Origin of the sequence: Candidatus Nitronereus thalassa, from assembly GCF_032191465.1 — a bacterium.
Classification (GTDB): domain Bacteria; phylum Nitrospirota; class Nitrospiria; order Nitrospirales; family UBA8639; genus Nitronereus; species Nitronereus thalassa.
Map to the genome: position 1 here is coordinate 2697501 of NZ_JAQOUE010000001.1, position 230686 is coordinate 2928186.

Sequence of the window (230686 nt, forward strand, 5' to 3'; positions counted from 1 at the left end):
CGGGTTGCGGCCTTGCATGGGCTCTCTACCAAAGAAACGCCCGTGGGATTTAAATACATCGGGGAGCTCTTAGCTAGAGGCGATGTGATGATGGGTGGAGAGGAAAGCGCCGGAATGTCAATCTCGGGCCATGTTCCAGAAAAGGATGGCATATTGGCTTGTCTGTTGGTGGCGGAAATGGTGGCCAGAACGGGAAAGGGCATCAAAGAGCTTCTCACCAATCTTATTGAACGAGTCGGACCAGTCTATTCCCGGCGGGAAGATGTAATGGTTACCGAATCCATGCAGGAAAATTTATCAAAGGTTCGGGAAGAGCCTCCTGGTGCCTTTGCGGGGCAGCCGATTCAAACGGTCAATCAGCTTGATGGCTGCAAGCTGCAAATGGAAGATGGGAGTTGGTTTTTGCTCAGACCATCGGGGACGGAACCATTGGTTCGATGCTATGGAGAAGCCTCCACGAAGGAACGCCTTGATGAGTTAATGCTGTCCGGTCGAAAACTTCTGGACGGTGCATCTTAAGTCCAGCCGGTGTGGAAGAGCTGAAACGCTTTTAGGGAAAGGTTACATCATTCCTTCACGGATGAAGGGAGTCCATCATGCCTTGTCGTAATAAAGTTTTTTCCAATCCAACTCAAGCAGCTTGTAGTCACTAGGCTACGACCATGTCAGCATTTCAATTCGTACATACTGCCGATTTACATTTAGATAGTCCGTTTCGGGGCTTGTCGGAAGTTGCGCCGGCACTACAGTCTGTCCTGCGGGAGGCAACGTTCCAAGCTTTTGAACGCATCATTGATCTCTGTATTAATCGGGATGTGAATTTTCTTCTCATTGCCGGGGATATTCATGATGCCTCTGATCGAAGTCTACGAGCGCTGACTCGCCTACGACAAGGATTCGAACGCCTCGCGGACCATCATATTCCTGTGTTTATGTGCCATGGAAACCATGATCCCTTAACCGGGTGGAGCGAACACTTTTCTTGGCCCGACAATGTCTGGGTCTTTGATACGAAGGAGGTCGCCGCTCGCCCGGTCCTGGTTCAGGGGGCGGAAATTGCCAGAATCTACGGGGTGAGTTTCGGCATGGAAAAAGTGACCGACAACCTCGCGCAGCAATTCCAGGGAGACCCCGAGGCACCGTGGTCCATCGGCCTTTTACACACCAATGTTGGTCAAGACCCCAATCATGGAAATTACGCACCATGTCAATTGGACGATCTTGTCCGAGCAGGAATGAATTATTGGGCCTTGGGACACGTACATACCCATCGCATTCTTCGAGATCAAGATCCTCTTATCATTTATCCAGGGAATCCCCAAGGGCGACATGTGCGCGAAACAGGGCCACGCGGTTGTTACCTCGTGAGCGTGGATTCCCAAGGCCATGCGTCTCCGGAATTTGTTCCGGTCGATGTGGTGCGTTGGTATGATGAACGGTTGACGATTATGGGGCTTGGAGATTTTGACGATTTGTTGAACCGAATGGATGAGCGAGTTCATGTAATCCGTCAGCAAAGCGAAGGCCGAGGAGTGGTCGTCCGGTGGCAATTCGAGGGGCGAGGCCCCTTACACCGAGAGCTGATTCGCCCAGGACGTCTGGAAGATCTTCTCATGACCATTCGAGAAAAATGGGGAACGGGCTCTCAATTTGTCTGGTCCGAAGCGGTTCATGATCGAACCGGACGAGAAGTCGATCTTGATGGGATTCGGCATGAAGAAAATCTCCTTGGCGACTTTATTCGTTTAACGGAAATCGAAGATGCCTCCAACCTTCAGCACATTCGCCAGGCCATAGAGCCCCTTTTTGATGATCCGAGAGTCTATCGCTATCTGGGGGCGCCGTCGGACGCGCAAATTCGCGAATGGGTACAGACTGCGCAGCATTTGGGACTGGATCGCTTACTGACGGGAGACGAGTAAAACCGTATGCGCATCGCGGAAATGATCATTGATGGGTTTGGGGTCTTTCGGGAAGTCACCGTAAGCGACCTCGATCCAAAAGTCACGGTGTTTGAAGGACATAATGAAGCCGGCAAAACCACGCTCATGGCCTATATCCGAGCGGTCCTTTTTGGGTTTGAAGGAAGGCGAAATGGTGCAAATCGATACGAACCTGCTCGAGGAGGACGCCATGGCGGCGCGTTAGTCGTCGATACCGAGGATGGGCGACGATTTCGTATTGAACGTGTAGATTCTGGCGCGCGTGGTCGAGTCAAAGTATCTGCCACTTTTCCTTTCCAACATACGGTTTCCGAAGTCGAAACCAATCGTTCGGATGAAGAAAGCCTTCGCCAACTGCTCTACGGCACGTCAAAACTGCTGTACCAAAACGTGTTTGCTTTCGGGATTGGGGAGCTTGAGCGCTTAGATACTCTCCAAGCTGACGAAGTCAGCCATCATATTTATACCGTAGGGATGGGAACAGGATTGACGCCACTCACCATCGTCCAAAGTGGATTGGATGCAGAACAGTCGCAGCTCTTCAAACCAGGAGGGCGAAAGCCCTTGATCAATCAACTTCTTCAAGCACTGGAGGAATCGCAGACCGCTATTCGTGATTTGCAAACACTCCCTGACGAATATGACACGTTGCAAAACCGACTGGTGATCCTCGATCAGGAAATTCAAGAAGACCAAACCGAATTAGAAGAAACCAAGACTCGCTGTGATTGGTTGGAGTCTCTTGTAAAAGCTAGGACTGATTGGGAGCAGCTTCAAGTCGTTCGCCAGGAATTGGAAGAGATTCCGACCATTGAAAGTTTTCCTGCTGGTGGCATCGAACGCTTGGAACAAGTGGAACGGGCCTTGGGGAGCGTGGAAACTCGCTTAGATGAAATTCGATCGACAATACGAAAGGCGGTGGAACGCCGAGTCAATCTGCGTCCCGACCCGAGAATTCTCAAGAATCAAAACGAAATTGAAGCCTTAGAAGACCTTCGCGGACAGTTCAAGACAGCGCTGGATGGGTTAAGCGATCTTCGATCGCGAGCAGAAGTCCGGCGCAAAGTCCTTGATGAAATGTTGGGGCGTCTTGGTCCAGCGTGGGATGATGCCCGGTTGGATCGATTTGAAGCGTCCATTCCCATTCGAGAGCGCGTTCGTGGGTTGCGTGATCGGCTAGAGGCCTGTCGGCAGGAAGTGATCGAAGCCAATCGTGCGCAGCAAGACGTTGAGCGCATGAAAAAGGAAAAGGATGGAGAGCTTGAACGGCTTCAAGAAAAGTTGGAGCAACTGGCGGCTCCTGACTGTCCTACCAGAGTGTCGTTGGATGAACGCGAGCGGGCGATCAGGCAATGGGTCCAATTGCACCATCAGCGTGCATTAACCCAGCAACACCGGCAAGACTTACAAGTCCAAACCACCGCACTCGAAGATCAGGTTCAGGCTATTACCAATGAACTCACAGCTGTCGAGACGCGGCGGGACCGTTCATGGTGGGCCCTGCTTGGGGTGAGTGCCATGTTTATTGGACTGGGGACCTACGCCGGAGTACAACAAGAAATATCTTTGACCATCGTGTTGGCATCGGCAGGGATCGTGGCGATTGGGTTGTTGGCCTGGTGGCGGCACGAACTGCAGGAACAACGGCGTGTGCGAATGGGGGAACTGCAAGACCAGATTCAGTCGGTTACTCTGCAGTGGGAAGAACTTCAGGGTGAAACCCAACAAGCAGATATGGAAGAAAAGGCGCTTGCCGAGGAAATGACCCAATTGAGCCAACAAGTGCTGGGTATAGAAATGACTTCATTGGATGTTGCCGAATCAGCCCGTCGGGCATTAGAAGCCGAGCGACGGTTAGCCGAGCGTCGCGAAGATATCAATGTGCGAATTCAGGATGATGAGGAAACCTTAGTCGGTTTACTCGAAAAAGGCCAAGTGGCCCTAAAGGTTCGCCAAGAAATCGAAGCCAACCAAGAAAGCGCCCAACAGGCATGGCAGGAATTTTTACTTGGCTTGGAACTTCCAGAAGACCTGACGCCGGATGGCGCACTTGAAGTGATTGCAGGGGCGGAGCGAGCCCAAGGGCAATTACGCGAATGGCGTGATGTGACCAGGGAGTTGCAGCATGTCGAACGTTTTGTGGTCGATACGGCGCGACAATTGAATAAAGTTTTGGAACAGTGCGGCTGGGATCCTGTGGAAGTGGAACATTCTCCGGGTGCATTGACCGCGCTTCGGAAATCGCTGGAACAAAGTCTTGCCAGTCATCAAGAATTGGCTCGCCTGACAGAACTCATTGCCGAACGTCAAACGGAAGTGGAGGCCGCGGAGTCGGAAAAAGTTCGATACCTGGATCAATTGCAAGCCTTACTGCGCGCAGGCGGTGCATCAGATAGTGAATCGTTTCGTCAGCGCGCGGGATTGTATACGCGGCAGGTTGAATTGGAACGACAGCAACGACAATTAGAATTTGCCCTCAAGGTTCATGCGGGGTCGGCGGAACGGTATCAGGATATGGAAGCCAGCCTGTCAAACAAATCACGCGCGGAGTTAGAGCGGGAGTGGAGCGAAGCCAAGCGGGAGGGGCAGCAACGGTTAGTTGATGTGTTGACAAAAAAACTACAAGAAAAAGGTCGGGTGGAGCAGCGATTACAAGATCTTGAACGGAATGAACAGCTCTCTTTTTTGATGTTAGAACGCCAAGAGTTATTGGCGCAATTACAACAACATGCGAATCGATGGGCTGTTCGCTCCATTTGCCAGCACCTGTTGGATAAAGCGCGGCAAGTCTATGAGCGGGAACGGCAGCCAGCGGTGTTGCGGGAAGCCTCAAAATTTTTCGCCTCCATGACAGGGGGGCGATACGTCCGGGTGAAAGTGCCGTTGGGCGAAATGCGACTGGAAGTCGAGGCGGAAGATGGAAAATCTTCGCCAACGGATATTCTTAGTCGGGGAACTGCGGAGCAACTTTATTTGGCCATGCGGTTGGCGTTTATCTGTGAGTACGCAAAACATGCCGGGCCATTGCCACTGGTGATCGATGATATTTTGGTTAATTTCGATCCCGAGCGTGCCAAGGCGACGATTGCGGTGCTTGGGCAAATTGCGCTCACCCATCAGGTTCTTGTGTTCACCTGCCATCCTCACGTGAGCCGGTGGTTTGAAGAAACATTGGATGGGGTCTCTATCCGGCCCATTCCCAAATCCGCTTAGGGGGTTGCTGAAAAAGGCCGCCAGCGGCGTTCTCGGGGCTTTGCCGTCCTCACGTACTGATGTACGCTGCGGGCGCCAAATCCCCTGCGGCCTTGCTGGACAACCTTTTTCAACAACCCCTTTCCATTCGTGAGCATTAATTGAGTAAATTCAATTTAATTTTGCTCTTTTCAATTATGGGGTTTGTTTAATTTTCCTCCCTTTTAAACCGAAAACTGAGAGCACCTTTAACGATTATGGAAGGTTAAGAATGACAGACTTTGCGCGAGAACTAAATGTGGCAACGGAATTAGCCAGAAAAGCAGGAGCCGTCATCATGGAGGTGTATGCCACAGATTTCACTGTGGCCTATAAAGGAAAAAATGATCCGGTGACGGATGCGGATAAACGTGGGAACGAAATGATTGTCAAAGGGCTCAGGCAAGCCTTTCCCAACGATATTATTGTTGCCGAAGAAAGTGCAAGACCCGATGCGACCCAAGCGGGTACCCGGATTTGGTATGTCGATCCTGTGGATGGGACGAAGGAGTTTATTGCCAAAAATGGTGAGTTCTCTGTGATGATCGGGTTGTCGATCAATGGGCAAGCCAAGGTAGGTGTGGTGTTCCGGCCAGATGGGGATCTACTGTACGTCGGAGTGGTAGGACAGGGAGCGTGGATGGAGAGGAATGGCAAGCGGATGCCGTTAGTCGTTAAAAACCCTGGCCTTTCGTCTTCAATTACACAGGCTGTTTCACGGTCTCATCGTCATCCCATGTTAGAAAAAATCGGAAAAGACATCGGCGTGGGTAAGGAAGTGCCCTCAGGGAGTGTCGGCTTAAAAATTGGATTGATTGCTCGAGGCCTTGCGGACATCTATATAGAACCGGGTCCTTATACCAAACTCTGGGATAGTTGCGGGCCGGAAGCCATTCTTCGGGCAGCGGGTGGACAATTTACGAACATACTTGGGGAACAAATTCGGTATGGCCTCACGCAGTTGAAGAATACCCATGGATTGGTGGCGACCAATGGGGCGTATCATGAGAAGGTGATACAAGGATTAGAGCCGGTTGCGAAGGAATTGGGGTTGACGGCGCAGCCTGCGCAATAATTCTTCTTGAAAATGGAAAGGCCTGAGTGAAAAACGTCCAATTCACTCAGGCCTTTTTCTTTTTCCTAACAAATAATATTTATAGCGGGGTTTCGCCCCCGCGCGACGAGGCACTTTTGTTTCGGCAAAAGTGCCCAAAACCATTTCCGCCCGGGCGCGTCCCTGCGGGTACCTGCTCCACCATCCCGAATCAAGATGGCTCGGGAACTCGCTCTGCTCAAACAGCCCTCGCCAGAACAGTCGGATTCGGGGTGGCGGACCAGCCGCGCCCGAAGGCGGGAAATCCAACCACTATTAGGAAAAGGATTAGAATAGTAAAGTAAAAAATGTGTCCTCCTGGTCTGAATTTAAAAAACAGTTTAAAATATGCCAGAAAGGTGGCTCAATATGACCTTAGTGATTTCCGCCGTAAGCAACAAAGGACTCTATCAAGTCAGTGACCGACGCCTGATGAATTGGAGTGGGACCACAACACTTACTGATGATGCCACCAAGACCGTGAGGTTAGACCTTCAAGATGGTAAGGCCTTGGTCAGCTATGCTGGTATTGGGCGAGTCCGAGACCTACAAATTAGCGAATGGCTGAAGCGAATTCTCCGAGGCCAGAAACTTAAATATCTTGAGTTCCGAAATTTGCTCGCAGAGAAGGCAACCCAGAAAATCACCCCTCTGGAAGCAACCCTTCATGAGTTTGTTATCGTTGCGAATGTAGAAGGAAAGCCTAGGTTTGAAGTCATTTCGTCAGACCGAACAGGAAATTACTATAACAGCGGTTCAGCACGTAACGGCGTTTTTGGCACATTCGCTCCTCCTCGGATCCGTAGCTCCGTATATTTCTCTGGATCGGGGCGAGATGCTCTCTCACGCCAAGACAAGAGAGTTGCAGTCCAAGCTATCAAGCGTCGGAACCTGACATCCCAACAATTTGAAGCAGTACTTGTGCATTTACATCTCACTGCTTGGAAGCAACAAAGAAACGGGTCTGTCAGTCGCGATTGTATTTGTACTCACGTAGACAGTCAGGGGGGCGGGTGGAGCCACCTTCACACCTCCAACGGTACCTCGGTGTATAATCTGCCATCAATAATGGGAGGGTTGCCCGCTGATGACATTTCCAAAGCGATAATGAAAATAGTGGGACCCGAGCTTTCTGCTGCGGTTCGGGAAGGGCGAACCCCCCGCTCAACGATTGCAGAAGTTCAAGACGCTCTTAAGGGAATTGAACTCACTCCAGAGGATTCTCTTTAATAGTGGTGCCCACTTCCGTAAAAAAAGTGTCTCGTTCCGCAAGAGCGGAACCCCGCATTCAATAGAATCCAATATTCTTTATTCTCAACTCTTAGATTACAAAAGCCTTTGTAAAATTTCCCCCTTTCCCCTTTCCTTGACACTATTTTCCCCCACTCCCTAGAATGCCTTTCCTGCCTTTTTCTCTAGGGAAAAGTGGTAACTTGTTGAAGATCACGTCAGAAGAGTGTGATCTTCCTTGGTTTTTTCACGAGATACGAAATACGAGATACGAGCGACGATTTATGCGGGATGATGTAGTCATTATAGGTGGTGGACTCGCTGGGTCTGAGGCCGCGTGGCAGGCGGCGGAGCGGGGGGCCAAAGTCACGCTCTATGAGATGCGGCCCAAGAAGGAGACGGCGGCGCATAAGACCAGCAATTTAGCTGAGATCGTGTGTTCAAACTCTCTAGGTTCCGCCGATCCGATGAGTGCGCCTGGTATCTTGAAAGAAGAGATGCGCCTGTTGAATTCATTGGTAATTCGAGCTGCTGAGTTGGCTCGGGTACCAGCGGGTTCGGCACTTGCGGTGGATCGTGATATCTTCGCCCAAGAAATTACCCGAACGTTGGAATCGCATCCGAATATCAAAATTATTCGTGAAGAGATTCAAGAGATTCCCCGTGATGCCCTCTGCATTGTGGCCACGGGGCCGCTAACTTCAGAGAATTTGTCCAAGGCGTTGGCGTCGTTGACGAGTAAAAAGAACTTGGCGTTTTTTGATGCCATTTCGCCGATCATCGATGCCGAGTCAATTGATATGGATACGGTGTTCCAGGCTTCTCGGTATGATAAGGGTGGAGCAGATTATCTCAATTGTCCGATGGATGAGGAAGCCTATACGGCGTTTTATGATGCGTTGATGGCCGCCGAAAAAGTCGAAGCCAAGGATTTTGAAAAAGTGCCGTATTTTGAAGGATGCATACCCATCGAGGTCATGGCCGAGCGTGGGAAACAAACCTTAACGTTTGGCCCCATGAAGCCCGTGGGGTTGACCGATCCTCGGACGGGAAAGCGTCCGCATGCGGTTCTGCAATTACGAGCAGAAAATCAGCATGGTTCGTGTTATAACATGGTAGGGTTTCAAACGAAGTTAAAATATCCAGAGCAGCAGCGGGTGTTTCGTATGATTCCCGGATTGGAAAAGGCGGAGTTTTTGCGGCTGGGGAGTATTCATAGAAACACGTTTGTGAACTCGCCGGAGATCTTGCGAAACACCTTGCAGGTGAAGATGCGCGGGACGACATTCTTGGCAGGTTGTATTATTGGAGTGGAAGGGTATGTGGAGTCGGCAGCGAGCGGTGGATTAGCTGGGATTAATGCGGCGCGCGCGTTAGCGGATTTGCCACTCATCACTCCACCGTTAGGCACGGCCCATGGGGCGTTGATCAATTATATTACGACGAGTGATGCCAAGCATTTTCAGCCCATGAATACCAACTTCGGATTATTTCCGCCCTTGCCTACGAAGGTTCGTAACAAGGAGCAGAAGCGGCGGATGATCCACCAACGAGCGATAGATGAGTTCAAAGCATGGAAGACGCAATTCGCGCTTTCCTAACCCATCTGGACCTTGAGCGGGGTGCCTCCCGCGAAACCCTACGGAGTTACCAATCGGATCTTCGGCAATTTGTCGAATTTCTGCGAAGTGGCGATAGAGAAGCCGTGGTGGACCCTGGCGAGGTTGATCCCACGACGATTCGTCAATTTTTAATTTGGTTGGCCGAGAAACAAGAGAAAAAAACATCCCAAGCGCGAAAACTGGCCTGCCTCAAGAGTTTTTATAAATTTTTGAATTTGCGAGCAATGATTACCACGAATCCAACGACGCATATTCGAGCTCCGCGCCTGGGCCAGCATCTCCCGCGTGTCTTGTCGAAAGATGACGCCGATCGGTTGATGGAATCACCCAACGAAGATGCAGGAGCCAAAACCGCAAGGGATCGGGCGATTTTGGAAACCTTGTATTCCACCGGTGCGCGAGTCAGTGAATTGGTTGGGTTGAACTGGGGCGATGTGAATCTTGAGGATGGTATGGTTCGGCTTCGGGGAAAAGGCAAGAAGGAGCGACTGGTGCCAATAGGCCAAGTCGCGATCGACGCAATTCATGATTATGTGGCCATGGGGTCGGTTAAATTATCTACCGACAAGGTTGCAGTTGAAGCGATGGGTGTGAAATCGTTGGCGTTCTCTGAAGACCGACCAGTGTTTCAGAATAACCGCAAAAGCCGCCTATCAGTCCGTACGGTGGAGCGAATCGTCCGGCAATATGCAGGGCATTTGCAGGTAGGCTCTGTGACGCCCCATACGTTGCGACATTCCTTTGCCACTCATTTACTCGATGAAGGAGCGGATCTTCGGGTAATTCAAGAACTCTTAGGCCATGCCTCCTTGGGCACGACCCAAAAATATACACACCTCGCGACGGATCGGTTAATGGAAGTCTATGACAAAGCGCATCCACGAGCAGGACATGCGTCTCAGGTTTCAAAGGCTCAAAAAGGAAAGTCAGCATGATAATACGATCAACCACGATACTCTCTGTCAGGCGAAACGGCGCTGTGGCCATGGGTTCCGATGGCCAAGTTACCGTGGGCACCACGGTGATGAAAGCCAATGCTCGTAAAGTTCGACGATTGTATCATGACAAAATCCTCGCGGGTTTTGCCGGATCTACTGCGGATGCGTTTACCTTATTTGAAAAGTTCGATGTGAAGCTGGAAGAATACCGAGGCAATTTGACACGCGCCGCCGTGGAGTTGGCCAAAGATTGGCGAACGGATCGGGTTTTGCGTCGCTTGGAAGCCTTGCTCGCCGTCTCGGATGATACCCAGTCGTTCATTCTGTCGGGAACCGGCGATGTCATTGAACCTGAAGATGGTATCTTGGCCATTGGATCTGGGGGCCCCTATGCGTTGGCTGCGGCTCGGGCGCTGATTGCCAAAACGGAATTAGATCCCAAGACCATTGTGCAGGAAGCCATGTCCATTGCTGGCGGCATTGATATTTACACAAACAAGGAAATCATCATCGAAGAGTTACGCAAATGATTATGAAATCGGATACACCCTCTCAGTCAGTGAAACTTGATTCGATGACTCCACGACAAATTGTCGAAGAGTTGGATCGCTATGTGATTGGCCAAAGTGACGCGAAACGCATGGTCGCGATAGCCCTGCGGAGTCGATGGCGCCGGCAGCAATTGGATCCTGAGCTTCGGGAAGAAATTTTCCCAAAGAATATCATTATGATCGGACCGACCGGTGTAGGAAAAACCGAAATCTCTCGACGTATTGCCAAACTTGCCGATGCACCGTTTATTAAAGTGGAAGCCTCCAAGTTCACCGAAGTTGGCTATGTGGGGCGCGATGTCGAGGCGATTATTCGGGATCTGACGGAACAATCCGTCAATATGGTCAAGAATGCTTCGCTCGAACGCGTGGAGCGTAAAGCCGAAGATCGGGCAGAAGACCGGGTCTTGGATTTGTTGCTTCCCCCAAGCTCTTCTCGGGCGATGTCCAGTCGGGACGATGATGAAGAGTCGAATGGTAAAGCTTCTGTGGGAGAGTCGGATTCCACCAGACAAAAACTACGCAAACAGTTACGCGAGGGAGCTTTGGATAAGCGCACGGTGGAAATCGAAGTCAAAGAACGTACGCTGCCGGTTGGAATTATTTCCAATGTGGGCGGCATGGAAGACATCGAAAACAATCTTCGGGAAATGTTGGGTGGGATGATGCCGGGGAAGAAGAAAAACCGGGTCATGAAAATCCCAGAAGCGTTGAAGTACTTTACTCAAGAAGAAGCCCAAAAACTGCTCGATATGGATGAAATTACCCGCGAGGCGGTTCATCGTGTCGAAGAATCGGGGATCGTCTTCTTGGACGAGATCGATAAGATTGCCGGCAAGGAAAAAAATATGGGCCCGGATGTGTCGCGGGAGGGAGTCCAGCGTGATTTGCTGCCGATTGTAGAAGGCTCTACCGTCAATACCAAATATGGTCCTGTTCGGACGGACCATATTCTTTTCGTGGCAGCGGGGGCGTTTCATGTGGCCAAGCCATCGGATTTGATTCCGGAGTTGCAGGGGAGATTCCCCATCCGTGTGGAATTAGAAGCGTTAACCAAGGAAGACCTCGTTCGAATTTTAACGGAACCTCGAAGTGCTCTGGTGAAGCAATACCAAGCATTGTTGGGGACGGAAGGAATTACGCTGGATTTCACGAAGGATGGTATTGAAGAAATTGCCGCGACTGCGGTTGAGGTCAACGATCGGACCGAAAACATTGGCGCCCGACGACTCTTTACTATTGTAGAGCGTTTACTGGAAGATGTGTCCTTTGCCGCGCAAGAGCTGGACGAGAAAAAAGTGGTCATTGATGCTGCCTATGTTCAAGAGCATTTGAAAGATATTGTGAAGGATCAAGATCTAAGTCGATACATCCTTTAAAATCGTCGCTCCTATCTCGTCGCTCGCATTTCGTGGAAACACAAAAAACCTAGTTTGAGAAAAAACATGGAAAAACTCATTAAAAAAGCAGATGTGCTCATTGAGGCGCTGCCGTACATTCGGACGTTTGCGGATAAGACCATCGTTATTAAGTACGGTGGCGCGGCCATGACGAAGGATGACTTGAAAGACGGTTTTGCGGAAGATGTGGTGTTGATGAAGTATGTTGGACTCAACCCGGTGATTGTACATGGCGGCGGGCCACAAATTAATGACATGTTGTCGCGCCTGGGGATTCAATCCACTTTTAAGCGCGGAGTGCGGGTGACGGACCAAGCTACCATGGATGTGGTAGAAATGGTGTTGGGTGGGAAGATCAACAAAGAAATTGTGACGCTGCTCAATCAACATGGAGGAAAGGCCATCGGTATCACGGGAACCGATGCGGGATTTATGGTGTGTAAGCCGTTTTCCGCCAAGTCTTGGTCGCAAGGAATGAGTCAAGATTCCCAAAGCCAGGCGGATGAAGATTACGGCTTCGTGGGGGAGGTAGAAAAAATCGATCCCCAGATGATTACGCGATTGCAACAGGAGAATTTTATTCCAGTGATTGCTCCTATCGGCGTGGATCGAAAGGGTATGCGGTATAACATCAATGCCGATCTCGTAGCAGGTGCGGTAGCTGGGGCTCTGAAAGCGGAAAAGCTGTTGGTGCTGACGGATGTTAAAGGTATTCGTGATGCGGCCAATCGGCATGTTTCCACCCTCTCGAAAAAAGACGTAGAGCGGATGGTGAAGAAAGGTACGATTTCCGAGGGCATGTTGCCCAAAGTGCGATCTTGTTTAATTGGCATTGAAGCTGGCGTGCAGAAGGCCCATGTCATCGATGGGCGAGTCCCGCATGCAATTTTGCTAGAGATTTTTACGGACAAAGGCATTGGCACGGAGATCGTGGCATAGTAAAAACCGTTGCTCGTATCTCGTCGTTCGTATCTCGGAAGTAATTTAAAATTTTAGAAATGGTCGATGGAAGTGCCCAATGGGGTATGTTCCCTGAAGAATCAATACGATGAAATTCGCCAAATCTCCAGCCGGTACCGAAAGTAAAAACCGTTCCGCTATTCCTCAGCCTGACAAGAAATCGGCATTGCTGTTAGTCCATCTTCAGAATGACTTTTGTCCAGGTGGTGCTCTAGCTGTGGCCGGGGGCGATCAAGTCATTCCCGTGGCGAATGCATGCATTCAGTTCTTTTCACGGGAAGCGTTTCCGATTATTGCCACACGTGACTGGCATCCAGAAAACCATTGTTCCTTTCAAGCCCAAGGCGGGCCCTGGCCTCCTCATTGCGTGCAAGGATCCCGAGGATCGCAATTTCATCCTGATTTAAAAATGCCCCCGGGCACGTTGATTGTGTCGGGGGCGACCAACCCCAAAAAAGAAGCCTATTCGGGATTCGATGGCACGTCCCTGGAGGATCGGTTGGAAGATGTCGAGGCTAAGACGCTCTTTGTCCTTGGGCTCGCCACGGATTATTGCGTGAAGCAGACCGTGTTAGATGCCTGTCAACGGGGATTTCGAGTGGTGGTATTGGAAGATGGTGTTCGGGGTATCGAGGCGCAACCCGGGGATTCCCAAAAAGCCATTCAAGATATGCAAACCGCAGGTGCGTTAATCGCTCATTCCGCAGATTTGGGGATTTAGTCCTGACCCTCCTTCCTTTGATTTTTTGCCCTGTCTAAAAAATCTTCAATCTCTATTTTTTCTTTTTCAAATGGACATTGACGATCGAGGTAGCAATCGATTGGCTTAATTCGTCAAGAGTTCGATTTAGGGCAGCAACAATTGATGCGTAGTCTGGCCCTTGAAGCGGTGCCGTGAGATGAGAGTTATGGGTGTCTAGAATGGTTCGCGTGTCTTCCCCATACAAGTACCAACGGGCGGTGAGATGGGCTTCCCCATCAGCCGTTGCGTCAAATCGCGTGATATCGATGGCCACTTGATACTCAATGGATGTGGTTCGTTTCCATGGGTAACTAACGACATGATCGGTTTTCAAGAGAACAGACAAATTGTCAATGAGGACTTGAGGGATATTATCCTTAAGAGGTTCGGCCCATTTATGAAACTCTGCCAAACTTAATTCATTCGTGCTGACTCTTGTGACGATTTGGGGCCGATCCACATATTCGGGAATAGTCAGTGGCCCAACGCCAACGGCCAAACCTTCCGGTGCCTTTGCGATGGCCTGTTTGGTTGAGGAATAGGAATTCAGTAAATAAAACTTGGAGGGTTGTGAGGTGGCGGTGCATCCACCAAGAGACAAACAAACTAAAATCACGCCTATCGATTTCCAATACTCAAAATTTTTGTTCATGTTAGAACTCGCGCAAAATTAAGTTAAACGGATTATGATGAAAACTCGAAATCCGAATATCGAAATCCGAATATCGAAATCCGAAACAAATCTTAAATTCGAAAATCGAATGTTTCAAACAAAGCATTTCGACTTCAGCGGACAGGGGTTGTTTTGAAATTTTTTCATTGGAATGTTTCGGATTTCGATATTTGATTTTCGGATTTTTTCCCTTTAGTTCTCCCTAGATTCTCCTTTGCCGTGAATCAGTGCTTCTGGATGTCGTTCCAAATACTCTGCCATATTTCGAATGGATCGAGCAGCCGCAGATAATTCCTCAAGCGTATTTCCCAGTTCATAGCGTAATCCAGAATTTTCATCGACGATGCCCTTGGCGGTGGAGAGCGTATCTTTAGCTTGGATAAAGGTTTTGTCCATGGTTTTGGCGGTGGCTCGTAAGTCTTTAATCAATTGGGCGGCAGGACCTTCCTGTAAAGTAAAGGTTACTTGGGCTTGATCCATTGCGGCGCGAGTGGCTTCCAAAGTTTCGTGAAGGTTGGCTGCTAATTCTCCCGATGCCCCTTCTTTCATGGCAAGGGTGGTCTCGGCTTGCTGTAACGCGTTGCGAGCGGTCACTAAGGTGGCCTCAATACTATCCGCTAAAGTCACCACACGAGTATCCAGGGTTTTGCTCAATCCTTGCACATGGTCCATTGTGCCTTGGAGCGAACGAATTGCATCGAGTAATTCAGGGGCGTTGACCAATCGTTCAATGCCTGTGACGGCCCGAAGAATTCCATTGACGAGATCCTCAAGCGGAATATCTTCCAGCTTCGCCGTGAGTTCTTCAAAGCTTGTAGGAATAGTGGGGAATTCAGGATAGGGGTCTTGATATTTATGCAAGGTGATCGGCGTGTCAGGATGAAAATCAAGACCGATGGAGAGTTGGCCTGTGACAAAGCTTTGCATTTCCAATCGGGCCCGCAAACCCCGCTGGATCAGTTCAATCGCCTGGCTCCGGTCGGCTTGTGTGGTGAGTTCCATTTCAAAAATGGCATCAAGAACCTTGGCCATAAGGTCTTCCTTCACTGGTTCTTTGCCGATAGGCGTGATCCGATCCGGTTCGATTTCTATGTACACAGGGGTGCGAATAGAGTTGTCTTTTGGATCGAATGTGACCTTGATATCGTTTACGGATCCGATTTTGACACCGCGAAAATTGACTGGCGCACCCACTCGTAATCCTTTAATGGATTCATCAAAATACAACACCCATGGGACTTTTCGGGAAAGTAACTTCCCACTGCCAAATATCATGATGCCCATGATGAGCAGGAGGATGGCTCCAATGACGAATACTCCGACGGCTGTGGGATTGGTTTTTCGACTCATTTCAGTTTCTTAGTGGGATGTGGAAAGGACTTCGCCCCGGTGCAAGAAATTTTGTACGGTTGGAATGGGACTCTCAGCCAAAAGCGTTTTGGGGTGTCCTGTGGCCAACATGGTTTTGGTCTCGGCATCCAAGAAGACCGAATTGTTGCCTATCGCAAAAATACTGGCTAATTCGTGAGTCACCATCACCACGGTCGTATTCAAACTTTCCCGTAATTCTAAAATCAAATCATCCAAATGTCGTGAACTAATAGGATCGAGGCCCGCTGAGGGTTCATCGAAAAACAACATATCCGGATCAAGGGCCATGGCTCTGGCCAAGCCAGCTCGTTTTTGCATCCCACCACTTAATTCGCTTGGATAATAGTCACCAAATCCAGCCAATCCCACTAACGCGAGTTTAAAGGAAACGATTTCTTGAATTTGTGATTCGTGAAGATCCGTATATTCGTGCAGGGGGAGTGCGACATTTTCTGATAAGGTCATGGAACTCCAGAGGGCCCCGCTTTGGAAGAGGACGCCAAAGCGGCGCATCAAACGGTTTTGAGATTCTTCATCAGCTTGCCAAAAACTTTCTCCCGTGAACAGGACGTCTCCCCGTGCCGGTCGTTTCAGCCCGATCATATGGCGAAGGAGCGTACTTTTTCCGCATCCACTTCCGCCCATGATAATAAATATATCGCCTTGGTTTACCGTAAAATTTAAATCGCGTTGGATGACGACATCTCCATAGGCCATTGTTAAATTGTGGACGGTTATAGGGGCATGGGGCATAAAGAATTCCTTGGGTCGTGACTCATGATGGATGGGCTGAAAATGTATCTCCTGTCAAGAATGGGAAACATCCAGTCGAGGATTCTCCGAAGACTCTTTCACGAGATACGAGCGAAGCTTCACGTTGTTTTCTTCACACTCCCAGAATGTCGTACAACACCGTCAGGACCGCATCAGAGACCACGATAAAGACTATTCCGGTGACGACGGCCGAAGTTGTCGCCAGCCCCACGGCGGCGGAGCTGGAGCCACACTGCATACCACGCAAGCATCCGGCAATGGCCACTAACACGCCAAATACGATGCTTTTAATGAGCCCAGCCGCAAAGTCCGTTAGAGTCACCGCTCCTTGAGTTTGATAAAAATATTGGGCCGAGCCTAAGTCCAACATCGTGATTCCGACAATCGCTCCCCCGAGAATACCGAGCAAATCCGAATAGATGCACAGCAGGGGCATCATGAGCATCAGCGCGAGCATTCGAGGTAAGACCAGAAATTCCATGGGGGAAATTCCCATGGTGATAAAGGCATCAATTTCCTGGTTGACCTTCATGGTGCCCAGCTGTGCGGCAAAGGCCGCTCCGGTACGCCCCGCCATAATTATGGCCGTCATCATGGCCCCCATTTCTCTTGCCATGCCGAGGCCCACCAAGTTCGCCACATAAATTTGTGCGCCGAATTGCTGCAATTGGACGGCTCCCACAAATGCCAATATAAGCCCAACCAGTACACTGATTAGCGTAACAATGGGTAGAGCTTTGGCTCCGCATTCTTGAATGGTAATCCCAAGGTCCGAGCGGCGATATTGCGCCCGTCCCCGGAGAAATCGGAAAAACGTCACAAAGGCTTCTCCAATAAAGGCCACCATGTCCTGGGCGCCATCCGTTGTACTGAGAGCTTTGTTTCCCAGCCGCGACACATGCCCAATTTTCCCAGATGATTTTCTTGTCTCAAGGCGTTCGGGTACGGCTGCCGCGAGTTTCATCAGGCGATGAATGCCCTGAGGCAACTCAGAAAAATCGACTGTAATATGTTTCGATTCACAGAAGCGTTGGATATTCAAAAGGAAAGTGATTAATCCCGTATCCCAACTTTCCAGGGCTTGGGAGGAAAATTGGAGTTGGCGGACTGGTGGGTCTGCATGGCATTCTCGAAGGAGGTCCTGAAGGGAAGGGCGAGGTTCTTGAATCCGCCAGGCTCCAAGCAATTCCACGAGAATGGTATTTTCAGGTGATCGAGTAAACCGTATTGCGGCCATATGAAGAAATGTTCGGAAGGTCTTGGTTGGTTTAAAGGTTTGCCGGTATGTGTGTTCCTCCACATAAATTCGTCAGGGATGCCCGGCATTCATTGCACGATAATAGAAGTGTAACCTGTTCAAGGATTATTGCAAGAAACGTGTAGCTTGGCATGAGAAATTGGGGAAGAGTGATGGCTGCTTTTCCTTAGGACAGGCTACGCCTGTGCCCGAAAACGGCGGTAACGTTGGATCAGCCTATTAGTAGAACCATCATGATTCAAAGGTGGCTCGATCGGGTTCACCAATTCCGGTGTAATTCGCGTCGCCAGCACTTTTCCCAATTCCACCCCCCATTGATCAAATGAGTTAATGTTCCAAATGGTGCCTTGGACGAAGACTTTGTGTTCATATAAAGCGATGAGTTTGCCTAACAACTCTGGTGTCAGTTTTTCCGCCAAAATAGTATTGGTCGGATGATTACCTTCAAAAGTACGATGCGGAACTAAGGCTGGGGAGACTCCTTCGGCCTTTACCTCTTCCGTGGTTTTCCCAAAAGCCAATGCCTCGGTTTGGGCCAGAAAATTTGCCATGAGCAAATCGTGGTGAGTTCCCGAAGGATTCAACGACTGGCAAAAGCCAAGGAAATCACAAGGAATGAGTCGAGTGCCTTGATGAATCAATTGATAATACGCATGTTGGCCATTGGTTCCGGGCTGTCCCCAGATCACCGGTCCGGTGTGGTAGTCGACAACCTGTCCATTCAGATCGACATGTTTCCCATTGCTTTCCATGTCCAGTTGTTGGCAATAGGCACTGAGACGCCATAGGTATTGGTCATAGGGCAAAATGGCGTGGGTTTCAGCGCCAAAAAAGTTGATGTACCACAGGCCTAGTAATCCCAGCAGGACTGGCAGATTCTTCTCAAAAGGAGCTGTCCGAAAATGATCATCCATAGCATGGAACCCGGAGAGCATGTCCCGAAAATTTTCTGGGCCAATGCCAACCATGAGGGATAAGCCAATGGCTGAATCGTAAGAATACCGGCCTCCGACCCAATCCCAAAACTCAAACATGTTGGCGGTATCAATGCCGAACTTTGCCACTTCCTTCTCATTGGTGGACACAGCCACGAAATGTTTGGCCACGGCTTGTTGATCGCCCAAACTTTTGAGACACCAATCACGCGCAGTTTGGGCATTTGTCAGGGTTTCGATGGTGGTGAACGTTTTGGAACATACCGTGAAAAGGGTTTCTGCCGGGTCCAAGTCCCGTAAGGCTTCGGCGATATCAGTCCCGTCAATATTAGAGACGAATCGAATGGTGAGGTTTCTATCGGAATAATGTTTGAGGGCCTCATAGGCCATCATGGGACCAAGGTCAGACCCTCCAATCCCGATGTTCACGATATTCCGAATGCGTTTCCCGGTGTGTCCCGTCCACTCACCATTGCGAACACGATTGGCAAAGGCTGCCATCTTGTCGAGTACCTGGTGGACCTTGGGCACCACGTTTTCTCCATCAACCAGAATGGAAATTTTCTTGGGTGCACGAAGGGCAACATGAAGCACGGCCCGCTGTTCCGTTGCATTGATTTTCTCACCGGAAAACATAGCATCGATTCGACTTCGGATATCAGCAGCTTCGGCTAAGTCCAACAAAAGTCGCATCGTGTTATCCGTCACTCGGTTTTTGGAATAGTCCAAATAGATGCCGAGTGCCTCAAGTGAAAACCGTTCGGCTCGATCAGGGTCATCTTGAAAGAGTTTCCGAAGATGAAGCGGTTTGATCTCTTGGTAATGTTTTTCTAAGGCTTTCCAACTTGGCCGCTGCGTTAATGAGATATTTTTTGTCGTCATGTTTCAGCCTCCTGAAGACACCTTCTAATCTTCCTCTGCATTTTTATCAATGGGAAACTCTCCTGCCTGAGAAAGATGGTGATCGGGATCTACCGTTCTCTTGATGTATTCACCAAGGTCCACAAAGGGGTGGGGTTAAAATATTTCAGGGTAAAAAAACGGGAAGACCCTTTCAACAGTGGACGCAAGGGGGGATAAATCCTGCCTTGGACCTGAAATATTGTATGTCCGTAGAGGAGGGGTATTGCCTAAGGGGTTTCCTGAATACCTCAACACATGGTAGTGTGCGCCGTACGGGACCCTAAATATAGGCCCTTGTCGTATATTCCAACTATTTTTGCTCACCTGTGGGAAAAGAAAATTTTAGAAGACCCTTCTGAAGAAAGAACCAGATTTCTGGTATCCCGGCCGCAGCTGACATGCCTCGTTTCCTTCACTTCAATTTTTGGCTTTTTCTTCTACTATGCTCCATCCCATTTTCTGCGGAGGGTGCCTCGCGATTACCCGAAGTTCGAATTGGAGTCGTGGCGGATGGGCCATATCAGGATTATGGATGGGGCAAGGTAGTGAACAGCAAATTATTTCTCAAAGAAATTCTAGAGCTGACCCGTGGTGAATATAAAGTCATTTTTCCTCAACATGCGTTCGTGCATGGGAATTGGTCGGTCAAAAAGATCAAAAAGGCGGTGGATTTTTTATTGGCTGATCCCAAGGTGGATTTGGTCTTAGCGCTGGGCGTTCTCGCCTCCCATGATATCGCTCGTCGGCCTTTTTTACCCAAACCGGCGGTGGCACCTTTTGTGATTGATATCGAACTTCAGGAGCTGCCCTTTCATCGTGGCACATCGGGAGTTCGCAATCTCAGTTATTTATCGTTGCCGCATTCCTTTGAGCGGGCAGTCAAAGCCTACCGAGAAATCCTTCCCTTTACCAAAATGACCCTCTTTGTGGATCAAGCCGTTATCGAGGCCTTGCCGCAGCTGGAAGTGAAAATTCAGCGCGCGGCAAAGGCGAGTAATTTACAGATCACACCGGTGCCGGTTGGCACCTATATTCAACCGGCTCTGGCCGCGATCCCCGATGATGCAGAAGCGGTATTGGTGACCCCACTCCTCCGTCTTCCGCTGTCTGAGTTTCAGGCTTTGACTCAAGGGTTAGTGGAAAGAAAACTTCCGAGCTTTTCCCTGTTTGGTCGAGAGGAAGTAGAGTATGGGTTGTTGGCCTCGATTGCTCCGGAAACCAATACGCTTCGTCTCGCTCGTCGAGTTGCGCTGAATGTTCATCGAATTTTGCTTGGAGAAGATGCGGGAAGTTTTTTGGTGTCGTTGCCTGAGGCCGAACGCTTGACCATCAATATGGCCACAGCCCGGGCTGTGGAAGCCTGGCCGACATTTCGAGTGCTGACCGAAGCGGACCTCATTAACGAAGATGTGGAATCTGTGACGCGACGACTCTCGTTGTATTCTGTGGTTCGAGAAGCCGTATCGGTGAATCTTGATCTGGCGGCCGCGGATCGTAGAGTCTCCGGCGGACAAGCCGATGTTCGAAATGCGCGCTCCGCGCTGTTGCCTCAAATCGGCATGGGGAGTCGAGCCACGATTATTGACCAGGATCGAGCCAGGTCGGCCTTTGGGGCGAACCCGGAGCGGAGCATGCGGGCCACCGGCAGTCTTTCGCAATTGCTCTATTCCGACAAGGCGTGGAGTGATTTCACAGTGCAGGAAAAGGCGCAGTTGTCTCGAGTCGCGGAGCGCAACGAATTACGATTGGACATTCTTCAAGAAGCCGCAGTCGCCTACTTAAATGTTTTACGGGCCAAGACATCCCTTCGGGTGCAGAAGGACAATCTGAAGTTAACTCGATCAAACTTGGAACTTGCTCGGGTGCGCGAGTCCGTAGGCTCGGCAGCCCGGGACGAAGTCTTTCGGTGGGAAAGCGAAATTGCTAATGGCCGGATTGCCGTGCTTGAGGCCCAAGCCCAATTGAAGCAAGTTAATGTTTCGTTAAACCGGACGTTGCATCGTCCGTTGGAAGAACCGTTTATTACGGAGGAAGCAAGTCTCCATGATCCGTTGCTGTTTGGTGATCTCAACCGTCTCTTTACATTCATTGATAACCCCAAGCACTTTGGTTTGTTCAGAAATTTTCAGGTGCAGGAAGGACTCAATGTCTCGCCGGAAATTCAACGACTGAATGCCGTCATTGCCGGGCAGGAGCGCACCGTCCTGAATGCACAGCGGGCTTATTGGGCTCCGGATCTGGCACTACAAGCCGATGTGGACCAACGCTTTGCATCTGACGGAGCTGGGCAAGCCGGACCCCCTGCGGGTCTTCTGCCAGGCCAAGATAATACGCAATGGTCGGTGGGTCTGGGGTTAACCTTTCCTTTGTTTAGTGGGGGGAGTAAGGAAGCCACCGAAAGTAAGGCCCTAGAAGAATTAAGGCGTCTTCGCCTGGAACGGGAAGCTACAATCGGGCGAGTAGAAGAACGCATACGGTCAGCCATGTTTCGAGCTTCTGCGTCGTTCCCTGGTATTCGTCTTTCTCGTGAGGCTGCGGAGGCATCCAAGAAAAACCTAGAATTGGTGGTGGATCAATATTCACGAGGAGCCGTGGATATTATTAAATTACTCAATAGTCAAAATGCCGCGTTGACGGCTAATGAAGCTGCGGCCAACGCCGTGTACGATTTTTTAATTGACTTAATGAGTATCGAACGGGCGGTCGGACGTTTTGATTATTTTTTGTATGAAGAGGATCGTGCGGCGTGGTTTGAGCGGCTGACTGAATTTTTTGAACAAGCGGGAGTCACCCCATCGAAACTTATGACGAGTAGCCCTTTTTAGCAGTGATGTGGGCATGGAGATTCCATATGCCTTCTCCAGTGCAATTCGCATTGATCATCCAAGGACGATTCCTTTGATAATTAAAAAAAAACATTCGGTTCCCTTTCTCGTGTGCATCAGTCTGTGTGGACTGATCACCATTCTGGGAGCTTGCAGTGAACAACATCCACCCGAGGCCGAAGAACTCATTCGGCCCGTTCGATCTCAGCAGGTGTTTTTGACAGGAAGCGATCAAGTTCGGACTTTCTCGGGAACCGCACAAGCTGGTCTGGAGGCCAAATTAAGTTTTAAGGTGGCGGGAACTCTTCAGAAATTGTTCGTGAAAGTTGGAGATAAAGTTAAACAGGGCCAAGTGCTGGCCTCGCTAGACTCACAAGACTACCAGTTGCAAGTTCAACGGGCGGAGGCCGCGTTGGCACGTGCTAAGGCCTCGGCTAGAAGTGCTGCCGCAGATTATTCGCGAGTTCGGGCGTTATATGAAAATCGGAATGCCTCACGAAACGATTTGGATCAAGCACGGGCTGCGGCGGAATCCTCTCAGGCGGAAGTGTCGTCGAGTGCCAAGGACTTAGAATTAGCCCGCCTTCAACTCGACTATACCCGTTTGTCTGCTCCTGCGGCATGTTATGTCGCTTCGGTTCCGGTGGAGGTGAATGAAAATGTGCAGGCGGGAAAAATCATTATGGAAGTCGTGTGCGGATCTCGCTTGGAAGTCGAAGTAGGGATCCCGGAAGTGTTCATCGCGCGGGTCAAAAGGGGCAGTGCCGTGACGGTGACGTTTGACGCCATTCCGGGCCTTCAATTTCCAGCCTTGGTGACCAAGGTGGGGGTGGCGTCTGGCCAAACTGGGACGACCTTCCCGGTGACGGTACAATTACAACAAGCAGTGCCAGGATTTCGATCGGGTCTGGCCGCTGAAGTCACCTTCCGATTTGAGGGTCGGAAAGGGGAAGCCCGAATTCTTGTCCCGCCGGTTGCGGTTGGAGAAGATCCTGAAGGTCGCTATGTCTATGTTCTCGATGAACTCAATGATGGAATCGGCAGAGTCAAAAGAACGCCGGTGGTGATCGGGGAATTAAGCCCGGAAGGGCTGGAGATTATTGACGGTCTGCAAGATGGTGCCCGCATCGTCACGGCGGGTGTCCGGCGCATCCACGATGGGCAACGTGTTCGCTTGATGGGTGACGCAGCGGACGAACGATAAATGTGCCTTTAAAGTTCTAACCTCCCATGCTCACCAAATTCGCCATTGATAACAATCGAATCACGGCAATGGCGCTGCTGATTATTTTTCTGGCAGGCATTGCTTCCTATCAAAAACTTCCTCGAAACGAGGATCCGGGTTTTATTATTCGCGTGGCCTTGGTGATGACTTATTTCCCAGGGGCTAGCCCCGAACGTGTCGAACAGTTGGTTACAGATAAATTGGAAAAAGCGATTCAAGAGATCCCGGAGTTGGATTTTGTGCGAAGTGAGTCCAAGACTGGGGTCTCGATGATTTATGTGAACATTCTTGAAACCCAACGGAATATGCGCCCGATTTGGGATAACTTGCGTCGGAAGGTCGATAAAGCGGCCCAGGAATTGCCAGAGGGGGTGCGTGGTCCCTTTGTCAATGATGAATTTGGCGATGTGTTTGGGATTGTCCTGACCGTGATGGGTGATGGTTTTAATTATCGTGACATTAAAGAGGTCGCCGATGATGTGCGCGATGAACTTCTGCGTCAGAGCGAAGTCGCGAAGGTCGATATTTATGGCGATCAGGAGGAGCGGATATTCCTTGACTATAATAATGCGCGATTGTCGGAACTAGGAGTCTCCCCAGGCCAACTCCGGCAATTGTTGGAGGCACAAAATATTGTCCTGCCTGGAGGCGATATCCAAACCGCCGATGAGAAAATAGTGTTGGAACCGTCCGGCAATTTTGAATCCGTGGAAGAAATTCGCCGTACAGTCGTGAGTTTACCGGGCAGTCGTGAGGTGTTGTTTTTAGAAGATCTTGTTGAGGTGTATCGAGGGTACATTGACCCGCCGGATACGTTGATGCGTTCCACTGGAGAACCAGCGTTGGGGTTGGGCATCTCTATGCAAAAAGGGGGAAACATTATTTTGTTGGGCCAGCAAGTTCGCGAGGTTATTGCCCAAGCTCGGCAGGAGTTTCCTATTGGTATTGAATTTGATGAAGTCCAGTTTCAACCGGCGGTCGTAGATAAAAAAATCAAAAATTTTACCAGTAGTTTGCTGCAAGCCGTGGTGATTGTCACGGTGGTCATGCTGGTGTTTTTGGGGTTGCGAACGGGTTTCATTGTCGCCAGCCTCATTCCCATGGCCATTGTGATGAGTATTTTTTTTATGTCGGTGTTCGGGATAGGACTTGATCAGATGTCCCTGGCAGCGTTGATTATCGCGCTGGGGCTTCTTGTGGATAACGCCATTGTCATGGCCGAAGCCACGATGGTGCAAATGAGCGCGGGTAAACGGGCAATAGATGCCGCGATTGAATCGGCTAATGAATTAAAAATTCCGCTTCTGACATCTTCGTTAACCACCGCTGCTGCCTTTCTGCCTATATATTTGGCCGAGTCGAATGTCGGAGAATATACCGCGCCGATTTTCACCGTGGTGACGCTTACACTCCTGTGTTCTTGGGTCCTAACTATTACCATGATTCCCTTGCTTTGCGTGTTCTTTTTTCGTGTAACACCCATGGAAAATGAAGTCCCTTTCAGTAGCCCCTTTTATCAGCGTTATCGATCTCTCCTGTTATTGGGTGTTCGGCATCCCTGGTTGAGTTTGTTGGCCACCATCACCATTTTCCTCATAGCCATGGTGGGATTTGGAAAACTACCCGTGTATTTCTTTCCTGCTAATGATAAACCGACGTTTACCGCAAAACTTGAGTTTCCGAACGGTACGCCCATTGAAAAAACTGATGCGATGGTGGCCAATGTCGAAACCTTTATCCAGCAGCATCTGATGGTGAATGAAGAACGAGAAGACGGTATTGTGAATTGGGGTGCGTTTATCGGAGAAAGTGCCCCACGGTTTGATCTGCCGTTTAATCCCATTCAAGCGAGTCCTAACTTTGCCTACTTGTTGGTAAACACCACCTCTCGCGAAAACTTTTCCTCGATTATTGATCGTCTTGAGCAGTTTTGTCAGGAAGCCTTTCCGGATCTTAAAGCTATTATTCGGCCATTGGAAACTGGCCCTCCGACCTATCCGCCGATTGTCGTGAGAGTGAGTGGTCGTGAGAGCCGTAAACTATTTGAAATCATGGATCGGGTGAAGGAGAAACTCCGATCCATTCCTGGCACTAAGTTAATTGATGATAATTGGGGAAGCCGATCCAAAAAACTAGTGGTGCAAGTCAATCAACCACGAGCTCTTCGAGCGGGAGTGTCCAGTCAGGATGTCGCCACTTCGCTTCAAGCCTATCTTACCGGTTTAGATATTACGCAGTATCGTGAGGATGATAAATTAATTCCGGTGACTCTTCGGTCTGTGGGAGCGGTTCGCGATGATATCGCGAAGTTGGAAAGTATTAATGTATACGCCCAAGCGACGGGAAAATCCGTTCCGCTTAAACAAGTTGCGGATATCAACATCCAATGGCAGCCCTCTACGATTCATCGACGGGACCGCTTGTTACAGGTGTCTGTTGAGGCAGCGTTACAGGAGGGCACGACGGCTACAGAAGTGAATGCGCAATTAGAGCCCTGGCTTAATCAGGAGAAAGAGACCTGGGGCTTGGGATACTTTTGGGAATTCGGGGGAGAAGCCGAAGAGTCTGGCAAGGGAAACGACTCGATTGGGGAAAAATTACCGGTGGCAGGCTTAATCATCCTGTTCCTACTCGTGGCACAATTTAATTCCATAAGAAAACCTGTGATCATCCTTCTGACTATTCCTCTAGGACTTATTGGCGTGGTCATCGGGCTTCATGCGACACAATTGTACTTTGGATTCATGACCATGCTGGGGATTCTGTCTTTGTCGGGTATTATCATTAATAACGCTATTGTGCTGATTGACCGGATAAACATTGAAATACAAGACAATGGACTCGAGCCCGCCAAGGCTATCATTGTAGCTGCGCAACATCGGCTGAGGCCAATTCTCTTAACGACGATTACGACGGTGGGAGGTCTTCTGCCCTTGTATGCGGGAGGGGGGCCCATGTGGGAGCCGATGGCCATGGCGATTATGTCAGGGCTGTTGTTTGCCACGATCCTAACCTTGGGAGTCGTGCCAGTGTTGTATTCTTTATTTTTTCGTGTAAGCTTTAAAAACTTTATACCTTAAGAAATTGTTAATGCTTGAAATTGTTTTGTGTGTGGAAAAAAGAGGTACTGTTGGTTTCCACTCGTAATTGCGGAAGAAAGAGATGCCTTCTAGTCCTGATGGTGGTTATTTGGGCTCTGGCAGGTTGTACCTCGGTTGGGGATCGACACATACCTGAAACAAGCCAGATGGACTTCGGGTTAACCTATCCATCGCATCTTGACTCCGTGCACATTGGCAAAACTACCAAGGACGAAGTCAAAAAAATGTTTGGCAATCCCAGGGATCTCCAGGTGGCATCAGATTCTCAAGGTGCCCGAGAGTCGTGGGCGTATGCCAAGGCTGACCCACCTCTTCATCCTTTGCAATATGTGCCGATCTTTGGTGTTTTGGCTCTTCCTCCTGACCAATTCGGACATTCTTTTTCCATGAGTTTTTCTGCTGAGGGCCTTGTTGATAGCGTTGGTATTCAGGAATTCCAACCCTACGAAGATGGAGGCGCTCCAGGTCAAACGATAGCGGGTGCCTCGCCCGTTCATCCATACGGGAGCCATAATCCGCTGACCCATCATTGGCATCAAGATACTCTTCGATAGTTCGAATTCCCGAACGTCTTCATGGTTAGACACAGGAGGTGTGTTTCCGGATGAATCATTTCACCCCACACGAGCCACATGAGACTCCCGAGGGCTTTTCTACCCCCGTGGGTTCTCGACGGACATTTTTTCAATGGGTGACGGGCGCCATTGCTGGTGTGATTGGTTTAAGCCTGGCGATCCCTTTAGCCGGGTATTTTATTTCCCCGGCATTGACTCGACGCAAACAATCGTGGGTGTCAATTGGAAAGGTTGAAGACCTTCCGGTCGGGATTCCCAAAACACTTGATTATGGCATGACGATAAAAGATGGTTGGATGGAAACCAAGACGATCAAAGCGGTGTGGGTGGTTCGTCAGCCCGACGATCAGGTCAAAGTATTTTCGCCGATTTGTCCTCATTTGGGGTGTGGCTTTCGTTGGAATCAGCAGGATAGCCAATTTACGTGTCCCTGCCATGGGAGTGTCTACGATCCAATGGGAAAAGTATTAGGGGGGCCGGCGCCGCGTTCCTTAGATGAGTTGCCTTCGAAGATAGAGGATGGGGAGCTTAAGGTGATCTACAAAGAATATAAATCGGGATTGTCTAAGCAAGTGGAGTTGTAACGCGTGGCTGGTCGAATCTATTCATGGTTGGACAGCCGTTTAAGGTTGAAGCCAATCGAAAAAACTCTTCTTGATGAGCCGATCCCTGGGGGGGCGAGTTGGAATTATGTGTTTGGCTCAGCCACATTATTTTTGTTTGTCCTCCAAGCCATCACGGGAATGTTCCTGGCCGTCTATTATGTACCCTCTCCGGATCACGCCTATGATACGGTTCAGTTCATTCAACAAGAGGTATTGTTTGGTTGGTTTGTGCGCGGCCTCCATCATTGGGGCGCTTCGGCCATCATGTTAGCGATTGGGTTGCATATGCTTCAGGTGTTTTTTGATGGAGCGTATAAACCGCCTCGAGAATTGATGTGGATGGTAGGAGTAGTGTTGTTCCTCATCATGATGGCATTCGGGTTCACGGGGTATCTTTTGCCATGGGATCAAAATGCGTATTGGGCGACACAAGTTGGGATCAATATGGCCGGGACGGTGCCCATCATCGGAGATTTTATTGTTCATGTTCTCCGCGGTGGCGAGATGTTGGGTGCGCTAACCTTGTCTCGATTTTTTGCGATCCATGTATTGATTTTGCCTTCAATCATTATCTTTGGAATCATGCTGCACCTCTTTATTCTGCGACGTGTAGGTCCTGCTGGGCCATGGGATGAAGCCAGGGCGAAGCAAGGCAGTGAAACGTTTTATCCTCGACAGGTCTATATGGATGCCGTGGTCATGTTGGGGATCTTTATTGTCGTTGGGGTACTCGCCGCGACGATTGAATTTCCTTTGGCAGATAAAGCTGACCCAACAGACAATTCTTTTATGCCGGTTCCCGAATGGTATTTTTTATTCTATTTCCAATTGCTCAAATATTTTCATGGCCCCTTTGCCCCACTGGCCACCTGGATTCTCCCATCAATCTTTTTTATCGGTCTGTTCCTCTTGCCATTTTTTGACCGCCATCCGGAACGACGAATCTCGAGGAGGCCCGTCACCTTAGGGGCGGGTATGGCATTTCTCACAGGCATGTTTGTCCTGCTTGGGATTTCCCTAAATGATTTGTATGCGGTCCCTAAGACGGATCCATCTGTCATTCGTGGCCAAGAGTTGGTGGAAAAGCATTCTTGTAAAACCTGCCATCGAATTCATGGCGAAGGTGGGGCGATTGCTCCGGACCTCTCCTTCGTGGCTGATCGCCGACCTGATCGGGAATGGCACTTAAAACATTTCCTCGATCCTCCCTCCATGTCTCCTGGGTCCTTCATGCCTAAATTCCCCCTCACTGAAAAGGAACGAAATGATCTTACGAGCTATATGCTGACGCTAAAAAGCGGTGCGTGAGTCGATGGTTTTGTGTGGACTTTTACGGCGCAGATTATGAGGTCGGTATAGGTGTGGTGTGACCATAAAAAATAGTCGATGGTTGAGGGTAGCTGTTTTACTGCTGGCGATAATCCTTGGGCTGTTTTTTGCCTTAGCGGGATTATCAAAGATAATGAATCCAGAGAGACATGTTGAAATATTCATACAATGGGGCTACCCCTCGTGGTTCGTCTATTTCACTGGAGTGGTGGAAATCGGCGGAGCCGTGCTGTTGTTGGTTCGATCTCTACGATTATTTGGCGTGGCGGTATTGGGAATCACCATGTTGGTCGCGACCCTGACGCATTTTCAGGCTGGTGAAATAGCGGCGGTGCCAGTTCCGTTGACACTATTGTTTTTGACTGGGGCGTTAGGTGTGTTAGAGCGGAAGAGATCGGGCTGAAAATCTGGAGGAGTGCGAATAGCCCGATCTCTATCCTGGGGTTTGTGGGTAGTTCGTTGTTTATTCTATTTGTGATGACCAATCAGTTTCGTGGCTTCGAAAGGCCAAGGATCCTTGGCCAAGGTCCTCATGTTCTCGCTTAGGAAAATTTTCCTTAAAAATTTCCGCTATGAGAGCATCCATTTTATGGGATGGATGCTGAATGTAAGGAGCTGTCATCGTAAAGAGCCTTCCATGAGGTGTTCTCTGTAGTCCAGAATCTACCATGAGTGTCTCCATCATGATGTCAGATATTGGGACCTTGGGGTGCTCTGAGGCGCGGAACAAATTTATTCGCAAATCAAGCTCACGAAGTTTTTCAACCTGATACAACTCCAGACCTGAATCAGTTGATAAACTAAATAACTCTTGTCCTACGGAAATGACCGGCCATGCCATGAACAGGATGAGGCTGATCACTAACGTCGAGAAAATCGAAGTTCTAGATCGGTAAAGTGTCGTAGTCGTTGTGGTGTTCATGATGATTGATCTCCATCTCTGTCCGTAATTGAATCGGGCTGTTCCTCAGATTTGTTCAAGAGTTTATTGGCTTTGTCTAATGTTTCCCTAGCTTTTTTACAAAGTTCGTGGGCATATGAATGACAGGAGTGAGTGGATCTTTCCATTTCCTGTTCATTATTATCTTTGTTCATCAACTATCCTTCCATCGTATTACCGGATTTCATCAGACCTGCTATCCCCTGTCTCACCTCAGAAGGAAAACAAGGTAAATCCATCCTTGCCAAGGGGGTTGGGTAACGGTGCCCAAGAACCTGCCTGTGTGTATTCCGAACCCAAGAGGAGTCCCTCGATCGGTCTTGGGCTAGGACTGATATTTTGGATCGGCGCGTTTTTTAACAATGGTGTTTGGGTCGCCAGCCAATCATTTCCTTTTATGGAATTTTTTTTCATGGTTTGGGCCATCTGATTTTCTTGAGACAGACCTTGGCCGAGAAATACCCTCCACTCTTGAGCCAGCACGGATGAGACATTGAGAAAGATTGTCGCCGTGATGATTAGGGCTGTGAAGTATGAGGTTGTATGTTTCATGGTGTTGCTCCTCGGTTTGATGTTCGAGCCACGTTTCATACCCTAGTTAGAGCAATCACAATGCCAAAAAGATCAAAAACCAAAAAACGGAATAAATGTCTTTACAAATAACAAGTTGCAAGAATGGGGCAACAAGAGATCGCAGGAGAAACCTTTGTGGCCTCTGTGATACTTCGTGGCCCGTGAAATGCCGTAGCAAAATTTCGTTGAATTATAGAAATTGTCGCCGCAGCACCTCACTCGCCAACGCGAACCCGTTCCCTACCTTTGTAGCCTTCGGTGGAATGGGCTCGGCTGGGCCAGCTACTGTCTTTTTCGGGCTGGGCAAGTAAGGGGAATGAAGAGACAGGATTCTTGGATATTGATTTAGGACGGTTAAGATCGTGCAGCTACGGGTAGGGGAAGGAATTAAAGGAAGGACGGAAAACTGTATCTACAGTGGGAGTGTTGGTTTCTTAATATTCAATTTCTTCATCCGCGAACGAAGAGTGCTGGGGTTCAATCCCAGGATTGACCCCGCACCGCGTTGGCCCTCGATCAGCCAATTGGTGTGTTTAAGAACAACGAGAATATGATCACGCTCGATTTCTTCAAGGGTGGCAAGCCTCCTGGAGACGCCATCACGGTGGCGCGATTTTTCAGATGCGAAGTTCCGGAGTTCAGGAAGGTCATTCATGGTGAGGGCTTCTTCTTGAGCCAAGATCACGGCACGTTCGATCGTATTTTCAAGTTCCCGAACGTTTCCAGGCCAGTGGTAGGCCTCAAACGCATTCATCGCTTCTTGCGAGACAGTATCTATGTGTTTCCCGATTTTGGTTGAAAACTTTTTGAGGAAATGCGCGACCAAAACGCCAATATCTTCTTTTCGATCTCGAAGGGGCGGACTCGTAATGGGGAATACATTGAGTCGGTAATATAAATCTTCACGAAAATTTCCTGTGTTGACCATGTTTGCTAATTCTCGATTGGTGGCTGCAATGACACGAACATTCACTTTAGTAGTGTGGGGATTGCCGAGTCGTTCGAATTCCCCTTCTTGGAGAACCCGTAGGAGCTTAGCTTGCAGGTCAAGAGGCAGTTCGCCAATCTCATCCAAGAAAATAGTGCCCTTGTCGGCCAGTTCAAATCGGCCGATTTTTTTTGCCAATGCCCCCGTGAAAGCGCCTTTCTCGTGACCAAACAATTCGCTTTCAATTAAATTACTTGGTAGGGAAGCGCAATTCACTTTGACCAAAGGGCGGTCGCTTCGCTTGCTGCGGTTGTGCACGGCTCGTGCCAGTAGCTCTTTCCCGGTTCCCGATTCACCGAGAATCAGAACCGAGGCATCCGTAGGCGCGACTTGCTCAATTTGAGCGAGTACCCTCTTCAAGGTTTTTCCCCGGCTTACGATGTCGGCAAAGTTGTGTTCGAGCTGTATTTCTTCTCGGAGATAAGTGTTCTCGGCTTGCAACTGCGCTTTTAATTGCTCGACTTCACTGAGCGCAGTTTGGAGTTCTGCCGTTCGCTCAGCGACCCGTTGTTCGAGGTGCCGTTGAAGAGAGCGGAGTTTGAGATGTGTGGTGACGCGGGCCAGCACTTCTTCGTGTTGTATGGGCTTGGTGACATAATCAACCGCGCCGACTTGAAATCCCTTCACCTTGTCGAGTGTTTCAGCCAAGGCCGTCATAAAGATAACCGGTATATCGTTGGTGGCGGGATCAGCTTTTAGCCGTTGGCATGTCTCAAAGCCATCTAGACCCGGCATCATGACATCCAGTAGGATCAAATCAGGCTGTGTGGAAAACACTTGCTCAATGGCACTTAACCCATCTGTGGCGACAAATACTTCATAGCCCTGCTTGTCAAACACCTGAACTAAGATTTCGAGATTCGTGGGGGTGTCGTCCACCAACAGGATCGATGGTTTGTGAGAGGAAATGAGTGTCATTTTGGTTTGCCTAAGAATGGTTTTAAGAATTCGCCGAGTTGTTTCATTTGGAACGTATGGGCATAGACCTTTAGTTCTTTTGTAAAGTTGGCATATTGAGGGTCCATTTGGTCAATGGCCTCTATCTGTTTTCGAACTTCCAGAATCTGCCCTTTTTTTACCATCTCATACAATGTTTGAAGAACATTGGGTGGAGGGGTCGGTACGGCTCGGTTTTCCTGGGAACTCCTATTGGCCACCGAGCCTTCTGTCGCATATTCCCATGTAACATTCGCATGTTGTTCAAGCGCTTCGAGTAGGTCCTGTTCTCGGATGGGTTTCGATAAGAACGCATTACATCCGACATTAAGGCTTTCCTGGCGGCTGTGGTCGAAGGCGCTGGCGGATAAGGCGATAATGACCGTACTGGAAAATTCAGACATGGCTCGCAAGGCTGAGGTCGCCGCAAGTCCGTCCATGACAGGCATGATGAGGTCCATGAAAATGATGTCAGGATGGTGCCTCTTGGCCATCAGGATTCCTTCTTCACCATTGGCAGCTTCTTGTACGGTAAATCCTTTGGGTTTGATTAGATTCGCGAGGACCGATCGATTCTCCAACTTATCGTCGATGACTAAGACGCTGGTTGGGCCTTTGCGAATTCCAATAATCCGTCGTCGGTCGGGGGTTTTGCCGATGGAAGGTTGGAGTACGAGCGGCAGTGGAATCGAAAACCAAAAACGACTTCCTTCTCCCAGCGTGCTGTCCACTTCCAGTTTTCCACCCATCAGTGCTACTAGCTTGTTCGTGATGGTCAGTCCTAGGCCTGTTCCTTCGACTTGTCGTTGGGGATCAGTGACCTGTTGAAACGGGAGAAAAATATCTTTGAGGTGTTCTGGCGCAATTCCGATCCCTGTGTCTTCAACAAGAAATCGTAAGACTTGAGAGTCTTGAGTATTTGATTCTTGAGATATCGTGAATGCCACCTCACCGTGGTCCGTAAACTTGACGGCATTGCCTAATAAATTTAAGAGCACCTGGCGTAATCGTTTTTCATCTCCTTGAACTTCTTTGGGGAGAGATTCCGGAAAATGGCAATGAAAGGTTAGTCCGGCTTGATCTGCCCGAACCTTAATGATCTCGGTGATGGTTTTTAAAAATTCTGGGAAATGAAAAGTGGTGGGGAGCAGTTCGAGCTTTTGCGCTTCGATTTTTGAAAGATCAAGGATGTCGTTAATTAACATGAGTAAATGTTCGCCGCTTCGGTGAATGACATCAAGCCCCGACCGCTGATCTTCAGATATCGTGGGATCTCCCTTCAAGATTTGTGCATACCCGAGAATGCCGTTGAGGGGAGTCCGCAGTTCATGGCTCATGTTCGCTAAAAACTCGCTTTTGGCGCGATTCGCGGATTCTGCGGCTTCCTTGGCGCGTTGTAATGCCTGTTCACCACGTTCACGTTCCGCAATTTCTTCCTGTAGCCGAGCATTGGTCGAGGTCAGTTCAGCCGTCCGGTCCCTGACTCGTTGCTCCAATTGGGTTTGAGCCTGGTGCAATTCCTCCTCACTGGCCTTTCGTTCGAAGGCATTCGCAAAAATTTCTCCAACAATCCTGAGGAGATCGACGATATCCTTATCCCATCGCTTTTCTTCTTTAATGGAATCGAGTCCTAAAAATCCCATGAGTTTGCCTTGGCACACCAATGGGATGAGAATGGCGGATTGAACCGGGTCAATCTTCAAAAACAGTTCGCGTTCTACCTCGGCTTCAGGGGGTAAGTCGCTTATCCGGGGAACCAGGACGGGTTCGAGTTTGCGAAGCTCACCAATTCCCCAAGGGACGGCCGTTACCGGAATATTTTGAAATTCAGGCCCGAGTTCTTGAAACCCCTCGGTTTCCCATTCATGGGTCGCGCTGATGGTGTTGCCATCTTTCGAGAGTAAGAAGACAAAGCCTCGTTCTATACCCACAAACTGGCCGATGGTTTTCAGCGCTCCGCAAATGTGATGATCGATCTCAGAAACAGGCAAATTAATGAGTTTCGTTGAGATCGTGGCGATTAAATCTTCAAAGCGAAGACGTTCTTCAAGAGCAGTCTGCACGCGTTTTCGCTCAAAAAACGTTCGCAACATTTCGGATAATGAGTTGATGAGTTTCCGTTCTTCACTTGAGAACGGACCTTCCTGAAGGATCGGACGTTTTTCGAGATAACAAATTTCCAACAGACCGCAAGTACCATCCTCCGTTGAGAACTCTGCCTGCTGCATCCAGTCCGTGGGCTGAAAATTCTTAGTAGCAACTTTGAGACCCCCATAAGATATCCGAGCTCCGGTAATCGTGGGGTATTGCCATGCCTCGCACAAGAGGGGAAGAAGTTCCCGCATGATTTCTTGAGGTGAGGCTGAGGGATGTTGAATGAGCCGGGCCGTATGATGAAGCGCTGTCAGTTCCCGGACGCGGCTGCCTAAATCTTCCATCAGCCCATAGGCTTCTTCTTGAATGCGCTGTCGTTCGAGTGACTCAAACGTATGCGACACAAAGTCAGCGATAGAACTGCTAAATTGTTGTTCATCCAAACTCCAAACACGGGGTGGGCCAACATGTTCGTGACAGAGCACGCCAATGGTATGCCCTTGCTCGAAGATGGGAGAATCCATCATGGAGGTAATACCCTGAATATCAAGATATCCCTGAGCAAACTCGTTGGTTCGTGGGTCTGAGGGAGCATCATTGGCGGCAATCGTCAAGTTCTCGCCAAGTGCCGAAAAATAGCGAGGGTATTGTTCGATAAAGAGTTTCGCGCCCTGATCGTGAATGCCTTTGCTGCGTTCATAGATATCCAGACATGTGAGATGGGTTTTTTCAGGATTCAACATCCAGATGCTGACTCGCTCGACTTCTAAAGTGTCAGCGACCAACTGCGTGACACGTTGACAAACCGTGTTGCGAGAGGAGAATGATCCGCGAACCAAACTCAATAAGGCCGCTTGGTGTTGAATGGTTCGATCCCGACTGCGTTTTTGTTCGGCCTCAATTGTTTTCCGTTCCGTGACATCCAGGGCATAAATGTTGAGATACCCGGCTCCTGACACCGGCGCCAAGTTGAGGGAATAGATACGATCTCCTACTGACGCCTCTGTGTGCTGTACTTTGCCCGTTTCAAAGGCTCGCTGAACTATGGGACACCACGGACCTGAAAACAATTGTCCCGTTTGACAATTCCACAGGTTCAATAAGGGCGTGCTGGCTTTATTGTGATATAAAATTTTCCCGTCGTCAGATAGGCGTAAGATAGGATTAGGGTTTTCATCAGGGAATTTAGAAAGGCTGGCAATTTCCTCTTGGGTCCGTTTTCGTTGGGTGATATCTCTAATGAAACTGCAGCTGTAGGACTCCCCCTCAAATTCGACGTGATTTAAAGACACTTCGACAGGAAAACGTTCTCCATTTTTTCGCACGTGTTCGGATTCAAAGGTCATGGACTCTTGAGTCCGAATCTCATTCCAGATTTCTGGCCAGGTCTCCGGTGTGACCGTTGGGTTGATGTCAAACACCTTCATTTCCAGGAGTTCATTTCGGGAAAATCCATAGAGTCGGCAGGCTGCCTCGTTGACTCCATAAAACTGGCCATGTGAGTCCACCCAAAATATTGGGTCCGTAGCTCGTTCAATCGTGAAATGCGCGAGCCGAGCATCGCGATTATTGAAATTTGTGCTCAAGGAATCATTCATACTTTTTATTTGGTAGGAATTTTTGTTCCTTTGGAGGAGACAACGGTTAGTTCATCACTGTACCAACTCGTTTCACTCACATTCTAGCTGCCCCCCATTGAATTTCCCACATCAGCCAGGTTTTCAATGTGATTCATTCAAGATTTAGCACAAACAGACCGAAAAGGAGAAATTCCCCAAAATACCTGAAATCTACAATTCCTCAACATAATAGAAAGAGCTGGCCCATGGGTTGGAATTAGATCCGGGATGATCCTGACAAATGTTGTGCGACATTATTCAAACTGAATGGTCTGAGGTGAAGATGGCAAACATCGGGAGTGAAATCCTCAAGACGATCCCTGGTTTGTCTAGTCCTTTGCATGTAATCACGTAGTTTAGGATGCACCTGCACCTAACAATTAATCAACTCGATTTCTTCGAGCCCTGGCCTTGGATTCTGATGCACAGGGTGTGCGGCCATCCGTTCAACCGGTTCAACGTTTCCATTGTGAGGATGGAGAAGTTTGCGAATTTTATCAGCGAGTATAACCAATTTGATTCAAAGGCACCCTATTTCCTTTGTTGGGTGAGTCATACCTCAAGGCAGAGGGAAATTGTATGATTGTAGCATCTCTCCCAGAAAATGAATCTGAACGCCTGGCGGTATTGAATTCGTATCAAATCCTGGATACCCCTCCTGAGCCTCAATTTGATGACTTGACAATCCTAGCGGCGCAGATATGCCAAACTCCTATCGCCTTGGTCAGTTTGGTGGACCCCGATCGGCAATGGTTCAAATCCAAAGTTGGCGTAACGGCCTGTGAAACGCCTCGGGACTGGGCGTTTTGTGCCCATGCACTTCATGAAAAAGACCTTCTTCTTGTTTCTGATGCATTGGCGGACCCACGTTTTGCTAAGAACCCCTTAGTGACTTCCGAGCCCCATATACGATTCTATGCAGGTGCCCCATTACGGACGAGGGAGGGCCATGCCCTCGGTACCCTTTGCGTGATCGACCAAGTGCCTCGTGAGTTAACTGTCGAACAACGATCAGGCCTCATGGTGTTAGCGAGACAGGTCGTGGCCCAGTTCGAACTACGGAAGCACCTAAAGGAGCAAGAGCACCTTATTCTCATGCAACAGGAACATATGGCTGCCAACGCGGTTTTAAGAGATAATTTGAGGGAACTCGCTTCGCGAAATTCCCTAATATTATCCTCCGCTGGTGAAGGTATTTACGGGCTCGATACCGAAGGGCGAACCACCTTTGTAAATCCAGCCGCCGCGAATATGCTGGGATACACTCCTGATGAACTGATAGGTATGCCCATGCACCCCATCATGCACCATACAAAGCCGGATGGATCATCCTATCCGAAAGAAGAATGCCCGATGTATGCAGCTTTTAAAGAGGGCACCGTCCAGCGAATCGAATACGAATTGTTGTGGCGGAAAGATGGCACGAGTTTCCCCGTGACCTATACCAGTACACCTGTGAAGGACGACCGAGATCAAATCGTGGGCGCGGTTGTGACATTTAATGACATCACGCAACGAAAACAGGACGAACAGGCTCGGCATGATTGGACCATCGCGTTAGAGCGGAGTAACAAAGAGTTGGATGACTTTGCGTATATTGCCTCCCACGATTTAAAGGAGCCGTTACGAGGTATCCATAACTATTCCTCTCTCCTCTTGGAAGATTATGGCGGAGCCTTGGAGGAAGAAGGTCGAGCAAAGTGCGAAACGTTGATTCGCCTTTGCCAGCGTATGGAAGATTTAATCAATTCTCTCTTTCATTATTCCCGTGCGGGGCGTACGGAGTTGGCATATGGATCTGTCCCTCTCCAGGGCATTATCGAAGAAATTTTTGATTCCTTAGCCATAAGTCTGAAGGAACGGAGCATCGCTATTAAAATTGCCAACCCCCTCCCTACTATCAAATGCGACCGCGTGCGCGTCCGTGAGATTTTTCTGAATTTAATCACGAATGCCATGAAATACTCGGACAAAAACGAAAAATGGATTGAAATCGGGTGGATCGATCATGGAGACGAAGACGAGAAGAAGTCGCAAATGTCTGGCCGGTGTCCCGTATTCTTCGTACGGGATAATGGCATTGGCATTCGCGAAAAACATCTTAAGAATATTTTCCGTATTTTTAAGCGTCTTCACGGTCGAGACAAGTTCGGAGGCGGAACGGGAATGGGATTGACGATTACCAAAAAACTCATTGAACGTCATGGAGGCGAGTTGTGGGCGGAGTCTGTGTATGGGGAAGGCAGTACTTTTTATTTCACCCTACAAAGGAATGTGCAACATGTCTCTGTTGGTGAGTCAACCTATTCTGCTCGTTGAAGATAGTCCTGAGGATTATGAAATTACCCAGCGGAGCCTGAAATCCGCAGGATTCTCGAATCGTATTCAGCACTGTACGGACGGTGATGAAGCTTTGGAATATCTCGTGCAGTGTAAAACCTTCGAAGGGAATGAGGCCGCTCTCTATCCAGGTATTATTTTATTGGATTTAAATTTGCCAGGTACGGATGGGCGCGAGGTGTTGGCAGAAATCAAGGCGGATGAAGTGTTCACACTTATTCCCGTTGTGGTGTTATCAACTTCGAAGGACGATCGGGATATCGAAGCGTGTTATGCACTTGGTGCTAACGGTTATATTTCTAAATCACTAAGCGCGAAAGAATTTCTACAGGCCATGATACGGTTAAAAGAGGAATGGCTTGACCTAGGTTTCAGTCAAAAAGTGGGAGAACTACCATGAAGTCTGGTTGCCTAACCGTCCTCATTGTGGATGACTGCGATGAGGACCGGGAGATATTCCGACGGCATTTGGAGCAGGAGGCTCTTGGGGATTATGAGGTGCTGGAAGCTGAAACGGGTGTTGAAGGGTGGGAATTAATCACCACCCAAAACCCCGATTGCGTACTTCTCGATTATCAAATTCCCGATTTTGATGGTCTTGAGTTTATCGAGGCGCTAAACAAAGAAATAGGTGTGAATCGAGTACCTGTGTTGATGTTGACCGGACAAGGGGATGAGGAAATTGCCGTTAGGGCGATATCTAACGGTGTTCAAGATTACCTCATCAAAGGAAAATTGACGGCAGTGGGTTTGCACCGAGCAATCGGACATGCCGTGGAGCGGGCGGCGCTTCTTCGGACCACCGAAGAACAGCGGTTGGCCATTGAGCGGTCCCAGAAGGAACTCGAACAATTTGCATATGTGTTGTGCCATGATCTACAGGCCCCGGTTCGTCGAATCATGTCGTTTTTGGAAATGATTCAGAAGGATTTGAAGGAGCAGTTAAGTCCGCAAACTCAGTCGTATTTTGATCGGACGATTCAGAATGCGATGCAGATGCGTCAATTGATCCAGGATAGCTTGGACTATTCTCTAGTTGGTGGAGACCGAAAACCGGCTGAAACTGTCCATCTGCGGGAAATCCTGAATGGAATTGCTTGTGATCTAGAGGATGCCATGATGGAAAGGCGGGTTACCCTTGTGTTTGGAGACATGCCTACGGTCATGGGGCATCCGACGATGCTCCGACAGCTCTTTCACAATTTAGTCGGGAATGCCATAAAGTTTCAAGGGGAACAGCCGGGGACTGTGACCATTTCCGCTTCAATGGAGGGAGCGATGTGGCATTTCCGGGTGGAAGATACTGGAATTGGCATGGACCACGAATGCCTTGAGAAAATTTTTAACCCCTTCTCTCGCCTGCATCCCAAAAGTGAGTATCCAGGGTGTGGTATTGGTTTGGCGCTTTGCAAAAAAATCGTGAAACATCATGGTGGTCGGATTTGGGCGGAATCGGCCAAGGGTATCGGCAGTGTCTTTCATTTCACGATTCCCTCTCAGGATGCTGATACCCCAGTGGTTGAAGGGTTGGGAGAGAGACAATTGTCGAGTTCGGTTCGCTAATCTTTTAACGTACACCATACTGGGGTATGATCCGAAGGCTTCTCTTTCCCGCGCTGGCCTTTATCGACTCCTGATGCCTCTAGTCGGTCGGCGGCTTGGGGTGACAACAGCAAATGATCAATGCGTAACCCCTGATCCTTATTCCAACATCCCGCTTGATAATCCCAAAACGTATAGAGCCCTAATTGTGGATGCTGCGCCCGCAGGGCGTCCGTTAGTCCGAGATAACAGAGCTTGCGAAATCTTGCGCGTGTCTCAGGGTGACAGAGTGCATCACAGGCAAAGCCGTCGGGATCATATACATCGTCGTCCGTGGGGCACACATTGTAATCACCACCCAAGACCAGCGTTTCTTCGTAGGTGAGGAGCGTTTGCACATGCGCGAACAAGCGGTCCATCCAGGCTAGTTTGTACGTAAACTTTTCCGTATCAATTGGGTTCCCATTGGGCAAATAAATGGAGGCCACACGAATGTTTCCTATAATGGCTTCGAGGTAGCGAGCCTGCTCATCGGTCGAATCACCGGGGAGTGTTCGTTGTTCCACTTCAATAGGATATTTTGAAAGGATAGCCACTCCGTTGTAGGTTTTCTGCCCCACGATGGCCAAGTTATATCCAAGGTCTTCAATGTCATTCTGAGGAAAGTTTTCCTCCAGACATTTTATTTCCTGCAGCAACAACACATCTGGACTCACCTCTTTCAGATAAGCCGTCACATGCGGTAGTCGTGACTTTATGGAGTTGACGTTCCAGGTGGCGATCTTCATAACGGTGATTCTAAAGGGTTCGATTGGCAACTGACAAACTCTAAGGAGATTTTGAAAAGTCTTGAATGAAGGCGTAGGATTCAAAAGTGGAATACCTGGGCCAATATATGCATGAAAGATAAGGAATGAGGCTGTGGGATACCAGAAACTAAAAAGTTTTAAAATTAGGGGCTACAAATGTTTTTTGCCAAATAACGACTACCAGGGTTTTGAAGTCCTTAAACCCATAAATATCATTATCGGAAAAAACAATAGTGGCAAGTCAAAGATTCTGGAATTTATGCGTGATTTTATTAAAGCTCGTGGCAGTGAACCAACCTTGAAAAATGTGGGCAATGTACTAATTCGGAAATCACTTGAAGAGAAAGAATTAAAATCTGTTTTTAGTCCTAGCACTGCATCAGGTGAGTTTGGTTATATCATTAATAATCACAGTGTGGATTGGTGGAATGGCATTGGAGTAAAATTGCTTCACAAAAAAATAGAGTATTCCCCTGAGAAAACAGAAATACTAGATCATGATTTTGACCTCACACATGAAAGAGCAATGAATGCTTTTCGGCGGGGGCTGGATCAATTAAAAGGTCATTTGCAAAATCCTTTTCAAGGATATGAATACCTCTCAATCCAGGCCGAGCGAGAAATAAAAAGCGAAGTAGTGAATTTTGGTTCCCAGTTTGACTACAGAGTGTTCCCAGATGGCACCAACCTTACTCAGTTATTAGTAAGGTGCCTGAACGAAGAAAAGGGACATTTTGACGGGTGGCAGAATCTTGTGGAAGTTGAATTGTTGGGTCGAATTAACGCTGTGGTTTCTCCTGACCTGATATTTACAAGGCTATATACAAAAATTGATGGAAATGGAAATTGTTGGGAGATTTATTTAGAAGAAGCCAACAAGGGTGGGGTAAGGATTTCGGATTGCGGAAGTGGAATAAAGACCATTATTTTTGTGATGGTAATACTTTATGTTGTTCCCCATTTCCTGCAGGGAAAGAAATTTATTTTCTCATTTGAGGAGCTTGAGAACAATCTTCACCCTTCATTGGAGCGAAAACTCTTGGCACATATTCGAGATTATATAGAAAATGATCTTGAAAATTTATTATTTCTCACAACACATTCCAATGTCGCTATCGATATGTTTAGCAACAACAGCAATTCACAAATTCTTCGAGCTTTTAATGACGGGAAAGCCTCCTTTATAGAAAAGGTTGATAATTGGAACGATCAACATAATCTTCTCAACGATCTTGGAGTGCGAGCAAGTGATGTTCTTCAAGCCAACTGTATTGTGTGGCTGGAGGGACCATCGGACAGAATTTATTTCAATAAATGGGTTGAATTATTTAATGATGGGGAAAAGCTAGAGCATGGATTGCATTACCAATGCGTCTTTTATGGAGGCGCTATACTTTCTCATTACTCGGCAGAAATAAAACCTGAGGATGATGAATTCATTCAAATGCTGAGGATAAATCGAAATGCCATTGTCCTGATGGACAGTGACAAATCCAAAGAGAGTGATCCTTTAAAGGGAAGAGTGGAGCGTGTTTTACAGGAAATAGAGAAATCTCCGAGTGCAATTTCATGGGTAACTTGTGGCCGTGAAATTGAAAATTATCTTCCCTGCAATTTGCTTAAAGAGTATTTTGGGATTTCAGTGCAATTGGAGAAGTTTCAAAGCTTTGGCAGTGTATTTAAAAACCTGAAGAAAGTTAACTCGTTTGATAAAGTTAAGTTTGCTTCGGAAATAACTAATTTTGCTGGCTATGACCGACCTACCCTTGAGAAGCATATGGACCTGAAAGAAAAAATGGATGTTGTGATTGGACATATAAGGAAGTGCAATTCCTGAAGCCAATTATAGGGAAGAATTTTGAGTGTTCCACGGCTCTTAATTCAGGAAATCCACCAGTTACTCTAGGTCTTTCATTTTAAAACCGCTCATTAATGCGCCTCACCCCAGGAAGCGCCGTGTCCTACATCGACCGTAAGTGGGACTGAAATGTGCACTGCCGGCAACGAGGCGGATTCCATGATTTTTTTTACCACGTCGCTTGTTTGATTCATGGCATGTTCTTCGACTTCAAAGAGCAATTCGTCGTGGACGGTGAGGAGCATTTTAGCCTTGGTGGCGAGGTTGTGCTTTGCTAGCCCGGGTGGCACGCGAATCATGGCCCGTTTGAGAATGTCGGCAGCGGTCCCTTGAATAGGAGCATTAATCGCGGCACGCTCGGAGAAATTTCTGCGCGCGGCGTTTCGCTCATGAATGCCTGGCACGTGCACGCGGCGACCAAAGAGGGTTTCGACATAGCCATGTTCTCGGCAGAATTGTTTGGTGCGATCCATGTATTCCTGAATGCCGGGGTATCGTTCGAAGTAGGCTTTCATGTAGGCGGCCGACTCTTCGTTGGTGATGCCTAATTGACGGCTGAGTCCAAAGGCACTAATTCCGTAAATGATGCCAAAGTTTATGGCTTTGGCTTTGCGCCGCATGGCCGGATCCAAAGCTTTGGCGTCGACTCCAAAGATTTGGCTGGCGGTGAGAGCATGAATGTCTTGACCTTCATGGAAGGCCTGTTTTAACACGTCGATGTTGGCAATGTGTGCGAGCAGGCGAAGTTCAATTTGCGAATAATCCAGGGAGAGTAGGGTGCATCCAGGTTTTGCCACAAAGGCATGCCGAATTTTTCGACCATCTTCCGTCCGAATGGGAATGTTTTGCAGGTTGGGGTCGGTCGAAGACAAACGCCCTGTGGAAGCGGCGGCCATGGCGTAAGAGGTGTGGACACGGCCGGTGCGTGGATTGATTTGTTCAACCAACGCATCGGAGTAGGTGCTTTTGAGTTTATCAAGTTGTCGCCAGGCGAGTACTTTGGCTGGGAGTTCGTGCCCTTCTGCAGCCAGACCTTCCAGTACATCGGCTCCCGTGGAGTAGGCTCCTGATTTTCCCTTTTGCCCACCTTCCAATTTCATTTCTTCGTACAGGACTTCCCCCAACTGTTTCGGCGAACCTACGTTAAATTCATGGCCAGTTAATTGAAAAATGTCTTGTTCCAACGTCGCTTGGCGGTTGGCAAAGTCCTGACTGAGTAGTTCTAGGTTTTCACGATCAACTTTAATTCCTTCGCATTCCATGTCCACGAGTACAGGAATCAGCGGGCGTTCTAAGGTTTCATATGGCGTGACCAGTTGCTCAGCCAATAACCGAGGTTTCAGCATTTGATGAAGCTGGAGCGTGATGTCCGCATCTTCGGCGGCATAAGCCAAGGCGGTGTCTAAGGGGACGAGGTCGAAAGTTATTTGTGATTTGCCAGCTCCCGCCACTTCCTTGAATTTGATGGTGGTGTGGCCCAAATGCAGTTGGGCCAATTCATCCATGCCGTGACCATGGCTGCCCCCATCCAGGATGTATGACATCAGCATAGTGTCGTCGATGGGCTTAATAGTGATTCCATACCGTCGAAGCACCACGATATCGTATTTTAAGTTATGTCCAATTTTGAGCACCGAAGGCTCGGCGAGAAGTGGCTTTAAAATATCCAAAGCTTCATCGATGGGGATTTGGATGAGCGGTTCAGCTTGGGGTGAGGATGTCTTTTTTGCAGATGCTTCGGAGAAATCCAATTCGGCTGTAGGTTCAGGGTGACGGTGAGCAAGAGGAATATAGCAGGCATGCCCAGGTTTGACACAGAGCGAAATGCCGACTAATTCCGCGCGGCTTTCATCGAGCGATGTGGTTTCGGTATCGACGGCGATGGCGCCGGCAAAACGTGCTTGCGTGACCCAGTCTTGAAGGACGGCCGTGGATTGGACCAGTTCATACTGAGTGGTGGAAGGAGGCGTAGTGGCAGGATCCGTAACCGGACGGCCTCCGATATCCGGAATATTTTCCCCCGAAGCCAATAGGCGGCTATGGACTTTGGCCATGAGGGATTTAAAGCCCTGTTCGTTGAGGAACGTGAGCAGTTGTTGCGGATCGGGGTTTTGGCGTTGTAATTGGCTGACGGCCAGGTCTGTCGGCACATCATTTCTGAGGCGAACCAGGTCTCGTGACATTCTGGCTTGATCGGCATAGTCGATGAGGCTCTGGCGTCGTTTGGGTTGTTTGATTTCTGAGGCGCGTGCAAGTAGTGAGTCCAAGTCTCCATATTCCTGAATGAGTTGTGCGGCAGTTTTGATACCAATGCCAGGGACGCCGGGAACATTGTCGGTGGAATCTCCTGCCAGGGATTGCACGTCCACGACTTTCTCCGGACCAACGCCGAATTTTTCCAGCACCTCCTTCGGTCCAATCTTTTTATTTTTGATGGCATCGAACATGCTCACACGACCCGTGACTAATTGCATGAGGTCTTTGTCCGAGGACACAATAATGACTTCAATACCCTCGGCCTCGGCCTGTTTGGCATACGTGGCGATCAAGTCATCGGCCTCAAACCCTGGACTCTCAATACATTCCACATTGAATGCGCGTGTGGCATCCCGAACCAGGGGAAATTGGGGAATGAGTTCGTCCGGGGGTTCCGGCCGGTTGGCCTTGTAATCCGCGGAAATGTCATTGCGAAAGGTCTTTCTTGCCGAATCGAAAATCACCGCTAGGTGTGTGGCATGGAGGTCATCCAACAGCTTTAACAACATATTTGAAAAGCCCAGGACTGCATTAACTGGAGTCCCATCTGGACGGGTGAGGATCGGCAATGCGTGGAAGGCTCGAAACAAAAAGCTTGATCCATCGACTAAACACAAATGTTTATCGGTAGAAGTCTGGTTTTTGGGGGTCATCATCATGTGAAGGTTTATCTCACACCCGAAATTGGGTGAATGCATCTATTCAATACACCCTTAGCCAAGGGTGTAGCACAATCCAAGTCGACGGGGAAAGATGGGAATGTGAGGAGACTCGCCATCTGCAAACCCCTGTCAAAAATGAAAAGAAATTGTCCACGATATTTCGGTTGACCATGAAATAACGCTGTTTCTTTCCCTGGAGATACCAGGGAGAGAAAAAGGTAGAAATTGAAAAACTCATTGAAAAACAAAGGAAAATTTCTCAACCACCTGTCTCCATCTTTTTGGCACCAAGCCTGCAGTATGAGAACAAAAGAGCACGTAATGGACACGGTAGTTTTAAATAAAGTGGGAAGGAAGAGTCTCATGTCATTATTACTCAGTATCCGCGCACTGGCTTCTTTGTTAGCGTTCATTATCGGGTTGATCTTGAGTGGGTCGCCAGTTATTGCGGATTCTTATGGTCAAGATTCTATTCGCGTGGCTCTCCTCGAACAGAAAGTGCAACTCGATCAACAAATTGGTCAAATCGAACAACGAATCCAAAAGGTACGATCACTATCTTCACGTGTGGAGCCATCCGGGACATTGGTGGTCTTAGAGATTGAAGGGAAGCTCAAGACAACGGAACAAAAGTTGGATGATGGTGTCCCTTTGCTTGAAGAATATATGGTGGAAGATACGTATCTCGATCCATTTGATGAAAAGTCGTCCGAGGTTGTGAGTGATCCCTGGGAAGGGTTTAACTCCTCGGTATTTGATTTTAACCTCGGCCTAGATCGAAGAATCATTCGACCTGTGGCAAGAGGATATCATACGGTCATGCCGGATGTGGCAGAACAAGCCCTGGGGAATGCATTTTCCAATATTCGTTTCGTGCCGAGCCTCGCCAATAATGTGTTTCAGGGGAAGGTCTCTGAAGCTGGAGTGATAGTTGGTCGGTTTTTGATTAATAGCACCATAGGCCTTGCCGGGCTTTTCGATGTTGCCGAAGCCCATTTTGGCCTTGCTGCCCCTGCTGAGGAAGATGCTGGTCAAACTTTGGCAAAACTTGGGGTTGGAGCTGGCCCCTACCTGGTATTGCCGTTTTTGCCTCCCACCACTCTCCGGGACGGGCTGGGCACTCTTGCGGATTTAGCGATGGATCCCTTGAACTATGTGTTGCCGTTTGTGCCACAGGCTTCTAAACGAGTTGGCGAAACGGTCAATGATCGTGCAAAAAATCTCGAACAATTTCAAGGCATCGAGGATGGCACACTTGATTTATATGCTGCCGTTCGGGATGCGTATTGGCAAACCCGCGCTCACGCAATCAATCAATAAGGCTCTGCAGGCCTCTCCATTCCCCTTCAGTTGTTCACCCGCCGTTCTCAATAATTTTCTGTCCCCTTGGTTCCTTCGTTGTAATTTCTTGTCACTTTTATTTATCTTTAGAGAATCCTAAGGAAATGCTGGTAAACAGCCATTTTTTCAACATGGCTCAATCGCTTCCAACCGGCCTTGAAGTGAGGACTTAGGAATAGGAATGTAGTTTTTCCGATCAATCATTTTCACAGGGGCGGTCATGAAGAATGCATTTTTTAAGGGTCATGGATTGGGGAATGATTATATTGCTCTCAACCCCAAAGATTTAGACTTTAAACTGACACCTAAAACCATACGGGCCATATGTGACCGTCATTGGGGAGTGGGGAGCGACGGGATTTTAGCGTTAACAGCATCCCGAAAGGCTGACTTTGGACTGCGGATTTATAATCCCGATGGAAGTGAAGCGGAAAAATCAGGGAATGGGTTACGAATATTTGGATGTTATTTGTTTGCCACCAAAATTACCAAGCGACGTTCGTTTAGTGTTGAAACCAAGGGTGGGCTTGTGCATATAGATTTGGAGGTGGATCGTCGTGGGCAGGTCGTTGGGGCGACCGTAGATATGGGGCGGGCTACCTTCCAGCCTCGGGCTCTTCCCTGTACAATTCGGGCCCCGGAACTCATACTTCAGCCGATTAAAGCCGTAGGCCAATCCCTGCGGTTCACAGGGGTGAGTGTTGGCAATCCCCATTGTGTCGTGTTTAAGGACAAGGGGGGGAAATGGACGCGGGAAGATTTACTCCGCATGGGACCGGAACTCGAAAATCATTCGATTTTCCCCAAGCGGACAAATGTTCAACTTGCGGTACCCACGGGTCCCAAGTCATTGTACATTCTTATTTGGGAACGCGGAGCAGGGGAAACGCAGGCCTCCGGTTCCTCTTCCTGCGCCGCTGCAAGTGCCGGGGTGCGGCTAGGGTTAATCAAAAGCCCGGTGACCGTCAAAGCTCCGGGAGGAACTCTCCTTATTACCGTGGATGCTCAATACAATCTGACGATGAAAGGCCCTGTGGCCGAGGTCTATCAAGGGCAACTCCATCCCGCATTTCTCACACCTGCCAAATAACAAAGAAGGCTTTCCCGAAGGTGCTCTTCCAAAAAGGATTACTTTGGGAAGGTGCTGGGTGGGGTGACTTCCCAACCCTCGCCGTTTAAGCCGTGTAAAAACTCGACCAGATCTTCTTTCTCCTGATCCGTTAACCCCAAGGGCTTAATGACGGGATCAAGGTGCGGATTCGATATTCCCCCCTGGTCATAGAAATCGATGACTTGTCCCAAGGTGGCAAAACGACCATCGTGCATATAGGGCGCCGTTTTCGCGATTTCACGGAGCGTTGGAGTTTTAAACGCGCCCAGGTCTTTTGGGTTTTTCGTGACCCCATACCGACCCACATCGATATGATCCTTGTCCCAATCCACGCCTAAATTGTGAAAGCGTTCGTCAGTAAAATTGAATCCGAAATGACATCGCAGGCATTGACCCTTTCCAACGAACACCCGAAAGCCGTTTTGGGCATTGGCGGATAAGGCTGATTCCTTCCCTCCAATCCCAAACTGATCATAGGCACTATTTCCCGAGAGCAATGTTCGTTGGAAGCTAGCAATGGCTTTGCCGATTAATTCCACTGTCGCCTCACCAGACCCAAACGCCTGTTCAAAAAGGGGTTTGTATCCGGCAATGCCCTTTACCTTCGCCACGAGTTCGTCATGATTAGCAAATCCATGTTCAATGGGGTTAGTGAAGGGGCCTACCGATTGATCTTCCAACGTCGCTGCACGTCCATCCCAAAACTGGGCCGAGCTGAATGCACGGTTAATGGCTGTGGGGGCGCTTCGACCTCCTTGTTGTCGGTGAATGCCGGTGGAAACGGGTTGTCCATCGGTAAAGGCCAGGGTTGGCATATGGCAGCTGGCACAGGCGATCGTGTGATTGGCGGATAGCCGCTTGTCAAAAAAGAGTAGTTTGCCCAGGGCAACTTTCTCCTTGGTCAGGGGATTGTTCTCGGGAATTATGAGGGATTCTCGTTCCAATCCTAAGGGTAAAGTTAGCTGAATCTCTGTTTGGGCATGGGAAATTGTCATGCCTCCAACAACGATTCCCATGGTCAGTCCAAGAACAAAATTCAAATTTTTATTCCATTTCATACAAATCCTCCAAAGTATAAATCGTTCGGTTTCAGATCGTAGATAAGTTCTGGGGATCATAAAATTACCCCCTCAAGGAAGTTTGGGAACGGAGTAAATGTATTCCACGCCCCTTTTACATCCTATTATAGGATTGAATCTAAGTCTAGAATTCTTCAAGCAGAAAGGTGAATTTTGGACATAGCTGAAATATCGGGGAGAAATCCAGGTGCAACTCGAACTAGTGGAAATGGTAATTTAGGAAGGTTTTTTGGCCTCGGATTTGTCGAGCACGTATTTAATTTTTTCGATCAGGGAATCAATCTGATAGGGTTTTTGAATAAACGCATTGAAGGATTTGCCTGTAAATTGTCGAACGGCTTCTTCTTCTGAATATCCGCTGGAAAGAACTACTGGGATATCCTGTCGAATCTGTTGTATTTCCGAAAACAATTCCTCGCCATTCATACGGGGCATGGTCAAATCCAAAAGCACGGCGCGAATGGTCTGATGATGCTGACGAAAGAGGTCCAGTCCTGCCAGGCCGTCCGAGGCACAGATGACTTGGTAACCCGTATCCTCCAGAATTAATTGTGCGGCAAGTCGAACATCTTCCTCATCATCGACCACGAGGATTGTGCCTTTTCCTGAAGGGGTTTCCTGTTTTGCGGCGTGCCTCTCAAGAGTATTTTCGGTGCCAGGGGTGCTTGGCAAGATAATGCGAAAAGCAGTTCCCTTGCCTAATTCACTAGAGACTTTAATGGCTCCATCATGCGATCTCACAATGCCCAATAAGGCAGCAAGCCCTAAACCTCTTCCGGCGAATTTCGTCGTAAAAAATGGATCGAAAATTTTTTCCAGCGTCTCAGTGTCAATCCCGTGGCCCGTATCGACGACTTCGAGAAACACACAGGTTTTGTCCTTAAAGTCGCCTCGAACGTGACATTCACGGAGATAGTCTTCGGTGATGAGCATTTTTCCGGTTCTGAGAGTGATGGTCCCCATCCGTTCGCCAATGGCTTCTGATGCATTGATGATGAGGTTCATCACCACTTGCCGCATTTGTGCCGGGTCTACGTGGATCATCGGAAGGGACTTCGCTAAATCATAGAGTAGTGAAATTCGTTTGGAAATGGAGACGGCAAGCAGATGACCCATTTCTTCCACGAGGGTCGACACGTGAATGGCCTGAATAAGGGGTTTTCCTCGTCCGGCATATGTGAGCATTTGATTGGCCAACTCTCCTCCCCGAAGTGCGGCTTGTTCGATCTTGATCAAATGTTCGCGGCCTGGGGAGTCAAGGGGCATTTTTTTTGCAGCTAGCCCAGCATGAGCGACGATTGTCATCAACAGGTTGTTGAAGTCATGGGCAATCCCTCCAGCTAATACTCCAAGACTTTCCAGTTTTTGCACTTGTTGCATTTGGACTTCTGCCCGCTTGCGTTCTTCCTCGGCAATTTTTCGAAAGGTAATGTCTCGGAGCGAGGCGAGATAGGCAGACTCTTCCTCCCAATCGATTTCGACGATTCGCATTTCGGCTTGAAGGGATTGACCTGCCGGAGTAACGAAATTTATTTCCGATGTTTCTCCGACCACTAGAGGAAAATCAAACTCAGCGCCAACCAGATCCACCCATGTTTTTCCAAAGATGGCTTCGGCCGCAGGATTGACAAAACGAATGGTTCTGTCTGATCCAACAATAACCATTCCATCGATATTTTGTTCGATGAGTAGTTGAAAGCGCGGGTGACTGGGTTCAAGTTGTCCGAATGGTTGAAAGGATGGTTTAGGATATAAGGGCTTGAATCGAGACATCGACCCTCCTTGGTTAAGGTTCGATCCCTTGTGTCACTTCCGGGTTGTAGGCCCCTCGGGTACAAATAGGGAAAATGTGTTCCCTCTACCGGTGGGATCGAGATGGAATCCCTTGTGGGAATTCCTCGAAAGAGTTTGAGTGTCTTCTCATTGGGACCGTTTTTGGACAGGGGTTCGTTGTCCCTTCACTTACCAAATTTTCCGAAGCGGCCCATGTTCAACATACAAACTCACACCCTAGATGGGCATCATGCCCAGGGTTGTACAACTAAGTGAAATTTCTCCCCGTTTTTTTGAGTATTGGAATGAAATGTAGAGAATGAAGACCAGGATAAATGAGGGGGTGGCCAAGAGATGCCTTTTTCATGAAAGGCATCTGAACGTATCAATATCAATAAATCAAACATGATCTGTTTCCATAAGGGCTTAAAAAAGTTGAAGAAATTTTTAAAATAGAAGTGTTAACCCTTAGTTGATGATATATATGAACCTTTTATTAGGTCATGTCAAGAGATATTGATAGTATTAAGTAAGTATTATTTTTTCCTTGAGTTTGGGCTTTAGGGGTACCCTGATTCGTCAGAGAAAATGGTTTGAGTGGGAATCACGAAATATTTCTCGCGAAGAATAACTCACTCAGAGATGGTGTAGAGACCTTTGGAAGGAAAAAAATTGCGCTGGAAGGGTATCCCAAAAACAGTTCGGAACGAAGGAAATTTTATTTTCGCCAATCACGCAGGGAGATCAATGGTAAAGGTGGTTCCACAATCAAGTTGAGAGTCCAAAGTTATTCGACCTTTATGGCGTTCCACAATTCGTCGGACAATGGTGAGTCCTAACCCTTCTCCACCCACGGAAGTCGGGTTGAGTTGATGAAACATTTGGAAAATTCTTTCCTGGTGGTCTTGGCGAATTCCAATACCGTTATCTTCGACCCTGTATCTGGCATACTCGCCTTCTCGAACTCCCATGATGCGGATCATTCCAGGGCGCGTGGTGGATGTGTATTTTTGAGCGTTATCAAGGAGATTAAAAAACAATTGGTTCACTAACGTGGCATCACCGGTACAGTTGGGAAGGTCTTCAATTTGCAGGGAGACCCCTTTTTCTTTTAATTGATACTCCATGCTCATAATGATGCTGGTGATCATGGCATTCATATTGAGATCTTCAAAATGTAGCGTTAAGCGGCCTAGTCTCGAAAAACGCAATATCCCTTGTACGAGACTTTCCATTTTTTTTGCCCCGGTTTGAATGTAATGCAAGGATTCGGGGATGTCTCCTTCAAGGATGGCCATGACGTCTTGTTTGATCCCTGGGGCGAGTTTATGGGATTCGAGAAGGGCCTGCAGTTGGTGGCGGGAATTGGCCAGTTCTTTGCTGAATCCTTGGATGTTGACCAAAGGTGAGCGAAGGTCATGAGATGCCACACTCACAATGGTTTCCAGTTCCTGGTTTTGCTCCACCAACGTTCGATTGAGGTCTGCAAGGTCATGTTCGGTTTTCTGGCGATGGCGGAGGCTGGTGTTGAGGGCTGCCTGTGTTTGTTCGAGTTCGGTCGTTTTTTGTTGTAAGGCCACTTGTGATGACCTTGCCTCCTTTTTCCTTTTGAAGAGAAAGAATGTCGCACTCCATACCAGGGCAATGGCTAGGATTCTATTCAACACCTCAGTATGGTTTTCCCTCAATGCAGGGGAGATGAGGGCTCCGAGAGCGATGAGTATGGAATATCCCGTGGAGGTGAGAAAAAGCCCACGGTGTTCTGTGATTTGCCAAGCCATCAGTATCACGAATACATAAAAAAACGGTAAGGCTAATTGTTGGGGAAGCGCCAAATCCCCAAGAAAAATTAAGAGGCCAATAATGGTGAAACGCAGAATGTTGACGTTTGCTCGGAAGAATTTGTAGGGGTGCCCACCTGTCGGTTCCTGAAACAGGGTTTCTTGGATGGGCCGTTCTTTTTCAAGTTTATTCATGCGGGGATTGGAGAGGATATGCGGGGTGACTCCAGTTGAAGAAACAACTGGTCGATCACTTTGCCTCGGTGTGAGGGGGTTGTCAAGATTTTAAGGCGTCCTATGAGAGATCGAGCCAGATTTCTCATGCGGCCTCTACCTTCTTATCTTCAGAGGAAGAAGATCACGGCCATCCCTCTGGAGTGTGAGAAATAAAGAAATCATTTGGGTTTTTTGGAAGTGCTTTACCTAAAAAGGCCTGTGGCTTTTCATTTCTGGAACCTGTGGTTTCGTTGTCAGAATCAGGGTGGCTATGATACGATCGGCCTCCGTGGGCGATTAGCTCAGTGGGAGAGCGCTTCCCTCACACGGAAGAGGTCACTGGTTCGATACCAGTATCGCCCACCACTTCTTAATTTCTTGCACCTCCACGTGGCGTTCCTTTGCGTTTGACGATCTCCTCAACGGCGTGCACCTGCTCTTTCGTTCCCCGGCCTCAGGGAAAACTTCCATGGATGTTTAGGGGCGGGGGGTGGCTCTTTTTTATTCTCGCTTTCAGTGTTTCATGTAGAAGCGTGCCTCCGCCAGAACCCGGTCTGCCGCCTTCCGCCAGTGATTTGGAATTGCTGGGAACCACCAAATTGTGTGATGACAAGGCCCTGATCCTGAATCAATGGAAAGGGAGCACTTTTACCAGAACGCCGTGGGGATCTGGGGAACGACTGGAGCGATTAGCGCAGAGCCAACAACCGAATTTTGATCGCTTTTATTTCTTTAATGAAGAAGATGTACTCGTTGGGGCTATTTTTCGGTTCGGGTCCGGGTTGAACCTGGAACCGTATCCGATTTTGCGCGGAACGCTGTCTCAATTACCGCCTTCCTCAGCGTTCTTCCTGGATCCTGCGCAGCTCCTTCAAAGCACGAAGGCGAAATCTGCCGTATTATTCCGGACGGGAAGTAAAACGAGCACCACCCAATATTTGGTTCTAGATGACAAAGATCGCCCGCTGCTGCTTGTCGCCTCTATGTCTATAGATCCTTATGAACAATTGTTATCCAGTTATCAAAAAGCCTACTTGCCGGGGTTGGTACGATCATCCGATACAGAAAAGGCCAAGGAGTTGGCATTAAGTCAGGGGAACACGTTCCTGGCCCTCCAGCAATTTGCTCGAGGAGAGGCAGCTCTGTTTTCCTCTTGCGGCCAACGTCAACCTGAGGTGGCAATTGATGCTTATCGCCGCGCGGTCAATCTTGGGTTTCCCAAAAAAGAGCAGTTAGCAGAAGCTCACCATCGTATGGGGTTGGCGCTTCGAGATAAAGATCAACTGCAAGAAGCTCAAACCCATTTGGAAAAAGCCCTGGAAATACGACCGAATGTTCCAGAGGTGATTAATAATCTTGGGAGCGTATTGGCCCAACAGAATAAACAGACCCAAGCGATTGAGCTATTCGAACGGGCGATTATATTACGTCCAAACTATGCGCGAGCCCGGTTTAATCTGGCAGAGGTGTTGGAGAAAATGAATAAGCGCCGGGCGATTGAGGAATATGAGACGTACCTGGCCTTGGTGGAGGGGATTCCCGAAGAAGAACCGCGAATGATGTTAGTGGAAGAACGTTTGAAGCGGCTTAAAGGAAAATAGTCATCCTCATGAAATTCTATGCGGTCCGGAAAGGTCGTGTTCCTGGCATTTATACCACATGGGATTCCTGTGCGGCGCAGGTGAAGGGATATCCTGACGCAATTTATAAATCTTTTAAAAATCAGGATGAAGCCCGATTCTTTATGGAAGGACACGTTCCTGACTCTTGTCCGACGGCTGGTCCGGATGAGCCCTCACCCTCACCGGTACCAGGTGTGGATATCTGGGTGGATGGGTCATGTATCCACAACAATGGCGATAATTTACAGTTGGGTTGGGCCTATCTTATTTTGAATGGGGAAGAAGAACTCCATCGCGATAGTGGAAATGATATTCCCGAAGAGGCCAGATCCCAGCGTAATGTCGCCGGGGAAATTCAAGCCGTGCTGAAGGCCTTGAATTGGTGCCAGGCTCAAGGAATTTCTCGAGCGACCATTTACCATGATTATCAGGGATTAGCGGCGTGGGTGACTGGGGAGTGGAAGGCTAAAACTCCTTTTACTCAGGCCTATGCTGCGACGGTCAAAGCTTATGGAATAGACGTGCGGTGGAAAAAAGTCTTAGCGCATTCTGGAGAGAAATTTAATGAAATTGTCGATCAATTGGCTCGGGACGCCGCGAGAGCGGGATAGATAAAGTGGGCGGGATTCGTTTACGAGATACGAACTACGAGATACCCGCGGCGTTTGTTACAACTTTCCCTCGCCTTTAAGATATTTCCGGAATCGATCCATTAATTCTTCGCCCAGCACACCGACCTCCGGTTTTTCCTTCGTCATAAACTCTCGAATTTCTGACAGGCGTTGTTCGGCTTGATCATTCCCCTTGAGTCGTTTGACTTTGTGCAGCGCATCATCAAAGGCATCGAAGGTGAGTTCCTGATAGCCAAAGGCACGAATGCGCTTGACGGCTTTCATCATGGCTTCGTTGCGGAATACGGTGAGGTGATCAGAATCAATCTCTTTGAGGCCCAATTTTCTGGCTCGGCGCTCAGCGGCCTTGCGAATTCCGCTACGAACAAAATCTGGGGAGGTATTTAGCCGTTTCCAAGCCTCATCCGTCCAAGCGACTTGTTCCTGTGGAGCCTCCCAAATTTTCGTGAGGGTCTGTTCATCGATGATGCTCAATCCTGATTCACGAGCTAAGTCTTCAGCATCACGTTTGAGCATATCGGTGACGAACTCAAGGGCAATCGGCGGAGAATCCTTAATTTTTTCTTGCAACATGGCCTGAGCTTGTTCAGTCCACTCAAGAGGAGTCAGTGCATCTTCGGCCCGTTCTCCCATGGACTCTACTTTTTCAAATAACTCGACGTTGACTTCCATATGTCCACCCTCACGGGCAATTTCTTCAGCGATTTGTTGAGTCATTGCGCGCATGAATTCGGGAACGGTGGTCAAACGTTTTTTGGCTTCTGCGGTCCAAGGTAAGCGTCCCTTGGCCATTTGGTCGGCGGCTTCAGCCATCCCCGCTTCTCCACCCATTCCACCCATCATTTGTTTTTTGAACTGATCGAGCAAAGCCCCATTGATGACCTGATGCCCAAGTTCACCAGCTTTTTTCTCGGCCAACCGTTTGACCATCCCTCGTAAAAATACGGGGGCTCGTTCGAGGCGTTCAAGAGCATCGGTTGTCCAAGTAGGGGCTGTGGAGGTGGGTTCTGAAGCACTCATGGTAAGTTCCTCACTAGTCGCTATTCAGCAACTCTTTAATTTCTTTCCCTGCCTTGAAAAATGGCATGCGCTTTTCTGGTACAGCGACGGTTTCACCTGTCTTTGGGTTGCGACCATCCTTGGTCCGCCTGATACGCAAGCGAAAACTTCCGAAGCCACGAATTTCCGTTTTTTCGCCTTTCTTTAATGCATCACGAATCGAATCGAAAATGCAATTCACCACCTTTTCAGCATCCCGCCGACTTAATGTTGTGGCTTTTTCGGTGACTTTTTCAATCAAGTGTGCTTTCGTCATTGCGCCTCTCCTTGACGGATCATGTATGAGACTCTTTCCATACGGGAAGTGGTGTGAAACAGCAATGAAGGAACAGCGTTCCTTTATTTTCCTTACAGCGCCATGAAATACATGAGGTTAAGCCCCGTGGGAATAGGCAGTAAGGAAGTATCCCCCAATAACCGACTGCCGAGGATCTCTCTAAAAGAAAAAGGTTTCTGGTTTTCGATGACATACGGATGGTCTTTCATACCACTCATGTCCGCAGCGAGCTTAATGGCTTGTTGCAGGTCCCCAAGCTCATCCACTAATAAAACATCCTTGGCTTGTTGGCCGGTAAAAATTCGCCCATCTGCCAACACCTCCACATCCGCAATATCCAGAGACCGCCCCTCAGCGACGGCTTCAATAAATTGACGGTGGGCATCATCCATTACGGCTTGGAGATATGACTGCTCATCCTCGCTCATAGGACGAAACGGAGACCCCACGTCTTTATAGCGACCACTTTTAATGACCGTATTTTTAATGCCAATTTTTTCCATGAGTTCTTGGAAGTTTGCCAATTGCATGATGACTCCAATGCTTCCCGTTAATGATCCGGGATTGGCCAAAATCCGGTCAGAAGCCACGGCAATATAATAGCCGCCGGAGGCAGCGACTGTGCCCATGGAGGTGACAATCGTCTTATGATTGTCTTTCCGTACCCGCTTCACGGCATTGTAGATTTCTTGCGAGGGCGCCACCCCTCCACCAGGGCTATCAATGCGGAGGACAATGGCTTTGACCAGAGGGTCTTCCCCAAATTGTTTGAGTTCTCTGACGGTTGCCTGAGAATCAAGAATTGGCCCTTCAATTCTGATGAGGGCAATGCGTTCCTGCCCAACGGCAGCAAGATCGGGGATCAAAGTCTTACCGAGGATGGTCAACATCAAAGCTCCCGCCAGCATCCAAAATATGCGACGCCAGCGAGAGGGCTTTGACCGTTGGGTGGTTTCTTCAGACATGATGCCTCAATACGAAAGAGGGTTACTCATTCTCGGGTTCGGCAGTTCCTTCTTTGTTCTTTGCGGCTCGTCCAAGACTATGGTCGACACTGCCCTGTGAGCTGTTGAAGGCTTCAAGATCCTGTGTGTCCGTTTCTTGCGAGTATTCACGCACACTGAGCGCAATTTTTCGTTCTTCAATATCAACTTTCACGACTTTGGCCGTGATGGTATCGCCAATTTTAAACACTTCTTCCAGTTTGCTTTGGCTATCCTGGCCGGTTTCACTAATATGAATCAGCCCTTCGACATCTCCCTCCAACTCGACGAACACGCCAAAATCCGCTATTTTGGCCACGGTTCCAGTGGTGGTGGCACCCACTTGGTAGCGCGAAGGAATTTCTGATTCCCAAGGATCAGGTGTGAGTTGTTTGTAGCCAAGGGAGAGACGCTCTTTTTCTTTATCAATTCTCAGAATGACAGCTTCTACTCGTTGGGTTTTTTTGAATAACTCGGAGGGATGCTTGATGTGCTTGGTCCAGGACATATCCGAAATGTGAATCAACCCATCAATGCCTTCGTCTAAGCCGATAAAAGCTCCAAAGTCTGTCACGCTTTTGACTTTGCCCTCGATGCGGGTTCCCACTGGATATCGGGCTTGAATAATATCCCAAGGATTGGGGGCGGTTTGTTTCATACCAAGAGAGATCTTCCGGCCTTGTTGATCGACGTGGAGGACCTGTGCATCGATGGCATCACCAACGGCCACCACGCGAGAGGGATGCCGGACCTCATGGGTCCAGGACATTTCCGAAACATGGACGAGACCTTCGACGCCAGGCTCGAGTTCCACGAATGCGCCATAATCTGTCAAACTCACGACCTTTCCGGCGACACGGTTTCCTTCTGGATATTTAGCGGCAATGTCCATCCACGGATCGGCGGATTTCTGCTTGAGGCCAAGAGAAATTCTTCCCGTTTCCTTGTCATATTTTAACACTAAGACTTCCAGGCGATCTCCTACGGAGAACATATCTGAAGGATGCCCAACACGGCCCCATGAAATATCCGTAATATGTAAGAGTCCATCGATACCGCCAAGATCCAAGAATGCTCCGTAGTCCGTGATGTTTTTCACGGTCCCTTCGATTTTCTGCCCTTCCGCCAAGGTGGCGAGAGTAGTTTGTCGTTTTTTGTCACGGGTTTCTTCTAGCAACGCGCGCCGTGAGATGACGACATTGCCGCGGCGATGATTAATTTTAATGATTTTAAAGGGAAAGGTTTTGCCCACGAGGCCATCGAGATCTCTGACTGGGGTTAAGTCAATTTGTGAACCTGGGAGGAAGGCTTTGACCCCAATATCGACCATCATGCCTCCCTTGATTCGGGAGATGACTTTTCCTTGTACTTCTTTTTCTTCCTGATGGGAAACTTCCAACTCTTCCCATATTTTCATTTTGTCCGCTTTTTCCTTAGACAAAACCAGATTCCCGTCGGAATCTTCACGCTGTTCAATATACACCTGAAGCTTGTCACCAATCGCCAAGGTGGGGATTTCATCGGGAAGGAATTGATTCATAGGAATCACACCTTCCGACTTATAACCAATATCGACAATCACACGGTCTTTTTGGATGGCCACGACGCGGCCTTCCGTGATAGTCCCTTCCTCAAAGTTCCGGAAGGTGTCTTCATACATTGCGGCTAGTGTCGCTTCGTCAAATTCTTCTTCAATAATGGGGTTGGACATAGTGCTCATGCTTTTCCTTAGTCTTCACTCGCAAATTCGCGACAGAGGTGATGGGGATTCCAGCGGACGTGGGAGCTAGATCACCAAGGTTTATAATGCCGGCGTTGCTGATTGGCCCACGCCACGTAAATCAGCAATCCGGTCCATGACAGTTTGACTAATCTGTTTATAGAGGGCTTTCCCCTCAAGTCGTTCCTTGTCCTGACGGAAGTCTATGGGCTGCCCGAAGGTCACTGATACCGGATGGGGGCGTAACATAGAGGCCCCGGTTGGCAACACTTCATACGTCCCGTGAAGGTACACCGGAATCACGGGACATTGGGTCTCCGCCACAATCATTCCAATTCCGGGTTTGCCAGGTTGAAGGGTTCCATCCGGCGTTCTCGTCCCTTCGGGAAAAATGACCACAGCCTTCCCGGCGTTGAGTAACTCAATGACCTGTTGGAAGGCTTTCCGATCCCAACGCTCCGTCCTTAGGGGAATCCAACCCAAAGAACGAATGATCCAGTTTATTATCCGATTCGGGAATAAATTGGCGCGTCCGACATAGAAAAGACGTCGCCATACCCCACACCCGAGTAATGGGATATCCGCATAGCTCGCATGGTTGGCGGCTAAAAGAACTCCCCCCTTACGGGGAATATATCCAGTACCTTTCGTTCGATAGCGAAGGAACAAGGCACTCAGGCATCGACAGAGGACCCACAAGATCCCATAGACAAGGGTGCTCACAAGCGAGCCGAAATGGACTCCAACATGGTGGCCACGACTTCTTCAACACTCCTAGATGAAGAATCAATCATCACGGCATCGGTCGCGGGAATCAAGGGTGCGATATTTCGCGACTGATCGCGGGCATCACGAGCCTGAATTTGGTCACGAATTTGTTGTTGATTATCTTCATGGCCTGCTTGGCGACTTTCCTGGTATCGTCGTGCGGTGCGCGTATTCAGATCGGCTTGTAAAAAAAATTTCACATCGGCATTTGGGAAGACTCGCGTTCCCATATCCCTTCCTTCAACGACAATCCCTCCGGTTTGGCCAAACCGTTGCTGAATGGGTAATAACCATTCTCTCACTTCCGGCATGGCTGCGACGGTTGAAGCGATCCGTGTGACCTCAGGAGTGCGAAGATAGGGAGTCACATCTTGAGAGTCTACGAGGGTCCTCGTGGTTGTGTCTTCCAATGTGACATGCAAGTCCATGTGTTGCAAGAGATTCTTCATGGCTATTGTGTCTGAACAATCAACCCCGGCGGTGTTTGCTTTCCACGCCACCGCGCGATACAACGCGCCGGTATCTAAATAAATGTAACCCAATTGAGTGGCCAATGCGCGGGCAGTGGTACTTTTCCCTGCGCCAGCTGGGCCATCAATGGTAATCACTAAACGTCGCGTTTGGGCAGACGCCTTCACAAGTTCCGTCGAAAAGATTGATTATTATAGGATTCAATTGGAATTTGTCAATAATTCCAATAGTTTGTCATGAAATCCAGGAAAAGAGGTTTCGATGCAATCGGTATCTTCGATTTTGGTGGGTGAGGAGGCTGTTAATGCCGCTATGGCTATGGCCATGGCCACTCGGTGATCCCCATAACTAGTGCAACGTCCGCCTTGAATTTTCGAGCCACCCTGGACAATAAACCCGTCTGGAGTCTCTTGGATATCCACATGGAGCTTTTGTAGTTCCGTGGCCATGGCTTTGATGCGATCGGTTTCTTTAACGCGTAGCTCTTCGGCCCCTGTCACTGTTGTTTGGCCCTCGGCCATGGCTGCCGCTACGCAAAAAATAGGAAATTCATCAATGGTTTTGGGTACTTGGGAAGCTCCTATGGAAATACCACGAAGTTGGGCTGTCCGAACGACCAGGTCGCCAACCGGTTCTCCAGATTCCTCACGCGGCTTTTCAATCCGAATGTTGGCTCCCATTTGTTGGAGAATATCGAGAATCCCGGTTCGAGCCGGATTGAGGCCTATGTTGGGAATGCGAACCTCGGAATCCGGAACAATGGAAGCCCCGACAATAAAGAAGGCTGCGGCGGAAAGATCGCCCGGCACAAAAAGGTCCTTGGTCTGAAATGAGGGCCGACCAGTCACTCGGATCGTATTGCCTTCCGTACTAAAGGGGATCCCCAGAAATCGGAACATTCGTTCAGTATGGTCACGGGATTGCAGCGGTTCAGTGAATCGAGTTTCCCCCTCTGCAAACAGTCCAGCCAATAACACCGAGGATTTAATCTGTGCGCTTGAGACGGGTGATAGGTAATCGATTCCCTTCAGAGGACTTCCTGTGACGGCCAATGGCGCTAATTCCCCCCCTTTTCGTCCTTGAATGTGAGCACCCATCTGTTGAAGGGGTTTCACGATGCGTCCCATCGGGCGGCTGCGCAGTGAAGCGTCCCCCGTCAACACAGAAAAAAACTGTTGTCCAGCCAAGACGCCGGTGAGAAGCCTTAGTCCGGTGCCGGAATTTCCACAATCTAAAGGTTCCGTTGGTTCGGTAAGGCCCCATAACCCTTTCCCGGAAACCTGGACCTGGTCGGTTTCGATCTGAATGAAAATTCCCAACTGTTGCAGTGCCGTAAGCGTATTCAGGCAATCTTGTCCTCGACAATATCCTCTGATCGTGGCGGATCCCTCACCCAGGGCGCTTAAGATTAATGCCCGATGGGTAATGGACTTATCACCGGGAACGTGAATCGTTCCTCTGAGCGAACCTCTGGGTGTAATGGTCAAAGAATTCATTTCAAGCGTTGCCGTGCGTCACGGGCCTTGGCGATTTCATGCTCAATCCCGGCTTCGTCATTTTGTTGAATGTACGACTTCATGCGTTGTAGATGTTTTTCAAGAGTTTCAATCATGAGGACGAGATTATCCTTATTCCATAAAAAGATATCTCTCCACATCTCAGGGGAGCTGGCGGCGATTCGTGTGGTATCGCGAAGCCCGCCACCGGAATAATTCAATAACTCGGCATCCCCCTTGGTGTGCTGTTGCAAATCACTCAACGCATTCATGAGCGCAAAGGCTGCCACATGGGGTAAGTGGCTCACGGCTCCTAAAATCCAATCATGTAAAAAGGGGTCGATTGAATGTACGTTGGATCCTGCAACTTCCCACATGTGCCGAATTTTTCCTAAGGCCTCAGCGTTGGTCCTGGCGGTTGGCGTTAAGAGGCATAAGGCGTTTTGATATAAATCACTGGTCGCCGCCCCTGCCCCGGATTTTTCCTTACCGGCAATAGGATGCGCACCGACAAAGTGTACGCCCGGAGGCATGAGAGATTCAGCTTGTTCGACGAGTGGCCCTTTTACGCTGCCCACGTCGCTGACAATGGTGCCCTCTGCGAGGTATCGGCCCCATTGTTTTAAGTGGCCGGAATAACTTTCGATGGGGGTGGCTAAAATGACGAGATCCGTTCCCGGCATGACGAGTTGAGGATCTTGAACGTGGCGGTCAATGGCCCCGATCTTGATGGCCAATTCCAAATTCTCAATAGTTCGGCCCACGCCCACGACTTGATCTGCCAGGCCTTGCTGTTTGAGAATCATGCCTAATGATCCGCCGATCAGGCCGACCCCGACAATCGTGACTTGTTTGAAATGAACAGTCATTGGGTAAACGCCGTAGGTATCTCGTCACTCGTATTTCGTGAAAAAACGAAAGGCCGAGTCAACATATTGATTATGGATTATGAATGAGAATGCTAGGTTCGGAACTCATAAAAATACGAAACACGAGATGCGAAATTAGGAACAACGATTTTGAGGTAGCTATAAATCCCGTCCTACGGCTTCAGCGATTTTTTTGAGGTCAATCATCAATTCCTTAAATCGCTTGGGCTTAATGGATTCCTCCCCGTCGCACAGGGCGCATTCTGGGTTGGAATGGACTTCAATCAACAGACCATCGGCGCCTGCCGCAATGGCGGCCTTGGCGAGGGGTGCAACAAGATTCCATTTCCCGGTGGCATGACTGGGGTCCACGATCACGGGTAAATGAGACATTTCCTTTAAGGCGGGAACCGCCGAAAGATCCAATGTATTGCGATAGTGGGTTTCAAACGTTCGAATGCCTCGTTCGCATAACATCACGTTCCGATTGCCACGTGACATGATGTATTCCGCGGATAACAAAAATTCTTTGACGGTGGCGGACATGCCGCGTTTGAGTAACACCGGTTTATCATAAGCGCCCACTTCTTTTAGGAGCTCGAAGTTTTGCATGTTGCGAGCGCCGATTTGGATTATGTCGGCCTTTTCCAAAAATATATCAGTATCTCGTGGATCAAGGATTTCGCTGACCACGGGAAGCCCAGTTTGTTTCTTGGCTTCGGCAAGAAAGTCGAGGCCTTCCCGGCCCAAGCCTTGGAAGGAATACGGGGAGGTTCGTGGCTTATAGGCCCCACCCCGTAAAATACATCCCCCTGCGGCTTTGACTTCCTTGGCAATACCCACGGTGATTTCCAGTTTTTCCACGGCACAGGGGCCAGCCATAACCACTATTCGGTTTCCACCGATTTGGATGTTCCCGATATCGATGACTGTATTCTGTTTTTGGAATTCCCGGCTAACCAATTTCCAGGGGGCCATGATTGGCGTGACGCTTTCTACACCGGGAAAGACGCTCAAAGGTTGGTTGTCCAGCAATCGTTCATCCCCAATGACGCCAATTATGGTACGTTCTTCGCCTTGGGAAATTTGGGATTTCAACCCGAGTTCGCGCAGACGATCTGTGACATGGTCAATGTCTTCTTCAGTGGCTTGTGGTTTAAAGACGATGATCATAAATGATTACTTCTCTTAATTGCTCGCGGCAGATTCCTCAAGAACCTTTTTGAGAGCCCGGACAAACCGGACGTTTTCATCGGGCTGGCCAATGGTGACGCGGATCATGGATCCCCGAATGTGCCGAACAATTACGCCCTCTTTGAGCAATCGATTGAAAATATCGTGCCCATCGCGATGGGTGTCAAAGTAGAGAAAGTTGGCTTGGCTGGGAATGGGAGACAACCTTAAATCACGGAGTTCACCTTCTAGTATCTCCATTTCGGATTCATTGAGGATACGGCTGGTAGCCACATGCTCCTCATCGCGTAACGCGGCCATCGCAGCCTTTTGCGCGAGAGCATTCGTGTTGAAGGGATTCCGTACCCGGTGTAGGTAATCCACGATTTCGGGAGTGGTCACGCCATAGCCGATGCGCAACCCGGCTAATCCGTAAATCTTGGAAAATGTTCGAAGCACGGCCACCTGTCGGTTATCCCTCACATATTGAAGGGTGTCTGGAAACTGCGGGTGCCGGACATATTCGTAATAAGCTTCATCAAAAACCACAATCACGTGATCTGGGACATTCGCCATGAACGCCGCCAATTCATCTTTGGTGACGATAGTCCCGGTGGGGTTATTTGGATTGCAGATAAAGACTAGTCGCGTACGGTCGGTGATGGCCTTGGCCATGGCCGGCAAATCATGACACCAATTTTTTAATGGGACTTCTTTGATGATCCCATGCCCACCTGTCACGGCCAGCTTATACATCACGAAGGTGTGATCTGCTATGACCGCTTCATCGCCGGGGGCGACAAAGGCTTTGACTAACAGGCTAATGATCTCATCCGATCCATTCCCTACAGCGATCTGGTTCAAAGAGACTTTTAATCGGTCGGCAAGGGCATGGGTTAAATGATGGGCGCCGCCATCCGGGTACAGATGGAGTGTTTCCGTGCTTTCACCGAGTGCGGCAATGGCTTTGGGAGAAGGCCCCAGGGGGTTTTCATTCGATGCCAGCTTGACTGCTCCTCGAATGCCTAATTCTCGCTCCAATTCGTCGAGGGGCTTTCCGGGAGAATAGGGGACGAGTTTGGCAATATCTGGATGAACGTGAAGGGGCATTTTGTATCTCGTATTTAGTATCTCGTATCTCGTGCCGGGCATTCGTATTTATTTACGAGATACGCTTCACGAGATGCGAATGATGTTTTTTTCATCAAGAGGCATGCATGGGATAGGACCCAAGAACTTTAAGAAATAAGCAGCGAGGTTTGATTTCGTCGAGGGTCCGCCGAATTCGGTCTTCGCTGTTGTGCCCTTCCACGTCGACAAAGAAAATATATTCCCAAGCTTTTCGTCTCGAGGGACGGGATTCAATCTTCGTCATGCTAATGCCATTCGACGCAAAGGGGCGAAGCAAATCGTACAGCGCGCCTGCGCGATCCTTGACCGACAGCATAATGGAGGTCTTGTCTTTTCCCGTGGGATCGGAAGCATGTTTGCAGAGGACCAAAAACCGCGTGAAATTATTAATGTTATCTTCGATTCGGGATTTTAAAATTTGCAATCCATACATTTCAGCGGCTAATTCCGAGGCAATAGCCGCTGCGGTGGGATCTTCAGTGCAGCGTTCGGCGGCGCGTGAGGTACTGGGGGTTTCCGCGACCGGCACATTGGGCAAATGAGTATCCAGCCAATTACGGCATTGGGCTAAGGCTTGGGGGTGTGAATAGATAATTTTGATGTCTTCCAAAGCGGTGGATTTTGACATCAGGTGATGGGACACTTCCTGCTCGACCTCCCCATAAATCATCAAATTCGAATCAATGAACATATCCAGAGTGTAATTCACCACCCCTTCCGTGGAATTTTCAATGGGCACCACACCGTAAATCGCCCGTCCCCGTTCCACTTCATTAAAGACTTCTTTGATTCCATTGACCGGCAAGTATTTGGCCGACTCTCCAAACTTTCCGAGCGCGGCGATATGGGTAAAGGTCGCAGGCGGGCCAAGGTAGGCCACGGTTTGCGTGCCCTCAAGAGAGAGGGACGCAGACATGATCTCACGGTAGACGGGGCGAATGGCTTCATTGGGGAACGGACCGGGGTTCTTTTTGGTCAAACGTTCGACAATTGCGGCTTCTCGACCTGGGGTGTGTAGCAAAGCATTGGGATCGGCCTTGCGCTTGGCTTTGCCAATGGCAATCACGTGTTGTGAGCGCTCATTTAGCAACCGTAGGATTTCATCATCCAGCCGATCAATTTCCTTTCGGGAATCCTCTATTTTTAGTTGCTCGCTCATACAAACTGTTTGGGAAAAACATGGGTGAAGAGTTGACCGGGAAGCATACGCAGAATCCTGGCACTTTGCAAGAAAGCTGAGAGCAGATCTGACTCGGTCGCCACGAGGTTTTTTCTCGATTTTGAATCAGTAATTTCGGTCACTCAATGGAGTGATTGCTGAATTTGACCATTCAAGGTGAGAAAAAATCCTTCGGTGAATTTCCCGCGATCCAAGTACTTTGCCTGATGATAATGAAGGAATTAATGTTCCTATTGTGATAAATGAACAAAGTCTTAACGCGAGTTTTCCCTTCTTGAGTGACCAGCCCAAGGCAATTCTCGTTGGTACAATTCGCCTACTAAAGCTTTGACATTTATATTCCACATGCTCCAACCGATAACGGGGTAAGATGTGGATAGGTAACACATAGTTGCAGCTTATGTGGGTTAGGCCCTTTTGTTTCACTGGGTTGCAATTTATGGTTATAGTCCATTCTCATTTCCAGAATGGACGGCCCTGAGTCGGTGGTGTCTGGCGCCGAGCAGGAAGGTCCGAATTCATGGGAGGGGTGACAGCTTATGGAAAGCACAGACAACCGGCGACAATTTACCCGTGTGAGGGTGAACTTGTTGACAGAACTTCGCTCCGGGGAAACCGTGGATATTGCAGGATCTTTAGCCAATGTCAGTATGAGTGGTTTATTTCTGACCTGCCCAACCCATCTCCCCATTGAGACGCCCTGTACTCTAAATTTGATGCTTGAAGGAGGTGTGGAGGCCATCACCATTCAAACAGAAGCACAGGTGATTCGAAACGATTCTGAAGGTATGGCCCTTCAGTTTACGAAAATTCTCGGCCCTGAAAGTCTTCAGCATTTGCAAAATCTCGTTATGTATAATAGTGGCGATCAGATAGATCAGGTGGAAAATGAGTTGACTCACCATGTAGGTCTTAATCCATCATAACGTGTTAAGAATCTATTACTCCCTCTCCTGCGAATCCAGATTTTGAACTTTCTTGTTCCGGTAGTTGCTGCGGGGTAACCATGGAGTTTTCCCATTTGGAAAATGGGAGAGGATTTTCAAATAATATTGCCACTGAACACCCCACGGTCCAGCTATGAGATTATTTAAATGACACGGGGTTTCGTCCCTGTATTATATAATCCACTCCTAATTTTCTTCCCATAAAAGCAATGCAGTTGTTACAATCCTCATGAAGGGTTTTTTATGGCCAATTTTTCCAAACGTCTTGTCAGCAATATCGAAGGTAATTTCTTTGTCGATTCCACATGTATCGATTGTGATACTTGTCGACAGTTAGCCCCGACAACATTTGTCGAGGATGGCAACTACTCTACGGTGTTCCACCAACCTGAAAATAAGACTGAGGAGTCTGAAGCCTATCAGGCGTTAATAGCCTGTCCGGTCGGATCAATAGGGGTGCTAGAGCATAATGACTTCGAATTCACCAAAGCGAAAGCGTCATTTCCGATGGAGCTGGAAACTGGTGTGTTGTACAACGGGTTCAATTCCGAAAAGTCATTTGGGGCGAACAGCTATTTTGTGGAACATCCTGAGGGGAATTGGCTGATCGACTCACCACGATATGTTAAGCACTTGGTCGATGCCTTCAAAGAGCGGGGCGGGATTCGGTACATTTTTTTGAGCCATGAGGATGATGTGGCCGATGCCAGCCGCTATGCGAAGGTGTTTGAGGCCACACGAATCATCCATCGGGAAGACCTTCGGGCTTTGCCAGAGGCCGAATGGGTAGTGGAGGGTGAAGACGTGGTCCAAGTAGGTCCAGAATTTTCATTCATTCCCGTACCCGGGCATACGCAGGGAAGTCTGGCTCTACTCTACAACAATCGGTTTCTCTTTTCCGGCGACCATCTTTGGTGGGATCCGATTAGGGGACAGTTAGACGCGCCCTCGGTTTTAATTTGGGATAAGGAAAAATTGATGGAATCCTTGACCCGGCTTCTGGATGTGCCGTTTGAATGGGTGCTTCCGGGCCATGGGCATAGGGCCTATTTCGAGGCTAAGACGATGCGTGGTTATGTGAAGGCCTTGGTTGAATTGCGTGCTTAGGCCAGTTCTGGGCTTAGCCCCCTTTTTCCAATTTCTTTTTCATTCGGGAGAATTGGGCTTTTTCTTTGATCCCCACTTTTGGATATTCCAACCCCAAACTTTTGAGCGTATCAACGATGATCTGAGCAACACACAGGCGCATGTACGGTTTGTCATCGGCGGGAATGGCATACCACGGGGCCCATGGTCGGGATGTGGCATTTAAGCAGTCTTCATAAGCCCTCATATATTTGCCCCAGAGTTGGCGCTCATCCACATCCGCTTGTGCAAATTTCCAGTGTTTTTGAGGATGACTCAGGCGGGACAGGAAACGTTTCTTTTGTTCAGCCTTGGAAACATTAAGCCAAAACTTCAGAATAATTGTTCCATTTCTGGCAAGATGCTTCTCATGATCAAGAATGGATTCATGCCGATCTTCCCACAGCCGTTCTAAGTCTATGTGGTTGGGGAGGCTTTGCATTTCCAAGTATTGGGAATGCACACGGACCACGAGTACCTCTTCGTAATAACTTCGGTTGAAAATCCCAATCTTTCCTCGTTCGGGGAGTCGGATGGTCGTTCGCCATAAAAAATCGTGGGCACGTTCCAATGTCGAAGGTGCTTTAAACGAGAACACCTGGCAACCAGAGGGGTCGATACCATTCATGACGGCGCGGATAGTACTATCTTTTCCCGCCGCATCCATGGCCTGAAAAATCAACAATAGAGAATACTGGCCATTGGCATAGAGCATCCTCTGCACATCATCCAACTCCTTTACTAATTTTTGGAGTTGCACCATACATGCTTTTCTCCCTGGAGCGCCTACCAATGGAATGGTCCGAGCATCTTTCACGGTGAATGTGCCGGTGTAGGGAACGAGAAAAGGATGAGAGCGGGTTTCAAACATGGAAGGGTTGTATCAGATCGAAGAGATAATTTCGAACCGAGTTTAACGGATCACTACGCATGGTTAAAAACTAAGAGAAAATTTTTCTTTTTCATGCTCACGGCATTTAGTTTTGATCAGTCATTAACCGACAAGAAGTCAGAAGGCCAAAGATAAATTTCAACGAAGGAACGGTAGCATGATCACAGCGATTGGAGATGTATTACGGCGATGTTATGAACGAGGGTGGATTACGACGCGAGATGGCAATTGCAGTGTGAAACCAGCTCGGAGCACGTATTTATATATCACGCCTTCAGGGTGGAGAAAAACCATTGTGCATCCTGAACATATGGTCAAAATTAAATTAAAAGATGGACAAATGTTTATTCCCGAGGGTGCCTCGCCTTCCGGCGAATTACATATGCATTATTTGTTGACCAAGGGGTATCCCAAAACTCGGGCGGTGGTTCATGTGCACCCTACCCATGTCGTTGCGGCCATGTATCGAGGATTTGATTTGCCGAAACTGTGTGAACAGTTTCCCGAGATTCATCGGTATACTCGGGTCGGGGCTTCTGTTCCGTTTCTTCCGGCCATTAGCACTGAGCTGGGAGATGCAACAGCGGTGGCCTTGGGTGTGACTGAAGCCAATCCCGCGGGGCAATATGATATTGTTGGTCAAGCTAACCATGGGGTCTGTGCCATGGCGTCAGATCCGTGGTCGGCCTACGAGCACATTGAACGGCTCGATCATATTTGTGAAATTGCTCTGAAAAGTGGGGTGGCGCCTTAACGGGGATCCTGATGTGTAAAGCGTGATCCCTAACGGGTATTACTTGTAAAATTTTTTATCTTTTGCATTACGTTTTCCGTTTTGCCAGCACATTGAGCCATCGGCCTTTTCGCTCCTGGTTGACGACCGTTTTCAGGAACACCACCTCCCATCCGGCCTTTCCCATCATTTGGTGCAATTCCTGTTTGTGCCACTTCGAAAGAAATCGGCCTGGAATCCATTGATTGCCCAGAAATCCTGATCCTTTTCCATGCAACAGAGTGGCTCCCAATAGTCCACCGGGCTTCGCCATGTCATGAAGTTCTTGGAAGATTCGGGGGGCGAGGGATTTGGGGGTATGAATCAGCGACGCTGCGGCCCAAATCCCATGGAACGTGAGTGGCAAGAAAGGGAGCCGTTCAATATCTGCCTGAACCAAGGACAATCTCCAGCTGCGCTTTCTTGCCACCTGAAGGAAGGGCCATGTCATATCGAGGCCCACAACATGAAACTTCTGTTGTCGAAGATATCGGCTATCTTGCCCGAGGCCGCACCCCAAGTCCAAGAGTTGGGGGTGCTTGGGAAGTTGGTGAATCCATGTGGTTAGGAGAGGAGGGGTGCGATAGGTACGACGATGCCATTCCGCAAAATAGTCCTCGGAACCAGAAGTATAAGCCTGAATGGTCCGTTTGGTGGTTAATCTAAGTGAGCTCATTCCTGAGATATTCACGCATTGCGGGTGTTCATGTGCATTTGTTTCCCTTCAGGCAGATTGGAGGCATGGATTCTGCCCTCTTGCAAGATTATCGATAGCCTGACCGATAAATTAAAGAGGGAAAAGAAAATAAAAAGGAATAGGCAATCAGCGACGGAATGAAACAATAATAATTTGGTTTCCCTGTCGCAAGGGGAGAAAGCTTTAGTTCTGTTGAACTGTCTCCAAAGGTCAAAATGATGAAACGGTGCTTCTGCAAATTCGAAGTTTCATTGGATGTGATGGGAGTCGTCTTTTGTCTTCTGGTTTCTTCTGCAACGGGAGATGTTTTAGGGCAGGAAACTTCTTCCCAAGCCACACAATCTGAAATCGCCACTGCAAATTCGGCGATCTCTCTTGGAAAATCCAATGGGAAGCGGTGGACGGTTCATTGTGAGCGCGAAGATGGGTCTCAGGGGATCTTCCGCGTGTCGTCAGATATCACCGATGAAGCCTCTCCCTTGGATATAGAATCCCAACCTGCCGCACCGCAAGTTGCGAAAGCACCCCCTACCCCAAAGCCAAAGATTGAATCTGAGCCCGCTGTCGCTCCCAAAGATGAAGACCCTTTCGGGAGTCCTACGCTCAAATGTGGAAGATTGCTCACGTTGTTGGCTATTTTTGCGACAGGTGAATCTTCAAGGCACTAATTGGCTTCCACTCGCATCTCGGGTGTCTTGTATCTCCGATAAAAGAAGGCGAGGGGCACCTCACGTGATATTAGATACAGGTGTTTCCTCAACCTCCAGAGCGATCCGATGGTTTCCCAAAAAATCTTCGACTATGAGATAGACCGAGGGCACGATGGTCAAAATGATCACCGTTCCAAATAAAATGCCGAATCCGAGTGAGATCGCCATGGGAATAATAAATCTGGCTTGTAGGGCCGTTTCAAAAATCATCGGTGCTAATCCAAAGAAGGTCGTCAAGGAGGTTAGGACGATAGGCCGAAAGCGTCTCATAGCTCCTTGAACAATGGCCTCGATCAACGGAATATGTTTTTCATCGCGAAGTTGATTGGTGGCGACGATGAGTACGAGTGAATCGTTGACGACGACCCCAGCCAACGCAATGATTCCAAAGAGACTAATGATGCTGAGACCATATCCCAAAAGAAAATGGCCGGCGACCGCTCCAATAATTCCAAAGGGAATACTGAGCATGACGATGAGTGGCTGGATATAACTTCTGAACGGAATGGCCAGTAAGCCATAAATGAGCAACATGGCTAAGGCAAACCCGACGGCCAATGCTGAGAGGGATTCTTGCTGAGAGGCTTGTTCTCCTTCCAATGAGTAATTCAGCCCAGGATATTTTTGGATTAACGCGTCCAATTCGTTGGCTGTGAGTTCGGCAATTATGGTATTCGCGTTGGCGAGTTGATCATCCACGTCGCCCGTGACTGCTACAACGCGTCGACCATCTCGGCGTTTGATTTCCGTGTAGGCATGTCCTGACTCAATCTCCGCGGCTTCGGCAAGCGGAATCTCTCCCCCTTCCTTGGTGAGTAAGATTAAATGTTCCACCGTGAAATACGAACGGCGTTCTTCCTCCGGTAGCCGAACCATCACCTTCACTTCGTTGCGTCCACGCTGTTGACGTAAGGCTTCTACCCCATAAAAGGCTCCACGGACTTGCTGTGCGAGCTGTGTCGCGTTGAGCCCCAAACTGCGACCTTCGGGTTTGATTCGGAAACTCCGTTGGGGTTTGCCTAGCGACACACCGTCATCAATGTCCGTGACTCCGGCATAATGTGACAGGGCTTCGGCCAGTTCTTTCGCGGCTGTTTCCAAAATGGGCCGGGATCGATGGGTGAGTTGAATGTCAATGGGTGCCCCACCCGTGGGACCGGTTTCGGATTTAAAGGTGAGAGACTCGAGTCCAGGGATTGTTCCGATGGCCGCCCGCCAATCATTTGAAAAATCCGCACCACTGAAATCTCGTTTATCTGCCGGAACCAGATACACCATCATGCCTACTAGATGGCTTCCGGCTAGACCCGGCGGGGCATCGGCTGGTCCTACCCGTGGCAAGGCGGAGCCAATCTGACCAAAAATGCCGCGTAAAATATCTTTGCCGCCATGTTGCTCAACGGTGGCATTAGCGCCTTGCTGAAGGCGCTGTAATACCTCTCGTGAATATTCCATGGGAGTTCCGTAAGGAAGTGTGGCTTGAGCCATAACAAGTTCGGAGTCAATGCCAGGGATGAAGCTAAAGGGAATATGTCCACCTGCCACAGTGCCTATGGCCAAGATTAATAACGCGAGCCCTATGGAGACGGTTAAATAGCGAAAAGTGAGGACCAGTCGAAGAAACGGTTGATAGCGTTCATGAATAAACGAGTGGAGAGCTTGGCTGAACTTCAGTCGTGGCCGATCGAGGACGTTCCATAATGGTGATGCCTCTCGCGTGCCGGCCAAATGCGCGGGCAAGACAAAGAGAGATTCAATCAGGGATACGAAAAATACGGCGACAACCACGGCTGGAATTTGTCGCATAAAATTGCCCATGGTGCCTGGCACGAAAAACAGGGGGAGAAAGGCTGCGACGTTCGTGAGCACCGCAAACGTGATCGGTCCGGCAATTTCCTGAGCGCCTGAAATTGCTGCTTGGAGAAATGGCATGCCCTGTTCCCGTTTTTGGTAGACGATTTCTCCGGCCATGACCGCATCGTCGACAATGATTCCCAAAGTAATAATAAAGGCAAACAACGAGATCATATTGATGGAGGCGTCGGTCAGGGGAATGAACAGGAAGGCACCAATGATGGAGGTTGGGATTCCCATCGTCACCCAAAAGGCGAGTCGAAGATCCAAGAAGAATCCCAGCAGCAATAAGACCAGAATCAATCCCAGGAACGCATTTTTTAATAACAGCTGCATGCGATCACGATAGATTTCGGATTGGTCTCCCCAAATATCTACTCGAAGGCCTTCGGGAAGTTCCGGTCGTAATTCATCGAGATAGGCGTACACATTATTGGAGACCGATTGGGGCGTTTCATGTCCCACGCGAAAGACATTCACCAGAATGGCTCGTTGCCCATTGTAAAACGCGATTTCGTCAGTATCCTCAAATCCGTCTTTTATCGTGGCAATATCCCCGACAGTGATCGTCGCGCCATCAGGGGTCGAAGCGATGGGAATTCCGGCATACTCCCGCCCAAAATCTCGGCGTTCTTGTGTTCGCAATAACACTTCCCCGCTGGTGGTTTTGACTCCGCCACCTGGAAGCTCGATCGCGGCTTCTCCGATTTCCCGAGCAATTTGGTTGAGCGTGAGTCCATACGACCGCAGATGCTGTTGGGGTACTTCAATGGAAATTTCTCGTGGACGAGCCACGGCTAGTTCCACGAGGGTGATGCCTGGCCTTTGTAACAACTCATCGCGAATTCGCTCGGCGACATCGCGGAGCGTCTGTTCTTCTTGATCGCCGTAGACCATGACGGTGAGGACCTGATGTCGTACCTCAACTAAGCTGATGATGGGTTCTTCCGCTAATTCGGGAAACGACTGAATGCTGTCAATTTCATTATTCACGTCTTGCAAGACGCTATTCGTGTTCGCGCCGGTTAAGAGTTCAATTTCGATGGATGCCTTGCCTTCATTGGCGGTTGCCGTGACTTCCTTGACACCGTCGAGCCCGCGAACTGCATCTTCGATGGAGAGGACAATGCCTTGCTCGACCTCCTCGGGGCTGGCTCCTGGATAGGCGACGGAAACACGGATCACATCGACTTCAAATTGAGGGAACACTTCCTGCTTGATCTGGGTGCTGACCAGCAGGCCCCCAAGAATAAACATGAGCATCACGAGATTCGCGGCGACTGTATGGCGTGCCATCCACGCAATGGGCCCGGATGGGGGAGGATGTGAGTCGCTAGGCGTCATAAATCCATTTACTCGCTTGGGGCTTCAGAAGATGCTGTGTCTGATTCAGGTTGCGACGATACAGGTGAAGGAAGAGAGGGAGCCTCAGCTGATTTGACTAATAATCCGGGAATGCCTGCAGGCAATTGACTCGTGATGATTTGCTCACCTTCTTTCACGCCTTGGCTAATGACGACGGAATCTTTTCTGGACAGCAGGATTTCAACCTGACGCACTTCCAACTGGTTGTTGGAGTTTTTGACCCACACGCGGCTGCCTTCTCGAATGATGTGGCGTGGCAAGACGATCACATTGTGGAGGATGGGCCCTTCGATTTCCACACGGACATATTCGCCCAGCAATAAGGGACGGCGATCGGTCTTGGTTTTCTCTAACTGCAGTGGATCATGAATAGAGACCAGCACTTGCGCCATGCGCCCGTTTTGGGTGACATCGCCTAACAGTTCGGCGACTCTCCCATAACGAACAACTGGCTCTCCTTGGCCAATGTCACGAATAATCCGTACGCGCGATCCGCGACGTGTGTCTGCGTCCGGGACGGAAATCCAATCGAGGTGATGTATGGGGACACTGACTTGAGCGCGAAACTCATCAGTCCCCACGAGCGTGGCCACGGAGCTTTGGGTGTTGATGAGCTGTCCCACTTCCACGGATTCAGAAAGGACCATGGCATTGAACGGTGCCGTAAGAATGGTCCGTTGGACATCCAATCGAGCCTTGGCTAGTCGGCTTTTAGCGGCCTGCAAGGCCATTTGTTTTTCAAGAAGATGCGGGCGGCGAAGTGCAAGTTGCTTGCTCAGGTCGCTGATTTCTCCCGCTGCAGGGTTGAGGAGTTTCCACTCGCGTTGGGCTACGGCTTGATTGCCGAATTCCACTTTCAGATCAAATTCAGCCTTGGCCACAGCAGCTCGTTCTTCATCCACGGCAAATTGGTAATCGCGTGGGTCAATCTGCAGAAGCGCCACGTCCTCGGGGATGATTCCGCCTTTCACTAAGTCGGGGCTTTGCTGAATGACCAGTCCATCGACTTCCGGGTGTACCGTAACCTGTTGATGGGCTTGTACAGTACCAAAAGCCGTGATGACGGCACGTTCGTCTTGCATGTGAGCTGGAAGAACTTCCACAAATGTGGCCTGATCTCCCGGTGAAATTTTCGGTACGTTGGGTCGATGGGTGATGAGGACCTGCGCGCCGAGTGCCGCAAGGATCACAATAAGAATTGGCAGAAGAATGCGAAGGATTTTCGAGGTGTGGTTTGGCGGGGGAGGGGATTGGTTCATTGAATCGAGTCCTGCATGGCGACGTTGTGAGGCGGGGGTTCCTGGCTCCATCCTCCCCCGATGGCTTTATAGACTTGAACCACGGCGATAAGTTGGTCCCGCTGGGTTTGGGCGAAGGCAATTTCGGCATTGAACAGTTCGCGCTGGGCCACGAGAACATCCAAATACGTGGCTTTGCCGTTGAGATATTCTAATTGGGCCAACTGACGAGCTTCCCGCGAAACGGCAAGCAGGCGTTCTTCCACTTCGCGAATTTCTCGAGTTTTTTGATGCAGGAGTAATGCGTCTTCCACTTCTCGAAAGGCTTGTTGAATCGTTTGTTCATAGGTGATAAGCGCCTGTTCCTGTTGGGCTTTGCTCACTTCCAGGTTGGCGCGATTTCGCCCGGCATTGAAAATCGGCAGGGTAATAGCCGGCCCCAGTGACCAGATGCGGGAGGAACCTATAAACAAATCGGAAAATTCTAAACTTTGTGCGCCAAAATTTCCGGTCAGACTAATCTGTGGAAAGAATGCGGCCTTGGCCACTCCAATTTTGGCATTGGCAGCCACGAGTTGCTGTTCGGCTTCCAAAATATCGGGACGTCGTTCGAGTAGCGAAGAGGGCAGTCCGGCAGGAACTTCCGGCGGAAGAGTTTGATCGCTCAGGGACGCACCCCGGACGATGGTCTGTGGGTTCTGGCCAATGAGTATGCTGAGTTGATGTTCTTTTTGTCCGATTTGTTGCTCGAGGTCTGGAATGAGCGCTTGCGCACGCGCGACTTCTTGTTCCGCGCGACGAATGTCCAAGGCCGTACTTTGTCCCATCAGCTTTCGCAATCGAATAATGTCGAGGGATTCCTCGCGAGTCTTGAGAGTCAGTTGGGCAATATGGAGCTCTCGATCTAACTCTTGAAGGTCAAAATAAGCCTGCGCAATTTCGCTAACCAATGTGAGGGTAACCGTCCGCTGAGCCCATTCCTTCCCCAGGAGTTCGGCTTGGGCTGCTTCCGTGGCCCGACGGATTTTTCCCCACAGATCGATTTCAAATGAAAGGTCCAAGGTCGCCTTCCATTGACTGGTGGTTGGTCCCTCCCGATTACTTGGTGCCCCTGCCCCGATGCCAAATTGCCGAGCCACGGCTCCCGAAGTTTGGTTGCGCTGAAAACTGGTTTTGCCATCAATCTGAGGAAACTGATCCGCCTGGGTTACGCGGTATTGGGAACGAGCTTCTCGAACGCGGGAGGCCGCCAACCGTAGGTCCTTATTTTCGACCAAGGCTGATCGGATAAGAGATTGAAGCTGTGGGTCGTGAAAAAGGTCCCACCACTCCATGTTGGCTAAAGATATGTCTTCGGTCCCCCCATCGATTTGGCCCTGAAAACGTGTTGGTTTTTCGATGTCCGGCCGTTCATAGTCCGGTCCTAAGGCACATCCAGTTAGGAAACACAGAGGGGCAATGATCAAAAGAAAATGACGCATAAATTCCTTTAAAATTATACCCGCAAAAACTAGTCCATTAGAGCAATATGCACAAGGGGTAGGAGTCGCCCTAGAATCCGAAAAATCAATTGGGATGAAAGAAGGTCAAAAGAGAAACTATTTAAGTATGGGGTGTAATTTACATCGGAATCTTCGGCGGCTGAGTGAGGTCGTGGTAGGAGAGGATTCTGCGTTTGCCTTCAGAGTCGAACTGAATAATCATTTCGATGGGAGCCCCTTTGGAAAATTGCCGAAGCTTATGAAATTGGTCAAGGTCTTGTGGATGGACAGCCAACGTGGCGTCGCCGGGCACGGGCTGCCACTTGGTTTGAAACAAGGGACGATCGTCTGAGCGTTCATTCCAATTCAGCCAAACGATTGTTTCTTCAAGGTTGATATATCGCAATGTGCCTCGAATGCCCGTAGGTTCTTTAAAGTTCAGAATGTTTGTAAGAAAAGTATCCAACGGATGCGGTTCGGTTTCGAACGCTCCTGCCGGAATTGAGATCAACATGACACAAGACGCGATAAGTGCTCCACCCAAAAAAGAGGGCAAATGAAATTCTGGGCGACTTTTTTTCATCGGGAATCCTTCATGAGTCCTATGCGGAATTGTAACGGTAAGCCCCGTGATTCATTGTACCGAAAAACCTCCATCTTCTTCTAGGAAATTCCAGTATTTCCTGCTGTCAATTTCCTTCATTGATACATCGAAACCTCGAAAACCGTATTGACAGAAAGCGGGGGGTCTGTTACCTATTAAGTTAAGTAGGTGACGGAGCGGTCACCTAGTGTTTTACAATAGGGTATTCAGGACAACGAACGTCCTTCCCCAAGTAAGTTTGGGAAAGGGCGTTTTTTTATGACTTTTTGTGGTGGGTTTTGAATACTGGGAAAACTTGATACCAGAAAATTCTCAAGATTTTGTATATCATTTGACGATAAGACAGATAGGCAAAGGCGCCGGGTCAACCATGGGAGGAGTTTCCTTTTCCCTTGGTCAGCTTCGGCGCCTTTTGTATTTTGAGGTTACAAGGACACAATGATTTCTCATTCTGAAATGGCTCAACTCGATCTGCTGGAAGAGGTCGTAAAGATCTTGACTAGCCTTGATTCGCCGGAGCGGCGAATAGAACGGGCATTGGCATTATTAGGGCATGAGCCCAAGAAATCCATGACTTCGTTGAAAGGATCAAAAGGAAACAAAGCCATGCCTGTACTGATTGGCACGAGTCCTATCATGGAGACTCTGCAAGCAGCGATCCAACGGATAGCGAGTACCCCAGCCACGGTATTGATTCGTGGAGAGAGTGGAACCGGCAAGGAACTGGTCGCGCGAAGTATTCATGTTTCTAGTCGAAGAGCAGGCTATCCATTTGTGGCCGTGCATTGTGCAGCTGTTCCGGAGTCATTGATTGAATCAGCTTTATTCGGTCATGAACGTGGTGCGTTCACTGGCGCGCATCAACGAAAAAAAGGGCGGTTGGAGCAAGCGTCTGGGGGAACCTTGTTTCTTGATGAAATTGGCGATATTCCAATGGCCACGCAGGTGAAGCTTCTGCGTGTACTCCAGGAAAAAGAATATGAACGGGTTGGGGGCAGTGAGACTCTTCCAGCGGATGTCCGGGTGATTGCTGCAACGCACCGAAACCTAGAAGCCATGATCCAAACCGGTGAGTTTCGGGAGGATCTGTACTATCGGTTAAATGTCATTCCGCTCGTATTACCACCACTGCGTGATCGAAGAGAAGATGTGCCAGCACTCATAAACCACTTCTTGGATAAATTCAATCAAGAGAACCGTCGTATGCTTCAACTGGCGCCTTCCTTTGTGGATTTGTTAAGTGCTTATCATTGGCCTGGCAATATTCGGGAGTTGCAAAATTGCATTGAACGTTTAGTCGCGTTGTCAGATTCAAAGACAATTGATATCGATTCTATTCCAGAATCGTTGGCTTCTTATTTTGAACACATGCGGGCGACACGCATGACTGCAAGCGCGGCACCTCAAACTTCTTCGGTTCAACAAACACTTCCTGACCGGTTAGATGCCATTGAGCGGGATCGCCTTCGTGAAGCCCTTACCAAAGCCGGATGGGTGAAGGCCAAAGCCGCGAGGTTGTTGGGCATGACCACTCGTCAGATTTCGTACAGGATGCAGAAATATCAGCTTGTTGAAGAAGCTTAATCAATTTCAGTCAAGAAATGGGCTGTGGGTCGTTCTTGGTACAATGGGGTCAGTCAAAAAGTTTTTTATTCACCAGCGATGAGCAACTAGCGACCAGCAATGACCCTCCAAAACCTCCTTGCGAACCAAACAATTTTGTCGGGTTATGAACATTTTGGTGTGCACTGAACAGGATTGTCAGCATTTGGAAATGAGATTCTTCTAGAATCATTCACATTTTTTATGATTTTCCAATGTTGGGTTTTGGCAGGTTCCTTGCAAGGAAATAAAGTAAAGGTGATTAACCTACGACATAGAGTTAGGTTCAGACGGTCGAGTCTCACAAGGGAGTGGTCTTGATCACGGTTTTATCCTGACAACGGCACAGTAAATTTTACCTCTTTGAGAAAAGAGGTCATTGGCAAAGACGCCATCGTTTTAAAGGCGGACTACGAATAGTCCCCGGAAAATGATGGCGTCTTTTTTTATGTTCTTGAAAGAGAAGGGGAGACACTCGATGTATATGGAAGATCTCAAGCGAATGGCAGAGGTTTCACGGAAGAAGGTTGAATATTGCCTGAATGCTCCTGGAGGGTATTTTCTGTTATCCGCCCTGGCAGGTATCTATTTAGGATTGGGTATTTGTTTGATTTTCAGTGTGGGCGCGCCTTTTGCCGCGGAAGGTTCGGTAGCGCTTAAATTGGTCATGGGGACCTCGTTTGGCGTGGCCTTGACCTTGGTGATCTTTGCGGGATCGGAGCTTTTTACCGGCAACAATATGGTATGCACCATTGGGGCGCTGGCTCGGACTATTACCTGGAAGCATGTGGGCTGGATCTTTGTGTGGTCCTTTGTCGGGAACCTTATAGGCTCATTATTTGTGGCATGGATGATCGTACAATCTGGAGTCATGGCCAAGGCTCCTCAAATGGATCTGTTGATGAAGGTGGCCGCCATGAAAATGTCGGCGTCAGCCTGGGAGCTGTTCATTCGAGGCATCCTCTGTAATGTACTGGTGTGTCTTGCCGTGTGGATGGCGGCAAAAACCAAGAATGAAGCCGCGAAAATTATGTTGATCTTCTGGTGTTTGTTCGCATTTATCGGCAGCGGGTTTGAGCATAGCATTGCCAACCAATCGCTGCTGGGCATGGCGTTGTTTCTGCCACATGGCGAGGCCATTTCCTGGAGTGGTTTTGCATGGAATCAAGTCTTTGTCGGATTGGGTAACATTGTTGGGGGTGCCGTATTGGTTGGCAGTGCGTATTGGTTGAGCAGCCCCTATCGCATGACGGATTCCGTAGTGACTCAATCTGAACAAACGATCCTGGGGCGCGAGGCCCAAGAATCGTTTGACCATTCTACACCGGCCTTAACCGCCACAAATTCAGTGGTACCGATGAAGGCCGGGTTTGTGGCCGTACTCAAACATGAGCGAGGAATGCGATGAATAAATTTGAAGTCTTAAAACACGAGCGAGATGGGTTGGACATTATGGAGGATCTCCCGATGTTGGCGAAAACCGGATGGGAATCCATATCTGACGATGATATCCAGCGACTCAAATGGTATGGCCTGTTTTTGAGAAACCCCACCCCAGGGTATTTCATGATTCGGGTGCGTATCCCCGGAGGCCGGGCAACGTCGGCTCAATTACGCACCTTGGCGGAAATCGCTTTGACGTTTGGTAACGGGCAATTGGATTTTACCACGAGGCAACAGATTCAGCTTCGGCATCTGCGAATTGAACACGTGCCTGAAGCATTTGCAAGAATGGACGAAGTAGGCCTGACGTCGCTGCAAACCGGTTTGGACAATGTGCGCAATATTATGACCTGTCCGGTGGCAGGACTATCGCCAACCGAATGCCTTGATGCTACGTCGGTGGTGCATGCCTTAAACGAAGAAATCGTGGGCAATCGGGAATATACGAATCTTCCTCGGAAATTCAATGTGGTGATTACAGGTTGTCCTGATAATTGCCTCCATGCCGAGACGCAAGATTTAGCCCTTGTGCCGGCAACCAAAGATATCGATGGTGAAACGAAGGTCGGATTTAATGTGTTAGTAGGTGGGAAACTGGGATCTGGAGGATTCCGGATCGCCACGCCATTGGATGTGTTTGTTCTCCCGGAAGATGCGGTACAGGTTTCTTGCGCGGTGATTAAAGCGTTTCGGGATTACGGATTCCGGGATTCACGAACGACCGCCCGGCTCGCATTTTTATTGGAAGAGTGGGGTGAAGTCCGGTTTCGAGTGGAAGTCGAGCGACAACTTGGTCATCATTTACTTACTGCTGGAAAAGACGCCAGGAAAAATTCAGAAAATCTTCATGGTGGAGTATTCCGGCAACCACAAATGGGATTGAACTATGCGGGCCTCCATATTCCAGTCGGGAGAATCGAAGGCAAAGGTCTGTTGAAACTTTGTGAATTGGCCGAGCGTTTTGGGACGAGTGCCCTGCGTCTTGGGGCCAATCAGACATTGGTTATTCCCAATATTCACGACAAAGCTCTTGGTGAATTTCTGGAAGAGCCAGTGCTGCAAAAATTTGGTTACAATCCATCGCCCATCAGAAAAGGCTTGGTGAGTTGTGTAGGAAGTGATTATTGTAACCTTGCGGTCATCGAAACCAAAAGCCAAGCGATGAAAACGGCTGCGGCCTTAGAAGCCAAAGTGGTCTCAGAGATTAAACCGATCACCATGCACTGGTCAGGCTGCCCTGCAGGATGTGGGAATCATCTCGTAGCGGACATTGGATTATTAGGGAAAAAGATCAAGCGTCGCGGTCAAATCGTGGAGGCGGTTGATGTCTATGTGGGCGGGCGATCGGGCCCAGATGCCAAGCTGGCGACGAAATTGTTGGAAGACGTCCCGTGCGAGGAGTTGGCCGAGGTGTTAGCTGGAGTGGTGCCGTATCATGCTCGGGAAAAGATGCATCGAGAAAAGAAGCGCATGCGACCAAAATCAGCTAGCGTAAGAACGAGTACTGCTGTGGTGAGTCCCTCCTCGCTGGTGAAGGAATCTGTCGCTGGTCGCTTGTGAGGGATTATGACTTGATAGTTACTCTTTTTACTACCAAACAGCGACAAGTGACTTTTTCAAGGCAATGAGAATTACACCAGCTGATGAATCGTAATTTCCGGGGGGCAGTTAAAGCGAACGGGGAGGAGAGAGTTTCCAGTGCCGCGTGAGGTATAGCCCAGCATACGGTTTTCGAAATTCCACCCACCGGCGATGTAGCTTCGCGCAAAATTGCTGCTATTCAAAATGGGGATCTTCCCTGGCAAGCAGATCTGGCCTCCGTGCGTGTGCCCACACAAGTAGTAGTCAATGCCTGCTTCACAGGCTTCAGGAATAATTTCCGTAGAATGCGCCAGCAGGATTTTGACCGCATCTTTGGGCACTCCGTCTAAAGCACGAGGCAGGTCAGCGACTTCATACCAATGAGGGTCATCCACGCCGATCATCCACAAAGTGTCTCCGTTTTTTTCGAGTGGCACGGATTCGTTGAGCAGCATGGGGATGCCGATTTTCTCTAACGGCGGGGCCATCTCAATGAAGTCATGATTACCTAAAATCCCCAAAATGCCATAGGGGCAATGAATGGCATTGGTTAAGTCGGTCATGAGCGTGATGGTTTCCTGGTAATCCCCATAGGTCATAAACCGAAAGTCCCCGGTAATTACACAGAGATCGTAGGTTAACGACCGAAGAATCTCTTTCAGTTTTTTCATGCGGTCAAAAATACCCTCAACATGAAGATCGGATAAGTGGAGAATACGAAATCCATGAAAGGCTGGTGGAAGTCCGCGAATGGGGGCCGTGACAACCTCAACTTGGTAATCTAACGAGTTGCGGATGGCTCGGTGATAAAGCCCGCTGAGCCGCAGTCCACCTTTGAGAAATGGCCCTAGGGCATCGAGGTTTTCCCAGTAGATATGAAACCCGGAGGGCGCAAAGCGGAAGGCAGAATGACTGACTTGGAGCTCCAGGCGCTTTCCCAGGTGTAGAGGGCCAATACGGTTTTTGAGGTGAAGAAGCGCTTCGTTATCGACCATGGAATGAGTTCGTGTACAGAATTAAGTGGTGGAACTGCTTTTGAGTATACGATCGGTCAAAATGTTCCTGGAATTGACTATCATTTAATGGACCCAATCATACATTGTCTGAGTGGGACAAGGAAGAGGGCAAAAGTAGGTCTAGAAGAGCGTATTAGGGCAAAAACACTTGCCAGGAGGGATATTCCCTGAATAAAATTACCTTGGTTATGCAAATGCTGGATATCAAAGAGCCTGAGCTTCCCGACCTCCAATTTGTCTTAATGGTGGGGGCGTTGTGTACCGCAGAAATTCCTACCATGAATGTACCCGAAGAGGTCCGCCGTCTTGTGTTTGACCGGTGTTGGGCCCTCCTTCATGACACGCCGCCACCCGAAGACCCTAAGGAACGAGTCCTTGATCTCCGCCAAGGGGATGAAGTGACCCTCGAAGCTCTTGTTGAAGTGATTCGAAGCACCTTCAGCGATCACGGGTACGACCAGCTCACCTGGGAGCATGAAGCCAGCGAACCCACCCAAACCCCAAGCCCCGAGATCCAACCCCTTCTCGACCGCATCCAAGCCTGGGATCCTATTGATCCACCACCCGTGGATGGGGCGGACGAAGCGGGGAATAATTAGTTCCATTCCCTCTCGGCTTATTTTAAAAACACAAAGATTAAAGGTAGATTTTTTTATGTGGAAGCAAAACCCTGCTATCAATGAAACAAACACTTCTTTTCAGAATTCGTAGATAGGGATAGCAAATTATTAGCCAGGTGTCTCTTCTCCCTCCAAACATTTCTTACAAAACAAAACATCCCCAAAGTGCTTCTCTCGCCCCTCTTTCGTTACTACCCAAGGGCGTTCACTCCAAGGCGGATTATGACGAACATGTTGCCCATGTCCACATTCCAAATCCGCAACCCAATCGTCGTATTCATCCTGATGAAAGCCGATTATTTTTTGTTCCACAATCTTTCATTCCTTATAAAAAAGGTCGGGTAGGACGACGTCAAGTTCCTCTATATTATTCCTTACGTGTTTGTAACTTCACATCCAACCAATCCCTAAGCCAATCACCGAGCAAATTCACAGCCAAGACGACCAACATTAAAGCCAAGCCCGGGGCGATTACCATATGCGGGGCGACAAGCATGTAGCGTGTGCCATCACGGATCATGCTACCCCATGACGCGGCTGGTGCTTGGACGCCTAATCCCAAAAAGGATAACCCGGCTTCGCCAATCACGACACCTGCAATGCCAAAGCTGGCTTCAACGATTAAGGGGGCACTAATCAAAGGAAGCAAGTGACGCATCATAATCCCGGCAGGACCTGTGCCAATGGCCACCGCAGCAGAAACATGATCGCGTTCTTTGATCGAGAGCACTTGCGCACGCGCAAGCCGGGCATATCCCACCCACCCAACGACAGATAGCGCAATCACAACGTTATCAATCCCTGGCCCCATGACGCCGGCCAGTGCAATTGCCAGGAGGATGCCAGGAAATGCCAAGAAAACATCGATGATTCGCACGAAAGCGAAATCCGTCCACCCTCCCACATAGCCGCTGATCGTACCTAAAAGACTGCCGATGGAGAGAGATATCGCGACGACAGTAAATGCCACGAAACACGAAGTCTGAGCGCCCACAATGAGTCGATCAGCAATCGGTCGTCCTAAATCGTCGAAGCCCAACCATTCCTCTGGGTTTCCTGGCAAAAGAATATTGGGTAGGGTGATAGCATTTGGGGAAAGAGGGAGAAGCGGTCCCAATATAGCGAGCCCAGTCCAAAGTCCAAGAATGCCTAACGGTATGCCAAGCCGAAAAATTATAGGACTGTTGGATAAATGAAAAATTCTCAAAATGCCCTTTGGATATGAATCATCGTATGAAATGCCAAAAGCACAGGGAATTTTTAAAAAGGTGCATTCAGCAAGGCCGCAGGGGCTTTGGCGCGCGGAGCGTACGGGTCAGTACGTGAGCACGACAAAGCTCCGAGAACGCCGCTGATGCCCTTTTTCAACATTCCCTCATTATTTGGAAAGTCTCACTCGTGGATCAACCCACGCGTACACCAGGTCTGTGAACAGATTAACCAAGACGTAGGTCATGCTAATCAAGAGCACGGCTGCTTGCACTACCGGATAGTCGCGCCGATGAATGGCTTCTACGACCAGGGAGCCAATGCCAGGCCAAGAAAACACGGTTTCCGTAATAACCGCGCCACTGAGGAGCGCACCCAGTTGTAAACCTAACAATGTGATTACGGGGAGAAGAGCATTTCGAAGACCGTGTCGAAAGGTAATTGCCCATTCGGTGAGTCCTTTGCTGCGGGCCGTCCGAATAAAATCCTCTGTTAATACTTCCAGCAATGTGCTGCGAACCATGCGAGATAAAATCGCGGCCATTGCGGTGCCTAAGGTGATAGCCGGAAGAACAATGGATGTGAAGCCTTCGCGTCCGCTGACGGGAAACCACCCAAGCCATAATGCCCCCAAGAGGATCAACATCGGGCCCATCCAGAAGTTTGGAATTGATACGCCGAATAAGGCAAAACCCATTGCACCAAAATCCCAAACAGTTTCCTTTTTGATTGCGGCGAAGACTCCTAGTGGTAAGGCAAGGGTAAGCGCGAGAAGCAGGGCTGCCACTCCTAGTTCGATGGTGGCGGGAAGTCGTTCCCACAAGAGTTCGGAAATAGGCCGTCCCGAATACAGAGAGGTTCCCAAATTCAATTGTGCTAGGTCCTGCAAATATGACCACAATTGCACAGGGAGCGGGTCATCCAATCCTAGGGCTTGGCGAAGGGTTGCTCGATCAGCCGCTTGTGCGGATTCTCCCAACATGACTTCCACGGGATCACCTGGGACCAAGTGTAAAAACAGAAATACCACACACAAGACGCCGAGAATAACGCCAAGTGCTGTGAGGAGTCGTGAAAGAAGAAATTGGATAAACACGGATAGTTACATTGACAAAGTTGGTGCGGTGCGCTGAACGTCTTTCAGCCCATCGAAGTTTCCATCGTTGGCCATCCTAAATCCGGTAATCTCCCGTCGCGCGATAAACACATGATCTTCATACCACAAGGGCACATAGGGTAAGACTTCGGACAGATAACCTTGAAGGGCTTGATAATACTGTTTCTTGTCAACGATGTCTTGGGCATGATTCGCTTGGTCAATAAGTCGATCTGCTTCATGACTGGAGAATCGGCCACGGTTGGCGCCATTTGGTGGAATGGATTCGCTATGAAACACGTAATGAAAGATATCGGGGGTTTTTACTCCTACCCAGGAGAGGCTATATATTTGAAAGCGTCCCGCTTTGATGTCGCCATAAAAAGTTCCCCAGTCATAACTTCGAAGGTCGACTTGGATCCCGACTTGAGCCAATTGATGTTGAAGGATTGTCGCCAGCCGGACGCGGAAGGGATCACTTGATGTTTTGTAGGTGAGTCGCAAAGGTGCATGAGAAGAAAATCCTGCTTGAGCCAAGAGCGAGCGAGCTTTCTCTGGGTTATATTCGTATTGCTTCAGTTCAAGAGCCCCGGCCCAGTGGTCTGGAGGTAACAACGACTGAGCAGTTCGAGCCGCTCCACTTAAGACGTATCGAATGACAGACTCCCGATCAATCGCATGGGCCATGGCCTGTCGAACCAACAGTTGTTTGGTGTAAGGGTCTTCTAAGCTCACACCTATATAGGAAAAATTAGTTCCTGGGTGGCGTTGTATGGAAAGCTGAGGATCTTTCGCTAAATAGGTAACGAGCTCAGGGGGCACATCATTTTGCAACATGTCGATTTCCCCCGCGAGGAGTTTGAGTGCGCGAACCGTTGGCTCCTGCACCTTAATAAAGGTCAACAGTTGACGGTCTTTTAGCCGGAGGAGTTCTAGCCTCGTCTCATCGGGGCGTGTGACAAATGAAAAGGGACCGCTTCCTATAGGATGAGAATGGAAGGGGTGATTCTTTTGCATGAGGTGGTTGGGCAGAATGCCGAGAGTTAGAAAACTAGGGAATAACAAATCAGGGCGATTAAGATGAAAATCAACTGTGGTCTCGTCCTGAACGGCAATGTGATCAATCAGGGCTAACGTCCCTCGATGTGGCGAGGCGTTGTTGGCATCCAAAATAAAGTCATACGTCGCTTTCACGTCTTGCGCGGTCAATGGTGTCCCGTCATGAAAAGGGGCGCGATCGGGTTTGAGGTGGAATCGAAAATGCCGAGGACTGATTTGCTCCCACTCCGCTAAGGCAGGCCTGGGTTCAAAGGCGTCGTTAAAATCCACGAGTCGTTCGTATAGGAGGCGGTTCACGCGATCAGATGTGGCATCTGTAGCAAACCGAGGATCAAGGTTCGTTGGAGCACTTGCCAGGCCGAAACGCAGGGAATCCGTCTGAGGTTCAGCGCAGGCCGAGAGAAAAAGGAAGAGACATAAGGTCCCTAAGGCCCAAGCAAAACGAATCAACAATGTAGGGCCAATGAGGATTAGGAGTCTGGTCACGACTGAAGAGTGTAACATCCAGGCCAAGTCGAAGCGTTATACCCTAAAAAATGAATACAAGAATATACCTAAGTGAAAAGCAAGTCCATCCAATTTCATGGGGTTCAAGAGTGAAAAACTATCAATGTCTGACGGGGGCTGCCGAGATAGTGGGGGAGGGGATCGTCCCTATATAAGGAGACTGGCGCATGCTTCTCGGGAAATTTGGCAAAAAAGACAGCAAGGAACAGCAAGGAATACCAATGGATATCGAGGGTTTATCTGCCTCAGCCACTGCTACGAGTGATCCTCCGCCACCAGCATCCATTTATACTGCGCCAGATTCAACAGCCCCCTTGCTATCCCCACTTCCAACCGAGCCCGAAATAAAAAAACGTCCATTTCCTAACGCCCCCTCGACGATTGAAGAAACGGGCTTACCCTCGGAATTGTTGTTCCAGCTTCTTGTTAAAACGCTATTCATCGCGGGAGAACTTACCGAGGCCTCCGCTGGGGCGCAGCTCAAACTTCCCTATTCCGTGATGAAGGAACTGTTCGCCCTTTTGGGACGCGATAAGCTGGTGGAAGTGCGCGGGCATGGGGAGCCTCTCGGGGTGTTGTATCGATATGGACTGACCGATGCCGGGCGTCAACGGGCTCAGGTCTATATGGATGTGAATCGGTATGTCGGCCCGGCTCCGGTTCCCATTGCGCAATATGAAGCCATGGTGCGTAGCCAGCCGGTTTCAGATCTTCGCATTGATCGCGCAACCGTCGAACAGGCTACCAAGCACTTGGTCTTACCAGCAGAGTCCGTCGAGCAGGTAGGTGAGGCGGTGAATTCGGGCTGGGCGATTTTTCTCTATGGCCCTCCAGGTAACGGAAAAACCGTGGTTGCTGAAGCTATTGGACACATGTTGGGGATGGTCGGTGGTGGTGAAATTTTCGTGCCGTATGCCATCGAGGTGGATAGCCAGATCATCCAGGTCTTTGACCCGCTTACGCACAAACCGATTGATCCCCACGATGCTTCGCCGCGTTCGTTGATCGAAGCCAAGGCAGAACATGATACTCGGTGGATTGCGTGCAAGCGTCCGGTGGAATTCGCGGGAGGAGAACTCACCTTGGAAATGTTGGATCTTACCTTTAATCCTTCGGCGAAATATTACCAGTCACCTCCGCATATCAAGGCTAATGGCGGCGTGTTTCTTATCGATGATTTTGGCCGGCAACTCGTTCGACCGAGAGACTTACTAAATCGATGGATTGTGCCGCTGGAAAAACGTGTGGATTATCTCACGTTGCATACCGGAAAAGTGTTCCAAATCCCCTTCGACACCATTGTGATTTTTGCGACCAATCTGGAACCGCAAAAGTTGGCCGATGAGGCTTTTCTTCGCCGGATTCGAAATAAGATTTTGGTGAGTGATCCCACACCAGACACCTATGCCAAAATTTTCCAGACCATCTGCGAACAGCGGCAGGTGAAATTTGATCCAGGCGCCATGGAGTATTTATTCCGTAACGTGTATCAAAAGCACCGCATAAATCTCCGGAGCTGTCACCCTCGAGATTTGATCGATCATATTCTCAGTATCGCCAAATACAATGGCGTGCCTCCAACCCTCGACCGAACCCTTCTTGATCGAGCGGCCAGAACCTACTTCTTCTTAGGCGAGCTTGACCGCCCACCTGTCCCCTCTTAATCCGTATCTCGATCTTCGTATTTCGTATCTCGTAAAGGAAGCGACCCATCTTGTGCGTTTACGTCAGAGCTTGCTTTTGGGGCGAGCTCTACGGCTCCCCGATCCAAAAGTGTAAATAGTATCTCGTCGGGTTTATGCTTTTTAACGAAATACCAGATACGAAGGTCGTCGTCTGGTCTCCTTACCCCATTCGTGATACAAAGAATCCTACATTGTCTTAATATGTTGTGGTTTGGTGTCAATGGAGGAACTGGCGATGAAGGCAATAGCCATTCAGGCGTTTGGGGGTCGGGACAAACTTGAATTGATGGATCTTCCTATTCCCGCGGTTGGGCCGCATGACGTTCGAGTCAGGGTCAAGGCTGCAGGCGTGAATCCCGTCGACTGGAAAATTCGTGAAGGGTTTTTACGGGACCTGATCCCCTATGAATTTCCGATCATACTAGGATGGGACGTGGCTGGGGTGATCGATCAAATTGGAAATGAGGCACCGATTCATCAAATTGGCGATGAAGTGTATGCGTATTGCCGTTTGCCGGTAATTCAGCATGGTTCCTATGCTGAGTATATTGTCTTGCCAGCCAACATCGTAGCCAAAAAACCCACGAGCCTGTCGTTTATTCAAGCGGCTTCCATTCCCCTTGCGGCCCTCACTGCGTATCAATCGTTATTCGATGCTGGTGGGTTAGAGCGAGGACAAACCGTCTTGATTCATGCGGCCGCGGGAGGGGTCGGCGGGTTTGCCGTGCAACTCGCGAAACATCGTGGCGCCACCGTGATTGGGACAGCAAGTCCATCCAATCATGACTATCTTCTCGGGTTGGGGGCTGATCGGGTTATTGATTATGGGACGCAGGATTTTCGGCAGGTGATTCGAGAGTGGTATCCTTCGGGAATTGATCTTGTCTATGATTGCGTGGGCGGGGAGGTATTGGAACAAAGCGTAGAAGTCCTCAACTCTACCGGATGCCTCGTGACCATTGTGGAGCCGGGTCGAGCTGAAAACATGAAAGAGCAAGGTCACAACGTGCGTTTCGTGTTTGTGGCTCCCAATGCTTACCAACTTGATGAGTTGACAAAGATGGCCGATCAAGGCCAATTGCACACCCATGTGGCTAGCACGTTCCCTCTTGAGCAAGCGGCACAAGCCCATGAAATTCTCGAAGGCCAGCATGTACAAGGGAAGTTGGTACTGACTGTCGGGTGATGCGTATCTTGTATTTCGTATCTCGTGAAAGGACAAAAGGAAACTTTGTTTAGGTTATACTTTTAAAACTCCTCCCTTCTGTTAATCCTCTGGAACTGAAGGTCGTATACGTCTTCGTTGCAAAGACGAAATACGAGATACGAACGACTCCTGGTGTTTTTTTTCATATGTCTCGCCATGTGTTTGCGTACCATGAAAACCATCACCGCCCAAGACCTCTATAACCTCACCAAATGCCATCATCGGGTATATCTGGATTCCAATGGCAATCCTCAGGAAAAGGGGGAAGTTGGATCATTCGTGAAACTCTTGTGGGAATTAGGGTTGCAGACGGAACGTGAGTATATCGAGAGCCTTGGCGAGATGCCGGTGGTGGATTTGGGAATCCTTTCGGTGGAGCAGGGATTTCAGGAAACCTTGCGCTTGATGAAAGAGGGCGTTCCATTGATTTATCAGGGTTGCCTGATCGATGGCCCCTATGTCGGGCGTCCGGATTTGCTGTTCAAGCGTGATGAGGGAGAGTCCCGTTTCGGACCCTATCTCTACGAAGCGATCGATATTAAAGCGGGAAAAGGTTGGGAAGGCGGAGAGGGGCGGAAGCCAAAGTTCAAAGAACATTATGCGTTTCAGATTATGTTCTATCGAATGCTGCTGGAACGGATTCAAGGAGCGGTGGTTGCTGAGGGGCGGATCATCAATGTGGATAAACAAATTGAAGCCTTTGATCCCATGAGTTTTGCTTTGCCCTTTCAGTCTGCCCTAGAGGAGGCTACCCAACTTGTCTATGGGCAAGAAACGTCTGAGCCGGTCTTAGGGAGCCAGTGTCTTCTATGTGAATGGTTTGGGCGCTGTCATCGGTGGGTCAAAACGCATGATGATCCTTCAGGCCTCTTCTTTGTGGGGAAGCAGAAGTTTCGTCTGAAGGAAGTCGGTCTTCGGACGATCCATGATATTGCCAAGATGGAGGTGAGCCATTATCTCAGCCCAGCGAATAAAATTCCTCGGATGGGAGAAAAGGCCTTAACACGGATGAAACAACGGGCTGGTATTATGTTGTCTGGGAAACCTTGGGTTCGACAAGGGTATTTCTTCCCTCAGACGGCGCGAGACATTTATTTTGATATTGAAGATGACCCGACTCAAGGCCTCACCTATCTGTTTGGTCTGGCGATCCATGATCACACCGGTCCCCCCGTCTTTCGGTATTTCGTGGCGCGAGATCCTACGGAAGAAGAACAAACCGTTCGGGCATTTTGGGAGTTTATCGCTTCCGCCGGCGATGTCACGTATTATGTCTACTCGCATAAGGAGCGCAGTTCGTTGCGGCAGTTGATGGAGCGGTATGAATTGGACCCCGATGTCTTCACAACGTATGTGGAACGAGAGTATGATCTGTATTCTGATTTGATCGTGAACTACTCTGATTGGCCTACCTTCTCCTACAGTATTAAGCAGATTGCGAAGCATATTGGGTTTCATTGGCGTGACACTGATCCTTCCGGAGCGAATTCCATTGCCTGGTATAACGAATATTTGGCACATCCAGAACAGGAACACCTTTTGACCCGGATCCTTCAATATAATGAGGACGATTGTTTGGCAATGCTGGCGATAAAACAATTTTTTGAACGTAAGGCCCAAGAAGCTCAACCTGAAAACGAACGATGTTGAACGCCAGATCACAAGGAGCAAAGAAGATATGGCCCTGAAAGCCTTAATTGTCGATGATGAACAGGCCATTGTGGATTTAGTACGTTTCCATCTAGAAAAGGAAGGGATGGCCTGTTTTGAGGCGGCGAATGGCGAAAAGGCACTTCAATTGGCTCGTGAGCATCGTCCTGACTTGATGGTGCTGGACTTGATGCTTCCAGGAGTCGATGGTCTGGAGATATGCCGACTCTTGCGTCGGGATCAAAACACGGCGTCCATCGCGATTATCATGCTCACCGCGAAAGCAGAGGAAGTGGATCGAATCGTGGGATTAGAAATGGGGGCGGATGATTATGTGGTCAAGCCCTTTAGTCCTCGTGAATTGGTCGCGCGCGTCAAAGCAGTGTTGCGGCGAGGTCAGGTGCCATCGACAGATGTGGTTCAGCGATTGGGTGAGTTGGAAGTAGACGAGGCGAAGCGTCAGGTTCGCGTGGGGAACGTCCCTGTTGAGTTGACGGTCAAAGAATTTGACTTGTTGTGCGCCTTGATTCGTGCCAAGGGACGAGTCCTGAATCGTGAGCAAATTTTAGAATCTGTTTGGGGGTATGCGAATGCCGTGGATATTGAATCCCGAACCATTGATGTGCACATTCGGCGGCTTCGTGAAAAGTTGGGTCAAGAAAGTCAACGTGTGGTGACAGTCAAAGGCGTAGGCTATCGCTTTGAGGTAGAGGGGTAACGTTGGGGGTGAGGAAACAGGAACGGCCAAAAGGGTTGTCTTCCACGTTGGCTTATTGGTTTGTCTTTATGATGGCTCTCGGTTTGGGAGCCATGGCTTTGTTAAGTTGGGTGAGTTCAACTTCCTTGGGATGGGGTGTCGGTCTTTGCGTTATAGTGGTGACGGCTTTCATCTTGGCAAAATGGTTGAGTCGCCGGGTCCTTGGCCCGGTCTGGGAGTTGCAAGGTGTTGCTGGCACTTTACTTAAGCGATGGGGATTTGAGCCAGAACGGCGAGATGATTTAGGGAACCTCACCAACCAATTGGTTCAACTGACGTCCATGTCCAAGGCACGTATTCAGGAATTGGAATTGGAATGTGCCAAGGTCGGGGCAGTGTTGGATAGTATGGTCGAGGGTGTGATTGCGCTGGACCGTCAGGGTCGGGTGATATTGATGAACCCTTCGGCTCGGCGCATTCTGGACCTGGATGAGGAGCCCGTGGCTGGCCAATCGTTATTGGAAGTGATTCGGAACCGCGGGTTGTCGGACCTCGTCGAGGTATGTCGGACCTTAAAGCCTAACGAACAATGTAGCCGTGAAGTGGAGTTGCAGCTCCCAGCTCATAGGATTTTGGAAGTGAATGCCATGCCGCTGCCAGAGACGAAGGGGATTGTCATTGTCTTTCATGATATTTCCGAAGTGCGTCGATTGGAGCAAGTGCGAGCGGAATTTGTCGCGAATGTCTCACACGAGTTGAGAACCCCATTGACGGCAATCAAAGGATATTTAGAAACATTACTTGATGACACTCCAGTAGAACCGGCCACGCATCGTCGGTTTCTTGAGATTGCGCATACCCAAGCGGATCGCTTGAGTCGACTGATCAGTGATCTCTCTCGTCTTTCCGATATTGAAACCGGAAAAGTAGTGCTTCATTTTCGAGCCGTGGGGTTGCGAGAATTTGTTCAAGACCTCTTCGCTATCTTTGAAAATGAAGCCGGCAAAAGGGGCATTATCCTCAACAATGAAGTGCCAGATACCATAAGCGTGTGGGCTGACCGGGATCGTCTTTCGCAAATTTTTGTGAATCTCATAGATAATGCCCTGAAATATACGCCGGAGGGAGGCAGGGTATCGTTTCAAGCTTGTGAGCGCAGACATGGGGTTGCCGGGCTCCAAATCATTGATACTGGCCAGGGCATTCCCCCTTCCGATATTTCCCGAATTACCGAACGCTTTTATCGCGTGGATAAAGCCCGATCTCGTGACCAGGGGGGCTCTGGATTAGGGTTGGCCATTGTCAAGCATCTCGTTCAGTTGCATGGTGGTTCCCTTCGTATTGAGAGCGTCATGGGAAAAGGGACGACGGTGGATATCGAATTGCCCGTCAAGGCCTTTCATCCTCTCTCGATAAAGTCTTGCGAGACTGTTTAGCCACCCCGCTGGATATTTTTTTATCTTTCCAGTCTCGAAGCCATAAGATCCCCTCCTTCCCTATTCGAAAATTTACCTTTCCGTAACTGGAACACCATGTTTTTGCAACACAAGGTTGCTACTGTTTTTCAAACAGCGTGAAAACAAAATTACTAAACCCCAATACTGAGCGTCGCAAACTACATACACAGGGATCAGGGTGAGAACTCCATCGCCAGCCAATCTTCAGCTCCAAGGCTCATTGATGAATTGGTTACAATCTGGCCAATCGCAGCGTATCCAGGATGTGGTCGAGGCTTTTCCTGAATGCAAATGGTCTGAGATATTTGAGGCAATTGATGACTTGAATCAAACCCGACGGGTTTTGTTAAGGATTTCTGGGTCTGAGGTAGAGTTGCGAGCGTTTTCGCACAAAAATTGACCTTTGTTACTTATGAAGGCCTTGTGGGCTGGTCCCCTCAGTTAACAGCTTCGTAACATGGCTTTTACCCAAAGGAAACATTGAAGGATTAACATTATCAGCCCCGATAACCAACGGGTGAAATTGGAGGAGGATCGATGCAAAGTCAAAATTTTCAGCGAAGTCATCACAAATTGAAATATGCGATCGCGATAATTTTTTCTGTCACGTTTTGCATGGGATCTACGGCCTTTGCGGATTCGGACTCAATGGTGGATCCCCAATGGAAATCTTATGCCAGGGTGAGTGGGATTTCTGGGAATTTAAATAGCATTGGTTCGGATACCTTGAATAATCTCATGACCTTGTGGGCGGAGGGATTTCGTAAAGAATATCCTAATGTAAAGATTCAGATTGAAGGAAAAGGATCAAGCACGGCACCACCGGCCTTGATTGAAGGGACCGCACAGTTGGGTCCGATGTCCCGAAAGATGAAAGACAAGGAAATGGATAAGTTCGAGGCGAAGTTTGGGTATAAACCTACCGCCTTTCCTGTGGCGGTGGATGCTTTGGCTGTCTATGTGAACAAAGATAATCCCATACAGGGTTTGAGTATGGAAGAAGTCGATTCGATTTTTTCGAAAACTCGGCGAAGAGGACATCGCGTGGATATTGATACCTGGGGTAAGGCTGGGTTAAATGGCCCCTGGAAGAATGTGACAGTAAGTCTCTATGGAAGAAATTCTGCTTCTGGGACTTATGGGTTCTTTAAGAAAAAGGTTCTGAACAAAGGGGATTATAAAGATCAAGTGAAGGAACAACCTGGATCGGCCTCGGTCGTGCAAGGGATCACTGAGGATCGTGGCGGCATTGGCTATAGCGGAATTGGCTACCGAACCTCAGGAGTTCGGGCTATTCCCTTATCCGCAAAATCCGGAGAACCATTTTATGATCCCACCTTTCTCAACGCTTCATCGGGAAAATATCCACTGGCTCGGTTCCTCTATGTGTACGTGAATAAGGCACCAGGGAAACCATTGCCTCCATTGACCAAGGAGTTTTTACATTATGTCTATAGTCAGCAAGGGCAGATGGTCGTGATTAAGGACGGCTATTTTCCCTTACCTCAGAAACTCATGGATAAAAAGTTGACGGAAATGAATTAATCGGCGTTCCGCCATAATGGACCGCCAATATTTTAAGCCATGCCCGAAGGTTCTTCTTGGATCGGGCATGGCTTTTTCCCTTTGATCCGCGACATAAAAAAATGAAACCTTTCACTCCTCATGCGGTGTCAATGGGCACAGAAATTCCTCCTACCCCTTTAAGTTTGTCTCGTCGATCTTCTCGACAACTTCGACGGGTTATCGATTCTCTGGCGACGGTGGTCATTACCGTCGGTGGATTAATGACGATTTTGAGTATTTTAGGTATTTTTGCCTATCTCTTTATCGAAGTGGCTCCACTCTTTTATGCGGCTTCGGCAAAAAAGGTCGCCGCTGTCAGTATTAAACCTTTTGAGGTAGATACCCCGCAGTCTTGGAATCTCGGTGTCGGACTCGATGAATATATGGAGGTGGCCTATGTGGTTCAGGCAACCGGCGTGTCCTTGTATCGCGTGCCCTCAGGGGAACCCTTTGTGTTGGAATCCATACCCACATTTGAGCCAGGTCAGATTTCTGCCATTGGGCGCTCATTAGGGAAATCTCACATCTTTGGGTTGGGGACCCGTGAAGGTCAGGTGATTCCGCTGTTTGTCAATTTTCGAATGGCCTTCAATAAGGATCAGCGGAGCATTCATCCAACCGTGACTCTCGGTACGCCGCTTGAACTGACTCCTCACCCCGAGCGTATTCACCGTGTTGCCTTTCAAGAAACCGAAGAGGGACAAGTTACTGCCGTGCTGACCGACGCCAATCATCTGTATCTAGCAAAAATCCAGGAAGCCGAAGGGCTTTTTGCCATGGAGGGTGAATCGGAGGTCCTTCATGCTCAGATTAAACATGCGAATGTGTCATCGATTACCACTCTCGTTTTGGATAGCATGGGCGAGAATTTGTTAGCGGGTACCCAAGATGGGCACCTGTTGCATTGGGATTTGCGAAACTTCGAAGACCCTCGCCTCATGGGTTCGTATTCCGTGGGGCATACCATCACGGCTCTTTCGTATTTGATTGGTGATCGATCTATCGTGGTGGGAACAAGTGAAGGTGAGGTCGAGGTGTGGATGCCGACGATTGATCCGAATATAGGGGGCGATCCCAAGCTTGAGAAAATCAGAGAATTTCCTTCGCATCATAGTGCGATCACGGTAATCTCTCCCTCACAACGGGATAAAGGGTTTATCACCGGCGATCGTTCAGGAAAATTTTCCCTTCATTATTCGACTTCAGGAGAGACCCTATTGGAAATTGATGACACGGGGGTTCCTATTGGCGCCCTGATGTTTTCTCCAAAAGCGGATGGCGGAGTGTTCTTGACCCAGAACGGTCAACTGTCTGTGTATCACCTTGATAATCAACATCCAGAAGCCACGTTCAGTTCGCTCTTTAGCGAGGTCCTTTATGAAGGGTATCAGGAGGCCTTGCATATTTGGCAATCGACCGGGGGGTCGGATTCCTTTGAGCCCAAGTTTGGATTATGGCCACTGATGTTTGGAACGTTAAAGGGGACCTTCTATGCCATGATCTTGGCGACCCCCTTGGCTGTGTTGGGTGCTGTGTATACCGCGATGTTTATGACTCCGGATCTTCGCTCGGTGGTGAAACCAACGGTCGAGATCATGGCCGCCTTTCCCACCGTGGTCTTAGGATTTTTAGCCGGTTTATGGTTTGCTCCTCTATTAGAAAAGATCTTTCCCGCCGTCTCGGCTATTTTTATGGTGGTGCCGGTGGCGATAATCCTGGCCTCTTTCGGCTGGCATTTTTTCCCAACAAAAGGGCAAAAAACATCCGGACAATTCTTAGAGCTGTTGATCCTCCTGCTTCTCATTAGTGCGTCGGTGTGGATCTGCCTTCACTTCAATACAGAGATTGAGGCGTGGTTGTATGGATCGGATTATAAACAATGGCTGTCGGACACCTTTGGCGTGGGATATGATCAACGCAATGCGTTGGTCATCGCCTTTGCCATGGGCATTGCGGTGATCCCAACGATATTTAGTATTTCTGAGGATTCCATCAGTAATGTGCCCCGTCATTTGATAGCTGGATCATTGGCCTTGGGAGCCACACCTTGGCAGACCCTTTCCAAGTTGGTCATCGTTTCCGCGAGTCCGGGAATTTTTTCTGCCTTGATGATTGGATTAGGCCGGGTGGTCGGAGAAACGATGATCGTCTTGATGGCGACCGGAAATACACCGTTAATGGACCTTAATCTCTTTAATGGGTTTCGAACGCTCTCAGCGAACATCGCCGTGGAAATGCCGGAGGCCCCGCATGGGGGAACCTTGTATCGTTTGTTATTTATGGCAGGATTGATTTTGTTTATCTTTACGTCTTTCGTGAATACCATCGCCGAAGTTATTCGACAACGTTTACGAGCCAGATATAGCCAATTTTAAAATTCTTATGCGCGACGCCGTCAATAAATTTTTGAGTTCGGGAACCCTGTTTGTCTGGCTCTGTGGAGCAGCCGTGGCCATGTCATTATTAATGATAGGGGGAATTCTGGTGCTGATCATGGTCAATGGCCTAGGGTTCTTCTGGCCCCACACCCTGTATGAAATGACACTAAAGGATGGGAGTCGCCTTCTCGGAGAACTTCAGGGACAAGAGGTAATTCCCAATTCTGCGACACCAGAGAACCCTGAGGGAAAGACTCGCATTCGAATGAAAATCGGGAATCGCGATCTCTATGGGTTAGATTTTCAATGGGTTGATGAAGATGACATCGTAGCTCGCTCGGCACCCCAAGACGTCATGGTATTTGAGCGTCGAGAATGGGGGAATTTTTATGGACGGATTCAACAAGTGATCCATGGTGACACGGTGATGGCCTCGGATAACACGCAAGCCTGGAAGATTTTGCCCCCGCTCATTGAAGAGGCAAATCAATTGCATGAAGACATTGATTTTCTTCAGAGAGTGAAAATCGGGGATATTAATCATGACATAGAGCAAGCGCGTCTTAAGATTCGAGCATTGCAAATTAAAGGCATCAGTGATTCACCAGAAATCACGGACCTTCAAGTCACACTTCACCGTCTTGAACAACAATATCAACAACATGTCGAGACCCTTCGCCAGCTTGATGCACGTTTGGCAGACTATACGCTCGTCTTGGTCGATACCAATGGACGAGAGAAGTCTCTTCCTCTTGGGCAGATTGTGGAGGCGCTCCGTCCCAATGACATGGGGATAGTGCAAAAATGCCTGACGTACCTTCACAACTTTTGGAAGGTGTTGAGCGATGAACCTCGAGAAGCCAATACCGAAGGGGGAATTTTTCCAGCAATCTTTGGCACGGTGATGATGGTCCTTATCATGAGCATTGCCGTGGTGCCCTTTGGGGTGTTGGCGGCGTTTTATCTAAAAGAATATGCACGTCAAGGCGCTATCGTGCGAATCGTGCGAATTGCCGTCAACAATCTTGCGGGCGTGCCCTCGATTGTCTTCGGGGTTTTTGGTCTCGGCTTTTTTGTTTATGCAGTGGGTGGAACTATTGACCAATTGTTTTATCCTGAAGCTTTGCCCAATCCGACGTTTGGAACGGGCGGAATTTTGTGGGCTTCGCTGACTCTGGCATTAATGACTGTGCCCGTGGTGATTGTGGCAACGGAAGAAAGTTTATCAGCGGTACCCAGAGAATACCGCGAGGGCTCTTTGGCATTGGGCGCCACAAAGTTTGAAAGCATGTTACGCGTCATTCTCCCCTGTGCCATGCCTGGGATTCTCACGGGTCTGATTTTGGCCGTGGCGCGAGCCACCGGTGAGGTTGCCCCATTAATGTTGACTGGGGTGGTCAAGCTGGCCCCAGCTTTGCCTTTGGATTTTCATTTTCCCTTTTTGCATTTAGATCGAAAATTTATGCATCTTGGGTTTCATATTTATGATGTTGGGTTTCAATCTCCCAACGTGGAGGCGGCAAAACCCATGGTCTACGTTACCACCTTCATTTTGGTGATGGTCGTGATTGCATTAAACATCTCTGCGATTGCATTAAGAAACCACATGAGAAAGAAATTTAAAGGTGCAGCGGTCTAAGAGGTATATGTTTATCCAAATCCTTGTCGTAAAGGATATGAGATGTGATGAGCCCTGTGATTGACAAACCCACTCAAGCTAAGCAAACTCCCGTACGTCCTATTCGTTCAATGGATATAGCCATGGTCCCTTCTCCTGAACCTTTTGATCACCAACTTGACCCCAAAATCGTTGTTGAGGATGTGCATTTTTTCTATGGAGAGAAACAGGCGCTCTTCAAGATTAACTTGGTCATCCCTAAGCACAAAATAACCGCGTTTATTGGGCCTTCAGGTTGTGGGAAATCTACCTTGCTTCGTTGCCTGAATCGGCTCAATGATTTAGTAGAGGGCACGCGGGTTGATGGCCGGATCCTCATGGACGGAATGAATATTTATGATGCCTCGGTGGACATCACCGATCTTCGGACCAAAGTCGGCATGGTCTTTCAGAAAATCAACCCGTTTCCAAAATCGATTTACCAGAATGTGGCCTATGGCCCTCAACTGCATGGCATGCGACGTCGCAGCGATCTGGATGAAATCGTCGAGAAAAGTCTCCAGGGCGCTGGATTATGGGAAGAAGCCAAAGATCGGCTCCACCAAAGTGCGTTGGGACTATCAGGTGGACAACAACAGCGATTATGTATTGCCCGTGCCTTAGCGGTTAATCCGGAAGTGTTGTTGTTGGATGAACCCTGTTCGGCATTAGACCCGATTTCTACGGGGAAAATTGAGGAACTTCTTCATTCCCTAAAGGAACAATTGACCGTGGTGATCGTGACACATAACATGCAGCAGGCATCTCGGGTTTCTGATCTCACAGGCTTTTTCCTTTTGGGAGAACTTATTGAGTACGAGGATACCAAGACAATCTTCACAAATCCGACCGACCGTCGGACTGAAGACTATGTCACTGGACGCTTTGGATAAGAGGCCTGTTGAAAAAGTTTAGCCATAAGATTTGGAGAAGATATTCCTTGCAAAAACGAGATGCGGGCGACGAGATGCGAATTCCAGAGCGAGGAGACCATGCAACGACATTTTGACGAAGAATTAGCCTCCTTAAAGAGCAAAATATTACAGATGGGTTCCATAGTTGAGGAACAAATTCAAGAGGCGTTGCGGGCCTTGGTCGATCGAGATGAAGCTCTCGCTCGCAAGGTGATTGAGAACGATCGACGGGTCAACACGCTGGATGTGGAGATAGACGAGGCCTGCTTGGAATTACTGGCGCTGTATCAACCCGCGGCTCGGGACCTTCGCTTTATTACGACGGCCATGAAAATTTCTACGGAACTCGAGCGCATGAGCGATTTGGCGGAAAATATTTGCGAACGAGCTATCGAACTCAATGAAGAACCGCAGCTTAAACCGTATATCGATATTCCCCGAATGGCTGAAATGGCCATGCGAATGGTGTGGGATGCCCTCGATGCCTTCGTAAAATGGGATTCCGCATTAGCGAGAAAAGTGCTGAAGAATGATGATGCGGTAGACGAACTCACGGAACAACTCTTTCGCGAGCTCCTGTCGTTTATGATTGAGAATCCAAACACCATAACCCGAGCTATTCGTCTTTCCTTTATTTCGAAATACATTGAGCGCATTGCCGACCATGCAACCAATATTGGTGAACTTATTGTCTATATGGTCGAAGGGCGAATTATCCGCCATACCCTCCATTCCCATCCGAAGTAATGCCACTTTCCTTATGCCTTAGTGGTTAATTCCTTTGATTCTAGTCAAGGATACTAGGATGATTTTGAATCATCTGTGAAGGACAACATCCAGAAATTTTCTTTTGGATATCCGAACTGGATATTAACCTGAGAGAGAAAGGGACGGCGTGTTTCCGGAGGCTAGGCTTTGTCTACAGTCCCTTTGCCGCGACAATTGACCATCCATTCCTGGGCGTCCAAAGGGGTCTCATGCTTTTTGGGTTTCAGTCGTTCATAGCCCCCATCAGGAAGCAATCGACGGACTTTCACATTATCTTTCAGGTAAATATTGAGGAGATCGTGCAAGACCATCTCACGAAGTCGTGGGGATTCCACGGGAAACATAATCTCCACCCTGCGGTCCAAATTTCTGGGCATTAAGTCGGCACTTCCTAAAAACACCTCCTCCTGCCCACCGTTGCGAAAATAGTAAATTCTCGCATGTTCAAGAAACCGCCCGACAATGGAGGTAACGGTAATATTATCACTGACCCCTGGAACACCTGGACGTAACCCGCATACTCCTCTCACCTGGAGATCAATCTTTACCCCGGTTTGGGAAGCTCGGTACAAGGCTTGGATACATGCCTTGTCAGCCAGTGCATTCATTTTAAAGACAATATAGCCATCCTGATTGGTCTTATGGCGGTCGATCTCCCGATTAATCCGCTCGAGTAGTTGTTCGCGCATCAGGCGCGGCGCCACGAGAAGCTTGCTGTAACTGTCTTTGCGGGAATAGCCGGTGAGAGCATTAAATAAATCTGAGACATCCGCGCCGACCGCTGGTTGGCAGGTAAAAAAACTCAAGTCGGTGTAAATCCGACTCGTCACCGGGTTGTAATTGCCGGTTCCCAGATGGACATACCGACGAAGGCCATCTTCATCGCGCCGGACAACCAAACACATCTTGGCATGAGTTTTGAGTCCTAAGACTCCATACACAACATGGACGCCTTCGGCTTCGAGCTTTTTGGCCCATTCGATATTGTTTTCTTCATCAAACCGAGCTTTGAGTTCAAACAGCACGGCCACCTGTTTCCCATTTTCTCTGGCTTCCATTAATGCATCGACTATGGGTGATTTTGATCCTACGCGATAGAGCGTTTGCTTGATGGTCAAGACATTGGGGTCCTTGGCGGCCTCACGGAGAAAATCCACGACGGGCATGAAGTTGTCATACGGATGATACAGGAGAACATCATCACGACGGATAGTGGAAAACAGGCTTTCGCTTTTCTGAAGGAGTTCTGGAGTCGCAGGAAGAAATGGGGGAAATTTGAGATCTGGTCGTTCGATCCTCGTTAATTCCATGAGGCTGGATAGCCCGAGTGGAAGGTCCTGGGTATAGACCTGATAGGGAGCTAAACTCAGATTTCTGACCAGCACGTCTCGAATGGAATCCGGCGTTGATTGGTCGATTTCTAAGCGCACTACTGATCCAAAATGTCGCTGATCGATTTGTTCTTCGATGCTTTCCAAAAGATCCGCGGCTTCGTCTTCCTCGATTTCAAAATCCGCATCTCGCGTGATGCGAAACGGATGAGCCGCCATGATTTTTAACCCAGGAAACAGCAGCCCAATATTAGCGGCGACGACCTCTTCCAGCCAGACGAAGTTGTTCGCGGCAAGTTCCGTCAATCCGAGTTGCTCACTTTCTGTGACCATATCTTCATTGGGAATTCGGAGGAGGCGGGGAAAGGTCGTCGGAATCTTGACGCGGGCGAAACATTCACCCCGTTCTGGGTCCTTGGCCACCACGGCTAAATTAAAGCTCAGGTTCGAAATGTGCGGAAACGGATGGGCCGGATCAAAGGCCAAGGGCGTGAGTGTGGGAAAAATTTCCCGAGAAAAGTAGCGCCCCAAAAGCTTTTTCTGCTTTGGCTGGAGTTGACTGTAGCGAAGGACATGGATGTCGCTTAATTCAAGCTTGGGCAGAATGTCGTTTTGCCAACAATGAGAGAACCGGGAGAGCTGGTCCATCAATTCTTGCCGGACTGCCGCGATTTGTTCGGATGGGGTCATGCCGTCGGGAGGAGCCTCGAGGACGCCTCCGGACAACTGTTCCCGAAGACCGGAAATGCGAATCATGAAAAATTCATCGAGGTTGCTGGAAAAGATAGAAAGAAATTTGACCCGTTCCAAGAGGGGGTGTGTAAGATCCTCGGCTTCCTCCAATACCCTGGCGTTGAACTGGAGCCAACTCAACTCGCGGTTGATATAGAGCTTGGGATTACCCAGATCAACTGGATCAGGGACAATCTTTAAATGCGAGGGGGCAGGATTTGTAGGCATAGAGTCAACCTTCATCGCTTCGTTTTCCCTGGTATTATAGTAGGACAAAGGTTTCGATGCGACAAGTGGTTTTGTGATGATGGGTTTTCCAGGTGATTCTTCTTTCCTATCGGTTGATTCGAACCCTTGATTAAGATTCATGATGGTTCCGAAAAGGCCAAACGGCCGCGCTTTTTCAGTTTTTCCCATTCTTGTGGGAATGCGGCTCGAGCCTGCTGACGACGGGAATGTAATCGTGCCACCACTTGGCCCATAACAAAAGCCGATTTGTAGCTGCGGATTCCCGGTAGTAATTCCCGAAGTTGCTTTTCTGCGATGATGGCATCCTGGTGGTCCCCAAGCACCCCTTGTAGGCGTTTGGATTGTTTGATGTAACGTGAGACGGCCTTTTCCATGGTTCGTTGAGCTAATTCCGCGGCGTATCGGGCCCGTTTTGTTCGGATGCGGACACGGTGGAGTTCTTGGTCCGAAGGATTCGATTTCAGTTGTCGCACCATTCGCCGGAGCTTGTTGAATTCTTTGCGGGCAATTTCCTTAAGCGTAACGCCTTCAGTGGTGGACGGCATTGGATGGTGAACCGCCTCTTCCAGATAATTGAGGAGTTTGAGATATCGATCGCTTCGAAGTGCCTCGAGTAAGTGGGCTCGGGCCACAGAACGTTTTGTCTCCAGGGATATGAGGACACGGCAAAAGATTTTCTTTTCTGCTGGGAGTAGGCTGGAAGCTTCAAGCTGAAGATGTGCAAGAAGGACATCATAATCTCGGACTGCTCCAAGAGCCTGCCCTAACCAACCCATTTCGGTTCGCAATGAATTACTCCATTCCGGAAGCAACAAAACCTTGGCCGCTCGGAGGAGCGCTCGAAACTTTCTGGTGCTCACACGCATTCGATGAAGTTCCTCGGGATCCTTTCCGAATCGTGTGCCCGGATCATGCAAAAGAAGTTCTTTTACCTGGTTCTCAATCATGACCTTGAAATGGTCTAGAGGAGGTGCGGAGGCCGCCACGGTAGGGGCTGTGGAATCAGGTTGAATCCCAAGGACTTTTACAATTTTGGGGCGAGGATCGCCTTCTTCCGCCCCTGCGGAACGAAGGAGGGATTTCAAGCGATTCATTTCTTTCTCATTCCCGCCTAGCCGTTCGATTTCGATTTCGGAAAATCTTCCGATGGCTCGGCGGCCGTCCAGGATGGTGACCCGGTCAACCACTATGGTGGCAAGTGGACCCTCCATGGTTTGAGCCCTAATCCCTGATCGCTTCGTCCTCAGTTTTGCGATCACTTCGCAGGGTTCATTCCGCAAAAGGCCAAACAGCAAATCCAGAAAAGGTTCTGGGGGCGTGCCATGGTGACTGGGAATTTCCAGTTCAAGCCGTGACCGTTTATGAGGGAGCTTAAGTTGCCAACGCGTCTTTCGATGGTCCGTTAGGCGGCGAAGGGAAATACCCAACCTCGCGAGTCTATGGCCGGCGGTGTCGAAGTAGGTGGAGGTGAATACCCGAGGGGCGAGAGTATCTCCGGGAATATCCGGCAGTCGAAACCTTGAACCAATATTCAGCTTGATTTCGTGTTCCACCCATTCGCGCAGTTGGTATTCCATACGTGATGTCTCACCGTATATGATCGAATAAAGGCTGAATTTCGGAAAACAAAAATTATAACACGCTCATTTTTCAGAAAAGTGTGAAGTTTTTGTTGTAAGATGGGTTGTACAAGAAGGAATAAGTAGTAGAAAATACGTTACTGTGCTCTCGTAAAGATCTATGTTTGCCCTCCTCGTTGGGATTTCACTATTTTAATTAGTTCAATTGAAGGTGCTTTTTTGAACATGAACTCATTGGATTTAGAAGCCTTGTGTGATCTTGCCGTCGTCGCAGCGCAAGCGCCTGCTTCCCAAATCGTGCAGTGGTTTGAGGCAGACCATTTATCCGTTGAGCGAAAAGGCGATGGATCTCCAGTTACGATTGCCGATCGGGAGGCGGAGAGAACCATTCGTCAAATTTTATCTGATCATTCTCTTGCTTCGTCTTTTGATATTTTAGGGGAAGAGTTTGGCCAAGAAAAACAAGGTGCACGATACAGGTGGTTGATTGATCCGATTGATGGCACACGGTCCTTTGTAAACCGCATTCCTTTATTTGGGACTATCGTGGCTTTGGAAGATTCTATAGAAAAAAAGGTCCTCGTTGGGGTCATACATCTGCCTGTATTACAGCAAACCTATTCCGCGGCCCGCGGCTTAGGTGCGCATTGTGATGGCGTGGCACTTTCGGTTGGGCCCTCCATACCCTTAGGTGAGGCGTTCATCGCTACCGGAGATATCGCACAATTCATCAGCGTGGGATGTGAGAAAACCTATAATACGTTGGCTGAGCATTGTCCGTATTTACGCACGTACACCGATTGCTTTGGTCATGCGCTGGTCGTGAGGGGGGCGGTTTCGGCCATGCTCGACCCTGGATTGAACCCGTGGGATGCGCTGGCGACCCAGGTGTTAGTCGAAGAAGCTGGTGGGCAAATGATCATGCGGCCTTCAACGATTTCCAAAAAAATTGATGTCCTCTTTGGCAGTTCAGACACTGTGGAACAATTGAGAACGCTCGTTGAATTTTAAATCGCAGGCCATGTCCCCAGGCTTTAAGAATCCTACCAATAATATTTTTCTCTTCTTGACGCTTGGCGGGGCCGGGCAGCCATATAAAATGTGGGTATGAAAAGGCTGCCCAGCAGTTAGCGGAGAAGAGTCGTGACGCTCCTCTTTGTAGGCTACACGTGTGGCTATTAGGTTAGCGAAAGTTAACAATGAGGTAAATTTTTAAAAACCGGAGGGCCTTGTTAATAAAAGCTTACTTTAGGCGAAGTACTCACCAATTTGTTTAGATTCTATGATTAATAGCCTCCTCTCACAGTAGTTACCTTTTACAAAACAACTTTCGCTTCCTCTCACTTTCGTGTTCCATAGTATGGCTGTGTTCTCTCTTGGTACGTCTCCAGTGTTGGCGGATGATTTTGGCGAAAACACTGAGACCAGTTGTTTTACTTGAGATGATTTTCCCAGGAAGTAGAATGGGGCCCTGTGGGGGGCAATCTTATTGAGGGTCTCATTTTAACAAATGGTTACATTTTTCTAACAGGATTGTCATATGGTTCCTCTATGTTTTCCTGTTGTGAGTATACGTGACCCACAGCCCTATACCATGCCCTGCCTTCGTCCCATCGGCATCGATGATGTTTTGATTGATCCATTTGCCCAGGAAATTCGCACAAAAGGAAAGGCCATAAAACTCACCAAGATTGAATTTCGTTTGCTGTGGATTCTTGGCTCAAATCCTGATGTGGTGCTTAGCCGTGAGGAAATCTTATGCAAAGTATGGGGAGAAGGAGTTTTTGTAGAACCAAGAACCGTAGATGCTCATATTGCGCGTTTACGTCGGCTTTTGAGGAACGAAACGGAACTTTTTCCTTCTATTGAAACCGTGTGGGGGATCGGGTACTGTTTTAGAATGAAAAATGGTCAACCTGGGAATCCATAACCTCCTTAAACGACCATTCCAAGTGTTGCACCTCATTATTCTTTGTCCATTGTAAATTTGTGCCGGTGAACGCCTGCCTTTTCGTTCGGTGAACGATCAAGAAAGTGTAGACAATGGCTAAACTCGCTGTCATCGATATTGGTACCAATTCCATTCATATGGTTCTTGCAGATATTGAACCGGATGGGTCGTATAAGATTGTCGATCGGTTCAAAGACATGACGCGCCTGGGAGATGGAACGTTCCGGCAGAAATGCTTGTCTGATGAGACCATGTCAAAAGGGCTTGAGGTGCTTTGCAATCTCACGACCCTGGCTCGAAACAAGGGATACTCGAAAATAATCATGACGGCCACCAGTGCCGTGCGAGAAGCCAAGAATGGAGGCGCGTTTATCAAGGCCGTGGCCGACGCCACTCGCGTTCGTGTGCAAGTCGTGACTGGGCAAGAAGAGGCACGGCTGATTTATTTAGGCATCCGCCATAGTATGGAATTAACGGATATTCCTGCCCTGATGGTAGATGTTGGCGGGGGGTCGGTTGAAATCATTGCTGGCACCCGCGATCGTCTCGTCGGAGCGCTCAGTTTGAAACTGGGAGCTATTCGTTTGAAAGACCAATTTTTTACCAAAGCCCCGCCGACCAAAAGTAAACTACGTGAATGTGCACGCACCCTTGAACATGAACTTCGAGAATCATTGGAGCGCTTAAAACTCGACGAGCTGGACCGTATCATTGCATCGTCGGGGATGGCAGCCAATTTAGCCGAGATTGTGTATTTACATCGGACTGGTCGCCCTATTCCCCAACTCAATCTGTCTACGATCAGTCTAAAAGAAATTCGGATGGTGGAGGAACGATTGGCTAGGAACACGGTCCCGAAACGATTAGAAATTCCTGGGTTGGATCCTCGTCGAGTGGATACCTTGTTGCCCGCCGTCATGCTGCTCAGAATTCTTCTTGAGCTTACGGGGCAAAAGGATATAACGATCAGTGATAAGGCCATTCGCGAAGGGCTGATCTACGATTTTATCCAGAAAAATAAAGAGAAGATCCAAATTGAGCAGGAAGTGCCCAACGTTCGACTTCGGAATGTCATCTCGCTTGCCCGGCGATGTCAATATTCCAAAGCCCACTCACATCACGTAGCGGGCTTAGCGACCTCGTTGTTTGATCAAACACGGACCCTTCATCAATTAGGCGAGCAGGAACGGGAATGGTTGTCCTATGCCGCCATCCTCCATGATGTGGGATATGTGATTAATCCACGGCAACATCACAAGCATGGATATTATTTGATTACGAATAGTGATTTGGCAGGATTTACGTCTGACGAAATTGAAATCATTGCCAATCTGACTCGGTATCATCGGCGGGCCATGCCGGGGACTCGCCATGCGGGTTATCAATCCCTGTCGTTGTCAGACCAAAAGAAAGTAAGAGTATTAAGCGCTCTGCTTCGAATCGCCGATGGATTGGATCGTAGCCATTTTTCTATTATCCGTGACCTTGAGGTACACGTTGGAAAAGCGATTACGATTCGATTGAATGTGTCTGGGGATCCGGAGCTTGAAGTATGGACAGCACAGAATCGTGCTGATCTGTTTGAGAAGATTTTTAAACGAAAAGTAAAATTCGTCACAAACGCTGATACATAAACGTTTGGCTAGGCGCCCGAATCTTGGGTCAGAGTTATCCCCGGCCCAATTGGCGAAGATGTGCTGGCGGCAACCACCATTCCAGGACTCCCGCTCCAGCTCGTGGTCTGCCTTCAAAATAAATGGAGCAGGCTCCGGCCTTTTTCATCGACATTCCTGGTGTGGGTTGTCCGCACACCATTACCCCCGCCGTAGACCCAAGATGCGGTTCATGTCCCACGCACAATAGTGTAGCGTCTCTTGAGAAAGAGCCGAGGAATTTGACGAAATGTTCGGGTGAAGCCTCAGATAGGAGTTCTGGACTTAATTGGGCATCTTCGGAAATTCCTAAAATGTCCTTCGCAATTTTTGCGGTTTGTTGTGTTCGAAGAAAAGGACTACACAGTATGTGGGCCGGGCGAACGTCAAGTTGATGAAGCCCCTTCGCCACTTTCGTTGTTTTCTCAATCCCTTCTTCCGTCAATGGCCGAGTTCGGTCCTCACCGTTCCAATCATGCCACTCAACCGCAATCCCATGTCGAAGCAAAATGCAGCGCATAAATCCTCAAATCAAAATAACCTGCGCCGATTGTAACAAAGGGGAAAGGGCAGAGAAAGGGGATTCCCATGATAAAATCTTTTGGGAATCGATTTTTTTGGGGAACGATAGTGATGGGAGGCGAATCTGATCCAGGAACAATCAGCGGGTGGCTTCCACAGGGATGTCGCCCTTTGTGGGTGACCACTGGACCGCTACTACGCGGATGATGGCCAGAGCGAGAAGGATACCGCCCAGGATAATCCATTTTTCTTGAGGAGCATCTCGAAACCACATGGAGATGACTTCGGTGAGCATGACCACAAGAATTGTATCGACGATAAACGTGACCTTGACGCGTCCTTCGGAAAAATAGGTCAAGGTGGTTTTAAAGACTTCGACAATGGCCAATAAGATGAGCGTGTTGACGATGACTTGCCGTAAGGCAATTTCTAGAGGACTGGAAAAGAGGAGATGAAGCTCCACAAATGTCATGAGTACGCCACCGGCCAAGGCGGTCAAGATCGTGATGATGAGTAAGCTTAAGACGATCTTGATACCTTGCATCCAAATGTCCGTCATATTGAGGGACAACAGATGCCCTAATGGAGAACGACCATTTGGATTCCATGATTGCCCAGAAGCCTGTGTTGATGAGGAGAGAAAGTTAAAAATCATCGATGGCCACCGGGTGTAACAGGTCGCGGACGCTAATAATGCCGATAATGGCTTCGTGATCATCAGTCACAGCCAAATGCCGGACGTTGGATTGTTCCATGAGGTCGGCGACACCCCAGATGGGTCGATCTTGATTGATGCAAATGACCGGAGCACTCATCACGCTTGCGACCGACGTGCTTTCTGGCGAAAGGTTCATGGCCATGACTTTTCGAACGAGGTCGGTTTCGGTCACGATCCCGACAATATGATCGTGCTCCTTCACAAACACACTGCCAATTTTTAACACCCGCATCATCATGGCTGCCGAGTAAGCGGTCTCATGACTTTGAACCGAGGTGAGGTCCTGTTTCATTAACTCTTTGACTTTAAGCACTCGCGTCTCCTTTGTTGTAATTTACGAATAAAAAATAGAAGCAGGCATCCGACAAAGCCTTTCCTCTATAGTGATTAACGATTGAATACCTTGTGGGTGTTTGATCCGCAAAACGGGGTACAACTTTCGTTGGTGACGAGACAATTGGTTCAATGATTGAATGGCATATCGCAAGGGCTGTAAACAGGTTACTATCATGAGAGCCGTAGCGAGCAGTTTCATATCCGAATCTCCTTGTCAGACATCAGGAATGTGAGTTTTTTCCATGCTGGCAACATAGCAAGGGTATTTTACCGCTAGATCACGCCTTTGTTAGCTTTGGGTTAAATTCATAGAAGTCTCCATGAGTCTTAACCGATATCTTTGCTTTTCATATGACGATTGAGAAAGAATGAAGAGAAACCTTTTACAAACCAGGATTTCTTGAGGTGTCTTGAAAAACATTGGAATCAAATAAAACCGAGAGCGTCGTCTTGGCCAGGAGCTTCCCCGCCAGGGGCTGTGGCTGGTCTTTTGGAAACCTTTTGAAAAAACCTCTCTGCAAAGGAGTGACATGAACATTCGAACATGCTGGGGTATGGTCATGCTCTTTGGTGCGCTGTTGTTGGTCTCAAGCTGCGCAGCCCCTCATTTTTTCACGGTGACGATTTATGAAAGCCCCAATCGAGTCGTTAAACTTCAAGCTGTGCCCGATGCGAACCATGGAAAAGGCTTTTCCCATCCCGTCGACATTGATCAGGAGCAGTTGTCCGCGGCGATGCGAGGGCTTCAGGTCGAGATTCATAATGCGGCATTGTCGATTCCATTTCTTGGAGGGTCGAATACCCCTGGGCGGCGCAGGGCGTTTAGTGACAACGAGATCAAATTTTTTGCACCCCTGTTTGCCAAAGGATTAGCGCAAGCTACTCCGGAAGAACTCATCACGTTTTACGAAAATGCCGAAGTCTCGGATCAGTATGAGCTCACAACTTCAGGAGGATTGTATGTGAAGGGAGAGGAAATTCATTTTTTGATCAGCAATTTTGGTGTCAAGACACGGATTTGGCAGGATAACGAGCAATATGAAGCGCCTTACCACTTACGACCCATGGAGCCTATGGATCCCCAGCCTGGCCGTCTGGTTTTTGAACATTCCCAACTTATGGTAGAGCCTCAGCGAGGGATACTCAATATCGGCCTTACCGCCGAACCCTGGGAGGTGGGGGTGCGGTGGAAGGAATTGAAGTAGGTATCTTCGATGAAGATGCCTAGAACTAGCCGTTAAGGTGAAAATAGACTTTGCCAATTAAGGGGACACGCAATATGTTTTGACTATGGGAGGATACCCGGTATTTTCCGTGTCAGGGGAAACATTTAATTCGCTGGATCCGGTTTTCCATACCCGAAGACATTGAACGATAATATAGGGAGTGTTCGTCGAGGTTCCTACCATGGTGGTAGTGTTTTTGGTTCCTGCCAATTGGCCGATGGCAATGAACATATTCCCTTGAAGTGAAAGAAACGAGCCTAATGCTTTTGGGTAAAGCAGTTCCAACCGCCTTCCAGATTGCTGAGTTTCTAGAGCTTCTTTTGACTCGGCCCCAAAATTGTTATTTGCGGGATAAGGCAACCAATTAGCGGATAGTATCATCCCTTCAGAAGTGGATTCTATACGTGAGACTCTTCCAGCAACTTTGATGGGATATTCTGTTAATGACCGTGGAGTGGTCAGAAGTTGATCATACTCAGCGGGAGTGTCTATGGTTTTAGCATCAATATTTGGGAAAGTGGACACCGTGGCACAGCTGGCGAGAATCCAAAAGATTCCTACAAGCCCTCGGGATAACCGTCTGTGTCCCATGGTGAACCTCCTTGTCTGATCGGTAAACTTCCCAGTGAAATCTCCGAAAGGTTTGTCCTCAGAGTATGAGTTCCCGACTATAACCCTTGGTGGATCCATTTCGGTCCCATTACTTTTTGGAAAGATTCAGAATGAAATATCATATTGGAGACGGAAGCGTTGTTCTGTCAGTTCCCCCCCTGGCTGAGCCAGAGTCAAATGCGAGACGTCAATGGTGATTTTGTTTTGGTGCCCGGCAATAAACCAATTGACGGCGGAAGTAAATTCCTGATTTTTGTCAGACGCGACTGACACGTTTGGATCTACAAATGCGTATCGAAGGGCGAGTTCGAGTTCTTCCGGAATAAATGGGATCAGGTAATGAAAGAAGTACCCAATTTGAGTGTAACTGCCCATTAAGTTAGTCTGCATTCCCGTGCCAGAATCTTTTATTTGCTTCCAGTGATATTCATGTTGCAAGGAAAATCCTCGATATTTGAATGCGGTTTCCTCAAGCAATTGGTCGACACGATAGCGGCCTCTTCCTGTGGTGGGAATGGGAAACATGGCTGTTGATATGGTTCCGCCGCCGCTGGAAGAAAATCGGGTAAAATTACTAATATTCGTGGTGGCGCCAAACGAGAGACTACCGGCCGGACGTTCATGGTATTCGATATCGCTTTGTGAAAATTCGAGATCCCGTCCTATGAAATTCCATTGCAAACGACCCATCCACATCATATTGTCATCATCGTTATTGCTGGTTCCTCTCCCCGTTCCCGTGAACACTCCGGCGTAATACCACAGATCCAGGATGGTGCCAGGGAACAGGTGCCCGTACAACATGGCCCCTTGTTGTCGGTCCAATGTAAAGAGCGTGTTGACAATAGAGCGTTCCACAAATTGTTGTTTGCCGGAAGAATCCACTCGCTCGCGGTTGTAATTGATTTTCCATTGCCCGATGCGGAGTTGCAGCCATTTAAATTTTTCCAGAGATAGCCGCCAATCGATCAGCCGAGTTCCGCCTCCTGCTCCTGTCGTACCACTTCCTCCTTCGGCCCAATCAATTTCGAAATAAAATTTGATCCAAGGCCGATATCCATGTCCGCCAACTTTTAACCGGGCGCGGCGAATTTCAAAAGAACTTTCGGGGCCATCCATGAAGGCCGAGGCGGTCAGCAGGTCACCCCGTTCCGGATAGGAATAGCGGAATTGAAAGCGGTTTTGAATTTGCAGTGCATATTTATTATCGCGTGATTTGAGTTCAAACCCTTTCGCACCATAGCCAACAATGATGGGAAATTCCTCGAGAAACCGCTTTTCTTCTTCGACTTGCTTTTTCTCCGTTCTTGATTTCAGGCGTATCCAATCTTCCTTAGTCAAAAGTCCCTTTTCGTACAACGTATCTGCAAGGTCGCCCTGCAACATCACCTCAGGTGCTCCATCTTCACCAGTATCGGAAGAGGCATCGGGTAAGGTGCCGACCCCGAGTTTCGAGGAGGGCTCTGCCGCTTTGCTTACGGTAGTGGTGGAGAGGACAAGAAGGCCCGCAAAGACAAAGCAAGCGTATTTGCACATAGGTTGTATGGCTTTTTAGATTTTTTGATTTTGAGTCGTGGCGTTGACTGATTTTCCGATAGGATTTTGGTGATGATATTCAACTAGAGACTGAAGCGTCAATCACAAATTTCCTAGGGTTTGAGAATGTCCTGGAAGGCCGGATTGGAGAGAAAACTGGGGGGGGGGGAGCCCCCTCGATCCGGATTGAGCGAGGAGGCTCGGCACAGGAGGAGGTAAGCTCCTCAGAAAGATACGTCCCACTGCAAGCGGCCACGTTGTTCGGTAATGGCTGCAGCCATGGGCATATCAAGTGATAAATGGGAGACATCAACGGTAATCTTGTTTCGATGTCCAGCAAAAAACCAGTTGAAAGCGACGGTGTATTCTCGAAGAGTGTCGTTGGAAGCGAACACATTAGGATCAACGAACGCATATCGAAAGGCTACTTCTAATGGTTTGGGAATTGCTGGTACAAGGTAATGTGGGAAGTAGCTGGCTTGGGAATAACTGCCCATCAGGTTGGTTTGTGAAGGCACAACGGAAGCGGTTCCCGTGAAGCCCTTTAACCCGACCCCTGCTCCCTGATCATTAATTTGTTTCCAGTGAAATTCATGTTGAATGGCCAGTCCACGCCATTTCATGGCAAATTCCTCGACCATACCCTGGGTTTTAAACTGGGAGTCTGCTGCCGTACCATCCGATGTAAATGCCCCTCCGATTGATCTTGTCTGTACTAATGTTCCGCATCCGCCGGAAGACCATCTGGTACATTTCCCAACGTTGGTATAAGCGCCAAAGGCCAAACTGGCGGCCGGCTGTTCATGATATTTTAAATCACTTTGTTTCCATGCCAACTCACGACCAAAAATGTTCCATTGGATGCGAGCCATATACATCAATTTGTCGTCATCGTTCGCTTCTCCTCGGCCCGATCCCGTAAACACACCAACATAATAGTTCACATCATAAATTTTTCCAGGAAAGAGCCGGCCCATAACTAAGACGCCGACTTGGCGATCGATGGTAAAGACGGAATTCACGATCGATCGTTCAACAAACGTCTGTTTTCCAGAGGAATCGACCCGCTCACGATTGTAATTGATCTTCCATTGTCCCACTCGGATGGTAAAGGCCTTGTACTTGGCCAAGTCGATACGCCAATCGATCACGCGTGTCGAGCCCGCCGAACCTCCTGAGTTCGCCGTGGACTGCAAATCGACTTCGAAATAATATTTGATCCATGGTTGATACCCATGTCCCCCAATTTTCATTCGGACTCGACGTAGTTCAAATGTGGCTTCGGGGTTGTCATTAAAATCACCGAACGTATCTTCATCACTTCTGTCTGGATAAGTAAAGCGTCCTTGAAAACGCCATTGCAGCGACGTTTGCCATTTCCCATCTTCGGTTTTAAATCCAAATCCTTTTTTCGACCAAAAGGGGATGGTGGGCGTATCCTTGCTTTTTTTCTGCTCGCCGTACCCAGCGGCCTGTTTTTCTCGATCAGCTTCGATTCGAATCCAGTCTTCCTTGCTGATCACGCCTTTTTCGCGCAGGACTTCGGTGAGTACGTCCCCTCCGAAGGCCGGAACCGTCATGGCGCTTGACATAATAAAACTGCTCAAGGCCATGGCCCCGATCCAGCGATGTTGCATGTTCATCCTCTTGTTCCTCCCTACAGTAAGAAATAAATATCGTGATGTTTATGTGAGTAATGAGTCAGGTCGATTGTGAATCAAAAGCTCACGAGGCAAGGATAATTTTTGAGGATTACAGGCGTGTTACGAAAGAATAAAAGTGGGGTAACAATCTGGGGGCTACAGGAAAGGTTTCGGAAAAGAGGTTGGAACCGAGAAAAAAGTCGTTGGGGGTGGTTACCCTCTGACCCCGTCGATGTATTCCTGTGTCAGACGATGTTGGGGGTGGTGAAAAAAATCCCCTGTTGGTCTGGCTTCTATCAAAGTTCCCGAATGACCTTGAATCCAGAACAGTGCCACCTGGTCGGCGATTCGTCTGGCCTGGGCTAGGTTATGGGTCACGAGGATAATGGTGTATTGATCTCGTAGATGGGTAATCAGATCTTCCACAATTCCGCTTGATAGAGGGTCCAGAGCGCTGCAGGGTTCATCCATGAGCAGGACCTCAGGAGAAAGAATTAACGCGCGCGCGATACACAAGCGCTGTTGTTGCCCGCCAGATAACGCGAGTGCTGATGAGTCCAGTCGATCGCAAACTTCATCCCAAAGCCCAACGCGAGTCAGTGATTCTTGAACTTTTGCATCTATGATGCCGGGATCTCCAACGCCATGTTCCTTCAAAGGGAACGTCAGGTTTTTTCGAATGGAAAAAGGAAATGGATTGGGATTCTGAAAAATCATGCCGATTCGACGGCGCAATTGAAGCACGTCAGTCTCGGAGGAACATACATCTATATTCCCAAACCGAATAGATCCATCGACATGACAATGTGGCACAAGGTCTGTGAGACGATTAAGGCAAGTGAGGAAACTTGTTTTTCCACTTCCCGATGGACCGACCAGTGCGGTGATCTTCATTGACTGGATAGAAAGAGATACATTCCCAAGTGCTTGGTGGGAGCCATACTTCACGCTAAGGTTTTCCGTGGAAATGCAGGGGGACGAAGACTGTCCGGCCATGAGTGGTGGCGGAAGATCAGAGGGGCGTGGAGAGGGCATCGTGCTGTGTTGTTTCATGCGGAGAGTACTCTCTTGGAAGACCATCGGTAGCCGATAATCTTGGCTCCAGCGTTGATAACGAACAAGAGCGTGATTAACACCAATGCCGAGGCATAGGCGTTGGCATTGCCACCAGGGACATTCATGGATAAATCATAAATATGAATGGAGAGCGCGCGACCCGAGTCCCACAGAGATTCAGGCATGCGATCCACATAGCCGCTGGTAAAGATTAGCGCAGCAGTTTCTGCGATGGCCCGGCCCAGACCAAGAATGAATCCAGCCAATAAGGCAGGCATGGCCGCAGGAATCAGTATTGAAATGAGAATGGAAGTTTGAGAAAGACCTAATGCGGCTGCCGACAGTCGATAGTCAACGGGCAAGGCGCGGAATCCTTCTTCGGTCGAACGAATCAGCATCGGAAGCACCATGCAGGCCAAGGTGAGCCCTCCCGACACAATGGAAAACCCCAATCCAAGCGTGACACAAAAAAACGCATTTCCAAATAAGCCAAACACAATAGAGGGTATTCCGGCTAACACATCAAGACTGCGACGAATGAGATTGGTCATCCATCCAAATTGATGGTTCACTTCCGAAAGGAGAATAGCGGTACCTAAGCCAATCGGAAGAGCGATCATCATGCACACCACAAGAATGAGCATGGTTGAAACGAGAATTGGCGCAATGCCTCCCTCGCGTCCGGCGTTCCTGGGGGAAGAAGTAAAAAATTCCCAAGACAGACCGGAAAGACCATGCGCGACGATATCGTCTATCAACCATAGGAACATGCCCGTCAGTAATAGGGCTACTATCCGGGAAAGGTTCAGCGCCACTGTATCCTGAATAGCTTGTGGTGGGTTAGGCATGGTGTGGTGCTCGGTTGTACCAATGGACTGCGGTCATCAAGACTAGGACCATCAAGAGCAGCGCCAATCCACTCACAAACAAAGCGGATCGATGATCATCCACCGCATAAGCCATTTCCAAGGCCATGTTCGCGGTCAGTGTCCGAATGGGGTCGAAGATTGACGAGGGGAGCTGCGCGACATTTCCGCATACCATCAGCACCGCCATGGTTTCTCCAAGCGCGCGGGCTGTGGCTAATAGTCCGGCTGTCCATAATCCTGATTTTGCCGAGGGAATGACCACGCGACGTAGAGTGCTCCATCGCCCCATGCCTAAAGCCGCCGCCCCATGAATATACTCGGTGGGCACCTGCGCCAAACTCGATTGAACAAGCAAACTCATGGTGGGAAGAATCATCAGCGCGAGGATAAAAATTCCGGCAAGCAGACTTGCTCCTGGTGGGTGCCATTGGTTGATCAGTGGGACAAGAACTACCAATCCCCAAAAGCCAAACACGACGGATGGAATTCCGGCGAGGAGTTCAATAAATCGAGAGTACAGTGCGGCGATTAAAGGCGGAGCATACCATTGGCAAAAGAGGGCCGAAAAGAATCCGAGCGGTCCTGCAAGAACAATGGCCCCGACGGTGATAAGCACAGTGCCTATGATCATGGGAACGAGGTTGAAAGAGCCTTCTCCTGGATGCCAAGACGAATCGAAGGCAAATCGTTCGATTCCTATGTGTTGCAGAGCTGGCACCGATTCCATAATCACAAACATGACAATGAAGACAAGGATAAGCCCAGCGAGGCCGGCACAAACCCAAAGGGCCCCATGCAGGAACCGGTCAGGATGCCAATGAAATGAAGGCATGCTGAGTGACCAAGTGTTGAACATGAGGCGATCTGGAATAACTAATAAACGTTTGAGCCAGGGCGTGGGGATGTTTGGTGGTCACCAACGTCAGAGGGCGGGACAACGGAAAGATCCCATTCTGAACTGTGGTTAAAGACGCAGGGATCGAATCGAGCTGAAGAAGTTTTATCGGGACCCCAACCGACGCATCGTAGGTGGCAGCGCCGATCGAGACATAGGCAATTGCCAGTGGATTCCCTGCCACGGTTTTAATCCCATGTTCGTTATCTCCAATAATGACGTCAGCCTTGATGGCGGAATTGATGAGCTGGAAATGTTGTAAAAATATTTCAAGTGTCGCCCGGCCTTCCGCCTTATTCACGACAACAATGGGCGCATCTTGGCCTCCGATTGTTTTCCAGTCCCTGATCTTTCCCGTGTAAATCTCCTTTACTTGTTGGGTCGTCAGATTGGTGACAGGGTTGTCGGTGTGAACAATCAGCCCAATGCCATCTTGGGCAATGGTTATCCCGACAAGATCGACGGTTTCCTGTTCATACAGGGTGCGGGAGGCCATGCCTATGTGGGCGATTCCTGATCGTGCGTCCGCTACGCCGCGCGAAGACCCACCCGTTTGGACATCAATACGAATTCCCGGATGTTTCGTTTCAAATTGTTTGCCAATATCCGCAATTAAGGGGGCTAGGGTACTGGACCCCGTGATCACGAGTTTTTGGAGAGGCGGATTGGCCGCAGGAGATTCCTGGCATCCGGTACTCGTGAAGGCCAGGGTTAGTAGGAGGGTGATGTGAAACATTAGGGCTATCATGTGCGGTTCCCCTTTTTTGAAGAGGAAGAAAATGAGAGTTGGCAACATCCGAGGTCGAGAGCTTTTCCCGTGGTGGCGTTTCCGACGTTCGAGGAGAGTTGATAAAGGACAGCCTTTCCTTTTCGAAGGGCATCTACGAGCCCGGCTTCTCGAAGCAATGCCAGGTGGTGGGAAAGCAGGCTTTGTTCCACCTCAAGAATGGATACGAGTTCTCCCACACGACGCGGTTGGTCCATTAAGGATTCAAGGACAGCTAGCCGGGTGGGGTCGGCCAAAAGTTTGAGTTTGTCCACACAAGACGGGGAGATGGATGCAGGTTTCATGGAAATGCTGTCTCGGTGGTTGAGGAAAGATTACATGAATATTTGTTCATATGAATAATTTTTTATGTGAAAAGAGGGCAGAAGTCAACTCCACCAGGTGGAATGTGGGATCAGTCAGTAATATAGAAAAAAATACCGCGGCTAATCTTCAGAGTTGGAGGGGAAGAAAAAAAACGCACAACGCCTGGACTCCTAAGTCCAGACGTTGTGGTAGGGAACTTTGGAACTTGGGAATTACGCTTGAACTTTTTTCATACGCCAGGCCACGATCCCGGCCAAGCCCGTACCGAAGAGCAACATTGTGCCGGGTTCAGGAACAGGATTACTTTGGGTCTCATAAAAGGAATACACCAAGTTATCGAGGAAATAGGTTTCTCTAGCCCCACCTTGGGTCCCTTCCTGAACAATAACGGAACTGAAAACTGTATCAGCTATAACTCCATAAAACTGGCCCGTTGAAGAGTCGGGTATTTGCGGGGTGATTAAATTGCCAAGAATTTTTAACTGGAGTCCAGTGCCCGCTCCATTTGTTGCTAGGTCCCAATTTCCGCCAAAGGCATAAATGCTCGTTCCAAAAGACCAAGTCGTGAAAAGCCCCGGTGCATCTGCGCGATCATACCATTCTCCACCGCTCACACCTGCGCTTCCAAATCCAGACACCACGCTAAGTCCGGAATTTAGGGTCGCATCACTAAAATTTTCCGTTACGACTGAAGTTGATAAGGCATTGGTCCAATCGGTTTTATTAGTGTAGACAGTGAAATTGACTGCTTCTGCAGAGGGTGTCCCGGCGAAGAGCATTCCGGCTAACGCCAACATAGTTAATCCTGAGCCTAACCTCGTTTTCATATGACGCTCCTTTCTGTGATGTTGATAAAATTGTTGTGTGGTTGCCTTGTTGCCAAATGCAAAAGCAAGTCTTGCGCCACTTTTGAGTTTCTCCGATTTTGCCCCATAACTTGTTGGAATTTTGACGGCTTTGGCGTGCTGGAGGTTTTGGCTGCAAGGTATGACGGGCAGGGAAGTGATAAAATACCCGACGCCAGAACATCACCAATGAGACGAAAGCACATGAACGAATACGAACTCTAAAAAATGCTTCAAACAATGAACAACGGAATCTGTAAAATTTTTCGACGGGTAGAGGCCTTCTGCTAGGCCATTGTCAGGTGTCTGCCATCGTACTGACAGTCTTTTGGATAATAAGTACCAAAGCAATACTCGACGGATAAGAAACCTGACACTCTATCTAGTACAAAGGTGATGGGGAAGAGCTTGAGTGAGTGCTGCTATGTCTTCTAGAAAAGAGGGCCTTCTAGCTTTTTGGTTCAATTGTCATGTCGGCGAACCGTTACCTTTGCAACTTCCAAGACCCACCAATCATACAGTTCAGACAGTGCCAACATCCTGGGAAAGTAAACGGGGCGTCTGGCCAACGCGGCTTGGTGAGATGATGGGGTTTGTGCCGGCATTACAATGTCAATAAACGGAAGGGGTAGTGTTTGGGAATTATGGCTGACGATGGAATCGTTGACGGATGGCTTCGATTCGTTTGCGGTTTGCACCGAGGTCGGAGTAGCCAACTCGGGAAGCGGATCGTACGTGGATGAGCTGTTGCTCGGCATCAATAACAAAGTCGAGATCATCGGTAAAGCGGAAAATCAATGAAGTGGATTCCGCGCGAAGATAGGTTGGCCCTTCTTCGACAATGATGGTGCGTGGTAGTGAGGTCAGTACGTGCTTCAAGCGGGTTTTGGTATCCTCAGGCGAGCCGTGAAAAGCCAAGGGGTCGATGTAATGGTCGGGATCCTTGCTTTGGGAGGATACACAGTTGGGAGACGACGGGCAGGGCGCCAATCGTTTGTCTGTGGAATTTCCGGCAGCAGGGGGGCTCACGGCTTCTTAGACTTTTGGGATTGTTCGAGAGACAGGAGCCTTTCTTTGATTGGCAGGCCCCCACCATATCCTACCAGCTTTCCCGTGCTCCCAATGACTCGGTGACAGGGGACGATAATCGATACCGGATTCTTTCCATTTGCCGCTCCCACGGCTCGGGAGGCTTTGGGTTTGCCAATGGCTTTTGCAATCTCGCCATAGGAAACAGTTTTTCCATATGGAATCGATCGCAAGGCTTGCCAGACTTGTTGTTGAAAGGGCGTACCTGTTGGAGAAAGTTTAATGCTAAATGATTTCCGTTTCCCAGAAAAATATTCTTTCAGTTGTTCAATAGGCTTTTTGAAAGGTGCTTCCGCACACGCCCATCTGGGGTCTTTTTTCAGGGGATGTGGTCCATCTTGGAATGCTAGTTGATTCAACGATTGTCCATTCCCCACTAATAATATTCTTCCAATAGGGCTTTTCATGATCCAATAGTAGCGTTGGTTGAGATCCCGTGTTTTTGAAGAAGAATGGGGTGGTTTTTTATTTGCCGAGGAAACTTTCATTTTTTACAAGATAAATGTTGTCCATACATGATGGTGAGGACCTCTGAGAAAAACTAGACTGTCAAGATTACATGTGAGATAAATATTTATTTCGTCTAGTAAAGTCAACTTTAATAAGATAAAAGAGGGCCATATTTTTGGGGATAGTGCGCTTACAATTTAGTATATTGGGCGTGTGAAATTGCACGATATTTTATGTGCGGAATTGCTCAGATCAGAAAAGCTTGATAAATAGTGACGATTTGCTGGAGAAATTTCGTACATGGTTTATCGATATCATTACTTACAAAAAATTCAGGAAGCATTTGAATATCATACGGTTGCTTCCCATTGAGTCTATGGGTTAAATCTTCTTATGCGCCTCATAAAAGGTACTACAGCATTTGAAGGCAATTAATGGCCTGGAAATTGCTTTCAAGTCAATGGTTGCGTATTTACCCATGGGTAATGTGTTAATGAAATGAACGATTCCGTTAAAATTTTTGGAAATTTCTTTAAATCATTATGAGGTTACTGTGAGCAATGAGGTTACTGTAAACACGGTTTCAACCAATTATTATCGTGCGCTCTTGGAAGTCACGAACATTTTAAATTCGCAACGGGATTCCGATAGTTTTTGGAAGGCGATAACCGGACAAATACGCCATATCATTCCATGGGAACGGGCGGGAATTACTTTGTTTCATCCTGAGATAAATGCCTTCCGATTTTATGTGGTGGAAACCTCTCTTCCAAAGGTCATCTTGCAGTCGGATATGATTATTCCTCGTGAAGGAAGTGCGATTGGGTGGGTCTATGAAAATCTACGGACTCATATACGGTGCAATCTTCAGGGAGAACAAGTCTTTCTGGAAGACCAGTATTATTTTCAAGAAGGCCTAGGTCGCATGATCAATTTACCAATGATGGTCGGAAATACCTGTATCGGAACCCTCAATATCGGAAGCGTACAATCTGGAGATCCAGAACCGGAGGATTTGGAATTTCTCAGGCATGTCGCCACTCAAATTGCCTTGGCCATTGATCATGTTCAAGCCTATGAGCAGATTGATTTATTGCGTCAACAATTGGCGGATGAAAATCAATACCTTCAAGAAGAGATTCGTGCCACACACAATTTTGGCGCCATGATTGGATCCAGTCCTGTTATGGAACAAATCCAGGAATTGGCCGAAGCCGTGGCCCCGACGAACACCACGGTTTTGATCACTGGTGAAACAGGGACCGGAAAGGAATTACTGGCACGGTTAATCCATGAACTGAGTCCGCGTCGGAACAAAGCATTTATTCGCGTCAATTGTGCAGGATTGCCCGTTGGCTTGGTTGAGAGTGAATTGTTTGGTCACGAACGCGGGGCGTTTACCGGTGCAGAGCAACGTAGAATCGGTCGGTTTGAGTTAGCGGACGGTGGGACGTTGTTCCTCGATGAAATTGGGGAAATGTCTCTAGAATCCCAGGCCAAGTTGTTACGAGTTCTCCAAGATGGGTTGGTAGATCGAATTGGGGGAATGCATTCAGTGCCAGTGGATGTACGAATCATTACGGCCACCAATAGTGACCTGAGTGTTGCCGTGGCAAATGGGCGGTTTCGCTCGGATTTATTTTTTCGTCTTCATGTATTTCCCATCAACGTCCCACCCCTCCGGGATCGACCTGAGGATATTCCCCTATTAGCCCGGCATTTCATGGATCAATTCAAGAGTAAGTTTAAGCGACCGTGTCGTATCATCGAGGAAGACTGCTTGGGGCGTTTACTGAGCTATTCCTGGCCAGGTAATGTTCGGGAACTGCAAAACGTCATTGAACGGGCGATGATCCTTTCAACTGGTCCTGAACTTAGGATTAGTAAGGCCCTCTTTCAGGCACCCTCAATTCCGGAGAAATCCGCAGGCTCCCAGACTTTAAAAGATTCGGAGAAGTCCCAAATTATTGATGCACTCGAATTGGCTGGATGGAGAATCAGCGGGCCCTTTGGGGCTGCCGAACGTTTAGGAATTAACGCCAGTACCTTACGCAGTCGGATGAAAAAACTGTCTATCAGTAGGCCACGTCACGCAGTAGAATCTCTCAAGAATTACCTCACGCTTGCCTTCCTACCTCCCTATTGGTGGGACCTGATAATTTTTATCTAGTTCTAAATACGCCCCCCTGTTCCATCGTTTCTACCTTCTCTTCATGAATTTGTGTTTCGCGACAACTCGCAACGGTGGTCGCGTTTTTCGCGAAAATTCGCGGGTGGAGAGAGTATACCCTTTCCTTTCCGTTTCTTTCTATTCCAGTAAATTCCTTTATTTTTTAATGCGTTAAATTTTTTTTCTAGCAATGAATCATAGTTGGAATATGAATTGCTTGTATACGGAATTTGTTGGTCTATGAAAATTCAAAGCAGGAGATTAATCATAGGGTCTGGGAAGTTACGAAGGGAGGTGGTGAACCGTTTTTTTTACACAATGATGTGGCGTGCTGTAAGTCATCATGAATTCTACTAATCAAGACTGTGCCACATTTATTTTTGGTCGTTATTCATTATCCTAAGGAGGTTTGACCTATGTTTCTTTCTAGAAGACAGTTTTTAAAGGTCACCACGGGGACGGTGGCTGCCGTGGCGTTGGCCGATAAGGCGTTGGCGTTGACGGCGTTACAGCCGGTCATCGAAGTGGGCAATCCACTGGGTGAGTATCCGGACCGTGCCTGGGAGCGGGTGTACCACGATCAGTACCGCTATGATTCATCCTTTACCTGGTGTTGTTCCCCGAACGATACCCATGCCTGCCGGATTCGGGCCTTCGTCCGGAACGGCGTGGTGATGCGGGTGGAGCAAAACTACGATCACCAAACCTATGAAGATCTCTACGGCAATCGCGGCACGTTCGCGCACAATCCTCGGATGTGCTTGAAGGGCTACACGATGCACCGACGGGTGTATGGCCCGTATCGGTTGAAGGGCCCGTTGATGCGGCGTGGCTGGAAAGCCTGGATGGATGCGGGGAGCCCCGAATTCACGCCAGACGTGATGAGCAAATATAAATTCAATGCCCGATATCTCGATGACATGTTGCGGGTGAGTTGGGATACGGCGTTTACCTATATCGCCAAGGCGATGTTGATCATTGCCGAGCGGTACAGTGGCGAAGCCGGGGCCCGTCGGTTGCGGGAGCAAGGCTATCCCCCGGAAATGATTGAAATGTCCAAAGGCTCTGGTGTCCGGTGTATGAAGTTCCGGGCTGGGATGCCGATTTTGGGCGTGATCGGGAAGATGGGGATCACCCGGATGAACGGAGGGTGCGGGGCATTGCTCGACACCTACATTCGGAAAGTCCAACCCAACCAAGCTCAGGGTGGCCGGTATTGGTCGAACTATACCTGGCATGGGGACCAAAACCCAGCCCATCCGTTCTGGTGCGGTATCCAGGCCTCTGACGTCGACATGAACGACATGCGGTTTTCGAAGTTGAATACCAGCTGGGGGAAGAACTTCGTAGAAAACAAGATGCCGGAAGCCCACTGGAAGCTGGAGAGCATTGAGCGGGGTGCCCGGTGTGTGGTCATTACTCCGGAATACAATCCCACGGCGTATCGGGCGGATTACTGGATTCCGGTGCGACCGGCCACGGATGGAGCGTTATTCTTAGGGGCGTGTAAAATCATCTTTGATGAAAACATGCATGACCATGATTTCTGTTCGGCGTATACCGATATGCCCATCTTGGTGCGGTCGGATACGTTGCAATATTTAGATCCTCGGGATGTGATCCAAGGGTATCAGTTGCCAGATTTCTCGAAGACCTATTCAGGGAAAGTGCAAACCTTGGACCCCGCCAAAATTGCCCGCCTCGGTGGGTTTATGGTCTGGGATATTAATAAAGGTGCGGCGGTGCCGATTCATCGGGAATTGGTGGGCTGGCATTTCCGGAATAGCGGTATTGAACCGGCGATGACCGGGTCCTATCGGGTGAAGTTATTGAATGGGCGTGAAGTGGACGTGTTGCCAGTGTTCCAAATGTATCAAGCGCATTTGCAGGATTACGATTTGGACACGGTGCATCAGATCAACCGGGCCCCGAAGGACTTGATCGTCCGCTGGGCACGGGATAGTGGGACGGTCAAGCCGGCCGCCATTCATAACGGGGAAGGCACGAACCACTATTTCCATCAAACGATTATTGCTCGCGGAGCCGCGATGGTGTTGATCATCACGGGGAACGTCGGGAAATTCGGCACCGGGCAGCATACCTGGGCCGGAAACTACAAAGCGGGGATTTGGAATGCCACGCCATGGGGCGGTGGTGGTCTTGGGACCCATACCGCAGAAAATCCCTTCAAAATCACCTTGGACCCCAATGCGCATGGAAAAGAAATCTATGTGCGTGGGTATTACTATGGTGAGGAAGTCGCGTACTGGAACCATGGGGATACGGCGTTGATTGTGAACACGCCGAAGTATGGACGCCGGGTATTTACCGGAAAGACCCATATGCCCACTCCGAGTAAGCTACGGTGGGTGGCCAACGTGAACGTGTTGAACAACGCCAAACATCACTATGACATGGTGAAAAACGTGGATCCGCACATCGAGATGTTAGTCAATCAGGATGTGGAAATGACGTCAGACGTCAACCACAACGATGTGTCCATGGCGGTCAATACCTGGATGGAATTTACCTATCCCGAACACACCGCGACCGTGTCGAATCCGTGGTTCCAAGTGTGGAAGGGTGGCATTCGGCCTCTCTATGATACTCGGAATGACATCGACACCGTGGCGGGTGTCGCCGCGAAGTTGACGGAAATGACGGGCGATCGTCGATTCCGGGATTACTTCAAGTTCGTGTATGACAATCGGGTCGATGTGTATTTGCAGCGGTTGTTGGATGCGAGCTCGACGGCCTATGGCTACAGCGTGGATACCATGCTGAAGTCGGAAAAAGGCTGGATGGTGATGAGCCGGACCTATCCCCGGCAGCCATTCTGGGAAGAAACCAACGAATCCAAGCCCCAATGGACGCGGACCGGTCGGTATGAAAACTACCGCATCGAGCCGGAAGCCATTGAGTATGGGGAAAACTTCATTTCGCATCGGGAAGGGACGGAAGCCACGCCCTATCTGCCCAATGCGATCATGACGACCAACCCGTATGTGCGGCCGGATGACTACGGGATTCCCATCACGGCTCAGCATCATGATGATAAAACGGTGCGGAACATTGCGTTGCCGTGGGCGGAAATCAAACGGTACTCCAACCCACTCTGGGAAAAAGGGTATCAGTTCTATTGTGTGACGCCGAAGACGCGGCATCGGGTGCACAGTCAATGGTCCGTCAATGACTGGGTGCAGATGTATGAATCCAACTTCGGGGATGCGTATCGGATGGATAAACGGACGCCGGGTGTGGGTGAACATCAATTGCATGTGAATCCGCAAGCGGCTAAAGACCGGGGTATCAACGACGGGGACTATGTCTACGTCGATGGGAACCCAGTGGATCGTCCATATCGTGGGTGGAAGCCCTCAGATCCGTACTACAAAGTGGCACGGTTGATGATTCGGGCGAAGTACAATCCTGCATACCCGTACCATGTCACGATGGCGAAACATGCGCCGTTTGTGTCCACTGCGAAATCGGTGAAGGGGCATGAAACGCGGCCAGACGGACGCGCGATTGCGATGGATACGGGATATCAATCCAACTTCCGGTATGGGGCCCAACAGTCCTTTACCCGGGATTGGTTGATGCCCATGCATCAGTTAGACTCGTTGCCCGGCAAACATGCCGTGGCATGGAAGTTTAAATTCGGGTACCAAGTGGATAACCATGCGGTCAATACCGTGCCGAAAGAATGTCTGATGCGTATGACCAAAGCGGAAGACGGCGGGATCGGCGGTCGCGGACCCTGGGAGCCAGTCCGAACCGGGTTTACGCCTGGCCAGGAAAATGAGTTCATGATCAAGTGGCTCAAAGGCGACCACATTAAGATCAAGGTATAAGGATTTGAGGGAGGAGGGTTGCCCAAAATCTGGGACGAGATATTGCAGATACCTCCGCCTCCTCCCTCAATTATTTTTTTCTTGTACCGTTTTTTTTTAGTAGATGAGCGACGATGGGTATCGCCCTTTAATTTTTGTTGTTGATGATAACGAAGTTGTACGGAAAAGTATCGTTAAACGGCTTTTCCGAGAGAACTTTGTGGTTAAGGGTTTTGAGTCAGGAGAAAAGGTTTTAGAAGCTCTTGATTTTGAAATGCCTGATCTCGTGTTTTTAGACATTAAAATGCCAAAACTTAATGGTCTAGAGACGGTCAAGGCAATGAACAAGAAGGGGATGATGACACCTGTCGTCTTTTTAACGGCTCATAGAGAACTCGTGGATATGTCAAAGATCAAATATAAAGGGATCATTTCATTAGTAACCAAATCCTTGGAATTAGAAGACGTTGTATCGGTGGCCAAAGAAGCGATCACTAATCGACGATCTTTAACCTTTTGAAACGGAGGAAATCATGCCAGAAGTATATAATTGGCAATTAGGACGGAAGATGCTGTATCCGTATGAGGAACGGCATCCGAAGTGGCAGTTTGCCTTTGTGTTCAATATCAATCGGTGTTTGGCCTGTCAGACCTGTTCCATGGCCGACAAGTCGACTTGGTTGTTCTCCAAAGGCCAGGAATACATGTGGTGGAACAATGTGGAAACCAAGCCGTACGGGGGCTATCCACAGTTCTACGATGTGAAAATCACGCAGTTGATCGAGCAAGTCAATCCCGGCGGACAAGTCTGGAACGTCCGTGTGGGTCGCAAACACCATGCGCCCTATGGCGTGTTCGAAGGAATGACCATTTTCGATGCGGGTGCCAAAGTTGGGCAAGCGGCCATCGGCTACATTCCTACAGACCAAGAATGGCGGTTTGTGAATATTTATGAAGACACGGCGACGTCGATGCGGGCCATTGTCGAAGGCATTGATAAAACCGGGTTTACCAAAGAAGAACCCTGGAAAATGCAAGGCAGCAGCTTGCCGGAGCATGAAACCTACTTCTTCTATCTCCAACGGATTTGTAACCACTGTACGTATCCGGGCTGTTTAGCCGCCTGTCCAAGAAAGGCCATCTACAAGCGGCCTGAAGACGGGATCGTGTTGATCGACCAAAACCGGTGTCGTGGGTACAAGAAGTGCGTGGAGCAATGCCCATTCAAGAAGCCCATGTATCGTGGAACGACTCGGGTGACCGAGAAGTGCATTGCGTGTTACCCCCGGGTGGAGGGTAAAGATCCTCTCACGGGTGGGGAGCCGATGGAAACGCGATGTATGGCCGCGTGCGTGGGGAAGATTCGCTTACAGAACCTCGTCAAGATTGGCGAAGATGGGCTGTGGGCGGAAGATCGCTGGAACCCACTGTATTACACCATTCGGGTGGAACAAGTGGCGTTACCGTTGTATCCCCAATGGGGAACAGAGCCGAATGGGTTTTATATCCCACCCCGGCAAGCACCTCGGGGGTACATCCGGCAGATGTTTGGGCCGGGCGTGGATGCGGCGATTGAGAAGTATTTGGTGCCGAGCCGGGAATTGTTAGCGGTGCTCCAATTGTGGAGAGCCAGCCAACAAATCATCTTCCGGTATGACGTGATTCCTGGCCCGCTCGTCTTTGAGACCCAGATTCACGGACGTCGGTTCCAAATGTATAACGACACCGTGTTAGGCTTTAACAAGTCTGGCAAGGAAGCCGTACGGCAGCAGGTGGAAGAGCCAATTTACATTCGGCCGGCCGAACGCGTCACCTGGTTGTAGGTCCAGGTGTAAAATGTGGGGGGAAGCGGCCGGCACAGGAGTTCCTGGCCGGCCGTTTCTTTTTGGGGATCTCATTTGTCTTATTGCTTGGTGTAACCCCGGGAAAGCTTAAGATGGATTGTGGACGCTGTGCGGGACTGATGAAATCAATCTATTGGTTTGATTTCCATAACGAAACCGACCAGCCGATTATCGAGGCTTGGCAGTGCCTCAACTGTGGTGAAATTGTCGACCGTATTATTTTGAACAATCGAGAGGGTAAGCCCACTCGATACCTTCAAAAGGCCAGGACCAAAAACTCCATTAGATTGTTTATGAGGAAGTCACTTTTGTAAGTACCTAATCTAGTACATATTGAATCGTATTCTTTCTAACCTTCTGCATCGGGGGCCTCAATTGGAAAATGAGGTAGGAGAATTGCCCAATTCCTGGTTTCTCTGAATCCTCTATTGGTTGGGGCAAAGAATGCCATTTGGTTAGTGAGCGGTAAAATGTGAGGGAATAGATTCAGTGCAGAATATTTGGTCAGCCCATTTTTTTTACTCAAGAGTACATATCATCTCAAAAGGGCTGGAGTCGTAGTTTTCGCTTCCCAATCAGCTTGAAACTTTCCAAGTCCAATATCGGTCAGCGGGTGCCTAATGATTTGCTGAAAAACCGTAAAGGGTATCGTGCAAATATGTCCACCGAGCAACGCTGATTCCAACACATGTTGAGGATGTCGCACGCTGGCTACCAACACTTGCGTTGGATACTCATATTTTTCAAAGATTACGAGGATCTGACGGATAAGTTCCATCCCATGGCTGCTAATATCGTCAAGGCGACCGATGAACGGGGAGACACACCAGGCGCCAGCCTTTGCGGCTAAAATAGCCTGGGTTGGTGAAAAACAGAGGGTGACATTTACCAAAATTCCTTCGCTCGATAATCTTCTGGTTGCCTTGAGACCCTCTGGTGTAAGGGGACATTTTACGACAATGTTTTTATGAATTTTGGCTAATTCTTTTCCTTCCTTCACCATAGCCTCAGCTTCAAGACTGACAACTTCTGCGCTGATTGGACCATTGACAAGTTTGCAAATTTCATACAGCAGTTCTCGAAAATCTCTACCCTCCTTCGCTATGAGAGAGGGGTTAGTGGTCACGCCATCCAAGACTCCAAGACTTGCGGCTTCTATTATCTCACTAATGTTTCCCGTATCAAGATACAGTTTCATTGTTTTCCTTTAATACTAAATGAATAAGTGGCTATCGAAATCTTCCATAAAAATTTGCCTGGGCGACTTCTTGAAAAAATTGAAACAAATCTATCTTTAAGTATGAAAATCACTTTGGACTTAGAAAATTTTTTGGCCAACCCGAGTCTTGATCTTTAAACGAACCCTTCCATAAGCTGGTTGTGGCATTAATTGGCGATTTTTAAGAATGACCTGGTCGACAATTTCGCCACAGTTGAGGCATTGCCAAACCTTCACGAAGGTATTCCCAGTTTCGGTATCAGGGTCATAGATATAGTATCTTTGCATGAGTCCAGTACACCGGTAACAGTTCATGAGCTCCTGTTCCTATTCACGTTTGGAAAGATGGAATGTTTCAGTGTTTCTTTGTTGCCGTCATTGGAGAGCTCGCCCTTCCGATTTTATACGGTGTTAAGTTTTGAACAAAGGGCATTAATGCCAGACGCTTAGCGTCATCTTTAACTTCAAGAAGCGCAATCGCCCCGCGTAATGCATCAGTCAAGGAATGGGTCACAATGGGGTAGATGCCCGCTTGATCAACGACCACATCCAGTATGGCTCCTCCCGCGGGGCCGATCACAAATGTTTGAACACCTTGGAGGCGATTCGCCGGATTCCCGCTTTCCCATACGTCGTCCCATATTTCGGCAATGGGGTGAAGCGCAGAAAAATTATTAGGCCCGCCATTCACGAAAAAAAACCTGACCCGTTCCCCAGGTTTAGCTTCGAGAAAACTTCCTCCTGCAGAAGCATGTACAGGATCATATTTAAAGATTCCCCCATTAAACACGACGTGATCGTACCGACGATCGAAAAATGCTTGCACATCGTCAGGGTCCTTGAGATACAGTTCTGTTTGTACCAGCACATATTCTCGATCAGGCTTTGGTAGCGCATGTGAATCTTTAGGATCAACGATCACGGCACCAACCATACCCCGCGCCAGGTGCTGAATCATGGGAAATGCCCCGCAATGATACGCAAAGACTCCAGGTCGTTTTGCCTTCCAGACATATTCTAATGCTTCCCCGGGATTAATCTCCCGGTAATTGTCGAGAAAATTGGTTTCAGCCGCATGAAAGTCCATTGAATGAGGGCGACTATTTTCCTTGGCGTTGGTGAGGATGAAATGAACCTCATCCCCTTCGGTCACACGCACAACGGGACCTGGAAATTGCCCATTAAAAGTCCATGCTTTGTACTTCGTTCCTTTGCCGTCGATTTCAACTTCAGTTTCAATGGCGGTTAATTCCACTTTGACGGTCTTTGCTAGTGCAGGAGAGATGAAGGGGCTCATTTGTAATAGTCCCAAAATGATCAATCCCAAGATTGGTACGGGCCGTAAAGTTTGCATTCGCATCATGAAAATTTCCTTTCATAGGGAATAATGGTCGCGATTTTATTACATTTCACTGTTTGTGATCCCTAACGGAGATCAAGTTAAATTTTTTCCTGATCCTATACTCATATTCTCAACGAGATATATGCATGTGGTGTGCCAGAAATATTCAAGGCGGGTGAAATTAGAACCTGTTGAAATAATGTAAATAATTCAATTTGATGATTAAGGTGAGGTGACGAGGCCGTGCGGGCCCGCGACGGAGCGTGGTGAGGAAACACACATTCTGTGGTTTTTCGTGGAACTAATGATAAAGGCAATCAAAAAATGAGTTGGAGAAACTTTATCAGGATTCTAATGTATGGTGGCCTGGCCGTTGCAGTTGTAATTTTTTAATCCGGCTTCGGAGAGTGCTAGGGGCTAATCCAAGCTGTTTTGCGGCACCGTCCCCACCTTCGATCTGCCAATTGGTTGCAGCCAATGTCTGCAGAATATGTTGACGTTCGACATCCAATAAGTCTGCTGGTGCCTTTGGAACTGGCGTGGTATTGGAAGGGGTGAGCAGCCGATCTTCAATTCGTAATACCGAGTCATGCGAGAGAATCACTGCCCGCTCAATGACGTTTTCTAATTCTCGTATATTTCCTGGCCAGGAATATCGGATAAGTCTACGAAGAGAGTCTTGTTCAATAGTTTCACAAGGTCGCTTGAATTTAATTCGGTAATGCTCGAGAAAATGCTGCGCCAATTCTGGAATGTCTTCGGGCCTAGATCGAAGCGGAGGAATAGTAATCGGGAAGACATGAATACGATAAAAGAGATCAGCACGAAAACGCCCCTGTACAATCGCGGTTGATAGATCTGCGTTTGTCGCAGCAATAAGGCGGACATCCACCGGAATAGAATGCTTCCCTCCCACTCGGTCTACTAAACCATCTTGAATGACCCTTAATAATTTTGCCTGGGTCTCTAACGGCATTTCACCGATCTCATCTAAAAACAACGTTCCGCCGTTGGCTAATTCAAACCGTCCTTCTCGTTTAGCCTCTGCACCGGTGAAGGCGCCCCGTTCATGTCCGAAGAGTTCACTTTCCACCAAGCCAATAGGGAGTGCCGCACAATTGATTCGCACCAATGGTTTATCTTTTCGTGGGCTTTCATCGTGAATGGCCTGTGCCAGGAGTTCCTTCCCTGTGCCAGTCTCTCCCGTGATTAGGACAGTGGCGGAAGTTGGTGCGACTTCCCGAGCGAGTGCAAGTGCCTCCTGAAAAAGGCGGCTTTTACCCACCATGGGTCCGAACATTTTTGTCTGTTTGAGTTCTTGAACCAGATAAGTATTCTCTCGTGCCAATTGCTGGTGTAACCGGCTAATTTCTTCATAGGCTTGGACATGGTCGATGGCGTACGCGATTTGCATGGCGACCTGCGATAAAAACTCGAGGTCCTCTGAGCTTGGGTGACCAGCATCGACACTTCCAATATTGAGAATTCCCAAACATTTCTCTTTGACGAGAAGTGGGAAATTGATCATTCGGCCTAAACCTTCTTTCACGTACCAGGCATCTTCGAGAAACACTTGCTCGTGCTTGAGATCTGGACGGACATGGAATGTCTTGTGCTCATAGACCCATCCCATCCCACTTCCCATTCGTGGGATCACGGAATTTTGTTTCACCACCACTTTAGGGAGATTGGTTGCCACGACATAAAACCGAAATCCATCGGCTTCGGCGTCATACAGGGTGACACTTGCTCGGGCCCATGGCATGACTTGGTGAATTTGGGCGGTGATGGCTTGCCACAGACTTTTGGTATTACGTTGAGAATTCAGCTCAATGGCAACTTTGAGCAATGCACGATAGTTGGTTTCGATACGGTTCACAAGAGATTCCTTGATTGGTTCCATAAGGTATATAAGCATATGGATTGTGGTGATGTCCATGGAACCTTACCGCTTGGCTATGAGCGGTAAGACATAAAGAATCATGAAGTTTTCTGAAGAGTATGTGGTTCGAAATGGATTGTAAAACGAGGAAATATTGTAATGCGAAGTCGTAGCGGTTTAGTAGCCGGAAAATTTCTCCGAACGAAATTGTGTCTTCACGATTCCCGCTTCGCTCAGCATGGATTTCATGCCTTCAACCATCTTTGGAGGGCCGACCACATAATAATGTGGCTGCTGAATATCATCCAGGTACTTCTTCAGCATTGTGCCGTCGCAATATCCTGTTTCCCCGGTCCATTTGTGAAGAGAAAGTTGCGACTGTGTCATGATCGGAATGAGGGTGAAGAGTGGGTGGGTTTCTTGACGGGTGTGTAGTTCCTCAAGAAAGGCGGCGTCTTCGGGGCGCCGATTCGTGTAGAAGAGGTATATCCTATTTGGTAATTGATCATGGACGGCTTGGACGAGCATGCTTCGAAATGGTGTGATCCCAATGCCTCCTGCCAGAAAGACCAACGGCTTTGTCATTGTCTCCGATAAAATTAACGTGCCGAATGGACCCTCAATGTTCACAGGGGAGTCAAGGGGTAACCGTGTTAGGACTTGCTTAAATGAAGTATCTCGTAAACGGGTCACGACCATTAGATGATCTTCAGAGGGAGCGCTGGCAATCGTGAAAGCCCGTGTATTTCCTTTTGAATCAGTTTCAGGGGGATGGAGTAATTCAAGGTCCAGGAATTGCCCCGCCTTGAACGAGAAACCTGTTGGCCGTTCAAAATAAAAGGCCACGGTGTTTTCAGCCACTTCTTGACGGGCCTTCAGTTTTACCAGATATGTTCCTGGAATAGAATTTTCATTCATAGACACTTTCTTTATCCCTGTTCGTCTATGTCGCCTTAAGATGTGTTAACAGAAAAAATCCCTAAGTTCACACAATTCTATAATGGTTTCTGGAGGCGGAGAGAGGGAACGATCTCTACTCCTTCACCCAGCACTTCCAATCCGAAATGGGGATTGTCGTGCATTTCATGCACGCTACGTCTTCCCTGTGGAGCCTGATATGCCAGATCGACAGAAACGGTTTGGCCTGGCAGGATAGTTATTTCTTGACCAATATATTGTTTCATGCCGGCATGCCACGCGGAGAGTGTATAGGTCCCTGGTGGAATATCGTTGATCTCAAACTTCCCGTCCAGATTAGTAATGGCATAATACGGGTTTTTGACCACGACGCCCCAGGAGAACATATAGGGATGGAACCCACATTGCATAACAAATAAGTCTCGCTCTTTTTGTAAATGAATGGATTCGACCATAGGTGTTCCAGGTAAGTGCTGGTGACCATTCATGAGCCCCAACACTTGATGAAATGGATTCATGGGCAGCGGTCGATTGAACAATACCCGTGCTCCACGAACCCGTGCGGTTTCATAACCCTGAATGTCGTGCTCGACTGGATCCATATTAATGACTTCAATTTCATCTCGATCGCGTAGGACGTTGATGAAGGGATAAAAATCACAGTCCTTGGCTTCGATCGACACTTTTGGGAGTATAAAAGGTTTCCCCTGTTTAACTCCCTTGAGCACCACAACCACATCTTTGAGTCCATTGTTTGGAGCCACGAGGAAATCTTCGACAATTCGCCATCCGGTTCCTGTAGAAATCCTACCGCAATACACCGCATCGGGAATGGTGGCCAAATTAAAGGCCATCGGTCTCGGAGATCCGCCGGCTAAGGTAATGGTGCCCGTGATAGTCCCACCATTGGATACAGGAATTTCTTCATACGCCCAGCCCGGTACCCCTAGGAAGAAGGTGAGGGCGACGCTGCTTATTATAGGAAGGATTTTTCTTACAATTTCGGTCAGGTGTTTCATCTTTCGTAACTCCTTTTCTCCTGTTCCTGGTCAGGTTGATGTCCCCTCGCCTGAAGCAATCAAGAGAACCCGAGACGGCTTCTCTTGATTGACAGGCTGCAAAGCGAAATTATTTAAATCTGACAGACTGAGTTTGGGGTTGGCTCGTCTGGGGTGCTTGTGCTTCTTTCACCTTCGGCATGGCACCGGTTAAAGACAGTAACCGTGTATCCCCTTGTGGAAGGACACGGAAGTATCCCCATTGCCCGGATTGAGAATAGGGTAGACGTTGGTTATTCCAGATATAATCTCCCGGGAGACGGTAAGAGCCTCCTGCCGATGGAATCAGAGCATCAATTACCTCTGATCCCCCGAATTCCACCACGCTGATCAGATCTGCTCCCGGCATGAACGGTTCGATTGGCCATTCATGTTGTTCCACGCTGAACATGCCGTTCTGTTCACTGCTGGCTCCAAGCACATGGATTCGGACTGGATCACCCGCATGGGCTTCAATGAGTGGGGTGACCGGGTCTTGTGGGTCATCCACTTCACACGGTTGGAACATGCGTCCGAGTGTGCAGCCAAGTTCCTCTCGATACAAATAAGGTTCTGAACGGTAGTTGACCCCGGTGAGTCCGGCGACGTTCTGGACATATGGCATAAAGCTTGTTCCAATGATGTTATCTTCATCTTGGAAAAATAACGCCACGTCCCGATAATTTTGTCGGTGTTCATTTCCTGAAATGCTTCGATCAATCAGCACGTCGGCCATCCAACTATTTTTCAGCGAAATATCCGCCCCTGTTTTAGGATCACGATAGACTGAGCCCTTGGGGCCAACAATGATTGCTCCAAACAATCCATTGCGCGGGTTCATCATCATATCGCCCCCATCCCAGACGAGAGAAGTAATTTCTCCGATTGATGGATCGGCATAATAGGTGTAGGTCCGGCTCTCTCCGGGGCCAGCCGTTTGGTCACCTGGATTGAACCCGAGATTCACACCCAGGGAGTCCTTCGGGTCAAAAGACAGGGAAAAAGCAGAGAATGATGCGCGACTCGATTTCATTTTATTCGTAAGATGAATTTTCACGCAGTCACCCACATTGACTCTGAGCGTCAACGGCATGGGTTGGAACCCTTCGTTGACCTGAGCCATGTCTTCATCCAATACATAGATTTTCCCATGTGGATTTCGAAGCTCGATCTTTCGCTCGAAATCCACTTCAATGGCTTCGGGCGCCTTCGGATTGAAAGTCATCTCCGGATGATCAAGCGCTGAGACATTGAATGATTTGACCGGAGCATCGTTCGAGCATACAGGCAAGGGCGGTTTCGGCCCTTCTTGTTGCCCGAAGCCTCGTGGTAATGGTTTCAGATTTTCTTTCATCGTGTCATGTACGCGGATAATACCCCATGACCCTTCGGACAGTTTTGATGAGCGACCGTTAAAGTATAAATAGTCACCGGGTTGTCTGCGAGGTCCGCCGGCTTCGGGAACTACGAGATCATACCGCTCCGCAATGCCGACATGGATGGAGTTTTTTCGGTTAGCATCGCCGGCATAGCGTTCGGTCAGGAACGTGTGTCCTGCAACCGTAAAGACATGGGTTTCATTCATGAGCGATTCCACTAACCTGAAGACGACCGTGTCTCCGGTGTAGGCTTCCAGTAATGGCGTACTGGGGTCGCCGTGCACGTCACTGCTGAATATTTTGGATGGATCAGGATTGACTGCCAAACGCTGCGCAATTGGTTCTGCACGAAAATCAATCCCGCTTCCGGTTGTGTGAGTGCCGCCATTCAAGAAGGGCATTGGCGTCATTTTTAACTTGTCCGGCATTTGAAACGACACGGTTCTCCCGGCTTCTAATGCCACTTCAATCGGTTGGCCAGGAGGATTCCCTGCGGTCACAATGTTCACGGTGTGAGGCACGGTGTCATGCATTTGGACCGTGAGTTCCCGGAAACTATTGTTGACCCCATAGCCGACAGGTTCGGTCGTATGAATATCGGCGATGGGGCCAGTGCGAATCGGTTTACCAGTTTGTGGATCATGGTAGGTGGCACCGACTGGTTCGACTAACAAGGAGCAGAATCCACCATGCGGCCAGGTCGTAGCGCCAAATGCATGGTCGTGGCAAAACACCGTGCCTACGTCCGCGTCTAGCCAAAATCGCTGCCTGACGAATTCCACGGTGACGATGTCATCTTTTGGATGATCGTGCTCCAAGGGCGAGTGGAACGAGATAGTGTCGCCCTGGATATTTTTGATTCGACGAATCTCATTGCCTTTCACGTTATCCGCGCCTACCAGTAACAAGGTGTCCTTGTGGTATTGGGCGGCATTCGATACCCGAATGGATTGGGCGCCCTTTTTCACCGGCTCAAGGATGAGCGCGTTCATGGGTACGGGTAGGCCCTTCTTCACCTCCTTCTCCAACATCGTAAACGGGCGGACGGACTGTTCATAGGACATGCCGGTGATCACGCCGTCGGAGGACTGGGTATCGAATTGTACAAAGTGGAAATGGGTGTTGATCTTCGAGGATTGGAAATTCGTAAAGTCGTCGTCTTCCCATTCACTTGTGAGCACGTAATCCAAACAATCATATATATTGGCGCGAAAGACCAATGGATGTTTTAAATCGTTGTTGGCGCGAATGGCTTCCTCTTCTTCGTGCACCACGAAAATTAATGCCTTGGGATCGATTACGGCTTCTTCGACGCCCTCTTTCGCTGACATTTCAATGGGTGTTTCAATGAAATGAACGTTGTAGTAGGCCTGCTTTGCATTATCCGGACACAGACTCCATCGTCCATTTTCTCCTGGTTTTGCCGGTTGCGTTGATGGATTACCGTTGGCATCTCGGCGAATGGGTTCAAGCCATGGCGCCGGGTTATGGTCAGGTGCAAAGGGTACTCGCTTGCCGAAATGCGGAGACATGTGTGGCCAGGCTAGTTTTCCCGTAAGCGGGTCAAATAACAGGGGGCGCCGCTTCCCTGGAGTCTTCGATGTATACTTAGGATTTTCAATGGTGCTTTCTTTTTCTGCTAAGGCCGTGATTCCATCCCAGGTCCAATCCCAGACTGAGGCATCATATGCCAAGATTTGTCCTCGTTCGTCATCCGTGTGCCCGGGTTGTCCTGGTGTGGGCAATTGCATTGAAACCCAATCTTTTATTGTTACGACCGTGGGATTGGCAGTCCACTGACTTTCGCCTTTTTCAATAATTTGAAAACGCGAACCGAACCAGTCCAGGGTTTTACCGACGAGTTGATCGGATGTTACGGCGCGTTGCATACGTCCACGCCGATCCGGCAGTTCTGCCAAGTCGGGCATCACATCGGTATGAAGGGAGTCTTCTTGTAACGTGTTATAGACCCGCCAATACCCCCACATGCCCGCCACATAGTGGTGAGCCACGTGACAGTGATAGAGGAAATCCCCTGCCCCCTGTTGACACAAGCCGGACCCGCATTCGGTTTCTAAATCTACCGCTTCGGCCGGCCCGATGACCTCGGTATCCACACGATCTGATTTGGTGCGAATCACCGGATACTTTACAGGACCGTTTTTGGCTTTATGCCACAGCGGCATTTCGTCCGTGGCTCGTGGACTCCTTGCCCACCGAATAGATCCACCGTGAGGATGATGCGAGTGAAAAATTTCAGAGCCACCATGGATGAGCCGCCATTTGGCTGGATCGCCTAAATAACTGCGCGGGATGGGTGTCGGGGCATCGCCAAATGTATAGGAACTATAGCCTAGAGATTCATCTTCGAATCCGAAATATTCATGCTGGAGATGCATGTAGTTAATTCCGAACGGCTCACTTCGATAGTTTAAGGCGCGTGCACCAGGACGATAAACGTCGGTAAGAGGATCGCGTTGCGGGAGAAAATCTCCATGTTTGTTTACAGGGCGAAAGGCTTCATCACCGACTTCATGATAAATCACGACAAATTCTCTATAGTCTGGTCCATGAGCGTTATCGATGATAGCTTGCCATCCGCTTTCCAGAGTTTCACCCTCATGGTTTTTGACGGCAGGAAGATAAGACGATCCCTTTGGTTCCACGATTAAGGCTCCAAAAAGACCCATGACCGTTAGCTCACGGTCGTTACTGTAGCTATGAAACTGACGTCCTCCCTCCTGCGTGTCTGGATGGATGTACCATTCCAAGTCGATGGTTTTTCCTTCTCCAACGACTGCATCGGGATTTGTTGTGGTCGCTGGTTGTCCTGTAGAGCTCACGATCATGCTTGATCCATGAATCTGAAAACTGACTTCTTCCCCAAATTCCAATTTGTTGCGGAGTGTAATTTTTAGGCAATCGCCTTGATTGGCTCGAATGACCAGAGGCTGGATCCAATCAGTCTGCAATCCGTTTGTGACCGAACCTTGATCAAATCCTTCTTTTTCTCTAGCCGCTGCATTGCGCTGTTCTTCACGCCGAATGTGCTCAATATTGTTTGTGAGGACGTACATGTAGCCTGGATAGTAATCCAGCCATTGATTCAAGGTTATTTCTACGTTAATCGCGGACACATCAAAATGTCTTATTGGGGCATAGGTCGGGCATCGGCCTGCTGAAGTCGCAACTGGTTGGGTCTCATAATTGGATCCCAGCAGGTAATCAGCCCCTCCTGCCCCATATTGATGAAGCATCGACATGGTGTTGTACGACCCGTCGTTTGAATCGGAGGCCAGATCCATCTGCATTTGATGGTTCATGCGTTCCATCAAGCGTTGATGTTGTCCATCAACCTTTGCGGCGCGATCGGGGCGGCCTTCAATAGCGTCTTCTAAAACGGTTTGTCCTTTGAGCTGTTCAACCCACCCTTGAGAAGGTTGAGCAGCAGTGACCATAGGCGGATGAGTTGAATGTGCCCCTTTGCCTTGAATGGCGTCAGATGAAAAACTTGAATGTGGGAACAACAGTCCAATGTTCGTGGCTAGACAACATCCTAAAACCACATAGGCTAATTTTTTGAACGTACACATGAAAATTCCTCCTCGAATATAGTGATGACGATCGTTAGCTAGTCCGTATGGCCTTCCTTGTCTGCATACACCAGGCCAGAACAGTAGGAAATTTGTTTTAATAAGGAAGCTGCTGAAAAAACGTGGAAATTAGAAGCAAGCGAAAAAAGTTGTAGAGAAAGAGAGAGAATTGGTCACGAAATGACGTGGCCAATTCATGCCGTTTCCCTCCATTTTTCGAGGGATTTGATTCAATTCCCGCACGGCTTGGAATGAGCAATGGCAATCAGAAAGATTAAGTTCAAAGGTGCCCCCTGATTTAAAAAGCGTAGACTTCCTGTAAATATTTTTGAGAGTTAGAAGAAGCTGTTAACAGGAACTGATCCCATTCTGGGAATATTAGTGAATGGTTTCGGATTGGTTCAGTGAAGTGAGAGAGAAGGTATTTAGTATCTAAAAATTATAAAAGTCATCGTCTTTTATGTTTTGTGCGTTTATGCACAGAATTGAATATTGAAATCGCGCAGGACGGTATTGTAATAATTTATGGCATTGAAATTTCGAGGTTTATGGTGACTAATCCGCGATATTCTGATGGACTTTTCGGGGTGAAGTTTCAAATAATTGGTGAAAGGACGTAGTCCTTTTGGGTCTGAGTATTTATTTTTAACAGTAACATACTGAAATTAAACATTATTTTTGTCATTACATTGGGATGCACTATTAAAGTCCCTAAAACCTTGCATTAAGTAAAAATCAGTATTCATACTAAACTATAGATTGGTCCAGTTTTTGCTTTACTTAAGAAGTACTCATACATTTTTCGCAAAGACTTTGAATAACAGTTTTGAGGTGGCGAAAGAAAATTCAATCAAAGTTTTCCTACGTAGAAATATCGGGGGTGGTCATGCCTTATAAGAGTGGTTCGAATGTCGCGAAAATTGTAGATTCTCATTTATCTGATATTGGGGTGGTCGAACGGTTTTACCAAACCTTGCTTGAGGTCACGAACATTCTTAATTCTCAGAGAAATACGGAAAGTTTATGGAAAGCCATTACGGGACACATAAAAAAGGTCATTCCGTGGGAGCGGGCGGGCATTACCCTGTATCACGAAGATATTGATGGCTTTCGCTTTTATGCCGTAGAAACAAGTATGCCAACTGTGAAGTTGACATGCGATACGGTGATCCCTCGAGAAGGTAGCGGTTTTGGATGGGTCTATGACCATAAGTCAATTCACATTCGAAAATCCCTCCAGCATGAACAGGTGTTTCTTGAGGATCACTATTATTTACAGGAAGGGCTTGGTCGAATGATTAATCTGCCCCTCATTGTTCGCGATACCTGTTTGGGCACGCTCAATATTGGGAGTGTGGAATCGGGTGACCCTGACCCACAAAGTTTGACATTTTTACGTCAAGTAGCGACCCAAATTGCCTTTGCAATCGATCAGGTGAAGTCCTACGAAGAAATTAGTCAATTACGAGAACAGTTGGCCAGGGAAAATGCGTATCTGCTCGAGGAAATAAAATTCAATCACGATTTTGGAGCCATGATTGGGGCCAGCCAAAAATTTAAAAAGGTTTTAGATTTGGCTCAAGCCGTGGCTAAGACCAACAGTTCTGTTTTGATCACCGGAGAAACCGGAACCGGCAAGGAGCTCCTGGCTCGCTTTATCCATGAGTTGAGTTCTCGGAAAAATAATCCCTTTGTCAGAATCAATTGTGCCTCACTACCGGCAGGCCTTGTGGAAAGTGAATTGTTTGGTCATGAGCGTGGCGCCTTTACCGGCGCAGAGCAATATCGTCCAGGGAAGTTTGAATTGGCCGATAACGGCACGCTGTTTTTGGACGAAATTGGAGAGATGCCCTTAGAGGCGCAAGCCAAGTTACTGCGAGTCCTTCAGGATGGAATTATCGACCGCGTGGGAAGCAGTAAACCCCTTTCTGTTGATGTCAGAATTATTGCGGCGACGAATAGTGATCTGAGCAAGTTGATTGCCGAAGGGCGATTTCGCTCAGACCTGTTTTATCGGCTCCATGTCTTTCCCATTGTTATCCCACCGCTTCGGGAACGTCCTCAGGATATTGCCCTGCTGGCAAGGCATTTTATGGACAAAAATCGTGTGGAGTTTAAACGACCCTGTCAGGATATTGATGAGGCCTCACTTGAACGTCTGCTTCAATATTCTTGGCCAGGGAATATTCGTGAACTTAAAAACATTATTGAACGAGTCATGATCCTTTCTCGATCTGCTATCCTGCATATTGATAAATCATTGCTGAGCACCAAACAAGTAGGAGGAGACCAGGAGTTTTCCGGGGAACTCAAAGACATAGAACGGTCGAGGATTCAACAGGCTTTGGTGCGAAGCGAAGGAAAAATTGAAGGTGCCTTGGGTGCGGCTAAACAATTAGGGCTTCATCCAAGTACTTTGCGAAGTCGATTAAAAAAGTTAGGGCTAAACCGCCAAGCTATAGCATAAGCTTGGTTTCTGTCTCATTGTGTTTCCTGCCTTGAAGGTGTTTTTTACCTTTCGTTCCCTTCTTTCCATTCTTTATTCATAACCAGGAATTCTCTGCGTTTATCCGACAAAGGGGTAAACCAATAAGATTTCTTCTTCACATATTACTGGATTAGTTTTTCAATTTTTTACCATTGAAAACTTGAGGAAGGCCTGCGGTATCCCTCGAATTTTCCATGGTTGTGATGTTGTAATACAAGCCACATTCCCCACCTTACTTTCAGTTAATTCTAATTTTTCATGAGGTTAACACTCGTCGTTTTTAAATGGGTGTGCTTGGGCAACAAATTTGCACTTCTTGGGAAAGTCCCTTCTGTGAAGGACGAATGATGACCTCGCACTCATCAGCATTTTGTGCCAATCGATCAGTCGTAGTGGTTAGGGAGTATGTCAAAAGCGAAGTTTAAAAATGATTCATGGTGAAGAAGAAAGGAGGCTTAAGAGTCGAGAAACGACGAAAGAAAATTTGGTGTCACCCAATAGGTGTCGATGGGTTGTTCATTAACCCTTTTTAGGGATGGAGGAAAAAGAAATGTTTCTATCAAGACGCCAGTTCATGAAAGTTTCAACGGGAGCCGTAGCTGTAGTGGCTTTGGCTGATAACGCGTTGGCTCTTACAGCCTTGCAGCCGGTTATTGAGGTAGGGAATCCGCTCGGCGAGTATCCTGATCGCGCTTGGGAGCGGGTGTATCACGATCAGTATCGCTATGATTCATCCTTTACCTGGTGTTGTTCCCCCAACGACACCCATGCCTGCCGGATTCGTGCTTTTGTGCGGAACGGGATCGTGATGCGGGTAGAGCAAAACTACGATCATCAAACCTATGAAGATCTCTACGGTAATCGCGGGACCTTCGCGCACAATCCCAGGATGTGCTTGAAGGGCTACACCATGCACCGACGAGTGTATGGTCCGTACCGTTTAAAAGGCCCCCTCATTCGGCGGGGGTGGAAAGCTTGGATGGATGCCGGCAGCCCCGAATTTACCCAAGATATTGTAACAAAGTATAAATTCAACGCTCGGTATCTGGATGACATGTTACGGGTCGGTTGGGATACCGCTTATACTTATCTCGCCAAAGCTATGATCATTATTGCAGAGCGCTATAGTGGAGAGGCAGGAGCTCGACGTCTGCGTGAGCAAGGCTATCCACCGGAAATGATTGAAATGACCAAAGGGTCAGGAGTCCGGTGCATGAAATTCCGTTCAGGAATGCCCGTCCTTGGAATTATTGGAAAGATGGGAGTCACACGAATGAACGGGGGTTGTGGGGCATTGCTCGATACATACATCAGGCAAGTGAAACCGAATCAAGCTCAAGGGGGACGGTATTGGAATAATTATACGTGGCATGGAGATCAAGATCCTTCCCAACCTTGGTGGAATGGTACGCAAAATTGCGATGAAGATCTGAACGATATGCGGTTTTGTAAATTTAATACGAGCTGGGGAAAGAACTTTGTTGAGAACAAGATGCCGGAAGCCCACTGGAAGTTGGAGTGCATTGAGCGAGGAGGACGGATTGCAGTCATCACGCCCGAATACAATCCAACCGCCTATAGAGCAGATTACTGGATTCCCGTTCGTCCCGCCACGGATGGGGCGTTTTTCCTTGGCGCCGCGAAAGCCATTTTTGATGAAAATATGCAGGACATGGACTTTATTCAGTCATCTACGGATCTTCCCATTCTGGTGCGGAGCGATACACTCCAATATTTAGATCCACGGGATGTCATCAAGGATTATCAATTCCCTGACTTATCGAGAAGTTATTCAGGAAAAGTGCAAACGTTAAAGCCATATGAGATTGAGCGGTTGGGTGGTTTTATGGTGTGGGATATCAATCAAAATCAGGCTGTGCCCATTCATCGGGAGTTAGTCGGGTGGCATTTCAAGAATAGCGGTATTGAGCCTGCGTTAATGGGGACGTTTCGAGTTAAACTGTTGAATGGTCGTGAGGTAGATGTCCTGCCAATTTATCAGCTCTATCAAGTTCATTTACAGGATTATGACCTCGACACGGTCCACCAAATCAATCGGGCTCCTAAGGATTTAATTATCCGATGGGCTAGGGATATGGGGACCGTCAAGCCGGCGGCCATTCATAATGGAGAAGGTGTGTGCCACTATTTCCATATGACCTCCATGGGTAGAGCCGCTGCCATGACTCTCATTATTACCGGAAATATAGGCAAATTTGGTTCGGGGTGTCATACCTGGTCCGGGAATTATAAGGCAGGAATTTGGGCATCGACTCCTTGGGCTGGGGCAGGTTTGTCCGTTCACACGGGAGAAAACCCCTTTAAAATTACTACGGATCCCAATGCGCATGGAAAAGAAATATTCACTCGTGGTTACTATTATGGAGAAGAAGTTGGCTATTGGAATCATGGGGATACGGCGTTGATTGTGAATACGCCGAAGTATGGGCGACGAGTGTTTACTGGGAAAACGCACATGCCAACCCCAAGTAAGTTCCGATGGGTGGCGAATGTCAATATCTTGAATAATTCCAAGCACCATTACGATATGGTGAAAAACGTTGATCCGCATATTGAAACTATTGTTCATCAGGACATCGAGATGACCTCCGACGTCAATCATGCAGATGTTTCGTTTGCGGTAAATAGTTGGATGGAATTTACCTATCCGGAAATGACCGCCACAGTTTCGAATCCCTGGATGCAAATTTGGAAGGGTGGTATTCGACCGCTCTATGACACACGAAATGACTTGGATACCGTGGCAGGAGTCGCGGCGAAACTCAAGGAGCTGACAGGTGATAGGCGCTTCCGTGATTACTTTAAATTTGTCTATGATAACCGGGTGGACGTCTATGTCCAGCGACTACTTGATGCTGGTTCCACGTCTTATGGGTATAGTGCAGACACCATGTTGAAGTCGGAAAAAGGCTGGATGGTCATGTGCCGAACCTACCCTCGAGTCCCACTGTGGGAGGAAGCCAATGAAAGTAAACCTCAATGGACCAGAAGTGGACGACTAGAAACTTACCGCATCGAGCCGGAAGCCATTGAGTATGGGGAAAACTTCATTTCGCATCGGGAAGGGACGGAAGCCACGCCCTATCTGCCCAATGCGATCATGACGACCAACCCGTATGTGCGGCCGGATGACTACGGGATTCCCATCACGGCTCAGCATCATGATGATAAAACGGTGCGGAACATTGCGTTGCCGTGGGCGGAAATCAAACGGTACTCCAACCCACTCTGGGAAAAAGGGTATCAGTTCTATTGTGTGACGCCGAAGACGCGGCATCGGGTGCACAGTCAATGGTCCGTCAATGACTGGGTGCAGATGTATGAATCCAACTTCGGGGATGCGTATCGGATGGATAAACGGACGCCGGGTGTGGGTGAACATCAATTGCATGTGAATCCGCAAGCGGCTAAAGACCGGGGTATCAACGACGGGGACTATGTCTACGTCGATGGGAACCCAGTGGATCGTCCATATCGTGGGTGGAAGCCCTCAGATCCGTACTACAAAGTGGCACGGTTGATGATTCGGGCGAAGTATAATCCAGCCTTCCCGTACCATGTCACGATGGCCAAGCATGCGCCGTTTGTGTCGACTGCGAAATCGGTGAAAGGGCATGAAACGCGGCCAGACGGACGCGCGATTGCGACGGATACGGGGTATCAATCGAATTTTCGATACGGGGCTCAACAATCTTTTACGCGGAGTTGGTTAATGCCTATGCATCAAACGGATTCATTACCAGGAAAGAGTGCGAACAAATGGAAATTCAAGTGGGGTTTTGAAATTGATCATCATGCAGTCAATACAACACCAAAGGAATGTTTGATTCGGATTACGAAAGCCGAGGATGGTGGCATTGGTGGCCGCGGTCCCTGGGAGCCAGTCCGATCCGGGTTTACGCCTGGCCAGGAGAATGAGTTCATGATCAAGTGGCTCAAAGGCGACCACATTAAGATCAAGGTGTAATAATAAATTGAGGGTGGAGGCTTTCTGAATTTGGGGGCGGAATTGTGCCATTGCCTCCACCCTCATTATTAGTGCTTATATTTTAATACCAAGTTTTTAAAAAGGTGAATGTATATGAGTGGCGCCCTTCTGTTTTTGTGGTAGATGATAACGCCGTCGTTCGGAAGAGTATTGCCAAACGACTCGTAAGGGAAGCCTTTTTGGTTCAAACTTTTGAGTCAGGTGAAAAAGTTCTTGACGCACTTCATCACGAACATCCCGATGCTGTGCTGTTGGATTTTAAAATGCCTGGACTTAATGGAGAAGAAACCTTAGCTGAGATGCGGAAAAGAGGGTTAACGGTTCCCGTCGTCATTTTAACGGCTTATAGTGATGTCATGGATGTGTCAAAGAGTCAGTATCAAGGGGTCGTGTCACTGGTAACTAAATCTTTGGAATTAGAAGACGTTGTATCGGTGGCCAAAGAAGCGATCACTAATCGACGATCTTTAACCTTTTGAAACGGAGGAAATCATGCCAGAAGTATATAATTGGCAATTAGGACGGAAGATGCTGTATCCGTATGAGGAACGGCATCCGAAGTGGCAGTTTGCCTTTGTGTTCAATATCAATCGGTGTTTGGCCTGTCAGACCTGTTCCATGGCCGACAAGTCGACTTGGTTGTTCTCCAAAGGCCAGGAATACATGTGGTGGAACAATGTGGAAACCAAGCCGTACGGGGGCTATCCACAGTTCTACGATGTGAAAATCACGCAGTTGATCGAGCAAGTCAATCCCGGCGGACAAGTCTGGAACGTCCGTGTGGGTCGCAAACACCATGCGCCCTATGGCGTGTTCGAAGGAATGACCATTTTCGATGCGGGTGCCAAAGTTGGGCAAGCGGCCATCGGCTACATTCCTACAGACCAAGAATGGCGGTTTGTGAATATTTATGAAGACACGGCGACGTCGATGCGGGCCATTGTCGAAGGCATTGATAAAACCGGGTTTACCAAAGAAGAACCCTGGAAAATGCAAGGCAGCAGCTTGCCGGAGCATGAAACCTACTTCTTCTATCTCCAACGGATTTGTAACCACTGTACGTATCCGGGCTGTTTAGCCGCCTGTCCAAGAAAGGCCATCTACAAGCGGCCTGAAGACGGGATCGTGTTGATCGACCAAAACCGGTGTCGTGGGTACAAGAAGTGCGTGGAGCAATGCCCATTCAAGAAGCCCATGTATCGTGGAACGACTCGGGTGACCGAGAAGTGCATTGCGTGTTACCCCCGGGTGGAGGGTAAAGATCCTCTCACGGGTGGGGAGCCGATGGAAACGCGATGTATGGCCGCGTGCGTGGGGAAGATTCGCTTACAGAACCTCGTCAAGATTGGCGAAGATGGGCTGTGGGCGGAAGATCGCTGGAACCCACTGTATTACACCATTCGGGTGGAACAAGTGGCGTTACCGTTGTATCCCCAATGGGGAACAGAGCCGAATGGGTTTTATATCCCACCCCGGCAAGCACCTCGGGGGTACATCCGGCAGATGTTTGGGCCGGGCGTGGATGCGGCGATTGAGAAGTATTTGGTGCCGAGCCGGGAATTGTTAGCGGTGCTCCAATTGTGGAGAGCCAGCCAACAAATCATCTTCCGGTATGACGTGATTCCTGGACCCCTCGTCTTCGAGACCCAGATTCATGGTCGACGGTTCCAGATGTATAACGACACGGTGTTGGGCTTCAACAAGTCCGGCAAAGAAGCGGTACGGCAGCAGGTGGAAGAGCCGATTTACATTCGGCCGGCCGAACGCGTCACCTGGTTGTAGGTCCAGGTGTAAAATGTTGGGGGAGAAGCGGCCGGCACAGGAGTTCCTGGCCGGCCGCTTCTTGTATTGTTGGTAGCGCTTTTGTGCGAAGACCGTGTATTTAATAATTTGTTAAGAACTTGGCGAATGAGTCCCATCCCGATACTGGTGAATTCATCAAATCGACTAATGAATTGAGATACTCGCCCACCATCATTCTGTCTTAAGGTGCCTTCCTTCTGCACTGATAGTGTCCTTGAATAAGCTACTGATTTCATTAGAGAATTCAGAAGATTCTACTCTTTCTTTTACAACGAGTGGCGGGTTTTTAGTTACCCAATCCAACCCATGGAGGTTCGCGGCTTCACTCATGCATTTCACCTGCTAAATTGAGCGGATGCGCACAGGTGTAAAGGAGTGAATTCGAACAGAATCGAGGACTACAATCAATGCAACTCTTTCGAAGGTCCCGAGCCTTTAAGGGGAATTCTCAATACTTACGTGAGTTTCCAAAGAGAACACACTGATAAATTAATTATGGAACGATTCTTGCACAGAAAAAGACGCGAAATGTTGGGAAATTCATGTTGGTCTGGTTTCAAGAGTTGGCCCCAGAGAAATAAAAAGGTTTAAATGTGCGGGGCTTAATGAGGTGATACTATGGAGTCAATGTGGGAATTAACTTTCATTGTAATCGTCATGGTTGTGGGCTTGGTGCTGATGGCCCTTTTTGGCTCAGGGATTTTCGCATAGGGGAAGGTAGGCAAAACAATTGGTCAGTGATCAACCATTCGTGTGAGAAGTCAAGAAAATCCCGAGCACGAATGGGATCCTGTTCATACAAAAAAGTGAAACCCATGGTGTTTCGCAAGGAATTGTCGACACCAATCCATTGAAACCGAAAAAATTTCCAATCCAAAGTGAAAAATTAGCTGAAGGAAAAATCGGCGAGCAGTTGTTAGGTAAAATCTTGGAGAACCATATATGTCTTTCGAAAAGAAAGATCTCTGGTCTCAACCGTTTTGAGAGGCCTTGATTTTGTAGTCTTTACCCATACCCAGGAGCGGTATCTTCATCGCGTCGTTCTTTGGCTTCCATCTTGATATGTTCCTCAATATTTTCGATGGCGTGGGCCTGATCAATTTCAAAAAGGTCTTGGGCTGTCAAATACCGAATGGCCGTCCCGCCGAGAATCTTCTGCTTTGGGGTCCCTTTTAGCTGTATTTTCGTCACAGCATCTGCACCAATAGCTAGAGCTTGTTGAAGAAGAATCTTGTGTAACTCTGCCCAATTGACTGAGGTTTTATCCTCGGGTTGGTGGGCTTCCAGTTCGTCCAAGGTTTCATAGGGCACATCGGGAAAATCATCCAAGACGGGGATGGACTGATTGGTTGTAGGATCTTCGGCCATCTGGACCGGAGTGGGGATGGGTTCTTTCTCCAGACGGGGAGCCCGGGCAGCATTCACATCAAAAGTTTTGAGACGCAAGGCGGCTAATGCCGCTTCATGCTCATTACTACTTTGCATGAGCCGCTTAAGTTTTTCCATGCGTTCCAGAGCTTCTTGAAGACTCATGCGAGCCCCTGTTTTTCGAAGGGCATTGACCGGCATATTGGAACTCCAGGCGTTAAAAGATGTCGATGTGGTATTGCAACATGAAAAAAGGTTGGGACTTATCAGGTCATACCTTTTCGACCATGGGCATTGATTAATCAGGATACCTCGCTACCCCTTGAAGATTTCTACCTATCCCCAAAACGAAATGTCAACTTAAGGACTCTGAGCAGAAAACGTGAATGGTTTTTCGAGGAAAAAATGAGCAGAACCGACTATGTGCCTATCACGGCGTCAATCGGCAGGCCCGGGCGATCCCATCTCTGTAGACCAACCAGAGTCGTAAGGATTTTCGCAAGGCCGTCAAAATGGTTTCTTGGTCCTGTCGAGTGGTGGTGTGATTGACGACCATATCATAGGCATCATGCCGATGTCCGTTTTCAACCAATTGATGGGCACGGCTTAAGTCCATATAGGCAGGGGAGAGACCGTGAAAGCGCACCAAGGGATGGCGTTTAATATGCGATTCGATTTCCCGTTTTGATCTTGCCTTGGAAGGATGGAGCAGTTCTTGCCGATCGTTGATGCTGCCTTCAACGAAAATGGTCATCACTGCTGTCCCCACTAGCCAAATTCGATTTAGTGTCGCCTGGTCGAGCCAGGTACGATAGCGACGGCTTGCGGGAAGCAGGGTTAAGTTGCCAAAAGCGCCGTTTTGAAATCCTAATCCCGCCATCATGGTCAAAAAGAGCTCGGGATGAGATTTCCCTAACGACAATTTTCCCGTATCCTCCTCAAAAATATTTTCCGCCAACTTTCGACGGACATCCATGGGTGGATTCGTTCCGTGAATGCGGGCTAACAAGACAGGGAAGTCTCGGACATAGACCCCATATTCCTGCTGAAAATGGATTTTGAGTTGGGCTTTTGAAATTGCGCTGCCTGCAAACTGTGGCCAAGCCCAATGATGTTTCTTGTCCATTACGGCCAACAACTGATTGCGGAATTGCGTGGGAGTTAACCTTTTTTGAGTCATAACTAGTTTGATGGTTTCCAGGTGATGTTTATTCAACTAATTCCAAAGCCGCTTTACTTAATATGTGCTTGAATACTTCGGTAGCCTTAGGATGAGACCAAAGTTTAAACAATCTTGGAGTCTCCTAAGAGCAAGTGATTGATTGAATAACTATCGTGGTCTAAATAGCAACAACCATCAATGTTTATGTGAGACATAGTGTAACAGAAATGAGGGAATAGTGCGTGATCCTGTGCTTTGGTCATGCTTATTCATCGGGAAACGCGGGAGGGAAAAATATTTTTAGATGGCTACCGCTTGCCGACAAATCTCAGCCCTCCAATAATATGGAGGTGAATTTTTTTAAGGATTATTGGTGCAGAGCCCTATTCTGGTATAAGTCACCATGATGACAAGCCAGGGAAATCCCCACATTTTTATCATTGGCATGTTGGCTCTTCTGTTTTTACCTTTGTCTTTTTATGGAAAGGCGGAAGGTCAGCAAGCTTCCATGTTGACGGGATTGGAAGACTGGCATTCTGTCCCAATCGTGACGGTAGGAGATCATCTTCCTTCTACAGATCCGAATGCGTTGGGCGGGCGATACCAGCCCGTGGGGAAAATGGATGGTCTAGGTGCCATGTTGTTGGATGAGCGAACCGTGCGGGTATTTGTCAATCATGAATTACGACGGGATGCCGGATATCCTTATCGATTGCGTAATGAAACACTCCTAACTGGGGCCCGAGTGAGCTTTGTCGACCTTGATCGAAAAACTCGGGTGGTCGTCAATAGCGGATTGGCGTTTGATTCAGTCATTGATCGCCAGGGAAAAAAGGTGACCAGTGCCAGCCAGATTAACCAGGCCAAGAACCAGATATTTGGTTTCTCCTTATTCTGCTCGGCGCAGCTGGTGGAAGCCGGACAGTTTGGGTTTGTGGACACGATTTTTTTTACGCACGAAGAGGTGCCTGATCCAATTGATCACCCGCATGGAGGTTCGTTGTGGGCGCTGGATGTGGCATCTCAAAGGCTCTACGCTGTTCCCGCTGCTGGCCGTATGGCCTGGGAGAACACGGCCCCCTTATCCATTGGCGGAGAACGCGTCGCTTTCCTTATCGGCGATGATGCACACCCACAATCAACAGAGCCTCATGCGTTTGGTCAAGCGGCAACGAGCCAGACTTCTCCCAGCCATGTGGTAACGGCTCCTTTGTGGTTATTCATCGGCAAAAAAAATGCCTCGCTCTTTGAAATTCGAGAGAGGCTTTCCTTCAGTGTTAATGCTCCGCGCACTGACTTTCTCAATCGAAACGGGTTATTGATCGGCGACCTCTATTACTTTACCTCGAATGATGGAAGAACCACCATTGACACATTTCACTCAACGGGAGAGAAGCTATCCGGAAAATGGATCAAACTGGCGGTTCAGGATTCGGCTCAAGCGGGGCAGCCGGGATATGATGAATGGGGATATAAAAATGGGTTGACGCTTCGTCGAGAAGCCAAGGCTGGTGGCGCTTTTCAATTTTCTCGTCCGGAAGATGTGAGCACGCATCCTCGCATTGGAACGCGTGCGGTCTTGGCGTCCACCGGTCGAGATACCGTATTCTCTCATGATGCCTGGGGGGCCCTATATCAAGTTGATGTGGATTTCGACTCAATGTCGGGCTTGCTCACGATTCTCTATGATGGTGATGACGCTGGTGGAGGGCAAGTTCCTGGTTCCGATTATGGCATTCGAAATCCTGATAACCTAGACTGGGCTGACGATGGGTTTATCTATGTGCAAGAAGATATGGCGAAAAGTTTACCTCCCTGGTTTGGAGGGCAGTCTCATGAGGAGGCCTCGGTTTGGCAGTTAGATCCGTTGAAGGGCACCATTCAAAGAGTGGCGAGAATGAATCGATCAATTGGATTCCAGCAAGGTGAGACAGAGAGTTCCCCCGAGGTTGTCGGGGCGTGGGAATCCTCAGGTATTCTAGATGTGACTCATCTTTTTGAGCCCAATCCTGGAGAGAAGCTATTTTTGTCGACCATTCAGGCACATTCGGTTCAAGATGGATTAATCGCCAAGGCCAATTTGTTTGAGGGCGGTCAGCTAGTGTGGTTGATTGAGAATGGCTATTAAACGCATGAGAAGGTGTTTGTGGATATTTATATTATTGGGATTGGTGATTGACCCCTTTACTTCCTCTGCCCTCCAAGACAGTACTACTCCTCCGCCGGAATTAGAAAATCATCTTCAAGCCATTGCCAAACTAGCGCAACCGTCGCCCATGATTCACATTCCGGAAGGCCGCTTTCTTATGGGAACCGTGCGAAAGGATGATGATCCTTTTGGGTTGGAAACTCAGTATGACGACACAGAATTTCCCCAGCGACAAATCTGGCTTGATGCCTACTTGATCGATCGCGATGAGGTCAGTATGGCAGAGTATTTGGCGTTTTTGAACCAACAAAGCCTTCCAGTGCCGGATAAACTTCGCCACCTCATTTGGCATTTAATCGATGTCCATGCACTTCCAGATTATGTCATGGCGCGATGGCCAGCCATGTACATGGATTGGAAAGAGGCTGATCAATTTTGCAAAATCCACCATAAACGATTACCCACCGAAGCCGAATGGGAAAAAGCCGCCCGCGGGACGGAGGGAAATTTATTTCCCTGGGGCAGCCAAGTCCCTAATGCGGATTTGGCTGTCTCGGGCTTGTATCATGTGCATCAAATACCCCTCGTGGCAGCCGTAGATAGTTTTGAGGAGGGCCGCAGTCCCTATGGTCTAAGTCATATGGCGGGTAATGTGCGGGAATGGGTGAATGATTGGTTCGGTCCAGATTATTATCCGCATATGCCTGAACGAAATCCTCAAGGTCCGGAGGTTGGGCGATATAAAAGTGTACGAGGGGGATCGTGGCGGAGTCGATCTCAGCTCCTTCGAACCGCAACCCGTAATGGTGCCATACCAACAAAACGGTCACCGAATGTCGGGTTTCGTTGTGCCCAGTCCGTGAATGATAAATAGCCCCTTTCCCATTCCCATTAGGCATTCTTTCAACCTTCGTACAACGTTCCTTCTTCATCGATTGAAGTGAAAGCTGCTAAATCACCAGGGAATTGCTATGATACGGAGTCGTTAAGTAGGGATCCCTATATTTTGACCTAGCGTACATATTAAGCTCCAGTTCTCTTAAACGTGAAAATTCCCAAATAATCCTAAGGAACCATACCATGGCGTTGCACGTCGCACTCAATCATCAAACCCATTACATCTATGATCGTCGGGTTTCCATGGGCCCTCAGGTCATTCGTTTAAGACCAGCCCCTCATAGTCGCACCCCGATAGTGAGTTACGCCTTAAAAATAGAACCCAAGGGGTACTTTTTGAATTGGCAACAAGATCCACATGGCAACTATCTCGCGCGGGTGGTGTTCCCGAACCCAGTAAAAGAATTCCACATTGAAGTCGATTTGGTGGCCGACATGGTCGTTCATAACCCCTTTGACTTTTTTCTTGAGCCGCATGCGGAAACTGTACCTTTTGAGTACGATGAGGTCTTAGAAAAGGACTTGCGCGCCTACCTAGAAACCAGTGCGTCTGGTCCCAAAGTAGACGCATGGGTGCGCCAATGGAAATCTATCTCGGAAGAGCGGACCGTCGATTTCCTCGTTCGCCTCAATCAAGCGCTTCAATCGCAAATTCAATATATCGTTCGGATGGAACCCGGCGTCCAAACGCCGGACGAAACCTTGATGCTGGGAAATGGCTCTTGTCGTGATTCTGGCTGGCTGTTGGTGCAAATTCTGAGACAGCTGGGGTTTGCTGCCCGTTTCGTTTCCGGATACTTAATTCAACTTACTCCCGACGAAAAATCATTGGATGGTCCTGCTGGTCCCGAACAAGATTTTACGGATCTCCATGCCTGGGCTGAAGCGTATTTGCCAGGTGCCGGGTGGATTGGAATGGATCCGACGTCAGGTCTGTTGGCTGGCGAAGGACACATTCCCTTGGCGGCCACTCCGCACCCTGGGAGCGCAGCCCCACTGAGTGGAGATGTGGAGCCATGCACGACAGACTTCTCCTACGCCATGAGCGTGCAGCGAATTTTAGAAACGCCTCGTGTGACCAAGCCGTATTCAGCAGAGCAATGGCATGCGATCAATCAATGTGGCCAACAGCTGGAACAAGAATTAGTAGCGAATGATGTACGGATCACGATTGGCGGGGAGCCAACATTTGTGGCCATGGATTTCCCGGATGCCGCGGAATGGAATACCGAGGCTATGGGGCCTACGAAACGGAAGTTGGCCACGGATCTTATTTTCAAATTGCGGGATCGGTTCGCGCCAGGGGGCTTGGTTCATTTTGGTCAAGGGAAATGGTACCCCGGAGAACAACTGCCGCGTTGGGCGTTTGCTTTGTATTGGCGAGAAGACGGCATCCCTCTGTGGAAGGATGAAACTCTGATTGCTGGCATGCGGGCTCCTGGACGTGGGACGCTAAAGGAAGCGGAAATGTTGATTGAGGGTATTGCTCGCCGAGTGGAAGTGACGTCCGAAGCAATTACTCCGGCGTATGAAGATCCCTGGCATTTCCTTAAAGAAGAACGAAAACTTCCAGAGAATCTTGATCCTGCTACCAATAAACTGGATGACCCCATGGCGCGTACCCGCCTGGCCCAAGTCTTTGAACGAGGATTAGGTAAGCCCAAAGGATTTGTGTTGCCTATTCAGCGATGGAATGCGCGGGATGGCAGCCGTCGGTGGCATTCCCAGCCATGGAGCACTCGGTCGAAGCATCTATTTTTGGTTCCCGGAGATTCGCCAATTGGGTTTCGATTGCCGTACTCTTCCTTGCCGCATTTAGATCCCAGGGAGTATCCCTATATTGTCCCCACTGATCCCTTTGAGGAACGAGGCCAATTGCCTGAGGTTGAACCCAAACGTCAACCGTTCTTGCGCGGTAGCCAGGGACAAGGAGAATTTCCTCAACAGGTGATGGGTCAAACAGGCAAGGATGGTTCTGGTCAACCAGTGCGTGCCGCATTAACGGTGGAGTCCCGCGACGACCAGTTGTGGGTATTTCTCCCACCTGTGGAAATGGTGGAAGATTATTTGGACTTAGTGGCTGCGATTGAAGATACAGCCGCGGAAATGCATCACCCTGTGCACCTCGAAGGATATACCCCTCCTCATGATCCACGAATTAAAGTCCTTAAAGTGACTCCGGACCCTGGCGTGTTAGAAGTGAATGTGCAGCCCGCCGGGAGCTGGTCGGAAATGGTGGACATCACCATGGGGCTGTACGAAGATGCCAAGGCGAGCCGTTTGGAAACCGAAAAATTCATGCTAGACGGCCGTCATATCGGAACGTGTGGTGGCAATCATATGGTGTTAGGGGGGGCGACTCCGAAAGACAGTCCGTTTTTGCGTCGACCAGATTTGCTACGAAGTTTGGTTGCATTTTGGCAGCGGCATCCTGCCTTATCCTATGTGTTCTCCGGATTGTTTATCGGACCCACCAGTCAAGCTCCTCGAATTGATGAAGCGCGTCATGATTCTCTGCATGAATTAGAGTTGGCCTTTCAGCAAGTGCCTTTGCCGGGGAATGGGGCAAGGCCTCCCGCGCCGTGGCTTGTGGATCGCCTGTTTCGGAATCTTTTGACGGATGTCACTGGCAATACACATCGAACAGAAATCTGCATCGATAAGCTATATTCACCCGATGGTCCTACCGGACGTTTAGGGTTGGTGGAATTTCGCGCGTTTGAAATGCCGCCCCATGCGCACATGAGTCTCGTTCAACAATTATTACTGTTGGCGATTGCCGCTAGGTTTTGGAAACAACCGGATGAAGGGAAGTTGGTTCGTTGGGGAACGCAATTACATGACCGGTTTATGTTGCCTCATTTTTTAGAGGAAGATCTCTGGGATGTGCTCGATGACTTGAACCAGCAGGGCTATCCTATCGAAAAAGAATGGTTTGCCCCACATTTGGAATTCCGATTTCCTTCCTATGGCGAGGTATCTCATGGCAGCCTGAAGTTGGAATTACGACTTGCGTTGGAACCCTGGCATGTTCTAGGGGAAGAAGGCGCTCCCGGTGGAACCGTGCGTTATGTGGATTCGTCTGTCGAACGAGTCCAGGTGAGAGTCTCGGGAATCACGGATTCTCGGTATGTGGTGGCTTGTAATGGACATCGAGTTCCATTGATTTCCACGGGAAGGCAAGGGGAGGCCGTGGGAGCCGTGCGGTATCGAGCCTGGCAGCCTCCGACCTGTCTGCATCCCACGATTGGAGTTCATTCCCCTTTGGTGTTTGATGTATATGACACATGGTCGCAACGCGCGGTAGCAGGCTGTACGTATCATGTGGCGCATCCAGGCGGGCGAAATTTTGAGGACTATCCAATCAATGCCTACGCCGCTGAAAGCCGCCGTCTGTCTAGATTTTTTCCATTTGGGCATACCGGTGGGTCCTATGCTGAACCTCAGGATGAAACACGGCCAGAATTTCCCTGTACGTTGGATTTACGGTGGACATCGAGTGGTGGGTGACATGGTTTATTACTTAGGCTGTTATGGGAGTTTCGCACGGTCATGAAATTTTACAAGGTTGCCACCCATGAGTAGTATGAATTCTTCCCCTTTGCAAGATGAAGTTAGTTCAAAACCTTTGTCTATGAATACCTATCTTCCAAATCCGGACGTTTTTGATGAGCTTGTAAGTTCTGATGGACAGATTCGCCCTCATTGGCAAGATCTCTTGAACCACTTTAGTTCGTTGACTGAACTAGAAGTTCGTCATGCCCGGGAAACGGCGGCCCGCATTCTTCATGAAAACGGGGTGACGTATCTGGCGCAGGATGGAACGCAGAAAACGGGACGACCGTGGCAGTTGGATTTATTTCCGTTATTAATCAACCCGACCGAATGGAAATTCTTAGAAGAAGGACTCATTCAGCGCGCGCATGTGTTGAATAATATTCTCGTCGATTTGTACGGGCTTCAGCGGCTCATTAAGGAAAAAAAGATCCCTGCTGCGTTGGTCTACGGAAACCCACAGTTTCTACCGGCCTGCCATGGGAATCCAGTTCAAAACGGAACTTACCTACATTTTCTGGCGTTTGATTTGGCGAGATCTCCCAGTGGACAGTGGTGGGTATTGCGGGACAAGGCCGAAGCGCCTTCGGGGGTTGGCTATGCCCTGGAAAATCGGTTAGTTGTTTCCCGGTCCATGCCGACGTTGTTATCTCAACAAGCGATCCAACCGTTGAGTTCCTTTTTCCAGTCCTTCAGCGAGGACTTTTTACAAATGTCGAATCGAGAGGATCCAAGAGCCGTGGTGTTGGCTCCTGGGCCTCAGCACGCGGTGTATTTTGAACATGCCTACCTCGCGCGGTTTTTGGGGTATCCCTTAGTCGAGGGCTCGGATCTTACGGTTCGTGACGATCGGTTGTTTCTCAAAACCGTGGAAGGGTTAAAGTCAATCGATTTGGTGTTGCGCCGGATTCATTCGGATTTCTGCGACCCACTGGAGCTAAAGACGAATTCGGCGTTGGGTGTTCCTGGGTTGCTTCAAGCGGTCCATGCTGGTCATGTCACTATAGCGAATGCCTTGGGTAGTGGGTTGGTGGAAAGTGAAGCCTTGTTGAGTTTTCTTCCTGGCCTTTCTCAGTCCCTAATAGGTGAAGAACTGAAAATCCCGAGTGTGGCGACCTGGTGGTGTGGACAGGAAAAGGAGCGACAATATGTCTTGGACAATCTAGACCGTTTACTGATTCGCAAGGTGTTGGCGCAGAGCGAAGGGGGTGTGCATCAGCACACGTCTTATATTGGCCCTGATTTGTCCTCGGATAAATTGAGTGAATTGCGACAGGCAATTCATCGCAAGGGATTTCAATTTGTCGGACGCGAAATCGTGTCTCCCTCGACGACCCCTTTCTGGTCGGACCAGCATACCTTCACCCCAGTCCCCATGACATTGCGGGTGTATTTGACGGCCACGGCCAATGGGTATCGGATCATGCCAGGTGGACTTGCCCGCGTGTCGGTGAAGTCTGATCCCCGAGGGCATTGGCATGAACCCGGAGACTTTAGTAAAGATGTGTGGGTTCTCCGGAACGATCCGTTGGAAAAATCTTCGGTGGTGGTACAACCCCATTTGGCTGTTCAATTAAAAAGGGGCGGCCGTGATTTGCCGAGCCGCACCGCCGATAATGTGTTTTGGTTTGGGCGATATGTCGAACGAGCTGAGGGGGCGGTCCGGTTGTTGAGAAGTCTCGTCTCTCGAATCAGCGGGGAAGCAGGATTAAGCCCGGATTCAGAAATTGTGCGACGATTGATTTCGTTGCTGTTGTTTAAAGAGCAAGTGTCCCAACGAAAAGCTAAGCGGGCACTGGAGGGTGGACCGCTAGTCGTGAGGCGGGAATTATGGGCCTTGCTGTTTGACCTGGATTCCCCCGATGGCCTCTCGCAAGTGTTGGGCAATGTCCATCGTACGGCTGAGCCATTGCGACACCGATTGTCGTTGGATACGTGGCAGATTCTCATGGAGTTGGCCACCATCCCGCGAACCTGGAGTCAACGCCATGGCCAAAGTTTAGATGAAGCGCTTCGCCTCCTGAGCCGTATGGTCCATCATTTGGCTGCACTCAATGGCATGATCCTGGAAAATATGACGCGCAGTTATGCTTGGCGGTTTCTGGATATGGGGCGGCGATTGGAACGGATGCGCGATACCACCAAACTGATTCGGCATCTTTCCACACGAGGAAATTCCGAAACGACGGAGGCCTTGAGTCTCTTGTTGGAATTAGCCGATGGATCGTTGACCTATCGGACGCGGTACCGGTCTGAGCCGAATCTCGCCTCGGTGATGGATTTGTTGTTGATCGATGATACCAACCCTCGGTCAGTGCTTTTTCAATTGTTGAATGTCGAGGAACATCTGCATGCGTTGCCCCGCGATAGTTCACAAGCCACATTGCCGCCGGCGGAACGTTTGGTGACTCGGATGATTGCGGACCTTCGTTTGGCGGATGTGATGGTCTTGGTGCAAGGTCATAAGAGTGGAGTCAGGGGAGGATTGGATCGTACCGTTAGAAATTTGGAGAGCGGGGTGCATGAGTTATCGGATATCGTCGCTTTGACCTACTTTAGTCATGCCTTGCCCCAACAAATTTCCGGTCCTCATTGGTTGAAGGCCATGTCATGAAATTTTCCATCAACCATCGAACTACCTTCAGCTATTCCCAACCTGTGTCCATTTCCCATCATGTATTACATCTGACGCCGCGGGCCCTTCCCTATCAGTTTTGTGAGCGGTCAGGAGTGATCATCGATCCGGCTCCGTCCGTGCGATCAGAAAGCCTGGATTATTTCGGTAATCCCGTCACGCATCTGACGGTTCAAGTTCCGCATCCCAAACTGGAGGTCCATGCCAACGCCCAAGTCGACGTGACCACTCCCGTCCTGCCCGAGCTGGATCAAAGTCCGGCATGGGAAGAGGTGCGGCGGCAGGTTGAGGAAGCTGAGGACTTTGAACGTCGGGATGCCTATCAATTTACATTTGACTCCCCGTATATCCTCGGGAACGAAGAAACCTTTGAGTTGGGGAAAGAATGTTTTCCGCCTGGGCGGCCATTCCTCTCAGGGGTGATGGAATTAACCACTCGAATTTTCCAAGATTTCACGTATGAAGGGGGCGTGACGGATGTCTCCACGCCGATCAAGGAAATCCTGAAAACACGGAAAGGAGTATGTCAGGATTTTGCACATTTGCAAATCGCTTGCTTAAGAAGTTTGGGGCTTCCGGCCCGATATGTCAGTGGCTACTTGCTGACTCATCCACCGGAAGGCAAAGAAAAATTGGTAGGGTCGGATGCCTCGCATGCCTGGCTGTCTACCTGGTGTCCCGGCATCGGTTGGGTGGATTTTGATCCGACCAACAATCTCATTCCTAGAGGTGAACACATTACCTTGGCTTGGGGGCGGGATTATGGAGATGTCAGCCCCATCAATGGATTCATGATCGGCGGTGGGGAGCATACCTTAGCCGTGGCCGTCGATGTGGCGCCCCTTGATGGGAACTAACACCTCTCTTCTTTTGGTTCTCTATAAATGATTCTTCCACAGCCGTTCCATCTGCAAATACATGAAGGAAGCGGTCCAGGTAATCATCACGAGTCCGGTTAAGGCTTCCATTCCGGTGACAAATCGCAGCGGTCCACTTGGGGTAATGTCACCGAAACCCAAGGTCGTGTAGGTTACATAAGAATAATACCCACATTCCTGGATATCATGAGCAAATTCTCCGCCAAGGGTTCCGGCCTGTCCTGATTGAATCAGCACATAGTAGCCCATTGCAAACAGCCAAATCTCTACTACATGAGCCATCAGCGCACCGATAACACCAAAGGCAACCAATCGCCGAGGCCGCATTTTCACCTGGCCCATAAGCTTAGCGATGGTATAGAGCGCTTCATAGTGGATTACGACGGAAAGACCCACTAAAAGAATGGTCATGAGCAGGGCGAGGAATATGGCAATACCTGTATGTTTTCTAAAATGGATAGTTGGTGACGATCATAAGTCTTGGCTAATGTCTGACGCGAACCAACAGGTTATCAATCAACCGAACTTTCCCTAATCGTATCGCTCCGAGGAGTACCACTTTCCCTTCCACCTGTTTCAGGGGTTCAAGCGTCATTGCGTCGCAGCAGACAAGGTAGTCAACCGAAATACCGTGATGAGTATTTACAACGCGGTGCATGGTTTGGCAGATGTCTTTGTTCGTGTATTTTCCCTTGGCAATGGCCTGTTTGCCTGCGGATAAGGCTTGATACAACAGTTTCGCTTGTTGGCGTTGTAAAGGCGTTAAGTATTGATTCCGTGAACTCAGCGCAAGCCCGTCAGTATCCCGAATCGTGGGGCAAAGGATGATCTTAGTGGTTAATTCAAGGTCTTTGACTAATTGCTGAATCACCACACATTGTTGATAGTCTTTTTGGCCAAAAAACGTGTGCGTCGGACGTGCCAAGTTTAAGAGTTTAGTAACAATGGTGGTGACGCCTTGAAAATGAGACGGCCGAGATTCCCCTTCCCACCGTTTCGAGAGGACACCTACCGTGACGGTAGTTTGAAACCGTAGAGGAAAGAGTGCGGCTAATTGTGGAGCGAATACTACATCGACGCGTTCCTCTTCACAGATTTTGAGGTCTCGAATGAGATCGCGAGGATAATGCCGGTAATCTTCCTTTGGGCCGAATTGGAGGGGATTGACAAAAATGCTCACCACAACGGTCTCGCAGGTTTCACGAGCCCTTTGAATTAACGATCGATGGCCGGCATGCAAAGCCCCCATGGTCGGAACAAATCCTAGAGAAGTCTTGCGGGAATCTTGTTGCCGCCGCCATGTTCGAAAGGCTTGAATTGTTCGGATCGTACGCATTTAGTTTGTCGGTGGAGGGGAGCACGATGGGCCGATGCGGTAATGTGCCCCGGGAGTGAGGTCGAGTTTTCGAACCTGATGGGAATCCTTTAGTTGATCAAGCAAAACCTGAATGGTTTGTTGTTGTTGAGGATGCACGAAGTCGGGATCGAGCTCGGCCAGTGGGATTAAGACAAACCGGCGTTGGTGAAGGCGTGGATGGGGAATGGTCAAGGGTGGTGTATTGATGATACGTTGACCAAAAAACAACAGGTCTAAATCAATGGTGCGGGGTTCATTCTGATCGTGGGAGTCACGTCCGAGGCTGCGTTCGGTTTCTTGGCAAATTTCCAATAACCGTTCCGGAGACAGTTGGGTCTCAATCCGTACAACACCATTATAAAACCAAGTGTCGTTTGGATGTTGTGGCATATCGACGGGTTCCGTCTCGTAATAGGAAGAGGTGCCGGTGACCTGGGAATGAGGAAGCAAACCCATTAACGCGATGGCACGGTCGCAAAAGTCTTGTCGATTTCCACGATTAGAGCCAAATGCAATAAAGGCAGTTTCGGTAGCCATGATTGTAGTGATGCGTTCTCGGGGTCTCCGTTTTAAGAAGGGGGTGAGGGAAATTTTCCTACTCCATTCATTACCACCCGATTTTCTTCATTCGGTCCACGGCTTCGGCCAATCGATCCTTGGTGGTGGTAATGGTCATGCGAATGTACCCTTCGCCTGGAGCGCCGAACCCGTTTCCGGGCGTGGTGACGATGCCTGCCTTTTCCAAAAGATGCGCGGTGAATGAGGCGGATGTATAGCCTTTGGGGACCTCAATCCATACGTAAAACGCAGCCGCTGGAGTTTCAAACTGCAGCCCAAGATTTTTGAGTCCGGCCACTAACACATCACGACGTTCTTGATAAATGGCTCGCAGGCCGTCGGTGAGTTGGTCGTCGGATTCCAGGGCGGTGATTCCGGCTTCCTGGATGGCCTGGAATTGCCCCGAATCCATATTGCTTTTGATTTGGGCCAAACCTGCAATCACTTCCGCTCGTCCCACGGCAAAGCCAATTCGCCAGCCAGTCATGTTGAAGGTTTTGGACAAGGAATGAAATTCAACTCCCACATCCATGGCACCTTCTGCTTCCAAAAAGCTCGATGGCCGTTTGCCGTCATAATAAATTTCAGAGTAGGCCGCATCGTGACAGATAATAATGTGGTGCTCTTTGGCAAAATCCACCACACGGTTGAAAAATGGCTTGTCCGCAATCACCGACGTGGGATTGTTCGGCGAATTTAAAAACATCAATTTGGCTTTTTTGAGGATGTCCTTGGGAATGGCACCAAGATCTGGAAGAAACTTGTTCTGTTTTGTCAGCGCCATTTCATGCATTGTTCCTCCGGCAAAACTCGTGGCGACCGGATACACCGGATATCCAGGACTTGGCACGAGCACGACATCGCCAGGATCGATAAACGCCAGGGGCACATGCCCAATCCCTTCCTTTGACCCGATAAGTGTCACGACCTCAGTCTTCGGATCTGCCGTGACATTGAAACGCCGCTTGTACCAGTCCGCGACGGCAGTGCGGAAGGACAACATGCCACTCGAGGAAGGGTACTGGTGATGCTGAGGTTTAGTCACCGCTTCCTGCATAGCCTTGATGATAGGTTCAGGCGTGGGTAGGTCAGGATCGCCGATGCCTAAATTGATAATATCCACGCCACGAGCCACGGCGGCTTGTTTCATGTCATCGATGGCCTTAAACAAATATGGGGGCAAGGTTTTAATTCGTTGGGCATAGGAAATAGGAAAACCGCTCATTCCAATCGACTCCTTGTTAAGTATTAGTCTAAAGAAAGTACCGCGAATCGTTGATGAATCGAAGAACGGTAACGTTACTGTACTAGTGGGGTGGGGATCAAGGATGAGGCGAAGGAATTGGTTTTATGTGGGCGCGAAAGCCTACATAGAATAAATTTAAAACTGGGTTTCCAATTAAAAATGTCGGGAACGACTGAAGGGATAAGATGTTAGACAGTAGTAATGTGGGCAATCAAACGATCAGCTAATTCATGCGATTGTGGCAGGACTCGCGAAGCGGCTTCCAACAACGCCTTCGTCGTCGTTCCTACCTTTTGAACATCACTCGCGCATTCGCGACACAAGGCTTCCACTCCCTCTCTCTCTAATTCCAAATGAAACAATAACCCATATGCGTGTTCCCCATACCGAAACGCCTGAACTGGGAAGTGCTCTGACGATGCCAGCAAGATGGCACCCGATGGCAAGGTCAGCCCTTCGCCATGCCATTGAAAAACCTCTAATGTATGGGGGAATGCTCCAAAGACCGGATCAATATCTTCCTCCACGGTCAGTACGATGGGTGTGGGACCGATTTCCAGACGAGCCCCCGGCTTAACGGATCCCCCCAGGGCTGTGGCCATCAATTGGGAGCCAAGGCAAACCCCTAAGACCGGAATGCCGGAATCGATTGCCCGTCGAATAAATTCCAATTCTTTCTTGATCCACGGATCGGGATCATTGACCGACATGGGACCGCCCATGATGAGGAGCAAATCAGGAAAATTTTGAGGAATTCCCTCAGAGGGTACAAGAATTTTTTTAATACTGAATCCGTATCTTTCTAAACATGATTGAAATTTTCCTGGCCCTTCAAAGGGAACATGTTGCAAGCAGATTGCTGTTTTCATTGGGGCTGGGAGACGATGGGGTTCAGAAAGAGAAAGGGGATGGGGCGACTACGAGAGGGCATGGCCATTTTTGGCATTCACGCATTCGACGAGATACCAATATCGTAACGGATTCATCTTTTCTTTTTTGGTCACTTGGAGAGTGGTGCCTTCAAGCACGTGATGCAAGGAAAGGTCGGTGCGAAATCCAATTCTTTGACACATGGGAGAGATGAGTTTTTCGACGGCGGCGATGAATTTATTGCCATTGCTGAAGTGGTTCAGCATTACAATGCGTCCACCTGGCCGGCAGACGCGAATCATTTCAGAGACGACTTGGCGGTAATCCGGAACGGCCGTCACCACGTAAGCCGCCATGACGATATCAAACGAATTATCCTCAAAATCCATTTGGCCGGCATTCATTCGCTGAAGTGTGACATGGGACAGTCGATGCTCCTTGATCCGATCCTGGGCCACTTTCAACATGCCTTCGGAAAGGTCAATTCCGGTGATTTTGCAATGGGAGGGATACAGGGGGAGGGCCATCCCTGTGCCGACACCGACTTCCAGCACTTCGTCGTCCGGTGCGATCCGTAACCCTCGGACTGCGGCTTCTCGTGACTGGTCAAAGGCTTTCCCGAATGTTTTGTCATACACCGAAGAATAGTTGGTGTAGACCCGTTCAAGGCTCTCCAGGTTCATGGTGACTTCTTGTTGAGACATGCAGACTCCCACACACGGCCCTTGCTCATTTGAGTCTTGGTCCGGTCACGGTTAAAATAATGTGGAGAAGAAAGGCGGAACCTATTGATCTGCTGAGCTTTTTGAGGGACCACCTAAGCAAAATGCGGAGCTACTCTAACCGACTTCATTTTGGGAGTCAAATTAAAGAGTGAGCGGTATCGCACGGACAGAGAAAGTGTTCTTTATGGAAATTGAATCCTTGGGAGTTTGAAAAGGAAGAGGGGACTTTCTTACAATCTTTTTCCTCGGAAGAAATGCTATTATTCGTTCATCGTGGATCGTTACATTGGCCTCATAACTTTCAGGATCAAAGGAGGAGACTCATGGGCCCTCTGAAATACATCGTTCGTAGGATACTTTGGAAAGAGCTTGGTGCGATTGTATTGATTTGTGGGTTTTGGGTGTCTCCGGTGTTGGCCATTGATGTCGATCTGACTCTAGAACAGGCGCATCAGATTCTTGCGGCGGCTCGTGGTCCCATGGAAAAGGCGTCCTCCAATGAGGAGATGTTTAAAATCATTCAGTTGGCGGACAAAGCGACGCGCGTCGGGGATGACCCTGCCATTCAGCCTTGTGGTACCAGTGCCGTATTACGGACGAAAACCTACTGGTTCGAATATTTTGGACGAGAAGAGGGACGACGATCCAAAGTGGCGCAGACGGAAGTTCGGATGCCTGAATCCAAAGTCCAGGAAATTCTGACCATGCCTAATTTGGAAATTGAATTGGGTTTGTGCGGACAGGAAGAATTTTTTGCTGAGGGCGCGGAGGTTGCACTTCAACAGGGATCAAAAAATATTATGCCGATAGATAAAGGCAATCCGAGCCGTGGAAGAAAAATTCCTGGGTCAGACATGGATTTTGTCTCCCGGTTTTCCGCACGATTTTCCTACCAAGACCTTGATCCCAAAGCTCCAACCAAAATCGTCGTGTTTTTTCCGGACGGAAAGCTCATTAGTCTTGATGTGGATTTTGCCAAGATTAAATAGTGTCGTAGGGCAGATGGTACTATCTTTTTTGGAAGAGCCGAGATTTATCTCTCTTCCACTTGGCTTTCGGTAGATTCTTCTAGTTCTGCCATTCGTAAGGTATACAAGTGACGATAGAGTCCTTCCCGTTGCAATAAACTTGCATGTGTTCCCGCCTCAACAATCACCCCCTTGTTCAGCACAAAGATCCGGTTAGCCTCTTGAATCGTGGTAAGGCGGTGCGCGATTACGAGCGTCGTTCGTCCGGCAAACAAACGATTTAACGCTTGTTGGACCAGCTGCTCTGATTCCGAATCCAGCGCGGATGTTGCTTCATCGAGTATTAACAGACGTGGATTTTTGATAATGGCTCTGGCGATGGCGATACGTTGGCGTTGCCCTCCAGAGAGATTAATGCCCTTCTCCCCGATCATGGTTTGATACCCGTCGGGTAATCCCATAATAAAGTCATGGGCATTGGCGGCCTGGCTAGCCTGAATAACATCCTCTTCCAATGCGGTGTCTCGTCCATAGCGGATATTTTCGAAAATGGTTTCCCCAAACAAAATGGTTTCTTGCGGGACGAGAGCAATTTGGCGATACAAACTGTGGAGGGATACTTCCCGCAAGTCATGGCCATCGATGGTGATGCTCCCGGAGGTGGGATCGTAAAATCGATGAACCAGGTTGGCGATCGTGCTTTTGCCGGAACCCGTGGGCCCAACAAAGGCGATAAACTCTCCGGGTTTGATTTCAAACGATAAGTCCGACAGAACGAGTTGTCGAGGATCATAGGCAAAGCTCACATTGGAGAATTGAATATGACCTTGAACGGTCGGAAGGGTGATGGCCTGCGGCTGCTCCATGACTTCTGGCTGGGTATCGAGCAATTCAAAAACTCGCTGCATGGCCCCTTGAGCTTCTTTGATTTGAGAAAACAGCCGTGCAGCCGACCCAAAAGGCCCGATTAAAATGCCGGCAAACAACACAAAGGCTAACAGGTCGCCGGGGGTCATCGAGGCGTCGATGACTTGTTTGCCTCCATACCACAACACCATGCCGGCCATCATGAACGTGAGCAGCGTAATGGTCGGAATAAATACCGAAAGAATCGCAGCCCGTCGTAAGGTCATGCCCACTAAGGCCTGCAAGGCCTTTCCAAACCGGCTATGTTCCCGAGAGGTCTGAACAAACGATTTCACTACGCGGATTCCTGAGATGACTTCTTCAATGAGTGTGGTCAGAGCAGCGGTTTGATCTTGGATGTTGGTGGAGAGCGCTTTCAGGCGTTTTCCAAATAATCGGGCAACAAACACTAACGCAGGCAACAGCAGGAGAATGAGCAGGCAGAGTTGCCAATTCATGTACAACAAAAAGCCAATCCCACCGATAAACGTGACCAGGTGTTTTGCCGAGTCAATAGGGGTTTCCGTGACGAGTGTTTGAATGACTCCCACGTCATTCATGAGTCTAGATAAAATTTCCCCAGTTCGCCGTTTCGCAAAAAACTTTAATGAGAGTTGTTGTAAATGATCGAACAGGTTCGTTCGAAAATCGGCCATGATATGTTGAGAGATCTGTGTGGTCACATAGCTTTGTCCCATGGCCAATCCACTTTGTGCGACCGCGATGCCCAAAAAAATGATGATGGTGTTCGTCATAAGATCCACATCCCGTTGGACAGTGACGATATCCCATAACGTTCCGGCCATGCGTAGCAAAATCAAATTAAGGGCAGCCACTCCCATGACCATGACTCCGGCGCCGACCATTTGGGAAAGATAGGGACGAAGGAAGGGGAAAAATCTCGAAAAAAGCGACATAGGAAAATTAGGAGTTTATGCGAAAGGCCTTTAACCGATGCTCAAAATGAATTCAAGAACTCAGGTATATCAGAAGGGGAAAGTCGGAGAGTGGCACAGCCAGAGGAAGGATTGAATTATTCCAACTGCGTGACGGATTCAATCATGTTTTTATTGAGCGCCACGAAGTCCGCTTGTTCTTTCCCATCAATCGTCACGTCCGTCAGCGTGATAAAGAACACGGCTTCGTCATTAAACAGATCGGAGACTCGATTGCGCATGGAAGGGATAAACAAATTCCCCGTGTACGTGCTCAGCGCCGTTCTCACTCGGATTTTAGTTCGTTTTCCCAGATGCATCCTCCCCCACCTGGCTATAGAATGATCAGTTAATTCCGTCTTTTCGCGAATTTCATGCGTCGGCGAAGCTTCTTGTGTTTATGCTTCCGCATCTTTTTTCGCCTTTTCTTTACGACACTCGACATTCAAGCTCCTTTACTTCCTTAATCAGGAAGGTGGTGGTCGCGGTCCTGTTGATGCAAACGAAGGGCAAAGTACAGATGCCCAAAGACTTATGGCAAGACTTGAGAGGTATCATAGGGTCTTCAGTTGTGTCAAGAAAATTCAGTAACTGTGATGCGAGAGGCGTGACACGAAAAACAAAAAATTCGTGTTTTCTGGTTTATGGATTACCCTTTCTATAGGATGCCTCACGGTAATGAATCTTGACCGACCCTGGACGTCCACCGCTATAATGCCGCTATGCGCGTTACGAAAACTTGTTCGTCAATGGTCGTCTGGGTGATTCTCTGTGTACTTGTTTTGTTTTTTTCGGGCTGTAAATCCAAGCCTCCCCAATATCCAGAAGACCATGCCAGGTTTGAGCGAATTGTGGCTGCCATTGACCACTTACGCGACGCCTATCGGGAAAAAGACGCTGATGCCCTCCGAGAGTTGATGTTGCCCCTGGAGGGGTTGGAGCGCCTTCAACGGACCATCAAGAGTGACTTCGAGACCTATGCCAAAATCCACTTGGATTTCACGATTGAACGCATGATGATCAATAGCGGGCGCGCTACCGTCAATGTTCGATGGGAAGGGGAATGGCAGCGCCAAGGCCAAATCGTTGGAAAGACTGAACAAGGACATGGAGTGTTGATTTGGAGTGGAAAGCAGGTCATATTATTAGCAGATATAGATGGCGATTTGCCCTTTGGTATGGCCGCGCGTGAATCCCTTTCGTAAATCCACAGTTATCTCACTATCCTCGTTTCCTGTTTAATTGACCACCCAAAAACGTAAACCCATGACACCATTGAATCAGACCTTTCATTTAGGGCCCGAGGCAGATTATCTCGTTATTGGGAGTGGTGTCGCCGGACTGCGAGCGGCCATCGAACTCAGTCAACATGGTCGCGTGCTGATCATTACAAAAGGAAGCCGACGACAAAGTAATTCCGTTTATGCTCAAGGCGGGGTGGCTGTGGCGCTGAGCGAAGAAGACGATGTGAATCTTCATTTCACCGATACCATCAAAGCCGGTCATCAACTTGGTCGCGAAGACGCGGCGCGGGCGCTCGTAGAAGAAGGTCCGATGCGTATACAAGAACTCATCGCCTGGGGCACCCAATTCGATAAAGTGGATGGTAAGTTTGTGTTTGCTAAAGAGGGTGCTCATAGCCGGGATCGAGTACTACGTGCGCAAGGCGATGCTACCGGCAATGAAATGATTCGCGTATTGCTTGAACAAGCTAAAAAACAAGGTCACATTCAATGGTTCGACCACCATTTTATCATGGACCTGTTGGTGCTTGATGGCCAATGCTGCGGAGTGAGGGTGGTCAATGAGGCCACTGGGCATCTTCAGGTGTTGCCTGCCAAGGCTGTCATCTTGACTACTGGCGGAGCCGGACAGGTATATGCCAGAACCACGAATCCGCCGAATGCCACGGGAGATGGTTTTGCCATGGCGTACCGAGCGGGAGCCATTCTTGAGGATATGGAGTTTGTTCAATTTCATCCGACCTCCCTCTTTCATCAATCGAGTCCGCCATTCTTGCTTTCAGAAACGATGAGGGGGGAAGGGGGTCTTCTCCGAAACCGTAAAGGCGAGTTGTTCATGCCGAAGTACCATCCGTCCGCGGAGCTTGCGCCAAGAGATATTGTGGCTCGGGCTATTTGGTCGGAAATGGCCGCATCACGTTCACGTCATGTGTATTTGGATGTAACCCATTTGGGCAGTGCCTATATCAAGAAGCGGTTTCCCACCATTTATCAAACCTGCTTGCGGGTGGACATTGATATTACCGAGGAATGGATTCCTGTCTCACCGAGTGCTCATTATTTCATGGGGGGAATCAAGGCGAATATTGATGGGGAAACTTCCCTGCCTGGCTTGTTAGCCGCAGGTGAAGCCGCCTGTAATGGAGTGCATGGGGCCAACCGATTGGCGAGCAATTCTTTATTAGAAGGATTGGTCTTTGGTGTCCGTGCCGCGCATTCTGCGGCGCAGTGGACTCCAACTATCAAGGGTAAAGACCGCAAGCATGGGTTGGCGAATCTCGAGTTTGGCCCCAAGCGAACTTTAGAGGATGCCGAAAAACTTCGGAATTCCTTGCGGCGTCTAATGTGGGATCAAGTGGGATTAGTCCGTACCGGCGACTCTCTCACCAAGGCCTTGGCCAAAATTTCTGCTTGGGAACCCCAGGTTCAGGGATTTCTTCATACCCGGCCTGACTTAGAAGTAAAAAATATGATGCAGGTGGCGAGGTGTATCACGGAAGCCGCCTTGTGGCGAGAACATAGTCTTGGCGCGCATTACCGAGCAGATTTCCCAGGTTGCAAAGGATCGGCGTGGAAGATTCATAGTCAGATTCAATGTCCAGAATCCGAACGCCCGACACCGACTCCACAATTAAAAATTGTGTAAGTGATGATGGTCAGTAATCCTAATCCTCCTTCCTAGTCTCATCTTTCACTTGTCATCCTGAGCCAGCGGCGAAGGATCTGCATTTATCTTGCGGGCTTTCGCGCCCGCGCGACGAGTCACTTTTGTTTCGGCAAAAGTGACCAAAACCATTCATGCCCGTTCGCGGCCCTCCAGAGAATGGTCAAAAAGCTTACCATTCTCTTCCGGGTCCCTCCGCCTTCGTTCCGAATAAGATGGCTCGGGAACTCGCTCCGAAGTGCAAAGCCACCTCTCCGCTCAAACAGCCCTCGCCGAAAAGTCGATTCGGGACTCCAGCTCCGCCGCGCCCAACGCAGCTAAAGATAAGCCGCCCGTGTAGTTCTCTTTACTGTGCTCTCGAAAAAAAGAATTGGACACAAATTCTAATTGGTGAAATCTTCCTTATCCTAAATCTTTACAGGGATTGGTGTTATGCAATCCGCATAAGATGCCAGATAAATGAGCACATAGGCCTAACTGATTGAAACGCCAAAGACTCAGGCTTATACTTCGGAAAGATCAATGGCATGTTATCCGGACAGAAACCCTAAGATCAGGGTCTTGCAAGGATCCATCTAAACCTTGTTAGAGGTCATTAAGTGAGGCCACTGTTTACGATTCACGCAGGGGAATTTGTGGTCGGTGACCACATCGAGCGCAAGTTCCGGCGAGTCAATCTTTGGGTCCCATCCCGAGATGTAGGCACCGATCTCTTGGTGACAGACTCAGGGAATGAAAAAGCGATTTCCCTACAGGTTAAGTTCTCGCGAGATTTCCTTGCTACACACATGCCCTCCATATTTCAAAAGCCATTGAGGGCTTGCGGCTGGTGGTCCCTGAATCTCGACAAAATCGCGAAATCTAAAGCCGATTATTGGGTTTTTGTGTTGGTTGGCTTCGAGCGCCGTAGTACGAATTTTGTAATTATCAAACCGTCTGAACTGCTCATCCGGCTCAAGGCAATTCACAAGAAAAGGAAATCCATACAGAGCTATCTTTGGGTAACGGAGAAAAATCGTTGTTGGGAATCTCGCGGCTTAAAGCGCCAAGAACAACTGGCAATCGCTCAAGGACAGTACTCGAACGGCGAGCGAGACTTCTCCGCATATCTCAATAACTGGGGACCAATTCAAGCGCTCAACGGAAAGTAGAAAGATGACCTCTAACAAGCGCATGGAGTCGGACTCGCTACTTCGGTGCTTCGCAACGCCTTCTCTCGCCGTTCACGCGTAGCATTAAGGCGCAGAAATGACTCTTCGGACTCCAAATATCTCTTTGTTAGTGTCCCGAGAGGAAATATCGGAGTTCTACCTCGCTTTCTCCCGATACGAGTTCGCTCTTAAAGCTTCCGGCTTTGCCAAGCAAACTGACCGTGGAGCACAAGTTGATTGGGACAAACTTGCTGAAACGCTAGGTGAACTCGACGAACTTTTGTCACGTCAACGATCTGCAGTTGAAGAGCTACTGGATCGTCCGCCCAAGAAGCTCAATCTCCTCGAAAACGATCAACTCAAGTGGCAGGATGATCCCCCACGGCCTAGTTGTTCGCCGACCCGCGTTTTTTTTGTATCGGATACAGATGTTACGCAATAACCTCATGCATGGTTCAAAGTTCATTGACCAAGGGACACTAGATCCGCAGCGGGAGACTAGACTCCTCGCCGCTGCAATGGCCGCGGTAGAGATCATTGTTGCCCACTTGCCTGACACTCAACGGGCGTTCAACAGTCCTGCGCACTAAGAATTTATTCAAGCCGGTCCGCGCTTCGCGGGTCGGCTTAATTCAAGCGTTACACCAAAAATGTAACTTAGTACCTCATTCTGTTACATGGAATCTGAGTTTTGCAGAGGAAACCCTTTAAAATTTGATTGCTAATTTTGCATGGAGGAGGGAATCTAGTTTGAACTTTTTTCTTTAATGCCTTCCCGCCTTCGGGCGCGGCGGAGCCGCGGTGCCGAATTCGACTATTCTGGCGAGGGCTGTCTGAGTGGAGAGGCGGCTGTTTACCTCGGAACGAGTTCCCGAGCCATATAATTCGGGACTGGGGCGGAGAGTCACCGGAGGGCGCGCACGGGCGGAAATGGTTTTGGGTCCTTTTGCCGAAACAAAAGGACCTCGTCGGCGGGGGCGAAACCCTGCATATAAATAATTACTCAAATCGATTCAGCGATATGCTTCTCATACAAATGCTGAATCGTTTTCGTTATTGACCTTTCCCGGCTCGACGTCAACGGTCGAGTCTCGATTGTATTAACCGGCAAAACCCCAAACCCCGTATTCGTCAAAAACGCTTCATCGGCGTCCCATAGGTCTTCGGGTTGGTACATGCCTTCTTGAACGTCTATGCCTTCCTCTTTAGCCAATTCCAGCACAATTTCTCTCGTGATTCCCGGAAGAATTCCGCATTGGAGTGAGGGCGTGTGAAGTCGCTGCTCCTTGGCAAAGAAGAAATTACTTGTGGTGCATTCAGCGAGAAATCCTTCGGTGTTTAATAGAATGCCATCGAAGGTGTGGGCATTGATTGCTTCTTGTTTGGCCAGAATATTATTCAGATAGTTGAGGGACTTCACTTGTGATGGCAAGGCCAAGGAAGGTTGTCGTCGTGTGTTAAGGATGGTGAGACTCACGCCATGTTTTTTTTGATCTTTCGAAAGTTGAGGCACTGGCCTTGGGAACATGACAATCGTCGAGTTTGAGCATCCTGACGGATCAGGACCGACTCCACCAACTCCGCGCGAAATGGTGATGCGAATCATGGAATGGTGCAAGTCATTCCGTTCGACGACTTCTTGAAGAAGAGTCTCCCACTCTGGGTGAGGTGTAGGAAGAGAAAGGCCAAGCAACTCACACGACTGGTGTAATCTCTGAAGATGGCGATTGAGAAAGAGGAGTCGTGTGTCATACACACGTAGCGTCTCAAACACTCCATCGCCAAACAAGAAGCCACGATCAAATACGGAAATTCGGGCTTGGTCATCTTCAACAAATTGTTGGTTGAGATACACCCACATATTCAGGAATGTGCTAGAGAGGGGATTCCCGCAAAGCCTGAAAAAGCGCTTGGGCTTTTTGCATGGTCTCTTCGTATTCGCGTTGAGGTTGAGAATCGGCCACAATGCCGGCTCCGACCTGAAGATAGGCGCGGTCCTGCGAAAGGAGCAAGGTGCGAATGATAATATTGAAATCCATGTCCCCGGTCCAACTCAGATAGCCGATCGATCCGGTATACGGCCCGCGCCGGACCGGCTCGAGTTCTTCGATAATTTCCATGCATCGGATTTTGGGAACACCCGTGATTGTGCCACCGGGAAAGATGGATTTGATTAAATCCTGTGCGTTGCACGTGGGACGAAGGGTTCCACCCACGTCTGAGACCAAATGGGCGACGTGTGAATATTGTTCCACGGTCATAAATTCATCGACCTGGACCGATCCGTATTCGCACACCCGCCCCAAGTCGTTTCTCGCCAGATCGACGAGCATGAGATGTTCCGCTCGTTCCTTTTTGTTTGCCAGAAGGTCTGCGGAGAATTGTTGATCTTCGAACGAGGATCTCCCTCGAGGGCGGGTGCCCGCAATGGGCCGTGTGGTGGCCTGATTACCTCGAAGTTCGATAAGCCGCTCAGGCGAAGAAGACACCAATGTCAGTCGGTCGGTGGTCAATAACGCCGAGAATGGCGAAGGGTTGACCTTTCGCAGCTTGGCGTACAGTGCGTGTCCTGCTTCTTGAGTGGATTGTCCAGTACTTTGGTCCAAGTCAATGGAAAATCGATGGGAAATATTCGCTTGATAAATATCTCCTGCCCCGATGTATTCTTGGCATTGCAGAACTCGTTGAACATAGTCTGCCCGGCTTTGATTCGCGTGAATAGCTCGAGGTGTCACCAAAAGCGGTAGACTGAGATTGGTGTTTGGGGGAGAACTTAATTTCGCTTCAAATTCTGCGATCCGAATTTTTCCTTCACGAAGAAGCGCATCATGCGATTCAGATCGCAGCCGCTCGGGGGATGGAGTGAAAATGAGGTGAAGCATGTCTGTGGCGTGGTCAATCGCGGCAAAGAGATCCACGAAAAGAAATTCCATGTCGGGAAGGCGTAAATCATTTGTGGCGATGGTTGGTAAACATTCAAATTGGCGAACGCAATCATAACTGAAAAACCCGACGGCTCCTCCGATAAAAGGGGGCAAACTCGTCGATCGGGGAATGCTTGAATGGTGAAGATGTTCGAATAGGGCCTGGAGGGGATCGCCAATTCCGTGGGTGACCGTACCTTGCGTGCGAATTTCATGTGTCATGCCGGTTCCGGAAAACGCGAGGTAGGGGTCGCTTCCCAAAAAGGAGTAACGCGCGAGGTTCCTGGGCCCTTTTCCACTTTCAAGCAGAAACGATTGCTTCGTAGGTGAGGCAATACGTTGATAGAGCTCAAAAGGTTGTTGACCGAGCAAAGGTTTGGAATGGATCAATGGAAACAAGTGCGTTTCGTCGAGCGACGATGTCTGTGGAAGAAGAAAAGGTTGCCCCATGGTGTTTTGGGTTAGGGGGAGTCTGTTGTGGGTGTTCCGAGAATTTCCGTTGCCTCATCCGGTGAAAGGATGCCTTTTTGAATGAGGACTTCGCGAAGATCTTCCACTCGCTTAGTTTCGGTTCGTCGGATTCCAAAGATGCCAAAGGTTGGGGGCGCGAGGCGGAGTAAGTCGGGGTTTCGAATCTGGACTTGAATTGGTTCACTTACCCCATAGGGAGCGAGGTCTTTGGAGGTTCCCGTTGGCACGTAATAAAATGGTTTTCCTTGATCAGTTTGTCCGTCGGCGCCTAGGATTTCAAGCCGGTCGGCCACGTCTCGGGTTTTAGCGATTTCCATGACCTGTTCCACCACTAAGATGAGAGATGAGCCGATGACCGGATCCCCGGTTTGGTTTTTAACTTGAACGGTATATTGGATATCACTCAGGGAGGTGAGGTTCCCTTTGGAGAATAGCTCTCCACCTGCCACGAATGAATTGGCCTGACCTGAGGAGACTAACGGGACCACTTGGCCCGAAAGGTCTTGAAGATCTTTGTCCGTACCGCACCAGGCGATGGAAATTGGCAGAATCCATAGGGAAACACAAATTAGGCCGATTCGACGCATAGGCGCCCTCCCTCCAAATTATCATAGCGGGAATGCCCTGAATTAGGAAACCCTTTATTTTTTCCGAGGAGAATCAAAACCAAATGATAACAGATCCTCCTAAATACTTTCTTGACAACCTGGGAGGGATTTGTTTGAATGGCCCGCCCGAATTGGTGGGGTAGTACTATGTCTTCGTCTCAAGACCCAATGTTTGCCGGATTGGGTCAAGCCATGCGGGTTGGAACAGACCTTCTTGCTGCCCTTATTGTCGGTGGTGGCTTGGGTTGGGTTGTTGATACTTATCTCCTTTCCTCAACTCCATGGGGATTAGTTGTTGGTCTGATTTTAGGCCTGGTGGCAGGTATTCGAAATGCCTACCGTTCGGCACAGAAGTGGCACGATTCATAAGCATTAGTCCATAAACATTTACGAAGCAGGGGTACCCTTGGAAGATCCGCTTCATCCCTTTGAGCTCCATACCTACATTCCGTTGTCGTTGCTCGGCTTTGATATTTCTATTAATAAGGCCGTGCTGATGATGATAGTCGTGGTTGGGGCCATCATTCTGTTTTTGACAAAGGCTCGGTCTTCAGGGTCTTTAGTGCCGACGAAACTCCAAAGCGTGGCTGAGTTAATGGTGGAGTTTATTCGGGGGATCATTCACGATACGATGGGTCCTGAGGGTATGCGGTTTTTCCCTCTGGTCACCAGTCTGTTTTTGTTTATTTTGTTTTCGAATCTTTTGGGGCTTATCCCTGGGTCTTATACGATCACCAGCCAACTTGTGGTGACTGGTGTATTCGCGGTTTGCATGTACACTTTGAGCATTGTGTTGGGATTAAAAATCCATGGGCCCAAATTTCTCAAGGCCATGCTGATTCCTTCAGGTACGCCTCCCTTTATTGTTCCCTTAATGGTCATTATTGAAATGATTAGCCAACTGGCTCGCCCAATTTCATTGGCTGTCCGGTTGTTTGCCAACATGACCGCGGGTCATGTGATTATTGGAGTGCTTGTGGGTTTGACCATTAGCGGCGGGCTATTAATTGGTTGGTTGCCCTTTTCCTTTACCATTGCGCTGTACGGATTGGAAGTGGGAATTGCATTTATTCAAGCCTATATTTTTACGATCTTGGCTTGTGTCTATATGGGGGATGCCTACCATCTGCACTAGACGGATTGAATGGAGAAATTTGATTGATATTGGTAAAAGAAACTCTGTAAATCGCACTATACCGATGTTCGTTTATTAACGTTTTTACGAGGGGGATAGAAACACAATGGATTCAGCAGCTGCAGCATTATTGGGAATGGGCTTGGCCGCCGCTGGGTTTGCGGGTGCCGGTGTCGGAATCGGGTATATCTTTGGCAAAATGATTGAAGCCGTGGCTCGCCAACCGGAAGCGGAAGGTCGTGTAGGAAAGTACATGTGGATTGGGTTCGCCTTGGTGGAAGCTATTGCGCTGTACGGATTGGTCATTGCCTTTATTATTATGGGGCTGAGAAAGTAGGACGAGAACGTTATGCCGCAATTTGATTCTCATTTTTTCTCATCGCTGATTTTTTGGGAGCTGATTTCCTTTGGCATTCTCTTGTGGGTCTTGTCCAAGTTTGCCCTTCCTCCCATTCTCGAAGCGCTCGAAACCCGCGAGCGAAAAATTCGTGACAGTATTGATCAAGCCGAACAGAATCGGACCTCTGCGGAGCAGAGGCTACAGGAGTATGAAGCCAAGTTGCGTGGGGCCGCGCAAGAAGCCGAAGCCATTGTAGTTGAGGCGCGGAGCAAGGCCCAGCGGATGCTGGAAGAAAATGAGCAACGCCTTCGTACTGAGTCGGAACGGATCAAGGCTGAGACCACGCAAGAGATCGAACGCGCACGGCAGAAAGCTCTTCAGGATATTCGAGGGGAAGCCGCGGACCTGGCGTTATTAGTCGCGGAGAAAGTGTTAGTGCGGAGTTTGTCCGGGGATGACAGCCGCCGTCTTGCGCAAGAAGCGTTGCAAGCGGTGTCTGCAGATTCGGCGTCTGGCCGAGCCTGATTCTTTTCGTACTGTCTTGTTATAGTTTAGTGCCCTCTCGACTAGGCCTTAGAGAGGAAAGGTTTTTTGAGATCTTGAAGCGATGAGTTCAGGGACAGGAGTTTCCTCCTGAGAATTCTTGTTCCTGATCTTCCTAATTTCCCCCGCCGACTTGGTATCCCTCTAAATCTAAGGTCACCCATCGAAACCCCAAGCCTTTCAGGCTTTGGGAAATTCGTTGCCGTCGATCTGTCTCGAAGAAGCGGTCAATTTCTTGATGATCGACTTCAATTCTCGCGATTCCCTCATGGTCGCGAACACGGACATGTCGAAAGCCTTCCTGTTTTAGTATGGCTTCGGCCTTTTCTACCCGCCGCAGATTGGTTTCCGTGATCATGAGTCCACGAGGAATACGTGATGATAAGCAGGCTGCTGCGGGCTTGTTCCAGTTTGATAACCCAAAGTGCTGGGCTAGCTGCCGGACGTCGGCTTTCGTAAACCCTGCTTCGACCAATGGACTGCGAACACCATGATCTCGAGCCGCTTGAATGCCAGGCCGGTCATCCCCGAGATCATCCATATTCGTCCCATCGACAACCGTGTCGATTCCCGTTTCCCGTTTAATGGGTTGGAAAAGTTCGTATAAATCTGTTTTGCAATGATAGCACCGTGAGGCATCGTTGAGAACGAAATCGGCGATCTCGAGTTGATTGGTCTGTGCGGTAATAAGTCTGGCGCCAATTTCTTGGCTGAGACGTTGTACATCTTCGAGTTCTTCTAAAGGAAAGGTCGGAGATACGGCCACAACGGCAATTGCCTGGTCTCCTAGCGTCTCCCTCGCCATCTTGAGGACAAGGGTGCTATCAATGCCTCCGGAAAAAGCCACGAGGACCGTTCCCAGGTCTCGGAAAACGGATTGGAGTTTTTCTGCTTTCTGTTTCAGCTCTGGCATGATCGTGGGGAGCGTGACAGTCTTCATATGACTCCTTGTCGGATTATTGGCGAGGCAACTTCATGAAGAAGATTTCCAAGTTGGCCACAAGCTCCCAGAATATCCCGCCCACGGCTTTTTCTCAAAAAGACATCATAGTGTGCGTGCCGCAATATATTTTGAAATTCTTGGATCGCAGCGTCGGAGGGACGGCGAAACGCACTGCCTGGGAATTCGTTAAAAGGAATCAAATTAATTTTACACCGAATGCCGCGAAGGAGTTGGATTAACCGATTAGCGTCTTCGGGGGAATCATTTTCTCCACGTAAGAGTACATATTCGAAGGTCAGGCGTCGACCAGGGTCCAAGGGGTAATTTCGACAGGCCTGCAGTAATTCCGGTAGTGGGTGGAGTTTATTCACCATCGGCATTAAATAGTCTCGTTGTTTATTGGTTGTGGCATTCAAGGAAATGGCTAAGTTGACACCTAGTCCTGCCATCGACTGAAGCCTTGGTGCCAATCCGGCAGTGGAAATGGTAATGCGCCGAGGTGGAATCCCCAATCCCCATTGTGTGTTTGTGATCCGGGACACAGCTTCCGTGACGGCTTCGATATTGGCTAGGGGTTCCCCCATTCCCATAAAGACCAGTGAAGTGATGCGTTGGCCGTCGTGCAGCAGGTCTTGGGCCGTCATCACCTGGTCTACAATTTCATGTGCCTTAAGATTACGCTTTAAGCCCATTTGGCCTGTCAAGCAAAATCCGCAATCCACGGTACACCCAACTTGCGTAGAAATACATAAGGTTAGGCGCGTGGATTCAGGGATGAGGACACTTTCGATCATTAGTCCATTTTCTAATGAAAACAAAAGCTTGCGTGTTCCATCCCAGGATTCAGTTACAGTCGGTATGGGAGCACGTCCAATGTCCGCGACCGCTTGCAGCTGATGCCGGTCTTTCTTTGATAAGTTGCTCATTGACTCGATGGCCCTTGTCCGATGTTGGTATACCCACTGGAGTATCTGCTTCGTCTTAAAAAACGGCCACCCAAATTTTCCCACCAAAGCCTCAATTTCCTGAGCATTCATTGCCAGTAAATTTAGGCGTGAGTTTTCCATCATTGGCAAGTTTTGAGAAGGTTTCATGGTGGTGAACCTTACTATAACCGAGGATTTTCGAACAAGAATCCCTCATTTTTATCACAATGTTCCAATCTTGCGAGAGATATTCCCGATTTCTCATAAAAATTTTGATCAAAATTCAATTCAATCCAACTAATAGTAGTTGATCTATTGCCAACACCAGATATTGGCTTATAAGTTTATCTATCAATACGTAGTAAATGTTAGTCATTCTTGTGGATGAAAACAGTGTGATTATTTCAATTGTTGTTTGAAAAGTAATGGATTTTTTTAAGTTTACTCAAGTAAATAAATATAAAAATTCAATTATTCTTTAATACTTTTTGTTGACACAATTATTTTTCGGTGATAAAAGCAAGCAAGAAATATTTAAAGCTTGCTTATGGACAATCATAAAGACGAAATGAAGGATATTGTAGTTGGCTTGGAGCAGCGGATAACTGCGTATGAAACCAAGGTCAAGGATCTAAAAAAAAAGAGGGAGCGGCTCAATGAAGAAATTGCGACCATTGAGAAATACTTGGAGTTGGCAAAAACCCTGTATCGAGTGGAAGCCGATAAAGCGAAATTGGCCAGCCTCTCGAGCCAAATCCTTACGGATGAAACGGGGAATGCGCCAATGCCGGTCACGGACGTAACTGACCAATCTCGGGAAATTCTCCTTGGCCGAAGCAAATACGTTGGAATGAACGTGTCGGATGCTGCCTATAAAATTCTTCGTGAGGCCAAGCGACCCATGCATGCCAAAGAATTGTACCAACGCCTTTTGGATGGGGGCATGCAAATTCGTGGGAAAACCCCAGTTACCTCGGTTTCAACATCGTTAAAGCGTGATCCACGATTTCGAAAAGTCGCGCCCAATACCTTCGAGGGTCTTGATGAACAAGATCGGTCCCTCACGCGGGCCGTGTGAGAAATCCTCGTCAGCGAGGATGTTGTCACTCACAGGGAGGTGAGTGAATTGTCAGTAGCCAAACAAACTTTTTTTCACAAAATCCACACAATGAACCAATCTATCGGTACGAAATTTGATCATTTATCACCTTTAAGTATTCTCAGCGAATCTCGAGTTCCTTTGAAAGAAGAGATACCTGCTCATAATGTTTTTACTAAAAGTGACAGGATTGTAGAAAAGTATAGTGGGAGCGGAACGCGAAAAAGGTTATGAAGGTGAATATAGTCAAGAAGAAAGTTCAATTTTTTTCTGAGATGAATTAGACCGTGGGATAGTTTTTCACTTTTATTCGGGAAAGGGGGTGAGCGTTTTGGCGACAAAGAAGAAGGCACCGGCCAAGAAAAAGGCGGCCAAGAAAAAAGCACCTGCCAAGAAAAAAGGCACAGCTAAGAAAAAAGCACCTGCCAAGAAAAAGTAGTGTATTTGATCTTCCACATGTCGCTGGGAGTAGAGTCTTCTACTCCCAGCTGACTCTTCTTAATTTTTCCTTTCTTCAAAAGATTTCCTGGGAAGCAATGTTTGACTAACTAGGATTCTATCATCAATACGAAACTTCAAATGAATGGGCGATGGGGAGAACTGTTGTCCTTGAATAGTGGTATCGCTGGTTGGCCTCATAAATAGGGCTGATTCATGAATTTCAGCAAAATATCTATCGCACCTTAAATGGGGAGCCATGATCTACCCTATCTCCAAATACGTTTTTTGATTCATCAATTTTCTTTTCGATGAGCAGCTCAGAAAATTTTTCAAGCGATGAAAAGAAAATTTCGATCATGAATTTCTATGATGAAATTTTTTCAACGTAGAGGGGTTGCAAGCGAATGAAGCATGCAAACTTTTTGAAACGTGATCAAAAATTATTTGATCACATGAAAAATGATTTTTAGGAAATGAGTAAAAAAAGATTGAAAAATTATTTTTAAAAGAGTAAGTAACAGCCAACGATTGTGGTACACACTCATTGTTTTATGAGTGAGCAAAGAAACCACACGGTGTCGGAAGAGATCTGAAAGGAGGTGAGACTGTTGCCGACAAGAAAAAAGAAAGCTCCGGCCAAGAAGGCCGCAAAGAAAAAAGCACCAGCCAAAAAGAAGGCTGCTAAGAAAAAGGCACCAGCCAAAAAGAAAACGGCTAAGAAGAAAGCGGCGCCAAAGAGAAAGAAGTAAGGGCGCTCCTGCCTTGAATACGCGGCGGAAGAAGGGCCACCTTCTTCCGCCGTTGTGTTATCTGACAATTTTTCTTCTCCTTTCCAACGTTCCCAATTCTTAAGAAAGTGTGTGTTCGTGTGAGTTTTGATAAACAGTTGCCTTTGTAAGTTTCATGGTAAGAACTTTCATGTCTTGTTTTTCTTTAGGATGATTTGATTCGATTAAAGATCTCCATTGAGGTGTGCGCGGGTGAAATAAGAGGAGCCGAAGAGTTGTGTTCAATAAGAAAAGCGGCTTAGATTGGTTTAGTACGTACCGTTTGTTATTTAACCCGATATGTCTAAGATTCCTCATTTTTCTCAGAAAACCACTGGTCAATTATTCTCGATCCCCAGATTGGATTATGCGGTCACTCGCCAATTCCAATGGCACATTTGCCAAGAGAGGACGGCCAACCGTCGGTCGGACACCATGGTTTTGGTTGAACACGAACCGATATTCACCCTTGGCCGTACCGCAAAAGATGAACATTTTCGGACTAAGCTGGATAGCGCTCAAACACACGGCATCCAAACCACAAAAAGCGAGCGCGGCGGGTCGGTGACGTATCATGGGCCAGGGCAAATTGTGGGGTATCCGATATTAAAGCTTCGGGATTATTGCTCTGGTCCTAAGACCTACATGCGGATGTTAGAAGAGGTGCTCATTCGAGTGTTGGCGGAATGGGGTATCATAGGACAAAGAGTGGAAAAGTTTGTAGGAGTGTGGGTAGCTGACCCAAAGAATTCCAATGGGTCTTTAGCCAAAATTGCGGCGATGGGCGTAAAAATTACCCATGGGGTGACCATGCATGGTTTCGCTTTAAATGCCACCGTGAATCTAGAGCCGTTTCAATATATCGTTCCGTGTGGAATTGAAAACTGCCAGGTAACTTCGATGGCCGAGGTGCTGGGCCGTGATCCAGGAATAGAAAAAGTCCGCGACCAAATCGCAAACCATTTCGCAGAAGTGTTTGGAATAGAATGGACAGAAAAAATTACAGAAATCCCATTTCTTCTGACTGATTCTTCATCTCGTTCAGGATGATAAGGATTCTGCTACTTTCAAAGCCAAAGACCTCTCCGTGTTTGGCGAAAGTAAGGTTGGTTATAAGAACCAACCACGATTTTACATTCCCCACCCGCCACTGACATGAATATTCGTTCCTGTGACATATCGTGCTTCCTCAGATAGCAGGTATTGAACTGCTGAGATGGTATCTTTCACTTTACCAACATAGCCCGCGGGGATTTTTTTCTCCATACCGTCGAGTTCGCCGGGGGGAGCGCTCCCTGAATCGATGAATCCTGGAGAGATGGCATTAACCGTAATTCCCTCTGGTGCCAGCATTTTGGCCAGCGTTCGCGTCAGAATCAGAATGCCCGCCTTGGCGATGTAGTGAGCCGTCACCATAGGCTGGGCCTCCATTTTGTCGGCGTTGGCCATGCTGAATGAAATAATGCGACCATATTTTCTAGTCTTCATCCCTGGTGTTACGACTTTTGCCAAATAAAATATCGGATGCAGATTGTTAGTAAACATTTCATTCCAACCCTCCGGGGTTTCATCGAATAAATTGATTCGGTGATAGGGGCCCGCGCCGTTGATCAGAGCATCAATCCTTCCCCATTGCGCTTCAACTTGCTGGACCAGAGCTTGGCAATTGTTGGGATCTGAGACATCGCTACGGATAGGAAGCGCCTGTCCGCCAAGAGCTTGTATTGCCTGACAGGTTTTTTCTGCATCCTGTTGACTGGTCCGATAGCAGAGGGCAATCGCCCATCCCTGTGCAGCCAGAGTCAGGGCAATGCCCTTGCCAATGCCACGGGCGCCCCCGGTAATCAATGCTACCTTTGATTTCATCAGGTTTCCTCCTGTCACCAATAATGGGACCTATCAATGCAAATTAAATTCGGTAACTCTATGATAGTTGCCCATGACGTTGAAGAAGTGTTTGTAACACGGTCGTCGTCCGGGTCGACATTTTTCTCCTTGGGGTTTCTGTCATGATCCCGTGAAGGTCTGAAAAGGTATCTAGATCGCGTTCGGTGGGGAGTTGTCCAACGGTCAACCCAAGGGTGGCTGCCTTGGACTGAGTAAGGGCACAAACTGTCTCTGTAGACCATGGCACTTCCTGAAAGAGCTGAGGTGACGGCTGTTTCAAACCAATGAGGTAATATCCTCCGTCATGTGTTGGCCCAATAACTACATCGTGTTTGTTCAACAGAAAGAGGGCGTCTTTGTATGTTTTAGGGGAGAGCGTTGGAATATCGGTGCCTATGACCAACGCATAGCGATAGCCCTTGCTTAAAACTTCTGCCAATGCGTTGTGCATGCGTTGGCCCAAGTCATTTCCGACTTGTTCACAAAGTACCACGCCATATCGAGCTGCCAATGTTTGGAAGAACCCATGTTCTGATGAAGGTGTGCAGGCGAGGAAGCGGTCCAGATTTCGGATGTCGCGTGTATGCTCGGCAACATCCATGACCATGCTGCCATGCAGGCTGGCGGCTTCGTCTGGAGTGAGGGGGGGACACAAACGAGTTTTGACCTGCCCAGGGAGAGGTGCCTTGGCAAAAATTATGAGAGCGTCTTCCGCGGGGCCTGAGGGTGCGTCGGTTCGTTTGTTGTAACCGCGTCGTCGAGATTGGGAGAGTTTACCGGATCGTGGCATAAAATTGTTGCAAGGTGTGTGGATTGAATCCCATCCAGTAAAGCAATCGAAGGGTCCACATATGGATGATGGTGGGGAGGGCCCCGCGTTGTTCCCATCGTCGAAAGGATGTGGTGACTTTCGCATGGAGCGTAGCCACATGTCCGAACTGTTTCAGTCGTTTGGTGAATTCGATATCTTCCATGAGGGGAATGTTGGCGTACCCATCCATGTAATTGAAGATTTCCCGCCGAACAAATATGGCTTGATCTCCGGTGGCAATACCTGACCATCGAGAACGAAGATTCATCATCCGACTGATGAGCCAGGCCCAACCGCGATCTTTTTCAAACTGCACGTCGAAGCGGCCCCCCACACATGCTGGATTACTCATAACTCGTTCTATGTCTGATCGACAGCCATCAGGCAATTGCGTATCCGCATGAAGAAAGAGCAAGATGTCTGATCGTGCGGCAGCAGCGCCTGCGTTCATTTGTTTCGCTCTCCCGCGATCCGTCTCTATTACTTGTATCTCGACCATGTTGAGTTCGGTCAAATGGTGTGTCAATACGGACATCGTTCGGTCCAGACTTCCTCCATCGACAACAATCACTTCATTGAACTGGTGAGGTACAAGGTGCTGAAGGGTCCGAGGTAAGACACGTTCTTCATTTAAGGTCGGGATGATAATGGCAATGGATGCAGCCATGGAGAAGCGGTGATGGATGAAGCGTGGTTTGTTGTTCTCTCTCTTATCGAGATACGAACCATGATTTATTTTGACTTGGCCGGTTTCTTTGGTGTTTGAAACATAAAGAAGACGACCATGGCGATAGTTCCCCAATATATGACGTATTTATGCCAAAAGAGTACTTCTCCCAAATGTAAAAACCCTAGGGCGCAGACTGTGGAAAAGCCGATGACGAGATAGCGAACAGTGGGGATTTTCACAGATGAATGTGCCCACAAAGCCAGTCCGGCAAAATACAAAATCATGGGGAAGATGGTGATCTCGGCACCGGTGCTTGCCGAGAGAAACACTTGAATAAATCCGATAAACACCATGGCCGAACCCACCATTTTCATGGCCACGGTCATTTGAAGCGCCTCGTGGGTTTCGGTATCCAATTCCCCTCCAGGAGTGGGTGGTCCAATGTGCACACCGGGCACTTGCCGCGTACGAGGAGCTTCGGGAGGACTTTCTGTTTCGGCCTTCTGTTTAGGATCTTCAGTCATAATCACCATTTAAAATGTTTGCTAAGCGTGAGACCCTGTTGGTGGTAATTCGATCCGATGGTTGAGCCGTAGATTTCATCAGGGGTGTCCAGCATTTTTTCATACAGCACTTTAAAAAAGGTTTGTCCATCATGAATGAGAAATGGAACATCATGGGGACGGACCTCCAGCACCACTTGAGTACCTTTTCTCGGCCCCGCTCCTGCTCCAAAGCCGGGATCGAAAAATCCCGCGTAATGGGTCCGAAGTTCTCCACATGCGGCTTCGTAGGCCACCATTTCGGCAGCATACCCAGCCGGGACATTAATTCGTTCTTTAGAAGCCAAAATATAAAACTCTTCCGGTTCCAGCAGCAACGTATGGTTGGAATGGCGATACAGAGGTTCCCAATAGTCCAAAGCGGAGTAATAGCCAATCTTTGTCAGGTCAATGATATGACTATTTTTTTTGGCTCGGTATCCAACAATATTTTGTTGATCGTCTGTTCCCTTGAGATCAATTCGTAAAAACAGGCCTTGGTCGACTCGCATGTCTCGTGCGGCCAGTGACTGATCACCCTCGGCGTTGTCTTCATTATGATGCAACAACCGGGCAGACCGATGCAGGGCTTTGAGTTGCGAATCGGAAACCGACGGTCGTCCAGCCACTAAACGCAGCTGGTTCAAGGCTAATCCTGTTTGAACGCGAATGGTAAATGATCGTGGGACAATTTCTAGGTACAGTGGCCCTTTATAGCCTGGTCGAATTTCATCAAATCCAACATTCAAATCGGTGATCACGCGGGTAAAGACATCGAGTCGTCCGGTTGAACTTTTGGGATTGGCGCGTCCACGAATCGTGGGTGGGAGGGCCAGGCTTTCCTGCAGAGGAACGAGATAGACATGGCCTTTTTCAAGAATCGCTCCCTGAGTAAGGTCCATTTCATACATGACCAAGTCAGACTGATAAAGATCCGGCACGCTTAACCGTGCGCTGATTTCTGAACGCTCCGGCAGAAAGCTGCTGAGTAGCCGATATGCCTTGGTGCCTAGGCGCAGGTCAAGGCTGGCAGGCTGAATTTGATTTTGGCCAATAGGGGAATCAGCATTAATCGCGCCATCCTGAATCAGCTGCTTCAGGTGTTTGTCAGGCAGGATGCCGTGCTTGGGGGTAGCCGCCATTAATCGTCCATGGCTCCTTGGCTGCAAAGTCCTCCCATCGAGGAGGCCCCCACCATTGGAAGTTCCCGCGACCGGCTTTGGTCGGGTTGGGGGTAATGGTACGTTTTATTCTCGTAATTTTTCAGGACTGCGCCTTTTTCATCCAAATCCAACAAATATTCGTTGGGGAGAATAGGAATTTTTCCGCCTCCGCCAGGGGCATCGATTACAAAGTGCGGGACGGCCATGCCGCTCGTGTGCCCTTGTAACGACTGAATGATTTTAAGCCCTGTTTCGATAGTGGTGCGGAAATGGTTCGTACCTTTCGTGAGATCGGCCATATACAAATAATATGGCTTCACTCGCGCAAGGAGGAGCTGGTGCATGAGACGCTTCATAATTTCCGGATCGTCGTTCACATCTTTTAACAAAACGGTTTGTGCGCCCAAAGGCACGCCGGCGTCCGCAAGGCGCCAGCAGGCTTCCTTGACCTCTGGGGTCAGTTCGTCGGGGTGATTAAAATGTAAGTTCATATAAATGGGATGATATTGTTTGACGATGGCACAAAGTTCCGGAGTAATACGTTGCGGCAACGTGCCGGGGACGCGGGTGCCGAAACGAATGAGTTCCAAATGAGGAATGGTGCGGAGGGCTTTGAGAATGCGTTCGATCAAATGATCCGGCAATAAGAGGGGATCGCCCCCGGAAAGAATAATATCTCGCACTTCCGTATGTTCCCGAAGATATGCGATAGCTTGATCTAATTCACCCTTTTTCAAAAATCCGGGTTTCCCGACAAGACGCTTACGTGTGCAAAATCGGCAGTAGATAGGACATTGATTGGTCACCATAAGAAGAACACGATCTGGATACCGATGCACCAGGTGTGGTACTGGGCTATCCGTATCTTCTTCCAGGGGATCATCCGGCGCATCGAAATCATCCATTTCAATAGCTTCAGGGACGACCTGCTTCCAAATGGCATCTCCTGGTGATTTGATCGTCGAAAGAACCGTGGGGGTGATACGCATGGGATAGGCCCCTACCACGTCTTCGATTTCCTTCGGATCCACGCCCAAATGTTTGGCGAGATCTTTTGGTTTGGTGACACTCTCTGCTAGGACTTTTTTCCAATCATCCATAAGTAATTCCTTATAGGTAAAAAATGGTAGTGAATGGATAATGGCCCCATGAGTCGCCAATGGGATCGATTGTGAGTTGTATCATACGCGAGACAAAAAATCCTCTTGTGGATGTGTTCAAGTGTTAGGCGCATAGGTATCAAGGTGCTGCAATATATCGTCGGTCTCCGTAAGGATGGTGTCGCCGTCTACCAGGACCGGGACGTAATATTGCCCGGATACCTCAAACACTTGTTTCCGAAAGGGTTTCATGTCAGGGACAATCACACTTTCGTATTCTAACGCGAACTCGGAAAGCTTGTCTCGAATCACGGCGCATTCAGGGCACCATTCTGTGTGGTATAGCGTCATGTTCCTAACTATTCCCTAATGTTAAGAGTCACATTGGCGGGTCGTTTGCTACACCGAAGTGGTGCAGGGGACTAAAATCGCATCCCGCATCCCATGAATAATCTTTTTATCTTTTGGACATACCGTGGCAAGGATCCCGCCTAATGGGGCTTTGTCACCGGCCACGAAATAATATGGAGAAAGGCGAGCCCGACCTGACATGGACACCATCGTTTGGGATTCCTCCTGATAATAGGTCATGTTAAATTGGCGGCCTTTATGAAATTCTTGAAGAATATAAGGGCTGGTTTTAAATGCCCTAAGCCCTTGCTCCAATGCCGAAGCCCATTCTGTTTGGGGGATATCATGGCCAATGACGACCCCACGGCTGCCCCAGGCGAGTTCTGAAAATCCTGATGGTTTGATGACAAACTGTCGCTGTTTCTGTGTGGCCTGGTCCAATTGCCGCCAATCCGATACGGCGGAATCATCCATTCTTAAACCGGGAATGATCCCTGAAGGTGGCAAAGGTCGCGGATCTAAAATCCATGTGCTTGGCATGAGCTGGTGGAGAACATCGAAGGTGTCGGAGCCCAAAGATTTAGCCCAAAAGGATTCCAGTATGGGATGGTGCAATAAGGCAAAGGCAAGTTTTTCTTCCATCCAGGGCTTGTACGGAGGGGTGATCTCGACCCGGCCCTTCTTGGCGCTATACATGAAGAGTTCGGATTTCGGAATATTTTTAAGGTCGAACAATTCATAGAATCGATAAATCAGCGAAACAGGCTTCTCTCCAGAGGGTGTTACGATGGACAAGGCTTCTTCCGTGAACCGCACGTCACGAGGATGCACGCAAAATACGTCCATTCCTTCGTCCTGTAAAAGGGACGCCAGCCATGCCATTTCTTTTCGATAATCTTCGGCCTCGTCCGAAACCACGATTGCCACGCAGCCTGAACCTGACGATTTTCCCAACCGGCCCCGTAACATTGAAATAAAACCTTCGGGGATGCCCTGGGTTCCTCCAACAATGGAATCTCCCAACTCCCCATAGACCCTGGACAAAACAGTCGTGGTACCAATGCCTCCCGGTACGGAATCCAGCTCGGTGATGGCCATGCCGCCTTCCGTGGGAATCACATCAGGGCGAATGACATCCGGCAAGACATCTCGAAACCGTTTCATTCGTCCAAATTCTAATAACGCGGGCGGTTTTCCTTGATCCAAATATTCATGAACCCAAGCTGGTTGAGTGCCTTTGACGCTTTCCAGATAAAGCCGATTTAATGAGCGATAAAACCGTAATAAATGAGTACCCAGGGAATCGAAGAAGGCCACCTCCTTGGCACTAAGAAGAAAGGGAGTTGGAGAGACCCGCCACTGGAGGGGCTGGTCATTTTCAATAAAGCCTGACTTGCTTAAGAGGTCCGATACGGAAGCGCACTTGGATTCTGGTTTCGGTTTTGCTCGTAAGGATGGAGGGGTTGTCACCTGCTGGTCTGAGGAAATTGTCCCGTGAACCATAGAGCCTTCGGCTGTTGGGTGTGCCATGATGGATTCGGTGAGGAGTTGGTCCTATGGGGTCAAGGGGAGTCAGTGATCATCAAAGGTTATAAAATCGTGCTCTTGTTCAATTGTTTTTACCATCTGCTTTGACTAATGATGAAGTCAAACCCACAAAAGAGAATCGTACCATGTGCCCTTTGGGAGAGACAAGGAAAGCAGGTGCGCGACATCTTTGGCGAAGAGGGGGCTCACTGAGGGGACAGGTTCGACCAACCCGGTGGATTGAGTTTCTAAACGGTAACCACTCCGATTGGTTTTGTAGTTGCCAGTCTTCGTTTTTCTGGTCACCTAGAGGCGTCGGAGAGGGGTGGGAAATTATCTGCGGAGAAACATTTTTTATGGGAATTTTGATTGGCAAATGAAGACTTACAAGGTCTCGGAAAAAAGAATTGTGATGAAATATTCTTTTCTCTGCTACCTTAATAACGACCATAGGTTGGAGGTTATTCTGAGAGCCTCGAAGTAGGATTCTTGGATGACGTTAGCATCCAGATAGAGGGTGTTCACTCCTTCCCAATGTCCTCGTTCGTACGACAACACGCATTTGAGTGTGGCTCCCATCATGCCCTCATGAAACACTAAGGCGTCTTGGCTTTCTTCAGACAGGGGAATGTTCTGGATGATAGTTGCCATGGGTAGATCAAATAGAGCATCCAAAACAGAAAAGAGGCCAACTGTAAAATAAGGCTCAGAGTCAGGTACTTTCATGGTCACTGCCAAATGTTCAGCCATAATGGCGCGTACAATCGATGTAACGATAAGTTCAAACGGTTTATTGGGTACGCCTACCATTGAGAGTAATATCGTCCACGTTTTTATCTGATTGAGGCCCACCAAACGAGCGGCCAGTGGAATAGAGTCGATTTTTTGGGGCAAACTGAAATGTGCTGAATTGACATAGTCCAGCAATTTGAAACTTAGGGACATGTCTTGTTTGATAATCTGATCAACATCTTCAATTTCGATGTCTGGATCTTGGAGCTTTGAAAGTAATGTCAGTGTGGTCATTTGATTGGAAGGCAGTGTAGTGCTTTCAACCCTCCCTGGCTGAAAGAAAAAATAGCCTTGGAATAAATCGAATCCCCACAGTTTTGCCGAATCATACAGATCGTAGGATTCCACACGTTCCGCTAGAAGTTTGGTTTTGAAAGGGGCCACCAAATCCCTTTGCTGTTTTATGTAGTCAGGATGTTTATCCAAGACATCAATTTTGACGATATCCGCGAGTTCAAGAAAGGGCACTTTATCCTCATGAAACACGAAATCATCAAGTGCGATCGTATAGCCTTTATCATGAAGTCGTTCAAGGGCAGATATGACTTCTTGTTTAGGTGGAACATGTTCTAGTACTTCCAACACGATTCGATCTTTGGGTAACGAATGGCATTCCTCGCTGAGGACCCACTTTTCAGTAAGATTGATAAATGCTCGATTCGGACCCACCAAGGTATCCAGCCCGATTTCGTCAAAGGCTTTTTTCATGACAGTGTCGGTTGCCGCCTCACCGTCAAAGGCCGTCTGGGGATCGGTCTCTATTTGGCGGGACAACAGTTCGTATCCGAAGAGGGAGAGTTGATGGTCGTGGATTGGCTGTCGAGCCAGAATTGTGCTCATGTGATTAAAGATATCCAATAAGGAGAAATATAATGCTGTATCGTAATATTTTGGTACGAACTTTAACGAATCAAAATTGGAATCGCGGATAGCTCAATTTCATTTTGGGAATTGTTAAATGGACGGGGAATGTTTGGTTTGAGCGATGCATTCATCTAGACGATGAATGATTTCGGTCTTTCCAGTATGGCGTTTTGCAATCGGGCCCACCATACATGTCAAAGGTGCTAAAATTCATCGCCACCATGGGGTCATCACTTGTCCATGAGGGGAGCCCCCAGTATAATGCCCTTCGTAATTATTTTATATAGGATATAAATTATTCGGTGAGAAAAAAATGAAGGGGCAAGAACTTGACATCGAACAATATCGGTTAACCGAGGAGCCATTTTATGAAGAGGTGAATGGCGAAATCGGGTTGGTGACGATTGCTTCCAAAAGCAAGATGCCGGTCATGCTTAAGGGGCCGACTGGGTGTGGTAAAACGCGGTTCGTGCAACACATGGCTTATAAACTTGGGCGTCCGTTGATCACCGTGGCATGCCACGAGGATTTAACCGCTTCGGATTTGGTGGGGCGTTACCTGCTCAAAGGCGAAGAAACCGTCTGGGTGGATGGCCCTCTTACTTTAGGCGTAAAGCATGGCGCCATCGTCTATTTAGATGAAATCGTAGAGGCCAGAAAAGACACCACGGTGATCGTGCATCCGTTGAGCGATGATCGACGATTTCTTCCCATCGAGAAACGCGGACAGATGATCGAAGCCGTCGATGACTTCATGCTCGTCATTTCCTACAATCCAGGCTATCAAAGCGTCTTGAAGGAATTGAAACAGAGTACCAAACAGCGATTCATGGCCATTGAGTTCACGTATCCGCCTGCTGACATTGAAATGCGAATTATTGAGAAAGAAGCCAAAGTTACGAAGGAAATCGCGCAAAAACTCGTCAAGCTTGGGGACAAGGTTCGTAATCTACGCAACCATGGCCTGGAGGAAGGGGTGAGTACGCGATTGTTGATCTATGCGGGAACATTGATTCAGCAAGGTGTTCCGTCGGAGAAAGCCTGCGAAGCGGCGGTGATTCGGCCTATTACCGATGACCCAGATATGCATCGAAGTATTCAAGAGCTGGTCAAGGCCATATTCTGAACCGTCCCCTTCTATCCCATTGATGTCCTGGGTGGTGTGAATTCTCACATTTCCTTTCTCAACATGTTCTGTTAATCCGCATCTATGCCTGAACCCCAAAACATTCTCGCGATTGTCTACGATTTTGATCATACATTGAGTCCGCATTACATGCAGGATCACACGATCCTGCGTCATGCGGGTATTGACCCTGCCGAGTTTTGGCCGAGTTGCACTGCGTTGATTAAGGAGCGTGGGTATGATCAAGAGCTCGCCTATATGAAACGGATGTTGGACTATGATTCGATCCGCGCGCTGTCTAACAACGACTTGCAAGCCATGGGGCCGGATCTTACGTTTTTCCCAGGCGTGCCGGATTTTTTTGAAGAACTAAATACTATAGTCCACCAACCTCGCTACGCCGAATGGGATATTCACCTCGAACATTATGTCGTGACCTCAGGCCTCAAGGCCATTTTAGAGGGCAGTCAAATTGCCAAGCATGTCAAAGCCATGTTTGGGTGTGAGTTTGACGAAGACCAAGGACATATTCATTTCCCTAAACGGACGATAAGTCATACCCAAAAAACGCAGTTTCTGTTTCGTGTAAATAAGGGGCTGCTCAATCTGGAGCAGGATGTGAACGATCATATGCCGGAAGAAGCTCGACGTGTGCCGTTTCGACATATGATATATGTAGGGGATGGTCCCACCGATGTGCCATGTTTCACTGTCATCAAAAAAAATGGAGGGTTGGCGGTGGCGGTGTACAATCCACACGATACGACGCGTAAGTCGTTTAAAAAATGTTATGATTTGGCACATCATGCCGATCGGGTGCATTTCATGGCGCCTGCAGATTATCAAACCGGCAGCCAGCTTCGATTAATTCTCGAGCAGCATATCATGGAAATGGCTGATAGTATGGTGGAACGACGACGCCAAGCCATTGAGGGAACTCGCGTTCCTGCCCCGCCGCCGTGAAACGTGATGGGTGAAAAGACCTGTTCATTCATATTACGTGTTATGTAGCGGCTTTATCCCCGTTGCAGGACGATCTTTCAGAGAGTTAAGCTGATATGTAGGAAGGCATTCTTCTGGCCGGGAGGAGGTATTCTTATGATGATGCACAAAAAAATATGGAAAACGAGAAATACAGAAAAACTTTTTTGGTGGATAGCACCTCATGTGGTGGTTCTTTTCATGGTGTTTGGTATGGGTGCCCAAGTCTATGGCAAGACCAAGCCCACCATGGCTCCTAAAGAAGCTACTTCTGGAATTACGGAAAACCCAGGTTCTGGAAATCGGGTCTTGGCGCTAGATCAAAAAAATTGGAAACAACCGCAGTCATCCTTTAATTGGGTGGCTATGGCGCGTGATATTAAAATCCCATGGGACTCCCATGGTCGACAAGGCTGGTTGACCGATGATGCCTATGTCGAACCCGTTGATCCTGGTGCCTCCGAATTTTCCTTAAATACGGATGTGTTTTATATTGTGTTTTCGGTTCCAGGTATGGATGCTCCTTTCCAATTCCGAGCGGCGTGGTATTTTATGCCGGATGGAAAAACGCCTGAGTCTGAATATTCCGGGACGGATGCTCTCTTTTTAGAAATGAACCAAAAGGCAGGGTACCTGGAAATTTTCCGTCCTGAGGAGGGCTGGAAAAAAGGGAAATATCTTTTAAGACTGTTTTATGAAAGTCCCGGCCAAGAACTCTACGATGGCAATATCGTTGGTACCATGGTATTCACCATTACCGACCAGCCTGTTTCTTAATATTTTGAAGGAACTAAATATTGGGCACAGGTGTTTTTTCTTGGTCTCACCATCCGTCTTTCTGTCAAAATTGGTTTAAGAAAGTATCACTCCGCAAAATCTCGACTTGTTAGACTTCTTGTCCCTTGTACAGAAAGAAGAATTTTCGGCGTACTCAGAATAACAGAGGTTAAGCTCAGCAGGGCTGTTAGATGAGGTTTGGCGGTCAAGGAATGATCCCCTCAAAAGAAGTACGTCATTTTGCCTATAGCCCGAAATCTGGTCTCAGGAGATAGTAACCCCATGGCGCATCCTCCTTAAGTGGGCGGCCCATTCGGAATCCTCCGGATGGGCCGTTTTTTTGCTGCTTCAGGGCATGAAGAAAAAGCAGCCCGCTTCTTTATTCTCCCTCGTGTTGTCGTTCTTCCCCCAAAACCTTGTCATCCTGGACGAAGCAAAGGGGTTCCCCCTCAACAATTAAATCTGTCACAGAGTCCATACCTGATACGGGAAATCAGATTCTTTGTTCCACTCCGGATGACAAAGGAAAGTCAGAGGTTGGATTGGATGTCGGTGATGCGGGCGAGAGAACGTCTAGGAATTCGTTGGCGTCGCTGCTGCCGTACTTGTTGCGTTGGCGTGAGGCTTTCTTGATCGAAGAATTTCCTCGAGGGTGAGCAGTGCGTCGCGTCCTGAGTTGGTTTCAAAACCTTTGGAGAGGCTTTGGTCAGCGTATTCATGGCCGTGGTCTTGTGTTGCGCTTTGACTGAGGCTCCCGGACCATTTTCGAGGGTCGCGGCTTCCATGTTTGCGATCCCATGCCGTGAGGCAGGCTTTGGCAATCAGTTTGTTCAAGGGAGCGGGATTGTATAGCATTTTTTTAATATTCCAAGGCGTGAGGCTGAGCGGATTATACCCAGCTGAGAGGTACCCTTCAGAAAGTAAGCGTTGCTCCAAATCCGTGTTCGGCTGCACGCCCAAAAAGAACATCAAGGGAAACACTTTGTTCTCGCCTAAAATCGACGCCACGACTTTATACGATTCAATACTCTGCAACAGCGTTTCCTCAGTTTCATCCGGTGAGTTGAGCGAATAGTTGAGGATTACTCGCCCATTGAAACCTGCATCTTTCAGATGCCGACACCCGTCATACAAATGCTCCAGCTTAAAACCCATGTGCATGCTGTTGAGCACTTTCTGAGATCCAGCGGTAATAGCGACTTCTAAATCCCCCACTCCTGATTTGACCATGAGTTTGCCGAGGTCTGCAGTAATCATCGAGGTCCGGACGTACCCCGACCATTCTATGTCTAACCCTTCTTTAATTATTCGCTCTAAAATTTCCGTGCATTGGGGATAGGCATCTTTACCGGGAATAAACTGCGCATCGGTAAACCAGAACCGTCGTGCACTCCACTGGTGGTAATACTGGGCAATATCTTTCACGACGTTTTCCGCCGGGCGATACCGCACCCGTTTTCCTTCGATATAAGGATAGAGGCAAAACGAGCAATCGTAGGGACATCCGCGTTTGCTTTGCACGCCGATACATTCGCCGACATACTCTTTGTACTGTGGGAAGATTGAGGTGAGGTAGGGAATATCGACGGTGAGAGAATCTAACATGGCTGGAGCATGCTTGGTGCCTTTCTGCACGACTCCCTTTTCTTTGACAATGAATCGTTCGTCCGTCAGCGGCTCTCCATTTAGTACCTTGAGAATCGCATCTTCCCCTTCCCCTAATATCCCAAGGGTCCCTTGGGGAAGTTTCTCGATGAGCTGATCGGCAAAGGCTGTAAACGCTCCACCCCCGATCATGATTCGAGAGCGATGAAATTCTTTATGGACCAGCCATGGGTAGGATAAGTTTGAGCGAATGTCTTGGTAATAGCGATATAGGTTATGTAATCCCTGGAATGAGGCGGCAACACGTTTCAATGGGTTGCTGGAATAGTAGAAGTTGAATGCATGCTCCAAAGAGGCGTCGCCCTCATGCGGAGAAAATATTTGAATGTCGCGCCAAGAGAAGCACACGAGTTCTGGTTTGAATTCAGTTGCGACCTCACGGAGTGCCTGTTGGCGTTCCGACCGTGGAAACAAGGAGAGATCCAAAATTCGTTGTCGAACGTCAGGACGGCGGCGATGAATGAAGTCGGCCAGGTAGGTAATTCCCGTGGGATACACTTTTTTACACGGGAGAAAGACGTAAAGGACGGAGTCCATGATGGTTATTTAACCGCGATGTGAATCGCGACAATCCCGCCGCTGAGATTGCGGAAATCGACATGTGAAAAGCCCGCTTGCTGCAACATGGAGGCTAAGCCTTTCTGGTCGGGGAATGTGCGAATAGATTCAGGTAAGTAGTTGTAGACGTCGGTATGGTCCTTGGCAACCCATTGCCCAATTTTGGGGAGCATATGAAAAGAATACCAATCGTAGAGGGTGCGCAGCCAGGCATATACGGGTCGGGAAAATTCTAAACACACGAACCGTCCGCCAGGCTTCAGCACGCGATGGATTTCCGTAAATGCTTTTTGGCGGTTTCCCACGTTTCGTATACAAAAACCAGCGGTGATTGCATCGAAGGCATTGTCGGGAAACACGAGCGTTTCCGCATTACCACGGAGGCATTGAATGCGCGATGCTAATCCCTTCGCCAAAATTTTTTTTGCGCCTTCCTTCAGCATTTCAAAATTCAAATCCATGGCCGTAACCTTGCCGTGGGCACCCATGCGTTCGTCGAGCAGAATGGCCAAATCGCCCGTCCCGGCACCGATGTCGAGGGCTCGTCCTCCCGATACCTCCGGCACATAACTGGCCGTAAGACGTTTCCAGCGATGATGAAGGCCAAAGCTGAGCAGGGAATTATTAAGATCATATGAAGGGGCGATGGCGCTGAACATTCGCTGCACCGCTTGTTCTCGCGGGGCCCCAGACCATTGGGAAACGGTCTTTCCTTCGGGCGTTCCCACGGTTTTTTCGACGGATTGCAGCATGTCGAGGAGGTAGCACCGGCTCGCTTTGTTTGTCAAGGAAACGAGTAGGGTAACGGGGTAGGGAAAAGGAAAGAACGAGTAGGAAACCTTTGCCCAGTGCAGGGAATTCCCCACGGAAGAACTTGATTAGAGAAAAGCGTGAAGAAAATTAAAACAGTTGCAAAATCAGGGGGATGATGGGTGACGAGATTCTCTCAGTATTTGGCACAACTGTTGAATGTAATTTGGCAGGCATTTTCTGCGAACTAGTCTCGGATTCTTTTCCGATGTTTCCGTAGCTGCTGGAGTACTAGTTGTTAATACGTAATATAATAGCCGAAACCACATTCGTCCGCATTCACTTAACGAAAGGTTCTGTGGCATATGACCATCTACGAGAAAAACGTTGAAGCATTGAAGACGTATCACCCGGAGTTGGTGGTCCTGACGACGCAGACCATCTCAACCGACCATATTCAAGTCGATCTCACCGGGACCGGGACTCCACGGTTGGTGGTCCGTAACGCAAGTGGGGATATTGTCGAACTTCATGATCCTCAGGATCCGTTAAGCGTAGCAGAAGGCACAGTCGAGCAAATGGCACATTCGCTTCAGGGAGTCACGGTGTCGTTAGGCTTGGAGTTAGGCTATTTTGCGTTGGCGGTGGTACGCCGGTTGGATACCCTTTCCCGGTTGATTGTATATGAAGCCGATCCTGCAATTTTTCTGACTGCGCTTCGAGAAGTGGATCTCACAGAAATTCTGACATCCTCCCGAGTGAAATTAGTGGTGGGCCGTGAGGGAAAACTCCGTCACTGGTGCACCAAGTTTGTGGAACAGACGAACGGGACGCTGCGGGTTATTAGCTACGAGCCCGCATTTCGATTAGATCCGGATGCGTATGGCGAAACAGCCGAGCAAGAATTAGAACGAATTCCCAGTATTGTGAAGGCGGCCCGCAATGCCCTGGTGCGACGTGGCCCCATGTTCATCGACAGCGTGTTGCAGAATACGCCGGAAATATTGTTGGCAGGGGGAGTGTCAACTTTGAAAAACCGTTTTCCCGGAATGCCGGCTATACTTGTGGCGGCTGGACCGTCACTGGAGAAAAACGTGCATCAGTTACGCGGCGCCAAAGGACGGGCGGTCATCATTGCCGCGGACACGGCCCTTGGGTATTTATTGCTTCGGGGAATCGTTCCGGACTTTGTGGTGAGTGTCGATCCTCAAAAAGAAACCTTCAGAAAGTTCCAGGGGGTAGAAATTCCTGATGAAGTGGCCTTGGTATTTCATCCGGCGGTGAGTCCGCATATCCCCAAACATTTCCCCGGGCCTAAATTCACATTGGATGCGGCCATGCCCGTGTATCAATGGCTTCAGGAGTATTGGGCGCCGAAAGGAGCCATCGATACCGAGTGCATGTGCCAAGTGCATGTCGGGTTTAATCTCGCACAATGGATGGGGTGTGAGACGATCATTTTGGCAGGCCAAGATTACTGTTATTCTGATGAGGGCATGCACGTAAAAAATGGTGGGTATTTGAATGTCGAGGAAGATGCCGCCAATGTGGCAAATGGGCAACCGGCTCAGGATATTTTTGGGAAACCTGTCAAAACCAATCCGACGTTCTTGAACTATAAGGCCATACTCGAAAAAAAGATTCGTCAGTTTTCAGGGAAGGTGGTGCATGCCACGGAAGGTGGACTCTCTCTTGAGGGAGCGGAATTGTATTTACTCGGGGATGCAGTGGCTGAATTTTGCCAAAGTCCAAGCATTAGCGTGGCAAATCAATTAAGTGAGACTTGTGGACAATCCTCAGGCATTGATTGGATGCCTTTTCTTCACGAACTGCGTACGCGGTCCCGCGACGTCTTTCGCGTACAGCGAACCAGTCACCATGTGTCCGTGTTGTTGACGAAGATGAAGGAACGCTGGCAGCGAGTCCAGATACCCGATAAAGAGTTTCAGCAATTAGGGAAAAAGGTGGAGCGCTTGACGGCCCTCATTCCGCGATATACCAGGGTGAGAGAACTCTTACATTGGATGAATATCGAACTTGAGCGACAACTTGCTGAGGACACCCAAACGCTTGAAACGTTGACTGATCCCAAGGATAAACATGCCCTGCAGATCGAACGTGGCCTCCGGTATTACGGTGGACTGTCAAAAACGGCGCCGCCCTTGGGTGAAAAACTGAAAGAATTTTTATGTCGAATGGAACAGTGGCGAGAGCTGGACATGAGGCTTCCACAGCCGGAGGGCTCCTCGACGTGGTTGGATATCGCTGAAGGGTTCATGCGTCTGCACATGTATGACAAGGCCAGCCAGTGTCTGGCCAGTTATGCGCAAAAAAAGTCTGAGGCAAGACTTGGACTTACCGAAGCCGTGTTGTCTATTCGTCTATATTTGGAACTGTTCCAATTTTCTCAAGCGGTGGAACAAGCTGAAAAGGCACGAGAGGTTTTCCCTGACAATCCTGAAGTCAAATCACTTTGGAGCCATGCGAAATGGGAGTATCGTCAATGGCTAGGCAAAGTCAAAGCTGCGCTCGCCGAAGCACCGATCACGGTTGATACGCATCTCAAGGCTGGCGACTTCTATCATCGCATCGGCGATTATGTCCGCGCCAAACAACATTACCGCTTGGCGGTAGAGGAAGAACGCCGATTGCCCATTCCCGATGATGCCTGGGATTTTTTCTCGAAAAAAGATCGAGAGCAATCCGTGGGTGAAGAAGATCAAACGACAGTGGCCGGGAGCTGATTCTATACTGCTTCCTGATTTTATTTAGGGGCTGTTTTGCCCGTTCATGAAGAGGTACACCTCCATCACCCCTCTTCCCAAATCAAGACCTTTTCAACCTGAACCGAGAAGGCTTAGGAGTATCGCAAGGCGGTTTTAATTACCAAATGGCCATTCCTCAAGATTTTTTGTGGATTCTCAGATTTTGAAATCTTGAGAGCAACCTAAAATCCTCAGGCCTGCCAAAGTTCATACCCACATTTCGTTATTCGGGGTCAGTGGACAATCATTTAACTTCAATTTTAGGAGGAACTTCATGACTAGGTCATCATGTCGGAAAGCAGCTTGCATTCGAGGTGGATTGCTCGCAGGAGTCATCCTGTTGTGCTTGGCTACATTATCATGGGCTGCTCAACCCGACCCAAGTTTGCCGGGAAACCATCTTGTGATCAAGGAGGTGGATGTTAATGTTGGAACCACGGAAACCACATTCACCATTAGGGGAGAATATTTTAGTTTTGTGAATCTTTCCGATTTGGTGGTCACCCTTGGTGAATTCGGTCCATTGACCATTGACGGTGTGCCAACTGATGCCAATATCGTTGCGAAATATCCTGCGGTGATCCAACCGGGTGACTATTTGCTATCTGTCTTTACCGGAAACGGTCAGAGCAAGCATGACGAATATGATTTAACGATTGGTGCGGTTGGCCCGCAAGGTCCACAGGGTGAACCAGGCCCAACTGGCCCCCAAGGGCCGGCAGGTGCTGATGGAGCTCAAGGGCCACAGGGAGACTTAGGACCGATTGGACCGACAGGTCCCATTGGCCCCCAAGGGCCGGTAGGGCCAGCTGGGCCGCAAGGACCTCCTGGACCGTCGGGAGGTGGACAGGTATTAGATTTCGTTCGAGTATCTCAAGATTTCACTCCCCCACTCGGCAATTTCAGTGGCCAAGTGACTTGTCCGACCGGTTATTTTGTTATGAGTCCGGGGTATACCCTTTCCTCATCACAGATTACCGTGTTCGATGTGAGGGTAGATGTGACCTCACGAACGGCCATTGTCGGCGTACAAAACCAAGACGAACTCGGTGGAGGGGGCTTCACCGTGTATGCGGCTTGCCTTCGTCTTCAATAACATTATCCCATCCTCACTTATGAGAAAATTGGCTTGAGATATTCTCAAGCCAATTTTCTCTGGGGTAATATATTCCTTCATTATTCTTTTTGCCCTTCCCTTGTTAATAGCTTAATTCCTTATTGCAAAATCTGGCGCTACATTTCTAGGCCTTGCCGGGAAGGTGATTCAGGACGATAGAGGTACTGCGTCCAAGGCATAGGATAAAATAGAGCCTCAAACCCTAAAAGAACGGGGAGTATTTTAGTGGGTTTCCCGATATGACCCTTCGACAATGAAAGGGAAATACTATTGCCGAGGATTTTCAGAAGCTCGGAAACAGTGGAAGGAGATAGATGTCACATGGTCGACTCGACCAATGCGTTCACTTGTTACGTACAGAGTTTCTTCATGATTAATAGAAAGTTTCATGCCACGCGTATTGTGGGATTTTTGATTTTCTATGGAGACCAACGCCTCTTTAAAGGCTGCAAATCTGGCTTCAGTACATGTCTGGAGCGTGTCATAGGTTCCATGAATGTGCCACGCTTCTTTAATCAAGGTTGAAGATCCTTTCACCCATAACACAAAACCTGAATCACCAAGCGAAATCAAAGGACTGAGGAATAGAAATAGCGTGAATAGGAGGAGCACGCGAACGGATCTTTGAATAAGAACCATGTGAAAAGTGTAGAACAATGGAATGGATAAACGGAAAGACCAGTTACAGATAGTATACCACAACCCACGGTAGGGGGGAGTTAGGTTGATTCTATTTATTTAGCGTTTTAAGCTGGAATTATATTTATGCGGGGTTTTGCCCCTGCAGACGAGATCTTCTTCGACTCCGCTCAAGACAGGCTTTTGTTTTGGCAAAAGGACCCAAAACCATTTCCGCCCGTGTGCGCCTTTCCACCTCTGTGCCGAAAAAAATGGCTCAGCCTTTTCCCACCTGCTGACAGAACTGGTGCCGGCAAATAAATCTGTCCACTTTCCCACGTCGGGAAAAAGCTTCATTATCTTGAAGGCCCTAGATTAGGCAAGTCGTAATAAGTAATTGTTCGTTCCATGATTGTTGTTTTATCGAAAGGCTTTCCTTCTTTAAGGAGCCATTTGGAAATCCTCTTTACCCAATTCTTTTTTGCGTCGTACTCGTAAGTAAATGTAGTGCGTGAGGTCAGATTCCCCTTGGAGTCTATGGTTCGACTTCCTAAATCATTCCCATAGACGTCATAGTCATATTCAGTTTTCCCGCTAAACTGACCATCGGCAGAGTAGGCGAGAGTTTTTATGACTTGCCCCTTCTCATTGTACTGGTGAATGTCCTTGGTCTCGTCGTCCCTCCAAATCATTTTCTTCAATGTCTGCCCCTGTGCATCGTATTGGTATTCCACACGTTCTACGGAAACATTCATAGGCCCATCGGCTTTGTATTCGTAGGCTTGTATGCAGTTTCCCTGTTTGTCAAACTCTCTGAAATTCAGATAGATAAATGAACCATCAGCACCATATTCTGCCTCGACACTTTGATTTCCTTGGTCGTCGAAACCGTACAATGTTTCCTGATCGTATTGAACAGGTGGATCTTTATCCCAACTGCGTGTTTGGCGGATTTTCCGACCCTGGTCATCAAAAAAGTTCATAGCCGTTATAGACGAAATAAGGACACCCTCATGTTCACCCCCAGACCTCACCTGCATCTCTTTCCCCATTTGATCATATTCCCAGATAGCTACCAATGCCCAAGAAGAAGAATTGTCATATTGTCTTTCTTTAAGAGTTTTCACTTTCCCTCGGAGGTCATTCTTGGCCTGAAAACAGGTAGCTCCAAATGCAACCCCTGTAGCCAGGAGTAGAAGGATGAAGCAAATTCCACCAACAAGGGGGGGTAGTAGTCGATTTTGATGTGAAAAATTCATTGACCGCTAAAACCTTTGATTAAATCGTCCTTCAGGACGACCTTCCAACGGATCTTGTTTATTATGAGCAAATTTTGATCCCGTTTACATATTCAGATGGTAAACGAGCGCATTTGGGGTCAGTTCCCACATTTCTACACACTTCCTAGTTTGGAGATTGAATCCGTCTTATGCGTTGGGCGCGGCTGGGCTGCTGCCCCGAATCCTACCTCTCGGCGAGGACTGTCTGAGCGAAGCGAGTTTCCGAGCCATCTTGATTCGGGGTGGCAGAACAGGGACCCCTTGGGGCCGCGCACAGGCATGAATGGTTTTGGGTCCTTTTGCCGAAACAAAAGGACCTCGTCGGCGGGGCCGAAACCCCGCATATAAAAAACTTATCCAAACAAATCTTTGGTCTTCCCAAAATGCTGGAAGGCCTTAGTCGTCACCTGCCTACCTCTGGCCGTGCGGTCGAGGTAGCCGGATTGAAGGAGGAAGGGTTCGTACACGTCTTCAAGTGTCGCTTTTTCTTCTTGCACTGCAGCGGCGAGCGCTTCGACACCCACAGGGCCGCCGTTGAATTTATCGAGAATCGTAAGCAAGATCTTTCGATCCATTTCATCAAAGCCAGCGCCATCCACACCTAGCCATTGGAGCGCATCGTTTGCGACTTTCTGAGTGATCACACCTTCGGCTTTGACTTCTGCAAAATCTCTCACGCGTTTGATCAGTCGATTGGCAATCCGTGGTGTGCCGCGGGCGCGGCGACCGATCTCGGTAGACCCACCTGGTTCGATGGCAATATTCAACAGCCCTGCGGAACGATTGACAATAATGTCCAATTCTTCGGGTGTATAAAAATCTAAACGATAGACGAGCCCGAATCGTTCTCGAAGCGGTGAGGTGAGGGACCCCGCTTTCGTGGTGGCGCCGACGAGGGTAAAGGGCGGCAAGTCGAGTTTCATCGTGCGCGTGGCGGGTCCTTGCCCAATCACCAGATCGATTTGAAAATCTTCCATGGCGGGATAGAGCGCTTCTTCAACTCCTGCAGGTAGCCGATGGATCTCATCGATGAAGAGGACATCGTGACTTTGTAAGTTGGTGAGAATGGCCGCGAGGTCGCCGGCGTGGTTGAGTACTAATCCCGAGGTCGATCTGATGGTCCCGCCCATTTCCTTGGCGATGATATGTGCGATGGTTGTTTTGCCAAGACCAGGGGGGCCATAAAAAATTGCATGGTCTAAAGGCTCGCTTCGGCGCTTGGCGGCTTCGATGCAGACGCGGAGGGACTCTTTCATCCGCTCCTGGCCAATGTATTCATCGAGGGTTTGTGGACGAAGGGAGCCTTCGTGGGGTTGCTCGTCGTCTAAAAGGTGGTTGGCGACTAAGCGGTCTTCCATAGTTTGGACGACGAGAGGAGGCTGGCTGATGATCGCAAAATGCTGATAATGCGGCTATCCACCATGAAGGGGAAGAGATAGCCGATATCTGTTGGCCTGGCCATTTAGAAGGTATAGCATTCTTGGGAAATTCCTGCGGGCTTTGTGAAGATCACGTTGATGTCTCGCCCAAGATGGCTGACAATAAATCCCTTTTTTTCATAACACAGCCGGGCACCCATAAGGTTTTCATCCCCGTATTCTTCAGGACCTATAAGATCGCGTATTTCTTTTACGGTTTCAGCCGTGAGGACTCGACGAAACAGTCCCCGCGTTTTGTGTGAGAAACGGTTGTTGATGAAGATCAAGTCGACTTTCCCATCGGTAATTTGCACTCCCGCCATGGGAGCGGTGGGATTGGATTGATCCCATATCGTGACAAATTGGCCAACTTGCTCTACTCGGACCCCAGGAATTTTTTCGTTGACGAGCATCTCGATCGCATCGATTTCAGAATCCCCCAATTTGACCCGGTACAAGGAGATTTCTTTACTATCGACTTCTTCAGGGTTGTCCACGCTATTGCGAGTCAATTCGTATTTTTTGGCCATGGCATCGGTGATCCCAAGGGATAGGATCATTGCCAGGGTTACACTCAATGCCATGAGGGCCTTACTGTACATGAAAACCTCCTTCACCAGGTCTCTCAATACGGGTGATCGTTGCCGGGGGGACTGACCATGATAAATAAAACGCTTCTGGCCAGATTGTAACCGACGGTATTTTCATAATCAAATTGCGGGTGGGTTATCGACTCCTATATTCTCCCTCCACAAACCGGAGGAGGACGTAACCAGGGATGAACCACGAAATTCATATTAAAGGGGCGCGAGAGCATAATCTTAAGAATTTGGATGTGATTATCCCCCGAGACCAATTGGTGGTCATTACCGGGCTCAGTGGGTCCGGCAAATCCTCTTTGGCCTTTGACACGATTTATGCCGAGGGCCAGCGACGGTATGTCGAATCGCTGTCTGCCTATGCGCGGCAATTTCTCGAACAAATGGGGAAGCCCGATGTGGACTCCATCGAGGGCCTGTCTCCTGCCATTTCTATCGAACAAAAAAGTACAAGCCATAATCCTCGATCGACGGTGGGGACCGTCACGGAAATTTACGATTATCTCCGGCTGCTGTTTGCCCGAGTCGGACGCCCCTATTGTGTAAATTGTGGCGATCCCATCACCGCCCAAACCGTTCAGCAAATGGTGGATACCATTCAAGCCTTGCCAGTCGGGGCCAAGTGTCAAGTCTTGGCGCCCATCGTGCGCGGGCGAAAAGGAGAATACAAAAAAGAACTTTTGGCGGCGCGCCGCGCTGGGTTTGTCCGGGCTCGGATCGATGGAAAGATCCTGGATCTTGGCGAGACGATCTCCCTGGAAAAACAGCGCAAGCATACCATTGAAATTATCGTGGATCGGCTGGTTATGAAGGATGAAGAATCCTTGCGGCGTCGATTAGCGGATTCTGTGGAAACGGCGTTAAAACTCACGCAGGGGTTAGTCGGCATTTTGACCGATGACGATGCCGTGACGCTCTATAGCGAAAACCTGGCCTGTATCAATTGCGGGGTGAGTTATCCGGAAATCACCCCACGTGTGTTTTCCTTCAATAGCCCACACGGGGCTTGTCCAGCCTGCGATGGTATTGGGTTTGTCGTGTCAGGTTGTCCCGATGGTCAGAGCTACGAAGAAGACGATGTTTGTCCGGTCTGCCAGGGCGCTCGTCTGAAAGCCGAGAGTCTGGCAGTGAAGGTGGGAGCCAAGTCTATAGCCGAACTCACGAAGTTTTCCATTCGCGATGCTGCGGGGTTTTTTGAATTGCTGGAATTGACGGAACGGGAACGATTTATTGGCCAACGCATCCTTAAGGAAATTCGCGAACGTTTGGAATTTTTGTTGAATGTGGGATTGGACTATCTCACTCTGGATCGGGCTGCGGCCACCTTGTCGGGGGGGGAAGGGCAACGCATCCGGTTGGCCACGCAAATTGGGTCAGGTCTTGTGGGCGTGTTGTATATTTTGGACGAACCGAGCATCGGGTTGCATCAACGAGACAATCGGCGATTGCTTCAAACCTTATTGCGTCTGCGCGACATGGGAAATACCGTGGTCGTCGTCGAACATGATGCCGAAACCATGTTGGCGGCAGATCACCTCGTGGATATGGGACCTGGCGCCGGCGTTCATGGTGGCTATATCGTGGCTCAGGGTACCCCAAACGAGGTCATGCACCATCCGGATTCCTTAACCGGCAAGTATCTTCAGGGTGCGCATGCTGTTTCCTTGCCATCCCGCACCAGAAAGCCCAAAGGCTTTTTATCCATTGAGAAAGCTCATAAGCACAATTTGAAAAGGATTACCGCAAACATCCCTCTTGGAACATTGACTTGCGTGACTGGAGTGTCGGGATCAGGAAAAAGTACATTGATTCTAGAAGTGTTATTTCATTCCTTGTCCCAACTGTTATATCAGAAGAAACCCAAGATTGACGGATGTAAGGCTATCAAGGGCGCGGAGGCCTTGGATAAGGTGATTGATATTGACCAATCGCCGATTGGCCGAACCCCGCGGTCGAATCCCGCGACCTACACTGGCCTGTTCACCTTTATTCGTGACTTGTTTGCGGGATTACCTGAATCGCGTGTGCGGGGCTATAAAGCCGGTCGCTATAGTTTCAATGTCAAAGGGGGCCGATGCGAGGCCTGTCAGGGGGATGGTCTCATCAAAATCGAAATGCATTTTCTTCCCGATGTCTATGTGACGTGCGAGGTGTGTAAGGGGCAGCGATATAATCGAGAGACTCTTGATGTGCGACATAAGGGAAAAAATATCGCCGAGGTGTTGGATATGACGGTCGCCGAGGCCGTGGAGTTTTTCGAGCACATTCCCCCGATTAAGACCAAACTGCAAACGTTAGCCGATGTTGGGCTGCACTATGTCAAACTCGGGCAGTCCGCAACTACATTGTCAGGTGGTGAAGCTCAGCGTGTGAAGCTCTCTCGGGAATTATCCAAGCGAGCGACAGGTCGGACTCTGTATATTTTGGATGAGCCCACCACGGGGTTGCATTTTGCTGATGTCCAGCGGTTGTTAGATGTCTTGAATCGGTTAGTAGAGGGCGGCAATACGGTCTTAGTCATTGAGCATAATTTAGATGTGATTCGCAACGCGGATTGGATTCTTGATTTAGGGCCGGATGGTGGAGATCGTGGCGGCGAGTTGGTCGAAATGGGATCGCCCGTCGATCTCATTAGGACCGGAACATCATGGACGGCACAAGTCTTGAGGGAAAGTGTAGAGGCGTAGTGAGGCGTTACTTTTTCTTATAGATATTGAGCCCGATCTTTTCTTCTCGGTCGGGGATTGTCACATTTCCCTCTGTGGAGGCGATAATTGTGGTCTTTCCGGAGGAAGAGGGGCCAAAATCCTGAGACAGATCAACTTTGATGGTCAGCATGTTGCCGTCCACCGACAAAGCTACGTTTTTCATCGTCAACCTCTCCTTTAATAACGGTTTGAGTCAAAAATTAGGTGAAGGCATCAACTCAAGTAGACCAACATCACGAGCCCTAGAATTCCGACCATATAGGGAATCACACAAGAATACAACACGACTTTTAGGGCAGGAATGCCGGTCATTGGGGCATAGCGCGTGAGGTGTTCTTTATAAATGAACTCATAGGAAAGAATAATTACGGCTAAGGTGAGCGTGATACCGCGACTCATGCGGGGAAAGGTATAGATGCCGCTGAGAATAAAATCCATCGTGAAAAATCCACTCCAGGTTAGGAGTGGTACCGCAAGGAGGAGATGGATAATGGCGGACAGGGGCCATCGTGGGCTTTTTTCGGGAATCAATGGCTCTGTGGCATTCATGACACGACCGGGCGTCTTGGTTGAAGTGGTCAATTGATGGATGGTTTTGGGGATTCATTACAGTGGAGACAGACGCGCGGGCGGCGCTTAAGGAATTTCACTTTCCCACTCGCAAGGCAAGCGTAATGTACGAAATGGCCGCAGACCGAACACCGCTGCCATCCCCCTTTGAACATGGTGGTGTTCCGATACAGTTCTTGATCACACACCCCACAATGCTCGGCTTGGATGCCTAGCAATAGTGGTTCCCATTCTCCTGCACCTTGTCGAATGCTCATGGAGCTGAAGTATATCCGGTGATTCAGGAAAAATACAAATGAGGGCTTGTAGTGCCGGGTTTCAGCCCGACAGCCGAGGCACTTTTGTTTCGGCAAATGTGCCCAAAGCCAACCTGGCCAGTGCACGGCCCTGCGGGTTCCTCTGCCTCCGTCCCGAATAAGATGGCTCGGAAACTCGCTCCAAGGTAAAAACCCATCTTTCAGCTCAAACAGTCCTCCCCGAAAAGTCAATTCGGGACTCCAGCTCCGCGGCGTCCAACGCGGGAAACGGTGAAAACTTTTTAACTGACGAAAGTATGGAGGGGTATTCATTAAGGTGCGGTCCATTCATTTACGTCCCATCATTTCTGCGGTTGTCAGAGGGAATCCAGGTTTTATTTAAAGCGGGTTTTCGTGCCCGCGCGACGAGTCACTTTTTCCGAAACAAAAGGGACTCGCCATGCATGGGCGAAACCCTGCATATAAATAAATAGTTCCTTTTCCACTAAATCTGAACTCGAACACTCGGCATGTACTTTGTTTGACACCCCCCCACCCCTTTGTTAGCCTCTCGATCCGCGAAAACAATCTTAGGAACACCTGCATGTCCGTCGATATCAAGAAATATCTAGAAGAAAAACAACAGCTGGTCGATGGATATTTGGAAGCGAATCTTCCGCCAATTGGCACGCCTCCAACGGTACTGCATGAATCGATTCGCTATAGCTTATTGGCTGGTGGAAAACGCATTCGTCCAATCTTAACGGTAGCCGCGGCTGAGTCGATTGGCCCTCCGCCTAAGGCTTTGTTGCCGGTGGCGTGCGCGTTTGAATTCATTCACACGTATTCGTTGATTCATGATGATTTGCCCGCCATGGATAACGACGATTTTCGTCGCGGCAAACCCACCAACCATAAAGTCTATGGCGATGGCATGGCGATTTTGGCGGGCGATGGATTGCAAACTATGGCCTTCGAGTGGTGTAGCCGGGTGGATTTGGTCAATGACATTGAACCGTATGTGCAAGTGCAGATTATCGCTGAACTCGCTCATGGCTCGGGCAATCAAGGTATGGTGGGCGGGCAGGTGTTGGATATACAGGCAGAGAATACCAAGGTGGACTTCGCTGAAATACAAAATATTCACGCTCATAAAACCGGGAAACTCATTCGCGCGGCCGTTCGGGCAGGTGCCTTGTTATCTGGGGCGAATCTCACGCAATTCGATCAATTGACGGCCTATGCCGAGGATATAGGTCTGGCTTTTCAAATTGCCGATGATGTGCTGAATGTCACAGGGACACGCGAAGAACTTGGAAAGGATGCCAATACCGACGCAGAGCGTGGCAAGCAAACATATCCATCGTTTTATGGTCTTAAGGGTGCAAAGAAGCTGGCGCAAGAATGTGCCGATCGAGCCATTAGCCGGTTAAGCAGTTTCGATGAAAAGGCAGATCCATTACGTGGAATTGCCCAATATATTGTGAGCCGCCGGAATTAGAAGTCTGAAATTCTCTAATGTCGTTTTGTGTGCCAGCGAAAAATTTACGCCAAATAAGAAGATTCTTCGCCGCTGGCTCAGGATGACCAACACCTGGGTTTACTTGTCTTTCCTTTCCTTTCGCATTTCCTTAAAGTTCATTTTATGAAAGCGTTAGTCACAGGTGCCACAGGGTTTATCGGTTCTGCCGTGGCTCGTGCTTTGCTTGCCACTGGGACCGAAGTCCGGGCCCTTGTGCGTCAAGGGACGGATGTGCGGGCCTTGGACGGGCTGGCGGTTGAAACCGTCCATGGCGATTTATGTGATGCGGCTTCATTGCGATCGGCTTTGTGCGGCTGCCAGCAGTTGTATCATGTGGCCGCGCATTATGCGTTATGGGCCAGGGATCCGTCGGTGTTTTATCGCGTCAATGTCGATGGCACCAAGGCCTTAATGGAAGCTGCTCGGGATGCGGGGATCGAACGAATTGTCTACACAAGCTCTGTCGCGGCTCTTGGTGTTCCAAAGGCAGGCGGCGTGGCGAATGAAGAGACCCAATCTTCTCTGGAACACATGATAGGGGATTACAAACGGTCGAAATATTTAGCTGAACAGGAAGTGCTCACCTTCGCAAAGGCCGGGTTGCCCGTGGTGATTGTGAATCCTTCGGCCCCTATTGGTGTGTTTGATGTCAAACCCACGCCAACCGGACAAATCGTGGTGGACTTTATGAAGGGAAAGATTCCTGCCTATATGGAAACGGGCATGAATCTTACCGATGTCGAGGATGTGGCGGTCGGGCATTTACAAGCGATGGAGCGCGGGCGAATCGGCGAGCGGTATATTCTTGGTAATCGAAACCTCATGCTTCGCGAAATTTTTGAGATGTTGGGTGTCATTACAGGTGTGAAGGCGCCGACTATGAGGTTGCCTCGTGGGTTAGTGCTCCCGCTCGCGCATATTAATCAGTGGATCGCGGACTACGTGACGCATCAGACCCCACGTATTCCTCTTGAAGGAGTACGGATGGCGAAGTACCTGATGCATTATGATTGTTCCAAGGCGATTCGGGAATTGGATTTGCCGCAAACTCCAATTGAAGTCGCGCTGGAAAAAGCCGTGAAGTGGTTTCGGGATCATCATTATGCATGAAGTGTCAATTGGTCAACTTCTCCATATTTTTTACGCGTACCCCATCACGGTTCACCCATTACGATATGTTTCTCTATCACTAATAAAATAACTTGGCCGTGGATATTCCTCTTCTCTTCCTGAAAACTGTTCTATTGCGTCCGTACGTCTTTTTCTTTTTGGGGCTGTCATTGTTTGCGGCATCACGCTTTCTTGGGTGGAAGCGTACGAGCGTGATGTTTGGAATCACGTGGCTTACGGCGTTTGTGTGCGAGTTTTTATCTACGCGGATAGGGTTTCCCTTTGGCGATTATTTTTATACGGGGTCGACGGTGGGCGAGGAATTGTATATTTCAAATATCCCGTTTATGGATTCTTTGTCGTTTACCTTTCTGCTGTATGCCAGTTATTGTCTCGCGTTATGGTTTATCCTGCCGATTCACTATTCCCCTCAATCTAAGGGAAAGCATCTTCTATTGCGCGGAATGCTGTCCTGGCCGGTGATCGGACTGACCTGTCTGTTCTTTATGTTTATCGATATTGTGATTGACCCTGTGGCTCTTCAAGGAGGGCGTTGGTTTTTGGGCCAAATCTATGGCTATCCAGATCCTGGGGTGTACTTTGGCGTGCCGTTAGCGAATTTCATTGGCTGGTTTATTGTGGGGCTGATCGCCATGGTAGGGTATCGGGCAGTCGATCAATGTCCTGGGATTCTGCCGCCGCTTGCGGAGACTATGCCTGTTCGTGAAATTTTGTGGGGATGTGGTTTGTACTATAGCGTGCTCCTATTTAATTTATTTGTCACGTTTTGGATTGGTGAGGATTTGATGGGGATGGCCGGGTGTTTGATCTATCTGCCGATCACCGTGTTGGCAAGTCTGAAATTAGCGGGCAGACTTCCTGTTTCTGATCTCATGCCCCGGGAGCGGGGTGCAGGACTTCATTAGATTAGCCGTGTGGGGGATTTCGTGCTTGTCGGAAGGTACGGCGCTAGGTAAGATGATGGTAGTTATGGAAGAATCATTGTTCTGGATTCGTCGGTGTTGCGCGAAATGATTCTTGACATAAAAGTGAGGTAACTACGTTGAAAGGATTTCTTCTCCGATTCATGGTGACGGGACTCGCGGTATTGGTGGCGAGTAAAATAATCTCTGGCATACATATTGATTCCGTGGCGTCAGGTATTGTCGCCGTATTGGTTTTGGCCATTTTAAATGCCTTGGTTCGTCCCATTCTCTATTTGCTTTCGGCCCCATTTATCGTGGTCACCTTAGGATTGTTTATGCTGGTGATCAATGGATTTCTCCTCGGTGTGGTGTCCTATTTAGTTGAAGGATTTCAGGTGGATGGATTTTGGCCGGCCGTGGGGGGGGCGGTCATTATTAGCCTTGTGAGTGGATTCATGAATATGTTTATCGCTGAACGGGGACAAGTCGAAGTGGCGATGTCCCACTCTCATGGCAGAAAAATTCGTCATATCAATTGAAATAACCCTCCTACGTTATTAGAATCCGCTGATAGCCATTTCCTGAAAAAATCATGCGAAAAACTCCTCCTCCAAAGCCTCCGGCATTAGTTTCCAAACAAACGACACTTCAGCGGATTTTGACCACCGCAGTAAATGATTTGGGGTTGGATACGACCGTCGCCATTTTGAATCATGCCGAGGGGCCGTTTGCTCCTCAGGTGACCCGAGGATTTTCCGACCGGGAGGTTCAGGCGGTGCTGCGAGCGTTATCCGGCAATTTTGGGAATAGCGAAACGGGAACCAATGGCGGCAATGGATTTGAGCTCAAGGGGGCCATTGGTCTTCGGGTGGTGGCTCCGACCAGCAAAAATTTGTTGGCGGTTCCGCTGAAGGATGGAGCGCAAACGTATGGTGTGGTGGTCTTAGGAAAACGGGAAGGAAGTGCGTTTTCCAAAAGGGAACGAACGTCGATTGATTCGGTGGGAGATAGTATTACCAAGCAATTGCGGGACGCTGAACTTTTTGATGGAACGGTTATCCTTCATCAACCCAAAGTCAGTCAAGAACCGGTTGCCAAGGGAGAGATGGCGTCAGAGGTTCAAGGTGCCCAAATTCGAAGTTATACCTCCCCACAGGTTCAGGCCAAGATTACTGAGCTTTTGACCGAGGCTCAAGCCACGATCCCCTTCGATCGAGGCTGGGTCACTCTTTATGACCCCTTGGCGGCTTCCCTGGAGGTGTTAGGAGGGGTGGCAGGACATAAAAAAGAACTCCTTCCAGGTCAAATCTTGCCTTTGAATGAATCAGCATCTGGGTGGGCCGTTCGCCATCGGAAACCTCGGATTGATCATAACCTGGCCTCAACCCAAGGACGGTTCCAGGATTACAAGCAACTCTATCGTGAAAAATTTCGATGTACGCTTGTATTCCCGTTTTTTGTCAGAGGCCGGGTGGGAGGAACGGTGACGTTTTCATCAAAAACCCCAAATCAATACGAAGCGACAGAGGCCGAATCCAAGAAACTGGGACCGATTACGACACAATTGGCTCAACTTTTTGAAGATCCTGAGTGCAAACTTTCGGTTTTTTCGGCTCCCCCTGTACCTGAAAATACCTCGCCTGATTCCTCGGCGCCTGCGATTTCCAAAGAGCCAGATATTCGTCGTCAGGAGCGACAATCTGCGTTAAATGAGGTCAGTTCATTTTTGGCAGCGGAAATTCGTGAGCCCATGGGGTTTATCCGTGCGCAATTAGAGGAGGTGACTGGGGAGGGATCTCTGGATTTCGACTCTCAGACTCGAGTGGAAGCTGCCATGCGGGATATGATCCGGATGGAAAGCCTTCTTCATGAAATTCTGGATTTTGCCAAACCATTGGAATTGGACCGTCGTCCTTGTCGAATCCCCCAGCTCATTGAAGATGCCCTTTCGCTGATTGCGACGGATTTGAAGGCCAATCGAATTGAAGTGACTAAGGAGTTTCCGCCTCGGTTGGCCCAGGTGCGGTGGGATATTGAGAAAATGCAACATGTTTTTTTAAGTATATTTAAGAATGCCCTAGAGGCTATGTCCCCGGGAGGCCGAATTCTTCTATCTGCCACACAGCAACGAGGCCGGCAACCAGAAGTCATTGTTCGGATTAATAATAACGGGGCCCCTATTCCGCCTGAGATTCTCGAAAAGGTGTTTGAGCCATATTTCACCACAAAATGGTCGGGAACCGGCCTTGGGTTGGCCATGGTGAAAAAAATTGTTGAAGAGCACCAGGGGCAAATTGCCATTGAGAGCCACCCCGAAGAGGGAACGACAGTGGAATTGAGGCTGCCCACTCTTCGACCAAAAGTCCCCTACCGACGGCGAGGTGGGCCTCCTAGAAGGTCACGGAGAAAGACAGAATAATTGGGGAATCCTTGTATGCCTCCTTTTGGACAATTCAAGACAGCGCTTGACACATCTTGGGGAAAATGAATAAGATTCACCCCTATTTTCCAGGTGAGATCGGATCTTTCACGTCTTTATCGGCTATAAACATTTTTAACAAAGGAGCGGACTCATGAAAGGTATTCGCCTTCTTCTTGTTGCCTTAGCGGGTACGGCCTTTATGGCTACAGTTGCTTTTGCTAATCCGGCCTTGCTTTCGCCAAAGCCTGGGTACCCCATTGGAGCAACAAAATCTCCAGTGGACGGAACACGGACAAGTCATGATGCAGGCCAAACTAATGCCGTCGGTGCGGCAACCTTAGAAAAAAGTGCCAGTTTTCATGATTCTGAGGCACTGAATGAAGTTGAAGACCCTAACCGGATGCGTATTAAAGCATCAAAGGGCGCGGGTCGGTTGCCGGAAGTTGAAGGTCCTCTGAATCAGGTCAATCCCAATCCTGCTGGGGCAACTTCGACTGTCATTAACTAACGAAGATTTTCATTAGTAAAAAAAGTGTAAAAAGGAGGCTACTATTACAGTAGCCTCCTTTTTTTTTTATTTCAGTGACCCACCAAACTTCTTTATCTATGCCTATTTCTTGAGGGGCGAGAGGACCCATTGGACGATGGTGCATCGAGTTGAGACTCCTTTAGGGAAAATTCTTCGCGAACGAATACTCGGGGAAGGCCCAATGACCTTTCGAGATTTCATGGATCAGGCGTTGTTTCATCCGGAGTTAGGTTTTTATTCCAAAGGTCCTGAGATTGGTTCTCGGGATGGAACCTTCAATACGAATGCCATGTTTCCAGCCTTTGCCTTTTGTTTAGCCCGCGCCGTGGAACAAGCCGAGTCGATAATCGGCGAGCCCCTCCGTATTGTAGAACTTGGTGCGGGGACTGGCGAGTTAGGCACCGGAATTCTTTCTTTTCTCCCTACTGCCCGCGAGTATGTCGCAGTGGAACCAAGTTCTGGCCTTCAGCATAAGCAAAAAGCTCGTGGATTAGCAGCCGTGAAGACTGTTGAAGATTTGTCCCCTCGTCCGTCATTTGTATTTGGGAATGAGGTCCTTGATGCGCTGCCTGTTCACCGTGTGATGAATGATGGCCAAGGAAATTTAATGGAATTCTATGTTTCGATTAATCCACAGGGTGGATTCGAGGAGATACTAGGAGAGCCTTCGACTTCCGCACTTTCTTCAAGGTTACAATCTGAGGGTGTAACGCTCGGACGGGGTCAGATGGCAGAAGTCTGTTTAGAACTTGATCCTTTCATTCAGAGCATAGCGTCAATCATTTCAAAGGGGTACCTCATTTTTCTCGATTATGGGGATGAGGCGTTGGCTTTGTATCATTACACGCGTCGAAATGGTTCACTGCGATGCTATTTTCGACAACAGCAGGTGCATGATCCGTTTAACCATATAGGAGAACAGGACATCACCGCGGATGTGGATTTTACGGCCCTTGATAAGGCTGCGTGTTGTAGTGGCTTAGGAACGGCAGGTCAGGCCTGGCAGGGAACATGGTTAAAGAATCTAGGGATTCACCAATTTCAGCCAAAGGGCGTTGATCCAAAAGAGCTGCAAAATCAAATTGAGCAATTGACGAATCCTGCGAGACTGGGAAGTACCTTTGATGTGTGGGCCTGGAGAACGCCAAACATTCCCCTGCCCCCTGGCTTTTCATGAGTGATTCAAAATAGCGCTTTCCTCATCCCTAAATTTTTGACTTCTTACAGCCGACTTAGCTGCCTGCCTGTCAAATATTCCGACATACTGTTGAGAAATCAGACAAAGAAACCGTTCGTCAATCCGAGGGAGATCGCCTGTTCTCCCATTCAACTTATCGAGTGGATGTTACGCATTGGTCGAAAAAATAAGGGAAATCCAGTTAAAATCGCATTCTCGCTAGGCTAGGAAATTGTCCATCCATGACATTCATTTTCGAAAATTATTCAGGACTTTGACTGGCACATTTGATGCAAAACCCTCTGAAGAGAGCGCGTTGGCAGTGAAATAAACTCTTTTCAGGAGGTGAGAGATGCGGTGCACAAGATGTGAAGGGTTAATGGTGGTTGAGGATTGTTTGGATTATAAGGGGAACAAAGATGAGTTCTGGATTAAAGCCATGCGGTGTATTGCATGTGGCAATATTTTAGATCCCATGATTGCGCAGCATCGCACTCATGGACCAGCAGAAATTGTGTCCATTAACAGAAAGCCAAATCGACGAGCCCCACGAACTCCAGTGGCTCGGTTAAGCGCCTAGAAATCAAGAGCGGGGTTGGAAGCTACCAAAGATGGATATTCTTTACAGGTAAGTAGTGGCGTTGTGCGGGACCATGATGAAAACGTCATGAGAGAAAGTCGAGGTTGTTGTGGAACAGCCAGCAGGATATGAAAAGAATGAAAATTTGGCACGAAGGTTTAATCGATACTATTAATATACATTAGAAGTTAAGCAGATTCTTTTCGTGCTTGTAAGTCTAACAACGCCAAGAGGGCAAAAGGGTCGCCAAGCTTTGAGGCCTGTTGAAATAATGTGCGCGCCTTTGTAAGGTTTGGCCCACCTTCGGTCACTCCTTCGGTGTAGGCATATCCCAAATGCACCAAGGCTGCTGCATAGTCTGGTTGAATTTTGATGGCTTCTTCATAGGCGGATATGGCCTTTTGCCGATTGCCTTGTAGACTCAACGCCATCCCAAGCCCTAAATAGGCTTCCGCAGAATTTGCATTCTGTCGAAGAGCTTGCCGATACGCGGATTCAGCTCCACGATAATTTCCATCCAAGACTAATTTCCATCCGACTGTTGTATGCCAATTGGCGCTGAGCTGGGGGCCAGATCCTCTAGCAGATGTGTGACTTCCCGTCTTCTGAAATGGGTGAATTGGGAGATTATCGGTCGGTGGCGCTGATATGTTCGTGAACATCGAAGAAGGAGAAGACTGTAACGGCTGAATATGCTGAAAGCTTTCGAATATCGCTGCATCCGAATAATTTCCCTGCATCAACATCTGCTGATACAACGCCGATTGTTTGTGGTTTAGGAGAACAGAGGCTGAATGACTTTGATTTTCATGTGGTCTCACTGGAGCTACTTGCGTATTCACATGTCTGTCAGTCGATATCGCACATCCAGATAGCGTCGCTAATCCTGTAGAAATTCCGAGAAGAGCTAAAGCCCAAATCTTCAATAGAAACGACTGGTGTGTTTTTGTCAGAGTTTTCACTATATTTACCTCATTTACCTCATCTTGATCAGACACAAAAAAACAAGTCCTTCTTGAGTATATCGGGACAAAGAGACCTTCCTTGAGCCGGTTTTTCATCCCAACGCAATAACGTCTCAAGACATGGAAAAACAGGCAACCGATTCCTGGCTTCTGGGGATAATGGGGCATCACACCGCAAATTTATAAGCAGAGTGGTACTATTTTTTGCCAAATTTCGAAGGGAACCAGGAAGGAAAAAACCCTTGGTGGGTTGGGCTTTCTGAAGAGCCTTAAGGAGAACACGAGAGAGGAAAAGGAAAGGGCCTTGATTAATTCAATCGAGGCCCTTTCCTTTAATAAGTGAGGGAATTTTAAGAAGAGGGGCTGGAAAATGCTTGATCGAGCAAGGGTTTGAGCTCCCCCTTTGTTTCCATGGGCCCTAAGACGTCAGTATCGCCATAAAATTGGCCATTGATGAATACTTTAGGCAGGGTTGGCCAATTCGTCATGCGGGAGAGTGTTTCTCGCTTGGCGGGATTTTCCAATACATTAATGAGTTCATAAGGAAAACCAAATTTGTCAAAAAATTCCATGGTTTCTACAGTAAACCCACATTGTGGGGCGGTCTTGGTTCCTTTTCCGTAAATTAAAATTTTGTGTTTTTTAATTTCTTGTTGAATTTCCTCTTCAATGGGTTCAGCCATGTGGGGCTCCTTCCTATAATCCATCAATGGTTTCAGCCTGTAGTTCGAGCGCATGAATACGCCCATCTTTCATGGGTTCATCTAAGGCCTGATAAATCAGGCGATGACGGTCGAGTAAATTTTTATCCTTAAACGCATCCGATTGAACTCGGACATTCAGATGGTCCATCGTCCCCGTACGATCGGTGACAGAGACTTTAGCATCGGGCATGACGCGAAGGATGTATTCTGTAAGGACTTTGTTGGTGATCATGGCCTCCGGTACCTTTTTATGGGTCGATGTGGTGAAAATGCAACAGCTTTTTAACCCTCCTATCATACCCAACGCAACAGGCTTACGCAATTACGCCGGGATTGCTTTGTTAATCATGGGGAGAGGGATTAAGGCGAAATTTTAAGATGAGACCTAAGAAAAAGGCCCAATCGTTCGAGAATGTCAAATGGGATTTCATGTCCACCACGAAATTCGTGCCACTCGACGGATAGTCCATGCTCCACCATCAGATCTCGAAGAGATTTGGCAATGCCACAGGAAAGTAAAGGATCGTCGGTCCCGTGACTTTGAAAGACGGAAAGACCTGTTCGTTTCGCCATGGCCGGTACCCAGTCATTCTTGGCGATCAGACTTCCTGACAAAAGAGCGAGTCCCCCAAAGGGACGCTTGGTTCGAAGCACCGTGTCACAGGCTAACATGGCGCCTTGTGAGAAACCTCCAAGAATAATGTGCTCTGAGGGGATGTGCCAGTTCCGCTCTAAGTCATCAAGGAGTGCAATTATGGATTCTCTGGCTTCCGAAAGGCCCTCAGGAATGGCATGTACGTCTCGTCCTCGGCCACTGGCCATATCTCGAGCAATCTGTTCCATATCGAGCATCCACCAGGCCCTTCCACCCTGCAGTCCTCCGTTTAACGACAATGGGGCCACAGGAAACACAAACTTGACTTCGTCAGGAACTCGAATCATTTTCCATAGTGGAACAAGATCATCTCCGGGGGCACCAAATCCGTGGAGGAGCACGACCATTGGCCCTTTTCCAGCACCGTCACGATTTTGGCCGCCCACGATTTGCGCAGCCAGTCCACCTAAAGATTCAATGTACATAGATTTCGATTCGAAGGAGGAATCCCTTAATGTCCCATCTTAGGTGCGCCGGCATTGGCACCTTGGGTGATAAGAGGAATTCGAAGGACTTGTTGGCAGTGTTGGCAGGTCACACGCCAAGTATTGTCGTCGGAATACACGATGTCCTGTTCCTTAGTCCAAAACAACTTTTGGCATTTGGGACATTTTCTCACAAGTGTTGGCATATGCCTCCTCTTGGTTGCTGGTATTTGTAGAAGGTTTAGTGTAATACAGATACCCATCAAATCTCTAGGTAGGGCATTAAAAATATAGCGTTTTTGGATATTGTTTCGATTTTCATGATCACCTACTCCGACGGAAAACAATTCGATAGTTCTCTTCTTTTGCCCCTGTTTGAGCAGTCTACCTGGGCCAGTGGCCGAACTCTAGAAGATACTCGGGATCTCGTCCAGCATACCCATTTGTTTCTTACGGCTTGGGATGAGGGGAGGCTTGTGGGATGTGGACGGGTGCTGACGGATTATATCTATCGAGCCTCTATCTGGGATGTTATTGTGGATAGAGAGTACCAAGGCCGGGATATTGGAACAGGGATTATCCATCGGATTTTATCGCATTCAACACTGCAGCGGGTGGAATTGTTTTGGCTGTGCACTCGTGATAAACAGCGGTTCTATGAAACTCTCGGTTTTAGTGCCAAAGAGCAAATTGGGATGGTATGGGACCGAAAGAAACAACCATCTCCAAAATTCTGAGTAAATGGTTTTTACCATCAATGTGCAAGTTAATGGGGAATATCCACATGGGCCTCCTCATTTACAACACAGCTACTGACAATGATTGGTAGCGTCTTCCAATCTGGATTTTCGAACATACTTACTAGGACAACCTGAAATATGAAATGTTTGGGGTTAATGTCAGGCACCTCGGCCGATGGTGTTGACTGTGCCATCGTCGAAATCACTCCAACAAAGAAACGACCGAAGATCACCCTGCTTTCCTCACAAACTAGACCCTATCCTCCTAGCTTAAGAAAGCAAGTGCTATTAGCTCCGACTCATGGCAAGGTGGCCGAGTTGTGTCATTTGAATGCGGCAGTTGGAGAAGTGTTTGCCCAGACGGCCCTGCAGACGATTAAGCAGGCAAACCTCACACCTAAGGATATACGGTTGATCGGTTCCCATGGACAAACCGTGTACCATCAACCTAATCCCATTCGGGAGTCCAAGGTTGGATTGGTTCGGTCGACCCTTCAAATTGGTGATCCTGCCATTATCGCGGAACGAACCGGCATTACAACCGTCGCCGATTTTAGAACCCGCGATATGGCGGCCGGAGGTGAAGGGGCACCCTTGGCCCCTTATGTCCATCACCTCTTGTTCCAGTCAAAGCGTCAGTCACGTTTGGTCGTGAATTTGGGGGGGATTGGCAATGTGACTTTTCTGTCGGCCAAGGGCGGTCTTGAGGATGTTCGAGCCTTTGATACGGGTCCATGCAATATGTTGTTGGATGGATTAGTTCTAAAATGGACATCTGGAAAACATCAGATGGATCGAAACGGTCGCTTGGGGCGAAGAGGTCAGTGTCATGACTCGCTCCTCAAAACTTTATTGTCCCATCCCTACCTTGAAAAACGTCCTCCCAAATCAACTGGTCGTGAGGAGTTTGGTGACTCATATATTAAAGGTGTTTTGCGGCAAGCAAAAGCTAAACGTTTATCGTTGGAAGATATCCTAGCGACCTGTTGCGCATTTGTGGCCAGAACCATTCTCGACGCCTGTGAGGTCTTTCACGGAAATGTCGAGGAGGTCATCTGTGGCGGCGGGGGAGTGAAAAATTTTGCCCTTATGGAGGCGCTGAGAAAGGAATTGGAGCCCCGTGTGGTAGGGACCATGGATCAACTCGGGGTTGACAGTAAGGCCTTTGAGGCCTTGGCCTTTGCGGTGATGGCTTATCAAACCATTCAGGGCATTCCTGCGAATGTCCCGTCTGTCAGCGGCGCTCGACATGCCGTCGTGTTGGGAGCGGTGGTTCCTGGGAAAACAAAAATATCCATTCGTCTCTAGTGTTCCCTTTAGGTAAAGGTTTTCTGTAGTGGCTGCCTCTGAATCCCTTCGAGCCTTATCGATTGAGTCACTCCCGCTTTTGTCTCAAGTTCTCATGTTGGGATTGACCATTGTAACATTCGTTCTTGTTTATTATCTGCTACAGCCATGGTGGAGTCGGCGGCGTGAGACGCAAGGAGGGAATGAGACCACAGGGCCAGGCGCGATGACCGCCAGGGCACGGCCTCTTTTCTCCCAATCAGAAATGGAATTCTTTAACCTGCTCCATTTAGTATCCCGTGATATTTTGTTGGTCTTTGCCAAAATACCCATGCGGACGTTGGTGCAGGTGAATGCGGAGGATGAAGATGCCCGTCGAGAGTTTGTCAAATCTATCCGGGCACTCACCGCGGATTTCGTGTTGGTTCATCCCGGCACGATGCGTCCGAATAAAATCATAATGTTTGGCGTAGAAAATGAGAGCGGTCATTTGTCATCCTTGACCAGCTTAATGAAAGGGCTTTGTCAGGAAGCAGAGATTGATTTCATTCGAGTGGAGGCGAACAAAAATTACAGTGCCGCGGAATTAACGGAGCTCCTTGGATTGAGAGAAGACGATTAAGGTTTACTGGGAAATGACGGGAAGCATGGCACGAAGGGCGTGTTGTGCTGTGTGGTCGAGGTCGCCAGAGGTAATGGTCGGATCATCGAATGGTACGAAGAGCGCGAGTTTAAAAAATGGTCGATTAGCCAGTACGGCGGCTACTTCTGGCTTTCGTTCCTTGGTCAGTTCCAAGGTATACCCCGGTCCCTGTTTCCACTCCCACAAGGAATGGTCTAGGCAAAGACAGACACCGCGCTCAGCGATATCTGAAAACCGGTTGACCAAGTTTTCTTTATAGCGTCGAATGTGACCTCCCTCGAGGATTAGGGCAAAAATAATGTGATGGCCCCACCAAAAAAGTGTGCGAAACGCAAACTTGACCTCTCGTGTGTAATACCGTGGGTAATCCAGGTATTGATAGGGAAAGCTTTCTAAATGTTCCCCTTTGACTAGTTGGAAGGAATCGGGCCCATATTGATCCGGCACGATAAGGGCTTGGGTGGTGAGTTCCCGTCGATAGGTCTGATGGAATTGTTCTAACTGGCGGCGAATTTTTTTTGAAATGGAGGCCTTATCCAGAAAAAACTCAGTATCTGTCAGACGGAAGATTTCCTGAGGCGTAAACAGCATGGTCAGTTTCGTTGTACAAAATCTAATGGTTGCACATTCCCGATCAAAAAATTCATTCCTTAAACATTCAAGAAAGTCAAAAAATGAAAATAGCTACCTTTAATGTGAACTCAGTGAGGAAACGATTGCCAACGGTCACGCGTTGGTTAAAAACCCATGCTCCCGATGTGTTGTGTTTACAGGAAACCAAGGTCCAAGATTCCGAATTCCCCGTGGCTGCCCTCGAATCCTCCGGATATGTGGCCACATTTCGTGGAATGAAAGGGTACAACGGAGTGGCAGTGCTGACCAAATCCGCACCGGATTTTGTCTCGGAGGGGTTGGATAAAGGTCCCAATGGCGACGGGCCGCGACTGCTTCATGTTGTTGTCCAAGGGGTCGTGATTGTGAACACGTACATTCCTCAGGGGTTTAAAATCGATCATCCTAAATATCAATACAAACTTCAGTGGTTTAGCCGGTTGCGTCGATATTTTTCACGGCACTTCGACCCTCACCAGCCTATCATATGGTGTGGAGATATGAATGTGGCCCCTTTGCCTATGGATGTCCACCATCCTGAAAAACATCTCACGCATGTTTGTTATCATCAGGAGGCACGCGATGCCTATCACAAGACGTTAAATTGGGGATTTGAGGATGTGTTTCGCCGTCTGTATCCAGACACGCCTCAATACACGTTTTGGGATTATCGCCAGCCTGATGCCCTAAAGGCCAATCGTGGTTGGAGAATCGACCATATTCTGGCCACAACACCCCTGGCTCAAAAATGTACAGCTGTCGAAGTCGATGTCCAGCCAAGGAAAGGCAAGATGCCCTCAGATCACACGGTTCTTTGGGCGAAGTTTGCCATTTAGCGGAATTTCCTTTTTGAGGGGTCCGTGTGGTTTGGTCAGAAATTACTTTTTCTTCCTTGGGGACCGGTCTGGGTTCGGAATGTTTTCGAGAGGGATGAAGACCGCCAAGGCTACCACGGTAGTCCACAAATTTGATTTGCCGATGGCTGACTGCGTGATATTCTGGGTGCGCACAATCTTCCCGCCCATTTTAAAGACTTGTTCCCGTTCCTTCCACGCCACATCGGGATCGAATTTTATGCCGAGGGTCGTGGCCAACATTTGCGCGGCGAGATCTTCTGTATATTCTCCAGCTTCTTCGTCGGTTTCGCCATAGGCATGATGTTCTGAAAGATAGCCGTAGGCTTTGTGTCGGCCTTCGGGAATGGCGACGCCAATGGAGGAAGAGACTAACCGGTTGTGTTCATTGGTTTCGCATCGGGCCATGACGCAATATGTAATTTCTCCGGGATTCAAGAGCTCTTCCCCTCGTTTTCGAGGAATAATTTTACAGTTGGGGGGCAATATCGAGGAGACGCAGACGAGATTACAATATGCCACACCAGCACTGCGTAGGGCTTCCTCGAAGGAAGCAAGTTTTTCTCGATGGACACCGACCCCACGGGTCAGAAACATGTGAGTAGGAACCACGTCTCCTCCATTTTCCTCGTGTAATAGATCACACGGCAGTCTAAAGATGATTGGTGAATCTGGCTATCCCGAGGTGCCCAATTAGCAAAGAAGGACGCATTCCCTTTTTGTGACTGCGCTATATTATGAACTTCTTATCCTGCCTTGAGGTTGGGAAAAACACGCGGGCAGCATATTGGCAAATTTGTGAGGAATTCTGCAAGGAATTTATTAAGATTTCATAATTCCTCAAGGAAGAACAGTGAGGAAATCAAACGTTTTGGTGCAATGGGTTGGTCGGGGGTTATTGAGGCAAACTTAACACCAAGAGTTTGGGTTCGGTGAGTTCTTGCATGGCATATCGAACACCCTCTCGGCCTAATCCGGAGTCTTTCACTCCGCCATAGGGCATATGATCGGCACGCCAGGTAGGGATTTCATTCGCCAAAACCGCGCCAACTTCGAGTTCGCGATAGGCTTGAAAGATACGATTGATATCTTGAGTATAAATGCCAGCTTGAAGTCCATAGGGGGAATCGTTTACCCGGCGAAGGACCTCAGAAAAGTCCTGGTATCGAGACACCGTGACCACGGGACCAAAGATTTCCTCGCAAGATACTTTCATGGTGGGACTGACATTGGCCAAAACCGTCGGGGCCACAATGGCATTCTGTCGAGTTCCGCCGAGCAGACATTCCGCCCCTTGTTTGATCGCCTCTTGAATCCAAGATTCCACCCGGATGGCCGTTTGTTGATTGATAAGGGGACCTACGACCGTAGATTCTTGAAGAGGGTCGCCACAGGGCAAGGCGCGGATCTGATCCAAGAGAAGTTTAAGGAAGGGATCATAGATATCCTGGTGAAGATATATCCGTTGCACCGAAATGCAGGTCTGGCCCGCGTAGGAAAATCCACCAGTCGCGCAACGCTGAGCCGCCAGTGAGAGGTTGGCATCAGGTTCAATAATGACGGCGGCATTCCCGCCTAATTCCAGAGCCACTCGTTTTTTCCCAGCCTTCTCTTTGAGGCGCCATCCTACGGAAGCGCTTCCAGTAAAGCTGAGTGCTTGGATTCGTGGGTCACGCACCATGGATTCGGCAAGGTCGTTTTCACAAGGCAAGACACTAAACGTTCCGGGAGGGAGTCCCAGACCGCAAATAATTTCTCCCAACAGTAATGCCGTGAATGGGGTTTGCGGGGCAGGTTTCAGAAGAATGGGATTTCCCACGGCCAAGCAAGGGGCGACTTTGTGGGCGACCAAGTTCAAAGGAAAATTAAAGGGCGTAATGCCGAGAACGGGTCCAATCGATACTCGTCGGAGTATACCCAGGTAAGGTTCCATGCCGGGGCTTATATCCATCGGAATGGTTTCGCCAGGAAGGCGCTTGGCCTCTTCACTGGCGATAGTGAATGTCTGAATGGCTCGCTGGACCTCCCGTCTGGCATCAGTGATGGGCTTCCCGGATTCCAAGCTCATGACATGGGCGAATTCTTTGAGGCGAGAGGTCAGTTGTTGCGCGATGGTGGAAAGAGCTGTGGCTCGCGCATGAGAAGGCAGCTCGGAAAGAGTTGAAAATGCGGAAACACTCAATTGAATGGCGTCTTCAATGTCCTGCGCTTGAGCCTGACAGACTTCAGCCACGAGACTACCTGTGTAAGGATTGAGAACGGATTGGCGAGTCGATATCTCACGCCATTCTGTGCCAATTAGAAAACCTGGTCCTGGTAGTGGTTTCACAGGGGCTTATGTCGAGGAAGATTGCGGTGGCCATGGCGCACCCAGCTTTTGGGAAGTCAGCCTGGATACGGTATGATTGTTCATGAAGAAGCGTTTTGCGCCTTGGATATAAGTTCTTCGGTACCCCAATCTTTAATCGAATCGAGGGTGAATGGTTCGAAGGCGGAAATGGCACCGCAACTGGAGCATTCCGTTGGAACCTTTCTTCGATACACGTCGTTGAGGCAGTCCATGCATACAAAAAAATCTGGTTCCCCTTCCGCACAATCTACAGTCCAAAATGTTTGAGTGTCTGACATGAAATACCACCTACTAAAAGATTTGCCTCAGATTTGTAAATGTTAACGGTCGTAAAAACAAAAGTAAAGAATAAGGAAGACCCTTGGATTTTTCAAAAACGAAAGTGTTCAAACAGGTACTCTTCGAACCAACTTATAAAGGGTCTGACCTTTTCTGGGTTTTAGCCTGGGCCAAGAGTTTTTCAATGTTTTCTTGAAAGACATCAAATGGAAATGCCCCTGGAATTACTAAGAAAGGCCCCTCCTTCGGGTTATGGGTGAGAAACAAAATAAAATGCGGCGTCCCACGAACTCCGATGCTGCCTCCTTCCATTCGGTCCCGATAAATGGAATCCATATATCGTTCGGCCTGAACGCATTCACTGAATTGTCGGACGTTGAGCCGCAAATCTTCAGCTTGCTGCTGAATTTGCTCTGAGGAAAATTTTCGATTACTGGAAAATAATTGATCATGCATGGACCAATATTGCCCCTGCTCTCCCGCACAACGGGCAGCCATGGCTGTATCGATGCTCGGGCCGCTGGTGGATCTCGGGAAATCTCGATAAATCAGCCGGAGTTTGCCTGTTTGGATGTACTCCGAAAACAGCAATGGCCAGGTTTCCTCAAAAAACTTCTCACAATATCCGCAAGTGAAATCGGAATATTCCAAGAGGGTCACGGGGGCCTGTTGATTACCTCGGACGCGATCATCTTTGCGAAGCAAAAAGGTGTCTTCCTGACTACTTGCCGGAAGGACAGTCAGGAAAATGATAGCTACTATGACAAGCATGTGGAGGGAACGATTGGGAAGCATGTTGGTTCCTATGTTTAAGGCCTATGTCATTTCATTATGCCATAATGGTGGGGAAGAGGTGAAATCTGTTATCCGGTCACAATGTGGCCTTGGCCTTTGAACCGTCCTCATCCAACAAGCCCATAAGCAATAATGGCCAAACCACGGTGGCGTCACTCAGCACTTCAGCAAAACGACCTCCTTCTGCAGGGGGCACGAATTTTCCCCAAGACATACCTTCCTGGTAGGTACACCCGCTCAATCCTCCCCAATAATCCGGTTCGGGGCAGATCCGGACTCCGTATTGAAATCGTGGGGGATTAATGTGGGTATCAAGCCGTAAGTTAAGAATTTCAATATACGGGGGAATCTGTTGCGCCCAGTTTCGTGGCACACCCCCGCCAATGGTGAAAATACCAAGCCGTTTGGCTCCCAGTAATTGGGAGGTGTAGCTATTCAGGTCCAAGAAAGAATTAAAGGCTGGAAGATTTTTCTGCAAAGAATTCCAGAG

The 230686-nt window shown here is 48.7% G+C and carries 195 protein-coding genes and 1 tRNA gene (2 of these 196 only partly in view); 91 read left to right on the forward strand and 105 right to left on the reverse strand.

Translation table 11 applies throughout. From position 1 onward, the window contains the following. From PPG34_RS12155 to pncA, 11 genes are all read left to right on the forward strand, one after another. A protein-coding gene (locus PPG34_RS12155) for a phosphoglucomutase/phosphomannomutase family protein (protein WP_313833592.1) crosses the window boundary here: on the forward strand, positions 1–519 show its 3' portion. It extends 906 nt beyond the left edge of the window; only the last 519 of its 1425 coding nucleotides appear in the window; its start codon lies beyond the left edge, outside the window; its stop codon occupies positions 517–519. Between the two features lie 143 nt (positions 520–662). After that, the gene (locus PPG34_RS12160; RefSeq protein WP_313833593.1) at positions 663–1922 is read left to right on the forward strand and encodes a metallophosphoesterase family protein; all 1260 of its coding nucleotides are present in this window, start codon (positions 663–665) and stop codon (positions 1920–1922) included. 6 nt (positions 1923–1928) lie between these two features. Further along, positions 1929–5156 (forward strand): AAA family ATPase, encoded by a 3228-nt coding sequence (locus tag PPG34_RS12165; protein ID WP_313833595.1) that lies wholly within the window; start codon positions 1929–1931, stop codon positions 5154–5156. Between the two features lie 250 nt (positions 5157–5406). Continuing rightward, entirely contained in the window at positions 5407–6249 is an 843-nt protein-coding gene (locus PPG34_RS12170) for a 3'(2'),5'-bisphosphate nucleotidase CysQ family protein (protein ID WP_313833596.1), read from the forward strand. A 387-nt stretch (positions 6250–6636) separates the two neighbouring features. Beyond that, positions 6637–7497, forward strand: a complete 861-nt coding sequence (locus tag PPG34_RS12175; protein WP_313833598.1) for a hypothetical protein — start codon at positions 6637–6639, stop codon at positions 7495–7497. Between the two features lie 284 nt (positions 7498–7781). Next, positions 7782–9098, forward strand: a complete 1317-nt coding sequence (trmFO, locus tag PPG34_RS12180) for a methylenetetrahydrofolate--tRNA-(uracil(54)-C(5))-methyltransferase (FADH(2)-oxidizing) TrmFO (RefSeq protein WP_313833599.1) — start codon at positions 7782–7784, stop codon at positions 9096–9098. Beyond that, the gene (xerA, locus tag PPG34_RS12185; RefSeq protein ID WP_313833600.1) at positions 9071–10054 is read left to right on the forward strand and encodes a site-specific tyrosine recombinase/integron integrase; all 984 of its coding nucleotides are present in this window, start codon (positions 9071–9073) and stop codon (positions 10052–10054) included. Before trmFO ends, xerA begins: the two co-directional genes overlap by 28 nt. Next, positions 10051–10587 carry an ATP-dependent protease subunit HslV gene (gene hslV / locus PPG34_RS12190; RefSeq protein ID WP_313833601.1) on the forward strand — a complete coding sequence of 179 codons (537 nt, stop codon included), beginning with the start codon at positions 10051–10053 and terminating at the stop codon, positions 10585–10587. The genes xerA and hslV overlap by 4 nt, the downstream gene beginning before the upstream one ends. Continuing rightward, entirely contained in the window at positions 10584–11987 is a 1404-nt protein-coding gene (gene hslU, locus PPG34_RS12195; protein ID WP_313833602.1) for an ATP-dependent protease ATPase subunit HslU, read from the forward strand. Before hslV ends, hslU begins: the two co-directional genes overlap by 4 nt. Before the next feature lie 66 nt (positions 11988–12053). Continuing rightward, positions 12054–12947, forward strand: a complete 894-nt coding sequence (gene argB / locus PPG34_RS12200) for an acetylglutamate kinase (protein WP_313833603.1) — start codon at positions 12054–12056, stop codon at positions 12945–12947. 109 nt (positions 12948–13056) lie between these two features. Next, positions 13057–13689 carry a bifunctional nicotinamidase/pyrazinamidase gene (gene pncA / locus PPG34_RS12205; protein ID WP_313833604.1) on the forward strand — a complete coding sequence of 211 codons (633 nt, stop codon included), beginning with the start codon at positions 13057–13059 and terminating at the stop codon, positions 13687–13689. Positions 13690–13741: 52 nt separating this feature from the next. Here the strand turns inward: pncA and PPG34_RS12210 are convergent, their stop codons facing one another. The 5 genes from PPG34_RS12210 to pgi all read right to left on the reverse strand — a co-directional run bounded on the left by PPG34_RS12210 (position 13742) and on the right by pgi (position 19603). Further along, the gene (locus tag PPG34_RS12210) at positions 13742–14362 is read right to left on the reverse strand and encodes a PqiC family protein (protein WP_313833605.1); all 621 of its coding nucleotides are present in this window, start codon (positions 14360–14362) and stop codon (positions 13742–13744) included. Between the two features lie 213 nt (positions 14363–14575). Beyond that, complete coding sequence (locus tag PPG34_RS12215; RefSeq protein ID WP_313833607.1) at positions 14576–15733, reverse strand: MlaD family protein; 1158 nt, start codon at positions 15731–15733, stop codon at positions 14576–14578. Positions 15734–15742: 9 nt separating this feature from the next. After that, the gene (locus PPG34_RS12220; RefSeq protein WP_313833609.1) at positions 15743–16507 is read right to left on the reverse strand and encodes an ABC transporter ATP-binding protein; all 765 of its coding nucleotides are present in this window, start codon (positions 16505–16507) and stop codon (positions 15743–15745) included. A gap of 133 nt (positions 16508–16640) precedes the next feature. After that, positions 16641–17828, reverse strand: coding sequence for an MlaE family ABC transporter permease (locus tag PPG34_RS12225; RefSeq protein WP_313833610.1), 1188 nt, complete (start codon positions 17826–17828; stop codon positions 16641–16643). A gap of 134 nt (positions 17829–17962) precedes the next feature. Next, positions 17963–19603, reverse strand: a complete 1641-nt coding sequence (gene pgi, locus PPG34_RS12230) for a glucose-6-phosphate isomerase (protein ID WP_313833612.1) — start codon at positions 19601–19603, stop codon at positions 17963–17965. Positions 19604–20127: 524 nt separating this feature from the next. Between pgi and PPG34_RS12235 the strand changes: the two genes are divergently transcribed. The 7 genes from PPG34_RS12235 (at position 20128) to PPG34_RS12265 (ending at position 29687) form a co-directional block, all read left to right on the forward strand. Beyond that, entirely contained in the window at positions 20128–22449 is a 2322-nt protein-coding gene (locus PPG34_RS12235) for a TolC family protein (RefSeq protein WP_313833613.1), read from the forward strand. A gap of 73 nt (positions 22450–22522) precedes the next feature. Next, entirely contained in the window at positions 22523–23653 is a 1131-nt protein-coding gene (locus tag PPG34_RS12240; protein WP_313833614.1) for an efflux RND transporter periplasmic adaptor subunit, read from the forward strand. A gap of 26 nt (positions 23654–23679) precedes the next feature. Then, positions 23680–26754 carry an efflux RND transporter permease subunit gene (locus tag PPG34_RS12245; protein WP_313833615.1) on the forward strand — a complete coding sequence of 1025 codons (3075 nt, stop codon included), beginning with the start codon at positions 23680–23682 and terminating at the stop codon, positions 26752–26754. Positions 26755–26852: 98 nt separating this feature from the next. Then, positions 26853–27329 (forward strand): hypothetical protein, encoded by a 477-nt coding sequence (locus PPG34_RS12250; RefSeq protein ID WP_313833616.1) that lies wholly within the window; start codon positions 26853–26855, stop codon positions 27327–27329. Between the two features lie 50 nt (positions 27330–27379). Next, positions 27380–27934 (forward strand): QcrA and Rieske domain-containing protein, encoded by a 555-nt coding sequence (locus tag PPG34_RS12255; protein ID WP_313833617.1) that lies wholly within the window; start codon positions 27380–27382, stop codon positions 27932–27934. A gap of 3 nt (positions 27935–27937) precedes the next feature. Then, positions 27938–29263 (forward strand): cytochrome b N-terminal domain-containing protein, encoded by a 1326-nt coding sequence (locus tag PPG34_RS12260; protein WP_313833619.1) that lies wholly within the window; start codon positions 27938–27940, stop codon positions 29261–29263. A gap of 58 nt (positions 29264–29321) precedes the next feature. Then, positions 29322–29687, forward strand: a complete 366-nt coding sequence (locus tag PPG34_RS12265) for a DoxX family protein (protein ID WP_313833620.1) — start codon at positions 29322–29324, stop codon at positions 29685–29687. Positions 29688–29747: 60 nt separating this feature from the next. On the opposite strand, the gene PPG34_RS12270 is transcribed toward PPG34_RS12265, so the two are convergent. The 4 genes from PPG34_RS12270 to PPG34_RS12285 form a co-directional block, all read right to left on the reverse strand. Then, positions 29748–30206 (reverse strand): hypothetical protein, encoded by a 459-nt coding sequence (locus PPG34_RS12270; RefSeq protein WP_313833621.1) that lies wholly within the window; start codon positions 30204–30206, stop codon positions 29748–29750. A 231-nt stretch (positions 30207–30437) separates the two neighbouring features. Next, positions 30438–30776: a hypothetical protein gene (locus PPG34_RS12275; RefSeq protein WP_313833622.1), complete on the reverse strand. Its 339-nt coding sequence runs from the start codon at positions 30774–30776 to the stop codon at positions 30438–30440. A 433-nt stretch (positions 30777–31209) separates the two neighbouring features. Continuing rightward, the gene (locus tag PPG34_RS12280) at positions 31210–32703 is read right to left on the reverse strand and encodes a sigma-54-dependent transcriptional regulator (RefSeq protein WP_313833623.1); all 1494 of its coding nucleotides are present in this window, start codon (positions 32701–32703) and stop codon (positions 31210–31212) included. Beyond that, positions 32700–36401 carry an ATP-binding protein gene (locus PPG34_RS12285; protein ID WP_313833624.1) on the reverse strand — a complete coding sequence of 1234 codons (3702 nt, stop codon included), beginning with the start codon at positions 36399–36401 and terminating at the stop codon, positions 32700–32702. Before PPG34_RS12285 ends, PPG34_RS12280 begins: the two co-directional genes overlap by 4 nt. A 612-nt stretch (positions 36402–37013) precedes the next feature. Between PPG34_RS12285 and PPG34_RS12290 the strand changes: the two genes are divergently transcribed. Genes PPG34_RS12290 through PPG34_RS12300 form a run of 3 tightly spaced genes read left to right on the forward strand, consistent with a single transcriptional unit; the run spans position 37014 to position 40337 of the window. Then, positions 37014–38753, forward strand: coding sequence for a sensor histidine kinase (locus tag PPG34_RS12290; RefSeq protein WP_313833625.1), 1740 nt, complete (start codon positions 37014–37016; stop codon positions 38751–38753). Further along, positions 38716–39174: a response regulator gene (locus PPG34_RS12295; protein WP_313833627.1), complete on the forward strand. Its 459-nt coding sequence runs from the start codon at positions 38716–38718 to the stop codon at positions 39172–39174. Before PPG34_RS12290 ends, PPG34_RS12295 begins: the two co-directional genes overlap by 38 nt. Further along, on the forward strand, positions 39171–40337 hold the full coding sequence (locus PPG34_RS12300) for a sensor histidine kinase (protein WP_313833628.1): 1167 nt from the start codon (positions 39171–39173) through the stop codon (positions 40335–40337). The genes PPG34_RS12295 and PPG34_RS12300 overlap by 4 nt, the downstream gene beginning before the upstream one ends. On the opposite strand, the gene PPG34_RS12305 is transcribed toward PPG34_RS12300, so the two are convergent. Then, positions 40334–41104 (reverse strand): exodeoxyribonuclease III, encoded by a 771-nt coding sequence (locus tag PPG34_RS12305; protein ID WP_313833629.1) that lies wholly within the window; start codon positions 41102–41104, stop codon positions 40334–40336. The genes PPG34_RS12300 and PPG34_RS12305 overlap by 4 nt on opposite strands. Positions 41105–41237: 133 nt before the next feature. Between PPG34_RS12305 and PPG34_RS12310 the strand changes: the two genes are divergently transcribed. Continuing rightward, complete coding sequence (locus tag PPG34_RS12310) at positions 41238–42962, forward strand: ATP-dependent nuclease (protein ID WP_313833630.1); 1725 nt, start codon at positions 41238–41240, stop codon at positions 42960–42962. Positions 42963–43054: 92 nt separating this feature from the next. Here PPG34_RS12310 and polA read toward each other — a convergent pair whose 3' ends face one another. Then, positions 43055–45898, reverse strand: coding sequence for a DNA polymerase I (gene polA, locus PPG34_RS12315; RefSeq protein ID WP_313833632.1), 2844 nt, complete (start codon positions 45896–45898; stop codon positions 43055–43057). Positions 45899–46264: 366 nt separating this feature from the next. Between polA and PPG34_RS12320 the strand changes: the two genes are divergently transcribed. Beyond that, positions 46265–47221: an MlaA family lipoprotein gene (locus PPG34_RS12320; protein ID WP_313833633.1), complete on the forward strand. Its 957-nt coding sequence runs from the start codon at positions 46265–46267 to the stop codon at positions 47219–47221. Positions 47222–47462: 241 nt separating this feature from the next. Next, positions 47463–48332: a diaminopimelate epimerase gene (gene dapF, locus PPG34_RS12325; protein ID WP_313833635.1), complete on the forward strand. Its 870-nt coding sequence runs from the start codon at positions 47463–47465 to the stop codon at positions 48330–48332. A gap of 38 nt (positions 48333–48370) precedes the next feature. On the opposite strand, the gene PPG34_RS12330 is transcribed toward dapF, so the two are convergent. From PPG34_RS12330 to PPG34_RS12340, 3 genes are all read right to left on the reverse strand, one after another. Further along, the gene (locus tag PPG34_RS12330; protein ID WP_313833636.1) at positions 48371–49411 is read right to left on the reverse strand and encodes a cytochrome-c peroxidase; all 1041 of its coding nucleotides are present in this window, start codon (positions 49409–49411) and stop codon (positions 48371–48373) included. Between the two features lie 237 nt (positions 49412–49648). Continuing rightward, on the reverse strand, positions 49649–51205 hold the full coding sequence (locus PPG34_RS12335) for a hybrid sensor histidine kinase/response regulator (RefSeq protein ID WP_313833637.1): 1557 nt from the start codon (positions 51203–51205) through the stop codon (positions 49649–49651). Positions 51206–51936: 731 nt separating this feature from the next. After that, positions 51937–53181 (reverse strand): sensor histidine kinase, encoded by a 1245-nt coding sequence (locus tag PPG34_RS12340; RefSeq protein WP_313833639.1) that lies wholly within the window; start codon positions 53179–53181, stop codon positions 51937–51939. 312 nt (positions 53182–53493) lie between these two features. Here PPG34_RS12340 and PPG34_RS12345 point away from each other — a divergent pair. The 3 genes from PPG34_RS12345 to PPG34_RS12355 all read left to right on the forward strand — a co-directional run bounded on the left by PPG34_RS12345 (position 53494) and on the right by PPG34_RS12355 (position 55435). Then, a tRNA-Val gene (locus tag PPG34_RS12345) sits at positions 53494–53568 on the forward strand. 167 nt (positions 53569–53735) lie between these two features. Continuing rightward, on the forward strand, positions 53736–54803 hold the full coding sequence (locus tag PPG34_RS12350) for a tetratricopeptide repeat protein (protein ID WP_313833640.1): 1068 nt from the start codon (positions 53736–53738) through the stop codon (positions 54801–54803). A gap of 8 nt (positions 54804–54811) precedes the next feature. Further along, positions 54812–55435, forward strand: a complete 624-nt coding sequence (locus tag PPG34_RS12355) for a ribonuclease H family protein (RefSeq protein WP_313833641.1) — start codon at positions 54812–54814, stop codon at positions 55433–55435. A gap of 57 nt (positions 55436–55492) precedes the next feature. On the opposite strand, the gene PPG34_RS12360 is transcribed toward PPG34_RS12355, so the two are convergent. From PPG34_RS12360 to pheA, 11 genes are all read right to left on the reverse strand, one after another. Next, on the reverse strand, positions 55493–56476 hold the full coding sequence (locus tag PPG34_RS12360; RefSeq protein WP_313833643.1) for a PCP reductase family protein: 984 nt from the start codon (positions 56474–56476) through the stop codon (positions 55493–55495). A 13-nt stretch (positions 56477–56489) separates the two neighbouring features. Further along, positions 56490–56858, reverse strand: coding sequence for an HU family DNA-binding protein (locus tag PPG34_RS12365; RefSeq protein ID WP_313834283.1), 369 nt, complete (start codon positions 56856–56858; stop codon positions 56490–56492). Between the two features lie 5 nt (positions 56859–56863). Then, the gene (gene sppA, locus PPG34_RS12370) at positions 56864–57757 is read right to left on the reverse strand and encodes a signal peptide peptidase SppA (protein WP_313833645.1); all 894 of its coding nucleotides are present in this window, start codon (positions 57755–57757) and stop codon (positions 56864–56866) included. A gap of 22 nt (positions 57758–57779) precedes the next feature. Beyond that, positions 57780–59495: a 30S ribosomal protein S1 gene (locus PPG34_RS12375; RefSeq protein WP_313833646.1), complete on the reverse strand. Its 1716-nt coding sequence runs from the start codon at positions 59493–59495 to the stop codon at positions 57780–57782. A gap of 81 nt (positions 59496–59576) precedes the next feature. Continuing rightward, a complete protein-coding gene (locus tag PPG34_RS12380) occupies positions 59577–60218 on the reverse strand; it encodes a lysophospholipid acyltransferase family protein (RefSeq protein WP_313833647.1) in 642 nt (213 codons plus the stop codon). Beyond that, on the reverse strand, positions 60215–60901 hold the full coding sequence (gene cmk / locus PPG34_RS12385) for a (d)CMP kinase (protein WP_313833648.1): 687 nt from the start codon (positions 60899–60901) through the stop codon (positions 60215–60217). Before cmk ends, PPG34_RS12380 begins: the two co-directional genes overlap by 4 nt. Before the next feature lie 33 nt (positions 60902–60934). Next, positions 60935–62230 (reverse strand): 3-phosphoshikimate 1-carboxyvinyltransferase, encoded by a 1296-nt coding sequence (gene aroA, locus PPG34_RS12390; RefSeq protein WP_313833649.1) that lies wholly within the window; start codon positions 62228–62230, stop codon positions 60935–60937. Beyond that, a complete protein-coding gene (locus PPG34_RS12395) occupies positions 62227–63099 on the reverse strand; it encodes a prephenate dehydrogenase (RefSeq protein WP_313833651.1) in 873 nt (290 codons plus the stop codon). Before PPG34_RS12395 ends, aroA begins: the two co-directional genes overlap by 4 nt. Before the next feature lie 159 nt (positions 63100–63258). Next, positions 63259–64272, reverse strand: a complete 1014-nt coding sequence (gene aroF / locus PPG34_RS12400) for a 3-deoxy-7-phosphoheptulonate synthase (RefSeq protein ID WP_313833652.1) — start codon at positions 64270–64272, stop codon at positions 63259–63261. Between the two features lie 15 nt (positions 64273–64287). Further along, on the reverse strand, positions 64288–65382 hold the full coding sequence (hisC, locus tag PPG34_RS12405) for a histidinol-phosphate transaminase (RefSeq protein WP_313833653.1): 1095 nt from the start codon (positions 65380–65382) through the stop codon (positions 64288–64290). Between the two features lie 94 nt (positions 65383–65476). Then, positions 65477–66562 carry a prephenate dehydratase gene (pheA, locus tag PPG34_RS12410; RefSeq protein WP_313833654.1) on the reverse strand — a complete coding sequence of 362 codons (1086 nt, stop codon included), beginning with the start codon at positions 66560–66562 and terminating at the stop codon, positions 65477–65479. Between the two features lie 560 nt (positions 66563–67122). Between pheA and PPG34_RS12415 the strand changes: the two genes are divergently transcribed. Both PPG34_RS12415 and PPG34_RS12420 read left to right on the forward strand, forming a co-directional pair. After that, on the forward strand, positions 67123–67509 hold the full coding sequence (locus tag PPG34_RS12415; protein WP_313833655.1) for a PilZ domain-containing protein: 387 nt from the start codon (positions 67123–67125) through the stop codon (positions 67507–67509). A gap of 264 nt (positions 67510–67773) precedes the next feature. Next, complete coding sequence (locus tag PPG34_RS12420; protein WP_313833657.1) at positions 67774–68637, forward strand: MBL fold metallo-hydrolase; 864 nt, start codon at positions 67774–67776, stop codon at positions 68635–68637. Between the two features lie 13 nt (positions 68638–68650). On the opposite strand, the gene PPG34_RS12425 is transcribed toward PPG34_RS12420, so the two are convergent. Further along, entirely contained in the window at positions 68651–69526 is an 876-nt protein-coding gene (locus PPG34_RS12425; protein ID WP_313833659.1) for a PPK2 family polyphosphate kinase, read from the reverse strand. A gap of 178 nt (positions 69527–69704) precedes the next feature. Here PPG34_RS12425 and PPG34_RS12430 point away from each other — a divergent pair, with 178 nt between their 5' ends. Continuing rightward, positions 69705–70301, forward strand: coding sequence for a class II aldolase/adducin family protein (locus PPG34_RS12430; protein WP_313833660.1), 597 nt, complete (start codon positions 69705–69707; stop codon positions 70299–70301). A 67-nt stretch (positions 70302–70368) separates the two neighbouring features. Here the strand turns inward: PPG34_RS12430 and PPG34_RS12435 are convergent, their stop codons facing one another. Then, positions 70369–70995 (reverse strand): class I SAM-dependent methyltransferase, encoded by a 627-nt coding sequence (locus PPG34_RS12435; protein ID WP_313833662.1) that lies wholly within the window; start codon positions 70993–70995, stop codon positions 70369–70371. 236 nt (positions 70996–71231) lie between these two features. Between PPG34_RS12435 and PPG34_RS12440 the strand changes: the two genes are divergently transcribed. Then, a complete protein-coding gene (locus PPG34_RS12440) occupies positions 71232–71684 on the forward strand; it encodes a hypothetical protein (RefSeq protein ID WP_313833663.1) in 453 nt (150 codons plus the stop codon). 60 nt (positions 71685–71744) lie between these two features. Here the strand turns inward: PPG34_RS12440 and PPG34_RS12445 are convergent, their stop codons facing one another. The 4 genes from PPG34_RS12445 to PPG34_RS12460 all read right to left on the reverse strand — a co-directional run bounded on the left by PPG34_RS12445 (position 71745) and on the right by PPG34_RS12460 (position 78247). After that, complete coding sequence (locus PPG34_RS12445) at positions 71745–74924, reverse strand: efflux RND transporter permease subunit (RefSeq protein WP_313833664.1); 3180 nt, start codon at positions 74922–74924, stop codon at positions 71745–71747. 8 nt (positions 74925–74932) lie between these two features. Further along, a complete protein-coding gene (locus PPG34_RS12450) occupies positions 74933–76204 on the reverse strand; it encodes an efflux RND transporter periplasmic adaptor subunit (RefSeq protein ID WP_313833665.1) in 1272 nt (423 codons plus the stop codon). Further along, complete coding sequence (locus PPG34_RS12455; protein WP_313833666.1) at positions 76201–77664, reverse strand: efflux transporter outer membrane subunit; 1464 nt, start codon at positions 77662–77664, stop codon at positions 76201–76203. The genes PPG34_RS12450 and PPG34_RS12455 overlap by 4 nt, the downstream gene beginning before the upstream one ends. Positions 77665–77803: 139 nt before the next feature. Next, a complete protein-coding gene (locus tag PPG34_RS12460; protein ID WP_313833667.1) occupies positions 77804–78247 on the reverse strand; it encodes a hypothetical protein in 444 nt (147 codons plus the stop codon). Positions 78248–78706: 459 nt separating this feature from the next. On the opposite strand from PPG34_RS12460, the gene PPG34_RS12465 reads away from it, so the two are divergent. From PPG34_RS12465 to PPG34_RS12475, 3 genes are all read left to right on the forward strand, one after another. Continuing rightward, complete coding sequence (locus tag PPG34_RS12465; RefSeq protein ID WP_313833668.1) at positions 78707–79852, forward strand: sigma-54 interaction domain-containing protein; 1146 nt, start codon at positions 78707–78709, stop codon at positions 79850–79852. A gap of 496 nt (positions 79853–80348) precedes the next feature. Next, positions 80349–81278 carry a formate/nitrite transporter family protein gene (locus PPG34_RS12470; protein WP_313833670.1) on the forward strand — a complete coding sequence of 310 codons (930 nt, stop codon included), beginning with the start codon at positions 80349–80351 and terminating at the stop codon, positions 81276–81278. Further along, positions 81275–82873 carry a ferredoxin--nitrite reductase gene (locus PPG34_RS12475; protein ID WP_313833671.1) on the forward strand — a complete coding sequence of 533 codons (1599 nt, stop codon included), beginning with the start codon at positions 81275–81277 and terminating at the stop codon, positions 82871–82873. Before PPG34_RS12470 ends, PPG34_RS12475 begins: the two co-directional genes overlap by 4 nt. A gap of 71 nt (positions 82874–82944) precedes the next feature. Here the strand turns inward: PPG34_RS12475 and PPG34_RS12480 are convergent, their stop codons facing one another. Continuing rightward, positions 82945–83889, reverse strand: coding sequence for a metallophosphoesterase (locus PPG34_RS12480; protein ID WP_313833673.1), 945 nt, complete (start codon positions 83887–83889; stop codon positions 82945–82947). A 215-nt stretch (positions 83890–84104) separates the two neighbouring features. On the opposite strand from PPG34_RS12480, the gene PPG34_RS12485 reads away from it, so the two are divergent. Beyond that, positions 84105–84509: a hypothetical protein gene (locus tag PPG34_RS12485; RefSeq protein WP_313833675.1), complete on the forward strand. Its 405-nt coding sequence runs from the start codon at positions 84105–84107 to the stop codon at positions 84507–84509. A gap of 129 nt (positions 84510–84638) precedes the next feature. On the opposite strand, the gene PPG34_RS12490 is transcribed toward PPG34_RS12485, so the two are convergent. The 4 genes from PPG34_RS12490 to PPG34_RS12505 all read right to left on the reverse strand — a co-directional run bounded on the left by PPG34_RS12490 (position 84639) and on the right by PPG34_RS12505 (position 88398). Continuing rightward, the gene (locus PPG34_RS12490) at positions 84639–84842 is read right to left on the reverse strand and encodes a DUF3565 domain-containing protein (protein ID WP_313833676.1); all 204 of its coding nucleotides are present in this window, start codon (positions 84840–84842) and stop codon (positions 84639–84641) included. A gap of 55 nt (positions 84843–84897) precedes the next feature. After that, complete coding sequence (locus tag PPG34_RS12495) at positions 84898–85737, reverse strand: ABC transporter permease (protein WP_313833677.1); 840 nt, start codon at positions 85735–85737, stop codon at positions 84898–84900. Between the two features lie 171 nt (positions 85738–85908). Next, on the reverse strand, positions 85909–86829 hold the full coding sequence (gene nikB, locus PPG34_RS12500) for a nickel ABC transporter permease (protein WP_420888099.1): 921 nt from the start codon (positions 86827–86829) through the stop codon (positions 85909–85911). 12 nt (positions 86830–86841) lie between these two features. Next, entirely contained in the window at positions 86842–88398 is a 1557-nt protein-coding gene (locus PPG34_RS12505) for an ABC transporter substrate-binding protein (RefSeq protein WP_313833679.1), read from the reverse strand. 170 nt (positions 88399–88568) lie between these two features. On the opposite strand from PPG34_RS12505, the gene PPG34_RS12510 reads away from it, so the two are divergent. From PPG34_RS12510 to phoU, 10 genes are all read left to right on the forward strand, one after another. Further along, complete coding sequence (locus PPG34_RS12510) at positions 88569–90065, forward strand: ATP-binding protein (RefSeq protein ID WP_313833680.1); 1497 nt, start codon at positions 88569–88571, stop codon at positions 90063–90065. A gap of 256 nt (positions 90066–90321) precedes the next feature. Beyond that, positions 90322–91272 carry an NADP-dependent oxidoreductase gene (locus tag PPG34_RS12515; RefSeq protein WP_313833681.1) on the forward strand — a complete coding sequence of 317 codons (951 nt, stop codon included), beginning with the start codon at positions 90322–90324 and terminating at the stop codon, positions 91270–91272. A 192-nt stretch (positions 91273–91464) separates the two neighbouring features. Next, positions 91465–92943 (forward strand): TM0106 family RecB-like putative nuclease, encoded by a 1479-nt coding sequence (locus PPG34_RS12520; protein WP_313833683.1) that lies wholly within the window; start codon positions 91465–91467, stop codon positions 92941–92943. 28 nt (positions 92944–92971) lie between these two features. Then, positions 92972–93661, forward strand: a complete 690-nt coding sequence (locus PPG34_RS12525) for a response regulator (protein WP_313833684.1) — start codon at positions 92972–92974, stop codon at positions 93659–93661. An 8-nt stretch (positions 93662–93669) separates the two neighbouring features. Then, complete coding sequence (locus tag PPG34_RS12530) at positions 93670–95076, forward strand: sensor histidine kinase (RefSeq protein WP_313833685.1); 1407 nt, start codon at positions 93670–93672, stop codon at positions 95074–95076. Between the two features lie 558 nt (positions 95077–95634). Continuing rightward, on the forward strand, positions 95635–96642 hold the full coding sequence (locus tag PPG34_RS12535; RefSeq protein ID WP_313833687.1) for a PstS family phosphate ABC transporter substrate-binding protein: 1008 nt from the start codon (positions 95635–95637) through the stop codon (positions 96640–96642). Between the two features lie 101 nt (positions 96643–96743). Further along, a complete protein-coding gene (locus PPG34_RS12540) occupies positions 96744–99038 on the forward strand; it encodes an ABC transporter permease subunit (RefSeq protein ID WP_313833688.1) in 2295 nt (764 codons plus the stop codon). Positions 99039–99045: 7 nt separating this feature from the next. Beyond that, positions 99046–100680 (forward strand): phosphate ABC transporter permease PstA, encoded by a 1635-nt coding sequence (pstA, locus tag PPG34_RS12545; RefSeq protein ID WP_313833689.1) that lies wholly within the window; start codon positions 99046–99048, stop codon positions 100678–100680. 122 nt (positions 100681–100802) lie between these two features. Continuing rightward, positions 100803–101591, forward strand: a complete 789-nt coding sequence (pstB, locus tag PPG34_RS12550) for a phosphate ABC transporter ATP-binding protein PstB (RefSeq protein ID WP_313834284.1) — start codon at positions 100803–100805, stop codon at positions 101589–101591. 99 nt (positions 101592–101690) lie between these two features. Next, positions 101691–102359 (forward strand): phosphate signaling complex protein PhoU, encoded by a 669-nt coding sequence (gene phoU / locus PPG34_RS12555; RefSeq protein ID WP_313833691.1) that lies wholly within the window; start codon positions 101691–101693, stop codon positions 102357–102359. Positions 102360–102520: 161 nt separating this feature from the next. Here the strand turns inward: phoU and ppk1 are convergent, their stop codons facing one another. Both ppk1 and PPG34_RS12565 read right to left on the reverse strand, forming a co-directional pair. Further along, positions 102521–104671 (reverse strand): polyphosphate kinase 1, encoded by a 2151-nt coding sequence (gene ppk1 / locus PPG34_RS12560; protein ID WP_313833692.1) that lies wholly within the window; start codon positions 104669–104671, stop codon positions 102521–102523. A gap of 137 nt (positions 104672–104808) precedes the next feature. Continuing rightward, positions 104809–106269, reverse strand: coding sequence for a CYTH and CHAD domain-containing protein (locus PPG34_RS12565; RefSeq protein ID WP_313833693.1), 1461 nt, complete (start codon positions 106267–106269; stop codon positions 104809–104811). Between the two features lie 228 nt (positions 106270–106497). Between PPG34_RS12565 and PPG34_RS12570 the strand changes: the two genes are divergently transcribed. From PPG34_RS12570 to PPG34_RS12580, 3 genes are all read left to right on the forward strand, one after another. Then, a complete protein-coding gene (locus PPG34_RS12570; protein ID WP_313833695.1) occupies positions 106498–107283 on the forward strand; it encodes an inositol monophosphatase family protein in 786 nt (261 codons plus the stop codon). Positions 107284–107812: 529 nt separating this feature from the next. Beyond that, positions 107813–108202, forward strand: coding sequence for a winged helix-turn-helix domain-containing protein (locus tag PPG34_RS12575; RefSeq protein ID WP_313833697.1), 390 nt, complete (start codon positions 107813–107815; stop codon positions 108200–108202). A gap of 113 nt (positions 108203–108315) precedes the next feature. After that, positions 108316–109857 carry a Ppx/GppA phosphatase family protein gene (locus PPG34_RS12580; protein WP_313833698.1) on the forward strand — a complete coding sequence of 514 codons (1542 nt, stop codon included), beginning with the start codon at positions 108316–108318 and terminating at the stop codon, positions 109855–109857. 34 nt (positions 109858–109891) lie between these two features. On the opposite strand, the gene PPG34_RS12585 is transcribed toward PPG34_RS12580, so the two are convergent. From PPG34_RS12585 to PPG34_RS12600, 4 genes are all read right to left on the reverse strand, one after another. Then, the gene (locus PPG34_RS12585; protein WP_313833699.1) at positions 109892–110395 is read right to left on the reverse strand and encodes a SixA phosphatase family protein; all 504 of its coding nucleotides are present in this window, start codon (positions 110393–110395) and stop codon (positions 109892–109894) included. Positions 110396–110536: 141 nt separating this feature from the next. Beyond that, entirely contained in the window at positions 110537–111052 is a 516-nt protein-coding gene (locus PPG34_RS12590) for a phosphate-starvation-inducible PsiE family protein (RefSeq protein WP_313833700.1), read from the reverse strand. Continuing rightward, positions 111042–111428, reverse strand: a complete 387-nt coding sequence (locus PPG34_RS12595) for a CBS domain-containing protein (protein WP_313833702.1) — start codon at positions 111426–111428, stop codon at positions 111042–111044. Before PPG34_RS12595 ends, PPG34_RS12590 begins: the two co-directional genes overlap by 11 nt. Before the next feature lie 21 nt (positions 111429–111449). Continuing rightward, positions 111450–111650 carry a hypothetical protein gene (locus PPG34_RS12600; RefSeq protein ID WP_313833704.1) on the reverse strand — a complete coding sequence of 67 codons (201 nt, stop codon included), beginning with the start codon at positions 111648–111650 and terminating at the stop codon, positions 111450–111452. 331 nt (positions 111651–111981) lie between these two features. Between PPG34_RS12600 and PPG34_RS12605 the strand changes: the two genes are divergently transcribed. Beyond that, on the forward strand, positions 111982–112656 hold the full coding sequence (locus PPG34_RS12605; protein WP_313833706.1) for a hypothetical protein: 675 nt from the start codon (positions 111982–111984) through the stop codon (positions 112654–112656). A 57-nt stretch (positions 112657–112713) separates the two neighbouring features. Here PPG34_RS12605 and PPG34_RS12610 read toward each other — a convergent pair whose 3' ends face one another. From PPG34_RS12610 to PPG34_RS12665, 12 genes are all read right to left on the reverse strand, one after another. Next, positions 112714–113268: a hypothetical protein gene (locus PPG34_RS12610; RefSeq protein ID WP_313833707.1), complete on the reverse strand. Its 555-nt coding sequence runs from the start codon at positions 113266–113268 to the stop codon at positions 112714–112716. Positions 113269–113394: 126 nt separating this feature from the next. Next, positions 113395–114825 carry an OprO/OprP family phosphate-selective porin gene (locus tag PPG34_RS12615; protein ID WP_313833708.1) on the reverse strand — a complete coding sequence of 477 codons (1431 nt, stop codon included), beginning with the start codon at positions 114823–114825 and terminating at the stop codon, positions 113395–113397. A gap of 224 nt (positions 114826–115049) precedes the next feature. Further along, positions 115050–116468 (reverse strand): porin, encoded by a 1419-nt coding sequence (locus tag PPG34_RS12620; protein ID WP_313833709.1) that lies wholly within the window; start codon positions 116466–116468, stop codon positions 115050–115052. A 213-nt stretch (positions 116469–116681) separates the two neighbouring features. Continuing rightward, a complete protein-coding gene (locus tag PPG34_RS12625) occupies positions 116682–117521 on the reverse strand; it encodes a phosphate ABC transporter ATP-binding protein (RefSeq protein ID WP_313833711.1) in 840 nt (279 codons plus the stop codon). Beyond that, the gene (gene pstA, locus PPG34_RS12630) at positions 117518–118372 is read right to left on the reverse strand and encodes a phosphate ABC transporter permease PstA (protein WP_313833712.1); all 855 of its coding nucleotides are present in this window, start codon (positions 118370–118372) and stop codon (positions 117518–117520) included. Before pstA (PPG34_RS12630) ends, PPG34_RS12625 begins: the two co-directional genes overlap by 4 nt. Continuing rightward, a complete protein-coding gene (pstC, locus tag PPG34_RS12635; RefSeq protein ID WP_313833713.1) occupies positions 118365–119225 on the reverse strand; it encodes a phosphate ABC transporter permease subunit PstC in 861 nt (286 codons plus the stop codon). Before pstC ends, pstA (PPG34_RS12630) begins: the two co-directional genes overlap by 8 nt. After that, the gene (locus PPG34_RS12640) at positions 119200–120036 is read right to left on the reverse strand and encodes a phosphate ABC transporter substrate-binding protein (protein WP_313833714.1); all 837 of its coding nucleotides are present in this window, start codon (positions 120034–120036) and stop codon (positions 119200–119202) included. The genes pstC and PPG34_RS12640 overlap by 26 nt, the downstream gene beginning before the upstream one ends. After that, entirely contained in the window at positions 120033–120359 is a 327-nt protein-coding gene (locus PPG34_RS12645; RefSeq protein ID WP_313833716.1) for an ArsR/SmtB family transcription factor, read from the reverse strand. Before PPG34_RS12645 ends, PPG34_RS12640 begins: the two co-directional genes overlap by 4 nt. A gap of 234 nt (positions 120360–120593) precedes the next feature. Next, positions 120594–121208, reverse strand: a complete 615-nt coding sequence (locus PPG34_RS12650; RefSeq protein ID WP_313833718.1) for a PEP-CTERM sorting domain-containing protein — start codon at positions 121206–121208, stop codon at positions 120594–120596. Between the two features lie 479 nt (positions 121209–121687). Further along, entirely contained in the window at positions 121688–121831 is a 144-nt protein-coding gene (locus PPG34_RS12655; protein ID WP_313833719.1) for a hypothetical protein, read from the reverse strand. 37 nt (positions 121832–121868) lie between these two features. Continuing rightward, entirely contained in the window at positions 121869–122255 is a 387-nt protein-coding gene (locus PPG34_RS12660; RefSeq protein WP_313833721.1) for a DUF1499 domain-containing protein, read from the reverse strand. Continuing rightward, positions 122252–122722 (reverse strand): methylated-DNA--[protein]-cysteine S-methyltransferase, encoded by a 471-nt coding sequence (locus tag PPG34_RS12665; RefSeq protein ID WP_313833722.1) that lies wholly within the window; start codon positions 122720–122722, stop codon positions 122252–122254. The genes PPG34_RS12660 and PPG34_RS12665 overlap by 4 nt, the downstream gene beginning before the upstream one ends. A gap of 596 nt (positions 122723–123318) precedes the next feature. On the opposite strand from PPG34_RS12665, the gene PPG34_RS12670 reads away from it, so the two are divergent. From PPG34_RS12670 to PPG34_RS12685, 4 genes are all read left to right on the forward strand, one after another. Then, a complete protein-coding gene (locus PPG34_RS12670; protein ID WP_313833723.1) occupies positions 123319–124935 on the forward strand; it encodes a sigma 54-interacting transcriptional regulator in 1617 nt (538 codons plus the stop codon). Positions 124936–125351: 416 nt separating this feature from the next. Further along, a complete protein-coding gene (locus PPG34_RS12675; RefSeq protein ID WP_313833724.1) occupies positions 125352–128789 on the forward strand; it encodes a molybdopterin-dependent oxidoreductase in 3438 nt (1145 codons plus the stop codon). Positions 128790–128892: 103 nt separating this feature from the next. Beyond that, positions 128893–129288 carry a response regulator gene (locus PPG34_RS12680; protein WP_313833726.1) on the forward strand — a complete coding sequence of 132 codons (396 nt, stop codon included), beginning with the start codon at positions 128893–128895 and terminating at the stop codon, positions 129286–129288. A 13-nt stretch (positions 129289–129301) separates the two neighbouring features. Continuing rightward, a complete protein-coding gene (locus PPG34_RS12685; protein WP_313832868.1) occupies positions 129302–130591 on the forward strand; it encodes a 4Fe-4S dicluster domain-containing protein in 1290 nt (429 codons plus the stop codon). 556 nt (positions 130592–131147) lie between these two features. Here PPG34_RS12685 and fsa read toward each other — a convergent pair. From fsa to PPG34_RS12715, 6 genes are all read right to left on the reverse strand, one after another. Further along, positions 131148–131810: a fructose-6-phosphate aldolase gene (gene fsa, locus PPG34_RS12690; RefSeq protein ID WP_313833728.1), complete on the reverse strand. Its 663-nt coding sequence runs from the start codon at positions 131808–131810 to the stop codon at positions 131148–131150. Positions 131811–132186: 376 nt separating this feature from the next. Then, positions 132187–133194, reverse strand: a complete 1008-nt coding sequence (locus tag PPG34_RS12695; RefSeq protein ID WP_313833730.1) for a multicopper oxidase domain-containing protein — start codon at positions 133192–133194, stop codon at positions 132187–132189. A gap of 322 nt (positions 133195–133516) precedes the next feature. Beyond that, positions 133517–135052 carry a sigma-54-dependent Fis family transcriptional regulator gene (locus PPG34_RS12700; RefSeq protein ID WP_313833731.1) on the reverse strand — a complete coding sequence of 512 codons (1536 nt, stop codon included), beginning with the start codon at positions 135050–135052 and terminating at the stop codon, positions 133517–133519. 180 nt (positions 135053–135232) lie between these two features. Next, positions 135233–135973 (reverse strand): ferredoxin--NADP reductase, encoded by a 741-nt coding sequence (locus PPG34_RS12705; protein WP_313833732.1) that lies wholly within the window; start codon positions 135971–135973, stop codon positions 135233–135235. A gap of 77 nt (positions 135974–136050) precedes the next feature. Beyond that, complete coding sequence (locus PPG34_RS12710) at positions 136051–136992, reverse strand: carboxypeptidase-like regulatory domain-containing protein (RefSeq protein WP_313833733.1); 942 nt, start codon at positions 136990–136992, stop codon at positions 136051–136053. Positions 136993–137101: 109 nt separating this feature from the next. Continuing rightward, entirely contained in the window at positions 137102–141982 is a 4881-nt protein-coding gene (locus tag PPG34_RS12715; RefSeq protein WP_313833734.1) for a hypothetical protein, read from the reverse strand. Positions 141983–142868: 886 nt separating this feature from the next. On the opposite strand from PPG34_RS12715, the gene PPG34_RS12720 reads away from it, so the two are divergent. The 4 genes from PPG34_RS12720 to PPG34_RS12735 all read left to right on the forward strand — a co-directional run bounded on the left by PPG34_RS12720 (position 142869) and on the right by PPG34_RS12735 (position 150261). Continuing rightward, positions 142869–144449 (forward strand): sigma-54-dependent Fis family transcriptional regulator, encoded by a 1581-nt coding sequence (locus tag PPG34_RS12720; RefSeq protein ID WP_313833736.1) that lies wholly within the window; start codon positions 142869–142871, stop codon positions 144447–144449. 595 nt (positions 144450–145044) lie between these two features. Continuing rightward, positions 145045–148458, forward strand: a complete 3414-nt coding sequence (locus PPG34_RS12725; protein ID WP_313833737.1) for a molybdopterin-dependent oxidoreductase — start codon at positions 145045–145047, stop codon at positions 148456–148458. A 137-nt stretch (positions 148459–148595) separates the two neighbouring features. After that, positions 148596–148958, forward strand: a complete 363-nt coding sequence (locus PPG34_RS12730; protein WP_313833739.1) for a response regulator — start codon at positions 148596–148598, stop codon at positions 148956–148958. Between the two features lie 13 nt (positions 148959–148971). After that, the gene (locus PPG34_RS12735) at positions 148972–150261 is read left to right on the forward strand and encodes a 4Fe-4S dicluster domain-containing protein (RefSeq protein ID WP_313832868.1); all 1290 of its coding nucleotides are present in this window, start codon (positions 148972–148974) and stop codon (positions 150259–150261) included. 1026 nt (positions 150262–151287) lie between these two features. Here the strand turns inward: PPG34_RS12735 and PPG34_RS12740 are convergent. Both PPG34_RS12740 and PPG34_RS12745 read right to left on the reverse strand, forming a co-directional pair. Then, entirely contained in the window at positions 151288–151851 is a 564-nt protein-coding gene (locus tag PPG34_RS12740; RefSeq protein ID WP_313833740.1) for a hypothetical protein, read from the reverse strand. Positions 151852–152080: 229 nt separating this feature from the next. Next, positions 152081–152830, reverse strand: a complete 750-nt coding sequence (locus tag PPG34_RS12745) for an iron-containing redox enzyme family protein (RefSeq protein ID WP_313833741.1) — start codon at positions 152828–152830, stop codon at positions 152081–152083. 385 nt (positions 152831–153215) lie between these two features. Here PPG34_RS12745 and PPG34_RS12750 point away from each other — a divergent pair, with 385 nt between their 5' ends. The 5 genes from PPG34_RS12750 to PPG34_RS12770 all read left to right on the forward strand — a co-directional run bounded on the left by PPG34_RS12750 (position 153216) and on the right by PPG34_RS12770 (position 162905). After that, entirely contained in the window at positions 153216–154940 is a 1725-nt protein-coding gene (locus PPG34_RS12750; protein ID WP_313833742.1) for a PhoX family protein, read from the forward strand. Further along, a complete protein-coding gene (locus PPG34_RS12755) occupies positions 154930–155835 on the forward strand; it encodes a formylglycine-generating enzyme family protein (protein ID WP_313833744.1) in 906 nt (301 codons plus the stop codon). Before PPG34_RS12750 ends, PPG34_RS12755 begins: the two co-directional genes overlap by 11 nt. 206 nt (positions 155836–156041) lie before the next feature. Continuing rightward, positions 156042–159368 (forward strand): transglutaminase family protein, encoded by a 3327-nt coding sequence (locus PPG34_RS12760; RefSeq protein ID WP_313833746.1) that lies wholly within the window; start codon positions 156042–156044, stop codon positions 159366–159368. 67 nt (positions 159369–159435) lie between these two features. Beyond that, positions 159436–162027, forward strand: coding sequence for a circularly permuted type 2 ATP-grasp protein (locus PPG34_RS12765; protein WP_313833747.1), 2592 nt, complete (start codon positions 159436–159438; stop codon positions 162025–162027). Then, entirely contained in the window at positions 162024–162905 is an 882-nt protein-coding gene (locus tag PPG34_RS12770) for a transglutaminase family protein (protein WP_313833748.1), read from the forward strand. Before PPG34_RS12765 ends, PPG34_RS12770 begins: the two co-directional genes overlap by 4 nt. Before the next feature lie 21 nt (positions 162906–162926). Here the strand turns inward: PPG34_RS12770 and PPG34_RS12775 are convergent, their stop codons facing one another. The 6 genes from PPG34_RS12775 to PPG34_RS12800 form a co-directional block, all read right to left on the reverse strand. Beyond that, positions 162927–163337 (reverse strand): potassium channel family protein, encoded by a 411-nt coding sequence (locus PPG34_RS12775; protein ID WP_313833750.1) that lies wholly within the window; start codon positions 163335–163337, stop codon positions 162927–162929. Between the two features lie 73 nt (positions 163338–163410). Continuing rightward, positions 163411–164262, reverse strand: coding sequence for a pantoate--beta-alanine ligase (gene panC, locus PPG34_RS12780; protein ID WP_313833752.1), 852 nt, complete (start codon positions 164260–164262; stop codon positions 163411–163413). Beyond that, positions 164263–164820: a 2-amino-4-hydroxy-6-hydroxymethyldihydropteridine diphosphokinase gene (gene folK / locus PPG34_RS12785; RefSeq protein WP_313833753.1), complete on the reverse strand. Its 558-nt coding sequence runs from the start codon at positions 164818–164820 to the stop codon at positions 164263–164265. A gap of 70 nt (positions 164821–164890) precedes the next feature. Beyond that, entirely contained in the window at positions 164891–166066 is a 1176-nt protein-coding gene (locus tag PPG34_RS12790) for an LL-diaminopimelate aminotransferase (RefSeq protein WP_313833755.1), read from the reverse strand. Positions 166067–166275: 209 nt separating this feature from the next. Further along, positions 166276–166956: a type 1 glutamine amidotransferase gene (locus PPG34_RS12795; RefSeq protein ID WP_313833756.1), complete on the reverse strand. Its 681-nt coding sequence runs from the start codon at positions 166954–166956 to the stop codon at positions 166276–166278. Between the two features lie 48 nt (positions 166957–167004). Continuing rightward, positions 167005–167661, reverse strand: coding sequence for a class I SAM-dependent methyltransferase (locus PPG34_RS12800; protein WP_313833757.1), 657 nt, complete (start codon positions 167659–167661; stop codon positions 167005–167007). 344 nt (positions 167662–168005) lie between these two features. Here PPG34_RS12800 and PPG34_RS12805 point away from each other — a divergent pair, with 344 nt between their 5' ends. Further along, on the forward strand, positions 168006–168671 hold the full coding sequence (locus PPG34_RS12805; RefSeq protein WP_313833758.1) for a hypothetical protein: 666 nt from the start codon (positions 168006–168008) through the stop codon (positions 168669–168671). Between the two features lie 44 nt (positions 168672–168715). Here PPG34_RS12805 and PPG34_RS12810 read toward each other — a convergent pair whose 3' ends face one another. The 3 genes from PPG34_RS12810 to PPG34_RS12820 all read right to left on the reverse strand — a co-directional run bounded on the left by PPG34_RS12810 (position 168716) and on the right by PPG34_RS12820 (position 170936). Beyond that, positions 168716–170473, reverse strand: coding sequence for an ABC transporter ATP-binding protein (locus PPG34_RS12810; protein WP_313833759.1), 1758 nt, complete (start codon positions 170471–170473; stop codon positions 168716–168718). A gap of 116 nt (positions 170474–170589) precedes the next feature. Further along, positions 170590–170811: a DUF6812 domain-containing protein gene (locus tag PPG34_RS12815; RefSeq protein WP_313833761.1), complete on the reverse strand. Its 222-nt coding sequence runs from the start codon at positions 170809–170811 to the stop codon at positions 170590–170592. A gap of 29 nt (positions 170812–170840) precedes the next feature. Beyond that, complete coding sequence (locus PPG34_RS12820) at positions 170841–170936, reverse strand: AURKAIP1/COX24 domain-containing protein (protein ID WP_313833762.1); 96 nt, start codon at positions 170934–170936, stop codon at positions 170841–170843. A 277-nt stretch (positions 170937–171213) separates the two neighbouring features. On the opposite strand from PPG34_RS12820, the gene PPG34_RS12825 reads away from it, so the two are divergent. The 4 genes from PPG34_RS12825 to PPG34_RS12840 all read left to right on the forward strand — a co-directional run bounded on the left by PPG34_RS12825 (position 171214) and on the right by PPG34_RS12840 (position 174991). Continuing rightward, positions 171214–171696, forward strand: a complete 483-nt coding sequence (locus PPG34_RS12825) for a hypothetical protein (RefSeq protein ID WP_313833764.1) — start codon at positions 171214–171216, stop codon at positions 171694–171696. A gap of 61 nt (positions 171697–171757) precedes the next feature. Then, positions 171758–173380, forward strand: coding sequence for an L-aspartate oxidase (nadB, locus tag PPG34_RS12830; protein ID WP_313833765.1), 1623 nt, complete (start codon positions 171758–171760; stop codon positions 173378–173380). Positions 173381–174033: 653 nt separating this feature from the next. Further along, the gene (locus PPG34_RS12835) at positions 174034–174549 is read left to right on the forward strand and encodes a hypothetical protein (protein WP_313833766.1); all 516 of its coding nucleotides are present in this window, start codon (positions 174034–174036) and stop codon (positions 174547–174549) included. Positions 174550–174646: 97 nt separating this feature from the next. Then, positions 174647–174991 carry a hypothetical protein gene (locus tag PPG34_RS12840; RefSeq protein ID WP_313833767.1) on the forward strand — a complete coding sequence of 115 codons (345 nt, stop codon included), beginning with the start codon at positions 174647–174649 and terminating at the stop codon, positions 174989–174991. 561 nt (positions 174992–175552) lie between these two features. Here PPG34_RS12840 and pabC read toward each other — a convergent pair. The 3 genes from pabC to PPG34_RS12855 all read right to left on the reverse strand — a co-directional run bounded on the left by pabC (position 175553) and on the right by PPG34_RS12855 (position 178531). Next, the gene (gene pabC, locus PPG34_RS12845) at positions 175553–176410 is read right to left on the reverse strand and encodes an aminodeoxychorismate lyase (RefSeq protein ID WP_313833769.1); all 858 of its coding nucleotides are present in this window, start codon (positions 176408–176410) and stop codon (positions 175553–175555) included. Between the two features lie 13 nt (positions 176411–176423). Then, positions 176424–177872 (reverse strand): anthranilate synthase component I family protein, encoded by a 1449-nt coding sequence (locus PPG34_RS12850; RefSeq protein ID WP_313833770.1) that lies wholly within the window; start codon positions 177870–177872, stop codon positions 176424–176426. A gap of 62 nt (positions 177873–177934) precedes the next feature. After that, positions 177935–178531: a hypothetical protein gene (locus PPG34_RS12855; protein WP_313833771.1), complete on the reverse strand. Its 597-nt coding sequence runs from the start codon at positions 178529–178531 to the stop codon at positions 177935–177937. A 168-nt stretch (positions 178532–178699) separates the two neighbouring features. Between PPG34_RS12855 and PPG34_RS12860 the strand changes: the two genes are divergently transcribed. The 4 genes from PPG34_RS12860 (at position 178700) to atpF (ending at position 180552) form a co-directional block, all read left to right on the forward strand. Beyond that, positions 178700–178921, forward strand: a complete 222-nt coding sequence (locus PPG34_RS12860) for an AtpZ/AtpI family protein (protein WP_313833772.1) — start codon at positions 178700–178702, stop codon at positions 178919–178921. A gap of 37 nt (positions 178922–178958) precedes the next feature. After that, the gene (locus PPG34_RS12865) at positions 178959–179687 is read left to right on the forward strand and encodes a F0F1 ATP synthase subunit A (RefSeq protein ID WP_313833774.1); all 729 of its coding nucleotides are present in this window, start codon (positions 178959–178961) and stop codon (positions 179685–179687) included. A 106-nt stretch (positions 179688–179793) separates the two neighbouring features. Next, the gene (gene atpE, locus PPG34_RS12870) at positions 179794–180024 is read left to right on the forward strand and encodes an ATP synthase F0 subunit C (RefSeq protein WP_053381401.1); all 231 of its coding nucleotides are present in this window, start codon (positions 179794–179796) and stop codon (positions 180022–180024) included. A gap of 12 nt (positions 180025–180036) precedes the next feature. After that, the gene (atpF, locus tag PPG34_RS12875) at positions 180037–180552 is read left to right on the forward strand and encodes a F0F1 ATP synthase subunit B (RefSeq protein ID WP_313833779.1); all 516 of its coding nucleotides are present in this window, start codon (positions 180037–180039) and stop codon (positions 180550–180552) included. A 133-nt stretch (positions 180553–180685) separates the two neighbouring features. Here atpF and larE read toward each other — a convergent pair whose 3' ends face one another. Both larE and rlmN read right to left on the reverse strand, forming a co-directional pair. Further along, entirely contained in the window at positions 180686–181510 is an 825-nt protein-coding gene (larE, locus tag PPG34_RS12880; protein ID WP_313833781.1) for an ATP-dependent sacrificial sulfur transferase LarE, read from the reverse strand. Further along, positions 181507–182607, reverse strand: a complete 1101-nt coding sequence (rlmN, locus tag PPG34_RS12885; RefSeq protein ID WP_313833782.1) for a dual-specificity RNA methyltransferase RlmN — start codon at positions 182605–182607, stop codon at positions 181507–181509. Before rlmN ends, larE begins: the two co-directional genes overlap by 4 nt. 379 nt (positions 182608–182986) lie before the next feature. Between rlmN and PPG34_RS12890 the strand changes: the two genes are divergently transcribed. Further along, positions 182987–183517: a winged helix-turn-helix domain-containing protein gene (locus PPG34_RS12890; RefSeq protein ID WP_313833783.1), complete on the forward strand. Its 531-nt coding sequence runs from the start codon at positions 182987–182989 to the stop codon at positions 183515–183517. 1003 nt (positions 183518–184520) lie between these two features. Here PPG34_RS12890 and PPG34_RS12895 read toward each other — a convergent pair. Continuing rightward, entirely contained in the window at positions 184521–184796 is a 276-nt protein-coding gene (locus tag PPG34_RS12895; protein WP_313834287.1) for a hypothetical protein, read from the reverse strand. A gap of 250 nt (positions 184797–185046) precedes the next feature. On the opposite strand from PPG34_RS12895, the gene lipB reads away from it, so the two are divergent. After that, on the forward strand, positions 185047–185796 hold the full coding sequence (gene lipB / locus PPG34_RS12900) for a lipoyl(octanoyl) transferase LipB (protein WP_313833784.1): 750 nt from the start codon (positions 185047–185049) through the stop codon (positions 185794–185796). 81 nt (positions 185797–185877) lie between these two features. On the opposite strand, the gene PPG34_RS12905 is transcribed toward lipB, so the two are convergent. The 9 genes from PPG34_RS12905 to PPG34_RS12945 all read right to left on the reverse strand — a co-directional run bounded on the left by PPG34_RS12905 (position 185878) and on the right by PPG34_RS12945 (position 194429). Further along, positions 185878–186612, reverse strand: a complete 735-nt coding sequence (locus tag PPG34_RS12905; RefSeq protein ID WP_313833785.1) for an SDR family NAD(P)-dependent oxidoreductase — start codon at positions 186610–186612, stop codon at positions 185878–185880. Positions 186613–186670: 58 nt separating this feature from the next. Beyond that, positions 186671–187423, reverse strand: coding sequence for a TIGR04282 family arsenosugar biosynthesis glycosyltransferase (locus tag PPG34_RS12910; RefSeq protein ID WP_313833786.1), 753 nt, complete (start codon positions 187421–187423; stop codon positions 186671–186673). After that, entirely contained in the window at positions 187407–188111 is a 705-nt protein-coding gene (locus PPG34_RS12915; RefSeq protein WP_313833787.1) for a TIGR04283 family arsenosugar biosynthesis glycosyltransferase, read from the reverse strand. The genes PPG34_RS12910 and PPG34_RS12915 overlap by 17 nt, the downstream gene beginning before the upstream one ends. 65 nt (positions 188112–188176) lie before the next feature. Beyond that, a complete protein-coding gene (locus PPG34_RS12920) occupies positions 188177–188638 on the reverse strand; it encodes a hypothetical protein (RefSeq protein WP_313833788.1) in 462 nt (153 codons plus the stop codon). Positions 188639–188640: 2 nt separating this feature from the next. Beyond that, positions 188641–189798 carry a 2'-deoxycytidine 5'-triphosphate deaminase gene (locus tag PPG34_RS12925; RefSeq protein ID WP_313833789.1) on the reverse strand — a complete coding sequence of 386 codons (1158 nt, stop codon included), beginning with the start codon at positions 189796–189798 and terminating at the stop codon, positions 188641–188643. Further along, the gene (locus tag PPG34_RS12930; RefSeq protein ID WP_313833791.1) at positions 189798–190919 is read right to left on the reverse strand and encodes a KamA family radical SAM protein; all 1122 of its coding nucleotides are present in this window, start codon (positions 190917–190919) and stop codon (positions 189798–189800) included. The genes PPG34_RS12925 and PPG34_RS12930 overlap by 1 nt, the downstream gene beginning before the upstream one ends. Before the next feature lie 117 nt (positions 190920–191036). Beyond that, positions 191037–191270 carry a glutathione S-transferase N-terminal domain-containing protein gene (locus PPG34_RS12935; RefSeq protein ID WP_313833793.1) on the reverse strand — a complete coding sequence of 78 codons (234 nt, stop codon included), beginning with the start codon at positions 191268–191270 and terminating at the stop codon, positions 191037–191039. 48 nt (positions 191271–191318) lie between these two features. Beyond that, entirely contained in the window at positions 191319–192800 is a 1482-nt protein-coding gene (locus PPG34_RS12940; RefSeq protein WP_313833795.1) for a hypothetical protein, read from the reverse strand. Between the two features lie 429 nt (positions 192801–193229). Then, positions 193230–194429 (reverse strand): EAL and HDOD domain-containing protein, encoded by a 1200-nt coding sequence (locus PPG34_RS12945; RefSeq protein WP_313833797.1) that lies wholly within the window; start codon positions 194427–194429, stop codon positions 193230–193232. Between the two features lie 337 nt (positions 194430–194766). Here PPG34_RS12945 and PPG34_RS12950 point away from each other — a divergent pair, with 337 nt between their 5' ends. The 3 genes from PPG34_RS12950 (at position 194767) to PPG34_RS12960 (ending at position 197337) form a co-directional block, all read left to right on the forward strand. Next, complete coding sequence (locus PPG34_RS12950) at positions 194767–195579, forward strand: CbbQ/NirQ/NorQ/GpvN family protein (RefSeq protein WP_313833799.1); 813 nt, start codon at positions 194767–194769, stop codon at positions 195577–195579. Between the two features lie 84 nt (positions 195580–195663). Next, positions 195664–196542, forward strand: a complete 879-nt coding sequence (locus tag PPG34_RS12955; protein ID WP_313833800.1) for an HAD family hydrolase — start codon at positions 195664–195666, stop codon at positions 196540–196542. A 135-nt stretch (positions 196543–196677) separates the two neighbouring features. Continuing rightward, positions 196678–197337: a hypothetical protein gene (locus tag PPG34_RS12960; protein ID WP_313833802.1), complete on the forward strand. Its 660-nt coding sequence runs from the start codon at positions 196678–196680 to the stop codon at positions 197335–197337. A 573-nt stretch (positions 197338–197910) separates the two neighbouring features. Here PPG34_RS12960 and PPG34_RS12965 read toward each other — a convergent pair. Both PPG34_RS12965 and mpqE read right to left on the reverse strand, forming a co-directional pair. Then, positions 197911–199539, reverse strand: a complete 1629-nt coding sequence (locus PPG34_RS12965) for a B12-binding domain-containing radical SAM protein (RefSeq protein WP_313833804.1) — start codon at positions 199537–199539, stop codon at positions 197911–197913. A 5-nt stretch (positions 199540–199544) separates the two neighbouring features. Continuing rightward, positions 199545–200312 (reverse strand): methyl-plastoquinone biosynthesis methyltransferase MpqE, encoded by a 768-nt coding sequence (gene mpqE / locus PPG34_RS12970; RefSeq protein ID WP_313833805.1) that lies wholly within the window; start codon positions 200310–200312, stop codon positions 199545–199547. Positions 200313–200675: 363 nt separating this feature from the next. Here mpqE and PPG34_RS12975 point away from each other — a divergent pair, with 363 nt between their 5' ends. Together PPG34_RS12975 and PPG34_RS12980 are read left to right on the forward strand one after the other, a co-directional pair. Next, complete coding sequence (locus PPG34_RS12975; RefSeq protein WP_313833807.1) at positions 200676–203054, forward strand: 6-hydroxymethylpterin diphosphokinase MptE-like protein; 2379 nt, start codon at positions 200676–200678, stop codon at positions 203052–203054. A 295-nt stretch (positions 203055–203349) separates the two neighbouring features. Then, a complete protein-coding gene (locus PPG34_RS12980) occupies positions 203350–204171 on the forward strand; it encodes a hypothetical protein (protein WP_313833808.1) in 822 nt (273 codons plus the stop codon). A gap of 288 nt (positions 204172–204459) precedes the next feature. Here the strand turns inward: PPG34_RS12980 and PPG34_RS12985 are convergent, their stop codons facing one another. The 4 genes from PPG34_RS12985 to PPG34_RS13000 all read right to left on the reverse strand — a co-directional run bounded on the left by PPG34_RS12985 (position 204460) and on the right by PPG34_RS13000 (position 208110). Beyond that, the gene (locus tag PPG34_RS12985; RefSeq protein WP_313833810.1) at positions 204460–204711 is read right to left on the reverse strand and encodes a hypothetical protein; all 252 of its coding nucleotides are present in this window, start codon (positions 204709–204711) and stop codon (positions 204460–204462) included. Between the two features lie 455 nt (positions 204712–205166). Next, complete coding sequence (locus PPG34_RS12990; protein WP_313833811.1) at positions 205167–205937, reverse strand: hypothetical protein; 771 nt, start codon at positions 205935–205937, stop codon at positions 205167–205169. Positions 205938–206443: 506 nt separating this feature from the next. After that, positions 206444–207448, reverse strand: coding sequence for a Holliday junction branch migration DNA helicase RuvB (ruvB, locus tag PPG34_RS12995; protein ID WP_313833813.1), 1005 nt, complete (start codon positions 207446–207448; stop codon positions 206444–206446). Between the two features lie 104 nt (positions 207449–207552). Then, a complete protein-coding gene (locus PPG34_RS13000) occupies positions 207553–208110 on the reverse strand; it encodes a hypothetical protein (RefSeq protein WP_313833815.1) in 558 nt (185 codons plus the stop codon). Positions 208111–208286: 176 nt separating this feature from the next. Here PPG34_RS13000 and uvrA point away from each other — a divergent pair, with 176 nt between their 5' ends. After that, positions 208287–210794, forward strand: a complete 2508-nt coding sequence (gene uvrA / locus PPG34_RS13005) for an excinuclease ABC subunit UvrA (protein ID WP_313833817.1) — start codon at positions 208287–208289, stop codon at positions 210792–210794. Positions 210795–210801: 7 nt separating this feature from the next. On the opposite strand, the gene PPG34_RS13010 is transcribed toward uvrA, so the two are convergent. From PPG34_RS13010 to PPG34_RS13020, 3 genes are read right to left on the reverse strand one after another with little or no spacing between them, the layout of a single operon-like run. After that, entirely contained in the window at positions 210802–210978 is a 177-nt protein-coding gene (locus tag PPG34_RS13010; protein WP_313833818.1) for a hypothetical protein, read from the reverse strand. A 50-nt stretch (positions 210979–211028) separates the two neighbouring features. Beyond that, complete coding sequence (locus PPG34_RS13015) at positions 211029–211397, reverse strand: hypothetical protein (RefSeq protein WP_313833820.1); 369 nt, start codon at positions 211395–211397, stop codon at positions 211029–211031. After that, positions 211394–211642, reverse strand: coding sequence for a hypothetical protein (locus tag PPG34_RS13020; protein ID WP_313833822.1), 249 nt, complete (start codon positions 211640–211642; stop codon positions 211394–211396). Before PPG34_RS13020 ends, PPG34_RS13015 begins: the two co-directional genes overlap by 4 nt. 583 nt (positions 211643–212225) lie before the next feature. Between PPG34_RS13020 and PPG34_RS13025 the strand changes: the two genes are divergently transcribed. The 8 genes from PPG34_RS13025 to PPG34_RS13060 all read left to right on the forward strand — a co-directional run bounded on the left by PPG34_RS13025 (position 212226) and on the right by PPG34_RS13060 (position 219887). Next, complete coding sequence (locus PPG34_RS13025; protein WP_313833823.1) at positions 212226–213122, forward strand: polyprenyl synthetase family protein; 897 nt, start codon at positions 212226–212228, stop codon at positions 213120–213122. A gap of 144 nt (positions 213123–213266) precedes the next feature. Next, positions 213267–214253: a hopanoid-associated sugar epimerase gene (gene hpnA / locus PPG34_RS13030; RefSeq protein WP_313833825.1), complete on the forward strand. Its 987-nt coding sequence runs from the start codon at positions 213267–213269 to the stop codon at positions 214251–214253. Positions 214254–214468: 215 nt separating this feature from the next. Further along, complete coding sequence (locus PPG34_RS13035; RefSeq protein ID WP_420888100.1) at positions 214469–215179, forward strand: carotenoid biosynthesis protein; 711 nt, start codon at positions 214469–214471, stop codon at positions 215177–215179. Positions 215180–215316: 137 nt separating this feature from the next. After that, positions 215317–215718, forward strand: coding sequence for a phage holin family protein (locus PPG34_RS13040; protein WP_313833827.1), 402 nt, complete (start codon positions 215317–215319; stop codon positions 215716–215718). Between the two features lie 53 nt (positions 215719–215771). Further along, on the forward strand, positions 215772–217598 hold the full coding sequence (locus PPG34_RS13045; RefSeq protein ID WP_313833828.1) for an ATP-binding protein: 1827 nt from the start codon (positions 215772–215774) through the stop codon (positions 217596–217598). A 154-nt stretch (positions 217599–217752) separates the two neighbouring features. After that, positions 217753–218109: a hypothetical protein gene (locus PPG34_RS13050; RefSeq protein WP_313833829.1), complete on the forward strand. Its 357-nt coding sequence runs from the start codon at positions 217753–217755 to the stop codon at positions 218107–218109. 136 nt (positions 218110–218245) lie between these two features. After that, positions 218246–219307 (forward strand): class I SAM-dependent methyltransferase, encoded by a 1062-nt coding sequence (locus tag PPG34_RS13055; protein ID WP_313833830.1) that lies wholly within the window; start codon positions 218246–218248, stop codon positions 219305–219307. A gap of 352 nt (positions 219308–219659) precedes the next feature. After that, a complete protein-coding gene (locus tag PPG34_RS13060) occupies positions 219660–219887 on the forward strand; it encodes a hypothetical protein (protein ID WP_313833831.1) in 228 nt (75 codons plus the stop codon). Positions 219888–220075: 188 nt separating this feature from the next. Here PPG34_RS13060 and PPG34_RS13065 read toward each other — a convergent pair whose 3' ends face one another. The 5 genes from PPG34_RS13065 to PPG34_RS13085 form a co-directional block, all read right to left on the reverse strand. Then, entirely contained in the window at positions 220076–220849 is a 774-nt protein-coding gene (locus PPG34_RS13065) for a tetratricopeptide repeat protein (protein WP_313833832.1), read from the reverse strand. Positions 220850–221202: 353 nt separating this feature from the next. Beyond that, positions 221203–221535: a glutaredoxin family protein gene (locus PPG34_RS13070; protein ID WP_313833834.1), complete on the reverse strand. Its 333-nt coding sequence runs from the start codon at positions 221533–221535 to the stop codon at positions 221203–221205. A gap of 13 nt (positions 221536–221548) precedes the next feature. Beyond that, a complete protein-coding gene (locus tag PPG34_RS13075) occupies positions 221549–221788 on the reverse strand; it encodes a BolA family protein (RefSeq protein WP_313833836.1) in 240 nt (79 codons plus the stop codon). A 128-nt stretch (positions 221789–221916) separates the two neighbouring features. After that, positions 221917–222636: an alpha/beta hydrolase gene (locus PPG34_RS13080; RefSeq protein WP_313833837.1), complete on the reverse strand. Its 720-nt coding sequence runs from the start codon at positions 222634–222636 to the stop codon at positions 221917–221919. 26 nt (positions 222637–222662) lie between these two features. Next, positions 222663–222842 (reverse strand): hypothetical protein, encoded by a 180-nt coding sequence (locus tag PPG34_RS13085; protein ID WP_313833839.1) that lies wholly within the window; start codon positions 222840–222842, stop codon positions 222663–222665. Between the two features lie 114 nt (positions 222843–222956). On the opposite strand from PPG34_RS13085, the gene PPG34_RS13090 reads away from it, so the two are divergent. From PPG34_RS13090 to PPG34_RS13100, 3 genes are all read left to right on the forward strand, one after another. Then, positions 222957–223373, forward strand: coding sequence for a GNAT family N-acetyltransferase (locus tag PPG34_RS13090; protein ID WP_313833841.1), 417 nt, complete (start codon positions 222957–222959; stop codon positions 223371–223373). A 141-nt stretch (positions 223374–223514) separates the two neighbouring features. Continuing rightward, complete coding sequence (locus PPG34_RS13095; protein WP_313833843.1) at positions 223515–224684, forward strand: anhydro-N-acetylmuramic acid kinase; 1170 nt, start codon at positions 223515–223517, stop codon at positions 224682–224684. Positions 224685–224712: 28 nt separating this feature from the next. Next, a complete protein-coding gene (locus tag PPG34_RS13100) occupies positions 224713–225285 on the forward strand; it encodes a DUF2726 domain-containing protein (RefSeq protein ID WP_313833845.1) in 573 nt (190 codons plus the stop codon). Positions 225286–225288: 3 nt separating this feature from the next. Here PPG34_RS13100 and PPG34_RS13105 read toward each other — a convergent pair whose 3' ends face one another. Continuing rightward, positions 225289–225897, reverse strand: coding sequence for a hypothetical protein (locus tag PPG34_RS13105; protein ID WP_313833847.1), 609 nt, complete (start codon positions 225895–225897; stop codon positions 225289–225291). Positions 225898–225980: 83 nt separating this feature from the next. Here PPG34_RS13105 and xth point away from each other — a divergent pair, with 83 nt between their 5' ends. Then, entirely contained in the window at positions 225981–226754 is a 774-nt protein-coding gene (gene xth, locus PPG34_RS13110) for an exodeoxyribonuclease III (protein ID WP_313833849.1), read from the forward strand. A 42-nt stretch (positions 226755–226796) separates the two neighbouring features. Here the strand turns inward: xth and PPG34_RS13115 are convergent, their stop codons facing one another. The 4 genes from PPG34_RS13115 to PPG34_RS13130 form a co-directional block, all read right to left on the reverse strand. Beyond that, positions 226797–227384 (reverse strand): pyruvoyl-dependent arginine decarboxylase, encoded by a 588-nt coding sequence (locus PPG34_RS13115; RefSeq protein ID WP_313833851.1) that lies wholly within the window; start codon positions 227382–227384, stop codon positions 226797–226799. A 283-nt stretch (positions 227385–227667) separates the two neighbouring features. Beyond that, on the reverse strand, positions 227668–229101 hold the full coding sequence (locus PPG34_RS13120; protein WP_313833853.1) for an aldehyde dehydrogenase family protein: 1434 nt from the start codon (positions 229099–229101) through the stop codon (positions 227668–227670). A gap of 432 nt (positions 229102–229533) precedes the next feature. Then, on the reverse strand, positions 229534–230196 hold the full coding sequence (locus tag PPG34_RS13125) for a DsbA family protein (RefSeq protein WP_313833854.1): 663 nt from the start codon (positions 230194–230196) through the stop codon (positions 229534–229536). A gap of 76 nt (positions 230197–230272) precedes the next feature. Further along, positions 230273–230686, reverse strand: the end of a protein-coding gene (locus tag PPG34_RS13130) for a deoxyhypusine synthase family protein (protein ID WP_313833857.1). The gene runs 690 nt beyond the window's last position; 414 of the gene's 1104 nt are visible here — the last part of the coding sequence; the start codon falls outside the window, past its right edge; its stop codon occupies positions 230273–230275.

Excerpts from the sequence above, each read along its gene's own strand:
- PPG34_RS12160 (WP_313833593.1), top strand. The coding sequence starts at position 663 with ATGTCAGCATTTCAATTCGTACATACTGCCGATTTACATTTAGATAGT.
- PPG34_RS12165 (WP_313833595.1), top strand. The coding sequence starts at position 1,929 with ATGCGCATCGCGGAAATGATCATTGATGGGTTTGGGGTCTTTCGGGAA.
- PPG34_RS12170 (WP_313833596.1), top strand. The coding sequence starts at position 5,407 with ATGACAGACTTTGCGCGAGAACTAAATGTGGCAACGGAATTAGCCAGA.
- PPG34_RS12175 (WP_313833598.1), top strand. The coding sequence starts at position 6,637 with ATGACCTTAGTGATTTCCGCCGTAAGCAACAAAGGACTCTATCAAGTC.
- trmFO (WP_313833599.1), top strand. The coding sequence starts at position 7,782 with ATGCGGGATGATGTAGTCATTATAGGTGGTGGACTCGCTGGGTCTGAG.
- xerA (WP_313833600.1), top strand. The coding sequence starts at position 9,071 with ATGGAAGACGCAATTCGCGCTTTCCTAACCCATCTGGACCTTGAGCGG.
- hslV (WP_313833601.1), top strand. The coding sequence starts at position 10,051 with ATGATAATACGATCAACCACGATACTCTCTGTCAGGCGAAACGGCGCT.
- hslU (WP_313833602.1), top strand. The coding sequence starts at position 10,584 with ATGATTATGAAATCGGATACACCCTCTCAGTCAGTGAAACTTGATTCG.
- argB (WP_313833603.1), top strand. The coding sequence starts at position 12,054 with ATGGAAAAACTCATTAAAAAAGCAGATGTGCTCATTGAGGCGCTGCCG.
- pncA (WP_313833604.1), top strand. The coding sequence starts at position 13,057 with ATGAAATTCGCCAAATCTCCAGCCGGTACCGAAAGTAAAAACCGTTCC.
- PPG34_RS12210 (WP_313833605.1), bottom strand. The coding sequence starts at position 14,362 with ATGAACAAAAATTTTGAGTATTGGAAATCGATAGGCGTGATTTTAGTT.
- PPG34_RS12215 (WP_313833607.1), bottom strand. The coding sequence starts at position 15,733 with ATGAGTCGAAAAACCAATCCCACAGCCGTCGGAGTATTCGTCATTGGA.
- PPG34_RS12220 (WP_313833609.1), bottom strand. The coding sequence starts at position 16,507 with ATGCCCCATGCCCCTATAACCGTCCACAATTTAACAATGGCCTATGGA.
- pgi (WP_313833612.1), bottom strand. The coding sequence starts at position 19,603 with ATGACGACAAAAAATATCTCATTAACGCAGCGGCCAAGTTGGAAAGCC.
- PPG34_RS12245 (WP_313833615.1), top strand. The coding sequence starts at position 23,680 with ATGCTCACCAAATTCGCCATTGATAACAATCGAATCACGGCAATGGCG.
- PPG34_RS12250 (WP_313833616.1), top strand. The coding sequence starts at position 26,853 with ATGGTGGTTATTTGGGCTCTGGCAGGTTGTACCTCGGTTGGGGATCGA.
- PPG34_RS12255 (WP_313833617.1), top strand. The coding sequence starts at position 27,380 with ATGAATCATTTCACCCCACACGAGCCACATGAGACTCCCGAGGGCTTT.
- PPG34_RS12270 (WP_313833621.1), bottom strand. The coding sequence starts at position 30,206 with ATGAACACCACAACGACTACGACACTTTACCGATCTAGAACTTCGATT.
- PPG34_RS12275 (WP_313833622.1), bottom strand. The coding sequence starts at position 30,776 with ATGAAACATACAACCTCATACTTCACAGCCCTAATCATCACGGCGACA.
- PPG34_RS12280 (WP_313833623.1), bottom strand. The coding sequence starts at position 32,703 with ATGACACTCATTTCCTCTCACAAACCATCGATCCTGTTGGTGGACGAC.
- PPG34_RS12290 (WP_313833625.1), top strand. The coding sequence starts at position 37,014 with ATGATTGTAGCATCTCTCCCAGAAAATGAATCTGAACGCCTGGCGGTA.
- PPG34_RS12295 (WP_313833627.1), top strand. The coding sequence starts at position 38,716 with ATGTCTCTGTTGGTGAGTCAACCTATTCTGCTCGTTGAAGATAGTCCT.
- PPG34_RS12300 (WP_313833628.1), top strand. The coding sequence starts at position 39,171 with ATGAAGTCTGGTTGCCTAACCGTCCTCATTGTGGATGACTGCGATGAG.
- PPG34_RS12305 (WP_313833629.1), bottom strand. The coding sequence starts at position 41,104 with ATGAAGATCGCCACCTGGAACGTCAACTCCATAAAGTCACGACTACCG.
- polA (WP_313833632.1), bottom strand. The coding sequence starts at position 45,898 with ATGATGATGACCCCCAAAAACCAGACTTCTACCGATAAACATTTGTGT.
- PPG34_RS12320 (WP_313833633.1), top strand. The coding sequence starts at position 46,265 with ATGTCATTATTACTCAGTATCCGCGCACTGGCTTCTTTGTTAGCGTTC.
- dapF (WP_313833635.1), top strand. The coding sequence starts at position 47,463 with ATGAAGAATGCATTTTTTAAGGGTCATGGATTGGGGAATGATTATATT.
- PPG34_RS12330 (WP_313833636.1), bottom strand. The coding sequence starts at position 49,411 with ATGAAATGGAATAAAAATTTGAATTTTGTTCTTGGACTGACCATGGGA.
- PPG34_RS12335 (WP_313833637.1), bottom strand. The coding sequence starts at position 51,205 with ATGTCTCGATTCAAGCCCTTATATCCTAAACCATCCTTTCAACCATTC.
- PPG34_RS12340 (WP_313833639.1), bottom strand. The coding sequence starts at position 53,181 with ATGAATAAACTTGAAAAAGAACGGCCCATCCAAGAAACCCTGTTTCAG.
- PPG34_RS12355 (WP_313833641.1), top strand. The coding sequence starts at position 54,812 with ATGAAATTCTATGCGGTCCGGAAAGGTCGTGTTCCTGGCATTTATACC.
- PPG34_RS12360 (WP_313833643.1), bottom strand. The coding sequence starts at position 56,476 with ATGAGTGCTTCAGAACCCACCTCCACAGCCCCTACTTGGACAACCGAT.
- sppA (WP_313833645.1), bottom strand. The coding sequence starts at position 57,757 with ATGTCTGAAGAAACCACCCAACGGTCAAAGCCCTCTCGCTGGCGTCGC.
- PPG34_RS12375 (WP_313833646.1), bottom strand. The coding sequence starts at position 59,495 with ATGAGCACTATGTCCAACCCCATTATTGAAGAAGAATTTGACGAAGCG.
- aroA (WP_313833649.1), bottom strand. The coding sequence starts at position 62,230 with ATGAATTCTTTGACCATTACACCCAGAGGTTCGCTCAGAGGAACGATT.
- PPG34_RS12395 (WP_313833651.1), bottom strand. The coding sequence starts at position 63,099 with ATGACTGTTCATTTCAAACAAGTCACGATTGTCGGGGTCGGCCTGATC.
- aroF (WP_313833652.1), bottom strand. The coding sequence starts at position 64,272 with ATGATCATCGTCTTTAAACCACAAGCCACTGAAGAAGACATTGACCAT.
- hisC (WP_313833653.1), bottom strand. The coding sequence starts at position 65,382 with ATGCCCCTTCACGTTCATCCAGATATTGCCAAACTCGTCCCCTATTCT.
- pheA (WP_313833654.1), bottom strand. The coding sequence starts at position 66,562 with ATGAGCGAGCAACTAAAAATAGAGGATTCCCGAAAGGAAATTGATCGG.
- PPG34_RS12415 (WP_313833655.1), top strand. The coding sequence starts at position 67,123 with ATGGAAAGCACAGACAACCGGCGACAATTTACCCGTGTGAGGGTGAAC.
- PPG34_RS12420 (WP_313833657.1), top strand. The coding sequence starts at position 67,774 with ATGGCCAATTTTTCCAAACGTCTTGTCAGCAATATCGAAGGTAATTTC.
- PPG34_RS12425 (WP_313833659.1), bottom strand. The coding sequence starts at position 69,526 with ATGTTTGAAACCCGCTCTCATCCTTTTCTCGTTCCCTACACCGGCACA.
- PPG34_RS12430 (WP_313833660.1), top strand. The coding sequence starts at position 69,705 with ATGATCACAGCGATTGGAGATGTATTACGGCGATGTTATGAACGAGGG.
- PPG34_RS12435 (WP_313833662.1), bottom strand. The coding sequence starts at position 70,995 with ATGAGCTCACTTAGATTAACCACCAAACGGACCATTCAGGCTTATACT.
- PPG34_RS12440 (WP_313833663.1), top strand. The coding sequence starts at position 71,232 with ATGATGAAACGGTGCTTCTGCAAATTCGAAGTTTCATTGGATGTGATG.
- PPG34_RS12445 (WP_313833664.1), bottom strand. The coding sequence starts at position 74,924 with ATGACGCCTAGCGACTCACATCCTCCCCCATCCGGGCCCATTGCGTGG.
- PPG34_RS12450 (WP_313833665.1), bottom strand. The coding sequence starts at position 76,204 with ATGAACCAATCCCCTCCCCCGCCAAACCACACCTCGAAAATCCTTCGC.
- PPG34_RS12455 (WP_313833666.1), bottom strand. The coding sequence starts at position 77,664 with ATGCGTCATTTTCTTTTGATCATTGCCCCTCTGTGTTTCCTAACTGGA.
- PPG34_RS12460 (WP_313833667.1), bottom strand. The coding sequence starts at position 78,247 with ATGAAAAAAAGTCGCCCAGAATTTCATTTGCCCTCTTTTTTGGGTGGA.
- PPG34_RS12465 (WP_313833668.1), top strand. The coding sequence starts at position 78,707 with ATGATTTCTCATTCTGAAATGGCTCAACTCGATCTGCTGGAAGAGGTC.
- PPG34_RS12470 (WP_313833670.1), top strand. The coding sequence starts at position 80,349 with ATGTATATGGAAGATCTCAAGCGAATGGCAGAGGTTTCACGGAAGAAG.
- PPG34_RS12475 (WP_313833671.1), top strand. The coding sequence starts at position 81,275 with ATGAATAAATTTGAAGTCTTAAAACACGAGCGAGATGGGTTGGACATT.
- PPG34_RS12480 (WP_313833673.1), bottom strand. The coding sequence starts at position 83,889 with ATGGTCGATAACGAAGCGCTTCTTCACCTCAAAAACCGTATTGGCCCT.
- PPG34_RS12485 (WP_313833675.1), top strand. The coding sequence starts at position 84,105 with ATGCTGGATATCAAAGAGCCTGAGCTTCCCGACCTCCAATTTGTCTTA.
- PPG34_RS12505 (WP_313833679.1), bottom strand. The coding sequence starts at position 88,398 with ATGTTACACTCTTCAGTCGTGACCAGACTCCTAATCCTCATTGGCCCT.
- PPG34_RS12510 (WP_313833680.1), top strand. The coding sequence starts at position 88,569 with ATGCTTCTCGGGAAATTTGGCAAAAAAGACAGCAAGGAACAGCAAGGA.
- PPG34_RS12515 (WP_313833681.1), top strand. The coding sequence starts at position 90,322 with ATGAAGGCAATAGCCATTCAGGCGTTTGGGGGTCGGGACAAACTTGAA.
- PPG34_RS12520 (WP_313833683.1), top strand. The coding sequence starts at position 91,465 with ATGAAAACCATCACCGCCCAAGACCTCTATAACCTCACCAAATGCCAT.
- PPG34_RS12525 (WP_313833684.1), top strand. The coding sequence starts at position 92,972 with ATGGCCCTGAAAGCCTTAATTGTCGATGATGAACAGGCCATTGTGGAT.
- PPG34_RS12535 (WP_313833687.1), top strand. The coding sequence starts at position 95,635 with ATGCAAAGTCAAAATTTTCAGCGAAGTCATCACAAATTGAAATATGCG.
- PPG34_RS12540 (WP_313833688.1), top strand. The coding sequence starts at position 96,744 with ATGAAACCTTTCACTCCTCATGCGGTGTCAATGGGCACAGAAATTCCT.
- pstA (WP_313833689.1), top strand. The coding sequence starts at position 99,046 with ATGCGCGACGCCGTCAATAAATTTTTGAGTTCGGGAACCCTGTTTGTC.
- pstB (WP_313834284.1), top strand. The coding sequence starts at position 100,803 with ATGGTCCCTTCTCCTGAACCTTTTGATCACCAACTTGACCCCAAAATC.
- phoU (WP_313833691.1), top strand. The coding sequence starts at position 101,691 with ATGCAACGACATTTTGACGAAGAATTAGCCTCCTTAAAGAGCAAAATA.
- ppk1 (WP_313833692.1), bottom strand. The coding sequence starts at position 104,671 with ATGCCTACAAATCCTGCCCCCTCGCATTTAAAGATTGTCCCTGATCCA.
- PPG34_RS12565 (WP_313833693.1), bottom strand. The coding sequence starts at position 106,269 with ATGGAATACCAACTGCGCGAATGGGTGGAACACGAAATCAAGCTGAAT.
- PPG34_RS12570 (WP_313833695.1), top strand. The coding sequence starts at position 106,498 with ATGAACTCATTGGATTTAGAAGCCTTGTGTGATCTTGCCGTCGTCGCA.
- PPG34_RS12575 (WP_313833697.1), top strand. The coding sequence starts at position 107,813 with ATGGTTCCTCTATGTTTTCCTGTTGTGAGTATACGTGACCCACAGCCC.
- PPG34_RS12580 (WP_313833698.1), top strand. The coding sequence starts at position 108,316 with ATGGCTAAACTCGCTGTCATCGATATTGGTACCAATTCCATTCATATG.
- PPG34_RS12585 (WP_313833699.1), bottom strand. The coding sequence starts at position 110,395 with ATGCGCTGCATTTTGCTTCGACATGGGATTGCGGTTGAGTGGCATGAT.
- PPG34_RS12590 (WP_313833700.1), bottom strand. The coding sequence starts at position 111,052 with ATGATTTTTAACTTTCTCTCCTCATCAACACAGGCTTCTGGGCAATCA.
- PPG34_RS12600 (WP_313833704.1), bottom strand. The coding sequence starts at position 111,650 with ATGAAACTGCTCGCTACGGCTCTCATGATAGTAACCTGTTTACAGCCC.
- PPG34_RS12605 (WP_313833706.1), top strand. The coding sequence starts at position 111,982 with ATGAACATTCGAACATGCTGGGGTATGGTCATGCTCTTTGGTGCGCTG.
- PPG34_RS12610 (WP_313833707.1), bottom strand. The coding sequence starts at position 113,268 with ATGGGACACAGACGGTTATCCCGAGGGCTTGTAGGAATCTTTTGGATT.
- PPG34_RS12615 (WP_313833708.1), bottom strand. The coding sequence starts at position 114,825 with ATGTGCAAATACGCTTGCTTTGTCTTTGCGGGCCTTCTTGTCCTCTCC.
- PPG34_RS12620 (WP_313833709.1), bottom strand. The coding sequence starts at position 116,468 with ATGAACATGCAACATCGCTGGATCGGGGCCATGGCCTTGAGCAGTTTT.
- PPG34_RS12625 (WP_313833711.1), bottom strand. The coding sequence starts at position 117,521 with ATGAAACAACACAGCACGATGCCCTCTCCACGCCCCTCTGATCTTCCG.
- pstA (WP_313833712.1), bottom strand. The coding sequence starts at position 118,372 with ATGCCTAACCCACCACAAGCTATTCAGGATACAGTGGCGCTGAACCTT.
- pstC (WP_313833713.1), bottom strand. The coding sequence starts at position 119,225 with ATGCCTTCATTTCATTGGCATCCTGACCGGTTCCTGCATGGGGCCCTT.
- PPG34_RS12640 (WP_313833714.1), bottom strand. The coding sequence starts at position 120,036 with ATGATAGCCCTAATGTTTCACATCACCCTCCTACTAACCCTGGCCTTC.
- PPG34_RS12645 (WP_313833716.1), bottom strand. The coding sequence starts at position 120,359 with ATGAAACCTGCATCCATCTCCCCGTCTTGTGTGGACAAACTCAAACTT.
- PPG34_RS12650 (WP_313833718.1), bottom strand. The coding sequence starts at position 121,208 with ATGAAAACGAGGTTAGGCTCAGGATTAACTATGTTGGCGTTAGCCGGA.
- PPG34_RS12655 (WP_313833719.1), bottom strand. The coding sequence starts at position 121,831 with ATGCCGGCACAAACCCCATCATCTCACCAAGCCGCGTTGGCCAGACGC.
- PPG34_RS12665 (WP_313833722.1), bottom strand. The coding sequence starts at position 122,722 with ATGAAAAGCCCTATTGGAAGAATATTATTAGTGGGGAATGGACAATCG.
- PPG34_RS12675 (WP_313833724.1), top strand. The coding sequence starts at position 125,352 with ATGTTTCTTTCTAGAAGACAGTTTTTAAAGGTCACCACGGGGACGGTG.
- PPG34_RS12680 (WP_313833726.1), top strand. The coding sequence starts at position 128,893 with ATGAGCGACGATGGGTATCGCCCTTTAATTTTTGTTGTTGATGATAAC.
- PPG34_RS12685 (WP_313832868.1), top strand. The coding sequence starts at position 129,302 with ATGCCAGAAGTATATAATTGGCAATTAGGACGGAAGATGCTGTATCCG.
- fsa (WP_313833728.1), bottom strand. The coding sequence starts at position 131,810 with ATGAAACTGTATCTTGATACGGGAAACATTAGTGAGATAATAGAAGCC.
- PPG34_RS12695 (WP_313833730.1), bottom strand. The coding sequence starts at position 133,194 with ATGATGCGAATGCAAACTTTACGGCCCGTACCAATCTTGGGATTGATC.
- PPG34_RS12705 (WP_313833732.1), bottom strand. The coding sequence starts at position 135,973 with ATGAATGAAAATTCTATTCCAGGAACATATCTGGTAAAACTGAAGGCC.
- PPG34_RS12710 (WP_313833733.1), bottom strand. The coding sequence starts at position 136,992 with ATGAAACACCTGACCGAAATTGTAAGAAAAATCCTTCCTATAATAAGC.
- PPG34_RS12715 (WP_313833734.1), bottom strand. The coding sequence starts at position 141,982 with ATGTGTACGTTCAAAAAATTAGCCTATGTGGTTTTAGGATGTTGTCTA.
- PPG34_RS12720 (WP_313833736.1), top strand. The coding sequence starts at position 142,869 with ATGCCTTATAAGAGTGGTTCGAATGTCGCGAAAATTGTAGATTCTCAT.
- PPG34_RS12725 (WP_313833737.1), top strand. The coding sequence starts at position 145,045 with ATGAAAGTTTCAACGGGAGCCGTAGCTGTAGTGGCTTTGGCTGATAAC.
- PPG34_RS12735 (WP_313832868.1), top strand. The coding sequence starts at position 148,972 with ATGCCAGAAGTATATAATTGGCAATTAGGACGGAAGATGCTGTATCCG.
- PPG34_RS12740 (WP_313833740.1), bottom strand. The coding sequence starts at position 151,851 with ATGCCGGTCAATGCCCTTCGAAAAACAGGGGCTCGCATGAGTCTTCAA.
- PPG34_RS12745 (WP_313833741.1), bottom strand. The coding sequence starts at position 152,830 with ATGACTCAAAAAAGGTTAACTCCCACGCAATTCCGCAATCAGTTGTTG.
- PPG34_RS12750 (WP_313833742.1), top strand. The coding sequence starts at position 153,216 with ATGATGACAAGCCAGGGAAATCCCCACATTTTTATCATTGGCATGTTG.
- PPG34_RS12755 (WP_313833744.1), top strand. The coding sequence starts at position 154,930 with ATGGCTATTAAACGCATGAGAAGGTGTTTGTGGATATTTATATTATTG.
- PPG34_RS12760 (WP_313833746.1), top strand. The coding sequence starts at position 156,042 with ATGGCGTTGCACGTCGCACTCAATCATCAAACCCATTACATCTATGAT.
- PPG34_RS12765 (WP_313833747.1), top strand. The coding sequence starts at position 159,436 with ATGAGTAGTATGAATTCTTCCCCTTTGCAAGATGAAGTTAGTTCAAAA.
- PPG34_RS12770 (WP_313833748.1), top strand. The coding sequence starts at position 162,024 with ATGAAATTTTCCATCAACCATCGAACTACCTTCAGCTATTCCCAACCT.
- PPG34_RS12775 (WP_313833750.1), bottom strand. The coding sequence starts at position 163,337 with ATGACCATTCTTTTAGTGGGTCTTTCCGTCGTAATCCACTATGAAGCG.
- panC (WP_313833752.1), bottom strand. The coding sequence starts at position 164,262 with ATGCGTACGATCCGAACAATTCAAGCCTTTCGAACATGGCGGCGGCAA.
- folK (WP_313833753.1), bottom strand. The coding sequence starts at position 164,820 with ATGGCTACCGAAACTGCCTTTATTGCATTTGGCTCTAATCGTGGAAAT.
- PPG34_RS12790 (WP_313833755.1), bottom strand. The coding sequence starts at position 166,066 with ATGAGCGGTTTTCCTATTTCCTATGCCCAACGAATTAAAACCTTGCCC.
- PPG34_RS12795 (WP_313833756.1), bottom strand. The coding sequence starts at position 166,956 with ATGAAAACAGCAATCTGCTTGCAACATGTTCCCTTTGAAGGGCCAGGA.
- PPG34_RS12800 (WP_313833757.1), bottom strand. The coding sequence starts at position 167,661 with ATGTCTCAACAAGAAGTCACCATGAACCTGGAGAGCCTTGAACGGGTC.
- PPG34_RS12805 (WP_313833758.1), top strand. The coding sequence starts at position 168,006 with ATGGGCCCTCTGAAATACATCGTTCGTAGGATACTTTGGAAAGAGCTT.
- PPG34_RS12810 (WP_313833759.1), bottom strand. The coding sequence starts at position 170,473 with ATGTCGCTTTTTTCGAGATTTTTCCCCTTCCTTCGTCCCTATCTTTCC.
- PPG34_RS12815 (WP_313833761.1), bottom strand. The coding sequence starts at position 170,811 with ATGCATCTGGGAAAACGAACTAAAATCCGAGTGAGAACGGCGCTGAGC.
- PPG34_RS12820 (WP_313833762.1), bottom strand. The coding sequence starts at position 170,936 with ATGTCGAGTGTCGTAAAGAAAAGGCGAAAAAAGATGCGGAAGCATAAA.
- PPG34_RS12825 (WP_313833764.1), top strand. The coding sequence starts at position 171,214 with ATGCGCGTTACGAAAACTTGTTCGTCAATGGTCGTCTGGGTGATTCTC.
- nadB (WP_313833765.1), top strand. The coding sequence starts at position 171,758 with ATGACACCATTGAATCAGACCTTTCATTTAGGGCCCGAGGCAGATTAT.
- PPG34_RS12840 (WP_313833767.1), top strand. The coding sequence starts at position 174,647 with ATGACTCTTCGGACTCCAAATATCTCTTTGTTAGTGTCCCGAGAGGAA.
- pabC (WP_313833769.1), bottom strand. The coding sequence starts at position 176,410 with ATGTGGGTGTATCTCAACCAACAATTTGTTGAAGATGACCAAGCCCGA.
- PPG34_RS12855 (WP_313833771.1), bottom strand. The coding sequence starts at position 178,531 with ATGCGTCGAATCGGCCTAATTTGTGTTTCCCTATGGATTCTGCCAATT.
- PPG34_RS12860 (WP_313833772.1), top strand. The coding sequence starts at position 178,700 with ATGTCTTCGTCTCAAGACCCAATGTTTGCCGGATTGGGTCAAGCCATG.
- atpE (WP_053381401.1), top strand. The coding sequence starts at position 179,794 with ATGGATTCAGCAGCTGCAGCATTATTGGGAATGGGCTTGGCCGCCGCT.
- atpF (WP_313833779.1), top strand. The coding sequence starts at position 180,037 with ATGCCGCAATTTGATTCTCATTTTTTCTCATCGCTGATTTTTTGGGAG.
- larE (WP_313833781.1), bottom strand. The coding sequence starts at position 181,510 with ATGAAGACTGTCACGCTCCCCACGATCATGCCAGAGCTGAAACAGAAA.
- rlmN (WP_313833782.1), bottom strand. The coding sequence starts at position 182,607 with ATGAAACCTTCTCAAAACTTGCCAATGATGGAAAACTCACGCCTAAAT.
- PPG34_RS12890 (WP_313833783.1), top strand. The coding sequence starts at position 182,987 with ATGGACAATCATAAAGACGAAATGAAGGATATTGTAGTTGGCTTGGAG.
- lipB (WP_313833784.1), top strand. The coding sequence starts at position 185,047 with ATGTCTAAGATTCCTCATTTTTCTCAGAAAACCACTGGTCAATTATTC.
- PPG34_RS12905 (WP_313833785.1), bottom strand. The coding sequence starts at position 186,612 with ATGAAATCAAAGGTAGCATTGATTACCGGGGGCGCCCGTGGCATTGGC.
- PPG34_RS12910 (WP_313833786.1), bottom strand. The coding sequence starts at position 187,423 with ATGCCACGATCCGGTAAACTCTCCCAATCTCGACGACGCGGTTACAAC.
- PPG34_RS12915 (WP_313833787.1), bottom strand. The coding sequence starts at position 188,111 with ATGGCTGCATCCATTGCCATTATCATCCCGACCTTAAATGAAGAACGT.
- PPG34_RS12920 (WP_313833788.1), bottom strand. The coding sequence starts at position 188,638 with ATGACTGAAGATCCTAAACAGAAGGCCGAAACAGAAAGTCCTCCCGAA.
- PPG34_RS12925 (WP_313833789.1), bottom strand. The coding sequence starts at position 189,798 with ATGGCGGCTACCCCCAAGCACGGCATCCTGCCTGACAAACACCTGAAG.
- PPG34_RS12930 (WP_313833791.1), bottom strand. The coding sequence starts at position 190,919 with ATGGATGATTGGAAAAAAGTCCTAGCAGAGAGTGTCACCAAACCAAAA.
- PPG34_RS12935 (WP_313833793.1), bottom strand. The coding sequence starts at position 191,270 with ATGACGCTATACCACACAGAATGGTGCCCTGAATGCGCCGTGATTCGA.
- PPG34_RS12940 (WP_313833795.1), bottom strand. The coding sequence starts at position 192,800 with ATGGCACACCCAACAGCCGAAGGCTCTATGGTTCACGGGACAATTTCC.
- PPG34_RS12945 (WP_313833797.1), bottom strand. The coding sequence starts at position 194,429 with ATGAGCACAATTCTGGCTCGACAGCCAATCCACGACCATCAACTCTCC.
- PPG34_RS12950 (WP_313833799.1), top strand. The coding sequence starts at position 194,767 with ATGAAGGGGCAAGAACTTGACATCGAACAATATCGGTTAACCGAGGAG.
- PPG34_RS12955 (WP_313833800.1), top strand. The coding sequence starts at position 195,664 with ATGCCTGAACCCCAAAACATTCTCGCGATTGTCTACGATTTTGATCAT.
- PPG34_RS12960 (WP_313833802.1), top strand. The coding sequence starts at position 196,678 with ATGATGATGCACAAAAAAATATGGAAAACGAGAAATACAGAAAAACTT.
- PPG34_RS12965 (WP_313833804.1), bottom strand. The coding sequence starts at position 199,539 with ATGGACTCCGTCCTTTACGTCTTTCTCCCGTGTAAAAAAGTGTATCCC.
- mpqE (WP_313833805.1), bottom strand. The coding sequence starts at position 200,312 with ATGCTGCAATCCGTCGAAAAAACCGTGGGAACGCCCGAAGGAAAGACC.
- PPG34_RS12975 (WP_313833807.1), top strand. The coding sequence starts at position 200,676 with ATGACCATCTACGAGAAAAACGTTGAAGCATTGAAGACGTATCACCCG.
- PPG34_RS12980 (WP_313833808.1), top strand. The coding sequence starts at position 203,350 with ATGACTAGGTCATCATGTCGGAAAGCAGCTTGCATTCGAGGTGGATTG.
- ruvB (WP_313833813.1), bottom strand. The coding sequence starts at position 207,448 with ATGGAAGACCGCTTAGTCGCCAACCACCTTTTAGACGACGAGCAACCC.
- PPG34_RS13000 (WP_313833815.1), bottom strand. The coding sequence starts at position 208,110 with ATGTACAGTAAGGCCCTCATGGCATTGAGTGTAACCCTGGCAATGATC.
- uvrA (WP_313833817.1), top strand. The coding sequence starts at position 208,287 with ATGAACCACGAAATTCATATTAAAGGGGCGCGAGAGCATAATCTTAAG.
- PPG34_RS13010 (WP_313833818.1), bottom strand. The coding sequence starts at position 210,978 with ATGAAAAACGTAGCTTTGTCGGTGGACGGCAACATGCTGACCATCAAA.
- PPG34_RS13020 (WP_313833822.1), bottom strand. The coding sequence starts at position 211,642 with ATGAGCATTCGACAAGGTGCAGGAGAATGGGAACCACTATTGCTAGGC.
- PPG34_RS13025 (WP_313833823.1), top strand. The coding sequence starts at position 212,226 with ATGTCCGTCGATATCAAGAAATATCTAGAAGAAAAACAACAGCTGGTC.
- hpnA (WP_313833825.1), top strand. The coding sequence starts at position 213,267 with ATGAAAGCGTTAGTCACAGGTGCCACAGGGTTTATCGGTTCTGCCGTG.
- PPG34_RS13035 (WP_420888100.1), top strand. The coding sequence starts at position 214,469 with ATGTTTGGAATCACGTGGCTTACGGCGTTTGTGTGCGAGTTTTTATCT.
- PPG34_RS13045 (WP_313833828.1), top strand. The coding sequence starts at position 215,772 with ATGCGAAAAACTCCTCCTCCAAAGCCTCCGGCATTAGTTTCCAAACAA.
- PPG34_RS13050 (WP_313833829.1), top strand. The coding sequence starts at position 217,753 with ATGAAAGGTATTCGCCTTCTTCTTGTTGCCTTAGCGGGTACGGCCTTT.
- PPG34_RS13055 (WP_313833830.1), top strand. The coding sequence starts at position 218,246 with ATGGTGCATCGAGTTGAGACTCCTTTAGGGAAAATTCTTCGCGAACGA.
- PPG34_RS13060 (WP_313833831.1), top strand. The coding sequence starts at position 219,660 with ATGCGGTGCACAAGATGTGAAGGGTTAATGGTGGTTGAGGATTGTTTG.
- PPG34_RS13070 (WP_313833834.1), bottom strand. The coding sequence starts at position 221,535 with ATGGCTGAACCCATTGAAGAGGAAATTCAACAAGAAATTAAAAAACAC.
- PPG34_RS13075 (WP_313833836.1), bottom strand. The coding sequence starts at position 221,788 with ATGATCACCAACAAAGTCCTTACAGAATACATCCTTCGCGTCATGCCC.
- PPG34_RS13080 (WP_313833837.1), bottom strand. The coding sequence starts at position 222,636 with ATGTACATTGAATCTTTAGGTGGACTGGCTGCGCAAATCGTGGGCGGC.
- PPG34_RS13085 (WP_313833839.1), bottom strand. The coding sequence starts at position 222,842 with ATGCCAACACTTGTGAGAAAATGTCCCAAATGCCAAAAGTTGTTTTGG.
- PPG34_RS13090 (WP_313833841.1), top strand. The coding sequence starts at position 222,957 with ATGATCACCTACTCCGACGGAAAACAATTCGATAGTTCTCTTCTTTTG.
- PPG34_RS13095 (WP_313833843.1), top strand. The coding sequence starts at position 223,515 with ATGAAATGTTTGGGGTTAATGTCAGGCACCTCGGCCGATGGTGTTGAC.
- PPG34_RS13105 (WP_313833847.1), bottom strand. The coding sequence starts at position 225,897 with ATGCTGTTTACGCCTCAGGAAATCTTCCGTCTGACAGATACTGAGTTT.
- xth (WP_313833849.1), top strand. The coding sequence starts at position 225,981 with ATGAAAATAGCTACCTTTAATGTGAACTCAGTGAGGAAACGATTGCCA.
- PPG34_RS13125 (WP_313833854.1), bottom strand. The coding sequence starts at position 230,196 with ATGCTTCCCAATCGTTCCCTCCACATGCTTGTCATAGTAGCTATCATT.